Annotated in this window: 249 protein-coding genes, 4 pseudogenes, 5 riboswitches and 1 other annotated feature (1 of these 259 running past the window's edge); of the genes and pseudogenes, 87 read left to right on the top strand and 166 right to left on the bottom strand. The window is 43.0% G+C overall.

Annotated features, from left to right (window positions below; genetic code table 11):
* The first annotated feature begins 41 nt into the window (after window positions 1–41).
* Window positions 42–227, top strand: coding sequence for a hypothetical protein (locus LCY76_RS16515; protein WP_248253528.1), 186 nt, complete (start codon window positions 42–44; stop codon window positions 225–227).
* Between the two features lie 124 nt (window positions 228–351).
* Here the strand turns inward: LCY76_RS16515 and LCY76_RS16520 are convergent, their stop codons facing one another.
* A complete protein-coding gene (locus tag LCY76_RS16520; RefSeq protein ID WP_248253529.1) occupies window positions 352–537 on the bottom strand; it encodes a hypothetical protein in 186 nt (61 codons plus the stop codon).
* A 121-nt stretch (window positions 538–658) separates the two neighbouring features.
* Here LCY76_RS16520 and LCY76_RS16525 point away from each other — a divergent pair, with 121 nt between their 5' ends.
* On the top strand, window positions 659–919 hold the full coding sequence (locus LCY76_RS16525) for a hypothetical protein (RefSeq protein ID WP_248253530.1): 261 nt from the start codon (window positions 659–661) through the stop codon (window positions 917–919).
* An 86-nt stretch (window positions 920–1,005) separates the two neighbouring features.
* On the opposite strand, the gene LCY76_RS16530 is transcribed toward LCY76_RS16525, so the two are convergent.
* The 6 genes from LCY76_RS16530 to LCY76_RS16555 all read right to left on the bottom strand — a co-directional run bounded on the left by LCY76_RS16530 (window position 1,006) and on the right by LCY76_RS16555 (window position 6,995).
* On the bottom strand, window positions 1,006–1,284 hold the full coding sequence (locus LCY76_RS16530) for a hypothetical protein (RefSeq protein ID WP_248253531.1): 279 nt from the start codon (window positions 1,282–1,284) through the stop codon (window positions 1,006–1,008).
* A gap of 24 nt (window positions 1,285–1,308) precedes the next feature.
* Window positions 1,309–2,082 carry a hypothetical protein gene (locus LCY76_RS16535; RefSeq protein ID WP_248253532.1) on the bottom strand — a complete coding sequence of 258 codons (774 nt, stop codon included), beginning with the start codon at window positions 2,080–2,082 and terminating at the stop codon, window positions 1,309–1,311.
* A 310-nt stretch (window positions 2,083–2,392) separates the two neighbouring features.
* Entirely contained in the window at window positions 2,393–2,698 is a 306-nt protein-coding gene (locus tag LCY76_RS16540) for a DUF3784 domain-containing protein (protein WP_248253533.1), read from the bottom strand.
* Window positions 2,699–3,554: 856 nt separating this feature from the next.
* On the bottom strand, window positions 3,555–4,613 hold the full coding sequence (locus tag LCY76_RS16545; RefSeq protein WP_248253534.1) for a Ger(x)C family spore germination protein: 1,059 nt from the start codon (window positions 4,611–4,613) through the stop codon (window positions 3,555–3,557).
* Complete coding sequence (locus LCY76_RS16550) at window positions 4,600–5,682, bottom strand: GerAB/ArcD/ProY family transporter (RefSeq protein WP_248253535.1); 1,083 nt, start codon at window positions 5,680–5,682, stop codon at window positions 4,600–4,602. The genes LCY76_RS16545 and LCY76_RS16550 overlap by 14 nt, the downstream gene beginning before the upstream one ends.
* Window positions 5,679–6,995, bottom strand: a complete 1,317-nt coding sequence (locus tag LCY76_RS16555) for a spore germination protein (protein ID WP_248253536.1) — start codon at window positions 6,993–6,995, stop codon at window positions 5,679–5,681. Before LCY76_RS16555 ends, LCY76_RS16550 begins: the two co-directional genes overlap by 4 nt.
* A gap of 198 nt (window positions 6,996–7,193) precedes the next feature.
* Here LCY76_RS16555 and LCY76_RS16560 point away from each other — a divergent pair, with 198 nt between their 5' ends.
* Window positions 7,194–7,691, top strand: coding sequence for a DinB family protein (locus tag LCY76_RS16560; protein ID WP_248253537.1), 498 nt, complete (start codon window positions 7,194–7,196; stop codon window positions 7,689–7,691).
* A gap of 205 nt (window positions 7,692–7,896) precedes the next feature.
* Here LCY76_RS16560 and LCY76_RS16565 read toward each other — a convergent pair whose 3' ends face one another.
* The 3 genes from LCY76_RS16565 to LCY76_RS16575 all read right to left on the bottom strand — a co-directional run bounded on the left by LCY76_RS16565 (window position 7,897) and on the right by LCY76_RS16575 (window position 11,651).
* Window positions 7,897–9,153, bottom strand: coding sequence for a YeeE/YedE family protein (locus LCY76_RS16565; RefSeq protein ID WP_248253538.1), 1,257 nt, complete (start codon window positions 9,151–9,153; stop codon window positions 7,897–7,899).
* A gap of 282 nt (window positions 9,154–9,435) precedes the next feature.
* Window positions 9,436–10,356 carry a dihydrodipicolinate synthase family protein gene (locus LCY76_RS16570; RefSeq protein WP_248253539.1) on the bottom strand — a complete coding sequence of 307 codons (921 nt, stop codon included), beginning with the start codon at window positions 10,354–10,356 and terminating at the stop codon, window positions 9,436–9,438.
* Between the two features lie 572 nt (window positions 10,357–10,928).
* Entirely contained in the window at window positions 10,929–11,651 is a 723-nt protein-coding gene (locus LCY76_RS16575; RefSeq protein ID WP_248253540.1) for a hypothetical protein, read from the bottom strand.
* 19 nt (window positions 11,652–11,670) lie between these two features.
* Here LCY76_RS16575 and LCY76_RS16580 point away from each other — a divergent pair, with 19 nt between their 5' ends.
* Together LCY76_RS16580 and LCY76_RS16585 are read left to right on the top strand one after the other, a co-directional pair.
* The gene (locus LCY76_RS16580) at window positions 11,671–11,889 is read left to right on the top strand and encodes a hypothetical protein (protein WP_053357450.1); all 219 of its coding nucleotides are present in this window, start codon (window positions 11,671–11,673) and stop codon (window positions 11,887–11,889) included.
* Window positions 11,890–12,210: 321 nt separating this feature from the next.
* Window positions 12,211–12,507: a hypothetical protein gene (locus LCY76_RS16585; RefSeq protein ID WP_248253541.1), complete on the top strand. Its 297-nt coding sequence runs from the start codon at window positions 12,211–12,213 to the stop codon at window positions 12,505–12,507.
* 357 nt (window positions 12,508–12,864) lie between these two features.
* Here the strand turns inward: LCY76_RS16585 and LCY76_RS16590 are convergent, their stop codons facing one another.
* Window positions 12,865–13,248, bottom strand: coding sequence for a YciI family protein (locus LCY76_RS16590; protein WP_248253542.1), 384 nt, complete (start codon window positions 13,246–13,248; stop codon window positions 12,865–12,867).
* A 129-nt stretch (window positions 13,249–13,377) separates the two neighbouring features.
* Window positions 13,378–13,655: pseudogene (locus tag LCY76_RS16595) on the bottom strand (YciI family protein); the annotation flags it as partial.
* A 592-nt stretch (window positions 13,656–14,247) separates the two neighbouring features.
* Here LCY76_RS16595 and LCY76_RS16600 point away from each other — a divergent pair.
* Window positions 14,248–14,913, top strand: a complete 666-nt coding sequence (locus LCY76_RS16600) for a haloacid dehalogenase type II (protein ID WP_248253543.1) — start codon at window positions 14,248–14,250, stop codon at window positions 14,911–14,913.
* 17 nt (window positions 14,914–14,930) lie between these two features.
* On the opposite strand, the gene LCY76_RS16605 is transcribed toward LCY76_RS16600, so the two are convergent.
* Window positions 14,931–16,778, bottom strand: coding sequence for a terpene cyclase/mutase family protein (locus LCY76_RS16605; RefSeq protein ID WP_248254704.1), 1,848 nt, complete (start codon window positions 16,776–16,778; stop codon window positions 14,931–14,933).
* Window positions 16,779–16,946: 168 nt separating this feature from the next.
* Here LCY76_RS16605 and LCY76_RS16610 point away from each other — a divergent pair, with 168 nt between their 5' ends.
* The 3 genes from LCY76_RS16610 to LCY76_RS24050 all read left to right on the top strand — a co-directional run bounded on the left by LCY76_RS16610 (window position 16,947) and on the right by LCY76_RS24050 (window position 18,746).
* Window positions 16,947–17,705: an SDR family NAD(P)-dependent oxidoreductase gene (locus LCY76_RS16610; protein WP_248253544.1), complete on the top strand. Its 759-nt coding sequence runs from the start codon at window positions 16,947–16,949 to the stop codon at window positions 17,703–17,705.
* Between the two features lie 75 nt (window positions 17,706–17,780).
* Entirely contained in the window at window positions 17,781–18,182 is a 402-nt protein-coding gene (locus tag LCY76_RS16615; RefSeq protein WP_248253545.1) for a DUF1259 domain-containing protein, read from the top strand.
* A gap of 15 nt (window positions 18,183–18,197) precedes the next feature.
* Window positions 18,198–18,746: a CGNR zinc finger domain-containing protein gene (locus tag LCY76_RS24050; RefSeq protein WP_336606283.1), complete on the top strand. Its 549-nt coding sequence runs from the start codon at window positions 18,198–18,200 to the stop codon at window positions 18,744–18,746.
* 43 nt (window positions 18,747–18,789) lie between these two features.
* On the opposite strand, the gene LCY76_RS16625 is transcribed toward LCY76_RS24050, so the two are convergent.
* Window positions 18,790–19,977, bottom strand: coding sequence for a putative glycoside hydrolase (locus tag LCY76_RS16625; RefSeq protein WP_248253547.1), 1,188 nt, complete (start codon window positions 19,975–19,977; stop codon window positions 18,790–18,792).
* 204 nt (window positions 19,978–20,181) lie between these two features.
* Between LCY76_RS16625 and LCY76_RS16630 the strand changes: the two genes are divergently transcribed.
* The 5 genes from LCY76_RS16630 to LCY76_RS16650 all read left to right on the top strand — a co-directional run bounded on the left by LCY76_RS16630 (window position 20,182) and on the right by LCY76_RS16650 (window position 26,107).
* A complete protein-coding gene (locus LCY76_RS16630; RefSeq protein WP_248254705.1) occupies window positions 20,182–21,573 on the top strand; it encodes an amino acid permease in 1,392 nt (463 codons plus the stop codon).
* A gap of 296 nt (window positions 21,574–21,869) precedes the next feature.
* On the top strand, window positions 21,870–24,827 hold the full coding sequence (gene fdhF, locus LCY76_RS16635) for a formate dehydrogenase subunit alpha (RefSeq protein ID WP_248253548.1): 2,958 nt from the start codon (window positions 21,870–21,872) through the stop codon (window positions 24,825–24,827).
* Entirely contained in the window at window positions 24,827–25,306 is a 480-nt protein-coding gene (locus LCY76_RS16640; protein WP_248253549.1) for a helical membrane plugin domain-containing protein, read from the top strand. Before fdhF ends, LCY76_RS16640 begins: the two co-directional genes overlap by 1 nt.
* A gap of 10 nt (window positions 25,307–25,316) precedes the next feature.
* Window positions 25,317–25,748 (top strand): phosphate-starvation-inducible protein PsiE, encoded by a 432-nt coding sequence (locus LCY76_RS16645; protein WP_062236928.1) that lies wholly within the window; start codon window positions 25,317–25,319, stop codon window positions 25,746–25,748.
* The gene (locus LCY76_RS16650; protein ID WP_248253550.1) at window positions 25,745–26,107 is read left to right on the top strand and encodes a Na-translocating system protein MpsC family protein; all 363 of its coding nucleotides are present in this window, start codon (window positions 25,745–25,747) and stop codon (window positions 26,105–26,107) included. Before LCY76_RS16645 ends, LCY76_RS16650 begins: the two co-directional genes overlap by 4 nt.
* A 65-nt stretch (window positions 26,108–26,172) precedes the next feature.
* On the opposite strand, the gene mgrA is transcribed toward LCY76_RS16650, so the two are convergent.
* Window positions 26,173–27,180, bottom strand: a complete 1,008-nt coding sequence (mgrA, locus tag LCY76_RS16655) for an L-glyceraldehyde 3-phosphate reductase (protein ID WP_248253551.1) — start codon at window positions 27,178–27,180, stop codon at window positions 26,173–26,175.
* 398 nt (window positions 27,181–27,578) lie between these two features.
* A complete protein-coding gene (locus LCY76_RS16660) occupies window positions 27,579–28,520 on the bottom strand; it encodes an acetamidase/formamidase family protein (protein ID WP_248253552.1) in 942 nt (313 codons plus the stop codon).
* Between the two features lie 222 nt (window positions 28,521–28,742).
* On the opposite strand from LCY76_RS16660, the gene LCY76_RS16665 reads away from it, so the two are divergent.
* Genes LCY76_RS16665 through LCY76_RS16680 form a run of 4 tightly spaced genes read left to right on the top strand, consistent with a single transcriptional unit; the run spans window position 28,743 to window position 32,517 of the window.
* On the top strand, window positions 28,743–29,849 hold the full coding sequence (locus tag LCY76_RS16665; protein ID WP_248253553.1) for an ABC transporter ATP-binding protein: 1,107 nt from the start codon (window positions 28,743–28,745) through the stop codon (window positions 29,847–29,849).
* Window positions 29,839–30,642, top strand: a complete 804-nt coding sequence (locus LCY76_RS16670) for an ABC transporter permease (RefSeq protein WP_053357428.1) — start codon at window positions 29,839–29,841, stop codon at window positions 30,640–30,642. The genes LCY76_RS16665 and LCY76_RS16670 overlap by 11 nt, the downstream gene beginning before the upstream one ends.
* Before the next feature lie 22 nt (window positions 30,643–30,664).
* Window positions 30,665–31,447, top strand: a complete 783-nt coding sequence (locus LCY76_RS16675) for an ABC transporter permease (RefSeq protein ID WP_419715000.1) — start codon at window positions 30,665–30,667, stop codon at window positions 31,445–31,447.
* A complete protein-coding gene (locus LCY76_RS16680) occupies window positions 31,444–32,517 on the top strand; it encodes an ABC transporter substrate-binding protein (protein WP_248253555.1) in 1,074 nt (357 codons plus the stop codon). The genes LCY76_RS16675 and LCY76_RS16680 overlap by 4 nt, the downstream gene beginning before the upstream one ends.
* A 74-nt stretch (window positions 32,518–32,591) precedes the next feature.
* Here the strand turns inward: LCY76_RS16680 and LCY76_RS16685 are convergent.
* The 5 genes and pseudogenes from LCY76_RS16685 to LCY76_RS16705 all read right to left on the bottom strand — a co-directional run.
* Window positions 32,592–32,825, bottom strand: a pseudogene (locus tag LCY76_RS16685) (SIS domain-containing protein); the annotation flags it as partial.
* 86 nt (window positions 32,826–32,911) lie between these two features.
* Window positions 32,912–33,607, bottom strand: coding sequence for an aspartate/glutamate racemase family protein (locus LCY76_RS16690; RefSeq protein WP_248253556.1), 696 nt, complete (start codon window positions 33,605–33,607; stop codon window positions 32,912–32,914).
* Between the two features lie 199 nt (window positions 33,608–33,806).
* Window positions 33,807–34,142: an AAA family ATPase gene (locus LCY76_RS16695; protein WP_336606264.1), complete on the bottom strand. Its 336-nt coding sequence runs from the start codon at window positions 34,140–34,142 to the stop codon at window positions 33,807–33,809.
* A gap of 10 nt (window positions 34,143–34,152) precedes the next feature.
* The gene (locus LCY76_RS16700) at window positions 34,153–34,302 is read right to left on the bottom strand and encodes a DUF3977 family protein (RefSeq protein ID WP_419714954.1); all 150 of its coding nucleotides are present in this window, start codon (window positions 34,300–34,302) and stop codon (window positions 34,153–34,155) included.
* 236 nt (window positions 34,303–34,538) lie between these two features.
* Window positions 34,539–36,968 (bottom strand): M14 family zinc carboxypeptidase, encoded by a 2,430-nt coding sequence (locus LCY76_RS16705; RefSeq protein ID WP_248253557.1) that lies wholly within the window; start codon window positions 36,966–36,968, stop codon window positions 34,539–34,541.
* 167 nt (window positions 36,969–37,135) lie between these two features.
* Between LCY76_RS16705 and LCY76_RS16710 the strand changes: the two genes are divergently transcribed.
* From LCY76_RS16710 to LCY76_RS16740, 7 genes are all read left to right on the top strand, one after another.
* Complete coding sequence (locus tag LCY76_RS16710; protein WP_248253558.1) at window positions 37,136–37,666, top strand: hypothetical protein; 531 nt, start codon at window positions 37,136–37,138, stop codon at window positions 37,664–37,666.
* 93 nt (window positions 37,667–37,759) lie between these two features.
* Entirely contained in the window at window positions 37,760–39,067 is a 1,308-nt protein-coding gene (locus tag LCY76_RS16715) for an alkaline phosphatase family protein (RefSeq protein WP_248253559.1), read from the top strand.
* A gap of 53 nt (window positions 39,068–39,120) precedes the next feature.
* On the top strand, window positions 39,121–40,413 hold the full coding sequence (locus LCY76_RS16720) for an MFS transporter (protein ID WP_248253560.1): 1,293 nt from the start codon (window positions 39,121–39,123) through the stop codon (window positions 40,411–40,413).
* A 91-nt stretch (window positions 40,414–40,504) separates the two neighbouring features.
* The gene (locus tag LCY76_RS16725) at window positions 40,505–40,657 is read left to right on the top strand and encodes a YpzG family protein (RefSeq protein ID WP_082316169.1); all 153 of its coding nucleotides are present in this window, start codon (window positions 40,505–40,507) and stop codon (window positions 40,655–40,657) included.
* A gap of 102 nt (window positions 40,658–40,759) precedes the next feature.
* Window positions 40,760–41,218 (top strand): nucleoside 2-deoxyribosyltransferase, encoded by a 459-nt coding sequence (locus tag LCY76_RS16730; protein WP_248253561.1) that lies wholly within the window; start codon window positions 40,760–40,762, stop codon window positions 41,216–41,218.
* Between the two features lie 158 nt (window positions 41,219–41,376).
* Window positions 41,377–41,547, top strand: a complete 171-nt coding sequence (locus LCY76_RS16735; protein WP_248253562.1) for a hypothetical protein — start codon at window positions 41,377–41,379, stop codon at window positions 41,545–41,547.
* A 45-nt stretch (window positions 41,548–41,592) separates the two neighbouring features.
* A complete protein-coding gene (locus tag LCY76_RS16740) occupies window positions 41,593–43,341 on the top strand; it encodes a metallophosphoesterase family protein (RefSeq protein WP_248253563.1) in 1,749 nt (582 codons plus the stop codon).
* Between the two features lie 130 nt (window positions 43,342–43,471).
* On the opposite strand, the gene scpC is transcribed toward LCY76_RS16740, so the two are convergent.
* The 11 genes from scpC to LCY76_RS16795 form a co-directional block, all read right to left on the bottom strand.
* A complete protein-coding gene (gene scpC / locus LCY76_RS16745; protein WP_248253564.1) occupies window positions 43,472–44,986 on the bottom strand; it encodes a succinyl-CoA:acetate CoA-transferase ScpC in 1,515 nt (504 codons plus the stop codon).
* Window positions 44,987–45,117: 131 nt separating this feature from the next.
* Window positions 45,118–45,762, bottom strand: coding sequence for a LytTR family DNA-binding domain-containing protein (locus LCY76_RS16750; RefSeq protein ID WP_248253565.1), 645 nt, complete (start codon window positions 45,760–45,762; stop codon window positions 45,118–45,120).
* An 84-nt stretch (window positions 45,763–45,846) separates the two neighbouring features.
* Window positions 45,847–46,128, bottom strand: a complete 282-nt coding sequence (locus tag LCY76_RS16755) for a DUF3219 family protein (RefSeq protein WP_248253566.1) — start codon at window positions 46,126–46,128, stop codon at window positions 45,847–45,849.
* A 34-nt stretch (window positions 46,129–46,162) separates the two neighbouring features.
* The gene (locus LCY76_RS16760) at window positions 46,163–46,885 is read right to left on the bottom strand and encodes a DsbA family oxidoreductase (RefSeq protein WP_248253567.1); all 723 of its coding nucleotides are present in this window, start codon (window positions 46,883–46,885) and stop codon (window positions 46,163–46,165) included.
* A gap of 295 nt (window positions 46,886–47,180) precedes the next feature.
* Window positions 47,181–47,585 (bottom strand): acyl-CoA thioesterase, encoded by a 405-nt coding sequence (locus tag LCY76_RS16765; protein WP_248253568.1) that lies wholly within the window; start codon window positions 47,583–47,585, stop codon window positions 47,181–47,183.
* Window positions 47,586–47,794: 209 nt separating this feature from the next.
* Window positions 47,795–49,855, bottom strand: a complete 2,061-nt coding sequence (locus tag LCY76_RS16770; protein ID WP_248253569.1) for a catalase — start codon at window positions 49,853–49,855, stop codon at window positions 47,795–47,797.
* Window positions 49,856–50,011: 156 nt separating this feature from the next.
* Entirely contained in the window at window positions 50,012–50,488 is a 477-nt protein-coding gene (locus LCY76_RS16775; RefSeq protein WP_248253570.1) for a (2Fe-2S)-binding protein, read from the bottom strand.
* Window positions 50,485–51,324: an FAD binding domain-containing protein gene (locus tag LCY76_RS16780; RefSeq protein ID WP_248253571.1), complete on the bottom strand. Its 840-nt coding sequence runs from the start codon at window positions 51,322–51,324 to the stop codon at window positions 50,485–50,487. Before LCY76_RS16780 ends, LCY76_RS16775 begins: the two co-directional genes overlap by 4 nt.
* Window positions 51,311–53,647, bottom strand: a complete 2,337-nt coding sequence (locus tag LCY76_RS16785) for a xanthine dehydrogenase family protein molybdopterin-binding subunit (protein ID WP_248253572.1) — start codon at window positions 53,645–53,647, stop codon at window positions 51,311–51,313. The genes LCY76_RS16780 and LCY76_RS16785 overlap by 14 nt, the downstream gene beginning before the upstream one ends.
* Complete coding sequence (locus tag LCY76_RS16790) at window positions 53,623–54,285, bottom strand: nucleotidyltransferase family protein (protein ID WP_248253573.1); 663 nt, start codon at window positions 54,283–54,285, stop codon at window positions 53,623–53,625. The genes LCY76_RS16785 and LCY76_RS16790 overlap by 25 nt, the downstream gene beginning before the upstream one ends.
* Window positions 54,282–55,379 (bottom strand): XdhC family protein, encoded by a 1,098-nt coding sequence (locus LCY76_RS16795; protein ID WP_248253574.1) that lies wholly within the window; start codon window positions 55,377–55,379, stop codon window positions 54,282–54,284. The genes LCY76_RS16790 and LCY76_RS16795 overlap by 4 nt, the downstream gene beginning before the upstream one ends.
* 252 nt (window positions 55,380–55,631) lie before the next feature.
* Here LCY76_RS16795 and LCY76_RS16800 point away from each other — a divergent pair, with 252 nt between their 5' ends.
* Window positions 55,632–56,018, top strand: a complete 387-nt coding sequence (locus LCY76_RS16800; RefSeq protein WP_248253575.1) for a sporulation protein — start codon at window positions 55,632–55,634, stop codon at window positions 56,016–56,018.
* Between the two features lie 188 nt (window positions 56,019–56,206).
* Here the strand turns inward: LCY76_RS16800 and LCY76_RS16805 are convergent, their stop codons facing one another.
* Both LCY76_RS16805 and katA read right to left on the bottom strand, forming a co-directional pair.
* Window positions 56,207–56,629, bottom strand: a complete 423-nt coding sequence (locus LCY76_RS16805) for a Fur family transcriptional regulator (protein WP_248253576.1) — start codon at window positions 56,627–56,629, stop codon at window positions 56,207–56,209.
* 92 nt (window positions 56,630–56,721) lie between these two features.
* Complete coding sequence (katA, locus tag LCY76_RS16810; RefSeq protein WP_248253577.1) at window positions 56,722–58,179, bottom strand: catalase; 1,458 nt, start codon at window positions 58,177–58,179, stop codon at window positions 56,722–56,724.
* A 204-nt stretch (window positions 58,180–58,383) separates the two neighbouring features.
* On the opposite strand from katA, the gene LCY76_RS16815 reads away from it, so the two are divergent.
* Both LCY76_RS16815 and LCY76_RS16820 read left to right on the top strand, forming a co-directional pair.
* Window positions 58,384–58,833 carry an Hsp20/alpha crystallin family protein gene (locus tag LCY76_RS16815; protein ID WP_053357402.1) on the top strand — a complete coding sequence of 150 codons (450 nt, stop codon included), beginning with the start codon at window positions 58,384–58,386 and terminating at the stop codon, window positions 58,831–58,833.
* A gap of 188 nt (window positions 58,834–59,021) precedes the next feature.
* The gene (locus LCY76_RS16820; protein WP_248253578.1) at window positions 59,022–59,714 is read left to right on the top strand and encodes a hypothetical protein; all 693 of its coding nucleotides are present in this window, start codon (window positions 59,022–59,024) and stop codon (window positions 59,712–59,714) included.
* Window positions 59,715–59,761: 47 nt separating this feature from the next.
* Here LCY76_RS16820 and LCY76_RS16825 read toward each other — a convergent pair whose 3' ends face one another.
* The 4 genes from LCY76_RS16825 to LCY76_RS16840 all read right to left on the bottom strand — a co-directional run bounded on the left by LCY76_RS16825 (window position 59,762) and on the right by LCY76_RS16840 (window position 64,200).
* Window positions 59,762–60,790, bottom strand: coding sequence for an LLM class flavin-dependent oxidoreductase (locus LCY76_RS16825; RefSeq protein ID WP_248253579.1), 1,029 nt, complete (start codon window positions 60,788–60,790; stop codon window positions 59,762–59,764).
* A 121-nt stretch (window positions 60,791–60,911) separates the two neighbouring features.
* Window positions 60,912–61,910, bottom strand: coding sequence for an LLM class flavin-dependent oxidoreductase (locus tag LCY76_RS16830; RefSeq protein ID WP_248253580.1), 999 nt, complete (start codon window positions 61,908–61,910; stop codon window positions 60,912–60,914).
* Window positions 61,911–62,093: 183 nt separating this feature from the next.
* A complete protein-coding gene (locus LCY76_RS16835; RefSeq protein WP_419714955.1) occupies window positions 62,094–62,885 on the bottom strand; it encodes a putative hydro-lyase in 792 nt (263 codons plus the stop codon).
* A 145-nt stretch (window positions 62,886–63,030) separates the two neighbouring features.
* On the bottom strand, window positions 63,031–64,200 hold the full coding sequence (locus tag LCY76_RS16840) for a glycosyl hydrolase family 18 protein (protein WP_248253581.1): 1,170 nt from the start codon (window positions 64,198–64,200) through the stop codon (window positions 63,031–63,033).
* Between the two features lie 205 nt (window positions 64,201–64,405).
* On the opposite strand from LCY76_RS16840, the gene LCY76_RS16845 reads away from it, so the two are divergent.
* The gene (locus tag LCY76_RS16845) at window positions 64,406–65,311 is read left to right on the top strand and encodes a DMT family transporter (protein WP_248253582.1); all 906 of its coding nucleotides are present in this window, start codon (window positions 64,406–64,408) and stop codon (window positions 65,309–65,311) included.
* Between the two features lie 62 nt (window positions 65,312–65,373).
* On the opposite strand, the gene LCY76_RS16850 is transcribed toward LCY76_RS16845, so the two are convergent.
* Window positions 65,374–65,691 carry a c-type cytochrome gene (locus LCY76_RS16850; protein WP_248253583.1) on the bottom strand — a complete coding sequence of 106 codons (318 nt, stop codon included), beginning with the start codon at window positions 65,689–65,691 and terminating at the stop codon, window positions 65,374–65,376.
* Between the two features lie 167 nt (window positions 65,692–65,858).
* Here LCY76_RS16850 and LCY76_RS16855 point away from each other — a divergent pair, with 167 nt between their 5' ends.
* Window positions 65,859–66,827 (top strand): quinone oxidoreductase family protein, encoded by a 969-nt coding sequence (locus tag LCY76_RS16855; RefSeq protein WP_248253584.1) that lies wholly within the window; start codon window positions 65,859–65,861, stop codon window positions 66,825–66,827.
* Between the two features lie 43 nt (window positions 66,828–66,870).
* Here the strand turns inward: LCY76_RS16855 and LCY76_RS16860 are convergent, their stop codons facing one another.
* A complete protein-coding gene (locus LCY76_RS16860) occupies window positions 66,871–67,338 on the bottom strand; it encodes a hypothetical protein (protein WP_248253585.1) in 468 nt (155 codons plus the stop codon).
* 692 nt (window positions 67,339–68,030) lie between these two features.
* Here LCY76_RS16860 and LCY76_RS16865 point away from each other — a divergent pair.
* Entirely contained in the window at window positions 68,031–68,417 is a 387-nt protein-coding gene (locus tag LCY76_RS16865) for a hypothetical protein (protein ID WP_248253586.1), read from the top strand.
* Window positions 68,418–68,538: 121 nt separating this feature from the next.
* Window positions 68,539–68,685 (top strand): hypothetical protein, encoded by a 147-nt coding sequence (locus LCY76_RS16870; RefSeq protein ID WP_156418878.1) that lies wholly within the window; start codon window positions 68,539–68,541, stop codon window positions 68,683–68,685.
* 71 nt (window positions 68,686–68,756) lie between these two features.
* Here LCY76_RS16870 and LCY76_RS16875 read toward each other — a convergent pair whose 3' ends face one another.
* From LCY76_RS16875 to LCY76_RS16890, 4 genes are all read right to left on the bottom strand, one after another.
* Complete coding sequence (locus LCY76_RS16875; protein ID WP_248253587.1) at window positions 68,757–69,062, bottom strand: ArsR/SmtB family transcription factor; 306 nt, start codon at window positions 69,060–69,062, stop codon at window positions 68,757–68,759.
* An 86-nt stretch (window positions 69,063–69,148) separates the two neighbouring features.
* Complete coding sequence (locus LCY76_RS16880) at window positions 69,149–69,925, bottom strand: SDR family NAD(P)-dependent oxidoreductase (RefSeq protein WP_248253588.1); 777 nt, start codon at window positions 69,923–69,925, stop codon at window positions 69,149–69,151.
* Between the two features lie 183 nt (window positions 69,926–70,108).
* Window positions 70,109–71,194: a polysaccharide deacetylase family protein gene (locus LCY76_RS16885; protein ID WP_248253589.1), complete on the bottom strand. Its 1,086-nt coding sequence runs from the start codon at window positions 71,192–71,194 to the stop codon at window positions 70,109–70,111.
* 131 nt (window positions 71,195–71,325) lie between these two features.
* Window positions 71,326–71,595, bottom strand: coding sequence for an atypical membrane-integrating protein (Mistic protein) (locus LCY76_RS16890; protein WP_248253590.1), 270 nt, complete (start codon window positions 71,593–71,595; stop codon window positions 71,326–71,328).
* A gap of 138 nt (window positions 71,596–71,733) precedes the next feature.
* On the opposite strand from LCY76_RS16890, the gene LCY76_RS16895 reads away from it, so the two are divergent.
* The gene (locus tag LCY76_RS16895) at window positions 71,734–71,961 is read left to right on the top strand and encodes a CotD family spore coat protein (protein WP_248253591.1); all 228 of its coding nucleotides are present in this window, start codon (window positions 71,734–71,736) and stop codon (window positions 71,959–71,961) included.
* Window positions 71,962–72,198: 237 nt separating this feature from the next.
* On the top strand, window positions 72,199–73,044 hold the full coding sequence (locus LCY76_RS16900; RefSeq protein WP_248253592.1) for a YitT family protein: 846 nt from the start codon (window positions 72,199–72,201) through the stop codon (window positions 73,042–73,044).
* A gap of 70 nt (window positions 73,045–73,114) precedes the next feature.
* On the opposite strand, the gene LCY76_RS16905 is transcribed toward LCY76_RS16900, so the two are convergent.
* From LCY76_RS16905 to LCY76_RS16930, 6 genes are all read right to left on the bottom strand, one after another.
* Window positions 73,115–73,978, bottom strand: coding sequence for a Cof-type HAD-IIB family hydrolase (locus LCY76_RS16905; RefSeq protein ID WP_248253593.1), 864 nt, complete (start codon window positions 73,976–73,978; stop codon window positions 73,115–73,117).
* Window positions 73,979–73,990: 12 nt separating this feature from the next.
* Entirely contained in the window at window positions 73,991–74,746 is a 756-nt protein-coding gene (locus LCY76_RS16910; protein WP_248253594.1) for a DeoR/GlpR family DNA-binding transcription regulator, read from the bottom strand.
* Between the two features lie 204 nt (window positions 74,747–74,950).
* Entirely contained in the window at window positions 74,951–75,496 is a 546-nt protein-coding gene (locus LCY76_RS16915) for a flavodoxin family protein (protein ID WP_248253595.1), read from the bottom strand.
* An 81-nt stretch (window positions 75,497–75,577) separates the two neighbouring features.
* Window positions 75,578–75,877, bottom strand: a complete 300-nt coding sequence (locus LCY76_RS16920) for a hypothetical protein (RefSeq protein WP_053357365.1) — start codon at window positions 75,875–75,877, stop codon at window positions 75,578–75,580.
* Window positions 75,878–76,012: 135 nt separating this feature from the next.
* Window positions 76,013–76,429 (bottom strand): MerR family transcriptional regulator, encoded by a 417-nt coding sequence (locus LCY76_RS16925; RefSeq protein WP_248253596.1) that lies wholly within the window; start codon window positions 76,427–76,429, stop codon window positions 76,013–76,015.
* Window positions 76,430–76,678: 249 nt separating this feature from the next.
* Window positions 76,679–78,340 carry a serine hydrolase domain-containing protein gene (locus LCY76_RS16930; protein WP_248253597.1) on the bottom strand — a complete coding sequence of 554 codons (1,662 nt, stop codon included), beginning with the start codon at window positions 78,338–78,340 and terminating at the stop codon, window positions 76,679–76,681.
* A gap of 312 nt (window positions 78,341–78,652) precedes the next feature.
* On the opposite strand from LCY76_RS16930, the gene LCY76_RS16935 reads away from it, so the two are divergent.
* Together LCY76_RS16935 and LCY76_RS16940 are read left to right on the top strand one after the other, a co-directional pair.
* A complete protein-coding gene (locus tag LCY76_RS16935; protein WP_248253598.1) occupies window positions 78,653–79,075 on the top strand; it encodes a hypothetical protein in 423 nt (140 codons plus the stop codon).
* Between the two features lie 13 nt (window positions 79,076–79,088).
* Window positions 79,089–80,837, top strand: coding sequence for an anti-sigma-I factor RsgI family protein (locus LCY76_RS16940; RefSeq protein ID WP_248253599.1), 1,749 nt, complete (start codon window positions 79,089–79,091; stop codon window positions 80,835–80,837).
* 39 nt (window positions 80,838–80,876) lie between these two features.
* Here the strand turns inward: LCY76_RS16940 and LCY76_RS16945 are convergent, their stop codons facing one another.
* Window positions 80,877–81,965 carry a CotH kinase family protein gene (locus tag LCY76_RS16945; RefSeq protein WP_248253600.1) on the bottom strand — a complete coding sequence of 363 codons (1,089 nt, stop codon included), beginning with the start codon at window positions 81,963–81,965 and terminating at the stop codon, window positions 80,877–80,879.
* A gap of 127 nt (window positions 81,966–82,092) precedes the next feature.
* Window positions 82,093–82,428: a hypothetical protein gene (locus LCY76_RS16950; RefSeq protein ID WP_248253601.1), complete on the bottom strand. Its 336-nt coding sequence runs from the start codon at window positions 82,426–82,428 to the stop codon at window positions 82,093–82,095.
* A 291-nt stretch (window positions 82,429–82,719) separates the two neighbouring features.
* On the opposite strand from LCY76_RS16950, the gene LCY76_RS16955 reads away from it, so the two are divergent.
* Entirely contained in the window at window positions 82,720–83,553 is an 834-nt protein-coding gene (locus LCY76_RS16955) for a hypothetical protein (protein ID WP_248253602.1), read from the top strand.
* Window positions 83,554–83,703: 150 nt separating this feature from the next.
* A complete protein-coding gene (locus LCY76_RS16960) occupies window positions 83,704–84,492 on the top strand; it encodes a potassium channel family protein (RefSeq protein WP_248253603.1) in 789 nt (262 codons plus the stop codon).
* A 19-nt stretch (window positions 84,493–84,511) separates the two neighbouring features.
* On the opposite strand, the gene LCY76_RS16965 is transcribed toward LCY76_RS16960, so the two are convergent.
* From LCY76_RS16965 to LCY76_RS16975, 3 genes are all read right to left on the bottom strand, one after another.
* Window positions 84,512–84,919: a YugN-like family protein gene (locus LCY76_RS16965; RefSeq protein ID WP_053357357.1), complete on the bottom strand. Its 408-nt coding sequence runs from the start codon at window positions 84,917–84,919 to the stop codon at window positions 84,512–84,514.
* Window positions 84,920–85,010: 91 nt separating this feature from the next.
* Window positions 85,011–86,360, bottom strand: a complete 1,350-nt coding sequence (locus tag LCY76_RS16970) for a glucose-6-phosphate isomerase (RefSeq protein WP_053357356.1) — start codon at window positions 86,358–86,360, stop codon at window positions 85,011–85,013.
* 155 nt (window positions 86,361–86,515) lie between these two features.
* Complete coding sequence (locus tag LCY76_RS16975) at window positions 86,516–87,679, bottom strand: iron-containing alcohol dehydrogenase (RefSeq protein WP_248253604.1); 1,164 nt, start codon at window positions 87,677–87,679, stop codon at window positions 86,516–86,518.
* Window positions 87,680–87,922: 243 nt separating this feature from the next.
* Here LCY76_RS16975 and LCY76_RS16980 point away from each other — a divergent pair, with 243 nt between their 5' ends.
* The gene (locus tag LCY76_RS16980) at window positions 87,923–88,159 is read left to right on the top strand and encodes a DUF378 domain-containing protein (protein ID WP_062233296.1); all 237 of its coding nucleotides are present in this window, start codon (window positions 87,923–87,925) and stop codon (window positions 88,157–88,159) included.
* 52 nt (window positions 88,160–88,211) lie between these two features.
* Here the strand turns inward: LCY76_RS16980 and yugI are convergent, their stop codons facing one another.
* From yugI to LCY76_RS17000, 4 genes are all read right to left on the bottom strand, one after another.
* The gene (gene yugI, locus LCY76_RS16985) at window positions 88,212–88,610 is read right to left on the bottom strand and encodes a S1 domain-containing post-transcriptional regulator GSP13 (protein WP_053357353.1); all 399 of its coding nucleotides are present in this window, start codon (window positions 88,608–88,610) and stop codon (window positions 88,212–88,214) included.
* A gap of 183 nt (window positions 88,611–88,793) precedes the next feature.
* Window positions 88,794–90,176, bottom strand: a complete 1,383-nt coding sequence (locus LCY76_RS16990; protein ID WP_248253605.1) for a class II fumarate hydratase — start codon at window positions 90,174–90,176, stop codon at window positions 88,794–88,796.
* Window positions 90,177–90,493: 317 nt separating this feature from the next.
* Complete coding sequence (locus LCY76_RS16995; protein WP_053357350.1) at window positions 90,494–90,757, bottom strand: hypothetical protein; 264 nt, start codon at window positions 90,755–90,757, stop codon at window positions 90,494–90,496.
* Window positions 90,758–90,855: 98 nt separating this feature from the next.
* Window positions 90,856–91,023, bottom strand: coding sequence for a sporulation protein YjcZ (locus LCY76_RS17000; RefSeq protein WP_248253606.1), 168 nt, complete (start codon window positions 91,021–91,023; stop codon window positions 90,856–90,858).
* A gap of 174 nt (window positions 91,024–91,197) precedes the next feature.
* Here LCY76_RS17000 and LCY76_RS17005 point away from each other — a divergent pair, with 174 nt between their 5' ends.
* Entirely contained in the window at window positions 91,198–92,070 is an 873-nt protein-coding gene (locus LCY76_RS17005) for an alpha/beta fold hydrolase (protein ID WP_248253607.1), read from the top strand.
* A 12-nt stretch (window positions 92,071–92,082) separates the two neighbouring features.
* On the opposite strand, the gene LCY76_RS17010 is transcribed toward LCY76_RS17005, so the two are convergent.
* From LCY76_RS17010 to kynU, 4 genes are all read right to left on the bottom strand, one after another.
* On the bottom strand, window positions 92,083–93,222 hold the full coding sequence (locus LCY76_RS17010; RefSeq protein WP_248253608.1) for a conserved virulence factor C family protein: 1,140 nt from the start codon (window positions 93,220–93,222) through the stop codon (window positions 92,083–92,085).
* Window positions 93,223–93,234: 12 nt separating this feature from the next.
* Window positions 93,235–93,522 carry a hypothetical protein gene (locus LCY76_RS17015; RefSeq protein ID WP_248253609.1) on the bottom strand — a complete coding sequence of 96 codons (288 nt, stop codon included), beginning with the start codon at window positions 93,520–93,522 and terminating at the stop codon, window positions 93,235–93,237.
* Between the two features lie 295 nt (window positions 93,523–93,817).
* Entirely contained in the window at window positions 93,818–94,444 is a 627-nt protein-coding gene (kynB, locus tag LCY76_RS17020) for an arylformamidase (protein ID WP_248253610.1), read from the bottom strand.
* Window positions 94,444–95,709, bottom strand: coding sequence for a kynureninase (gene kynU, locus LCY76_RS17025; RefSeq protein ID WP_248253611.1), 1,266 nt, complete (start codon window positions 95,707–95,709; stop codon window positions 94,444–94,446). The genes kynB and kynU overlap by 1 nt, the downstream gene beginning before the upstream one ends.
* Window positions 95,710–95,924: 215 nt before the next feature.
* Window positions 95,925–96,009, top strand: a riboswitch (cyclic di-GMP riboswitch).
* Between the two features lie 26 nt (window positions 96,010–96,035).
* Here kynU and LCY76_RS17030 point away from each other — a divergent pair.
* Together LCY76_RS17030 and LCY76_RS17035 are read left to right on the top strand one after the other, a co-directional pair.
* Window positions 96,036–96,191 (top strand): anti-repressor SinI family protein, encoded by a 156-nt coding sequence (locus LCY76_RS17030; RefSeq protein ID WP_248253612.1) that lies wholly within the window; start codon window positions 96,036–96,038, stop codon window positions 96,189–96,191.
* An 81-nt stretch (window positions 96,192–96,272) separates the two neighbouring features.
* Window positions 96,273–96,602 carry a helix-turn-helix domain-containing protein gene (locus LCY76_RS17035; protein ID WP_248253613.1) on the top strand — a complete coding sequence of 110 codons (330 nt, stop codon included), beginning with the start codon at window positions 96,273–96,275 and terminating at the stop codon, window positions 96,600–96,602.
* Window positions 96,603–96,632: 30 nt separating this feature from the next.
* Here LCY76_RS17035 and LCY76_RS17040 read toward each other — a convergent pair whose 3' ends face one another.
* From LCY76_RS17040 to tapA, 7 genes are all read right to left on the bottom strand, one after another.
* Window positions 96,633–96,872, bottom strand: a complete 240-nt coding sequence (locus tag LCY76_RS17040; protein WP_248253614.1) for a hypothetical protein — start codon at window positions 96,870–96,872, stop codon at window positions 96,633–96,635.
* Window positions 96,869–97,201: a helix-turn-helix domain-containing protein gene (locus tag LCY76_RS24055; protein WP_248253615.1), complete on the bottom strand. Its 333-nt coding sequence runs from the start codon at window positions 97,199–97,201 to the stop codon at window positions 96,869–96,871. The genes LCY76_RS17040 and LCY76_RS24055 overlap by 4 nt, the downstream gene beginning before the upstream one ends.
* Window positions 97,202–97,203: 2 nt before the next feature.
* Window positions 97,204–97,845 (bottom strand): class D sortase, encoded by a 642-nt coding sequence (locus LCY76_RS17050; RefSeq protein ID WP_248253616.1) that lies wholly within the window; start codon window positions 97,843–97,845, stop codon window positions 97,204–97,206.
* Between the two features lie 3 nt (window positions 97,846–97,848).
* Entirely contained in the window at window positions 97,849–98,553 is a 705-nt protein-coding gene (locus tag LCY76_RS17055; RefSeq protein WP_248253617.1) for an LPXTG cell wall anchor domain-containing protein, read from the bottom strand.
* Between the two features lie 99 nt (window positions 98,554–98,652).
* The gene (locus LCY76_RS17060; protein WP_248253618.1) at window positions 98,653–99,249 is read right to left on the bottom strand and encodes a CalY family protein; all 597 of its coding nucleotides are present in this window, start codon (window positions 99,247–99,249) and stop codon (window positions 98,653–98,655) included.
* Between the two features lie 88 nt (window positions 99,250–99,337).
* A complete protein-coding gene (gene sipW / locus LCY76_RS17065) occupies window positions 99,338–99,913 on the bottom strand; it encodes a signal peptidase I SipW (RefSeq protein ID WP_248253619.1) in 576 nt (191 codons plus the stop codon).
* Window positions 99,894–100,727: an amyloid fiber anchoring/assembly protein TapA gene (tapA, locus tag LCY76_RS17070; protein WP_336606284.1), complete on the bottom strand. Its 834-nt coding sequence runs from the start codon at window positions 100,725–100,727 to the stop codon at window positions 99,894–99,896. The genes sipW and tapA overlap by 20 nt, the downstream gene beginning before the upstream one ends.
* Before the next feature lie 293 nt (window positions 100,728–101,020).
* Between tapA and LCY76_RS17075 the strand changes: the two genes are divergently transcribed.
* Window positions 101,021–102,187: a CapA family protein gene (locus LCY76_RS17075; protein WP_248253620.1), complete on the top strand. Its 1,167-nt coding sequence runs from the start codon at window positions 101,021–101,023 to the stop codon at window positions 102,185–102,187.
* Between the two features lie 75 nt (window positions 102,188–102,262).
* On the opposite strand, the gene LCY76_RS17080 is transcribed toward LCY76_RS17075, so the two are convergent.
* Together LCY76_RS17080 and LCY76_RS17085 are read right to left on the bottom strand one after the other, a co-directional pair.
* The gene (locus tag LCY76_RS17080; RefSeq protein ID WP_156316334.1) at window positions 102,263–102,415 is read right to left on the bottom strand and encodes a hypothetical protein; all 153 of its coding nucleotides are present in this window, start codon (window positions 102,413–102,415) and stop codon (window positions 102,263–102,265) included.
* A gap of 90 nt (window positions 102,416–102,505) precedes the next feature.
* Complete coding sequence (locus LCY76_RS17085; RefSeq protein ID WP_248253621.1) at window positions 102,506–102,655, bottom strand: hypothetical protein; 150 nt, start codon at window positions 102,653–102,655, stop codon at window positions 102,506–102,508.
* 200 nt (window positions 102,656–102,855) lie between these two features.
* Here LCY76_RS17085 and LCY76_RS17090 point away from each other — a divergent pair, with 200 nt between their 5' ends.
* A complete protein-coding gene (locus tag LCY76_RS17090; RefSeq protein WP_248253622.1) occupies window positions 102,856–104,193 on the top strand; it encodes a serine hydrolase domain-containing protein in 1,338 nt (445 codons plus the stop codon).
* Between the two features lie 26 nt (window positions 104,194–104,219).
* Here the strand turns inward: LCY76_RS17090 and LCY76_RS17095 are convergent, their stop codons facing one another.
* Window positions 104,220–104,393 carry an aspartyl-phosphate phosphatase Spo0E family protein gene (locus LCY76_RS17095; RefSeq protein WP_248253623.1) on the bottom strand — a complete coding sequence of 58 codons (174 nt, stop codon included), beginning with the start codon at window positions 104,391–104,393 and terminating at the stop codon, window positions 104,220–104,222.
* A gap of 140 nt (window positions 104,394–104,533) precedes the next feature.
* Entirely contained in the window at window positions 104,534–105,130 is a 597-nt protein-coding gene (locus LCY76_RS17100; RefSeq protein WP_248253624.1) for a sulfite oxidase-like oxidoreductase, read from the bottom strand.
* Window positions 105,131–105,244: 114 nt separating this feature from the next.
* Here LCY76_RS17100 and LCY76_RS17105 point away from each other — a divergent pair, with 114 nt between their 5' ends.
* The 4 genes from LCY76_RS17105 to LCY76_RS17125 all read left to right on the top strand — a co-directional run bounded on the left by LCY76_RS17105 (window position 105,245) and on the right by LCY76_RS17125 (window position 107,661).
* Window positions 105,245–105,838 (top strand): biotin transporter BioY, encoded by a 594-nt coding sequence (locus LCY76_RS17105; RefSeq protein ID WP_248253625.1) that lies wholly within the window; start codon window positions 105,245–105,247, stop codon window positions 105,836–105,838.
* Between the two features lie 164 nt (window positions 105,839–106,002).
* Window positions 106,003–106,647 (top strand): TetR/AcrR family transcriptional regulator, encoded by a 645-nt coding sequence (locus LCY76_RS23905; RefSeq protein ID WP_272885632.1) that lies wholly within the window; start codon window positions 106,003–106,005, stop codon window positions 106,645–106,647.
* Complete coding sequence (locus LCY76_RS17120; protein WP_248253626.1) at window positions 106,637–107,308, top strand: MBL fold metallo-hydrolase; 672 nt, start codon at window positions 106,637–106,639, stop codon at window positions 107,306–107,308. The genes LCY76_RS23905 and LCY76_RS17120 overlap by 11 nt, the downstream gene beginning before the upstream one ends.
* Window positions 107,309–107,325: 17 nt before the next feature.
* Window positions 107,326–107,661, top strand: coding sequence for a YrdB family protein (locus tag LCY76_RS17125; protein ID WP_248253627.1), 336 nt, complete (start codon window positions 107,326–107,328; stop codon window positions 107,659–107,661).
* Between the two features lie 333 nt (window positions 107,662–107,994).
* Here LCY76_RS17125 and LCY76_RS17130 read toward each other — a convergent pair whose 3' ends face one another.
* From LCY76_RS17130 to LCY76_RS17140, 3 genes are all read right to left on the bottom strand, one after another.
* Window positions 107,995–108,933, bottom strand: a complete 939-nt coding sequence (locus LCY76_RS17130; protein ID WP_248253628.1) for a cation diffusion facilitator family transporter — start codon at window positions 108,931–108,933, stop codon at window positions 107,995–107,997.
* A gap of 150 nt (window positions 108,934–109,083) precedes the next feature.
* Window positions 109,084–110,571 carry a leucyl aminopeptidase gene (locus LCY76_RS17135; protein WP_248253629.1) on the bottom strand — a complete coding sequence of 496 codons (1,488 nt, stop codon included), beginning with the start codon at window positions 110,569–110,571 and terminating at the stop codon, window positions 109,084–109,086.
* A 36-nt stretch (window positions 110,572–110,607) separates the two neighbouring features.
* On the bottom strand, window positions 110,608–110,994 hold the full coding sequence (locus LCY76_RS17140; protein ID WP_248253630.1) for a DUF309 domain-containing protein: 387 nt from the start codon (window positions 110,992–110,994) through the stop codon (window positions 110,608–110,610).
* Between the two features lie 175 nt (window positions 110,995–111,169).
* Between LCY76_RS17140 and LCY76_RS17145 the strand changes: the two genes are divergently transcribed.
* Window positions 111,170–111,652: a divergent PAP2 family protein gene (locus LCY76_RS17145; protein WP_053357326.1), complete on the top strand. Its 483-nt coding sequence runs from the start codon at window positions 111,170–111,172 to the stop codon at window positions 111,650–111,652.
* A gap of 13 nt (window positions 111,653–111,665) precedes the next feature.
* Entirely contained in the window at window positions 111,666–112,454 is a 789-nt protein-coding gene (locus LCY76_RS17150; RefSeq protein WP_248253631.1) for a cobalamin-binding protein, read from the top strand.
* A gap of 47 nt (window positions 112,455–112,501) precedes the next feature.
* On the opposite strand, the gene LCY76_RS17155 is transcribed toward LCY76_RS17150, so the two are convergent.
* The 5 genes from LCY76_RS17155 to LCY76_RS17175 all read right to left on the bottom strand — a co-directional run bounded on the left by LCY76_RS17155 (window position 112,502) and on the right by LCY76_RS17175 (window position 115,901).
* Complete coding sequence (locus tag LCY76_RS17155; protein WP_248254710.1) at window positions 112,502–113,167, bottom strand: 3D domain-containing protein; 666 nt, start codon at window positions 113,165–113,167, stop codon at window positions 112,502–112,504.
* A gap of 152 nt (window positions 113,168–113,319) precedes the next feature.
* Entirely contained in the window at window positions 113,320–113,637 is a 318-nt protein-coding gene (locus LCY76_RS17160; protein ID WP_248253632.1) for a YuiB family protein, read from the bottom strand.
* Window positions 113,638–113,739: 102 nt separating this feature from the next.
* Window positions 113,740–113,871 carry a YuiA family protein gene (locus LCY76_RS17165; protein ID WP_175501778.1) on the bottom strand — a complete coding sequence of 44 codons (132 nt, stop codon included), beginning with the start codon at window positions 113,869–113,871 and terminating at the stop codon, window positions 113,740–113,742.
* Between the two features lie 142 nt (window positions 113,872–114,013).
* Window positions 114,014–114,496 (bottom strand): NUDIX domain-containing protein, encoded by a 483-nt coding sequence (locus LCY76_RS17170; RefSeq protein ID WP_248253633.1) that lies wholly within the window; start codon window positions 114,494–114,496, stop codon window positions 114,014–114,016.
* A gap of 202 nt (window positions 114,497–114,698) precedes the next feature.
* The gene (locus LCY76_RS17175) at window positions 114,699–115,901 is read right to left on the bottom strand and encodes an NAD(P)/FAD-dependent oxidoreductase (RefSeq protein WP_248253634.1); all 1,203 of its coding nucleotides are present in this window, start codon (window positions 115,899–115,901) and stop codon (window positions 114,699–114,701) included.
* A gap of 352 nt (window positions 115,902–116,253) precedes the next feature.
* On the opposite strand from LCY76_RS17175, the gene LCY76_RS17180 reads away from it, so the two are divergent.
* Together LCY76_RS17180 and LCY76_RS17185 are read left to right on the top strand one after the other, a co-directional pair.
* The gene (locus LCY76_RS17180; RefSeq protein ID WP_248253635.1) at window positions 116,254–117,234 is read left to right on the top strand and encodes an NAD(P)/FAD-dependent oxidoreductase; all 981 of its coding nucleotides are present in this window, start codon (window positions 116,254–116,256) and stop codon (window positions 117,232–117,234) included.
* A 431-nt stretch (window positions 117,235–117,665) separates the two neighbouring features.
* Window positions 117,666–117,827: a hypothetical protein gene (locus tag LCY76_RS17185; RefSeq protein WP_156316331.1), complete on the top strand. Its 162-nt coding sequence runs from the start codon at window positions 117,666–117,668 to the stop codon at window positions 117,825–117,827.
* On the opposite strand, the gene LCY76_RS17190 is transcribed toward LCY76_RS17185, so the two are convergent.
* The 4 genes from LCY76_RS17190 to LCY76_RS17205 form a co-directional block, all read right to left on the bottom strand.
* Window positions 117,824–118,090, bottom strand: coding sequence for a hypothetical protein (locus tag LCY76_RS17190; RefSeq protein ID WP_248253636.1), 267 nt, complete (start codon window positions 118,088–118,090; stop codon window positions 117,824–117,826). The two genes, LCY76_RS17185 and LCY76_RS17190, sit on opposite strands and share 4 nt — an antisense overlap.
* Window positions 118,091–118,258, bottom strand: coding sequence for a hypothetical protein (locus tag LCY76_RS17195; RefSeq protein WP_248253637.1), 168 nt, complete (start codon window positions 118,256–118,258; stop codon window positions 118,091–118,093).
* Between the two features lie 279 nt (window positions 118,259–118,537).
* Window positions 118,538–118,894, bottom strand: coding sequence for a HesB/IscA family protein (locus tag LCY76_RS17200; RefSeq protein ID WP_062233218.1), 357 nt, complete (start codon window positions 118,892–118,894; stop codon window positions 118,538–118,540).
* 83 nt (window positions 118,895–118,977) lie between these two features.
* Entirely contained in the window at window positions 118,978–119,160 is a 183-nt protein-coding gene (locus tag LCY76_RS17205) for an aspartyl-phosphate phosphatase Spo0E family protein (protein ID WP_248254711.1), read from the bottom strand.
* A 354-nt stretch (window positions 119,161–119,514) separates the two neighbouring features.
* Between LCY76_RS17205 and mqnE the strand changes: the two genes are divergently transcribed.
* Complete coding sequence (mqnE, locus tag LCY76_RS17210) at window positions 119,515–120,609, top strand: aminofutalosine synthase MqnE (RefSeq protein WP_248253638.1); 1,095 nt, start codon at window positions 119,515–119,517, stop codon at window positions 120,607–120,609.
* 105 nt (window positions 120,610–120,714) lie between these two features.
* Here the strand turns inward: mqnE and LCY76_RS17215 are convergent, their stop codons facing one another.
* Window positions 120,715–120,945, bottom strand: a complete 231-nt coding sequence (locus LCY76_RS17215; RefSeq protein WP_053357316.1) for a hypothetical protein — start codon at window positions 120,943–120,945, stop codon at window positions 120,715–120,717.
* A gap of 231 nt (window positions 120,946–121,176) precedes the next feature.
* Window positions 121,177–121,347: riboswitch (FMN riboswitch) on the top strand.
* A gap of 217 nt (window positions 121,348–121,564) precedes the next feature.
* Here LCY76_RS17215 and LCY76_RS17220 point away from each other — a divergent pair.
* A complete protein-coding gene (locus tag LCY76_RS17220; RefSeq protein WP_053357315.1) occupies window positions 121,565–122,140 on the top strand; it encodes an ECF transporter S component in 576 nt (191 codons plus the stop codon).
* A gap of 241 nt (window positions 122,141–122,381) precedes the next feature.
* On the opposite strand, the gene LCY76_RS17225 is transcribed toward LCY76_RS17220, so the two are convergent.
* Entirely contained in the window at window positions 122,382–122,618 is a 237-nt protein-coding gene (locus LCY76_RS17225) for a YuzB family protein (RefSeq protein ID WP_053357314.1), read from the bottom strand.
* Window positions 122,619–122,849: 231 nt separating this feature from the next.
* Between LCY76_RS17225 and LCY76_RS17230 the strand changes: the two genes are divergently transcribed.
* Window positions 122,850–123,914, top strand: coding sequence for an NAD(P)/FAD-dependent oxidoreductase (locus LCY76_RS17230; RefSeq protein WP_248253639.1), 1,065 nt, complete (start codon window positions 122,850–122,852; stop codon window positions 123,912–123,914).
* 90 nt (window positions 123,915–124,004) lie between these two features.
* Here the strand turns inward: LCY76_RS17230 and LCY76_RS17235 are convergent, their stop codons facing one another.
* Window positions 124,005–124,331, bottom strand: a complete 327-nt coding sequence (locus LCY76_RS17235) for a YuzD family protein (protein WP_248253640.1) — start codon at window positions 124,329–124,331, stop codon at window positions 124,005–124,007.
* Window positions 124,332–124,493: 162 nt separating this feature from the next.
* On the opposite strand from LCY76_RS17235, the gene LCY76_RS17240 reads away from it, so the two are divergent.
* Window positions 124,494–124,733: a NifU family protein gene (locus LCY76_RS17240; RefSeq protein WP_053357311.1), complete on the top strand. Its 240-nt coding sequence runs from the start codon at window positions 124,494–124,496 to the stop codon at window positions 124,731–124,733.
* Between the two features lie 45 nt (window positions 124,734–124,778).
* Here the strand turns inward: LCY76_RS17240 and thrB are convergent, their stop codons facing one another.
* The 6 genes from thrB to yutH all read right to left on the bottom strand — a co-directional run bounded on the left by thrB (window position 124,779) and on the right by yutH (window position 131,149).
* Window positions 124,779–125,702 carry a homoserine kinase gene (gene thrB / locus LCY76_RS17245; protein WP_248253641.1) on the bottom strand — a complete coding sequence of 308 codons (924 nt, stop codon included), beginning with the start codon at window positions 125,700–125,702 and terminating at the stop codon, window positions 124,779–124,781.
* The gene (thrC, locus tag LCY76_RS17250; RefSeq protein ID WP_248253642.1) at window positions 125,687–126,748 is read right to left on the bottom strand and encodes a threonine synthase; all 1,062 of its coding nucleotides are present in this window, start codon (window positions 126,746–126,748) and stop codon (window positions 125,687–125,689) included. Before thrC ends, thrB begins: the two co-directional genes overlap by 16 nt.
* The gene (locus tag LCY76_RS17255; RefSeq protein ID WP_248253643.1) at window positions 126,745–128,043 is read right to left on the bottom strand and encodes a homoserine dehydrogenase; all 1,299 of its coding nucleotides are present in this window, start codon (window positions 128,041–128,043) and stop codon (window positions 126,745–126,747) included. The genes thrC and LCY76_RS17255 overlap by 4 nt, the downstream gene beginning before the upstream one ends.
* Window positions 128,044–128,214: 171 nt before the next feature.
* Window positions 128,215–129,009 (bottom strand): SDR family oxidoreductase, encoded by a 795-nt coding sequence (locus LCY76_RS17260; protein WP_248253644.1) that lies wholly within the window; start codon window positions 129,007–129,009, stop codon window positions 128,215–128,217.
* Window positions 129,010–129,987 (bottom strand): 2-hydroxyacid dehydrogenase, encoded by a 978-nt coding sequence (locus LCY76_RS17265; RefSeq protein ID WP_248253645.1) that lies wholly within the window; start codon window positions 129,985–129,987, stop codon window positions 129,010–129,012.
* A gap of 136 nt (window positions 129,988–130,123) precedes the next feature.
* Window positions 130,124–131,149 (bottom strand): spore coat putative kinase YutH, encoded by a 1,026-nt coding sequence (yutH, locus tag LCY76_RS17270; RefSeq protein WP_248253646.1) that lies wholly within the window; start codon window positions 131,147–131,149, stop codon window positions 130,124–130,126.
* Between the two features lie 141 nt (window positions 131,150–131,290).
* Between yutH and LCY76_RS17275 the strand changes: the two genes are divergently transcribed.
* A complete protein-coding gene (locus LCY76_RS17275) occupies window positions 131,291–131,788 on the top strand; it encodes a phosphatidylglycerophosphatase A family protein (protein WP_248253647.1) in 498 nt (165 codons plus the stop codon).
* A gap of 41 nt (window positions 131,789–131,829) precedes the next feature.
* On the opposite strand, the gene LCY76_RS17280 is transcribed toward LCY76_RS17275, so the two are convergent.
* Window positions 131,830–132,600, bottom strand: coding sequence for a TIGR01457 family HAD-type hydrolase (locus tag LCY76_RS17280; protein WP_248253648.1), 771 nt, complete (start codon window positions 132,598–132,600; stop codon window positions 131,830–131,832).
* A 145-nt stretch (window positions 132,601–132,745) separates the two neighbouring features.
* Here LCY76_RS17280 and LCY76_RS17285 point away from each other — a divergent pair, with 145 nt between their 5' ends.
* Window positions 132,746–132,928 carry an alpha/beta-type small acid-soluble spore protein gene (locus LCY76_RS17285; protein WP_248253649.1) on the top strand — a complete coding sequence of 61 codons (183 nt, stop codon included), beginning with the start codon at window positions 132,746–132,748 and terminating at the stop codon, window positions 132,926–132,928.
* Window positions 132,929–133,004: 76 nt separating this feature from the next.
* On the opposite strand, the gene LCY76_RS17290 is transcribed toward LCY76_RS17285, so the two are convergent.
* The 4 genes from LCY76_RS17290 to LCY76_RS17305 form a co-directional block, all read right to left on the bottom strand.
* The gene (locus LCY76_RS17290; RefSeq protein ID WP_248253650.1) at window positions 133,005–133,394 is read right to left on the bottom strand and encodes a VOC family protein; all 390 of its coding nucleotides are present in this window, start codon (window positions 133,392–133,394) and stop codon (window positions 133,005–133,007) included.
* 91 nt (window positions 133,395–133,485) lie between these two features.
* The gene (locus tag LCY76_RS17295) at window positions 133,486–134,790 is read right to left on the bottom strand and encodes a homocysteine synthase (RefSeq protein WP_248253651.1); all 1,305 of its coding nucleotides are present in this window, start codon (window positions 134,788–134,790) and stop codon (window positions 133,486–133,488) included.
* A gap of 282 nt (window positions 134,791–135,072) precedes the next feature.
* Window positions 135,073–135,178, bottom strand: a riboswitch (SAM riboswitch).
* Window positions 135,179–135,488: 310 nt separating this feature from the next.
* The gene (locus LCY76_RS17300; protein WP_248253652.1) at window positions 135,489–136,130 is read right to left on the bottom strand and encodes a helix-turn-helix transcriptional regulator; all 642 of its coding nucleotides are present in this window, start codon (window positions 136,128–136,130) and stop codon (window positions 135,489–135,491) included.
* Window positions 136,131–136,220: 90 nt separating this feature from the next.
* Window positions 136,221–136,673, bottom strand: a complete 453-nt coding sequence (locus LCY76_RS17305; protein ID WP_248253653.1) for a DUF86 domain-containing protein — start codon at window positions 136,671–136,673, stop codon at window positions 136,221–136,223.
* Window positions 136,674–136,828: 155 nt separating this feature from the next.
* Between LCY76_RS17305 and LCY76_RS17310 the strand changes: the two genes are divergently transcribed.
* Together LCY76_RS17310 and LCY76_RS17315 are read left to right on the top strand one after the other, a co-directional pair.
* Entirely contained in the window at window positions 136,829–137,098 is a 270-nt protein-coding gene (locus LCY76_RS17310) for a DUF3055 domain-containing protein (protein WP_231689220.1), read from the top strand.
* 92 nt (window positions 137,099–137,190) lie between these two features.
* The gene (locus tag LCY76_RS17315; protein WP_248253654.1) at window positions 137,191–137,481 is read left to right on the top strand and encodes a hypothetical protein; all 291 of its coding nucleotides are present in this window, start codon (window positions 137,191–137,193) and stop codon (window positions 137,479–137,481) included.
* Between the two features lie 25 nt (window positions 137,482–137,506).
* Here the strand turns inward: LCY76_RS17315 and LCY76_RS17320 are convergent, their stop codons facing one another.
* On the bottom strand, window positions 137,507–137,782 hold the full coding sequence (locus LCY76_RS17320) for a YutD family protein (RefSeq protein WP_053357299.1): 276 nt from the start codon (window positions 137,780–137,782) through the stop codon (window positions 137,507–137,509).
* Between the two features lie 109 nt (window positions 137,783–137,891).
* Here LCY76_RS17320 and LCY76_RS17325 point away from each other — a divergent pair, with 109 nt between their 5' ends.
* The gene (locus LCY76_RS17325) at window positions 137,892–138,524 is read left to right on the top strand and encodes a YhcN/YlaJ family sporulation lipoprotein (protein ID WP_248253655.1); all 633 of its coding nucleotides are present in this window, start codon (window positions 137,892–137,894) and stop codon (window positions 138,522–138,524) included.
* A 237-nt stretch (window positions 138,525–138,761) separates the two neighbouring features.
* On the opposite strand, the gene lipA is transcribed toward LCY76_RS17325, so the two are convergent.
* Window positions 138,762–139,655, bottom strand: coding sequence for a lipoyl synthase (gene lipA, locus LCY76_RS17330; protein WP_053357297.1), 894 nt, complete (start codon window positions 139,653–139,655; stop codon window positions 138,762–138,764).
* Window positions 139,656–139,846: 191 nt separating this feature from the next.
* Between lipA and LCY76_RS17335 the strand changes: the two genes are divergently transcribed.
* Window positions 139,847–140,848 (top strand): M23 family metallopeptidase, encoded by a 1,002-nt coding sequence (locus LCY76_RS17335; RefSeq protein ID WP_053357296.1) that lies wholly within the window; start codon window positions 139,847–139,849, stop codon window positions 140,846–140,848.
* Window positions 140,849–140,894: 46 nt separating this feature from the next.
* Here the strand turns inward: LCY76_RS17335 and LCY76_RS17340 are convergent, their stop codons facing one another.
* Both LCY76_RS17340 and LCY76_RS17345 read right to left on the bottom strand, forming a co-directional pair.
* On the bottom strand, window positions 140,895–141,371 hold the full coding sequence (locus tag LCY76_RS17340) for a dihydrofolate reductase (protein WP_248253656.1): 477 nt from the start codon (window positions 141,369–141,371) through the stop codon (window positions 140,895–140,897).
* The gene (locus tag LCY76_RS17345) at window positions 141,368–142,162 is read right to left on the bottom strand and encodes a thymidylate synthase (RefSeq protein ID WP_248253657.1); all 795 of its coding nucleotides are present in this window, start codon (window positions 142,160–142,162) and stop codon (window positions 141,368–141,370) included. The genes LCY76_RS17340 and LCY76_RS17345 overlap by 4 nt, the downstream gene beginning before the upstream one ends.
* Before the next feature lie 178 nt (window positions 142,163–142,340).
* On the opposite strand from LCY76_RS17345, the gene LCY76_RS17350 reads away from it, so the two are divergent.
* Window positions 142,341–142,523 (top strand): hypothetical protein, encoded by a 183-nt coding sequence (locus LCY76_RS17350; RefSeq protein ID WP_248253658.1) that lies wholly within the window; start codon window positions 142,341–142,343, stop codon window positions 142,521–142,523.
* 33 nt (window positions 142,524–142,556) lie between these two features.
* On the opposite strand, the gene LCY76_RS17355 is transcribed toward LCY76_RS17350, so the two are convergent.
* The 3 genes from LCY76_RS17355 to LCY76_RS17365 form a co-directional block, all read right to left on the bottom strand.
* Window positions 142,557–142,859: a YunC family protein gene (locus LCY76_RS17355; RefSeq protein WP_062233161.1), complete on the bottom strand. Its 303-nt coding sequence runs from the start codon at window positions 142,857–142,859 to the stop codon at window positions 142,557–142,559.
* Window positions 142,860–142,915: 56 nt separating this feature from the next.
* Window positions 142,916–144,313 (bottom strand): bifunctional metallophosphatase/5'-nucleotidase, encoded by a 1,398-nt coding sequence (locus LCY76_RS17360; RefSeq protein WP_248253659.1) that lies wholly within the window; start codon window positions 144,311–144,313, stop codon window positions 142,916–142,918.
* A 128-nt stretch (window positions 144,314–144,441) separates the two neighbouring features.
* Window positions 144,442–145,284, bottom strand: a complete 843-nt coding sequence (locus LCY76_RS17365) for a DUF72 domain-containing protein (protein ID WP_248253660.1) — start codon at window positions 145,282–145,284, stop codon at window positions 144,442–144,444.
* 352 nt (window positions 145,285–145,636) lie between these two features.
* Between LCY76_RS17365 and LCY76_RS17370 the strand changes: the two genes are divergently transcribed.
* Complete coding sequence (locus LCY76_RS17370; protein WP_053357289.1) at window positions 145,637–145,807, top strand: hypothetical protein; 171 nt, start codon at window positions 145,637–145,639, stop codon at window positions 145,805–145,807.
* Window positions 145,808–145,829: 22 nt separating this feature from the next.
* Window positions 145,830–145,957, top strand: a pseudogene (locus tag LCY76_RS24185) (Fe-Mn family superoxide dismutase); the annotation flags it as partial.
* A 349-nt stretch (window positions 145,958–146,306) separates the two neighbouring features.
* On the opposite strand, the gene LCY76_RS17380 reads toward LCY76_RS24185, so the two are convergent.
* Both LCY76_RS17380 and LCY76_RS17385 read right to left on the bottom strand, forming a co-directional pair.
* Complete coding sequence (locus LCY76_RS17380; RefSeq protein ID WP_053357288.1) at window positions 146,307–146,636, bottom strand: YmaF family protein; 330 nt, start codon at window positions 146,634–146,636, stop codon at window positions 146,307–146,309.
* 85 nt (window positions 146,637–146,721) lie between these two features.
* Window positions 146,722–146,883, bottom strand: a complete 162-nt coding sequence (locus LCY76_RS17385) for a lysozyme family protein (protein ID WP_336606286.1) — start codon at window positions 146,881–146,883, stop codon at window positions 146,722–146,724.
* A 178-nt stretch (window positions 146,884–147,061) separates the two neighbouring features.
* Here LCY76_RS17385 and LCY76_RS17390 point away from each other — a divergent pair, with 178 nt between their 5' ends.
* A complete protein-coding gene (locus tag LCY76_RS17390; RefSeq protein WP_248253661.1) occupies window positions 147,062–148,492 on the top strand; it encodes a PQQ-dependent sugar dehydrogenase in 1,431 nt (476 codons plus the stop codon).
* 146 nt (window positions 148,493–148,638) lie between these two features.
* Here the strand turns inward: LCY76_RS17390 and sufB are convergent, their stop codons facing one another.
* The 7 genes from sufB to LCY76_RS17425 all read right to left on the bottom strand — a co-directional run bounded on the left by sufB (window position 148,639) and on the right by LCY76_RS17425 (window position 155,046).
* Window positions 148,639–150,036, bottom strand: coding sequence for a Fe-S cluster assembly protein SufB (gene sufB / locus LCY76_RS17395; protein WP_248253662.1), 1,398 nt, complete (start codon window positions 150,034–150,036; stop codon window positions 148,639–148,641).
* A 264-nt stretch (window positions 150,037–150,300) separates the two neighbouring features.
* Entirely contained in the window at window positions 150,301–150,741 is a 441-nt protein-coding gene (gene sufU / locus LCY76_RS17400; protein ID WP_248253663.1) for a Fe-S cluster assembly sulfur transfer protein SufU, read from the bottom strand.
* Entirely contained in the window at window positions 150,731–151,951 is a 1,221-nt protein-coding gene (locus LCY76_RS17405; RefSeq protein WP_248253664.1) for a cysteine desulfurase, read from the bottom strand. The genes sufU and LCY76_RS17405 overlap by 11 nt, the downstream gene beginning before the upstream one ends.
* Complete coding sequence (gene sufD, locus LCY76_RS17410; RefSeq protein ID WP_248253665.1) at window positions 151,951–153,246, bottom strand: Fe-S cluster assembly protein SufD; 1,296 nt, start codon at window positions 153,244–153,246, stop codon at window positions 151,951–151,953. Before sufD ends, LCY76_RS17405 begins: the two co-directional genes overlap by 1 nt.
* A 21-nt stretch (window positions 153,247–153,267) precedes the next feature.
* On the bottom strand, window positions 153,268–154,053 hold the full coding sequence (gene sufC / locus LCY76_RS17415; protein ID WP_053357272.1) for a Fe-S cluster assembly ATPase SufC: 786 nt from the start codon (window positions 154,051–154,053) through the stop codon (window positions 153,268–153,270).
* Window positions 154,054–154,268: 215 nt separating this feature from the next.
* Window positions 154,269–154,406, bottom strand: coding sequence for a YuzK family famiily protein (locus LCY76_RS17420; protein ID WP_175501739.1), 138 nt, complete (start codon window positions 154,404–154,406; stop codon window positions 154,269–154,271).
* Window positions 154,407–154,671: 265 nt separating this feature from the next.
* On the bottom strand, window positions 154,672–155,046 hold the full coding sequence (locus LCY76_RS17425) for a carboxymuconolactone decarboxylase family protein (protein WP_248253666.1): 375 nt from the start codon (window positions 155,044–155,046) through the stop codon (window positions 154,672–154,674).
* Between the two features lie 163 nt (window positions 155,047–155,209).
* Here LCY76_RS17425 and LCY76_RS17430 point away from each other — a divergent pair, with 163 nt between their 5' ends.
* Window positions 155,210–156,055 carry a metallophosphoesterase gene (locus LCY76_RS17430; RefSeq protein ID WP_248253667.1) on the top strand — a complete coding sequence of 282 codons (846 nt, stop codon included), beginning with the start codon at window positions 155,210–155,212 and terminating at the stop codon, window positions 156,053–156,055.
* 81 nt (window positions 156,056–156,136) lie between these two features.
* Here the strand turns inward: LCY76_RS17430 and LCY76_RS17435 are convergent, their stop codons facing one another.
* From LCY76_RS17435 to LCY76_RS17475, 9 genes are all read right to left on the bottom strand, one after another.
* Window positions 156,137–156,571: an RDD family protein gene (locus LCY76_RS17435; protein ID WP_248253668.1), complete on the bottom strand. Its 435-nt coding sequence runs from the start codon at window positions 156,569–156,571 to the stop codon at window positions 156,137–156,139.
* A gap of 95 nt (window positions 156,572–156,666) precedes the next feature.
* Window positions 156,667–157,494: a MetQ/NlpA family ABC transporter substrate-binding protein gene (locus LCY76_RS17440; RefSeq protein ID WP_248253669.1), complete on the bottom strand. Its 828-nt coding sequence runs from the start codon at window positions 157,492–157,494 to the stop codon at window positions 156,667–156,669.
* A gap of 30 nt (window positions 157,495–157,524) precedes the next feature.
* Window positions 157,525–158,190, bottom strand: a complete 666-nt coding sequence (locus tag LCY76_RS17445) for a methionine ABC transporter permease (protein ID WP_053357268.1) — start codon at window positions 158,188–158,190, stop codon at window positions 157,525–157,527.
* A complete protein-coding gene (locus LCY76_RS17450) occupies window positions 158,183–159,208 on the bottom strand; it encodes a methionine ABC transporter ATP-binding protein (protein ID WP_248253670.1) in 1,026 nt (341 codons plus the stop codon). Before LCY76_RS17450 ends, LCY76_RS17445 begins: the two co-directional genes overlap by 8 nt.
* An 88-nt stretch (window positions 159,209–159,296) precedes the next feature.
* Window positions 159,297–159,410: riboswitch (SAM riboswitch) on the bottom strand.
* A 121-nt stretch (window positions 159,411–159,531) separates the two neighbouring features.
* Window positions 159,532–159,834, bottom strand: a complete 303-nt coding sequence (locus tag LCY76_RS17455) for a hypothetical protein (RefSeq protein WP_248253671.1) — start codon at window positions 159,832–159,834, stop codon at window positions 159,532–159,534.
* A 103-nt stretch (window positions 159,835–159,937) separates the two neighbouring features.
* Window positions 159,938–161,227 (bottom strand): anti-sigma factor domain-containing protein, encoded by a 1,290-nt coding sequence (locus LCY76_RS17460; protein ID WP_248253672.1) that lies wholly within the window; start codon window positions 161,225–161,227, stop codon window positions 159,938–159,940.
* Window positions 161,228–161,358: 131 nt separating this feature from the next.
* Window positions 161,359–162,105, bottom strand: a complete 747-nt coding sequence (gene sigI, locus LCY76_RS17465) for an RNA polymerase sigma-I factor (protein ID WP_091003296.1) — start codon at window positions 162,103–162,105, stop codon at window positions 161,359–161,361.
* 404 nt (window positions 162,106–162,509) lie between these two features.
* Window positions 162,510–162,839 carry a thioredoxin family protein gene (locus LCY76_RS17470; protein ID WP_053357264.1) on the bottom strand — a complete coding sequence of 110 codons (330 nt, stop codon included), beginning with the start codon at window positions 162,837–162,839 and terminating at the stop codon, window positions 162,510–162,512.
* A 163-nt stretch (window positions 162,840–163,002) separates the two neighbouring features.
* Window positions 163,003–163,350 (bottom strand): toprim domain-containing protein, encoded by a 348-nt coding sequence (locus tag LCY76_RS17475; protein WP_248253673.1) that lies wholly within the window; start codon window positions 163,348–163,350, stop codon window positions 163,003–163,005.
* A 303-nt stretch (window positions 163,351–163,653) separates the two neighbouring features.
* Here LCY76_RS17475 and LCY76_RS17480 point away from each other — a divergent pair, with 303 nt between their 5' ends.
* Entirely contained in the window at window positions 163,654–164,037 is a 384-nt protein-coding gene (locus LCY76_RS17480) for a KGG domain-containing protein (RefSeq protein WP_248253674.1), read from the top strand.
* 60 nt (window positions 164,038–164,097) lie between these two features.
* Here the strand turns inward: LCY76_RS17480 and LCY76_RS17485 are convergent, their stop codons facing one another.
* From LCY76_RS17485 to LCY76_RS17510, 6 genes are all read right to left on the bottom strand, one after another.
* Complete coding sequence (locus LCY76_RS17485) at window positions 164,098–164,346, bottom strand: YusG family protein (protein ID WP_248253675.1); 249 nt, start codon at window positions 164,344–164,346, stop codon at window positions 164,098–164,100.
* 86 nt (window positions 164,347–164,432) lie between these two features.
* Window positions 164,433–164,819, bottom strand: a complete 387-nt coding sequence (gene gcvH, locus LCY76_RS17490) for a glycine cleavage system protein GcvH (RefSeq protein WP_248253676.1) — start codon at window positions 164,817–164,819, stop codon at window positions 164,433–164,435.
* A 77-nt stretch (window positions 164,820–164,896) separates the two neighbouring features.
* Window positions 164,897–165,256, bottom strand: coding sequence for an arsenate reductase family protein (locus LCY76_RS17495; protein ID WP_248253677.1), 360 nt, complete (start codon window positions 165,254–165,256; stop codon window positions 164,897–164,899).
* A 215-nt stretch (window positions 165,257–165,471) separates the two neighbouring features.
* Window positions 165,472–167,256, bottom strand: a complete 1,785-nt coding sequence (locus LCY76_RS17500) for an acyl-CoA dehydrogenase family protein (RefSeq protein WP_248253678.1) — start codon at window positions 167,254–167,256, stop codon at window positions 165,472–165,474.
* 22 nt (window positions 167,257–167,278) lie between these two features.
* On the bottom strand, window positions 167,279–168,457 hold the full coding sequence (locus tag LCY76_RS17505; RefSeq protein ID WP_248254713.1) for an acetyl-CoA C-acetyltransferase: 1,179 nt from the start codon (window positions 168,455–168,457) through the stop codon (window positions 167,279–167,281).
* 17 nt (window positions 168,458–168,474) lie between these two features.
* Window positions 168,475–170,871: a 3-hydroxyacyl-CoA dehydrogenase/enoyl-CoA hydratase family protein gene (locus tag LCY76_RS17510; RefSeq protein WP_248253679.1), complete on the bottom strand. Its 2,397-nt coding sequence runs from the start codon at window positions 170,869–170,871 to the stop codon at window positions 168,475–168,477.
* A 208-nt stretch (window positions 170,872–171,079) separates the two neighbouring features.
* Between LCY76_RS17510 and LCY76_RS17515 the strand changes: the two genes are divergently transcribed.
* From LCY76_RS17515 to LCY76_RS17540, 6 genes are all read left to right on the top strand, one after another.
* Complete coding sequence (locus LCY76_RS17515; protein WP_248253680.1) at window positions 171,080–171,961, top strand: chemotaxis protein; 882 nt, start codon at window positions 171,080–171,082, stop codon at window positions 171,959–171,961.
* A gap of 241 nt (window positions 171,962–172,202) precedes the next feature.
* Window positions 172,203–172,892 (top strand): CoA transferase subunit A, encoded by a 690-nt coding sequence (locus LCY76_RS17520; protein ID WP_248253681.1) that lies wholly within the window; start codon window positions 172,203–172,205, stop codon window positions 172,890–172,892.
* 18 nt (window positions 172,893–172,910) lie between these two features.
* The gene (locus LCY76_RS17525) at window positions 172,911–173,588 is read left to right on the top strand and encodes a CoA transferase subunit B (RefSeq protein WP_248253682.1); all 678 of its coding nucleotides are present in this window, start codon (window positions 172,911–172,913) and stop codon (window positions 173,586–173,588) included.
* A 387-nt stretch (window positions 173,589–173,975) separates the two neighbouring features.
* Entirely contained in the window at window positions 173,976–175,370 is a 1,395-nt protein-coding gene (locus tag LCY76_RS17530; protein WP_248253683.1) for a GntP family permease, read from the top strand.
* A gap of 262 nt (window positions 175,371–175,632) precedes the next feature.
* Window positions 175,633–176,418 carry a 3-hydroxybutyrate dehydrogenase gene (locus tag LCY76_RS17535; RefSeq protein WP_091003272.1) on the top strand — a complete coding sequence of 262 codons (786 nt, stop codon included), beginning with the start codon at window positions 175,633–175,635 and terminating at the stop codon, window positions 176,416–176,418.
* A 90-nt stretch (window positions 176,419–176,508) separates the two neighbouring features.
* Window positions 176,509–178,053, top strand: a complete 1,545-nt coding sequence (locus tag LCY76_RS17540) for an alpha/beta hydrolase (protein WP_248253684.1) — start codon at window positions 176,509–176,511, stop codon at window positions 178,051–178,053.
* A gap of 111 nt (window positions 178,054–178,164) precedes the next feature.
* Here LCY76_RS17540 and LCY76_RS17545 read toward each other — a convergent pair whose 3' ends face one another.
* From LCY76_RS17545 to LCY76_RS17595, 12 genes are all read right to left on the bottom strand, one after another.
* Window positions 178,165–179,082 carry a proline dehydrogenase family protein gene (locus LCY76_RS17545; RefSeq protein WP_053358484.1) on the bottom strand — a complete coding sequence of 306 codons (918 nt, stop codon included), beginning with the start codon at window positions 179,080–179,082 and terminating at the stop codon, window positions 178,165–178,167.
* A gap of 304 nt (window positions 179,083–179,386) precedes the next feature.
* Window positions 179,387–179,638: a YusU family protein gene (locus LCY76_RS17550; protein WP_062236886.1), complete on the bottom strand. Its 252-nt coding sequence runs from the start codon at window positions 179,636–179,638 to the stop codon at window positions 179,387–179,389.
* An 85-nt stretch (window positions 179,639–179,723) separates the two neighbouring features.
* On the bottom strand, window positions 179,724–180,815 hold the full coding sequence (locus tag LCY76_RS17555; RefSeq protein WP_248253685.1) for an MBL fold metallo-hydrolase: 1,092 nt from the start codon (window positions 180,813–180,815) through the stop codon (window positions 179,724–179,726).
* Window positions 180,816–180,927: 112 nt separating this feature from the next.
* Entirely contained in the window at window positions 180,928–182,010 is a 1,083-nt protein-coding gene (locus LCY76_RS17560) for a copper resistance D family protein (RefSeq protein WP_248253686.1), read from the bottom strand.
* Window positions 182,011–182,159: 149 nt separating this feature from the next.
* Entirely contained in the window at window positions 182,160–182,936 is a 777-nt protein-coding gene (locus LCY76_RS17565; protein WP_248253687.1) for a hypothetical protein, read from the bottom strand.
* A gap of 208 nt (window positions 182,937–183,144) precedes the next feature.
* On the bottom strand, window positions 183,145–183,882 hold the full coding sequence (gene pyrH, locus LCY76_RS17570; RefSeq protein ID WP_248253688.1) for a UMP kinase: 738 nt from the start codon (window positions 183,880–183,882) through the stop codon (window positions 183,145–183,147).
* Window positions 183,883–184,122: 240 nt separating this feature from the next.
* Window positions 184,123–184,254 (bottom strand): hypothetical protein, encoded by a 132-nt coding sequence (locus tag LCY76_RS23910; protein ID WP_255357545.1) that lies wholly within the window; start codon window positions 184,252–184,254, stop codon window positions 184,123–184,125.
* Between the two features lie 127 nt (window positions 184,255–184,381).
* Window positions 184,382–185,701 (bottom strand): nucleobase:cation symporter-2 family protein, encoded by a 1,320-nt coding sequence (locus LCY76_RS17575; RefSeq protein ID WP_248253689.1) that lies wholly within the window; start codon window positions 185,699–185,701, stop codon window positions 184,382–184,384.
* On the bottom strand, window positions 185,698–186,294 hold the full coding sequence (locus LCY76_RS17580; RefSeq protein WP_248253690.1) for a xanthine phosphoribosyltransferase: 597 nt from the start codon (window positions 186,292–186,294) through the stop codon (window positions 185,698–185,700). Before LCY76_RS17580 ends, LCY76_RS17575 begins: the two co-directional genes overlap by 4 nt.
* Window positions 186,295–186,441: 147 nt before the next feature.
* Window positions 186,442–186,543, bottom strand: a riboswitch (purine riboswitch).
* Between the two features lie 156 nt (window positions 186,544–186,699).
* Window positions 186,700–187,293: a superoxide dismutase family protein gene (locus tag LCY76_RS17585; protein ID WP_248253691.1), complete on the bottom strand. Its 594-nt coding sequence runs from the start codon at window positions 187,291–187,293 to the stop codon at window positions 186,700–186,702.
* Window positions 187,294–187,428: 135 nt separating this feature from the next.
* Window positions 187,429–188,124 (bottom strand): Type 1 glutamine amidotransferase-like domain-containing protein, encoded by a 696-nt coding sequence (locus LCY76_RS17590; RefSeq protein ID WP_248253692.1) that lies wholly within the window; start codon window positions 188,122–188,124, stop codon window positions 187,429–187,431.
* Window positions 188,125–188,749: 625 nt separating this feature from the next.
* Window positions 188,750–189,031: an ABC transporter permease family protein gene (locus LCY76_RS17595; protein ID WP_248253693.1), complete on the bottom strand. Its 282-nt coding sequence runs from the start codon at window positions 189,029–189,031 to the stop codon at window positions 188,750–188,752.
* Window positions 189,032–189,127: 96 nt separating this feature from the next.
* On the opposite strand from LCY76_RS17595, the gene LCY76_RS17600 reads away from it, so the two are divergent.
* Complete coding sequence (locus tag LCY76_RS17600; RefSeq protein WP_248253694.1) at window positions 189,128–190,744, top strand: M20/M25/M40 family metallo-hydrolase; 1,617 nt, start codon at window positions 189,128–189,130, stop codon at window positions 190,742–190,744.
* Window positions 190,745–190,851: 107 nt separating this feature from the next.
* Complete coding sequence (locus LCY76_RS17605; RefSeq protein WP_248253695.1) at window positions 190,852–191,697, top strand: dimethylarginine dimethylaminohydrolase family protein; 846 nt, start codon at window positions 190,852–190,854, stop codon at window positions 191,695–191,697.
* 274 nt (window positions 191,698–191,971) lie between these two features.
* Here LCY76_RS17605 and LCY76_RS17610 read toward each other — a convergent pair whose 3' ends face one another.
* Window positions 191,972–193,030 carry a M42 family metallopeptidase gene (locus tag LCY76_RS17610; RefSeq protein WP_248253696.1) on the bottom strand — a complete coding sequence of 353 codons (1,059 nt, stop codon included), beginning with the start codon at window positions 193,028–193,030 and terminating at the stop codon, window positions 191,972–191,974.
* Window positions 193,031–193,298: 268 nt separating this feature from the next.
* Here LCY76_RS17610 and LCY76_RS17615 point away from each other — a divergent pair, with 268 nt between their 5' ends.
* Window positions 193,299–194,630 carry a murein hydrolase activator EnvC family protein gene (locus LCY76_RS17615; protein ID WP_248253697.1) on the top strand — a complete coding sequence of 444 codons (1,332 nt, stop codon included), beginning with the start codon at window positions 193,299–193,301 and terminating at the stop codon, window positions 194,628–194,630.
* 91 nt (window positions 194,631–194,721) lie between these two features.
* Here LCY76_RS17615 and LCY76_RS17620 read toward each other — a convergent pair whose 3' ends face one another.
* From LCY76_RS17620 to LCY76_RS17630, 3 genes are all read right to left on the bottom strand, one after another.
* Entirely contained in the window at window positions 194,722–195,492 is a 771-nt protein-coding gene (locus LCY76_RS17620; protein WP_248253698.1) for a protein-glutamine gamma-glutamyltransferase, read from the bottom strand.
* 106 nt (window positions 195,493–195,598) lie between these two features.
* Window positions 195,599–196,615 carry an ABC transporter permease gene (locus LCY76_RS17625; RefSeq protein ID WP_248253699.1) on the bottom strand — a complete coding sequence of 339 codons (1,017 nt, stop codon included), beginning with the start codon at window positions 196,613–196,615 and terminating at the stop codon, window positions 195,599–195,601.
* On the bottom strand, window positions 196,612–197,466 hold the full coding sequence (locus tag LCY76_RS17630) for an ABC transporter permease family protein (RefSeq protein WP_248253700.1): 855 nt from the start codon (window positions 197,464–197,466) through the stop codon (window positions 196,612–196,614). The genes LCY76_RS17625 and LCY76_RS17630 overlap by 4 nt, the downstream gene beginning before the upstream one ends.
* Window positions 197,467–197,669: 203 nt before the next feature.
* Between LCY76_RS17630 and LCY76_RS17635 the strand changes: the two genes are divergently transcribed.
* Window positions 197,670–198,515 carry a hypothetical protein gene (locus LCY76_RS17635; protein ID WP_248253701.1) on the top strand — a complete coding sequence of 282 codons (846 nt, stop codon included), beginning with the start codon at window positions 197,670–197,672 and terminating at the stop codon, window positions 198,513–198,515.
* 338 nt (window positions 198,516–198,853) lie between these two features.
* Here the strand turns inward: LCY76_RS17635 and LCY76_RS17640 are convergent, their stop codons facing one another.
* The 7 genes from LCY76_RS17640 to LCY76_RS17670 form a co-directional block, all read right to left on the bottom strand.
* Complete coding sequence (locus LCY76_RS17640) at window positions 198,854–199,504, bottom strand: nuclease-related domain-containing protein (protein ID WP_248253702.1); 651 nt, start codon at window positions 199,502–199,504, stop codon at window positions 198,854–198,856.
* A 237-nt stretch (window positions 199,505–199,741) separates the two neighbouring features.
* The gene (locus LCY76_RS17645; protein WP_248253703.1) at window positions 199,742–201,109 is read right to left on the bottom strand and encodes a sigma-54 interaction domain-containing protein; all 1,368 of its coding nucleotides are present in this window, start codon (window positions 201,107–201,109) and stop codon (window positions 199,742–199,744) included.
* Window positions 201,110–201,170: 61 nt separating this feature from the next.
* A complete protein-coding gene (locus LCY76_RS17650) occupies window positions 201,171–202,799 on the bottom strand; it encodes a long-chain fatty acid--CoA ligase (RefSeq protein WP_248254714.1) in 1,629 nt (542 codons plus the stop codon).
* A 387-nt stretch (window positions 202,800–203,186) separates the two neighbouring features.
* Window positions 203,187–203,429: a hypothetical protein gene (locus LCY76_RS17655; protein ID WP_248253704.1), complete on the bottom strand. Its 243-nt coding sequence runs from the start codon at window positions 203,427–203,429 to the stop codon at window positions 203,187–203,189.
* Window positions 203,430–203,550: 121 nt separating this feature from the next.
* Complete coding sequence (locus tag LCY76_RS17660; RefSeq protein WP_248253705.1) at window positions 203,551–204,306, bottom strand: DUF4931 domain-containing protein; 756 nt, start codon at window positions 204,304–204,306, stop codon at window positions 203,551–203,553.
* Window positions 204,307–204,389: 83 nt separating this feature from the next.
* A complete protein-coding gene (locus LCY76_RS17665) occupies window positions 204,390–206,417 on the bottom strand; it encodes a penicillin-binding transpeptidase domain-containing protein (protein WP_248253706.1) in 2,028 nt (675 codons plus the stop codon).
* Between the two features lie 93 nt (window positions 206,418–206,510).
* Entirely contained in the window at window positions 206,511–207,050 is a 540-nt protein-coding gene (locus LCY76_RS17670) for a GNAT family N-acetyltransferase (RefSeq protein WP_248253707.1), read from the bottom strand.
* Window positions 207,051–207,195: 145 nt separating this feature from the next.
* On the opposite strand from LCY76_RS17670, the gene LCY76_RS17675 reads away from it, so the two are divergent.
* Window positions 207,196–207,339 carry a hypothetical protein gene (locus LCY76_RS17675; RefSeq protein ID WP_156418869.1) on the top strand — a complete coding sequence of 48 codons (144 nt, stop codon included), beginning with the start codon at window positions 207,196–207,198 and terminating at the stop codon, window positions 207,337–207,339.
* Window positions 207,340–207,563: 224 nt separating this feature from the next.
* Here LCY76_RS17675 and LCY76_RS17680 read toward each other — a convergent pair whose 3' ends face one another.
* The 3 genes from LCY76_RS17680 to LCY76_RS17690 are packed head-to-tail and all read right to left on the bottom strand — an operon-like array spanning window position 207,564 to window position 209,767.
* Entirely contained in the window at window positions 207,564–208,175 is a 612-nt protein-coding gene (locus LCY76_RS17680; RefSeq protein WP_248253708.1) for a flavin reductase family protein, read from the bottom strand.
* Window positions 208,176–208,196: 21 nt separating this feature from the next.
* A complete protein-coding gene (locus LCY76_RS17685; RefSeq protein ID WP_248253709.1) occupies window positions 208,197–208,811 on the bottom strand; it encodes an alpha/beta hydrolase in 615 nt (204 codons plus the stop codon).
* The gene (locus LCY76_RS17690; protein ID WP_248253710.1) at window positions 208,808–209,767 is read right to left on the bottom strand and encodes a ring-cleaving dioxygenase; all 960 of its coding nucleotides are present in this window, start codon (window positions 209,765–209,767) and stop codon (window positions 208,808–208,810) included. Before LCY76_RS17690 ends, LCY76_RS17685 begins: the two co-directional genes overlap by 4 nt.
* A gap of 315 nt (window positions 209,768–210,082) precedes the next feature.
* Between LCY76_RS17690 and LCY76_RS17695 the strand changes: the two genes are divergently transcribed.
* The 3 genes from LCY76_RS17695 (at window position 210,083) to LCY76_RS17705 (ending at window position 213,916) form a co-directional block, all read left to right on the top strand.
* Complete coding sequence (locus LCY76_RS17695; protein WP_248253711.1) at window positions 210,083–211,549, top strand: NAD(P)/FAD-dependent oxidoreductase; 1,467 nt, start codon at window positions 210,083–210,085, stop codon at window positions 211,547–211,549.
* A gap of 376 nt (window positions 211,550–211,925) precedes the next feature.
* Window positions 211,926–212,594 carry an SOS response-associated peptidase gene (locus tag LCY76_RS17700; RefSeq protein ID WP_248253712.1) on the top strand — a complete coding sequence of 223 codons (669 nt, stop codon included), beginning with the start codon at window positions 211,926–211,928 and terminating at the stop codon, window positions 212,592–212,594.
* A gap of 41 nt (window positions 212,595–212,635) precedes the next feature.
* Window positions 212,636–212,878 (top strand) — a binding site (T-box leader).
* A 42-nt stretch (window positions 212,879–212,920) separates the two neighbouring features.
* Window positions 212,921–213,916: a tryptophan--tRNA ligase gene (locus tag LCY76_RS17705; protein WP_248253713.1), complete on the top strand. Its 996-nt coding sequence runs from the start codon at window positions 212,921–212,923 to the stop codon at window positions 213,914–213,916.
* A gap of 186 nt (window positions 213,917–214,102) precedes the next feature.
* Here LCY76_RS17705 and LCY76_RS17710 read toward each other — a convergent pair whose 3' ends face one another.
* A complete protein-coding gene (locus LCY76_RS17710; protein WP_248253714.1) occupies window positions 214,103–214,717 on the bottom strand; it encodes a DedA family protein in 615 nt (204 codons plus the stop codon).
* A gap of 187 nt (window positions 214,718–214,904) precedes the next feature.
* Here LCY76_RS17710 and spoVB point away from each other — a divergent pair, with 187 nt between their 5' ends.
* The gene (gene spoVB / locus LCY76_RS17715; RefSeq protein ID WP_248253715.1) at window positions 214,905–216,437 is read left to right on the top strand and encodes a stage V sporulation protein B; all 1,533 of its coding nucleotides are present in this window, start codon (window positions 214,905–214,907) and stop codon (window positions 216,435–216,437) included.
* A 34-nt stretch (window positions 216,438–216,471) separates the two neighbouring features.
* Here the strand turns inward: spoVB and LCY76_RS17720 are convergent, their stop codons facing one another.
* The 3 genes and pseudogenes from LCY76_RS17720 to LCY76_RS17730 all read right to left on the bottom strand — a co-directional run bounded on the left by LCY76_RS17720 (window position 216,472) and on the right by LCY76_RS17730 (window position 219,064).
* Entirely contained in the window at window positions 216,472–217,068 is a 597-nt protein-coding gene (locus LCY76_RS17720) for a DedA family protein (RefSeq protein ID WP_248253716.1), read from the bottom strand.
* A 29-nt stretch (window positions 217,069–217,097) separates the two neighbouring features.
* A complete protein-coding gene (gene proC / locus LCY76_RS17725) occupies window positions 217,098–217,910 on the bottom strand; it encodes a pyrroline-5-carboxylate reductase (RefSeq protein WP_248253717.1) in 813 nt (270 codons plus the stop codon).
* Window positions 217,911–217,994: 84 nt separating this feature from the next.
* A pseudogene (locus LCY76_RS17730) lies at window positions 217,995–219,064 on the bottom strand (M42 family metallopeptidase).
* A gap of 110 nt (window positions 219,065–219,174) precedes the next feature.
* On the opposite strand from LCY76_RS17730, the gene LCY76_RS17735 reads away from it, so the two are divergent.
* The gene (locus LCY76_RS17735; protein WP_175501774.1) at window positions 219,175–219,675 is read left to right on the top strand and encodes a peroxiredoxin family protein; all 501 of its coding nucleotides are present in this window, start codon (window positions 219,175–219,177) and stop codon (window positions 219,673–219,675) included.
* A gap of 618 nt (window positions 219,676–220,293) precedes the next feature.
* On the opposite strand, the gene trpE is transcribed toward LCY76_RS17735, so the two are convergent.
* Complete coding sequence (gene trpE, locus LCY76_RS17740) at window positions 220,294–221,799, bottom strand: anthranilate synthase component I (protein ID WP_248253718.1); 1,506 nt, start codon at window positions 221,797–221,799, stop codon at window positions 220,294–220,296.
* Between the two features lie 231 nt (window positions 221,800–222,030).
* On the opposite strand from trpE, the gene LCY76_RS17745 reads away from it, so the two are divergent.
* Window positions 222,031–222,969: an NADP-dependent oxidoreductase gene (locus tag LCY76_RS17745; RefSeq protein ID WP_248253719.1), complete on the top strand. Its 939-nt coding sequence runs from the start codon at window positions 222,031–222,033 to the stop codon at window positions 222,967–222,969.
* Between the two features lie 149 nt (window positions 222,970–223,118).
* Window positions 223,119–223,292, top strand: a complete 174-nt coding sequence (locus LCY76_RS17750; protein ID WP_156418866.1) for a hypothetical protein — start codon at window positions 223,119–223,121, stop codon at window positions 223,290–223,292.
* Here the strand turns inward: LCY76_RS17750 and LCY76_RS17755 are convergent.
* From LCY76_RS17755 to LCY76_RS17770, 4 genes are all read right to left on the bottom strand, one after another.
* Entirely contained in the window at window positions 223,287–223,805 is a 519-nt protein-coding gene (locus LCY76_RS17755) for a GNAT family N-acetyltransferase (RefSeq protein WP_248253720.1), read from the bottom strand. The two genes, LCY76_RS17750 and LCY76_RS17755, sit on opposite strands and share 6 nt — an antisense overlap.
* A gap of 229 nt (window positions 223,806–224,034) precedes the next feature.
* The gene (locus LCY76_RS17760) at window positions 224,035–224,826 is read right to left on the bottom strand and encodes a lipid II flippase Amj family protein (protein WP_248253721.1); all 792 of its coding nucleotides are present in this window, start codon (window positions 224,824–224,826) and stop codon (window positions 224,035–224,037) included.
* 170 nt (window positions 224,827–224,996) lie between these two features.
* A complete protein-coding gene (locus LCY76_RS17765; RefSeq protein ID WP_248253722.1) occupies window positions 224,997–225,776 on the bottom strand; it encodes a class I SAM-dependent methyltransferase in 780 nt (259 codons plus the stop codon).
* Between the two features lie 13 nt (window positions 225,777–225,789).
* Complete coding sequence (locus LCY76_RS17770) at window positions 225,790–226,557, bottom strand: class I SAM-dependent methyltransferase (RefSeq protein WP_248253723.1); 768 nt, start codon at window positions 226,555–226,557, stop codon at window positions 225,790–225,792.
* Window positions 226,558–226,768: 211 nt separating this feature from the next.
* Here LCY76_RS17770 and LCY76_RS17775 point away from each other — a divergent pair, with 211 nt between their 5' ends.
* Window positions 226,769–226,959, top strand: partial view of a cytochrome P450 gene (locus LCY76_RS17775; protein WP_248253724.1) — the 5' end (the start) only. The gene runs 1,024 nt beyond the window's last position; 191 of the gene's 1,215 nt are visible here — the first part of the coding sequence; it begins with the start codon at window positions 226,769–226,771; its stop codon lies off the right edge, out of view.

The following is a 226,959-nucleotide window of genomic DNA, read 5'->3' on the forward strand; positions in this document are numbered from 1 at the left end:
CAGAAATAAAATGAAGCATACCATTTTGAGGAGGGTATTTATTGAAAAAAAGTGCTGAATTATATCCAAAAAAAATTAACATTTATACAATAATAGTAACCGCCGTTGTTCTTCATCTGGTGCTTTTTTTGTTTCATTCTTTACAACCTACGGATTTTATCATCTCTATTGGATTAATTTGGGGTGTGATTGAACACAACAAGGCTGTAGGTAATCTCAAAGGTTAAAATAATTTGTAGAAATAAAACTAAACAAATACCTATTTAACGATAAATACAGCCGCTTCGTAATGGAATGGCTGTAATCGTTATTCAATAAAAACACCCCATAGTTGAATAAGGAAACAAACTATTAAAAATATAAAGTTAAAACCATAGCTAAGAATGGCAATAAAATGAGAAATAATATAACAATACCTTTTTTCCAATTATTTTTTATCTGAAGCAATTCAGCTTTAGCTTTTTCCTTATTTTTAAGTGACCAAATAATTACACCAATCCAATAAATCGCCCAAAAAACGCAGTCAAAAGTATCCATAAATCCACCTCTGCAACAATTTGCCTTTTGTTATTCATCTTCATTCCAACATTTTACTATATCTTTAAATTACGATAATTTTAGAACTTCTGTAACTCCATAAATGGTAAGGAGGGATCATGTGTCATTTTTGAAAAGGCAATTTATGAGTAGAAAGAAATGTTTAGCTTATATTGCCACTAGCAAGGAAGTTTATTTTGCGGCTGTAAATGTACTAAAAAACAATAATATACCCTTCAGAGCAAAAAATCTTTCTAACCACAGTTCTACGCCAGGCAGAGATTTTGTGGCACATGATTACAAGACTCCAACTTTGTACGAATTTTATGTTAAGGAAGAAGATTGTTCTAAGGCACAACATTTATTAACCAAATTAAAATAGCTTCATTTTTATTTCTTCTCACTATTTTGAGTCTCCTTTACCACATATAAAAAGCCACACCGAGAAGGAGTGGCTAGTTCCAAACATTAATATAGTTTCATGAGTTGTGAAATCATTATAAGACTAGCTCCTGCTACACCAGCAATCAGGATATTCAAATTTCCTTGTCCAGTAAACTTTAAATAGTGTTTGCGGCGTACAAGTGCATCAATTATGAGGGAGAGACTTAAAAGCAAAAAGATGATTAATAAAGTCTTTTCAATTTGCTGAGATAAATCAACAATATTTGTAATGAGTGTTCCGGCGAAAATAATGAACGTTAATGTTAATTGGAAAGGATTTTTCACCTTGCGATTCTTTTGCATTCCATTCCCTCCCTCTTCAAATTCTTATTTATTTGCATAGACGACTGGGACACCTGCCCACGTTATCCCAATCGTAACACCTTTTCCTTCATTTTTTTGGGATATATAAGTTGCAGTAAAACCTGTTCCAGCCAAAATTGCGGCTGCAATATGATGTGATTTTATTGAGACACCGGCTGCCGCTGCTACTGCTGCTGCAAATGTCGTTCCTTCCAGCCCTAATGTCATGTAATCTACGTACATTTCAGTTTCAGCATTGCTGTATTTTATCGCATATCCCCACCATTTCGTTGTTCCATCGGCGTACTGTGGAGTTCCTCCGTTTGCTTTTTTCTCCATCTCAAGAACTTGTAAAAAGTAATCAGTAAAACTTTGATTTGTAATATAGGAGGTATAAACACCTGAATTATCATGTTCTCTTGTTAAAAAACCACGTATAACATAACTATTTGAATCATTGATGGATTTTACCACTCGATCATACTCATCATTTGTCAATCCCATTTGTGAAGCAGTACCAGTTACATATGCTTCACCTGCAGAATTGGCCCTAATAAAAGGAGATATCTTTCTAGCAATACCTAGATACTTTGTAACCTGTCCTTCATCCGGCAATAGATTACCGCTAATTTCACTTGCCACACAATCATAGCATTGGGTGCTAGGCGGTTCATCAGATCCATCAAAAAGGCCCCTCGACTGCTGAAGCAGAATACGATCCAATAGGAGAAAAAAAAACCAATAGATAATATCGCTGTTCCTACACCTGCTTTGATACCCTTTTTCATCATATACCAATCCTCCAAGATGGAATTTTATTGAATATACAATTCGCTTGATGGTTCTAATTATGTATTATTTTGTAAATTCAACAGTGATGTGTTTACTCTGGCTCGTCTTGTTAAAACATTAAATTACAAAAATAGTAATATTTTACTTAAGTAATTACACAAATAACGGTATGCTACGAATACCTGTCTTGGCTATGGTCAACAAATGGGATTATTGGACAAAATGTGATAAGGTCATATTAAAACTTGTTAATACCTTGCTTGTAGGATAAAATAAAACACCCTGGTATCATTATTGATACCAGGGTGTTTTCAACTTAAAAATTCTTATTTTTAAATTTTATATTTGCAACAGCAATGTGTATAAAGCAAAGAATGATGAAGCCAACAAACACTACATAAAAGTTAACTTTTGTATAAATAAAAGCATATAAAAACAACAGAATTCCGTAGATTACGAACATCATTCCATTTACTTTTGCAAACCTTTGTTTATCTTCATCGCTAACTGAACCCTCCGTGTATCCAGCAAGTAAAGATAATCTTTGTTTTTTCCAAATTAAATATGCAACTAAAAAAAAGAGTAAACTTAAAATAATAAAGATGAATTTAATAAAATTCATGTTACTCCCCCCTTTTAAAGCCCTTTTAATAATCATATCAATATTTTCTATTTTTTAACATATATGTTTTTAATGTTTTAAACCAAATTATCTAGGTAGCGTTTAAAAAATACTTCTTTTTCCTACTTCACATATTTATTTGACTCCATCTCTGCTATACTGTTGGGAGTAAAAAAGGGGGGTAAAACCAACCTTCTTATCGGTTATCATTTCAATTGTGTTTACTAACATTTGGTAATACAACATCCTCTTAGCAAATATTAGAATTATGATTTTTATAAAAAAAAAAACCTAAAAAGGGGGTTTTCATTAAAAGATTAGTTAGTAGTTACAGTAGCGTCAGTAAAGGAAATTGCATTGTCTTTAAGGTCATAACATCAAGATTAGGAGATGCTTTTAGTTTTAATCCACCATCAAGAGTAGTTAATGTAGTTTTTAAAGTAACAGTTAATGATTTCCCATCTGCTGAAAGCGTAAGTTAATTTAAATAAAATTCAATGCACAAAATAGTGCACAGACGTAATTTATTCTATTGGTTTAGATTGACTGACATTTATCCGAATTTCTAAAAAACCTTATTAAATAAGACTTATTTAATCTTAGTGGATCTGAATTACCTCAGTTTTGTTTCAAGATTTCCTCTGGCAGCCAAAAGGTCAGCGGTTCGATCCCGCTAGTCTCCACCATACATAATCATTCAAACCCTTGGTATACAAGGGTTTTTATTTTTGTTTTAGGATCTAGTTTGGAGCAAGTTTCCGAAAAGTCGCCGAAATCAGATTCTTTTTCTTAGGCTGCGAAAAATATTTTTATAAATAGAACGAATTTTTTTGAAGAGTATCCGAAATACATATCATTACTCCATATTAGCATGGACCTCAAAATCCACTCTCAGTTTGGGATAATATTCATTCCTCCAGTCTTTTAATTCATGGTAAGAAATCAGATGATGAAATTGTTGGCCAAACCCAAAAATATCTGTATGGCTTCTTTGTGTTTGCTTAAGTATATGATAAAACCGCTTTTCAGTAATCTTTTCAAGTTCTTTTTGAATCATGTGATCTGTGATTCCTTCTTTTCTTTCTAAAATGTGTATTTTTAAATTCAAGTCGCTTGACACCAGCGGTTGATTACCTTTCATTGATGTTATATTTTGAATGGAGCTGTTTGTGATCATAATACTGGCAAAACCTAGACTCTCTATTTTTCCTTTTCCTTTTTTATTTTCGTTTTGGAATACATTAATTAATTGGTATTCATCCGGGCTGATTCTTTCCACTATTTTTCCTTTCTTCAAAATATCGGAGCCCTCAAAGATTAACACTGTATCTTTTCCGGAACGAACAACCGGAACGGCGATATCTCTAGTATATAAAAACGGGCTTCGATACACTTCCCAAATAGGGGTACTAAAGATCTCAGGTGCCCACCCAGCCCCTTTATTAAAATAATCATAAATAGAGGAAGCATGGACACCTAACTTATCGTTTATGTTTGATAACACATTTTCGACATTTTCATCTGTAATGGCTACCAACGCTCTTGAGGGAATTTCTTCTGAATCCATTAAAAATTTTATAAGGCCCTTAAATTCCTGTTGGTTATGTGCCAAATTGTTTTGAATGACGATTAATCGTATTTGTGAATAATCAACGGCATCTTCGGAGTTTGTCCGCATTTGTCCAAGCACACTTGCTATAGTTTCGCCTTTCCCTGTTACAATTCTCGATATTTTGCTGTCTTTATTCGGTATAGGGATTTGCAATGTTAATTTATACTCTTTACCATCTTCTTTGGAAATGCCCAGGACTAAAGGAATGGTGCGTTTATTTATATCTTTAATATCCCAACACCCGCAGAGTAAGATTATTGACATGAATACGATCAATAGTTTATATCGTTTATTTTTTTTCATTCCCCACGACACCTCTTTTCGACAGAAAACCATAGATAAAAATGGTACATGGAATAATAATCATTAAATAAGCTTGAGCACCTGTACTATACAGAAACCACTTTTCCATCAAAGTTTTGTTCGGAATAAATAACGCGAAAATAAAAGCGATGACAGAAAAAGCAATAATCCAATATGAGGATTCGCCTTTGCTGCATTTCAACATTTTCTGCATGATCCGTCCGATCATCCAAAGTATAACTGCATTAGCCAATATCACTAATCCAATCAACGATAAACCGAAGAACAACGGTTGCCGGTTGAACGAAAACCAGCTAATGTCTATTGAATCCATTGCTTCCATAAAAGGGTGGGTCATGACCACAACCGGTTCTTGTCCGAAAATATATAACGGTATATACACAACCGAAAGAAAAAATAACGTTACACTAACCCATGCAATAAAAAAAGGGCGGAACGTCAATTTTGTTTTGGAAGTCATAAATCCCAAAAATAAAAACGATGAAAATCCTAAAAGATAGCAAAAATTTTTATTTAACAAGAATTTGGGAGGTGAATTCCAACCAAGTGTAACGTTATTTAAATCAAAATTTATAAAAGAGGAAAAAATATTAAATAGCACTAAGGGAAAAACAATCAAGAATATAAAAATCGAGGAACGTAAAATGGTGCCTAAACCTTTTATAGCTGTATATACCGAAATGAAAAATAACAGTGCCATTATTGACCAATAAGGGGTCCGAGGCAAAAATATCGAAATAATGACTTCAGTATGCAGGCGAATATTGAGGGCAACTAGCGCAATCAAGTGGATTACAAATGGGGTAAGAAACATGATTACAGCCCATCTCCCCATTTTAAGAAAAATATCAATGACATCATTTTCGGGAAAATAATTTAACCCTTTCATGTAAATCCAAATTAAAACCAATTCCAGAAAACATTGACACATCACCACTTCCCAATGAGCTGTTTTCGTTAATACATAAACGAGATTAGGATAGACCAAATAGCCAAAACTCAAATGTATAATAATGAAAACTGCTCCAATTTGTATCCTCTGCGTCACTTTGTGTCTCCTTTTTGTTCAATACGAAACGTTAGATAAGGAATATCATTGGATGTTAAGCTTGCCAAATATATGATGGTGAAAATGAAACCAGTAAAAACCCCTAAAATACCGAAAAGTGATGCCAAAATTAATATGGGGTATTTCAGTAAACGAATGTACAAGGAGTTTTGCATTCCGATCACTGCCGAACTGGCAATTACAATAGCGGTGATTACAATGACCAACAAATTACTTACTAATTTCGCTTCAACTACCGCCTGCCCCAATATGACCCCTCCTACCATTGTAATAGCGGGACCCACGCTCTTAGGAAGCCGCACAATCGCTTCAAGTATCAAATCAACTAAAACGACCATTGCAATGGTTTCAAGAAAGGCCGATAAAGGAATACCTTCCCTGCTTTTAAGAACAAACAAAGCAAGATCAGTTTTAAATACTTCAGGGTTAACTGAGACCAAGGCAACATATAAAGCGGGAAGTATCAGCGTGGCCACAACTCCTATTACTCTAAAGAGTCGAAGCATAAATGACAGTACAAAAGGGAAATTGCGATCGTTTACACTACTTAACATGTCCCAAACCAGATGGGGAAAAACAAGCGCGAAGGGACAATTATCTAAAAAAAGCACGATTCTGTTCTTTTTTAAGGAATGAATGGCTTGAACCGGAAGTTCAGTGGCGAATAGATGACTGACAGGACTCAACCTACGTTGACCAAATTGCTTATTAAGATCATCAATTGTTTCAATATCTGATTTAATTTGATTTAACTGCTGGTTCACTTTTTCAATAAGGTCATTTGGGGCTCTTCCTTTAACATAGAGCATTGACAGCTTTCGCTTTTCTAGTTCTCCGACTTGATAGGAACAATGGCACAGACGTTCAGTATTCAGACTTTTTCGAATCATCCCAACGTTAATATTAATATCTTCTCCAAAGGCATCCGTAGAGGATTGAATGGGACTTTCATTTTTAGGCTCTTCAATGCTGCTACTCAGATTTTGGGCGATAGGGTCTATCACGGCATTCTCTTCGTCATCTTTTGAAACGATCACTAATTTGCCTTCTAATACGGATTTGATGATTTGTGCTGTATCAACGTTAATCTGGTCACTAAGGTTTGTCAAAAGTACTTTTAATGAAGTAGACGAAGCCGCCATTTGTTGAACATATAATTTCGACTTAGGTAAATCAACTAGCGTATTAAATCCAATAAGATAGATTGCTGTTTTATCTACAAGTTCTTCTTCGATGAAAAAATCGTCGTGATTGGAAAACTTGGATTCAATTTCTTTCACTATATTCTTCATTAATTTGCCCCTTAACAACTTGAAATCTAAAGAAATTATTTGCAATAGGGAGCGTTTTTATTCGATGAATGAATAACTAGTGCTATATCCAGATGGTTTAACCGAACTATTATAAAGGAAATTTAAGTCTTAAAGCGAATGGTTAGTTGAACATGAAACAATGAATTTAAAAATTTGCTAATTTACGGAGGGAATGAAATGTTTACATCAGTAAATGATTTCTTAAACGAATGGAAACAAGAAGCAGCTGTTACCCAGAAAGTGCTGGATGTGCTGACGGATGAATCGTTGAATCAGGAGGTTTCTCGAGGATTATACAGCATTGGAAGCCTCGCTTGGCACATTACTGGAGCAGCTTACTACTTTCCTTCACAGGTTGGATTAATATTTGAGACTCCTGATCTTCAAAAAGAGACACCCAAATCAGCTGCAGAAATCAGTGAGACATACAAAACAGTAAGTGAGCGGTTAACACAAGAGTTTTCTGAACAGGTTTCAGAAGAAAAAATGAACGAAATGGTGAATTTATTTGGTATGGACATGCCTGTTCAGGCTGTTTTCCGTCTGCTCATTCAGCATCAGGCTCATCATCGCGGACAATTGACTGTCTTAATGAGACAAGCTGACTTGAAAGTTCCTGGCGTATATGGCCCTAGCAAAGAAGAATGGGAAGCAATGAATGCTCAAAAGAGCTGAGATCGTCATGATGAAAAAATGTTTTAAAGGAAATTTTCTCTGGTTCTAAATAGCGGTTCGATCCCGCTGGTCTCCACCATTCACAAACCATTAAAGCCCTTGATAATCAATCAGCAAAACAACTGCAACACTTAATCCTTTAACAAAGTTAAACTTCCTAAAGTATAAAAAAACGAAGCCGCTAACTTGCGGCTTCGCTTTCTTATTAAGAACAGAATTTATCAGTTGATTTCGGAACGGATAACCCGAATAACGGACGGATATACAAAGCAAAAAAGGTTCCAAGCATCGCCATAATCGCCCAAACATAGCCATGCAGGCTAAAGGATGCGATACCACTGAAATACGCTCCAATATTACATCCAAAAGCAAGGCGTGCTCCATACCCCATGAGCAGTCCGCCGATGATCGCCGCGGCTGCTGTACGAAGAGGCACTTTCTTTAGAAGGAATACACCTCCAAGCGTAGAAGCAGCCAGTGCCCCAACAATAAGGCCAAAGTCCATTACACTGGTTCCATCCATAAAAACAGATTGATTGAGAGGCGCTGCTTTTTCACCGGCCCAGTAACCCCATTGGGTAACGTCGACTCCCATTGCCTGTGCGGCTTTGGATCCCCATAGGGCAAAAGCGGAAGTAATACCCCACGGACTTCCTTTTACAAGTAAAGTTGCGGCATTAAGCACTGCCAGGACGACAGCCGCAGTTAATATGGGCCAAGAGCCGCGGATGACACGGGTCCAGCCTTTTGCACCTGGAATCGGAGCCATTTTTGGAGGACGGCGTTTCTTTTCAACTTTAAATGTCAGCCAAGTTATGCCCCCTAGGATAATCATTTGAATCCCCCAGCCTCCAAACCAGCCAAGACCTGTGCTTGTCGCCAAGGAAAAAGGCTTAAATGCAGGGAGATTCATCCAAAAATCGAAGTGGTATGCTCCAAAAACAGAGCCGACAATAAATGCAATTAATGTGAGAAACATTTCAGAACGGCCACCGCCTACAGCATACAATGTGCCAGATGCACAACCGTTGCCAAGCTGCATTCCGATGCCGAAAATAAAAGCACCCACAATTAAGCTTACCCCGACTGGAGAGACGTTTCCAACCGGACTTCCGCCAAATAAGGTAACGTCAGCCGCAAATATAATCGCAAACAACGTACTGGCAACTGCCAGCATCAGCATATGCGCACGAATGGCTTCACCGTTCCCTACTGCCATAAACCGTCTAAATGCAGATGTAAAACCAAACCTTGCGTGAAAGAGTGTAAATCCAAGCAAAAGGCCGAGCCACAAGAGCATTCCTTGTTTTAAACCTCCAGCCTGGATGCTTGCATAGCTCAATATAACTGTTAACAAGCCTGCAAACACAACCCAGTAAGCCTGAACCGCCCCCGTGCTTTTCCCTTCACCAGTCGGCTTTCTTTCTTTATTTTGTGACGTATTAGAAGAAGTTAACCCCATCAAATCACCCCTTAATCCAATAAAACTAGTCGGAAATATTCTTTCTCTGTATACTACAACTTATATTGAAAAAGGGGAACCATTTTGCTTGTGTTAATTTTTAGAGAATATTAAAAAAGCCAGAGCCCCCTTTAAAAAGAGGACTAGCTGACTAAATTCAGGTTGATTTGAACATTCCTAACGGTAGTAAAAAAAAGATTTTGGCAGGCGGAAACAAGCATTTGTTTGACTCGTCCATCAATTGCTATCCTAGCCTAATTAAACTACGACAATTACAATGGTTTAGTTTGACAAAGGTATGGCTTGATTCAATACTGTATCCATACATCGCTGTATTTGTTCCTTCTTTTCAGCACTTAATGGACGTGCAGGTGCCAATACATCGGTAGAGATCTCGATTCCCCGCATCCGTATGGCTTCTTTCGCTACATTCACAAAAGGAGAATCGAGTTTGTATAAAAGGGGAAATGGCGCTAACTTTTTGTGTAATTCAATGGCTTTCCCGTAGTTTCCTTCCTTAAAAGATTGATAGAGGCCAACAGTAAGCTCTGGGATAAAATTGGCCGTTAACGGGATGGCACCGTCCCCGCCAACAGATAATGTATTTAATAAGTGATCATCGTATCCAGAGAGAACCGCAAAATCTTCTTTAAAGGACTTCACCGTTAAGATCATTTCCCTGGTATGCCCCACTGATTCAACCGTTTCTTTAATACCCGCGATATTCGGATGCGCTTTCACAAGCTTAAGTACAAATTCTGGTGATAAATCTTGTCCTGTTAGTCCAGGGAAATTGTAGAGCAGAATGGGCAGATCAATCGCTTCAGCAATATCGGCATAATGTTGAAAAAGATTCTCCTCTGTAAGTTGCCAATAATAAGGGTTAATGACAACAATACCGTCTGCTCCAGCCTCTTTTGCATGCATACTTAATGAGATGGTTTCTAGTGTGCTTGGAGTACCGGTTCCAATGAGAACGGGGACTCGGCCGTTAACATACTGAATGGCAAATTCAGTTACAGCTTTTCTTAATTCAGCCGTCATCTGGCTGAATTCACCACCTGTCCCTAAAAAGAACAGCCCATCTACTTTGGATTCAATTAAGAAATCAATCAGATTTCCCATACCCTTTTCATCTAGTCGTCCATCTTTATGTAATATGGTTGGAATCGGTGGAATAACACCTTGAAATTTTGCTGACATATGATCTCTCCTTTTTTAAAATGGCTGTTTTCGTAACCTTTGTTGCTCTTAGGAGTGGTTGATTTCCGTTTCAGGCTGCTCGCTTTCCGCGGGGCGTCCGGTGAGCCTTACCGGCGCCAGCGCCTACTTTCGGCGTATGGCGCCTGTTGGTCTCACCTGTCCCGCTGCTCCCGCAGGACAAGGAAGGCTTCGGCAGCGGTATATCGCACGAAGAAAATGTGAAATTCATTTTCGAGGAGTCTCACACCTTGCACTCCAATCAACTTGTCAATGAAGATTCTTTAAAAAATGTTCCCAAAGCAACAATCTTTTAGAAAAGAGCCTTAAAAATTGATAAATAGTATTAAAGCAGATTTGAGCTATATAAACCTCCTTTCTACCTAAAGGGTTTTATAATATCAAACAAGGTTTCTATTCTCTGAATATATCATAACATCTTTTCTGAAAAGTTAGAATTATATGCCAATAGATTATAAAAAAAAATGACCTCTGTTGAATACAGAGATCGTCTTATAAAAACTGCTTAGGCTTTTTTTAATGTCCTTGTTTACTTCATTACGGTTGTGTCTATACTAGTCGTCCAGCTTTGCCGCAGTTAAGTTAGCGTCAAAGAGATTAATTTGTGTAGCAGTTGCATTTTTCACTTGGAGAACTTCGTTTTCCTCTAAACAAACGATTTTACCCACTTTAGCCAAAGTGGTGTTAGGGAGAACGGTAACGGAAGCGATCAATCGAGCGTTAGCGAAGATTTCGAAAGTTGCATTTGTACCGCTCTGTAAATTCGCATTAAACGTGATTCCATAGGTTCCAGATTTTTTGATCGCGAGTCCGCCAATTGGAGAAATGTCAGTACACTCTGCAATCACTTCATTGTTTAATGGTATAAATTCATCGGGGTCAAATAATCTTCCATTAGTAGCACTGAACGAAGCATATCCAAGGACTTCATGACACTTTCTGCATTCCTTTTTACACGTAGAGGAGCTGGAGGAGCTCTCGTGTTTGCACTTAAATGAACTGGAGCTGGAGCTTTCATCTTTATGAGAATCCAACCTCGCCGCAGTTAAGTTAGCGTCATAGAGTGTAATCGTGGTAGCTGCTTTCACTTGGAGAACTTCGTTTTTCTCTAAACAAACGATTTTAGCCACTTTAGCCAAAGTAGCGAAAGGGTAAACGGTAACGGAAGCGATTAATCGAGCGTTAGCATAGATTTCAAAAACTGCTGGCGTAGTTTGTCCACTGCCTGCTAAATTCACATTAAACGTGATTCCGTAGGTTCCAGATTTTTTGATCACGAGTCCGCCAAGTGGAGAAATGTCAATACATTCTGCAATTACTTCATTGTTTAACGGGATCAGTTCTCCGGGATTAAAAGTCGTACCCTCAAAAGTAGGAGCACTGAACGAAGCAAATCCAAGGACTTCTTTACACTTTCTGCATTCCTTTTTACACTTCGAGGAGCTGGAGGAACTCTCTTTTTTGCACTTAGAAGAGCTGGAGGAGCTGGAGGAACTGGAACTTTCATCTTTATGAATATGGCATTTTTTTATAATTTTAACACCCTTCTTTTTAACTCTTCTATTCGAGGAGCTGGAGGAACTCTCTTTTTTGCACTTAGAGGAGCTAGAGGAACTGGAACTTTCGTCTTTATGAAAACGATGACTTTTTTTTCATAATTTTACCACCTTTTTTTAAATCTTCTATATTATATTAATTTCATAATCCTATGTATGGTTGAATGATAGAGGACAAACGTACATTTAATAGTAAAGAGTAGCCAATTATGATAGAAACAAGAATAGCGTCCATGTTATCGCTCTTGTGTTACTATCCACTATCGCCAGATCACCCTTTGTGACCATTCCGTTACTTATGCTTTGGTCCTTCTCGGCATGGTCGTCTGGCCCAAGTCTGCAGTATAACCCGGTCTGGCTCGCTCCAGAAGCTTCAGAAATTCTACTTAGCCTGTATGGTTCCTGCATACAGTTAGGCATAGCAGCCGCCGCTGGGGTTGGGGGAATTGCTTTAAGAAACTCATCAGTGCTATCAGTCAGTTGGATCGGGGCCGCATCAGTCGTAATTGCTGCAATTATTGCGGCGGCTCTATTTAGCCTAAATAGTAAAGTAACGAAGAACGAGAAAGCCGTTTAGTTGAGAAAAAGCGCATTAATTCCCTACCACTGGGAAAACTTTGATTATGCATGATAGACAAACTAACTATGAAAAGGGGTATGAACCATGAAGAAAGACCACGAACAAAAGCCATCGGTCGCTCCAGGCATGAATGATGCAGAAGAATTAGACCAAGAGGCTACACAGAAGAAATTGAAAGCGGCAATTATACAGAAGTAACAACGATGTCTTGGGACGAAGTGGATCCAAGTGAATAAGGCTATATAGCTTTTATGAGCCAGAACAAAGCCCGTACAAACTATAAAAAGGCATTATAATGCCTTTTTATAGTTGTTTTATTTTGCTTTTCTTACTCCTGGTAGCATGAGAGTATAACTAGACGTTCTGTTCCCTCTGTTCGAAATAATGGATAGGACGGATCTCAATGCCCCAACCAAACTGCTCACCAGCTCTGACTTGCGTGGTCGGATGTAGTAAGGCTATCCGAATCGCATCCTCCATGTCCTTTGCTTCAATGAGGAACGTACTGCCGATCAGCTCTTTGGTCTCTACAAAAGGACCGTCCGTAACCATTACCTTCCCGTTCTCCCGGCGCAAGCATTTGGTTTCTAAGTCGAGCCCAGCATCCATCATCACTTGACCGCTTTTGTAGAATTCCTTGAGGTGGGGCTGACATTCGCTCATGACAGCCTCAATCTCCGCCTTGGGACGGGCATCCATTTTTTCTTGATTGAAGTAACCTAAACATAGATATATCATTTTAACATCTCCTTTATATCATTGATATTGGCTTACATTTTGCTGTTTGTTTTAAGTCGACGATCGGCATACAGTAAAATGGACACATCACAAATTGTTTTTCTAGACTTTTTTCATCGGTTTTGCGTGTTATTCCTCCATACCTTCAGAGGCTCCAGCTCGGGTGCGTTGCGGGTAAAATCCATGTGGATCTGGCATTCGCATCGCCCATTCTATTGCTTTTTCTCTAGATTTAACCTCTATGAGAGTAAAACCAGCAATCATCTCCTTTGATTCTGTAAATGGTCCATCTATTACTCTTGGTTCCTGCCAGGTTCAGGGTACGAGATTCGAATTCCGTTTGAGCTTGGATGAAGCCCTTCAGCGGCTAACAGAACACCTGCTTACACCAATTCCTCGTTATATTTCACATAGCCTCCTTACAACGAACGAGGAATTACAAAATCGACATGAAAAAATATTTTTTATAAAATATTTTAGACATTCATTACTATCGTTAAATTATTCAATAAAAAGTGGACAACACCTTTTGAGTTAGTGCAGCGATATCTATTTTTATCTCATTGAAAAGAAAGTCATTTAAGTTTCAATTCTTCATAAACCCCTTTAGTTACAAAAAAAAGCTTTACTTCTTATTGAAGTAAAGCGCCTTCTTTTTTTACTTGCACGATATTCAAAGCTTGCCCGGTCATAGTTAAGCGATCCAACAATTCATGATATTGCTAACAAATGCAATGTCCCCCCTAACAAATCGCTCTTGCCTGGACCATCCGTTTAAGCAACATCATAGCGATTCCAAAAACGGTTCAAAAAGAACATGTTATAGCAAATGCCGAAGCGGCAATGATTGAGTTTACTGAAGAAGATCTCAATAAACTTAATCAAGTATTTCCTGAACCTACAAGGAAAAAAGGACTTTTTTATTTACATTTGTGATTGAAAATACGTAAAGAGAGGAACATAGAAAAGAGAGTATTTACTTATGGGGGCAGATAAAAGATGAGCACGGAAATCAAAGCTTTTGTTTTTGATGCGTATGGAACATTATTTGATGTCCATTCTGTGAAGGAAAAATGCGAGGAATTCTATCCTGGAAAAGGAGAAAAAATCAGTCAGGTCTGGAGAACGAAACAAATTGAGTATTCTAATTTACGACAGCTTATGGGCAATTATGAGACGTTCTTAACGATTACAAAGGATGCCTTAAAATATGCCATTAAAGCCAGTGAAGAAGAATGGGGCGAGGAAAAAGAAAAGGCATTGATTGAAGCTTACTTGCAATTAACTCATTATCCTGAAGTAGAACGTGTACTTGTGCAGCTAAAAGATAAAACATTGGCCGTCTTCTCGAATGGTTCCCATGATATGCTTGATCCCTTAATCCAACAGTCCGGGCTCTCCCCTCTCTTTGACGCCATCATCAGTGTGGATGAAGTGAAACAGTATAAACCCACACCCGCTTCGTATGATCATGCGCTAAAAACATTGAATGTCAAAAGAGAAGAAGTATTATTCATGTCTTCCAACGGCTGGGACATTTCCGGAGCAAAAAACTTTGGATTTCGTACGGCATGGATCAATCGAAACGAGCTGCCCATTGAGGAATTGAACCTTGCTCCTGATACCATATATTCTGATCTTAATGGAATTCTTAAGTGGAAATAATAAAGAGGGAGAAGCCGTCATGGCTTCTCCCTGTATTTTTCCCTGTAATGGCATAGAGCAAGAAGTGGCCAGACATGATTATAGCTATGGTAATAGATATAAAAGCTTCCTGGCAACCCAGCGCCTGTTGGGTAGGTCAGGCTTTGAATATTATAATTTCCACGGTTTAATAAATAATCAATGCCTCTTTTTATGGTGCTGTTCGGTGTGGGACAAGCAGTGATCAAGGCATCAAGTGCCCAGGCTGTCTGGGTTATGGTGCTGTATGAAAGGGAAATATATTTCTTTTCGATATCACTTCTGCATGATTCTCCCCAGCCACCGTCGGAATGCTGAATTTCTGTCAGCCATCCTATTGCCTTTTGAATGGTGCGGTCTTGCTTACAAAAGCCCGCTGCCATCAATCCTGTCACACTTGCCCAGGTTCCGTAAATGTAACTAATTCCCCAGCGGCCGTACCAGGAACCGTCATTTTCCTGATTTCTTTTTAACCATTGCACTGCTGCTTTAATCCGAGGAGACGGCAGCAGCAAACCGTCATAGTTACCAAAAAATTCGAGGGTGCGTCCTGTGAGATCAGCAGTGGAAGGATCCGTAAGGGCATCTTCCGCGTTTTCAACAGGCAAAATCCGCAGCCATTTTTTATTGGTGTCCTTCTCAAAAGCCCCCCACCCTCCATCCTTATTCTGCATGGATAACAGCCAGTCTCTTCCTCTTTTATAGGCATGATTTAGGTTCTTGTTTATTCTTTGGTATCGGTTTATTGTTCGAAGGGCAGCCTGTGTGTCATCTACATCAGGATGGCGGGTATTGCCTTCACTGAAACCCCATCCGCCTGGAGATGCATCCGGATTATGATACTTCCAATCACCATAGCTTGAATGCTGATTCTTCAGGAGGAACTGAAGGCTTCTTTTTAGACTGGGATGTGTAGAGGCAACCCCGGAAGACAATAAAGCATAGTTTATCAGAGAGGTGTCCCATATAGTGGAGGGAGAATTTTGGATATGAAAGGTCTGACCGTTATAGCATAACAAGGAAATAAGGCCATGAACGGCTTGTTTTATAATTGGTGAATCCTTCTTATAGCCGATTGAGATAAGCCCATACACCATAAGAAAGCTGGTACTTGCATAGTTAAGCAATGTACCGTCGGCTTCAATATGCTTTAAAATATAGTTTTCCAGAAAGGCAGTTTGATAAGAATACGAAGCCTTTCTACGAGTAACCTGTGTCTCTTCCCATAAGCCATCTTCCATTTTTGTATACAAATGTTTCAGACACGGCGTGCTGCCGCTTCGTAATTGGAACTTTTGTGACATACCCAACAAAACGGGGGCAAAATGTGCCCTGGCATAGCTGCTGATATCATAAAAGTTTAAGTTAGCTTTCTCCATTATTCGAAAAATCCTTGCAGGATCAACTGTATGTTTCGGCCAGGGGTACAGGCCGTTAAATGCAAAAAAGACTTTTGTCATCAAACTTACTTTTTTTAAACCGCCCTGATTTCTAATAAAACTGGCGGCTTGCTTTAGACGGTTTATCTCATTTGACACGTACCCTGAAAAGAGGAGAGCGGTATACGCTTCTGCTGTCGCCGTCAGATTTCCCTTTTCCTCATCAGGATAGGCCTTCCACACTCCATTCGTTTCCTGCTTGGACAACAATCGTTGAACGAGCCGCAGAATCAGTTTTTCGTCTTCCCATCCCAGAGTCCGTAATAAAATAATCATGTAGGCGTCAGTCATTAAAGCATTTTCGAAGCAAAACCTCCATGATCCATCCTGTTCCTGCAGCTCAAGAAGGCGGGAACTGCGGCTTTCAATTTCCCTATTTACCTCAGCAAGTCTGTACATGGCATCCATCACTCCGGTTAAGTCCCCTTGGCAGTTGCTTTCTGCCTATAATGTATGTGTGTAAAAGGGTACCGGTGACTGATATCTTTAATGCCAAATTTTTTCTAAGATTAAAAGATTGATATACTATTTACACTCTATTATTTTGCATGCATAAAATAGGTCATCAATGAGGGAGTGATACTAATCAATAACTTACATAGCAAAATTGCACTCGTAACCGGAGGATCAAAAGGCCTTGGCAGACATATCAGCGCAGCCTTGGCACAATCAGGAGCAACCGTCATCGTCAATTATGCACACAGCCGGGAAACTGCCCTCCAAACCGTCGACTTCATTCAATCCAGCGGAGGAAAAGCATTTGCTGTTCAAGGCGACGTAACAAATGAAGAATCCCTAAATCACCTAGTTAAAGAAAGCGAAGAGATAACGGGCGAGACAATTGATATTTTGGTAAACAACGCTACCGGCCCGCAGCCAGAGCTCTCACTTGAAGAAAGCACATGGGATGACTATTTGGATCAGCTGAACTTTTTTGTGAAAGCTCCTCTGTTATTAACGAAGGCGGTCTTGCCGGGGATGAAAGAAAAAGGAGAAGGCCGAATCATTAACATTGGAAGTGAGGTCATCCAATTAGGGAACGCAAACTTTGCAAACTATGTAACTGCGAAATCCGCTCAGCTTGGGATGACCCGATCTTGGGCGAATGAACTCGGACGTTTTGGAATCACGGTGAACCTGCTGAACCCCGGCTTTATACCAGTGGAGCGGCATGAAGGGATCGATCCAAGTGACTATCAAAAGGGAGTTCCCCTCGGCCGTATGGGAGAACCACTTGATATCGGAAACGCGGCTGTATTCTTGGCCTCTCATGAAGCCAAGTTCATCACCGGACAATCACTATCCGTGAACGGCGGGAAAACGTTTGGTATATAACTTCTTCATTCCCTTTTGATTCATGCACCCAGTTAACGGTTCCTTCATATTTTAATGGAAAAAGGAAGGTCTCTCATGCCCTCTTTTGGCCAGTTGTGTCAGCAATACGCCCAAATATTGAATGGAACTCCCAAGGTTGAACATGGGGTATGCTCGGTAGAGTTTCAGCGCAACCTGCACGTAACCATTCAAGGACGTCCGAGCCGCGGCGAACTTCATGCTGGTCTGACGTTTGAATCTGTGGATCAGGAAGGAAAGGCACTCAACCTGGGGGAAATCGTTCTATTAGAAGAAGAAGTACCTTTGTTTACAAGTATTCTTGTTAAAAATAAAATCATTATAAGCGCACTTCATAATCATTGGATGTATACAAAACCGAGCATCCTTTATCTTCATTTTCAATCTGTTGAATCTCCCTTAACGTTTGCTCATAAAATGTCAGAAGCATTCAGAGCTCTAAAAATTAATGTCTCATGATACACTAACTAAGTTATTAAGCCCCTTGGGAGATCAAGGGGCTTTTCTACTTACGAAAGACTGGCATTATGGGGATGGGAAGCCGGGGCCTTGACAGCGGAAAATCAGATGGGATCTCAATTAAAGCTTGCAGCTGAGCACCCTGAGAAGGCTCGGCGTACACTTGAACAAGTTATTGAATTTAAAGAGGCACTTTATCGTATATTATCCTCTGCAGTACAAAGTAAGCCGTTTAACCCTGCAGATTTAGGCTTGATAAATGCAGCATTAGATAGGGCCAATGATTTTATGATCATAGAATACTGTGAACAAAACGAATTCACCTTTGCCTTCAAAGGCCAGGCTGATGAATTGGATGGAATGCTTTGGCCTGTCATAAAGTCGGCTGTTGATCTCCTTATGTCGAAGGAACTTAAGAAGGTAAAGATGTGCGAGGGCGGCACATGCGGCTGGATTTTTATCGATACAACCCGAAACCGCAGCCGCCGCTGGTGCTCCATGGACGATTGCGGCAACCCGGAAAAGGCAAGGCGTCATTATAAGAGGAAGACCAGCCAAAAATAAACGTAAATACAGCCCATGGACAAAATCCATGATCTTTTTCCATCTACTGCTTTACTTTTTTAAACGCCTCTTCTGTATACTTATTCTTCGGATTCCAGAGCAAGTACTCATCCACACCAAGCTCCTGCCCAGCCCGAATCTGATCCCTCACCTGCTGTGGCCCGTATTCAATATGGCCGTCCACCCAGGTGGCAGTGAAATCCTGGTACCACGGACGGATTTCACCGACCGGTTTCTTTTGTTTTTCGAGCACCTTGTCCCGGTCGACAGCATACTGGAGAGCCTTCTTGATCAGTTCATACGGCTTGGCATCCGGAACACTTATGCCGTACACCCCTGGTCCGTAATGGGACGGGTACGTCATTGGGCTGATCACATCGACTGTCGGAGTAACTGACTCCCACTGCTGGCCGATGCCGGAATCGTCTTTTTGGCTTGTGGACACACCGAACACATCGGCTGATACTTTGACGCCGTATGGCTTCAGATCCTTTTTCGCATAAAGAAGGAAGTCGTGAATGTTTTGCTCTTTAGACTTTTTATCCGGGTTATCAAACTTCACTTCACGATCCACCTGCGCCCCGTTGTCGGGGAATCGGACATAGTCGAACTGAATCTCATCAAACCCTTGCTTTGCAGCTTCTTTCGCAACGGAGGTCACATAGGACCAATATTCTTCATTATACGGATCAACCCAGGGAATGCCGTCGTTGTAATACAAGCCACCGCTTTTCTTCTTCATGGCATACTCTGGTTTTTTCTTAGCCATATAAGGATCCTTAAAGGTAACGATCCTGGCAATTGTATATATGTCTTTGTTCTTCAGCACTTTCATCCGCTGAGAGATATTGCTGATTTTCGGGTGCTGATCTGAGCCGTATTGATTAACGGCAGGCACCTTTGAATCGTATGTAATCTTCCCGTCATCTTCTTTTACATCTACCACGAGTGCATTGAGTTCTGTATCATCCACCAGCTTGACCAATTCATTAAACTTTTCATTATTTCCGGCGGATGCTCCTGACATGTAGACTCCCTTTACTTTCACATCTTTCGGTTTTTTAACAGGAACTTTCCTTTCCTTTGCTGCTTCTTCTTTCTTTACCGGCTGGTCTTTTGCTTTCGTTTCATTCGTTGCGCTTCCCGACGTCTTTTCTGCGGTCCCGCATCCAGCCAGTCCGCCAACTACAAGCAGACAGGTTAACGAAATGCTTCCGAACGCTCTCTTCATCTGGTGCTTCCCTCCCCTGATGTAGCATCTAACTATGTTCTATGGTTCGCAGTGTTAATACCCTCTTTTAGAGAGTTTAAGCGCTTTCTCTGTTTTTTTAACAATCTTTTAATAGAAGAAAGAGAGAACTGATTACCAACTGGTTTTATTTGGTCATACTAAAGGGAAATAAGTAAATAACTCGCAGAAGTTAACTTGCCATATATGTCGCAGGAAAGGTTGGTGCAGGAGTTGAAGAAAGAAGAAGATTTGCAGCGTGGGTTGAAAAATCGGCATATCCAGCTGATCGCCATCGGCGGAGCGATTGGAACCGGTCTTTTTTTAGGCGCGGGAAAATCGATTCACCTGGCGGGGCCGTCCATCATGCTGAATTACGCACTTATTGGAGTTATGCTGTTTTTTATGATGCGTGCCTTGGGTGAAATGCTCATGTACAGCCCGACATCCGGCTCGTTCACTCACTTTGCCGAATCGTTCATCGGGCCGTGGGCAGGTTTTATCACGGGGTGGACGTACTGGTTCTGCTGGATCGTAACAGGAATGGCCGAAATTACAGCAGTCGGATTGTATGTGAAATACTGGTTTCCGAGTATTCCTCAATGGCTGACGGCACTGGCCGCTGTACTTGTTTTGCTGCTCATTAATATGTCGGCGGTTAAAGCGTTCGGGGAGATTGAATTCTGGTTCGCTCTTATTAAAATCATTACCATTATTGCGCTCATTGGTATTGGAATCGTGCTGATCGTCATGGGCTATGAAAGCCATGGCACTCAGGCTTCATTATCCAATCTCGTAAATCATGGCGGATTTTTCCCGAACGGTTCATCAGGCTTTGTTCTTGCCTTTCAAATGGCACTCTTCGCATTCGCAGGAGTGGAGCTTGTCGGCGTAACAGCCGGTGAAGCACAGGATCCAGATAAAACCTTGCCAAGTGCCATCAACAACATCCCAGCACGGATTCTTCTCTTTTATATCGGGTCACTGATCGTCCTCATGTCAATTTATCCATGGGATAAAATCGATCCAGACACAAGCCCGTTCGTTTCGGTCTTTAAGTTGATCGGTATTCCGGCAGCATCGGGCATCATCAATTTCGTCGTCCTCACTTCCGCAATGTCGTCTTGCAACAGTGGCCTGTTCAGTACGGGACGAATGCTTTACACACTGTCGAATGAAGGAAAAGCACCTAAAAAGCTTGGATTGCTAAACAAAAAGCAAGTTCCGGCACCCGCTCTTATCGTTTCAACATTTTTCCTTTCGTTTGGCGTTTTGCTCAATTATTTATTGCCGGAGGAAGTGTTCACGCTGGTGACAAGCATCGCGACCATCTGCTTCATCTGGGTATGGGGAATCATCCTGGTCGCTCATCTCCGCTTCCGGAAACTAAAGCCTGAGGACGCGAAAAAGAGTGCATTTAAAATGCCGCTTTCGCCGGTGATTAACTGGATCGTACTGGCATTCTTCGCTTTTATGATCGTTGTGCTTGGTTTTGCGGCAGATACACGTATCGCCCTGCTCATTACACCTGTCTGGTTTGTGATTTTGATCATCGCTTACATGATTACAAAAAGAAACACTGAAAAAAGCGTTCGTTAGTTTTAAAATATCACAGAAAAAAGAGGAAGGAAGCTGCTTCTATATAACAAGGTTTCTGTTAAACTCACAATGTATTTGAAACACTTGCCCAACGTGATATAATAAAAAAGAAAATGTTCATCGTTCTTCGGTAATATCAAATTGCTGGAAGAGCTTGTCATTTAATGGAATAGCGGGATGGATGGCTGGTATTTAAAATGCTTAGCAATTAACCCACTGTAAAGGAATTTGTGCAGCAAAAGCACAGATTGTTTTATAGTGGGTTTTTTTATGTTTTCTAATAGGAGGAAAGTAAAGTGGCAAACAAGATTAGGATTGAAATAAACGGGAATTTACAGGAGGCTGAGGAAGGGACCAGGGTACTGGATCATCTTCTGGCGCAGGGTGTAGAGCACCCGCACATCTGCTATTCGGAAACACTGGGGCCGATCCAGACGTGTGATACGTGCATGTGTGAAATCGATGGAAAGCTGATGAGAGCCTGCTCCACCGAAGTAAAGGAAGGCATGAATATCCTTACCTCCTCTCTTTCTGCAAAAACAGCCCAGAACGAGGCGATGGATCGAATTTTAGAGAATCACCTTCTCTACTGTACGGTTTGTGATAATAACAATGGAAACTGTAAGGTCCACAACACGGCAGAACTATTGGAGGTAGAGCATCAAACTCGCCCGTTCCGTGAGAAAGGCTATGAAGTGGATATGTCCCATCCCTTCTACCGCTATGACCCGAATCAATGCATCCTTTGTGGAAAATGTGTAGAAGTATGCCAGGATCTTCAGGTGAATGAAACACTGACGATTGACTGGGAAAGAAAGATGCCCAGGGTTATATGGGACAACGATAAATTAATCAATGAATCTTCCTGCGTCTCTTGCGGTCAATGTGCAACCGTCTGTCCGTGCAATGCCTTAATGGAAAAATCAATGCTTGGGGAAGCGGGTTTCATGACCGGAATCAAGCAGGACCTGCTCAATCCGATGGTCGACCTCATAAAAGAAGTGGAACCCGGATACAGCGGAATTTTTGCAGTTTCTGAAGTGGAAGCTGCCATGCGTGAAACCCGTACAAAAAAAACAAAGACTGTTTGTACCTTCTGCGGAGTCGGCTGTTCATTTGAAGTATGGACGAAAGGCCGCCAGATTTTAAAAATTGAACCTTCCGAAGATGCACCAGTTAACAGTGTTTCTACCTGTATCAAAGGGAAATTCGGGTGGGATTTTGTGAACAGTGACCAGCGCCTCACTACACCGCTCATCCGCAAAGGCGATGAGTTTGTAACCGCAACATGGGAGGAGGCTCTTTCCCTTATCGGTGAAAAAATGAGCCATATAAAAAATACGTATGGAGGCAATGCGTTAGGTTTTGTCAGTTCATCCAAAACGACAAATGAAGATTCCTATCTTATGCAGAAACTGGCTAGGCAAGTATTTGAAACGAACAATGTGGATAACTGTTCACGTTATTGCCAATCCCCTGCCACCGACGGTTTGCTTGCAACAGTCGGGTACGGAGGAGATTCCGGTACGATCAAAGATATTGCAAGCGCCGGACTTGTCATCATTATCGGGGCCAATCCTACAGAAGGACATCCTGTATTGGCCACACGTGTCAAACGGGCGAAGAAACTTTATGGACAAAAATTGATTGTTTCTGATCTTCGCAGACATGAAATGGCGGAGCGATCCGATCTTTACCTGCACCCGAAACAAGGTTCTGACCTCGTCTGGCTGGCGGCGGTAACCAAATACATCATCGATCAAGGCTGGCATGATGAGGACTTTATCAGGGAAAGGGTTAACCAGTATGAGGACTACCTTCACATGCTAAAAAAATATTCGCTTGAATATGCAGAGGAAGTCACAGGACTTTCAAAAGAACAGATGATCAAAACGGCGGAAATGATTCATGAAGCAGACGGCACCTGTGTTCTTTGGGGAATGGGTGTTACTCAAAATATCGCCGGATCCCACACGTCTGCTGCGATTGCAAACCTGCTGCTGGCTACTGGCAACTTCGGGCGCCCGGGTGCAGGAGCTTATCCGCTGCGTGGGCATAATAATGTACAAGGCTCCTGTGACATGGGAACTCTTCCTCAATGGCTTCCCGGCAACCAGAGACTGTCCGATGATGCTGCACGTGCAAAATTTGAAGAAGCATATGGAGTATCCATCTCCCCTAAAGCAGGATTTACAAACATTGAAATGCTTCAGGAAGTGGAAAAAGGCAATTTAAAATCCATGTATTTGATGGGAGAAGACATGGCCTGGGTGGATTCCAATTCCAATCATGTCCATGACATGCTAGGCAAACTGGAATTCTTTGTCGTTCAGGATGTTTTCTTTACAAAAACGGCTCAATTTGCCGACGTTGTCCTTCCAGCTTCTCCATCACTTGAAAAGGATGGCACATTCACCAATACAGAACGCCGCGTTCAGCGTTTGTATCAGGCGCTTGAACCTATGGGAGAATCCAAGCCGGACTGGTGGATCATCCAGCAGATCGCTAGGCAGATGGGAATGGACTGGAACTATTCACACCCTCGTGAAATTATGGATGAAATTGCACGCCTTGCCCCTATTTTTTCCGGAGTCAGCTATGACCGTCTAGAGGGATGGAACAGCCTTGTCTGGCCGGTGCAAAAAGATGGCAGTGATGAGCCGCTTCTTTACACTGAGCGCTTTAACTTCCCTGACAGCAAAGCACGCTTCTCCCTTGCTGAATACGTGCAGCCAGTGGATTATGAAAAGGAATTTGATCTGATCTTGAACAACGGCCGTCTGCTTGAACATTTTCATGAAGGCAATATGACAAACAAGTCAAAAGGCATCCAGTACAAGCTTCCTGAAGTATTTGTTGAAGTTTCGCCTGAACTCGCCAGTGAAAGAGGCCTTCAGGACGGCTCTTCTGTCCGCCTGATCTCACCGTACGGTTTTATAAAATTGCGCTGTATCGTCACAGACCGGGTCAAAGGAAATGAATTGTATGTACCGATGCATTCCGTAAGCCACGAAAATGCCATTAATATGCTGACCGGCAGTGTCGGTGACGTCCGGACCCAGACTCCTGCCTATAAGCAGACAAAAGTACGAATGGAACTTATTCATGTTAAAGGCAGAACACCGCTTCCAATGTATAATCCGCGATATGCGGAACGGAATCCTCAGGCTGGTGTTCAGGTCGAACGCAAGTGGGCCCGAGAGGACTACGAGCCAATTGCCGATATTAATGTACCAGTGGGAGGCCGACGATAATGGCACAGCCTATTACAAAGATTGTTCATTCAACACGAACCGAAAAAGAAATGCAGGAGCAGCAAATTGAAACGATTGTAGAGGATCTTGCAAAGAGTGCAGATGGAATAAAGGAACTGATCAAGCTTTTTCAGCAGCTTCATGACAGCGGAATTTTAGGATCGGTGAATGGCCTTGTTGAAGCGAAGGAGAAGGTGGCGGGGATTGCGGTTGAACAGCTGCTCCGCCCCCAGATGACCAATGCCATTAATAATATGATGGCAGCGGCCGGTGTCTTGTCCGATACCAACCCTGAAATGACGAAGAAACTGATGAGCAGCCTTGGCAATGGAATTCAAAGAGCGGAAAAGGGACTTATCAGTAATGAAAAGGTAGGCATTTTCGATCTCATGAAAGCCCTAAAAGACCCTGACATTAACAGGGCAATCGGATTCGGTATGAACCTGTTAAAAGGTGTCGGGGAAGGATTGAAGGAGTAGGATGGTCCGCATGCTAGAAATAATCTTACCGGAAAAGTGGAAAACCATCAGTAATGGTTTACAAAAATTATTAAATCTCTCCCTTGTTCTGCTTGGCGGTATGCTGGTATTTTTTCTTTTCAGAGAGCTTATCTATATTTTCATGGACGCCTGCACAGGGAATCACAATGTCCATGATATACTTGGTAAAGTACTTGTGTTTTTCTTATATTTCGCCTTTATTTCCATGATTGTGACCTACTTTAGCGAAAGCCACCACTTCCCGCTTAGCTATCTTCTATACATTGGAATTACGGCGGGTGTCCGTTACATTATTGTCAACAACGCCAATCCATTAGGAAACTTTTGGCTTTCAATCGTCATCCTGCTGCTGGTTATCAGCTATATCATGCTGACGCCTAAAGGCAAACGATTAAAGGATACAAGGAGAAGGATACAATGACCAAAAATATAGAGCATCAATTCAGTATGCTTGTCCGTGAAATACGCAAGGAATTCGTCGGCAACGGTCCAAAGGAAATCAGCACACGCTTTGTTGGTTCTTGGGCAGTCAGTGAGATGAAAGGAAACCTTACGAATATCGAAAAATTCATGATGGGTTCAAAAGAAGGCGAGAAAATGGTTCACGAAGCACGTACCGGTCTCGTGAAAAAAATTTATAGCGATCTCAGTGTGCGCAGAAAGTTTGAAGATCTTGCCGGTGCAGCCATCCTGCGTATTTTTTCTGATATCGATATTGAAGCTGATATTGCCATGACGATCTTTGTGTTTGACCGGCCCTTGATTTCTAAAGAAAAATAATACTGGATATAAGAAAAACCCGGATCCTTTGGCAGATCCGGGTTTTTCTCGGTTTACAAAAGGATTTATCGTACAGCGCTGTTTACGGTTAAAATATCATCAATTCTTTGCAGCTCTTCATCACTGAAATCCAGATTGTCTAGTGCTGCAATATTTTCTTCAATTTGACTTACTCTGCTTGCACCTATTAAAGCAGAGGTTACCTTACCCCCGCGGAGTACCCATGCGAGTGCCATTTGTGGCAGGCTCTGTCCCCTGTCTGCAGCAATTTCATTGAGTCTGCGGACTCTTTCAACTACTTCTGGAGTGACTTCATTCTCTCCCAACGCTCCCGTCGATTTTGCCGCACGTGAATCAGACGGCACACCGCTTATATATTTGTTCGTCAACAAGCCTTGGGCAAGCGGGCAAAACGCGATGGACCCTACCCCGTTTTCCTCTAAAACATCCTGAAGGCCGTCTTCGATCCAGCGGTTAAGCATGGAATAGCTCGGCTGGTGGATAACGAGCGGTGTTCCCAAATCATTCAAAATTTTAATAGCTTCCATCGTTTGTTCCGGGCTGTAGCTGGAAATCCCCACGTAAAGGGCTTTCCCCTGGCGCACGATAGCATCCAGCGCTCCCATCGTTTCTTCAAGAGGAGTATTGGGATCCGGACGGTGAGAGTAGAAAATATCCACATAATCGAGCCCCATACGCTTCAGGCTCTGATCCAGGCTGGCAATCAAATACTTTTTGGATCCCCATTCCCCATATGGGCCTGGCCACATGTAATAACCGGCTTTGCTCGAGATGATCATTTCATCACGGTACGGAGCGAAATCAGTCTTTAACATCTTACCAAACACTTCTTCAGCAGAACCTGCAGGCGGTCCATAATTGTTAGCCAGGTCAAAATGGGTAATACCAAGATCAAACGCTCTTCTCAGCATCGCGCGGCCATTTTCAAAGCTGTCTACTCCGCCGAAGTTATGCCATAGTCCTAGAGAGATAGCCGGAAGGAGCAGCCCGGAGCGGCCGCTTCTGTTATATTTCATAGATTCATAACGATTATTTTCTGCTGTATACACCATCAATGATCTCCTCCTCTATTCTAGTAAAACGCTTTCACTCTCGATTAAAAATTTTTCATTTATTACTTTTTTCTGGGTGAAAGAAACGAAGATCAATGGATCGTGCCATGGCCTCCGCGCCTTTTCTGCTTGGATGATGGTGATCTCCAGAATCAAATTCAGCTAAAAGTCTTTCTGGATCATCAGGATCCCTTCTCCCGACTCTCCTCATTTTGTTTTGTCAGGCCTTTTTATCCCCTCTCTTTCAAGGTATTCTGTAAGATTCATGATCACAAACCATACAAACATAGAATAGATGTCCAGAGCAAAAAAAACAAAGAATATGAACATTCGATGACGTTATTTCGATAGATTAACGGTTGTCCCTTCGAATTATCGTACCCAGGTGCCTTTTACATTTACCTTTTTATAAATTTTTTATTTAACATAGCGTGAACTCCTTTTACCCCGTTAACCACTTGAGTAATTCGCATATCCACTCCTAAACTTGCCAAAGTCAGTGCTTCTTTTCGTTTTAGCCCGTATTCACTCTGCATGATATCAAGCATGCCATCAAGCGCAATAATCATAGCCTCATCGAGATCCTCATGAAAACCAAAGGAGATCCATTCTGTTTGCGTTTCAGCTCTGGGCATTTTCAGTTTCAAATCATCCCTTACAATAAACGTTAGATCGACACGTTCCATTGGACATTCTAATGCCGATACGCCAACCTCTCCATCACCCTGGATGCCATGACCGTCTCCTACTGAAAACAAAGCGCCCTCTACAGAGATCGGCAAGTACAAAGTTGTCCCAGACACAAGCTCTTTGCAATCTATATTGCCTCCGCAAAAACGGGGAGGCGTTGTGGAATGGATTCCATCTTCATTCGGCGGCATCCCCATAATCCCCATGAAAGGCTTCAGCGGAACTTCATGTCCAAATTGGCTCTTTCCTGTCATGTGAGTCGGATCTAACTCCCAGCTGAGAAGAAATTCCTCTCCCTCTGCCAGTCCCAGCCCCTTGTTGACACTATGAGGATATCCTCCCGCTGTGCTCCAGCCCCATTTTCCCGGAACAATATCAATTATCTCAATTTCCAATGTCTTGCCCGGTAAGGCTTCATGGATATAAACAGGGCCGCAAAGAGCATGTCCCTGGTCCCTTGGCATCTCCCGAGGTTCGAACTTTTTCCTTTTTTCGGCGAGACTGACCAATGGTTCTAACCCCCAGCCCGCATCTAATGTTTGAAACCGGACAGATTCCCCTGAATGGATTTCAAGAATGGATTCATAATCCCTTGAAAAAGAACCATGCAAATTTTTTCTTGCAGGAAAGATGGTATGTACATTTTTCACTCCTATGTCATCTCCTTGGTCTGCTATTATTTGGAATAACCCGATACTTTCATTATACTTTTTATGAAACGTTATGAGCCATAAACTTTCAAGGAGTTTCATTTGCATTTTTTGTATTAAAAACCACAAAGTTTTCATGTATAATTGTTCAGAATTAAAAAGTAGAGAATGGCAGAATATTGTCAATTTATATAGAAAAAAAGAAGCAGATGAGGGGTTGCGATGACGAACGAAATTATTCAATTTAAAAATGTTACGAAGCAATATGACGATGATCCTGCTGTGCTGGACCATGTCAGTTTTGAGATTGAACGAGGAAAATTTTATACACTGCTAGGTCCTTCCGGCTGCGGTAAAACGACCATTCTTCGCTTGATCGCTGGTTTTACTGAAGCTTCGGAAGGTGAAATTTACTTTAACGGTAAGAAGATCAATGATGTGCCAGCCAACAAACGCCAGGTGAACACGGTCTTTCAGGATTACGCCCTATTCCCGCATTTGAATGTATTTGAAAATGTGGCGTTTGGACTGCGTATTAAAAAGTTGAAGAACAACGAGATCCAGAAGAAAGTGAAAGAAGCGCTCAGCTTTGTAAACTTGGAAGGCTATGAAACTCGTGAGATCCGTGAAATGTCAGGCGGCCAGCGCCAGCGTGTGGCCATTGCAAGGGCCATCGTCAACGAGCCTGAAGTGATCCTGCTGGATGAGCCGCTGTCGGCCCTTGATTTGAAACTGAGGACAGAAATGCAGTATGAACTGCGTGAGCTGCAGCGCCGATTGGGCATTACTTTTATCTTTGTTACCCATGACCAGGAAGAAGCTCTTGCGATGTCTGATGAAATTTTTGTTTTAAACCAAGGAAAGATTCAACAGAGCGGTACACCGATTGATATTTATGATGAGCCGATCAACCGGTTTGTTGCTGATTTTATCGGTGAGTCCAATATTGTTGAAGGCAAAATGATCAAAGATTATCTTGTTGAGTTTGTTGGAGGACAGTTTGAATGCGTCGATAGAGGACTCAATCCGAATGAACCAGTAGAGATTGTCATTCGTCCGGAAGATTTGGAAATTACAACACTTGAACGAGGAAAACTAAAAGTACGTGTAGATTCACAGCTGTTCCGCGGGGTTCACTATGAGATCAGCTGCTATGATAAAGACGGCAATGAATGGCTTGTCCATTCTACGAAAAAGGCAGATGCAGGAAACGAAATCGGATTATACTTCGATCCGGAAGCCATCCATGTCATGCGGTTTGGGGAGTCAGAAGCAGATTTCGACCGGCGTCTTGAGGCTTATACTGCTGGAGATGCCCATGAACAATAAGATCACCCGAAATCTTTACCTTTTGCCTTATGCAATATGGATTGTTCTTTTCGTTATTGCACCGCTTCTTCTTGTCCTTTATTATTCGTTTTTTGATATCGAGGGTCACTTTTCACTGGTGAATTACAAGAACTTTTTTACGCCGGTTTATTTGAAAATGACCTTCAGTTCGTTCTGGTATGCGTTCTTGATCACGCTTATTTCCTTTATCATCTCTTACCCGACGGCTTATTTGCTGACCAAAACGAAGCATAAGCAGCTATGGCTGTTATTGATCATCGTTCCTTCCTGGATCAACCTGCTCTTGAAAGCCTATGCTTTCCTGGGCATCTTCGGGACAAAAGGAATCGCGAACAGCTTCTTGGAAGCCATAGGTGTCGGATCGAAACAGATCCTGTTCACTGATTTCAGTTTTATATTTGTATCGGTATATATATTCATACCGTTCATGATTTTGCCGATTTTTAACTCATTAAATGAAATGAATCCTATCCTTTTGGATGCTGCAAATGATTTGGGGGCATCCAAGTGGACAACGTTTCGCCGCGTCATCTTCCCTTTGACGATTGACGGCGTAAAGTCAGGCTGCCAGGTTGTATTTATCCCTGCGCTGTCTCTATTCATGCTCACACGCTTGATCGCAGGAAACCGCGTCATTACGCTTGGTACAGCGATTGAACAGCATTTTCTTGTCACCCGTGACTGGGGCATGGGTTCGACAATTGCGGTTTTCTTAATTATTATCATGTTCCTGATCATGAGTGTGACAGGGAACAGGAAGCGAGGTGTATAAGTTGGATAATAAAATAAACTCGATGTCACGAATCTTTCTCGTGTTGATATTCCTTATCCTTTATGCACCGATCTTCTTTCTCGTGTTCTACTCGTTCAATAGCGGTGGAACGATGTACGGCTTCAAAGGCTTTACACTCGATTGGTACAAGGAGCTCTTTCAGGATTCACGCTTGCTGATCATCGTGCTGAATACGTTAGTGATTGCCCTTCTTTCCTCTTTATTTGCAACCATTATCGGAATTTTCGGAGCACTGGGCATCCACAGCATGAAGAAACGGCAGACGAAAAACACGCTGCTGTCACTGAACAACGTGCTGATCGTCAGTCCGGACGTTATTATTGGTGCCTCCTTCCTCATCCTGTTCACGATGGCAGGAGTGAAGCTTGGCATGTTTTCCGTCTTGCTCTCACATATCGCGTTCAGTATTCCGATCGTCGTTCTGATGGTCCTTCCCAAGCTGTCCGAGATGAGTCCGACGCTGATCGATGCAGCCAGAGATCTTGGAGCAAGCCGCTGGAATGTGTTGACCAAAGTTGTTCTGCCCTATATCACGCCTGGAATTTTTGCCGGCTTCTTTATGGCGCTTACGTACTCTCTGGATGATTTTGCGGTTACGTTCTTTGTTACCGGAAACGGTTTTACTACGCTTTCTGTTGAGATTTACTCGTTGGCCCGCCGTGGAATTTCGTTGAATGTCAACGCGCTGTCCACCCTCTTGTTCCTTTTTACACTCGTGCTTGTGGTTGTGTATTATTTCATATCTCAGCGCAACAAGCCGAACGGATGGGGGGTTAAAAAATGAGGAAGCTTGTCCATTTTTTCCTGGCGATCATTCTTGTTTCTGCGGTTCTCTTTTATACTGTTTCTGAGCTGAACAACTCAGAGGGATATTCAGGGCGGAATACCCTGACGATCTACAACTGGGGCGATTATATTGATCCCCAGCTGATCAAACGGTTTGAAAAAGAAAACGGCATTAAAGTCATCTATGAAACGTTTGATTCGAATGAAGCGATGCTGACAAAGATTGAGCAAGGCGGGACTACGTATGATATCGCGATTCCGTCTGAATACATGATCGATAAAATGAGGAAGGAGCATCTGCTCATTCCTCTCGACCATTCCAAGCTTCCTAATCTGCATTATATCGATAAGCGATTCATGGACCTCCCGTTTGATGAAGACAATAAATATTCTGTTCCTTATTTCTGGGGTACAGTCGGCATCGTCTATAATCCAAAAATGCTCGGCGGCAAGAAGATTACGAGCTGGAACGATTTATGGGATCCCGGCCTTCGAAACAAGATTCTTCTGATCGACGGAGCCCGCGAAGTGATGGGCATGGGACTCAACAGCATCGGTTATTCCCTGAATGATACGAATCATGCCCACCTTCAGAAGGCAAAAAGAAAACTGGATACTCTGACACCGAATATCAAAGGCATCGTTGGAGATGAGAGCAGACTGCTGCTTGAAAATGAAGAAGCTTCAATCGGGCTTGTCTGGTCCGGGGTCGCTTCAGAAATCATGAGCGAAAACAAGAACTTAGAATATGCTGTTCCTAAGGAAGGCTCCAACTTGTGGTTCGACAATATGGTCATCCCGAAAACAGCAAAAAATAAAAAAGCGGCACACAAGTTCATCAACTTTATGCTTGATCCAAAGATAGCAGCTAAAAATGCAGAATACGTCAACTATTCAACGCCAAACAAAAAAGCTCTATCTTACATGCCGAAAGAAACCGTGAACGATGAACGCTTTTACCCGTCGCCTCAGCTGACTGAAAAGCTTGAGGTATACCAGAACCTTGGGAAAAAGAATCTGGCGTACTATAACGAGCTGTTCTTGGAATTTAAAATGCACCGCAAATAAAATAAGAGGAAGAGCTATTGCTTACAGCTCTTCCTCTTTTCTTATGGCTATTTTCGTAAAGGTTGTGATTCATCCTATTGATTAAGTTTATGTACCTCACGAGCAATGGATTCCAGAATATAAACAACAGGCACTTGTGTAGTAATATTAGCTTCTTCAAAAGATTCCTCAGTTACATAATACGGAATGTTTATATCAGAAATTTTCGCAATGGTAGATAGTTTATTGTTTGTAATACTGATTATTTTACTTCCTTCTTGTTTAAGAATGTTAAGATGAGTGACTGTAAAATTATTTTCTCCTGAGACCGGCTCCCCGGTGAACCTGTTAACACCCTTGTTCGATGATCCATTAAAAGCATCCCCGCTCTCTTACTGATTTTTCCTTTTGAGTCTCACGTATCTCCTAAAGACATATTAACCGCTTCAGTTGCATGTATTAAAGCTGTATCAAATAATGGCACTTCTGAATCTTCTGGTTTTACGAGTAATCCGATCTCTGTACAGCCCAAAATAATCCCTTCTGCTCCAGAAGCAACCAATCGATTAATAACCTCTTTATAATAATCCTTTGATGATTGCTTAATCTCCCCTAAACATAACTCTTCATAAATAACTTGATTAATTCTTTCCCTATCCTCTTTGTCTGGCACAAAGACATGAATACCTTGAGACTCTATTCGTGATTTGTAGAAATCCTGTTCCATCGTATATTTAGTGCCAAGTAATCCTACGTTTTTTATTTTTGATTTTTGAATTTGAAAAGCTGTGGCGTCAGCAATATGCAGTATGGGTATATGTATTTTTTTCTGTATATCATTGATTACTATATGCATGGTGTTCGTACAGATCACAATGAAATCGGCGCCTGCTTTTTCTAAGGACCCAGCAACATTCCCCAGGATTTTTCCGGCACTTTCCCAGTCGCCTGCTGCCTGACAGCGTTCAATCTCTTCAAAATCTATGCTGTATAACAGGCACTCTGCTGAATGCAAACCACCTAATCTGTTTTTAACTTCTTCATTTATTTTCCGGTAATATTCTGCGGTGGATTCCCAGCTCATTCCACCAATTAAACCGATCGTTTTCATAGAATCACCCTGTTTTCCTATTTACTTTAATTGAAATATTTTTCAACATCCTGGTTGTTCTTTAATATAATCAGTTTGTGATCATATTGGTTTAGAAGTTTTAATATTTTGGGTTTACTTTCCTTTTCAAAATAGGAGTTCCATATAAACATGTTCCTGAAGATCTTTAACGTTGGTCTGTAATTTGCCTTTTCGATTTTTAATTTTTGATAAACGAACTTTTAATAATTCTAATAGTTCGTTTAGAATAATCAGTATCTAAGAAGATAATAACATCAGCATTTTGAAAACTTGGCTTCACCCAAGTATGATGAACTCCCTCTACAATCCATTGGTCAGAGGAAATGATATCATTCAGATACTTATCCCTCTCTACATCACTTCTTCTTATATCTTCAGGCTTGCTCCTTTTCCATACGACGTTGTCCAGTTCAATGTACGGAACATTTAAACGAGAAGAAAGTGTCCTTGCTAACGTTGTTTTCCCGCTTCCTACTGAACCAATAATATGTATCTTACTTGGATTTTTAACCATCATTTTTTCCTTAATAACTAACCATCCCTATTATTATTTTAAAAGCATTGCGGTTTTTCTTCCCTGTTTTGAATCCTTCTTTCGAGACAAGAATAAACACGGTTTTAGCCATCCAGATCCGGAAATAAAGAGAATAAAATTTATTCCCCCTAATGAACACCAAATTAACTTCGATATGAAATCCATTTTTCCTTCTTTACCCACCTAGTGATGGAAGTAACTTTACGAACCTTGAAATCGTCTAATGATAAAAAGAGGGCTGGACAGATGAAATTACAGATGATGGCTTTATCTTTCTTGCTTGGGCTATTCTCACATGGAGGTTGTCTTTTATGCCTTTACTTTGAAAGTCTTGCGAAAAAAACAAGCACCTCCGCTAAGAGGTGCTTGCCTGTTCTATTTGCTGTAAACTGCATTGGAAAGCAGGCGGAAAAGATAATCGGTATGATCCCTGAAGCCTGCTTCGATTCCCATAAGCGTGACGTCCTTGGATTGGTCCTTGATGATGACAGCCTGTCCCTGGGCGGCCTGGTGATTTTTCCAATGCCCTGCCATAAAGAATTCGCTGCTGTTTTTAAAAGAAGCTGCCGTTTCATAACCATCCGTATTGGTGTACCAAACTGGGCCGTATACAAATCCGTAATCACTCTCATTGTAGCCTTGAGTCAGGGCGCTATGATTATAATCGACTCGAACAATCCCATTGCTGTCAGGGTTTCCTTTGTTGATGGTCACATTGGTCAGCCCAAGCGTTTTTGTGGCACTTGCTGCTCCAGAACCAATAGCGATATACTTCCCGCCTCCATTAACAAAATCAGTAATGTTCTTTTTCAAGGCTTGGAATTGTGCTTCGTTTTCCAATCCGAACTCCGCGTTTGCTTTGCTGTTTTTATAGGAAATGAGATTGGATGTTCCGTTATAGAAAAATACATCAGTATTGCCAAGTCCTTGAACTGCGAGATCTCTTGGTGCGAGTTCTCTCACGTTAAAGCCCAGCCGTTCAAGGGCAAGCTTTGTTCCGGAGTGGGACTGAGTTTTGCCCATTCCTCCATCTTTTAAAATGGTGACATGCAGCTGTTTTACGTTTTGGGCTTGATTAGGAATGGCAGCACTTTTGACGATCAGTCCAGACTTTCTGACGAATTGCATAAGATCATGGTTCACTCTGCTTTTAATGTAAAAAGAACCGTCTGTCCCGCGTTGGACTGCGTAGCCTCTGTTGATCAGCTTGTTCGCAAGTTCAACTGATTTTACCGATGTGTTCGGAATTTTGTATGGCCCTTTCCCGATGAGCTTGCCCTCATCATGTGTCTTCCTTACCTCTTGCAAGGAGAAAATAATCTTGCTGTCAGCTGGCACCTGGATAGCCTCAAATCCCCATAGCTCAGGAAGGCTCCAGGCTGAGATGTCATACATGGCTGGAGTATCGTCCGTAATGTCTTCTCCATCCCAAAGCATCGTGTTGGCCAGTCCCGCTTTCGCCTGGCTCATGTTCACGATGTACGTACCGGCAGGATAGGTCTTGCCATTAAAATTGAACGCTTTTTTTGATTTGCTTACTTCAATATCATTTTTCATGAGATGGCTGACTGCTTTTTCTGTTGCCGTAGCATCTTTAGGATCAGAAGGCAGGATATAGGCTTTCGGGAAGAATCCTTTTTTATGGAATGGATGATCAAAGTTGATGCCCCGCTTAAAGACTTCAATCTGGTCTTTCACCATGCTGGTTTTATGCTCGCTGGCGTAACTTAAAGCTCCCATCACTGCATCATAATGCCACTTCACACCATCCCAGTCGTTGGTCGGCGTCTCAAGCGTATATCCGTAGGATCCGTGATACATGGCATACATCGGTGTAAAGATCGGCGGATAATCATCCCAGCCTGCCGTGTCATCCCTCTGCGGTATGTAGGCACCCGTCATGTTCTGGTAATCTACTTTTGATGTAGAAGTATTCGTGTTCTTATAGTCTTTACGGTTGCTGACGATTTCAGACTCCATCGCTTTCGCCTGGTTCATCGCCCACTTGGAGAAAAGGTCATACTCATAGTTTGGATTATGAGGCGGCGTACACGGCTCGATCAGCCCCGGTTTATCCGGACCGCCATAATCCTTCACATAACCATGAAGGTCGAGAAACACCATCGGGTTCCACTCTTTAATCAGGGAGACCATCGCTTGAGTTTCCGGCTGGGATTGGGTAATAAAGTCGCGGTTTAAATCAATGCCATTGCCGTTAAAACGAGTAGCGTCGATCCGCCCATCCGGGTTGGCCACTACATTAAAGATAAGGATCTGATTCTTGAGGATCTGCTTTGTGTCTTTGTCGTTGTTTTTCGCAAACCGTTCAATGAGCTGAAGTACGGCATCTGATCCAGCAAACTCGGTTCCGTGGATGGATCCGTTGATCATGACAGGCACCTTGACGTCCGGATGCTTGTCAATAAAGGCTTGAGCTTTTTCGGGATTCTTAAACATCTCTTTTCTCAGTTTCTTGTAAAATCCTAATTGCCCTTTTGCTTTTTGGTCAGCGATCGTGACCACATACATATCCCGGCCGTTTGCTGATTTCCCGTACTTGGTGACCGTCATCCGATGGCTTTGCTTCTGAATCTTCAAAAGCTGCTGGCCGATCTTTGAGTATTTCGTAAAGCTATAGTTCTCGCTGTTGAATAGGCTTCCGTCTTTTTCAGTTTGAGTTTCAAAAGTATTGACATTGTGCCATTTAACTGGTGCTTTACCAGGTGATTCTGCCAATGCCGCATATGGTGCTCCCAGAATACTGAGTCCGATCAGCCCTGCTGCTGCCTGTTTCTTAATTCCCATCTTTTAATCTCCCCTTTTCCAAGAAATGAAAAATATCACTATATTCATAGTATCGTATATTTATTCGACAAAACATCTGTAGAAAGCCCTAATTTGCATAAATGGTGCCTGGCACCGACAAAGAAGCCTATATTAATTTACTAAAACCTAAAAGGAGAGTTATTGATATGCCTAAAAAAATTCTGATGATCACATCTCTATTTTTTCTTCTTTTATTAACTGCGTGCAATGAGGAAACCCGTGCTGTTGAAAAGTTAAAAGAGGAAAATCCAAGGGATATAAAAAAAGTAGCTGAGGCCTTTCCAAAAGATGTTCAAAAAGAATTGGAAGCTCCAACGAAATTTCCTTTCAAATCTAAAAATGCCGACTTAACTTTTGCAAGTGAGCCTGCGGGAGATCCGAAAGGGAAAATTATTATGACAGAATTTATATTTGGCAATGGAGTCGACTCCGTTTTGCATGCCACGACCTATCATAATAAAAACACAAGTTTTGATTCAGACGGCAAGAAGCCTAAAACGGTTAAGTTAAAAGACGGAACGAAAGCAACCATAGTAAATAACAGCAAGACTTCAAAAGTAATCCGATGGAAAAAAGACGGCCTTTATCACTCCATCATGCTGATTAAATCACCTAAAAGCAAAAAAGAATATTCGATTAAAGACATCGTAAAAACCGCAGATTCCATGCATCACTGATCCATTCTTTCAGAGCACCGATTTTTTTTGGTGCTTTTTCCATTTCTTGCTTTAAACTAAAAGTAAGAATGAATAAATCAAAAGGAGGCCGCTATGGACCGTCTTACCGATCATTTAATCGTTATCTCGTTCGACTGTCTTTCGTCACTGGACTTCCCTATGCTTCAGGAGCTTCCCCATTTTGCCGAACTCCTGCAGAATGGATCATATTGCAAGAATGTTGAATCAATCTATCCATCTGTCACCTACCCTTGCCATGCCACGATCGTTACCGGTAATTTTCCCAACAGGCATGGCGTTGTGAATAATACCTATCTTCAGCCTGGCCGGCCCTCCCCTGACTGGCATTGGCACCGACGGCATATTAAAGGCACAACCCTGTATGATGAAGCGAAGAAAGCGGGCATGACGACGGGAGCCCTTTTATGGCCGGTAACCGCCAAGGCTGAAATGGATTACAACATGCCAGAGATTTTCGCCAACCGTCCTTGGCACCATCAGATACCTGTCTCTCTTTTTAATGGAAGCGTCAACTATCAGCTCGAGATGAACCGCCGTTTTGGCCATATCCGAAAAGGGCTTAGTCAGCCTTCGCTTGATGATTTTGTCCTGGAATCAACCGTCCATACCATTCAAACAAGAAAACCGCAGCTCTTGCTCGTTCATTTTACCGATCTGGATACAAATCGACATTACCATGGCTTTTCTTCAGATGAAGCGATGGATGCACTCCGACGACACGACGCTCGGCTCGGCCGGATCGTAAAGGCTCTCAAGGAGAGCGGTATTTATGATCAATCGACCATTGTGGCACTCGGTGACCACAGTGCCCTCGATGAATCCATTGCCATCCAGCCTAATATCTACTTCAAGGAACAAGGACTAATTACCGTTAATAACAGAGGAAAAGTAACAAATTGGAAGGCATACTGCCATAGCTGCGACGGCTCGGCATATATATACATAAGAGACAACAATGATCATGACACAAAACAGAAGGTTCAACAATGGCTGCAGGAATTATCACAAGATGAAAGCAGCGGAGTTGAACAGGTATTAACTGGAGAAGAAGCCGGAGCCAGAGGTGCGGATGCGCATTGTGATTTTATGCTGGAGGCACGAAGGGGTTATTATTTTAAAGAAGCGCTGAACGGCGGCTTCCTGCATCGCATTACAGCTGAGGATGTGAAGGCAAAGCGATACACCTGGGGTTCCCATGGCTACTCGCCTGAAAAGGAAAACTACTGTACGTTCTTTGCAGCAGCAGGCAAGGGAATTGTCCCTAATCAGGCCATTCCGTCCATGCGCCTCGTGGATGAAGGACCAACATTTGCCCGTCTTCTTGGTCTTCATTTAGGGAATACAGACGGAGCGGCTGTTGAAGGATTATTAACGCTATAGGGAGAAATAAGAAGCGGAAAGAATGAAAATGGAAATAAAAAGGGGATAAGTGGATGAAGCGTTTCTCGAAGGAAGAAAGCAGCTGGATGTTTTATGATTGGGCTAACTCTGCGTATTCGATTATCATCACAACCGCTGTGTTTCCGCTTTTTTATAAAGCGGCCGCGATGAAAGCCGGTGTAAGTGGTGCTGATTCTACTGCGTACCTGGGCTATACGATTGCCATTGCGACCTTTATTCTGGCCATGCTTGGACCTATCCTCGGAACGATCGCGGACTATCAGGGAATGAAAAAGAAGTTCTTCACCTTCTTCTTTGCACTGGGTGTCGTCTCGACTGCTGTCCTTGTTTTTGTTCCAATTCAGCACTGGCTCCTGTTATTGATCATCTACACGCTCACAGCACTTGGATTTAACGGTGCTTTAGTTTTTTACGATGCGTTTCTTATCGACATCACGACGGAAGAACGGATGAACCGTGTTTCCGCCCGTGGATTTGGGTTAGGGTATATCGGTAGTACCATTCCTTTTCTCATCAGCATCGCCATCATTATTCTTGCTCAAAAAGAAGTGCTGCCCTTCTCTACTGCTGCCGCAAGCAAGATCGCCTTTCTTATTACCGCATGCTGGTGGGCTCTGTTTACGATCCCAATGTTTAAAAATGTTCATCAAAAATATTATGTTGAGCAGGAACCTTCTCCTGTAAGAAATAGCTTTAAACGCCTTGGCAAAACCCTAAGGGAAATCAAACAATATCGTTCTCTATTTCTTTTCTTACTCGCCTACTTCTTTTATATTGATGGAGTCGGCACCATTATTTCCATGTCGACCGCATACGGAACAGATTTGGGAATCAGTTCAACCAGTCTGCTCATCATTTTGTTTGTCACCCAGGTTGTTGCTGCACCATTTGCCATTCTGTACGGCAGACTTGCTGAAAAGTTTACAGGTAAAAAAATGTTGTACGTGGGAATTGCTGTTTATATCATTGTCTGCATTTATGCCTATTTCTTAAAAACAACGCTCGATTTTTGGATCCTGGCAATGCTGGTCGGAACGTCACAAGGAGGGATCCAGGCGTTAAGCCGTGCTTATTTTGCGAAGCTTGTACCGAAAAAGAACGCCAATGAATTTTTCGGATTTTACAACATCTTTGGAAAGTTTGCTTCCATACTTGGGCCATTGCTGGTCGCTGTCACCGCTCAGGTAAGCGGCAATTCAAGCAGCGGCGTGTTCAGCCTGATTCTGCTTTTTATTATCGGCATGATCATCCTCGCTTATGTCCCTGAGACAAGAGCAGATGCTATTGATCAGTTTGATGAAAAAAAGCAAACAAAAATAACATAATTTCCCGGCAACTACACATAATAATCGCGATATTCATTGAATATCACCCTTGTTTCTTAGGGTCTACTCTTAACGGATGAGGTGAAAAGCAATGAGTTACAAAGATCATTTAGATCCCCACTCAGGTAAGTTTCACCACAATTGGACGCGGCCGAAACGTTCAAAATCTCAAGTAAATGGACATACTGAGATGTCTCAGAACAACATTATCTTGAGAAGCAACGCTAAAGCCCACCACTGGTAAGGATTGCGAATAAGAAACAAAAAAAGAAGGCCACAGCGCCTTCTTTTTTATATTTTTCTGCATATAAAAGGATTGAAGCTTTCTTTAGAAAGAGGAGATCTGATGGATCCTAACACCAGAACTGTGAGAGTATTTATCGCCAGTCCCTTCTTTGATAAGGAGCAGCTGGAACGAATTCAAAGGCTTGAGAATGCCTTAACCCGAAATCCATATGTCTCGGAATTCTATTCTGCCCGCTTCCACCAAAATCAGCAATATCCATGGGGATCCAAGGGATGGAGAAAAGTTGTTTTTAACCTTGATCTCTATTATCTGCGAAGAGCGGATGTAGTAGTTGTCATTCACGATTACGAAGGATTATGTACTGACAGCGGAACGGCATTCGAACTTGGCTATGCCTTTGCCTTTCAAAAACCGATCATCCTTATTAAAGAAAAAACAAGTGTGCCAAATCTTATGTTGATTGAGAGTCTCCATGCCTATTTGACGAAAGCCGACGATATTGCTTCGTATGATTTCCTGCGAATGCCGCCACTTTCATACGAAGGACCATTAATTTAACCTGCTCGTCCAAGCAAATACTAGAATTCACCATATGATAATAGAGAGAAGAGAGTTATATTCTCTTTTCTCTATTATTCAGTTATTGGGGGATGATTGAATGTCAAGGCGTAACAGGAAAAAAGTCAAATGCAGAGTGAGAACTAGGCGTACAAGCGGTGGCCGCCGTGTTACCGTTATTAAATGCAGAATTAAAAACAGAAGAAGACGCAGATCCAGCTCATTTTAACCTTACAGGGATGCTACCAATTTTGGTGGCATCCTTTTTTATTTTTTTCTTTACCTTAAGCTTACAAATGCTTCACTCTTTCGTAACTATACCTTCATAATGCACTGTTAGTCTAACACTGCACTACGATAAAGGAGGTTGTTCAATGAAAGTTTTGAAATCACTTATCATGTTTTTTACCATATTTTCTTTCGCTATTCCTGTTACTCAAGCTCATGCCATAAGCGGCGGTGAGAGCCAGGATGGAGGGATTGGAAATTCAGAGCACTATCTTGATCAGGATTCCAGCATGACAGCAGATCCCAAAATTAAAAACATCATCTATCCGCTGATGTCTACACCAGCCATTAAGAAAAAAGGCAGCAGTTTCACTATACAAGTGGATACACAAGGGAAAACACCTTCAGGATGGGGTATGAAACTTCAGGAGAACACGGCTTCTCAGGTTGATGGAGAGTATGCCCTTCCAGTGACAAAGGTTGAGAAAGGTACATCTTATTGGAAAGACAGCTCATCGATTTACAATGTTACAGTCACGATTCCCGATGACATCCCTAAAAAACTTTACGATTTAAATATTTCTTATTCGGCCGACGGCGCTCCAGTGAGTGATGAAGAACCGAATTCAGTAAAAGTTGTGAATGAATTTAAAAAGGATTTTCGTTTTATTCACTTAACGGATATCCATGTCGGTTCTCCCCGTAATCTAGCTAAGCCGGAAGATGCTGCGGAGGCTGGATTTTGGACTCCTGATGAGTCCAAAAGGTGGCTGTACCTGCAAAAGACCATTCGGGAGGTCAATCTGCTCAAGCCCGATTTCGTCGTACTAACCGGAGATTTAATGTTTGGGCAGATGAATCCTAAAGAATATATTTATGAGTATAAAGAAACGTACCGCATGCTGAAAAAATTTAATGTACCAGTCTATGTTGTACCAGGCAACCATGACTATTATGCACAGGACGCTACATTAACCGATGGCGCAAAATATTGGGAACAATACTTTGGACCGCAGTATTTCTCCTTTGATTATGGCCCTTATGCCCATATGATCGGATATAACTCGTTTGACTGGGATAAGTTTGACCGGCAAGGACATGGTTCCGTATCTGTTCCAACATGGGGCGGACAAGTGAGGCAGCAGCAGGTGGACTGGATTAAAAACGACCTTGCAAAAAATGCTGAAACTGCCGATGCAGAACAAATAAAAGGTCTCTTCTCCCACCACAATCCATTATGGCGGGACCGTGATATCTGGCCTTCGAGCGATTCACAGGTTGCAGATTATTGGAAGAATTACGATGCTAAGCATGACCCGCAAAATCTTACTACATTGCTGCAAGGAGAAGTCCTTGGCCAAAAGTATGATCAGCAGTGGCACGGTGAAGGCGCTCAGCAGATGATTGATTTAATGAAACAGTATCATGTGAATTTATCGCTGCATGGACATACACATATTGACAACATTACGAAAAAGGATGGCATTTTATACTCTACAACCTCTTCCATTGAGCTGACCGGGCAGCCATGGGTAGGTTACCGAATTTTTCAAAAGAATCCTGCTAGCCCTGATTTTAGTTCCTATATCTACGAAGGAACAGAGCGTTCTACGCCTGTCTATCAAAATGGGAATACAGCAGCGGGCACGGTTTCTTTTGAGGCCAATTACACCCAGCCAAATGACGGAACCCAAGGAAAACAGACCGTTACAGCTGTAAATCGTTTGAACAAAGAAGTAACATTGAACATTCCTTTATATATGAAACCTGGCATCTACAGCTCCACAGAAGGTGAAATCACTGAAAGTAAAGCATATGGACTGAAGCAATGGATGGAAGTAAAAGTTACCGTCCCTGCGAACTCCAGCAAGGACGTCACCATCCAGGCAAAATAAAAAGTTTTGCTTTAAAAGACCCGAATACATTCTTCGGGTCTTTTTGTGGTTTTCTTTTTATCTTTCAAGAGTCTTTACTTTGACTTTTTGTCTGCCATTCCTGGCGGAGTCAGCTGTTCTTTTTGTCTTACTAAACGGGCTGCTCCACCCTCTGAAGCATCGTACCGTTCTTTTCAAAGTTGATATGCCAGGACAGCGCTTTTTCCAGGATGTGAGGCGTTTGTCCTCCTCGTTTCTTCGCTTCCTCATAATAGGCCGATAACTGCTCGCGGTACATCGGATGGACACAGTTTTGAATAATCTTTTCCACACGCTCTCTAGGTGCAAGTCCACGCAAATCCGCATAGCCCTGCTCTGTGACAATCACATCCACATCATGTTCATTATGATCCACATGTGATACGAACGGAACAATGCTTGAAATGTTGCCGTTCTTGGCAATGGATTTGGTCACAAAAATGCCGAGGCGGGCATTGCGGGCAAAATCACCGGAACCTCCTATCCCATTCATCATTTTCGTTCCCATCACATGAGTAGAGTTCACGTTTCCGTAGATATCCAGCTCCAGTGCGGTATTGATTGAAATAAGCCCCATTCGGCGGATCAGTTCAGGGTGATTGGAAATCTCCTGCGGCCTGAGCATCAGCCTGTCACGGTATTTTTCAAAGTTAGAAAAAACCTTGTCCATCTTATCCGAGGATAAGGTGATTGAACAACAAGACGCAAAACGTACTTTATCCGCATCCAGCAGATCGAAAACCGCATCCTGAAGCACTTCTGAATAAACCTCCAGATCGGTAAACTCTGAATCCAGTAATCCATGAAACACGGCATTGGCGACCGATCCAATACCGGATTGAAGCGGAGCAAGTTTATCTGTCAGACGGCCAGCCTTGATTTCTTCCCGCAAAAAAGAGATTAAATGCTGCGCCATGATGACTGTTTCATCATCCGGTTCCACAATAGTTGACGGGGAGTCGAGTTGATTCGTAAACACAATCCCTTTAATTTTATCCACATCTACTTTCATACCGGGTACTCCGATTCGGTCGTCCGGCTTTGTCAATGGGATGGGCGAACGTTCCCCTTGTTTTTCCGGTTCATAAAGATCATGAATACCTTCTAGTAATTCAGTCTGTGCTGTATTGATTTCTACAATTATATTTTTTGCGTGCTGTGAGAAGACCATGGAGTTGCCGATCGATGTCGTTGGAATAATCATTCCGTCTTCGGTGATTGCAACCGCTTCCAGAATAGCGTAGTCAATAGGTTTCAAAACATTGGAGCGAATCCATTCTGACGTATGCGACAAATGTTGATCAACAAAATGAAAGTCTCCCGCGTTAATGCCTTTTCTCATAGTTGCATCGGCCTGGAAAGGAAGACGTTTATTCAGCATGTTCTTCTCCGCAAACAGTTTATCAACATCTGAACCTAACGAAGCGCCTGTATAAACATTCACTTTCAGCGGTTCGTGTTCTGCCCGCTTTGCCAGAGCAAACGGAACGGCTTTCACATCTCCTGCCCGTGTAAAGCCGCTCAAGCCAAGGGTCATCCCATCATGGATCCACGAGGCAGCTTCCTCTGCTGAAACAATCCGATCAAGTAAGCGTTGATCTCTAATTCTATTGTAAACGCTTTCCATTCTCTTCACTCCTATCTCGCTCTTTTCATAAGTGTAGCAAAGGATCATTATCGGAAGAAAAGAAGTGGATAAAATCACGAAAAATTAGGATAAAACAGAACATTCAGTTCTTGAAACAGAAAAAAATCCGCCTAGAATCCAAGCAGATTTCTGAAATAACTTGCATACGACTGGCTGACGGGAACCTGATCTCCGTTTTTCATTGAAAGTAAAAATGTGGAGTGGGTTTCCGGATAGATCTCCCGGATGTGATGAACATTGACGATGAACGAGCGATGGCATCGGACAAAGTCATCTTTCGGTAAAAGAAAATCAAATTCATTCAGCGTATCCTTATGACTGCCAGTATGTTTTTCACCGACCACATACGTCTTTCGTTCCTTCGCCTCCAAATAAAGAATATCTGCGAACGGAATCGGAATCCAGCCATCCTCGCTTTTTACGGTAACGACCGTCTTGCCGCTCGTTAATGCCGGAAAGATAGCGGTGACACACCCCTTCAGCTCTCCTTCATCCATCAAGGGGACCGCCATTCCGTAATATGGGGTGCCGAAAATATCACGGTTAATAAATTGCGATACTTTTTGTTTGGAAACCAGCGCTTTATGTGTAATGGTGCCTTCTTTAATTCCATCACCCGGCTTGATCTTCAGGTTGATCCTTTTGCTTGGCTGGTAGTAAATATAATGGTCTGTATCTGTTACTGCAATAGAAGCTTCATGTGAAAACAGGTCACTGATTACGTCAAGAAGTGCCGATGTTTTAAAAGGCTCCATGGCTCACACCTTTTCTTTGTTTAGCTTAGCTTCTTCTTATTCTATCATGAAAAAAGAGAACGGGTTTCCGCTCTCTCTTCACCCTTATTCTTTTTCCGTAAGCTCAAGAGCAAAGTCACCAACAGCGGTCTCTTTGTACAAATCAGTGATAGACGTAGAATATTGGCTGATTTCAGCTCTGAATCGGAGGTCCTTTTCAGGGACTTTTACTTCAAAATCGTTTTTGTAGAGAAGCGTCGTAATGTCGTGATACTCACTATGCTCTACTTTAAACTTGAAACGGATCTTTTTCAGTTGACTGGCTGTAGTCGTAAGATGCAAATCTGTTACATCAAATTTCCTATCATTGAGAATGACGGTATTCAATATGATAAACAACTCCTAAAATGGATGACTGCCCTTAAATGCTGCAGGAGCCGTCAGAGCATTGATCATCCTTATTTTCTTTCTTCTCACTGCTGCTAATCACTTGGATCGAGCTGTTTTGCTGTTCTTCTTCCTGCACCTTTTCGAGGACTTCGGTAAAAACAGCTTCCGGCTGTGCGCCTGATACACCATACTTTTGATTGAAAACGAAGAAAGGAACACCGGTTATCTTAAGTTGTGATGCTTCCGCCTCGTCTGCACGGACATCGTCTGCGAATTTCCCTTCTCTTAATACAGCAAGTGTTTCTTCCTGATCAAGACCGGCTTCTGCCGCAAGCTTCGCCAGTGTTTCATGCTCACTGATATCAAGGGCTTCGGTAAAATAACCTTTAAGGATACGTTCTGTCACTTCTTTCAGCAGTCCCTTTTGTTTGGCAAAATGAGAAACCCGGTGGGCATCAAAGGTGTTCGTCGGTTTCATATTTTCAAAATCATAGGTTAAGCCAACTTCTGCCGCTCTCTGTGTCATCTGATCATTCATTCCTTTTGCTTGCTCATAAGACATGCCGTACTTTTCAGCCAAAACGGTATGCATGTTTTTATTTGTTTCATTTTTGAAAGAAGGATCGAGTTCAAAACTCCTATAAATGACTTCTACGTTTTCACGGTCTTCAAAGCCGTTCAGCGCGTTCTCAAAACGTCGTTTTCCAATATAACAAAATGGACAAACATAATCTGACCATATTTCAACTTTCATAGTTTTACCCCCTATTTACGTTCAACTATTCCCTATTGTATCCATAATCAGCGAATCATGCAGAAATCCTGCTCAAAAAAGCCAATTGAAACGGGAAGATTCCTCTGTCCGGGATGGTTACTTGCGAGTTGACAGGAAATACTTGCGAAACCGGGCCATTTACTTGCGGTTCGACAAAGATTACTTGCGAAAAACAGCCCGTTACTTGCCGTTCGACAAGCTTTACTTGCCAAACACATCATTTTCATAAAAAAGAGAAGCCAAAGCGTGCTGCCTTGGCTTCTTTTTCCTCTTCTTACTCCACATTCTCACTATACTTATGTTTTTCGAGTTCAGACCTGATGTCTTCCGGAATCACTTCCGATTTACCCTTTTTAACATCATGATTTACGTAGACGGCCGTCCCTTTTGCACAAAGCCTGTTGTCCTGGCGAATTTCTTCATACAGCTCGAGGCTTGTATTACCGATCCGTTTTACCCACGTAAACACTTCGGCATCTTTTCCGAAAAAGATCTGGTCCACATAATCAACATTCATGTTCAGTATGATCATTTTCCAGTTTTCGAAGGAACTATCCGGTGTGAACAGTTTAAACAGTTTGTTCCTGCCCGCCTCAAACCAGATGGGTATTGTCGTATTGTTGATATGCCCAACCCCGTCTGTTTCTGAGACGCGCGGTTCGATGTTCGTTTTAAACATATTTTCCTGCCCTTTCGATTGGTTGGTAGATGGAATAGCAGGTGCTCCTGAAGTATCCGTAAAAATAATCCAAAGTTACCTTCCTCCGCACTTACGAGAATCGTGCGTATCTTTTTCAATCTTTTCTACTTCGCTCTATACTTCTTTAATCCTTTTAAAATAAATAAAAACGAAGCAGCCAAAAGCGGCTGCTTCATTTTTTATATCCTTTATACTTGTCGTGCCCAATGGCGATGCTGCGCCACAGCCTGGATAAAGGACTCGCTGTTCCTGCTTTCCAGGATTTCCACTCCAGCGGCACTGGAGTCAACACCCGCTGCTGCCAGCAGTTCCGTTCCCTCTCCGGCTGTACCAATCGCTTTGAAATGTGCAAATGCCTCATTCACAAATGTCGTTGCTTCTTTTACTGCTTTTAAGCTGTTCACACTGTCTTTCCCGCCGGCCACATAAACGGCGTCATAGAGTACCGAATCGCTCGTAAGCAAAGTTTGATCGACTTCAAGCTCCTGTCCGCCGCTGCTCGAGATTGGATTAAGTGTTTCACTGACAATTTCAGATGTGATTCCAGCCTTCTTCAACGCATCCTTGAGTCCGCTGACTTCTTCAAAGTTAAACCCGTCTTCTGCCAGAATGGCGACTTTTCTTGTTGCCGGAGCTTTGATGGTGTTTTCTTGGCTTAATGCGGGTGATGACGCCGTTTCTTGAGAAGGTTGAGCACTGGTCGGGACTTTTACACCCACTCCTGCTGCAATCTGTTCAGCAAGGTCGGCATCAACATGGCTGAACAGATTTACAACCTGCTGCTGAACACTTTTGCTTTTCACCTTTCCGACTTCAAAACGGAATGCTTTAATAATGTGCTGCTTCTCGACTTCTGACATGCTGTTCCAGAAGAGCTTCGCCTGGCTGAAATGGTCCTTGAAGCTGTCGCTGCGCTGCTGAACCTTCCGCCCTTCCACTTTCTCCTGATAATGAGCATAGCCGCCCTCTTCCTCTGTGGCTGGCGCTGGATCGTTAGTTTCCAAAGAGTTTTTATGATAAGCAACAGGCCCTTGATTAATTGTCATGCGATGCATACCGTCTCGCTGGTTATTATGGAACGGGCACACCGGCCGGTTAATCGGCAGCTCATGGAAATTTGGACCGCCAAGACGAGAAAGCTGCGTATCTGTATAGGAGAATAAGCGCCCTTGAAGGAGCGGATCATTCGAAAAGTCAATGCCGGGTACGACATGTCCAGGGTGGAAAGCTACCTGTTCTGTTTCAGAGAAGTAATTATCAGGATTGCGATTAAGTGTCATCTTCCCGATAATTTTCACAGGGACAAGCTCTTCTGGCCAGACTTTAGTGGGATCCAGCACATCAAAATTAAATTTAAACTCATCTTCCTCCTCGATCATTTGAACACCAAGCTCCCATTCCGGGTAGTCTCCTTTTTCAATGGCTTCATAAAGATCTTGGCGGTGGAAGTCAGGATTTTTACCGGCAAGACGCTGTGCCTCGTCCCAAACGAGGGAATGCACACCGAGCTTCGGCTTCCAGTGGAACTTAACGAAGCGAGCCTGTCCCTGTTCGTTCACAAAGCGGAACGTGTGCACACCAAAACCTTCCATCATACGGTAGCTGCGGGGAATGGCACGGTCGGACATCGCCCACATTACCGTATGAGCTGATTCCGTATTGTTGGCAACAAAATCCCAGAACGTATCATGAGCAGTGGATGCCTGAGGGATCTCATTATGCTGCTCCGGTTTAAATGCATGAACAAGATCCGGAAATTTAATCGCATCCTGAATAAAAAAGACAGGGATATTGTTTCCTACGAGGTCATAGTTCCCTTCTTCCGTATAAAACTTGGTGGCAAATCCCCGCACATCACGTACAGTATCCCCGGAACCGCGTGATCCGGCAACTGTGGAGAAACGGACAAATACCGGTGTTTTCACAGATGGATCCTGAAGAAATCCAGCCTTCGTAAACTCTTTCATGGATTCATAGACTTCAAATTCACCGTGCGCCGCATACCCTCTTGCATGCACAATCCGCTCAGGGATTCTTTCATGGTCAAAGTGAGTCATCTTTTCACGGAAATGAAAATCTTCCATTAATGTCGGTCCCCGCACTCCAGCCTTTAGTGAGTGTTCATCCTCAGAAATGCGAAGCCCCTGATTGGTGGTCAGCTTCTTTCCTTTATTGTTCACTCTGAATGCTTGAAGCTGCTTGTCCTTCTTATTTTCCCCGCTGCTGTTTTTCGGATCATTCGTACTCAAAGTTTAATTCCTCCTTGTAGGGCCGTATTCAGACTATAAATTATGTATATCCATTAGAACGTTTCCCTTTCTTTCCAAAATTAAACTAGTTAAATAGATTGCGGGTGGAATTTAATAAAACAAAAAAATCAGCCGTACAAGGGCTGACTATAGTATTTATCTATTCATTTGATTTTTTTTCACGATGGATTTCACCGCTCCTTCAATTTCCTCATACCCCGTGCAGCGGCATATGTTGGAATTCAGCCACTCAGCGATTGTATCGTCTTTGGCATCTGGAACTTTTTCCAGCATCGCATGGCAGTTCATAATAAATCCCGGAGTGCAGTATCCGCATTGAAAAGCAAAATGCTCAATAAAGGCCTGCTGGATGGGTGTTCCTTTTAAGCCTTCGATCGTTGTAATCCTCTTGCTCAGACTTTCCACTGCGAGCATCAGGCAGGATTTCATCGCGAGCCCATCGACGTTTACCGTGCAGGCGCCACAGTCTCCGTTCAGACATCCTGGCTTTGCCCCCGTTAGTCCCATCTTCTCTCTTAACACAAACAGCAAAGTGTCCGTTGGCTTGATGACTACCGCTCTTGCTTCATCATTGACATGTAAGACTGCTGACAGACTTCGTGCTGCAGTCATCGGTTATCCCCCTCGAGCTCTTCTAAGATGTCAAAGAGCGTATTTTTCAGCACAAAGAGCCGATATTGCGATGAGCCCTCTACATCATCCAGAACCGGTTTGGGCAGGTGCTTGAGAGATGCAAGAATCCGATCCTGTAAAGAAGCACCGTTGGCATTAAGCGCTTTTTCCATCTCTCGTGATCGGAATGGGAAAGGACAGACTCCGCTGAAAGCAACTCTGATTCCCTCTTCCGCTTTGATCGCAGCAATCGTTACCAGTGGGTATCCGGTGTCCCACTGCTGACGCTTTTTCACACAAAGATATGGAAGTTCTAAATAATGTTTATCGGTCTGAAGCTGTAAGAGAAACTCTCCTCTATTCAGACGTAGCGTCTTGTTAAAAACATTCATCAAAGCCTCTGTCCTGATGCCATCCATGCCGGCAGCCACAATTTTACTGTCCGTTAATAGATACGGAAGTACTGCTTCACGGTAAAAGATCTGTCCGCAGATGTTTCCCCCGACCGTAATTTTATTTCTCGCCGTGTGGTCAGCAACACCGCTTGCCGCTTTGCTGAGAAGCGGAAATCCATTATGCTCCTCTATGGCAGTCAGGCTGAGCGCGGCACCAGTGACAAAAGAATCGCCATGATTTTCCATTACATTGCATTCCGGAATTCCTTTGATGTCAATGACCGCGTTCGTATACACAAGATTCAATCGTCCGAGCGTGATGATTTCCGTTCCGCCTGAGTAATAGAGCGGATATTTCCTTTCCTGGTCCAAAGTGCGAAAGAGCTGCACCGCTTCCTCGATACTTGTCGGATGATAATAATCAAATTCAAAGGAAAGCATGGCTGGACCCTTCCTTTTCCTTGGTTCTCCAGATCAGCTCAGGGATAAGCGGAAGTTCGTTTAACTTTACACCGGCAGCGATGGAAAGAGCATTTCCAAGAGCTGCAGGCATTCCCAGGATTCCGTGTTCACCTGCTCCTCTTGCACCATACGCGGCATCGATCTGGGGAGTTACGACAAAATCAACAACGTATTCAGGATGTTCACCATAACGGAGCGGCCGGTACGTTCGGAGCTGGGAATTCAGCACTCTCCCAAGCTCATCGAATCTAAAGGTTTCACGGCCGCCAAATGCGAGCCCCATGCTCATCGCTCCCATCACCTGGCCCCTTGCTGCCTGCTCGTTCAAAACCGTTCCGATGTCAACAACGGAAACCGCCCGTACGATCCGGTACGTCAATTGCCGTTTATCAAACTCAACCTCAACGGCCTGAGCTCCTACAGACCATTCCGGCCCCGGCTTGCCTGCACCTGTTTCTTTATTCATATAAGTAAGGTGCCGCAGATTGTAATGTCCCCTTCCGATAATCTGGCCGCCGATCGCATTGCCATTCGAGAACGTGTACCCGTAGGCAATATCCTTCACATCGATTCCGATGCTTGGATCGTCCCGTAAAAACACCTTTCCAAACGCTACCATCAGATCTGATGCTTTAGCTCGCAATACACAGGATGCGATGTTTTTCAGCTGGCGAATCACATCGTCTGCCGCTTCAAGGACCGCTCTTCCTGCCAAGAAAGTTCCCCGGCTTGCAACGGTTTTCCAGTGTTCGGGAGTACTTTGAGTATTCACCTTCATCTGAACATGGATCTGGCTGATTTCCATCTGCAGCCGCTCTGCCAGAATTTGTGCAAGCACCGTTTTTGTCCCTGTGCCGATCTCAATGACGCCTGAGATTAAATTGATGCTGCCGTCAGGATTGAAGGTTAAAATGACCCCTGAACCGGCATCCGATTCGATCGTGGAAGTCTTCCAGATGCAGCTCACGCCTTTTACAAGTACTTTGTTGTTCCCTATTTCTTTGGCCGCTCCTTCATCCCAATGGATGATTTCTTTCAAACGGCGGATGCAAGCTGGGAGATTCCCTACATTGCTCTTGTTCAGCGGCACTTGTGTCGGTGTTGTATCACCAGGTTTGATCGCATTTTTGTAACGCAGCAAAAGTCGGTCCATCCCGAGTTTTTCAGCTAAAGAATCCATTGTCCGCTCGACGGCAAACAAAAGCTCGGAATGGCTGAATCCCCTGAAGGGCGCCGCATATGGGTGGTTCGTATACATGCAGAGCGAATCACACCAGACGTTATCAATATCATAAGGACCAGTGCAATCTGCTGCAGCCGCCTTGCTGAGATCCGCAGCTTTATCCGAATAGGCTCCCCCATCAAACAAAAACTGGAGCTCGGCAGCTTTAATCTTTCCTTCCTTTGTACTCCCCAATTTTACCGTGGCATCCAGTCCGATGTGCACCGGTGAAGTCAGTAGGTCCTCCTCACGGCTATTAAGCAGTTTAACCTTTCTTCCTCCCACCGCTCTAGATGCTAAATAGGCGAGCAGTTCAAGCTGGATGGACGCCTTTCCGCCATATCCTCCACCGACCAGAGGTGTTTCCACGATCACTTTTCCAATGTCCACATCAAAGTATTCATGAATCAGCCTTTTGATCATAAAAGGAGCCTGGGAAGAAGAAGTAATAATCACATCCCCGTTTGGACTAATCTCACACGTTGAACATCTCGTTTCCATTGCGGCATGATCGGAAGGCGAAAATGAAAAGTGCTCTTCCACTGTTACTTCACTTTCTTTCCAACCTTTCTCCATATTTCCTTTCCTGATTTTTGTCTGGTTAGCGATGTTGGTGCCAGGCACCGGGTATACCCGCTCTTCTTTTTTATAGCGGCCCAGATGCTCGTGTACGAGAGGGGCATCCTTTTTTAAAGCTTCTGTTGGATTATGGACAACGGGCAACGGTTCATATTCTATTTCAATCAGATCAGCTGCCTTTTTAGCCTGATGGGGTGTATCAGCTACAACAAGAGCAACAGCCTCACCATGATACCTTACTCTTTCAGTCGCCAATGGCGGACGGTCACGGATTTCTTCGCCCGTGAAAGGGAAATGGTCTCCGGCAAGGATGGCACGGACACCGGAAGCTTGTAACGCCTTTTCTTTTTTAATGCTCTTTATACGGGCATGTGCATAAGGGCTGACAAGGAGTTTGACATGAAGGGTATCAGGGGATGAGTCATCAGCTGTGTATTTTGCTGTGCCCGATACTTTATCCCAGGCTTCTTTTCGGATTACACTTTTTCCAATGTACTCCACTTCCATCCTCCCCTTTTCATTAGCTTTTTGATCTCAATGTAATCTTCTTCTGTATCAACATCTGCAAAAAGAGAAGGGTTATTATAGTGAATGATTTTACCGTTTAAATACTTTTTATTTCTATATATATGACGTGCACCATGATCTCCTGTTATTCTTTTCACCTGTGCTGCCAGGTGTTTTGAAAAAATCACCGGTGGCCTCAAGCAATTCTTATGGCACGCAGCCACAAACGCTATAGGAGACTCTTTTTTAAAGCAAAGGATCAGTTCATTAATCATTTCTTTTGTAATCAAAGGCTGGTCAGCAAGAAGCACGATTATTCCGTTCGGTAAAAGCTCTTCTGCTTTTTTCACCCCTGCAACAAGAGAAGCAGACTGTCCCTGCACTGAATTTTTGCAGGTCACCTGACTCCATTTTTGGCGATAAGGACTTTTAAAGAATGAAGAGTCCATCCAATCGAGGCGATCATTCTCTCTCGTCACCACAATGATATGGTCGATCAACGATTGAAGAGCCGCCCGAAATGCCCAGTTTCCAAGACATTTCTGACCTAATCGAAGCCACAACTTTTGGAAACCCATCCTCTGGCTGCTGCCGGCCGCAAGAAAAATAGCCACAATCTTTCCCTCTCTCATAAAAAGCTTCCCGCCGGACGTTTTTTTTCCAGCCGATAAACTGCTATCATCTCTGCGAGAATACTGACCGCAATTTCATGGGGACCTGATGAACCGATCGAAAGTCCAATGGGTGAAGAGATGAATGCTGGTATTTCCTCCGTTTCCAAAAGCTTCTCTGTCCGGTTTCGTGGCCCAAGCACGCCAACATAGCGAAGTTTTTGTTTGAGAAGCTGAGACAGAAATTGTTTGTCTTGTTGAAAGTTATGGGACATGATTACTGCAAAATCTTGAGAGTCAAAAGCAAGCTTATCAAAAAGGTCTGGCGGATAACCAACGATTAAGTGATCCGCAAAGGGAAATTCAGCGCGGTTGCAAAATGCTGGACGCCAGTCACAAATGGTTACCAACCACCCAGTCTCGGTTGCCAATTTAGCCACCGATTTCGCATCTTCACCTGCTCCGAATATGACTAGCCTTGGCATGGGTTCAAACAAATAAAAAAAGGTCATCTCCACGTCATTCGTTGAAATAAGGCCATTTTTGAAAATGGTTTTCTTATCCGATTTTTGAAAGTGATTTTTAATGTTTAGCCGAGTTTCATCAATAAACAACTCCTTACGATGCAGAACTGGCCTCCCTTTTTCCAAGGACCGTTTTACATCAAGAAGATGGTGACGAAGCTGTTCATCTACCCTCTCTACCAAAACATGGAGCACCCCGCTGCAGCCGGTTCCCGTTCCCCACAAAAGGTCTTCATCGCTTCTTTGGTTATAGACGGCATATTGAGGCTGGCCATCCAACAGGACCTGGCGGCTGCGTTCCTCCAGATCGCTCTCTACACATCCTGCACTGATCATACCTGTTTTACCATCTTGATGAAAAAGCAGCATCGCGCCTTCCTTTAAGTAAGAGGAACCTTCCACATGAAGGAGTGTCGCGATCACACACTCATCCTTCAATTTTTTCAGCCTGTCAGCAATCTCGTAAAAATACATCTCCTCGTTCACCCCCTGTTTGGCAACCTGCAAAAGCACCTTCTTAGTGAACGGAAATGACCTCATCAGCATGATTATATTCGTGAAGAGCACGACCTTAGAATAGGGGATTTTCATTCTAATAAACTTCTATTGACACCTAAGTACCATGTGTTTACAATGAGAATCGAATCATTGAGATATAAAAAAATGAAGGCCATAAAATGTATAGATAAATAGACTCCAAAAGGAAGAAGCTGACGGTTGTGCCGACATCATGTGATCACGATCACCGGCAAAACTAGCAACATGCTATGTTGTTTTCGAGACCTTTACCGAAGGGCATCGGTAAAGGTTTTTCACTTGATATTGTTACTGGAGGTACATTACGTGTTAAAAAAATGCATGAGCTTATTTAAGCTCGGACAGGCTACGATCGATCTTAAACTCGATTCCTATGAATTAAAGCCTGGAGAAAATGTTAACGGCTTTTTCCTTCTTAAAGGAAGATGGATGAAACAAATCATCAAACGGCTCGAATGTGATCTGATTGTTCAGAACCAAGAGGATAAAACAGAGCGGATGATTGAGTCTGTCACTACCATCTATATGTCTAAAGAGCTTACTCCTGATGGAAGCATTGAAATCCCGATGTCCTATCAATTGCCCGATGATCTTATTTCTTCCTCTCCTACTGTTACGTACCGTCTCCAAACGCGGCTCATCTGCGATAAATCCCGCTGTGTAGATCATGATGAGATTACAATCTGTGGATAAACAATAAAAATCCAGCCGTATTCATTCGGCTGGATTTATTTTGTGGTTATTTTCAGATGATGTTTCGTAATGATTCTCATTCCGCATTTGCATCGCATGCTGTGTTTCAAGAATTTAATTTCACTCTGGCACTTGGGGCATTCGATATGTTCGGCAACAGCCATGTTCACGAGCCTCACTTTTTCTTTTTATTTATTTCTGCACTCTTTGCATAAACCGTAGAATTCCAATGTGTGATGATGAACGTCATAATCTGTTAATCGGGAAGCTGCATACTCCACTTCAATCAGCCTTGGATAGTTAAAATCAACGATCTTTTGGCAAGACTCACAGATGACATGGTAATGTTTTGCGTCAACAACTTCATACTTGCTGCTCCCATTTCCAAATGATAACTCTTGAATGATCCCCAAGTTAACAAATGATTTCAGGTTATTATAAACCGTAGCCAGTGTAATGAACGGCGGAAGCTGCCGATGAATCTCCTCTGCCGTCAAATGCCCCCCGGATGAAATGATGGCTTGTAAAATCAAGACTCTTTGAGGGGTAATTCGCAAGCCGTTTTCTTTTAACTTTAATTTGGTCACTTGCTCCGCATCCACGGTCAACATCCTCTTTTCATTCGTTTAGAAACAAGTACCCGCTGTTTGTGCGGGTACTTGTTAATTGAGAATTCATTATACTAATTGAGAAAAAAGTCGAATCATAGCGCTTCTTGCGGAACCGGTAAACCAAGTCCGTCTGCAATCCTTTTTCCATAATCAGGATCTGCTTTATAAAAATGCTGGATCTGGCGAAGTTTAATTTCTTCTTTCTCTACAGGCTTCATAGCTTCCACAATAGTATTTACAAGCCTTATGCGTTCTTCATTACTCAACAGACGGTACAGATCTCCAGCTTGTGTATAATGGTCGTTGTGATCGTATGCCACACTTTCTGCCACTCCGTAAACCGGATAAGCAGCCTGTTTATTTTCAGGTGATTCCTTCGGGCCTCCAAAGCTGTTCGGCTCATAATACACAGAACTTCCTCCGTTGCTGTCAAAACGCATCTGCCCGTCACGCTGATAATTCTTCACTTCGTTTTTGGGACGGTTGATCGGCAATGCCTGATGGTTTGCTCCTACACGGTAACGGTGGGCATCTGAGTAAGCGAACAAGCGGCCCTGAAGCATCTTGTCAGGAGAAACATCAATTCCGGGTACTAGTGTCCCTGGTGAGAAGGTTGCTTGCTCCACTTCTGCAAAATAGTTTTCCGGATTTTTATCCAGCACCATTCTGCCCACTTCAATCAACGGATAATCCTTTTGGGACCACACTTTAGTAACGTCAAACGGATCAAAGCGATACGTATTGGCATCTTCCATCGGCATGATCTGAACATACAGTTTCCATGCTGGAAAATCTCCTTTTTCAATCGCATTAAACAAATCTTCTGTATGGTAATCAGGGTTATCACCTGCAATTTTTGCAGCAACATCCGGAGCAAGATTCGCTACACCCTGCTCTGTTTTAAAGTGATATTTAATCCAGACACCGTCACCATCAGCGTTAACCCATTTAAACGTATGGCTGCCGAATCCATGCATGTGGCGGAAAGTTGCCGGGATGCCGCGGTCGGACATCAGAATTGAAACCTGATGCAGTGATTCAGGGGAAAGTGACCAGAAATCCCAAACTGCGGTCGGGTTTTTCAGATGTGTTTTCGGATCTCTTTTTTGTGTATGGATGAAGTCAGGAAACTTAATCGCATCTCTGATGAAAAAGACAGGTGTATTGTTTCCGACAAGATCATAGTTCCCTTCTTCAGTATAGAATTTAACGGCAAAGCCGCGTGGATCACGTACCGTATCTGCAGATCCATTTTCACCGGCAACGGTAGAAAAACGGACGAAAAGAGGAGTGCGTTTTCCAACTTCAGATAAGAAATCAGCTTTTGTATACTTTGAAATGTCTTTCGTTACCTCGAAATAACCGTGAGCTCCAGCACCTTTTGCATGAACCACACGCTCAGGCACACGTTCTCTGTTAAAATGCGCCAGCTTCTCCAAAAGATGAACATCTTGGATCAATGTCGGTCCGCGAGAACCTGCTGTGATGGAATTTTGATTGTCTCCAACTGGCGCTCCCCAGCTTGTCGTCAAATGATTCTTATTCGTCAATTTTATCACCCCATAAGTTATTTAGAATTATTATAAATACAATGATAACACCTATCAGTATAAAATCAATACTTTTTTATAATTATTATTAATAAATAACAGGAATTATGTAGATTCTGTTAGAAACGAAAATCTTTAATGTTTCTCTTCTTTCGCTCATACATTAATTACAGCATACGATTTCAGCGGATGGGGGTTTGTTTTATGAGTAAAAAAGTAAACTTCGACTGGGCGTCCATACAAGAAAAAGTAGATGGTGTTCTTGGAAATGATTTTTGGCAGGACTTAAATCGTGTTGTTCCGAAACGGACGGCTTGTACCGATTTTTATGAAAACGAAACGGAAGGATACCTTGTCGTTGAACTGCCGGGTCTGCGGTCACAAGAAGACCTGAACATTGTACTTGAAGCCAATCAGCTTGTATTGGAAGGAAACATACCGTATACGTATCCGATTGAAAAAGAAGCACTGAAGATGAATGAAAGATTGTCCGGACCTTTCAAAAAAGTCATTCATATTCCCTTTCAATATTCACCTGACGAAGTGAAAGCCGAATACAGACATGGTCTGCTCGAAATCAGACTTGTAAAAATGAAAAAAACGAAACCCATTACGATTTCGTTTACGGAAGAAAATCAGAAGGATCCGTCGTAATATGAATCTCCCGGAATCATCACTCTAGAAAAGCTGATTCCTATTCTATTATTTTTTGCATTTGTAAAAAAAGATATTTACGAACACTTGTTCCTGTGTTATTCTAAAAAAGAAGGCGCGGATGGTAGCCGCACCTCCCCCGAATAACTCTCTTTGGCCAGCTTGCTAACCTTGCTGGCCGCTTTTTTTTGCTTAATTATTCAAAATTTCAAACATATAAACATTCCATTTCCAAACCCGCACTCTTCCCTTTTTCTATCATAGAAATAATTATCAGAGTTTGTGGAGGTAAATGTGTGCCCATTGATCTATACATCCAGGGAATAAAAAGAGGAGTAATTTTACGAACAAATCTCCCGCACTATTTGCAATTTTTCAAGCAGTTGGGCTGTACTATAACTTGGAATCAAAAACAACAAAGACTTGATATTACTCGTCCTTCTATCGTTTCACCGATAAGGATTCAAACACTTTTTCAAAATAATGAAACACCAAGCAGTTTTCATCAAAAAGCAATGCAGCTTTTTAAGGAACAATTAATCTCCTATGGAGTATCTTGTCCTATAGAAGGAATCCAAAAGGATTCAGAAGTTCTCATCCTAAACATCTCCTTTCAAGAAAGCAATAAGTTCAATCGTACAAATCTTACACTTTACAATTATGGACAAACCGGCCATCTGTCTAAAAAATGGGCGAGCTCCTTATGCTTACCAACCTTCCAAGTTAAAGCAAAAAAGCGATGGAGTCTCTTATCCTATCCCATATTGGAAATCCATTGTATCTTTCCAGAGAACTACGATCCTGACTGCCTCAAGAGGCAAATTGGTATACTCGCTCTTACCCTGGCCGTCATTCACCTTGATTTTTATAACTCAAATTAATAATAAAAATCCCTCTCTATTTAAAAGAGAGGGATTTGCTGATTTATCTATCTTTTGAAAACTTCTGATACAATTTCATAGGAACGCAATCTTTCCTGATGATCAAAGATCTGAGCGTTGACAATCATTTCATCCGCTTGTGTTTCATCAAGGAAAGCCTGAAGTTTTGTTTTAACTGTTTCCGGTGTGCCGATGATGGTTGTTCGAAGTGACTGTTCAACGGAAGCTCTTTCATAATTGGACCAGATTCCTTCCATCGTTTCTACAGGTGGCTTGAGCTTGGATGGAATGCCTCTGACAAGATTCAGGAACTGCTGCTGCATGGAAGTTGCCAAATAGGCAGCTTTTTCTGCTGTATCCGCAGCAATCACGTTAACTCCCACCATAGCATACGGCTTGTCCAATACCTCTGATGGTTTAAAGTTTCTGCGGTACACATCAAGAGCAGGCAATGTGTTGTCAGGAGAGAAGTGGCTTGCGAAAGAGAACGGCAGGCCGAGCTCTGCTGCAAGCCGTGCACTGAATCCGCTTGAACCGAGCAGCCAAATCGGAATATCAAGTCCTTCACCCGGAATGGCTCTTACAGGATTGCCTGATCCGTCTGGTTTTAAATACGCACGGAGTTCGTCCACCTGTTCCGGGAAATCTTCCCCATTGCTCATATTTTCCCTCCTAAGAGCTTTAGCTGTCACTTGGTCGGTTCCTGGAGCTCTTCCTAAACCAAGATCTATTCTGCCCGGGAACAACGATTCAAGAGTTCCGAACTGCTCAGCGATGACCAAAGGAGCATGGTTAGGCAGCATAATCCCTCCGGACCCTACACGGATTTTCTCCGTTCCTCTTGCTACATGGCCAATAACAACGGCGGTTGCAGAGCTGGCAATGCCAGGCATACTATGGTGTTCAGCCAGCCAGAAGCGGTTATAATCCCACTTTTCGGCGTGCTGTGCTAAATCAAGGGTGTTTTGAAGCGATTCTGTAGCGTTTCCTCCTATTACGATCGGAGATAGATCCAATACAGAAAACGGGATATCTTGGAGCTGCTTTTTAGCAGATGATTGATTTTGCTGGGACATTGTAATTGTCCTCCTTTCTAACGTCTTGCTATAAAAAATGATTTTAGAAAATGATTTATTTAAACCTTACTTTTTATTGTAACAACTAAATTTAAAGTATCTAAATTTTATGCTCAGTCGATCAGGCTATGCATTCATTGGCAATCAGTTCATAGGAACGAACACGATCCTTTATATCATGTGTAATCGTAACAATCATCATTTCGTCGGCTTGATAGTGTTCTCTCAGCTCCTCAAGACGCCGCTTAACATCAGAAGGACTTCCGATAATGGACCGTTTTTTCATCGAGTTCAGCATCTCTTTTTCTTCTGGAGTCAATGAATAATGCTTCGCTTCTCCAAGGGATGGGACTCCTTTTCTTCCCTCTCCTTTTGCCAGCTGGATCTTCCAAATTTGATTAGGCAGTGCTAAATCTTCAGCTTCTTCTTTTGTCTCCGCACAAAGAACGGATACGGCTGCAATCGTGTTTGGTACCGGGGACCAATTATTCGCTCTAAACTCAGATTTGTACTGATCAATAATATCGGTAACATCCTGATCGCTCATAAATTGGCCGAATGCATAAGACAACCCGTGTTTGGCAGCAAGAATGGCACTCTTTTTGCTCGTTCCGAGAATCCAAGGCTCTGGAAGGCTGTCAGGAACCGGTGATGGAGTGATCTTAGAAAACATGTCATCTGAAGGAAAATCATTTTTGAAAAAATGCAGCAACGTGTCTACTGACTCAGCCATCTTTCGGACTTGTTCCAAATAGTTATCCGAGAGTGCCATCGTGGCTTCTGCCGATCCGCCGGGTGCCCTGCCGATGCCTACATCTATTCTCCCAGGAAATAAAGTAGCGAGGAGATTATACGTTTCTGCCACTTTATATGGCTTATAATGCGGCAAGAGAACCGCTCCGCATCCTAATCGGATCTTATCTGTCTGCCCGCCGATATACCCGAGCATCACTTCCGGAGCCGGACAGGTCAGTCCAGGAAAATCATGATGCTCGGCGATCCAGTATCGCGTGAAGCCTAGTTTCTCTCCTGCCTGTGCCAGACTCAGTGAGTCATAAAGAGCCTGCTGAGCGGTTTTTCCGCTTGAGGCGGGAGATTGATCAAGAATGCTTAATTTCAATTACGGTTCCTTCTTTCTGCAAAGAACGTTCTTTGCTTATCCTTGCCCCTATTTTATCCAATTCATGTGATTCATTAAAATAAAATGAACTGACAAAAGAAAAGCATGCCCAATGAGTCCGACATGCTTTTTCACAGAATGAATGGTTGTTGTTTTGTTTTTCGAAAGCTACTTATCCCCATTTTACAATATTCCAAATTTTTCATCTGTCCAATCCGTAATAAACATATGGCCGGGAGAATGGGTGATCACAAGTTCCGGCTTTACATTCATGGCTACCGCTTGAGGTGTAACCCCGCAGGCCCAAAAGACTGGAACTTCTCCCTCTTTTATCGTCACGCGATCGCCAAAGTCCGGAGAGTCCAGATTACCTATACCGATCGCTTCAGGATGACCTATATGAACAGGCGCACCATGTACGGATGGGAAACGAGAAGTAACCTGCACCGCACGCACTACATCCTTTTCTGGAATCGGGCGCATGCTGACTACCATAGGACCTTCAAAACGGCCGGCTTTTACACAATCGATGTTTGTTTTGTACATAGGCACGTTACATTTTTCTTCGATGTGGCGTACTGTTATGTTATTTTGCAGCAGGGCTTTTTCAAATGAAAAACTGCAGCCGAGTAAAAAAGCAACCATATCGTTCTTCCAGTAAGAAGTAATTTCCCGTACCTCCTCGGCCAGCTTGCCCTCACGATAAATTCGGTACCCTGGCAGGTCGGTTCTTAGATCGGCTGAAGGAGCGGCTAGCTCAGGAATTGGGCTCCCAGGTTCAGTAACATCCAATACAGGACAGGGCTTGGGATTCCTCTGGCAAAATAACAAAAATTCAAAAGCCAGTTCCTTCGGCAGAATCACAAGATTTGCCTGCGTGTAGCCATTGGCAACTCCGGATGTAGGCTTGTTCCATCGGTTAGACCGGATCATTTCTCGTGCTTCTTCTGGCTTAATATGGCTATGTGCCAACAAGTCAATCCCTCCTAAGAATTTCACATACTATTCTAACATCTACTTAAACGATTCTCCTGCGAAAATGCTTTTTTGTCCTTTTAAATTAGATTAAAAAGAGACCCTAGCCGGTAAACTGCCGGCTTATAGAGTCTCCCTGCTTTTTTTATTTTGCTTTTCTTACGTTAAATTGATCTTCAAGCATGCTCCAGTTATGAGGGAAGGGTTCACCAAGCACCCAATAGGCAATGCCACGAAGGTTATAATATTTTACCTGATTGAATTTTGCTTGAGCGCTTTCTTCGTTCTCATACCAAACCACGTGTTTTTTACCTTTGTCATCTGTGTAGTTAAAATATGGAGAATGAGCTTTGTTGTCGTATTTAATGTCTGCGCCTTCCTTGATGGCAAGTTCCGTGGCTTCCTGCGGAGCGATCCGTTTGGCGAAAGGATTGCCCTTCTTATATGGAAGTATCCAATCATAGCCATATAACGGAGCGCCCATAACGATTTTTTTGCGCGGGATGACCGAGGCAGCATAATCGATAACTTTGCGAACTTGCGGAACAGGAGAAACAGCCATCGGCGGACCTCCGGACCAACCCCATTCGTACGTCATTAAAATGACAAAGTCTGCAAGCTCCCCATGTCTTTTATAATCATGGGCACCGTGCCACGGTCCTGACTGTTCATCACTCGTTTTAGGTGCAAGCGCCGTTGAAGTGATAAATCCTTCTTTTTTCACTCTTGGCAAAATCGTTCCAAGGAATCCGTTGTATAAATCTCTGTCTTTAGCGCGAATGTGTTCAAAATCGATGTTGAGTGCTTTGTATCCTTTTGTTTTCATCGTTTGGATAACGTTTTTGATCAATCGCTCGGATACCGTTTTGTCCGTAAAAATTTTATGTGCTACGTCAGGAGAGAAATTCCCTTCTGTAAAATTGGTCAGCACAAGCATCGGAACGGCCCCTTGTTTCCTTGTCGCAGCCAGTGCCTGATCATCCTTGATGCCGATTAAATTACCGTCAGCTTTTACACGATAGCTGAAAAAAGCAACATATGATAAATGCCTGCCCACATTTTTAACTTCTTTGACCGCTGCCCGTTGGTCAACAGGTTCTAAAAAACCAATGGTCGTGATTTTTGTTTTTTTATGAGCTGTCTGTGACGGTGTTATATCTTTTTGTTTGCTGCCATTGTATTTTACTTGCTGCAGCCTTGGGTGTTCTTTCCCTGTCTTGTCTGCATCAGCAGCACCTTGTTCTTGCCCCTTTATACTGCCGCAGCCTGCCAGGGTCAGCGTTAGGGCAAATGTTATTGCGAGAATTTTCTTCAAAGCTGTACCTCCTTTTTTCCTTATGCTTCCTTTCTGAAAAGGCGGATATACGAGTATGCAGGGAGCAATTTTTGGAAGGGGTCCAGCAAGTCCGGACAATCATACGTCTTCCTTGTTTTTCAGCCGATTCTATACAGGGTCTTCAAAAATGGATTGAATTGCGATACGCTTGAAAAAAGATGAGGAGAAACGAGGTGGGCAATGAATGAAATGGCCCTATATATGGATTGCAAGCGGTGCGGCTCTATGGGGAACAATAGGTATATTCATTAAGGAACTGTCTTCATTAGGGTTTACCCCGATTCAGATTGTAGTATTGCGTGCATTAGGAGCGGCTATTGCGTTTATCATCATCACGCTTTTTACGGACCGCTCACTGCTAAGGATAAAATTAAGAGATACTCATTATTTTATTGGGACCGGCTTGCTCAGTATCGCGTTTTTTAACTGGTGCTATTTTCAAGCGATGGAAAAAATGTCTCTGTCAGTAGCAGCCGTCTTGTTGTATACAGCACCTGCATTTGTACTGATCTTGTCACGTATCTTTTTCAATGACTTGATCACAGGTAAGAAATTAACAGCTCTTGGTGTCACGTTCCTCGGCTGTCTGTTCGTTGTCGGTTACATGCCATCTACTAAGGCAGGCATTACTTTGTCAGGGCTTCTTACGGGTTTAGGAGCTGGACTGGGTTATTCTTTGTACAGTATTTTTGGCAAAGCCGCATCTGCCAAATACCAGACACTTACGATTACGACATTTACTTTTATTTTTGCAGGACTGGCTCTGTTTCCTGTTAGCGGGCTGGCTTCATCCATACATTTACTCGAGAATGGAAAAGCATTGCTTTATATTTCAGGACTTGGAATTATTCCGACTGTCTTCGCCTATATCCTCTACACCGTAGGACTCCGACAGGTCGAACCGAGCCGGGCTGCCATCGTTTCAACCATTGAGCCCGTTGTTGCTACACTCACCGGGTTCTTCCTTTTCAAGGAAGAACTGACTCTCTTGCAGACCATCGGTATTCTGCTGGTTATCTCTGCTGCAGTTCTTGTGCAGGACAAAAAAACATCGCCATCCCTTCATCAGAAGACCACCAACGTTTCATGAAAAAAGGCATAAAAAAGAGGCAGGATTCCATTCCATTGAATGAATTCAGCCTCTTTTTCCCTTTATTTCTTCTTGGCCAGCCATCGAGCAACGTTCTCCGCTTCCTTGCCCTGGATTAATCCAGCAGGCATACCTCCACCTCCGTTTTTGATCTGTTTCAGAATATCTGCCTTGCTGTCTTCTTTTCCGATGTGCTTTAAGGCAGGCCCTGTGCCGCCTTCAAGATTATTCCCATGGCAGCTTGCGCAGTTTTGCTTAAAGGTTTTCTCCGCAGAAGCGGTATCCATTGTGCCGCTTTTTTCTCCTTCACTGTCCCCGCCTGAGGAGCAGGCTGTTAGAGCCATAACGATTCCTAAAACGAACGTAATCTTTTTTATCATGCAAATGACCTCCCAAGTAAAATAGATAAATATTCCATTACAACCACAGTTTCCACAACATTTAACGATTTAAACCTTTTTCCTGTTTAATTATCTTTTCTAGTGAAACTGCTCCATTTTGTTTACAATGATAGTATGACTACTACTTGAAATGAGGAATACAAACGATGAAGGCTTTAACATTTAATGAATTTGGGGGACCGGATGTCTTACAATATCAGGACGTTCCGGATCCAGTGCTGCAAAAGAATGAAATACTTGTTCGCATGAAAGCGATCGGGCTAAACTTTGCGGATGTGTACCGGAGAAAAGGGAACTATCACTTGAAGGGCACCCCTCCGTATATTGCCGGTTATGAAGGCGCTGGATTCGTGGAAAGAATCGGAGAAGGGGTAAATGGGGTGATGCCTGGAGACCGGGTGGCCTTTGCCGATGTTCCGTATGCTAATGCTGAACTTGTCGCTGTACCAGAGGATCACCTGATTCCTTTGCCCGATGACATTTCATTTGAAACCGCGTCCTCTTTGCTGCTGCAAGGTTTAACGGCTCAATACCTGACTCGTGACAGCTATCCCGTAAAACCCGGAACACTTCTTGTTGTTCATGCTGCGGCAGGCGGTGTAGGCCAGCTTCTCATCCAAATTTCCAAGGCACTGGGCGGAACGGTAATTGGGCTGACATCTTCTGAGGCGAAGAAAGAAGCTGCTTTGTCCGCTGGAGCCGATCATGTTTTTCTTTATGATGTAGACTGGATGAATAAAGTAAAAGAAGTTTCTCCTGAAAATAAAGGAGCAGATGTCATTTATGATTCTGTAGGCAGTACCCTTATGGATAGCTTTGAAGCGGTAAGAATCGGCGGAACGGCTGTATTTTATGGAATGGCAGGCGGAGATCCGCTGCCGGTTGATCCACGAATGCTGATGGACACTTCAAAAACACTGACAGGCGGTGATCTCTGGAATGTTATCACCTCCCATTCCGAAAGGGTGTCCAGGTCTCATCAGTTGTTTGATATGATTCGTTCAGGCTCTGTTAAGATACCAGAAACTACTTCATTTAAGCTTGAAGATGGGAAAGAAGCCCACCGTTTTCTGGAAAGCCGGAAAAGCACAGGAAAACTCCTGCTTATTCCTTAAATGTAAAAGCGAGTGGATCAATTTCGTTGATTCCACTCGCTTTTTAATATTTATATAAAAGATTCAATGCCTTCATCCGTTCTTTCGTCATGGATAGCAGCAATTGATTATTGAGTGTCCTTGCCATTTTGTAAGTCAGTCTTAGAAACTTTTCCAATCCTGATTTATATCCTTTCGTGAAAGCCAGTTCATCACATTTCGTTTCTGAATGCAGATCAATCTTCCCTTCCAAAACAGGATATTGCGCATGGCCGATCTCATGCCAGATGATAGCTTGCTTTATGTCCTGATCTTTGCAGAACAGCGAATAATCGTACACTACGATAAACCGGTCAATCTCGGGATCCAGGGAGGAAAAACACAATGTTAAAATTCTATTATCAATATTCCAAAGGCGGAGCCACTGTTCATTTTCCAGGCCAAAGGTCCTCATGATCTCTTGTTTATCCTCTATAATCGCTATACGCTCATGATATGTTTCTTCTTTTAAAACTTCACATAAACAGATCACAGCCATTTCTCCTTTTCCCTATCATTTCACCTCTCTCATTTAACTTATGTGACAACTTTTTTAAGTATTCTGCGAGTTTTTTTTCACACAGCAAAAAAGCAAATTCTTCTCAGAATATGCTTTTTACTACTCTATCCTTTTTTGCAGCTGCTCTGCTTTTTTTGCGACAGGCAGCAAGATGGTTACTGTTGTTCCTTCATTAATTTTACTGGAGAATGTAATGGCTTCTTTAAAATCAACCTTAACTAAACTTATAAGTTTTCTCTTTATTTTCCATCCATCATAGCATAATCTCTCTTTTGCATAAATTGTCTTCATTCCTATATTTTTAAAAAGTGCTTAACAGCGCCTTTTTTTCGTAAAAGAGGTTCTTGTCCCTTTCTAGCAACACACGAAATGAATACAGTATCTCGAAAGGGGTGAAATAAATGCCAAGAAGAAGTGAATCCCCGCGCAGGAGAAGTGAATCCTCGCGCAGGAGAAATGAATCCTCGCGCAGAAGAAGTGAATCCTCAAGAAGAAGTGGATCCCAGCGCAGGAGAAGTGAATCCTCAAGAAGAAGTCGACGAAGCGAGTCCAGCTCAAGCTCATTAATAATGAGATTTGAATCATCTTCAAGCAGTTCCAGTAGCTCCAGCTCTAGCTCTAGCTCCAGCTCTAGCAGCTCTAGCTCCAGCAGCAGTTCATTTAGAATGCGGTTTCCTGTACAGATGCCTGTACAAGGTGCTCAACAAAACCGGAACCGAAACCAGCGGCCGATCCAGGTCGTCCAGAACTGTAACTGCGGACGACAGTCCACTGAAAACCCGGTGATGGGTGCAATGGAGAATAACCAGCAGCCTTCTCTAGCACGGCCTAGATGCCGTCGATTCTGCCAAAACGTATGCCGTTCCTTGTTTGGAAGGAACAGAGAACAGTGTATTGCAGATTGTTTGGCGTGCCGCGGCAACCAGGGCAATACCATGGGCAGCATGGACGACAATGATGATTGCAGTTGGAGATCTTCCGGTCCAAGAGGCGATGTATTTAGTGTCCAGAGTGATATGAATGACGGACATTATTGGGATTATGAAGACTAAGGTCCAAGTGCTCCCATAATGAAAGACCCCTTGTCTCAAAGTGGACAGGGGGTCTTTTACATATTCGGGATAAAACGTTATACACTAGGGAACTCTTTTATTAGAGATGGAGGTGGATGAATTGAAACAGTTTGATTTGGCGCAATTAACGAGTGAGCAAAAAGCTAAATTGGATCATATGGAGAAAGAATTGGATGTCGTACTCATTGCTTGGGACAAGCAGGGTAATACAGACAGCACACAGCAAAGCAATAATTTTGATATCTAAAAAACCCTTCAGCGAAGGGTTTTTCTTACGTTTTGTTCTTATTTATGCAAAAAGCAAGGATCTTAAGCGGGCTAAAGATCACATGTACTCTCCACGGTATGAATCAGTTGCTTCAATAAGCCAATGGAAGGCTCAAGTGCCAATGAATAGAAGCGCTGTGTTCCTTTTTGCTCAATCGTCACCAGCTGTATGTCCCTTAAAATCTTCAAATGGTGAGAAATAGCCGGTCTTGATAAAGTAGAATGCTCTGTAATTTCATTGACCGTCAGCCGGTCATGCTTAGCAAGCAATAAAATAATATCTTGTCTTGCGGGATCACTTAATGCCTGCAAGAGCGGAATACAGGAACGAAAAACGTCTATTGCCTGCTGTCCCATATCCATCCCCCTCTGCGTCTATTTGTTTAATCTCATAAACCTATACATGCTTATGATAGATAACTTCGTGTTCTTTTTCAAGTGGATCATGATTTTCCCTGGACATTTCTCACAGTTGCCGTTACCCACTTCCTCGGTATAAACCGGATGGAGTTAGCGAGCAGCCTGTTTTTAAAACCGGGGATCACGATGGATTTCCCTTTCATTAATCCTTCATAGCCAATGTTTGCTACACGTTCTACATCCATTACGCCGCTCTTAAAGAGCTTTGACTGTCCCAGATTTGCACGTGATTCAAAACCTGTTTTTGTTGGACCTGGACATAATGCCGTAACGGTCACCCCACTGCCCTTCATTTCATTTTCGAGAGCTTCTGAAAATGACAAAACATAGGCTTTTGTTGCATAATATACAGCCATTAAAGGTCCTGGCTGAAAAGCGGCCGTAGAAGCGACATTTAATATTTTCCCATTCTCCCTCTGCTTCATTCCCGGGAGGAATAATTTAGTTAGGGTCGTGAGGGCTTTTATATTAATGTCGATCATGGATAACTCATCCTGTAGATCCGTCTCCGTAAATTCTCCAAATAAGCCATATCCAGCGTTATTCACTAAAAAATCGACTGTGGTCTGCTGTTGCTGCAGTTCTTGAAATAATGCTTCTGCCTCACTGTACGTAGACAAGTCCTTTACATGTACAGTGCATTGAACTTGAAATTGGGCGAGTTCCTGTTTGAGGGTTTGCAGTCTTTGCTCGTTCCTCGCCACTAGCACCACATTATAGCCATCTCTTGCAAAACGCTTTGCAAGTTCTAAACCTATACCAGAAGAGGCTCCGGTAATCAAAGCTGTTTGCTGTTTCATACTGATCTGCCTGCCTTTACGTTATATTTTACAAGTATGTCCAAACGTTCAAGATATCAAACGTTTAAACTTTTAAACATATTGTAAGGTATCTCGCCGTGTCAAGGTAGCGAAAATAAAATTGGTGCCAGGCACCGCGATTACACAAGTGTGTAAAGGCGGTGCCTGGCACCAAATCTTAAATTATTTGCAATGGAAAGTGACTGGCTGCATATCAGGTTCAATTCGTTTGAACTGGTAGCCATTTTCCCGAAGATATTCCAGAAGCTTCGGCAGGCTCTCCAATGTTTCTTTTCGTTCGTGCATAAGAATTACGATAGGCCCTTTCCGATGAGCTATTTTCTTTAGTTGGTTTATGGAATTCTCCACATATTTCGGGCTTCGAAACGACCAGTCCATACTGTCGATCGTCCAATCCCATAGCTCGTAACCATGGTCTTTTACCGCTTTCTGATAAGGAGGTTTCATATAAGGCGCGCTGCCATATGGAGTCCGGATGAGGACCGTTTTTTTGCCTGTCACCTTTTGCAGCGCTACATTATCTTGATCCATCTCCTGAACCACGGTTTCTTTTGTTCGGTAAATCTTTTTTGGATCGTGGGTAACACCATGAAGCCCAAGCGCATGGCCTTCTTGATCCATCTGTTTAACCGCTTCCGGAAATCTTAAAATATTTGGTTCCAGCATAAAGAACGTTGCTTTGGCATTATAGCTGCTGAGCACGTCCATGAGGCCTCCGGATACATTGGATGGACCATCATCAAACGTTAAATAGACCGTTTTCGTCTCGGCGGCACCTTTTTTTTGTGGTGGTATAGATTTATGTATAGCAGGGTGCGAAATAGCTTTGGTTGGTTCTTTGTTCTCATTCTTAGGTGATATTTGAACAGATTTGACTGCTGGTTGATGTTTTGCTGCAACCTTGTTTTTTTCTTTTGGAGATTGTTCTGAAGCGGATGGCTGGGAAGGTGGCTGCCTGGTTGATTTCTTTTCCACCTCTGCAATCGAACTGGATGTTTTCACTTTTTTCAGGCTCTTATTCTTACTTGCAGTTTTTTGTTGTGATGTATGGGATGCCGAAGTTTTTGGAGAAAAGGATTTCTTCTGAGTTTCTTCTTTATGATACTGCCCAACCACGGCGGTTGCCTTTATTTTATTGACATGCCATGTTCCAAAAATCACAAACAAAGTAAATAATGACAAAACTAATACAACCGCAGCTTCTCTTTTGACGGCCCTTTTTCTTGCTTCCCCTAAAGATCCTCTCACCGCTCCATCACCTTATCTTTACATAACTTTTATACTCTCTCAGTATAAAGGTTTTTTGTAAGAAAAGGTAAAAAAATAGAAGAATTTATGAAAATGGTAAGAACTTCCTCGATGAATGACAGATCATGCGTCTAGTCCTTTTTCACTTGGTCTGCCAGCGGTTCATCAATTGGAAGAAAAGACAAAACTTCTTTTACGATAGCATTGATCTTGCCGTCTATAAAAGATGAACCATACTTCTTTTTCGCCTTCTCGATCTCCTCTTGCACTCCCTTTTCAAAATTGATCAAAGGGATATCTTCTTCCGCTTCATTATAGAGATCAATCATGGCTTCAAGCCCTTCTTGCATGCTGTCGATGGCATCGCTGTAGAGTTTTCTGCTTTTTTTATTAAGCTTCATATTATCACCTGTTCTCATTATTTCCTTTTTTTTATGCCTAAATCATTTTTTATAGTCAAGTACCCTGACCGTTTCCGGCAAAGTTCATAAATTAAAAAGTGAAGTAATGGTTAATCTCAAACAAAGGAGAGATCGTTAATGTATTACGGTTATGGCTGTCATCATCCGCGTGTCGTTGTTCACCCTACACAGTGCTGTGTTCAGCAGTATTATCACACTGAAGAGGTTATTCACGTCCATCCTGTTCAGATTCAGCATGTGAATCACATGCTGTACCAGCATGTCCATGAGTATCCTGTCTCTGAATATCAAACCTGCCAAGAGCATCACCAAAACATTTCATGCGGCGCACCTCCTTGCTGCTGATCACATTTATGGCCTGTATAACCAAATGTTAATGGTATACAGGCTTTTTTACATAAATCATAAACAAAGACGAACAAATCTTGAAACTCCTTTAAAGCCGTGGTATATTGATTTCTTGTATAAGCAGGGCAGCCTACTAGGCCTGCAAGCCCTGCTAAAATGGACGCAAAAATAAAGCCAGCCCTTGTGGTTGGTTTATTTGAATGAATTTTTATTGTCAATAAAAGGGGGATTAACATGAAAAGCTATATGAAAGAGTTGATCCTGATTATTATTGGCTCATTCTTTTTCGCGCTTGGTGTAAACTGTTTCGCTATCCCAAATGAACTGGGAGAAGGCGGAGTTACCGGTATTTCTATGATCTTGTATTATCTCTTCTCCTGGTCGCCAAGTTATACGAACTTAATTATGAACGGCATTCTTTTGATTATAGGGTACAAGCTCCTTAACAAACGAGTGACACTGTACACGATTTTCTGCATTGTTTTCACCTCGGTTTTCCTTCATATGACAGAAGGATTAGGAACACCTGTTAAGGATACAATTCTTGGTACCGTGTTTGCCGGTATTTTCATCGGAATTGGTTTAGGACTTGTTCTACGTTCTGGCGGAACGACTGGAGGATCGACCATTTTGGCGCGAATGGCAAATCAGTATTTGGGCTGGAGCATCAGTGGGGCCATGCTTGGATTTGACCTGTTGGTCGTGCTCAGTTCCTATTTTGTTATCGGGGCTCAAAACACCATGTACACCGTTATTTCTATCTATATCTCTACAAAAGTCCTCGATTACATTATTGAAGGCTTTGATACCCGAAAAGCTGTCACGATCATCTCTCAGCATGCCGAGGAGATCTCCAAAAAGGTAAACGACGACATGGACAGAGGTGTGACGGTGTTTTCCGCCCATGGCAGCTATACGAAGGAATCGAAAGAAATTTTATATGTAGTCATTAATAAACAGGAATTATTTGAACTGAAAAAAATCGTACATCGCATAGACGAAAAAGCATTTGTGGTCATCCATGATGTTCGGGATGTTTTCGGGGAAGGATTCACATTTCCTAAGACAGAGGTCTCCTGACTCTAGTCTGCATGCTAAAAAAGGTCTGCCGTTACGCCCAAGTGGTTACGCCGGCAGGCCTTTTTTGTATTTATACTGCTTGTTTAAGAATAAATTCCCTGATGGCATGAGCTACACCATGCTCATCGTTTTCCAATGTAGTAAAATGGCAGATTTCTTTAATTTCAGGGAGCGCGTTGCCCATTGCAATACTCGTGCCCGCAAACTTCATCATCGGCCAGTCATTCATATTGTCGCCAATGGCCACAGTATCTTGATAAGGTATTCTAAGATGATCAGCCATCCCTTTTAATCCATTTCCCTTGTTGGCATTTTCATGATTGATCTCAAGGTTATGATCCGCTGAACTCGTAATGGAAAGCCCTTCAAATGCTGAAGCTGATTGCCGGATTTCCGCAAGCTTTTCTAATGAATAAGAAAACGGAAGAATTTTATTGATCACCAGATCTTCTGTCCATATGGATTGAAAGGAAGAAATCGAAATTTGCCCAAATTGTTTCAGATACCCCTGAGCGGCTTTCCACAATTCTTCTGAGTCTATCTCTGGGTTTGCTGATTTTACGATATCAATTTCAACCTGGATTCCATTTTTGCCAAAATCAGGCGTATAGATGCCCTTATTCGTATGAAGATGGTAAAAGACGTTCATGTCCTCCAGTTGGGTAAGGATGTGGGAAGCATGTTCTTTCTGCAGAGGATGGCATTGTACAATTTTCCCTTCATCATAGAGTACCGCTCCGTTCGCCCCGATCACAGGACATTGGATCCCGGCATTATCGAGCAGATTCAGTACATCCTCCACCGCACGTCCCGTACAGATCGCTACTGTATTCCCCTGAGCTTGAGCCTCTTTTATAGCCATAGCATTTTCTTTGCTGATCGTCCCCTGTTTCATCAATAGTGTTCCATCCAAATCAATTGCGATTAATTTCATGTTTTCCTCCTCTTACAGAATGATCGTTTCTACCCCATACTGCTCTAATATTGTGGTTAAATGTGAATCCACTTCCTGATCTGTAACTAAAATGTCAATGTCCTCCAACCCGCATACCTTCTGAAAGTAACTGCGATTAAATTTCGTAGAATCAGCCAGTACGATGACTTGATCAGAACGCTTGATCATTTCCTTCAATAAAAAGCCTTCTTCCTCAAAAGGTATGGTCAGCCCGTTAGATGAGATGCCGCAGGCTCCAAGAAAGAGCTTGTTGACTCTGAAGTCCGACAGATGCTGGATCGTTCTTGCTCCATAAATCGACCGGTGTTCATTGTTCAGCAATCCTCCAAGCAGATGGATCGATACCTTTTCTTTACGTGACAGGATTCCAGCAATGTCGATAGAGTTGGTTACGACAACATTCCGCTCTGTTTTCAAGTTCTCAGCCAAAAACTGTACAGTTGTAGATACATCCAGAAGCAGATGATCTCCATCCTGAATCAATCCAGCTGCAAAGCTGCCAATTCGCTTTTTTGCATCAGAATCCTTTTTCAGGCGCTGGTCATAGTTAAACACTTCATGATAAAAGGTCGGAAATTTAGCACCGCCCCTCGTTCGGACGATCTTCCCTTCCTCTTCAAGCTTCACCAAGTCTCTTCTGGCTGTATCACGGGATACGTTATTCATTTTGCAGATGGTTTCCACATCTACCCGGTCATGCTGCTTTATATAGTTAACAATTGCTTCCATCCGTTCATCCTGATACATGCCTTTTTCACCCCTCGCTAAGTAATTATAAGTAAACTTAAGTATTTTCGCAATATTATATGCAGAATTTCATAAAAAATAAGCAAAAGCGGGCAAAAAACCTCACTTTTGCTTAGGTGGGGAAAAAGACTTTAGGGCCTCTTTTAAGCATAGTATGCGATGCCTAATATGATAGAAAATCACCAATATGCTTTAACAAAGCCTTTATTTAAGAGAAGAAAACGTTTCATTCCAACGCTTAGCTTCTGCAATCGCCTGTTCATCTTTTAAAATGTCATGGGGTGCGTTGGCTGTTCCGATAATATATTCCTGAAAGGACATTCCTATAAATTCAAAAATATGCTGAAATTGCTGAATCAGCGGCAATGCCTTAATCTTTGGCTGATCGCCGCCACACGTGACCACATAGGCTTTCTTTTGGCTCATTTTCCTTTTAAATTCAAAACGGCTGTCCCGAAGGCTCTGTGACCAGCGATCTACAAAGTTTTTCATAAGTCCTGACATGCCATACCAATATACCGGGGTAGCAAAGATCAGAATATCATGCTCAAGCACCATATCGATCACCCGGTCATAGTCATCTGCAACCGGCTGAAAACCGCCATCCGCGTGCCTCAAATCATCAATTGGCGTAATCTGCTTTTCTTTTAAAATGATCGGCGTGTATTCTAAACCTTCCAGCGCCATTTCCGTCAACTGTTGTGTATTTCCATCCACTCTGGAGCTTCCTATGATTGCTGCAATCTTCATTCCAATCCCACCTAAATAAATAGTTTCTTCCTGTATCATACAAGAGAACTAATCTTTCTGCCCAGCAACTGGACTTCCCGATCAGCGGAAATGCTCTTTTTTACGCAATTTCGCTTTGAACGCACACCACGAGTTTCTGGAAGCCGCATAGCTTCCAATGGCAGCATAGCCGTAAAAAAAGCCCATAAAGATTCCAGCGATCAGATGGTGGCGGTGGCTGTACAGGATGGAAAGCAAAAGGCCGATTAAAAGCGCTGTCGTGGGAATGAACGCCCGCGGTACAGGTGTAAACAGTTTAATCAGCTGCGTCAGGATAAGGACAATCGGGACAGCCAATACTCCGTCCCAGAAATTTGTATGAATAACTGGAAATACTTCCATTAAGAGTTCCTCTCTTTTATTAAAGTACCCACAGTATCACCATAGCTGAAAGGATTTAAAAGGCATTTTTAAAAAAGAGAGGTGCCAGGCACCACGATTACACAAGTGTGTAATGGCGGTGCCTGGCACCCCAAGTTAGACATTCAGCAGGTTTTCGACTTTTTGGATTAAATCTTTCAATTCATCCTGGAAGGACTTCATCTTTTCCATTTTTTCCTCAAGCATATCCCGCTGTTCTATAAGCCCGACTGCAATCTCCTCTAATTCAGAGTGCTGAAAGGTCTTGTCCCTTGACGTTTCGTACTGTTCCTTATGTTCCAATATGCGTTCTTTAATCCTTAGAAAATGCTGAAGCTCCTGTAAAGAAAACCCTAGCACTTCTTTCGCATCAACTACTCTTTTTATCTGCTGAACATCCTTTTCAGTGTATAAACGGACCTGTCCGTCACTGCGTTCTGGCGGCTGTATGAGCCCAATCTCCTCATAATAGCGGATTGCCCTTTTGGTAATCCCGGTAATCTTTGCAACTTCGTCGATCTTAATCCAGTTCACCCGTATCACTCCCTTAAAAAAGTATACATTTCGTGTTACGTTGACGTCAACGTAACACGTTACCTTTAGGACCTTTTAAGTGGCAAGGCGCCGCAGATCACGAGTAAATAGTTCGAATTTTCAACGGTTCAATTCACGGGATTAAGGCTCAATAAACATCTGTTTCCGCTCAAATTCCTCACCACAAACTCCCAATCCCCGCAACAACTAAAGAACCGCCAAAAAAGGGCGGTTCTTCTTTTAATTCTATTAATAGTTTCGCTGTGACCATTGGTTTTCTGTAATTTTGCTGTGAATTTCTCTGTCAGAGGTGCTCATGGCTTTTAGATCTTTCACATACCAGCCTCGGCCATTGACAGAAGCATCTGTTTTATAGAGAAAACGGACAAATTTGCTGTTCGATGGAAGAACTGCAGTCTGCTGTTTCCATCCGGCGCTTTTTCCTGTAAATGTCGTTTCTGGCTTCTGCCAAGTCACACCGTCTGCCGATGCTTCAACAATTCCGTTGTCGCTTCCCTTCTCAATCTCATACCAGGTCTGGAAGCTTATGCTCGCTGCCGGTTCGCTTAGTTCATAAACTAGAGGACGGGAAAGGGAGTCACCATAGCCGGCAAACCACGCTTTTTCGTTGCCTTTTAATGGAATTGAAATGGAGTCAGCGGCTGAACGTGCCACTTCCCTGCGGACAGGATTCAACGATGGTGTGCTTCTCGTCGGATGTACCCTGTTAGTCAGGGTCAGCACAATCATTTTGTTTTTCGGGCTGACGACCATTGTTGTTCCAGTAAAACCAGTATGCCCAAGGGTGGTGGCGTCAGAAAGAGCATCCATGTACCAGCCTTGATCCAGCTCCCAGCCTAGTCCATGTGAATCAGCCGGAAACTGCGGAAGCTGATTTTCTTCAAGCAGTTCGACAGTAGATGGCTTTAAGATAGTCTTATGTCCATGTTTTCCTTTTTGCAGAATCATATGAGCAAACACAGCCAAGTCATGTGCTGAGGAAAAGACGCCAGCATGGCCAGCAACACCATCAAGTGACCATGCATTTTCATCATGTACCTCCCCCCACACAATGCCCCGGTTAATATACGGTTCATATTCGGTGGCGGCAATCCGCGGTTTTAAATATGCAGGAGGATTGTACATCGTGTCCCTCATTTTCAGCGGGTCTGTGATCACTTCTTTTACGTATTGATCCAATCGTTTGCCTGATAGTCTTTCCACAAGAACGCCCAGGGTGATCATATTCAAATCACTGTATGTATAGGTTGTACCGGGCGCGTTCTTTAAAGGATGTGTCAGCGCAATATGGAGACGGTCCTCTCTGTTGCTTCCCATCTTATATAATGGAATAAACGGCTCAAAGCCCGAAGTATGAGTGAGGAGCTCACGGATGGTCACGCTTTCTTTTTCATTTTCCTTGAACTCAGGAAGATAATCAGCCACACGGTCATCCAATTTGAACTTCCCTTGTTCATACAGCTTCATAGCGGCTGTGGTCGTGAAAATTTTACTGATGGATGCAAGATCAAAAATTGTATTCTTAGTCATTGAAACCGGATGTTCCATTTCTGTGAATTTATCATCGGTATAGCGGGCGGCATAGCCGTAAGCATCCCATTTAGCAATTGCCCCTTTTCTGGCAACCAAAACAACTCCGCCAGGCAGCATCTTTGTTTCCATCGCTTTGTTCATGGTCGCATCGATGATGTTTAACGATTCTGGGTGAAGCCCTGCACTTCTCGGAGTTCCATTATGGATGACTGGTGAAGAAGGGCCAGGATGGTTCCAGTCATTTTGCTGATGATTGTGCTTTGCACTTTGTTCCTTAGCCATCACTGGCCCCCCTGCAGATAGAGCAAGATTGATTCCCAACAGAACTGCTGCCGGCTGTTTCCATCTTCTTAACATTGTAAATCCCCCATTTTCAGAATATTCACTTCTTTAAATAAAGGGTAGCAACGTTATACTAAAAAAGCCATGCCGCGAAGGTCCTGATCTATATTTTTCCATTTCCTATTTTCCCATAAATTTCTTGTTTAATAGCCTTTTAATCTACTAAATATATTAGACTTTATTCCCCCTCACAAATCAACAAAGCATGACTATTGTACCTGTTTTTTTCATGGTTTCCATACTATAATCTGATAGTTAATATTTTCTAAATATAGGTTTATAGACAAGAACAACAAATGTTAAGAATGGAGAAATGGAGGGTGGTTTATGATCAGCTGGCTTAAAAGAAGGATATTCATTTCAAATACATACACATTGCCGGATAATGTCAATCCCATAACTACCAGATCTTCAGCGGCAACTTGTCTTGAGCCCAAAACCATTTCACCTGACAAAGAAGTTGAACACTATAAAAGCAGGCTTTTGCAATTTGGGATTGATATATGCCAGATGCCGAAATGGACACCCCAAACCAAGAATAGAAGAAAAGAAGCCTTCATCATCGCCTCATACATAGCTAACGACATCGAACTGCGATCATTTTTTCTTAATAAAAAAAGTCTGCCAACCTCCCAGCTTTTAAAAAATTTTCAAAAGAAGAGCATCACTCGATATGCTCCCTATATTATCGCTACGGCTCTTATTGTGATTGAAGACTATCATTATCTTAAAGGCTATTTGCCAGAATAGGAGGCCCCTTTCGATGACTAAGGGAATTGTGGTAGAAGTAAACCGTCGCCATTTGATCGTTCTGTCAGAAGGCGGCATATTTCGTAAAGTTAAAATTTCAAATAGGCAATATTCAGTAGGCAGTGATATTTACTTACCAAACGAACTGGAAAAACAACGGACGTTCCGGCTTCCCACAATTAGCTGGAAAACAACGACAGTGTTTATGATGACCTTAATCTTGTTATTTTTCCAATTTTCTCCTTATACAGGACAAGGAGTTTACGCGTATGTAGGAATTGAAATGAATCCGAGCATCGAGCTTGAAATTGATGGTGACATGCTCGTTCAAAATATCACTGCTTATAATTCGGACGGGAAAAAGCTTCTTGCTATTCTTGAAGATTGGCAGAACCAGCCGATAGAAGAGGTTACCGAAAAAATATTCGAGATCTGCAGAGCAAAAGGCTTTATTAAACCCAATCAGGAAGTAATCGTCACGACCACGATCAATAAAGATGTTTCAAAAGAAACACAGCGAAAGATCGAACAAAAAATCAATTCTTTGATGGAAAAGAAAGCGCAGGAAAATAAAATTGACATGACTTCATTAATCATGTCAAACCAAGAACGGAAACGCGCTAAGAAAATTGGCGTTTCACCAGGGAAATATGCGATCTTCATCGCTGCAAAAGAAGCAGGAATCGAGATTACAAAAGCGGATATCAAGCAAAAAAGCATTCAGGAACTGTCAGAAGCGGTAGGACCGATCAGTGATCTTCTTTCTAAAGCACAATCTCGTGAGTATCACCATGTTTCAGTTTTTGTTCATATTGAAACAATTGCAGGACAAGCGAAAGAGAATGCCGAGCCGGTCTATGCGAATTCCATTCCCATTGCAGCTGCTCCAAACATAGTAAAAGTTCCAGTACCAGCAACGGCTGCAAGCCTTCCAGCTGCTTCATCTGGTGGAAGTTCAGATCAAAATCAGACACCTGCAGCAATCAGCACGCCAGATCCTTCTGCAGGAAATGTTTCTACACCAACTGAGCAGCAAGTAACGGCAACGGCAGCACCTGAGCCTGCCAAACCATTTGCACCTGCCGTAGAATCTTCCAAACTTACTGTTCCAGTGCCTGCTGCAAACTCTAAGCCGGATGTTATTCCTGCAGCACCTGAAAAAGAGGGAACCAAAAACACAACACCTCAAGCGGACGTACCCAAGGTGAGAAAAATTGATTTTCCTTTACCAGCAGTACCTAAAGAAACAAAAGCTGAGTTTCCTCCAGCTGCCGGTCTTCCTAAAGAAGAACCTAAAACCGAGGTTCAATGTGATAAAGGCAAAAGCAGGGGTTCTGACTCAGCCATTGACCATCAAGAGTCAGCGCAACCGAATCATGATTCTGAACCTGCCGCAGAACCTGATAAGCCTTATGCAGCATCAGGCTTATCAGGTTACAGAGCGCCAGCCCAAGAAGCAGAGCAAATAGACAATCAAAATGAGCCATCTTCTTCAGCTGAGGAAGTAACTTCTTCACCAGAGGCCGATTCTCATGAAACAGCACCTGCAATAAAGGATACAGATACCGCTGTTCAAAAAGAACCGCCTGCAGCAACGGAAACACCAGCTGCGGAACAAGATAACAGCTTAGCTCCAGCTAATCCACCAGCCGTTCAAGAAGAACCGTCTGCAGATGCTGAAACTTCAGAGCATAGCGATGAAACTCTAAATCAAGAATCAGCTGAAACGGCAGCCCCTCTCGTAACTGAGGCTGCTGCTTAAAAAAATCCTGTCTGAACATTATTGTTCAGCAGGATTTTTTTATTGCAGACGCGTAAGCCGTTTCTTTAAATATTTATTTCTGTTTTTGATAAAGGCTAGAATAAATTCCGGCTCTTCATCAAAAATGGACAAAGACCGGTGTTTATATGGGTCTTTCACGAGATGCGGACGCAAAGACTGGTGTAAAGCAAGGATTTTTTGTTCCAAAGCCCTGCAAGTAAAGGCATCGTCGAGTATCTCTTCCATGATCCTTTTATACTGGCGTTTATAAGGCTTATGAAGCAAGAGCCGTGCTGTCAGTGTGTTATAGCCTTCAATCGGTACATACTTATTTCCCATGACATCACCGTGGATGTCTCTTCCCCACGTTGCATCATAATCCCAAGGCAGGATTTCAAAGCGTTTGCTCTCTCCATTTTTATATAACGCGTAATTATGGATAAAGCCGTCAAAATTTTGTGTACAGACCGCACCTGCAAGCCACCTGAAATATTGATCGATATCCAGGAGGGGTTCAATTCGCGAAGGAAACTCTTTTTCAGATGAATTTAGAATACAATGCATAAGTTCACGGAGGCTGTTGAACGATTTGTTTGGATCAAATTTTATCTCATAACCTGCTGTTACTGATCTCTTTTCTTTTCCAGTCGTCGGATTATACTTCGAAAAGTTTGCGTTTTCAGAGATCGCATAATAAATACTTCCTGCAGGCAATCCCCGTTTCTTTAAGAATTTCTGATCAACTGACTCAAGCTGAAGATAAACTCCTTGATAAAGCCCATTAATATACAATGTAACGTGCTGTGCTTCTGGTGACAGGACCCCGATATCACGAAAAAAATCCAAAGAAAGCTTATTTCTTATGAGAGACGGGTCATTGTATTCTGCATTCAAATGAATCCTTCTTGCTCCAAAAAAGGATTGAGATTTCATAAACAAAAGATCATAGGATTTTTTTGGAAATGAGCGAATATGGGCACCTCTGTACTTAATCAGCATTTCATATGGTTTATCCCCTGCTTTAATGACACCAGCAACAGCCTCGTTTGCCCATTTCCCTTTCTGAATCCATTTTACTCCCTTAAAGGGAACAGAAATGTTGTACTCTGGTATAGCATTATTTTGCATTTCTTCATTCTCCCCATCGTTGATACTTATCTCTATGATGAAGAGAATGCATGCGCTACATTCCAAGGTTAAAATGGGGCTGGTCAATTGTACTAACGCCCAAGCACTAATAAAAAATCAACGTACACTATGTTTGAAAAGAGATTGCTAAGTTATTTTCTTTTCGCCTACCAAAGGATATAGGAGGTTCAAGCATGAGCGTATGGCGTAATGATCCGTCTGAAAGTTCAAGTGGAAGGAGCAGTAAGCGTTCTGGAAAAAAATCCAGCAAAAGGTCTGGAAAACGTTCCGGAAAACGTCCCGGGAAGCGTTCTGGGAAACGTTCTGGGAAAAGATCAAGCAAAAGATCAAGCAAGAGATCCAGCAAAAGATCAAGCAAGAGATCACACAAGAGATCACACAAGAGATCAAAGAAAAGAAGTTCATCTTCTTCCAAACACTGTTGCAAGCGCAGCTCTTCCAAAAAGCGTTCTTCTCATAAGAAGACCTGCAAACAAAGCTCGTCTTCTTTCGTTTTAGATTGCAAAAAAGTGAAGAAAAAAAAGAAGCGTTCAAGTTCCTGCCACTAAATATACTATTAATTTTAACGGATAGAGCTTTGAGCTCTATCTTTCTTTTTATCCCGGGAATAGTAGGCAAATGTTTCTTTTTCATAGAAAGAGGCGCTTGTACCAGCGCCGAATGATGCTTGTTTACATATATACATACTATGCAACAACAAAAATGAATCTAAAGTTCTGAAAGGAGAACATGAATGTCTGACTATTATATCCAATCGTTGGTTGGCAGAAGGATAAATGTTAATAAAGGGGGTCCAGAAGCCAAAGCAGGGGAATTGCTTTATAGCGGCTATAACTATGTTGTTGTAGGTACAGATAAGGATGGCGTGGTTTACTATGCGACGCGTCACTTAAAGAGCTTTGGAGAGGTAGTCCAAAGTGACAATGAAACAGGAAACGGCGATGAAAATGCCCTTCGCACATGGGATTATTTCAAACCTTCCTGCTTTTCAGCCATTTTGGATAACATGCTTGGCGAGAACATCCAGATTAACCGAGGCGGTCCTGAATCAAGACAAGGGAAACTTCTTTTAAGCACTTATGATTATATCGTCCTGTCAACTGAAAAAGAAGGGGCTGTATATTATAAGACCGAACATGTAAAAAGCGTGAGTGTCGTTCAACGGAAAGCGGACGGAGAAGGAGATACTGAATCCAGCAATGAAAGCGGTAGAAAGACCAGCAGAGCTTCTGGAAAGTCTACTGGAAAAGCAAGCGGCAGAGCTTCTGGTGGAAAAACTGGAAAAGCGAGCGGAAAACAATCTGGCAAGCAATCTGGCAAGCAACGTTGCGAGAGCAGCAGCCAATCCGCTAACACAATCGCTCCAGATCCAGAGTTTTATCAAGAGTATGGATTCAACGATCTTTTTGACCGCTTAAAACTAAGAAAAGTCAAAATCAACCGTGGCGGTCCAGATGCTATTGAAGGTATGCTAACAGAGTATGTCGGCGGCTATGTCGTTGTGTATGGTGAAAAAGAAATTCACCGCATTCTTCCTAAGCATATTAAAAGCCTCAGCTCACTGTAATTTAGCAGCTTAAGATAAAGAAAGTCAATTTGGAAATTTCCGATTGGCTTTTTTGTCTTTTATCATTTTTCGGCAGCATACTGGGCCAGCTTGGTTTTCCCTTACTTATTCTGGGACATACTTGTACTATCTTGCTCAAGGATGTGCTCCATGAAATTCGAGGATTTCTTTTTTTCATACTTGCGTCTTCCAATGCTGATTCGCTTGTTCAGCATCATCGGCTCACTGATGATTTTGTTTGGTGTTCTCATCCATTTTTTAGAGCCGAAAAATTTCCCTACTGTATTTGAGGGAATCTATTGGTCCGTCATGACAGCGGCAACTGTAGGATTTGGAGATTATGTTCCAAAGTCATTTATAGGCAGGTTTATGGCCATCCTCCTTGTTTTTTTGGGCGGTTCTTTTATCGCCTTTTTCACTGTCCACGCCGCTTCAGCTGTAATTAAAAGGCAAAATAAATACAAAGAAGGGAAATTAATGTTTAACGGAAACGGACATTTATGTATTGTCGGATGGAATGAGCGGGCTAAGCAGACCATCAGCACCCTTGCCAAAGAACCGACAAGACTCACGATTATTCTTATAGATTCATCGCTGAACGAAAATCCCTTATCGAATCAGGGTGTTCTTTTTATAAAAGGCAGCCCGGCGCAAGACCAAACATGGGAGATGGCCAACATTAAACAGGCAAAAGCTGTCCTTCTGACCGCCGACCAAAACATGAAAGAAGCAGAAGCCGACATGCACACCATTCTTTCCATTATTACGGTCAAAGGACTCAACCCTACTGTACATGTTATGGCTGAAATATTGACGCCTGAGCAGCAGAACAACAGCCTGAGAGCCGGTGCTGATGAATTAATTAATACGACATCTCTTGCCAGTGACTGTATGGCCCAGATTAGTCTTCAATCTCTTCAATCCATAAGAGAAGGGTAAGGAACATGTCCTTACCCTTCTAATCAGCCAACAATTGAGACTCTGTTTTTTCAATAAGCTTTTTGCCAATCCCAATCCATTTGTCATCGATCGACGCATCAGGGTCCTGGGGTTCTGAAAACTGATTTAAGCTTCCCGACAGATTCCCTACACTGACATTGTCATCGAGTCCAATCTGATATTTATGAGCCAGAAGAAATGGTTCTCCCAAGGTCACCATTGCCCCTTGGTCCCCGATTTCTTTTTCATAAGCGGTAAATGGAACTCTGACAAACGTATATCCGACTTCATCATCCAGTTTATAGTCAAAATATCCGTGATCATAATCCCAGTTGCCTCCAATGGTATACCCGAGTTGTTTGAGCTTGTCCTCCAGTTCATTAAAAGCAAACACTTCATTCTCAAGCTTACTTTGTAATGGAATCATGCTTATCTCCTTTAGAGTAACGGTTTACCTTTTATCATCTCCAAAAGTATAAAAAATAAAGCTCCTGTCTGGGTAACAGGAGCTTTATGGATTAAAGGCGTTTTTCCAATTCTTCTTTTTCTTTTTCAAAGCCTGGCTTGCCGAGAAGCGCAAACATGTTTTTCTTATAGGCTTCCACCCCAGGCTGATCAAACGGGTTCACTCCGAGAAGATAGCCGCTGATGGCACATGCTTTTTCAAAGAAATACACAAGGTAGCCAAAATGATATGGTGTTAATTCTGGAATAGTAACAATTAAATTCGGTACTCCGCCGTCGGTATGTGCAAGCAAAGTTCCCTGGAATGCTTTTTTGTTGACGAAGTCCATTGTTTGTCCAGCAAGGAAATTCAATTTATCAAGGTTTTGATCGTCTTCCTCAATCTTAATTTCTTCGCGTGTATTCTCTACATTCAGTACAGTCTCGAACAGATCACGGCGTCCTTCCTGAACATATTGTCCCATAGAGTGAAGGTCAGTGGAAAAGTCTACAGACGCAGGATAGATCCCCTTGTTGTCTTTGCCTTCACTTTCACCAAACAGCTGTTTCCACCATTCAGAAACATAATGTAATCCTGGCTCATAGTTCACCATCAATTCAATGGTTTTCCCTTTGTTATACAGAGCATTTCGTGCAGCTGCATACTGGTATGCTTCATTTTCAGCAAGGTTCGGATTGGAATAATCCTTGCTTGCTTCTGCTGCTCCATTCATCATTTCATCAATGTTTACTCCGCTTACTGCGATTGGAAGAAGACCTACAGCTGTTAATACAGAATAGCGTCCTCCAACGTCGTCAGGAATAACAAAGCTCTCATAGCCTTCTTCATCCGCCAGCGTTTTCAGTGCACCTTTTGCACGGTCGGTTGTTGCATATATACGTTTGCGTGCTTCTTCTTTTCCATATTTCTCTTCAAGGAACTTGCGGAAAATACGGAACGCGATTGCAGGTTCTGTTGTTGTTCCAGATTTTGAAATGACGTTCACGGAAACATCCTTGCCTTCTAGTACTTGGAACAAGTCTTTAACATAAGTAGAAGAGATGTTTTGGCCTGCAAAAATAACCTGAGGAGTTTTGCGGTCTTCTTTAGAAAGCATATTGTAGAACGAGTGATTGAGCATTTCAATTGCTGCCCTTGCTCCAAGATAAGATCCGCCGATCCCAATAACGATCAATACATCAGAATCACTTTTGATCTTTTCAGCACTTTTTTGAATACGGGCGAACTCTTCTTTATCATATGCGGTCGGAAGGTCAACCCATCCCAAAAAGTCGCTTCCCGCTCCAGTCCTATCATGGATTTGCTCGTGTGATGCTTTTACTAATGCAGATAAATTTGATACTTCTTGCTCACCTAAGAAAGGCAAAGCTTTGCTGTAATCAAAATGCAGTTTATTAGCCATGTCTTAAACTCCTCCGTTTTTTGTTCTGGTTTCTTTTACTTTAACCAAATAAAAAATGTTAATCAAGAAAACGGCCGCTTGAAAACGCTTACTCCAAGTAGTCGGAATGTTCTTACTTATTGCAAATAAAAAAGAGGGGAAGCTCCCCTCTTTTTTTATAGAGACATGCGAAGGATTTCTAAAACATCCTCTTTGTTAAGCTTTTTAAAGTTGCCAAACTCGCCATTTGCCATCGCTTTATCCGCGATCAGGTCAAGTTTGGAATCATCGATGTCATAATCAGCAAGACGGTTTGGTGCACCTAAAGATGTCCAGAAAGCAGACAGCTTGTCGATCCCTTCAAGTGCCACTTCACGATCTGATTTCCCTTCTGTATCCACGTTAAATACGCGAACAGCCAGTTGCTTCAAGCGCTCTGGCCCTTGATCAAGTACATGGCGAAGCAAGTTCGGGAACAGGATTGCCAGACCGCCGGCATGAGGAATGTCATAAACGGCTGAAACAGCATGTTCAAGGTTATGAGTAGCCCAATCGCCTTGTACACCCATTGCAATAGTTCCGTTCAATGCCATTGTCCCATTATATAGAATGGTCTCGCGAAGGTCATAATTCTCAAGATCTTCTACTAATTTTGGAGCTGCATCCATTACTGTTAATAGAATAGATTCTGCGAAACGGTCTTGAAGATGAGCATTTTCAGTATGGTTCAAGTACGTTTCTAGCACGTGCGACATCATGTCTACCATGCCATAAATCGTATGGTCTTTTGGCACAGTAAACGTATTGACCGGATCAAGAATAGAAAACTTAGGGAACACAAGCGGACTTCCCCAGCCATACTTTTCATTGGTCTCCCAGTTGGTAATAACAGAACCGGCGTTCATTTCAGAACCTGTTGCTGCAAGAGTAAGAACTGTACCGAACGGAATGGCTTCTTTAGGAGTGCTTTTTTTAGTTACAAAATCCCAAACATCTCCGTCATATTTTGCTCCTGCCGCCACAGCTTTTGTACAGTCGATAACACTTCCGCCTCCAACTGCAAGAATGAAATCAATATTGTGCTCCTTACAGATTTCCACACCTTTTTTTACCGTAGTTAATCTCGGATTCGGTTCAACTCCTGATAATTCATGAACGTCTGCACCGATCTTGTTGAGCTCGGCTACTACTTGATCATATAGACCGCTGCGTTTAATGCTTCCACCGCCATAAACAAGCAATACCTTCTTGCCAAACGGCTTCATTTCCGCAGACAGCTGGCTAAGTTGCCCTTTCCCGAACACTAAACGGGTTGGATTATAATACGTAAATGAATTCATTTATTTACCCTCCTTGATGTTCCAATACTTTCGTTAGTATTATCTATCAGGGTGAAATTAAAAGTAAAGAAATCGGCTCTAAACATTTTTAGGATGTACAATTATTAAACAAAATATTGTACAAATATTTAATTTAATTCAATGTAATGTTTATATTCGCCTTGAAGGTGGAAATGTATAATCGTAACAGAAAGAAGTCATCCTAATACTGCTATCTATCTAATCCCCTTAGGAGGTAATACCATGAATGGATTACAGCGCACTGCCTTAGCACTAGTTATTATTGGTGCCATTAACTGGGGTCTTATTGGATTCTTCCAATTTGACTTAGTGGCAGCTATCTTCGGCGGTCAGGATGCAGCTCTTTCCCGCATCGTTTACGGATTGGTTGGTTTATCCGGTTTATATTGCCTGACTCTTCTTTTTGCTCCAGCACATGAAGTTGAACGTGAGGACCGCATCGAAACAAATCGTGTTTAATGAAATTAAAAAATAAAAAAGGTTCTTCCTCATAGGAAGAACCTTTTTTTATTTACTTCTTAAGACGTTTGTTCAGTTGAGCTTGACGGTCAGTTGACTCTTTCAACCACTCTTTAAGCTTTGCTTCAAGTGTGTTGAAACCTTTGGAAGAGTCTTGAGCCGCTTGCTTCTTAGGTGCAGGACGGCGTTCCTTTTTAGGGGCTTGGGCCGGAGCTTCTTGAGTTTGACGAATGGATAAAGAGATCTTTTTAGAATCTTCGTCAACAGAAAGAATTTTAACCTGAACAACATCTCCCACTTTTAATACGTCATTAATATCTTTAACAAAGCTATGAGAAACCTCAGAGATATGAACTAATCCCTGAACTTCGTCGTTTAAAGCGACGAAAGCACCAAACGGTTTAATTCCTGTTACTTTTCCTTCAACGATGCTACCTACTTCAAAATTCATGAAAACACTCCTAACTATTTTTTAACCTATTAAGTATAACACATACAGAAAATAAAATAAAACGTATGAAACAGTATAAAACGTCCTGACCATACTCATTTTCGTGCAAATGGGGCATAAGAATGACATTTGCATCCTTCCCATACCCAATTTTGCATGAAATGGAAACTTTTTTCTGTAAAATCAGACCAGTTTTTCTGGATTTAACAAGGAATCCGCTTCTTCTACCGTAACATATCCCTTTTCCACAGCCACTTCTTTTACCGTCTTACCCGATTTATAGCTTTCTTTTGCTACCTCGGCTGCTTTTTCGTAGCCCGTTTTTGGATTTAGTGCTGTGGCAATCGCAAGGCTCTGTTCCATCAGTTCTCTGATTCTGCCTTCATTGGCCTCCAGTCCATTGATACAACGGTCGGTAAACACGCTCAACCCCGAAGACAGGATGGTGATGGAGTGAAGAAGGTTTAAGCCAATGACCGGCATCATCACGTTTATCTCAAGCTGGGAGCCGATTCCGGCAGTGGTGATGCATGTATCATTGCCGATGACCTGCGCACAGATCATGTACATGTTTTCAAGGATGACCGGATTTACTTTCCCCGGCATGATGGAAGAACCTGGCTGTACAGCGGGTAAAATGAGTTCCGAGATTCCTGTTCTCGGACCTGAACTGAGCAGGCGGAGGTCGGACGATATTTTTATAAGATGAATGGCAAGTTCCTTTAAATGGCCGCTGATCTGGATAGCTGCCCCGTTATTCTGCATAAAGCGGAAGCGGTCAGTCGGTGCTTTAAATGGAAGGCCCGATCTGTCGGCAACCTCATTGATGGCTCTTTCAGCATATTCCGGATGGGCGTTGATTCCCGTACCCACAGCATTTCCCCCAAGTCCGATCTCAAAGAGGAACGGCTCACTCTGTTTTAATGCATCATAAACTTTTTGCAGACTTTCCGCATACCCTCCAAAGGAATGGCCAAGCCGCATGGGAACCGCGTCCTGGAGGTGGGTTCTGCCTGATTTGATAATGTGGTGAAATTCGTTCTGTTTGTTTCTGAGCGCTTTAATCGTTTTTTCGAGTGCCGGGTATAAATTTTGATACAGCTCTTGTGCTGCGGCAATATTGATGGCCACATGGATCGTATCATTTGTTGACTGTGCCATGTTCACATGATCGTTCGGATGGACCTTGCTCCAGTCCCCTTTCGAACCGCCAAGAAGCTCTGAAGCCCTGCTGGCGATGACTTCATTGGCATTCATGTTCTGAGAGGTTCCTGCTCCCGCCTGATACGCATCAACGACAAATTGATCCTTCAGCCTGCCCTCCATAATCTCCTCTGCTGCCTGGATAATCGCGTTTGCCTGTTTTTCCTCAAGTTCACCGCAATCTCTATTTGCTGCAGCTGCACTCGCTTTAATAATCGCCTGCGCTTTTACAAAAGCGAACGGCAGCCTTTGCCCGCTGATCGGAAAGTTCTCGACCGCCCGCTGCGTTTGTGCTCCGTAATATGCCTCCTTGGGCACCTTTACTTCTCCGAGTGTATCCTTTGCAATCCGATATTCCGTCATGACCACATCTCCTCTCTATCGCGGTGCCAGGCACCGCAATTACACACATGTCAAAGAGCGGTGCCTGGCACCCGCTTTTTGACCCTTTATTACACATTCTCTGTATTCCCTTTTTTTCTTTTTTTTATGGTTTATCTTTTGGGGGAGCTGTCCATAATGATAAGACAGCATTCAATATTCCCCCTTTTTCTTTTGGCAGGCATGCCACCACATGCCTGTTCTTTTTTGTCCATTTCTTATTCGGGCAGATTTCCCGCGCATACACGATGCAAACAAAAAAAGCCTCCCATGTGCAGAGACCTTGTACATCAATAGTATTATTCAGAAGATGCCCGGTTCGTCCTTTTTTTATGTAAGGCGATCACCCTGGCTGGAGATTTTTTAATTTTTCGGTGTTCCGTCCGGAAGCCTGCCTTTTTTTGTTTCATGAACGTTGCTTTGGAAATGGGACGGGGACGGGACCACGAAATAGACTCCGGATTTTTCCAGGAATCATGGGTGATCAGCTCGGTTTTGTAATAATAACAATTCCCGCTTAAGTATTCTTCACATATATATAATACGGTGTGTTTGCTATGCATCCGCTTTTCGCTCCATTTTTTGATACATTATCCCCTTTTTGATCCGCTTTATTCATGGAAAGAGCCTGAAGCTTAAGATCTTCAAGCCCTTCACTTCCTTATCTAAAGAACCACCATAAAGCTCCAACGATAAGGAGAAGTATAAATATGATAATCAAGACAGCCCATATCCAGCCCCAACCAAATCCAACGCCGCCACCGCCGCCAACACCATAGCCGTAGCCATAGCCATAGTACGGATAGCCGCCACCATAAGGATATGCCATATTACAAACCTCCTTCATCTGTTGCGTCCTACACACTAATAAAATATGTAAGTCCAGGGTAAAAAGGAATAGAGGCAAATGCGGATTTTGTGCCTGTTCAAGGAAATTATTTCTTTTGTAAACGAAATAAGATTGGACAAAATAAACGAGACGTAAAGATGATGGAGGAATGCAATGGAAACGAAAACTCAGCCGCTGCTTACTCCGGCATATCGGAAAAGAATAGGCGAACTCGACCTTTATTATGAAGATTACCCACACAGGAATCCTGACGCCCAAGTTTTGATCCTGATACACGGGTTTCTTTCTTCAACCATCAGTTTTCGGAAGCTAATCCCGCATTTAGCTGAAGATTATCATGTAGTTGCCATTGATCTGCCGGGATTCGGTAAGAGCGAAAAGTCAAAAACATTTACGTATTCACTGGCAAGCTACGGCAAGCTCGTTCTATCATTCATAAAAGAAATGGGCTGGAGAGATGTCATACTGATCGGTCATTCCATGGGCGGCCAGGTGGCTCTTCATGCATCGCGGCAGGATGGAAAACTGATCAGTAAACTCGTGCTCCTCGGCTGCTGCGGTTACATCAAACGGGCGCGGTCTACCATGATCTGCTGCTCCTATCTCCCTTTTTTCTCCTGGGGATTAAAGAGATGGGTTCTAAAAAAAGATCTTCGCAATAATTTAAGCGGTGTCCTTCACAACATTGATCTCGTAACAGAAGACATGATCAAGGAATACCGGGCACAATTTTTAGAAGACGGTTTTTTTGACAGCTTGATTCGCCTGCTCCGACACCGTGAAGGAGATTTAAAACCATTTGAACTGAATACAATTGTCCATCCCATTCTGCTCATTCACGGCAATGATGATAAAGTCATCCCCCTTACTACGGGAAAAAGACTTCACAGTGATTTAAAAAATTCAAGACTCATCGTCTATAAAGATGCCGGACACCTCATTATGGAGGAAAAACCGTTAGACTTGGCAAGAGACATCAAACAATTTATCTCCAGCGAAAAAGAAGCGCTTCAGACCTCCGTCTGAGCGCTTCTCGTTTTATTCGTTGTTTTCCCTGCTTTTCATCATCTGCTGCCAGACCGAGCCTGCAGCTTCTTCCCCGCTCTGAATGCGTTCAAGCGCAATCTTTGCCTGGAGCCGGACTTCAAACTCTGGATCGTCTTCTGCGTCTTCCAATGCCGGTATGGCCGTTTCGTCCCCTACTTCAAACAAGAATCGTGCAGCGCGCCAGCGGACTAGTTTATTTTTGTCATTGAGTGCTTCACACATGGCAGGAATCGCACTCGGATTCCCAAGGTCGGATAAACAGTCTCCTGCCGTTCGGCGAACCGCGACATTTTTATCTTTTAACCCGGCATAAAGCAGCGGAAGAACCGCTTCATCTTCAATCATGCCAAGATAAACGACAGCCAGGCGCCGGATCGAAGGCTTCGGATCCTTCAAAGCCTGCTTTAACACCATAATATCGTTGACCGTCGGGTTCATGCGTTCTAAAGCCGCATAACGGGTCTGCCAATCTTCATCCTGCATCTTTTCGGCAACTTCAGTTGTAGATACTTCTTCTTTCGGCGCTTCTTTCCCGGATTCGATGGAGAAAGCCTGCTTCACAAGCTTTTGAATCCGTTCTTCATCATAAGCGGCGGAGATTTCCTCGACAACTTCTTGTCCGATCTGTTCAAATGTTCCGTAACGAACACCCTGCTCTTCCCATTTCCGTTCCATGACCAGGTTATCTGATGCTTTTTGAGCTTCGAGTGCCGCATTCATAAACCGCTCTGGAAGGCCTGCGCGCCGTTCTTCATTTTCGGTTTTCAGTTTTACCTGCATCGGCAAGCCTCTGAACATTTGAATGAAAACTGTAATTTCCAGGTATTCGTCATCCTTTTTCTCCTGTCCGGCCGCTTCAGAGGGCTGGTCGTCCGAATCCCCGAATACTTCACGGACGCCTGCCAATACATCTTCCCAATCTGCTCTTGGATGACGGTCAAGTGCAATAAAATCTGCCACATGGTAAACGCTTTTCACGCCCTCCACCTTAAAGATTTCTTTAATATAGTCAGGTGCATCATCAAGGTTTTCCCTCGTGTAGTTGTAGCGCTCGTTACCCGGCAGCGCTTCGTCCATATTAATTTTCATGGAGTTCGGACTTGGTGTCGGTTCAATCCCTTTAATTTTCAATACACTCACCCCTTATATCAGATCGTGTTCTTTTATATACGAAAGCATTTTCTCTTTCTCCCGGTCGGTAAACTTGTATTCACAGTCAACCCCTTCGTCATGAACAATAAAATCCTGTACCTCGCCCTCACGATCGAACACAACGAGTGCACTCGGATCATATAGATCACCAGGGAGTTTCGTCTCCGCTGACAAATCAAAATTCAGGTACACATTGATCCAATGCTCACCCTTCATTACTTCCGGATAAAAAGCGGTAAAATCCGCTTCAAAATAATTTTGAAATCCATACTTATACATAATGTTCCCCCGTATTGGCTCTAGCTTCTTTTTTATTATAAACAATCGGAGGAAAGGAAACAAAGATGGCGGTTTCTTTGGTGTTCGAGTTGACATAATTAGGTTTTGGCGGGTATTTAGGAGAATTTGGCGGGTAAACTCTCTGTTTTGGCGGGTATTTTTTTATTTTGGCGGGTAATTGCTTCATTCCGGCTTGTAAATGAATTCCGAGTCCTCGATCTGAATTGAAAAAACGTAAAAAGAGACGATTTCAGCCCGAAAATCATTCGGCTCAACCATCATCTCTTCATTCACATTATATTTCTCTCAATACCGCGCGCACAGGACTGCCATCCGCATCCTTTAACGGCAGCGGCAGCGCGATCAGCTCATATTCTCCTGGCTCCACATCATCAAGGACGATACCTTCCAGGATATTAATGCCGTTTTGAAGCAAGGCATGGTGTGCAGGAAGCGCTTTGCTGTCGAGGACATCTACAGACGGCACATCAACTCCGATAAGCCTCACACCTTTTTCTGATAAAAAAGCAGCCAGCTCTTCATCTAGATAGGTGATCTTTTCCGGAAACACGGTTCTGTCCTGCCAAGAGCCTGTTTTCAGCAGCACACGCTCCGCTCCATCCAGCGGTTGATCTGCCAAATCCTCTGGAGCGATGACCTCTTTGCCCGTAACATCTACCACTATTGCTCTGCCGGCATAGAGCTCAAGATCCAGCTCCAGTACCCGTTTTCCTTCACTATCAAAGTGATACGGCGCATCAATATGGGTGCCGGTGTGCGTGCTCATTTCCACTTTACCGACATTCACGGATCCTGATTCTGCTTTCGTCCAGGCTAAATCAAACGAGTACGGGGTGTCCCCCGGCCAGGTCGGAACGGACGAGGTCAAAGGCATGGAGATATCGATCAGTTTTCCAGCCATTACGCAATCACCTCTCTTACGTTTGAAAACTTTTCATACTGCTTCTCACCCATGATTTTTTTTAGCCGCTGAACCGCTTCATGTACATCTTCAAAAGAGGTATAAAGTGCAACAGGAGCAAGGCGGATCACATTCGGTGCACGAAAATCCGGCACGATGCCGTTCTCTTTTAAACTTTTGCAGATTCTCGCTGCTTCATCATGCTCCAGGCAAACATGGCCACCGCGACGTATATCATCCCTCGGATTTCCGATCGTAAATCCAAAGCCAGCAAGTTCGGTCTCAATCAGCTCCATCATATAGCGTGTCAGATTAAGAGATTTTTCTCTTAGCCGGTCCATTCCCGCTTCCTCAAAAATTTCAAGCGAACCGATTAATGGGGCCGTGCTTAACACGTGCGGAGTGCCGATCTGAAAGGCTCCCGCAGTATCTGCCGCCACGAAGTCATGATTCATGTCAAACTGTTTATCTTTATTGGAACCGAACCAGCCTGCTAGTCCAGGCTCTTTTCCAAAATGTTTCGCATTAATATAGAGTCCCGCAACACTGCCCGGTCCCGCGTTCAAATATTTATAGTTGCACCAGAAAGCAAAGTCAACATTCCATTCCGAAAGTTGATGAGGCACTGCCCCAATGGAATGGCATAAATCAAAACCGATCAATATTCCGCGCTTGTGGGCCTCATCCGTTAAGCGTTTCATATCGAGCAGCTGCCCGCTTCGGTAGAGCACGGAGGGCAGCACAATAAGAGCTGCTTCATCCGTCATGGCCTTGATGATGTCTTCTTCCTCAATCATCCTGCCATCACGGCTTTTCACTCTGATCAGATGCTGGCCAGGGTCCAAGCTTCTTAAAGCCAGCTGGCTTTTCAGTGCATAAATATCTGAGGGAAAGGTCAGCTCATCGGCTAAAATTTTCGTTTTTGATCCTGAAGGTTTAAAAAAAGTGGATGTGAGCTGATGGAGGTTTCCAGTGGTGGATCCAGTAATAATGACTTCCTCCGGGTTTGCTCCAATTAGTGGCGACAATTTCTTCCCTAGTTCCTCGCTAAGTGTATACCATGGATGCTTTCCGTCCATCCAGCCGTCAATACCGCATTCCTTCCAATCATTTAGCGACTCCAACAGTGATTTCTCAGCTCTTTTCGACAAAAGCCCCAGCGAATTGCCGTCCAAATACAACACGCCTTCTTTTAAATAGAATTCGTTCTTAAAGTTTTTCAGAAAATCTTTTTCGTCCAGTTCTTTCCATTTCCCTAATTCCATCACTCATTCGCCCCTTTTTTGCTCTCTCTGTTTATCTTAAACAATTCAAGGGAAAGCATCAATGAAAACGCTTACTTTACAATAATATTACAATTATGTAACGGCCAAATTACGACAGATTCCTAAAGAATAAGATACTATAATAAAATTGTGTATTAAGCACTAGTAATTGGTTAAAATTGTATGAATTAAGTGACTGTCGGGAATGCCACCCTCCAGTTAAAGGGCAAACATCGCTGAAAAGCATGGACGCAAAATCACAGGTCTAAGGTGACTTACTATGATGGCTGGATTACCTGGAAAACCACCAATTTCAGGAGGGAAACATGGAAACCGTAAAAAAAACAGAGCTTGATCGTGAATGGGTAGCCTTACTATTACAAGCCAAAAAGCAAGGTTTAAGCATGGAGGAAGTTCGTAGCTATCTTCAAAAAACGTACATACCATCAAATGAGCGAATATTTAAAGCGACATCAATGTGATGTCGCTTTTGGTCTATTTACAGCCTATCGTCCCTAAATGTATAATAGAAGCAAAAATTGTAGTAAAAAAGAGGGATTAACGTGATTGGTGAACTTGTAAAAAAATATCGCAAAGAAAAAGGTCTATCTCTATCCTCACTAGCAGAACGAGCAGGTATCGCCAAATCCTATCTCAGCTCCCTTGAGCGAAATATACAAACAAATCCTTCTGTACAGCTGCTTGAAAAGCTGGCAGCTGTCCTGGATATTCCTGTTGAAAAATTGCTGAATGAAAAAGCTGAGATCAATGAGGCGGAGCTGGATTATGAATGGGCAGAGCTCGTAAAAGAAGCTATGGAGTCTGGTGTCAGCAAAGACCAGTTTAAAGAATTTCTTGAATTCAACAAATGGAAAAATAAAAATCAAAGCTAAACCGGCACCCTTTAGCGGCGCCGGTTTTTTTCATACTGAGATATCGATGATCGGAACAAGTTCTTTAAATTGATAATGTCCGATATAGGCAGTGGATAGAGGTTCTCTCTTCTCCCACTTCAGAATTTGTTTTTTTACATAATCAAATGGGGCTCTTCCTCTTAGCTCATCATTAATAAAAATTTCACAGATGTTGCGGCCCATGTACACGACCTTTACTTTATTCCCCGCTACTTCACATAAATAGACTCCATTGCCAAGGCGGATCATTTCGCTTCATCATCCTTTGTCTGCTGTTTCCAGCTTTCATACCGTATAAACGTTCGGATTTCCTCCTGATTAATTCCCATTTCCTTTGCCTGAATGACGAGTTCCATCCACTCCTGGTCCAATATATCTGCTTCTAGATTAATGACCTTTTCCACAGGCACCTCCAGGGCTTTCGCCAGCTTTTTAATCATATGTGCGGACGGGTTATTTTTATGATTTTCTATGCTGCTCAAGTATCCTTTAGAGATTCCAGCCATCTCAGCAAGCCTTGTCACACTGAGGCCTTTCTCCATCCGGATCCTCTTAATCTGTGTTCCTAATTTCCTCACGATCACCGACTTCCTTTGCTGGTTAACAACCTTTCCTCAATTAACTTGGCCTTCACAATATACCGGTGTGTCGGATGTTTGAACGGGTGACAGGTAATTAACGTGATGATATTTTCATTTTTACTGCTATGTAAGACTGATAGGTCTGCTGGTTTGACGATTTTTTTGGCGATCATCCGGTAGATCAGCTTTTCTTTTTTGGTTTCAATCGTGATAAGGTCTCCGGTTTTCACTTCTGTCAGCCGATTGAATTGCTTGCCGTACGTATAGCTTCGGTGGGCTGCGATCGCTGCATTTCCTTCTTTACCAATCGGCGAAGTGCCGGAAACGTGTCCAGCTGCAACCTTCAGGTTGGACAGGCTGGCACCTTCTACAATCGGCAAGCGGAGATGGATCCGCTTGATCTCAAGAGTTCCGAGCATACTGTTCGGTAAAGGATCTTTCCTGACCGGTTTGGTTTCATTTTTCGTTTCAGTAAGAACAGGACCCAGCTTTTTATAGCTGCTGACTGCCTGTTTGGTTGGCGGGTGATCCCATGATTGAAGTAAGTGGTTTTCCTTGTTCGTATAATAGTAGTTTATTAGTTTTGGGTAACACATCGTTATGATGCCTGTGAGTATAAGTAGATATGCGATCCACTTCATCACTCAGTCCTTTTGAAAAGGATTGGGAATGATGGAGTTCTTCATGAGGAGCAAAATAAGACCGGATGAAAAGATAAAGAATCCTAGAATGATAGTTGGATAAGGACTGGTTTCACCCGTTTTCGGTAAAGTAGATATGTCTGGGTTGTTTGATGGCGGATCAGTATGTTTTGACGGCGGTGTATTGTTGTCTGTTGTGGTATCATCTTGATCGGTTGGTGGACTCGTATCAGAATCACCTGTTAACAAGACAAGTTCAAATTCTGTTTTCAGCCCCTGAAATTCATTGCCGGATTCCCAGGGAAATGAGATGGTTGCAGTCAATTCTTCTTCTGAATGAGAGTCCAGTTTACGCGGTGCAAGCTTTTGAAACTGGCTCAGCTGTCCATCAAATAGTATTTTGGATTTGTCTTGGATTTTTATATGAAACTTGTTAAATAATCTTTTCGAACCGCTTTTAAAATGAGATTTAGAGCTATACGTAAAAGGAGCGTCCCCTTTATTTTTCACAACTAATGTTCGAGTGGCCCAGTCTCCCGGTTTCATATTGTTAACGTTGAAGAATTCTTCGGTGGGAGAGACGGCGAGGTCGATTTTAGCGGGTACGCTTGAAGCACCGGTGCTGCCTGATGGATAAAAAGTAACGAGTGTCAGCAAAATAATGCAATAAATAGAAACTAGCTTAAATGCAGTTGATTTATGGCTCATTATTTTTCCCCCGCACTAGGCATTAATTGATGCGTTCAACCTTCTTGAATGTATTTATAAAAAGAAAGGTGGGGATATCCCCACCTCCCATTGAAAAAGTTACCTTTCAACACCTGCGCCTTGTTTGCCTTCAAAAGTCCATTTAAGTTCTAGTTTATCACCTTGGAATTTATTTTGGTCTTGGCCGTTGTCTACAAATTCATATTGAACGTAAAGAGTATCGGATGTCCCTGCTGCAAGTTTTCCGCCTCTTTCATCTAACCAAGGGATGAATACTTGGTTTTCAATAGCATCTGGTGTCATATTTTTTAGTTGATCCAATGTAGTGTAGAAAATAACTCCATCAGTCTTATCCGCGTTTACTAAGAAATTAACACGGATATGTTTACCAAAATCTTCACCGGCATTATTACCGTTAGCATCAGTTACTGTATAAGAAGTTTTCAAGAGAACCTTTGCAATATCTAGATTCCCATCATTCTTAAGTTGGAACGAACGTGTCATCCAATCACCTGGTTTAATTTTGTCAACATTAATGATAGTAGTAGGAGCGGCGTTTAAGTCTAAAGTACCAGCTGCAAATGTTGCATTTGTATCTACGCTGTCACTAAAGTACGCATAAGTCCCCCCACCTACTAAAGACAATCCTAATGCTGCTGAAGCTACCCCTAGACCTAATTTCTTTTTCAAACTCATTTTAATTTTCCTCCCTATCCCCATTTCAATGGGTATGTAGTTTTTTATATTGAACCTGCAAAGATTTTTCTCTGCAGAGTTGCAACCATTAATTGCTTGCTGGCGGTGTATCTTCTTTCTTTGTTACTTCCACTTCCCTTATGGCTTTCCAGATGGTGAGCACAGAGTAGATGAGAAGAAGAATTCCGGGAACGATCATCAATAAAGTGGTTCCTTTTTTGGATTGAGCAAATTCCATCCCGTATCCTACATAAGGAACGGTGAAGCCTTTGTACTGAGCGACTACATTGTTGGCAAGCACTGGCTCCAAGTCAGGGGCATCATTGTTATCGCCCTTTGTTACATAACTTGTGTTTGCCCCGCTGCCTTTTACTTTGTAAATTCTGTGGGTAATCAATTTATCTTCAGAAGCCTTGAAGGTGATGACGTCGCCTTTTTTGAAGCGGGTCATGTCTCCTCCTGGCTTAACTGCTATGATTGAGCCTGTATGGATACCTGGTTCCATGGATCCTGATAAGACTGTTTTTAGTTGATATCCCAGAAAGTTAGGAGTTCCTCCTGATGCTTTTGACGAGATGACTACAAATCCCATAAACAATAGAGTTGCAAATAATACAGTTGTAACAATATTACTTAGCCATTTTTTAATTTTGATTGTCTTCATTACGATCACCTTCCTTTGGTTCTGGAACTTCCACTTTTTGATCTATCGATTTTTGCTCGGCATCTTTATTTACATTTTCTTTGTCCTGTTCAGCTTCATTGGTGTTACTATCTGTTGCTGGGTCAGGTTCTTTCGTTTCATCCTTAACTTCCGCGGGCTTTTCAGCTGGTTTTTCCTCTGTTTTGTCTTTTCCTGAATCGTCAGATGCCGGTTTTTGTTCCTTTTCTGTCTCGTTCTCTACATTTTCTTTTTTGGCATCTTTATTTTCATCTTTACTTTTATCTTCATCAGTATTTTGTTCACTACATCCAGTTACAGTAATGCCATCACTCCAAAGTTCTCCGTTACCAGGATGTCCTGGTCTCTGGAACGCTTTAAACATATAAACGCCATTTTTCGTTGGTAAATATGTAAGGGTTTCTTTTTGGTTCTTCGTTAGGGCATCCATTTGTCCGGTGTCGACTTTACTGCCACCCTTTGGATTTCCTTTTTCAGCCCACCAAACTTCATATTTAACGGGGCCTTGCATTATTTCACCCTTATTTACTATTACAGCGCTAATGTTGCTGCATGAAGAATCTTTAGAGGCAGATAGAAACTCCAGTGAGCTTTTATCCCACTTTCCATCCTCGGTCTCCCAGGTCCCGGCCTGTATCGTTCCGCTAACATTTGATGTATCATTAAAGTAGGCATTTGTAGTTCCGGTCAGGCCGTAAAGGGAGTACATGAGTGAATAAAAAATAATGCCAACTTGTAAACTTAGAACAAATACCCAATTCTTTTTTCTGAATTTCCTCAGCCGTTTGCTTCTGATGTTGTCTCCCTCCTTTTCCTAAGGACTTAGACGTTTCTGAGAATCTTGCGGTTCTTTTTAACGAACAACTCGTGTTCAGTATAGAACGAATTTACCATTTAAAAAACCTGTGAATTTGGTTATTTTTGTTCTTTTTAACGTACAAATGACCTAGTTATCTTCTTAAATCGCTCGTTTTCTTAATCTTTCGTTATTTTTAAAGAACGATTCGTTCATTTTATAGAACGAATGTGATTTTGCTCTTGAAATCCCTGCTCAATCGCCTAGTATGGAGGGAGGAGGAAACGCTTACTATGAAAAAAATAACCATCATTTCAAGTATCTGTGTTGTCATCTTGCTGCTGGTCCTTATTCCTGTTCTAAAAAACAAACCGGCTCAGGAAAGAAAAACGGAGCCTGCAAGCAGCGAGAGGCAAAATAAGGACAACATTAAAAAAACAACGGATAAACCGCCAAAAAAGAAGGAACCTCAAGAGACCGTCCACACGGCAACGGTCGGGGCGGTTGGGGATATTCTCATTCATGACCGGGTATACAATAAAGCAAAAAAACGTGACGGGTCCTATGACTTTAATCCGATGCTGAAAGAGGTAAAACCCTATTTGGAGAAGCCGGATATTACGGTGGCCAATCAGGAGACGATGATTGGCGGGGAAAGGATCGGATTATCCTCCTATCCTTCCTTCAATTCACCTCAGGAAGTCGGGGATGCGCTGAAGAAGAACGGTGTGGATCTGGTCACGATTGCGAACAACCATACGCTGGATCGAGGAGAGAAAGCCATTTTAAGCGCGATCAACCATTGGAATGAGATTGGCATGCCGTATACAGGTGCTTTTCAATCATCCAAGGATCAAAGGATCATCCGTATTCTGAAGCGAAATCAGATCACCTTCTCTTTTTTGAGCTATACCTTTGGAACGAATGGCATCCCTGTACCTAAGGGCAAACCGTATCTTGTTAACCTGATCGATGTGAAAAAGATGAAAGCAGACCTTCATCAGGCAGAAAAAATTTCTGATGTTGTGGTGATCAGTCTCCACTTTGGGAACGAATACGAGCGGATGCCAAATGAGGCACAAAAAGAACTTGTCCATATGGCAGCGGATTCAGGTGCGGATATCATCATCGGGCATCATCCTCACGTGCTTCAGCCGGTTTCCTGGATAAAGAAAAAGAACGGAGAGCGGGCATTCGCAGCATATTCTCTTGGCAACTTCTTTTCCGGACAGACAGGCCCTTATAAAAACATCGGGGGAATGATGGATATCAAGGTGAAGAAGATTCAAAGAGGAAATAACGTTAAAATCGAGCTTGAAAACCCTGCATTTCTCCCAACCTGGGTTGACCGATCATGGCATGTTCATCCGATGCAGGACGTAAAAACGCAAAAAAAACAGTATCGTGAAATAAAAAAACATATGAACCAATATGTGCCTGAACTGCAGTTTTCATTTTAATAAGAGAAGGAGACCCGGTCTGATCTTAACTTCACCCCGATACAATTGGGGGAAGATCAGGCTAGGGTCTCCTTTTTATGCTTCGCCTTTTGATTTCGGGCTTTTTGTATCGCGCTTTGGAATATCATCTGCGAACTTATCGTCAGAGAACTCTACGTCTGTCATGCTTTCTGTCGGGGTTTGATTGTTCTTGGCGGCAGCATCTTTGGAATGTTTTCTTTTAGCCATCTGGTATCGTTCCTCCTTTTAAATTCCTATATAGTGTGTGAAGAAATGAAGGATCTGATTCCAAAAGAAAAAGCATTCCGAGTAGGAACGCTAATCGCCAATGGCTTTGCTGACACAATGGTCGCAAACGGCTATTTGTCTTTCTTCCCAGCTGATAAGCTCATTGTTGCAAACCATGCAATGCTCGGACTGCATAGCCCGTTGATCTCCTTGCTGGTTTTCTTCGTTCACAAAGTCCATGATGGAATCCGCCTCCTTCTCCCTAGTATATTCAAAAAAGAAGACTGCTTATTCTATACTATTGTTTGATATTTCCGACAAAAATCCTGCTTCCTCTAACATTATTTTTAAAAAGTAAGCTATGTTTGCTGCCTCTGTTCAATAAAGGAGAAGCTCCCCTTTTTGCAGAATGTTTTGTTCTTATACAGGAGGAATAGGATATGACCCGACTTATAAACAAAACAACATTAAAAGCAAGACTGAAAAATTATATGACGGCGTATGACCGATTAGGCTATTTTAATGGCTCTGTGCTTGCAGCATATAAAGGAGAAATTTTGATTCATGAAGGATATGGTTCGGCCAGCCGGACGTTCAACATACCAAATTCACCCCAAACCCGCTTTCCGATCGCTTCCCTGACCAAAAACTTTACGGCAGCGGCTATCCTTTTGCTTGAGGAGCAAGGTTTAATGAAACTCGAGGATACCGGAGCACTTTTTATAGAGGGACTCACCTATGCTAAACAAGTGACCATTCATCAGCTTCTTTCCAACACATCTGGAGTATCCGATTTTACCTCCATGCAGAATTATTGGACAAAAGAGATGAGGCTTCCCGCAGATATTACTGGACTGATCCATAGAATCAAAGACAAACCTCTTGAATTTGAGCCTGGTTCTCAATACAGTTATTGCAACTCAAATTACATTTTACTGACAGCAATTATAGAAAAGGTTTCAGGACAATCCTATACCCATTTTCTTCAGGAAAATCTTCTAAAACCCTTTGGCCTTATGAATACCGGTGTATTGGACGGAAGAACCATAGTTCAAAATTTGGCAGCAGGTTATACGGTAAATAAAGACTTTGTGAATCCTGATTATATTGATATGAGTTTTCCGCTTGGGGCATATGGTATGTATTCTACTACTGAAGATCTGTTTAGGTGGACGGAAGCGTTGTTTTCCGGAAAGGTATTGAATAAAAGGTCGCTAAAAAAAATGCTCACACCCTGCCAAGGCAATTATGGATATGGCTGGGGTTTTGATAATATTGGTGAAACTGCGGCTGCCTGTCATTTTGGTGATGTGAACGGATATTGTGCTGAAATGCTGAAAAGCCTGGATGGAGAGATCACGGTGATCGTCATGAGCAATTTTAATTTAACCCCTGTTACAAAAATCAATCGTGACCTGGCAAAAATATTACTGCATGAAGAAGTACGAAGTCCAGTATTTTACGAAGAACGAATTAGGGAGACTGAGATTTCTGCAACTGTACAAGGAACGTATTCTTCTAAAACGAATGATGTCTCTTTAACGCTTGAACAGGATGGAAGGACATGGCTCCTAACCATTCCAAAAAGGTATGGAGTTCCTTATACAATCCCGTTACTTCTTGTATCTAAAACAGATGCTGATTATGAATTCATCTCCAGCTTCACACCTGAAAGAGTGAAAGTGATAATGAATGAGGAGAACAAAGAAATCATCGTAATCCACGAGGACACGGACGGAATACAAACTCATTATACAAAAATAGAAAGAAGCAGCTGACAAACCAGCTGCTTCCTTTTGTTATGTTATTTATAGGTTGGTTTCAATTGTCGTTGATAAAGAGTGATCAGTTCATCAAGCTCTTGGCTGATTTTTACGATGGCAGGGTCTGAGTAACTGTTTGCCGATCGGCATGACTGATGTAACTTTTCCTTAACTTTCTCCATCTGGTCGCAGACGGATTGAAGATTACAATTCACGGGCACTTCTTTCCTTTCCTTACCGAATAGAGTATAAACTACCCTTAACTATAGTATCGGTCCATCTGGGAAAATTTACATGTACTTTTTAAGGTTTTTATAAATATTTTTGATTTTTTTCCTTACATGATCATTGTTTCTTAGTCCCAGCTAAAGCGCTCTTCCTTCCAAGGATCTCCATACATATGATAGCCATTTTTCTCCCAAAAACCTGGCGTTTCCATCGGCAGAAATTCAATGGCACGGAGCCACTTCGCACTTTTCCAGAAATAGAGATGCGGAACCACTGCACGGAGTGGATACCCATGCTCCGGCGTTAACGATTGTCCATTGTGTGTATGAGCCAGCAAGCTGGTCTCCTTTAAAAAATCATCCAAAGGAAGATTGGTTGTCCATCCTTCTTCTGCATGCAGAAGGACGTACTTGGCCAAGGGATGAATACCGATGTCTTTTACAACTTCTTTAACAGCTACTCCTTCCCATGCGTTATCCAATCTGGACCAGCCGGTGACACAATGGATATCATTCGTGGGCGATGATTTCGGAAGTGCCATAAGCTCCTCGTAAGTAAAAGTTGCCGGGTTCTCCACCATTCCGTAGATTTTCAGATCCCATTCACTTAAATCCTTGTAGTAAGGAACATTACCATAATGAAGAACAGGCCAGCGGGTGGTAACATTCTGATTCGGCGGCACCCTCTCATTATCCTTTTTCTTCGTTATTTTTCCAAAAAACATGTGATGCACCTCCAATAATATCAATATGTAAACCTTATTTAAAAATTAAGTTGACAATAGTCTGTCCTCTGAATTACCATCAATATAGATAAATTACCACATGAGGTGAACCTAATGAAGTTTAGAGCGATTGATCTAACTCTGGCCGCCATGTTTGCGGCATTGATGGCAGTAGGAGGTAATATTACAGCATGGATTCCTGCCCTCGTCTTTGGGCAAGTGCCTGTCACCCTTCAAACCTTCTTTTGCATTTTGGCCGGCCTGCTGCTCGGAAGCCGTCTCGGCGCTGTATCGATGATCGTATATACACTTGTCGGACTGGCTGGTGCTCCTGTGTTCGCAGGATTCTCCGGGGGGCCTTCCATCATTTTCAAACCAACCTTCGGCTTTATTTTATCATTCATTCTTGCCGCTTATGTAGCAGGAAAAATTCTTGAGATGGCGAAAAAACCAAGCCTGCCGGTTTTCTTTCTCGCTTCCTTTGCCGGTTTGATCGTCAACTATTTTGTCGGCACTACTTTTCTCTATGCCGCACTGACAAACTGGGCAGCTGTTGAAGGTGTCACCTATCTTAGCACTTGGAAAGGAATGCTTCTGTTCCTCCCAAAAGACGTGATCCTGACTGCAGTTACCGCTGTAATCTCACCGCGAATTTATAAGGCAGTCGCTAAAAATCGCCGCAGCACATCGAATTCAAACGCAGCTTAAATACAAAGAGGTACCTCCTGAATGCAGGTGGTACCTCTTTTTTATGCTGCTTAACCCAACATCCAGTAAGAAAGTTTTATCGAACAAAAAATTTTGACAATTATAGGATGAATCGAATATATTATAACCAGTGGTTAGTAACCAATGGTTAGGAGTGATGTTTTATGGCAAACAAGCAAGAACTGCGTTCGGAAGAAACCAAGAAAAACATCCTTGAAGCAGCTGGAAAACTTTTTGGCAAGCGTGGCTACGAAGTAGTAACGATAAGAGAGATCGCAAAAGAAGCCGGATGCTCGCACACAGCCATCTACCTCTATTATAAAGACAAAGAATCGCTGCTCCACCATTTAGCGATGCCGCTCTTACAGGAGCTTAAACTGCAGCTGGAGGATATCTCTCATCGCCAGGATGCGGGAGGTTCTGCTAAATTAAAATCCATCTGCCGGACCTTTATTGAATTTTGTCTCCTGCATCAGAGTATGTACACCACATTTATCACTGCCGGCTCTTCCAGAGTGGATGAACAAAATCCAAAACTGCAGATCAACAAAGTCCGGATTGAGCTTTTTCAGCTGTTAATGCGTGTATTGAAAGATGTGCTCGGTATTTCTGATAATGAACAATCCCTTGCCTTTGCCCGTATACTTTTCTACAACCTGCACGGCATTATTAGTACCTACCTCAATCATAAAGAGCCTCTTCAAGAGCTCCTTGTGCGTCTTTCACCCACCTTTGAACAAAGCGTAGAAGCCCTTTTTCTCGGTTTTCATGAAATCATAAAACAAGGAGCGAATAACCATGAAAGTTGAACAGATTTCCCCTCATATTTGGAGCCTGAAAACATGGATGATCATACCGATCCATGTTTGGGCTGTTCGCGGTAAAGAAGGAATCACTCTTGTAGACGCAGGAATTCCGATGATGGCGAAAGGAATATTGAATACGATAAATCAGCTGAATGCCGGTCCTCTGCAAAGGATATTGCTGACACACGGCCATTCGGATCATACCGGATCTATTTCAGCCATCCTGAAGGATCATGATATTCCGGTATTCGCCCATTCACTTGAAATTCCTTATCTGGAAGGTGACCTTGCCTATCCCCGCAGAAAGAAGCCTGTTGCATCGGTCTCAAAGGGCATTACCCAGCCCTTGTCTGCTGGAAACGAAGGTGAACTGGAACTCATTCATGGACTAAGACCCTACCTGACTCCAGGGCACTCTCCAGGCCACACCGTTTATTACCACGAAGAAGATCAGGTACTTCTCGCTGGTGATCTCTTCACGTCCAAGAATGGAAGACTGAAAAAGCCGATGCCCATGTTCACGGCAGATATGGAAGAAGCCTTCAAGAGCAGCTCCATTGTCAGCCAGCTCAACCCGAAACGTCTTGAGGTTTGCCACGGAGACACCGTTCTTCATCCCGAAGCACAGATGGCTGACTATCGTTTAAAGGCACGAATTCAATAAGAAAGCGGGGAAGCATTATGGCCATATTGGGGCCCTTTCTATTAGGTGTGCTTTTTTTATCAGAGCTCTTTGTATTGGGAGCCTTTGGATACTGGGGATTTCACATGGTCAGCGGATTTTCGAAATATGTTCTCTGCCTAGTTGCTCCGCTTCTGGTTGCAATCTTTTGGGGAATGCTTCTTTCTCCAAAAGCATCTATTCCGATCCCTATTTCTTTGCGTACCCTGCTTCAGCTCACTGTTTTTGCTGCTGGTGCCTTTGCGCTTTATACCTCCGGACACTCTAAATCAGCCCTTATTTTTTTCCTGATCGCCAGCATTGATCTTTTGCTCATCCGGTTTTTTAGATTATAAATTCTTTAGTCCCTATTTTCTTCATAAAAAATCCCGAATAATGAACGTTTTTTAGTGTCCATCATTCGGGATACAGTACATACCTAGGCTAGGTTAGAATACGTTTTTTAATAACGCTACGATAGTAAATACAATAATTAAAATAGGTATCGCTAAAATGATGTACCAAAAAATTCGTGCTGCCAATGATTTCTTTTCGCTCATAAAGAAGAACCCCTTTACGGTTGTATCATAAGTATTGTCCTTATTTTAATCAATATGCAGCAGTTGTGTCCATTTCCTTGCACCCGAAAAAAAGAGCCCTTCACCATTTTGAAGAACTCAAAAAGAAATTTAGGATTTATGTGTTTCTAAAAACTGCTTGCCGTACTCTCCATGGTGATGGATGGTGGCGTGTTCAATCTGAACGGTTGTATGTTTGAGTTTGTATTTGTCCTTCAGCATCTCATTAATGGCAAGAATGACACAGAACGGCTGAATGTTTTCATTAATGAAAACATGGGCGGTAAGAGAATGGTGATCACTGGTCACTGTCCATAGATGCAGCTCATGAACATCTTCTACCCCTTCTACTTGATAAATATCCGCTCGGATCGCTTCCAGATCCAAACCTTCTGGAACAGATTCCATAAGGATCATGTAGGATTCTTTTATAATCTTGTAGCCGCCTGTAAAGATAATTCCGCCGATGATCAAGCTGATCAGAGGATCAAAGAAATATAGATCGGTAAATTTAATGAGAACAGCAGAGATAATAACCCCGATAGAGCTCAGCAAATCTCCGATAAAATGCCAGAGAGCACTTTTTACATTTAAGTTTTCCTCCTCCTTCATGCTTCGGCTTAGGACAATGGTCAGCACAAGGTTCACGGTGAAGCCGATTACTGCGATGATCAGCATCAATTTAAAGTCGATTGTTTCCGGCTTGATAAAACGCTTGATGCCTTCAATAAAAATACCAATGGCAATGATGGCCAGGGCAAGCCCATTCAGAAAGGAAGCGATGATTTCAAAACGCAAAAAACCAAAAGTGAATCTGGCATTCGGCTGCCGGGTAGCGAGGTAAATCGCCAGCATGCTTAAACTGAGTGCCAGCACATCAGAAACCATGTGGGCAGAATCCGATAATAGTGCAAGTGAGTTGGAGATCAGCCCGCCGATTACTTCAACGATCGTAAAAAACAGGGTCAGCAAGAGGGTAATCCACAACGTCTTCTTTGACCGACTCTGCACTTTTACATGTGGGAGATGGTGATAGTCGTAATCAGCCATTGAACAATCCCCTTTCCTTTATGTATTTTAAAATGATTATAAAGTAATAATAATTATATTATATTACAACTCCTGGAATTCTGCAATCCTCTTTTTCTTTTCAGAGTATGTAAAAAAAGCATGACAGGTGCCATGCTTTTTCTTGCTGTATTATTTGAAATTCATCGCCAGCCTGGCCAATGTCCGTACCATGACCCCGGTAGCTCCTTTTGGACCGAGGTTCGATGGCTTGGAGGAATATGCTGTACCCGCAATGTCCAGATGGACCCAAGGGGTCTTCCCAGCGAATTCCCCGACAAACAGCCCACCGGTAATCGCGTGGCCTAAACGTCCTGTGGAGTTATTCAGATCGGCTACATCACTCGACCTCAGCATATCCTTAAAGGGCTGATGGCTCGGCAGAAGCCAAAGGAGTTCTCCTTCATGTCCTGCAGACTGGCTCACCTGATTGAAAAACACTTCATCGTTCGTAAGAGCTCCAGTTGTACAATCTCCCAACGCAACTACGACACCACCGGTTAATGTAGCCACATCCACCAGATAGTCAGCACCCATTTCTTTTGCATAGGTGATGGCATCCGCAAGAATCAGTCTTCCTTCTGCATCAGTATTACGGACTTCAATCGTTTTCCCGCTGAGTGAAGTAAAAACATCTCCAGGCTTCATCGCCTTTCCGTTAATCAGGTTTTCACTGGACGGAATAACAAAAAGGATGTTGGTCTTGGGTTTCAGCCGGCCCACTGCTTCCATCGCGCCAAGCACAGATCCGCTTCCTCCCATATCACTTTTCATTTCATGCATGTTGGCACCCGGCTTGATGGAATAGCCGCCTGAATCAAACGTCAGACCCTTGCCTACAAGGGCAAGAACATGATCCCACGTGTCCCTTCCTTTGTATTTCACTGTGATCATTTTGGGGGGCTCATCGGAACCTTGTGACACGGCAAGGATCGCTCCCATGCCTAGCCGTTCCATATCCTCCCTCTCCAGAATCTCATATTCCATCCCGTATTTGATGGCAATCTCCATCGCTGCCCGGGCGAGGTCTTTCGGAGTCAATAGGTTGCCGGGAGTGTTCACAAGATTGCGTGCTGTATTGATTCCTGCACCAAAAGCATGGCCTGTCGAAAGCCCTGTACCTGTCTGGCTGTCCGAACTGTATACCGTAATCTCTTTCAGCTTTTTATCTCTTTCATTGGAACGTTCCTTATAGTTTTCAAAGGCATAGCTGCCCGCCACGACTGCTTCTGCAAAGGCGTGGGCAAGTTTCTCAGAAGACAGTTTGCCGCTTTCAAAGGTTTCCAGAACGATGGCGGCTTTTTCCCGCTTTTCCCGCTTCAGCATCTGAACCGCTTTACCGAACGCCTCTCTTATGCTCTCATAATTTGCTTCCGACCTCCTTCCTAATCCGATAAAATACAGCCGTTTGGCACCCACGATGCCAAACGTATGGAGCTTTGTGACTGATTTTGCAATCGCGGAAACATCTCCTTCCCGCAAAAGCTCGGTGATATGGCCATTAAAGGCCTCATCAAGTAAGGCAGCAATTCCATCCAGTTTTTTGTGATCGGACCAGATGCCGATCAACAACGCATCTTCCGCATTGTCTTTATTCCAATTTGCCTTTACGGTGAACATGCACATCCTCCTTTTGCACGGTATGTTAATGTCAGTTTATTCTTCCTCAAGGTCATTTAGTAGCAGGATCAATTCTGGAAAAGCCGGCAGTTTATCCGCATCCTCAAAAGCGACACTGTCCATCTCATGAGGTATTCTTTTCAAACAGGCTTCAATAAAACGATACACTTCTTCAAGATCTATTCCCCAATAAAAAGGCCGATACTCTTGGAGGTAGTTGTGGGCGGCCTGCATCATGGCTCTTGCTCCTTTTATATTTCCATACTCATAATGGTAGATCGCTACCGTCATCTGCAGCAGCCCTTTTAGAAAATAATTTCTCTTATCCGTCATCCACATTTCCTCCAGCAGATCATGGCACATATAATAATCTCCCTCATTGAACGAAATGAAAAACTCATAGTATTCCATCGGATAATCCATCTGTTCTCCGCCATCCCTTCCCTATTATGATAACAGAAGGTACATTCTCTCCCTTCGAATGACGTCATTCATGGCAGAACAATAAGATTGCAAACAATAAAAAAAGGGTATTATGAAAGCATTAGAACAACCTTATCTCGATACATTGTAGAAAAAGGCTGCGAGGAGACGATCTATGGACCTATTATTCAATTTTCCTTTACTTGCTTCCTTATTAGGAATATTAATGGCTCAATTCTTGAAAATACCGATTACCTACCTGGAGACAAAACAAGTGAGATGGGATTTGTTTATCAGTACAGGAGGCATGCCTAGTTCTCACTCCGCTGCTGTTACAGGGCTTGCAACAGGAGTTGCTCTCAGAGAAGGCCTTGGCAGCTCTATTTTTGCCGTTGCTGCTATGTTTGCCATTATTGTTATGTATGATGCGAAAGGAATTCGATGGCATGCAGGAGAACAGGCTGCCGTATTGAATAAGTTAGTAACTGATTTCCGGGAACATGTGGAAGTCAGCCAAGCAATGAAAAAAACTGACGTGAAAGAAAAGCACAAACAATTAAAGGAGCTTCTGGGACACCAGCCGGATGAGGTATTCTATGGCGCACTGCTCGGAATTATCCAAACACTGATTGTATACTGGCTTTTCTTCGTTCTTTAAGGGGTGACGATTCATGAGATTGATATCTATTTGTCCGAGCAATACAGAGCTTGTTGATTATCTTGGGTTAACTGAACAGCTGGTGGGGGTTGATGACTTTTCCGACTGGCCTGAACGGGTGCGTACCTTGCCTCGGCTCGGCCCTGATCTATCCATAAATATGGACATGGTCGAGGAACTTAAACCGGATCTCGTGATTGCCTCCTTAAGTGTTCCAGGTATGGAAAAGAATATAGAAGAACTGAAACGGCGCAATCTTCCGCATGTAGTTTACAACCCCAATACGCTTGAGGATATCGCTGGGGATTTAAAAGATTTGGGCAGAAGGACCGGCGTGGAGAAGCGTGCCGACTATCTCGTTTCTCAATATAAAGAAACCATTAATGAATTTCAGGCGTTTGCAGCTGGAATAAAGGAGAAAAAAAGGCTGTACTGGGAATGGTGGCCCAAGCCCGTTTTCACACCAGGAAAGCTGAACTGGCTTACTCAGATCTCACACCTTGCCGGAGCTGAGAACGTGTTCGAAGACGTTGAACTGGCAAGTGTTCAAACAACCTGGGAGGATGTAATTAAACGTGATCCTGATGAGATCTGCATCGCTTGGGTGGGGGTAAGAAAACAGAAAGTAAAACCGGAGCTTCTGGAGAAACGCCCTGGCTGGGCCGATCTTAGAGCAGTAAAGGAGAACAAGGTACATATCCTTGAGGAACATCTATTCTGCCGGCCATCACCAAGGCTGATTGACGGTTTGAAGAAACTGCATCAAGTGCTGTGGAAACAGCCAGCCCGTACAGCAAAGTAATTCATAATACAATATAAAAGCTTCAAGCCAGCGGGCTCGAAGCTTTTTCAATACAATTGTTTTCGATAGAACTGCATGGATTTTTTTTCATTCCACGTTTTGAGCTCCTGCTCGGTCACTTTCCCTGATCCTTTTTGAATCACGTAGACCTTTAACGTCTTTTTGCCCCATTTTTCATAGACGTCTTTCGTGGTCTCATAGTATAGGTCTATTCTTTTTCCCTTAATGGCTGAACCCGTATCAGCCACTACACCAAACCCGTAATCGGGAATGAACAGAATCGTGCCGATGGGGAAAACAGCGGGATCTGCGGCAATCGTGGAATAAAGATCACGTTTTACCTTTAACCCCGATTTTGTGATCCCATAAGCGGGATGAGTTTTATTTTTTCCAGTGGACTCTATCCCTGCAGTATAGCCTGTAGCTGTAACCGTTACTGAGGGGTAGGGAGTTACATCAAAATGATCAAATGGGGATGCTGCGGTTTCTGCTTCCGGCTCTGTTGTTACAGTAAACTCCCTATCCCAGAATGATGGAACATTCTCAAGGGCTCCGGCAATATACTTTGCCAATTCAATGTTCAATGAACGCAACAATCCATCCTGCTTAACTTTCTGTTCGGAAGATGCCCAATCGGATACATCCTTAGCCTCAACACCTGAGATTGAGTGCAAGGTCGTAAGCAGAGCAAGGATAAACATAGCTGTCATCATAAGCCGTTTTATGGCAGTAGGTATAAAACGCAAACTTTCACTCCTCTCTAAAACGTAGTATTTTCCAAGAGAAGTGAGTTTTATACCGCAGAAGGGGCTTCAGCCCGGCAACGAGCATAAAAAAAAGAATCTTCCTTTAATCATAGAAGATTCTAGAACATTTGATAGCCTCTGACGCGCAGCATCTTGATGGCCATACCGGCAAAAATCGCTCCGATCATTCCGCTAACCAGGATGCAAATGTCTACAGCCTGAAGATGGATAAAGTCCTGGCCGAGTTCTGCAAAACTTTTTCCGGGACTTGAAAAGTATTTAAAAAATTTAACATGATCGATAATCATAATCACGACAACCGGATAAATAACAGCCATAATCCATGTTGAACGCAGAAGCATGTTTAAAAGGAAACCGATTCCAAAGAAAAGAACGATAAATAATAGCATGGAAATAAATAATTGCGGTAAGTACATTCCTTCACCCCCATATTCAAAGCTAGTTTACTGAAATAGGGGATTAAAGTCAATATAAGGATAAAGAAAAAGGAGCACCGCATCGCAGTGCTCCTTCCTTCTTTATCTCTCTCTTTTTCCGCTTCCACAGCACTCTTCACAAGTTTCAGAGCCACCTAGAAGAAGCTGGAAATACCCCTTGCCTTCACAATATTGACACTTTTCCTGTGCTTTTGTTCTTGTTGACGATTTCATAAGATGACACTCTCCTTGTTTGAATTTTCTGATAATATATCAAGAATCCAAAAACTTGAAAAGTGAGCATTTCCGCCCATATCACCCATGTAAGCGTAAACATTTTAATTTATCATTAAATATGTCCAAATTCCATACAATTTCAACGATTATCAAAAATTTTATAAGAAGTATAGCCGAAAATATCTCCAGGATTTAAATGCTCATTAACGGTTTCTTTTTTCTCATTGAGAAAATGGTGGACCATCATGGAAGTAACCGGATCATCCCTTAATTCCTCCGGAGTGAGAAACCGTGCTTCTTCAATCTCTTCTTGCTGAGGACGGATTTCTCCTCCTATATGCTCCAGCAGAAAAACGACCATATTGTCACTGATTTCGTTCTTTATGACACCGGTTCGTATACCGACCACGTTCACTGCCCTGCTCTGAATCCCTGTTTCTTCTTTCACTTCTCTAACAGCCGCCTCATCCACCGTTTCACCCGGATTCACAAACCCTGCAGGAATGGACCACTTGCCTTTTAGCCCGCCATACTTCTTTTTTACAACGAGGCATTTGCCGTCATGGATGACCATCCCTGCCGCTGCCAGCCAGACACTTCCTCTCTTTTTATTCGTACTCATAAAATACCTCCTTTAAAAAAGCTTATATGGTTGATTTACATTCCTATCATGCATCGCATACTGATGCTTGAAAGAGTCACTTTAGTATTTTCCACTCTTAAGAAGGGGTGTGATAGCTGGCGATTCAATCACTATTCCAAACCAAAAAAAAGAGCAGACGCCCCGAAGGACTTCTGCTCTCATCATATCATGGTGTCATTTATTAAAATAATTTAAGCTTTCCTTTTTTGATGACCATTGGTACTCCGCCAAGCAAGAAAAGGTAACGGTTATCGATGACTTTTTTCATCGCAGATGCTGTTGAACCAAATAGTTTTTTGTTTCCAACGACACCGATTGCTTCACCTTTACCAAGAGAAGCTACAGTACCTTTAATATCCGGTTTGAACTCTTCCATCTGTCCTCCGCCATTAATGAGCGTTTTCAGGTTACGGCCGATTGTATAAGCCTGCTGAATAGCGATTTGAGCTGTTGGAGGGTAAGGACGGTTAATTTCTTCATTAATAATAAGAGCACAGTCTCCAGCTACAAAGATATAGTCATATCCTGGCATGCGAAGGTCTTTCTCTACTTTTACACGTCCGCGCATTGTTTCAAAGCCAGCTTCTTCTACTAAGTGGTTACCGCGTACTCCGCCAGTCCATACAACAGTAGCTGCTTTAATTTCTTCACCGGAAGCAAGAAGAACTCCGTCTTCGTTACATTCTTTGATCGGTGTGTTTACAAGGAATTCAACACCGCGGCGTTCAAGATTATTGATTGCGTACTCAACGAGCTCTTCGTCAAAGCCTGGAAGAACATTAGGAGCCGCTTCAATATTAACGATACGGACTTTTTCACGGGGAATATCGTATTCTTTGCAAAGTTCAGGAACACGGTCAGCCAGTTCACCGACAAACTCGATTCCTGTAAATCCAGCACCGCCGACAACGATGTTGATTAGTTCTTGTTTTTGTCCTTCGTTGTTGTAACGAGCAAAGTTATATTCGATGTGCTCACGGATTTCACGAACAGAGTTGATGCTGCGAATGCTGAACGCATTTTCTTTCAAACCCTGGATGCCGAATGTTTCTGGGTCTGAACCAAGAGCAATGATAAGGTAGTCGTACGTTAGCTCGCCATTTGCAAGAATCACACGCTTCTCGTCTTTCTTGATCTCAACGACTGTATCTTGTACAAAGTTGATTTTGTTCGTGTCGATAATGTCATCAATCATGATGCGTGTTTTATCGTGGTGCAGCGTACCTGCCGCATTTTCATGAAGCCATGTGGTTTGGTAGTGATAGTTGTGCTTGTTCACAAGCGTAACATCCGCATTGTTTAAACCAAGCTCTTTTTCCAGGCGGACAGCTGACATCATCCCGCCATATCCTCCACCAATAATTAATATTTTTGGCTTGCTCATATGATCACTTCCAGTTCAGATTTTTTATAGTTTGACCTAACCAATAAGGAAATATGATAGACAAAAAGTTTGTGACGTATTTCACGTAGTAGGATAAAAATAAAGACGAAAACTGTCACAATTCCCCCATGTTTTTTCCTATTTTATCTTAGTCCTTTTCTTCTTATATTTCAACCGTTTTTTGAAAAAAAGACATAATCAGTTGACACAGTCTCCTTACCTATTGTATAAATACAGCCCCTTACAGAACAGCCATCGTCAAAGAAGGCACATTGGTGGTATTATTCTTTCCTTTCCCTCTTATTCTTACTATAATGGAGGGAAGAATGAAAATATTCTCGGGGGTGGAAGTATGACAGAAGAAAATCTGTATGATGTTACGATAATTGGCGGAGGTCCAACAGGATTGTTTGCAGCCTTCTATGGGGGAATGCGCCAAATGAAAGTAAAGATCATTGAAAGCATGCCACAGCTCGGAGGGCAGCTCGCTGCCTTATATCCCGAAAAATACATATATGATGTAGCCGGATTTCCAAAGATTCTCGCCCAGGAGCTTGTGAATAACCTAAAAGTCCAGGCAGAGCAGTTCAACCCTGAAATTGTGCTTGAAGAATCCGTTCAAAACGTTGAGAAAAAAGAAGAACATTTTGAACTGACAACAGATAAAAATAAACACTATTCCAAAGCGGTCATCATCACAGCCGGTGTAGGAGCTTTCCAGCCAAGACGGCTGGAGCTTGACGATGCCAAAGCTTTTGAAGGAAAGAACCTTCATTATTTCGTGAATGATCTTCAGGCGTTTGCAGGTAAAAAAGTTTTGGTTGCAGGCGGCGGTGACTCTGCGGTTGATTGGGCACTTATGCTTGAGCCTGTTGCTGATGAAGTTATACTCACTCATCGGCGTCCCAAGTTCCGCGCACACGAACATAGTGTAGAACAGCTGCTGAGCTCAAACGTAAAAATCAAAACTCCATATCAGATCAAAGAACTCGTGAATGACGGCGAAAAGATAACCCATGTCATTCTGGAAAACGAAGAGGTGGAAGAAAAAGTTGAAGTCGATGCCGTTATCGTCAACTATGGATTCGTTTCTTCACTCGGGCCGATTAAAAATTGGGGACTTGAGATTCAACGCAACTCCATCGTCGTAAATTCAAGAATGGAGACGAACACCAAAGGAATTTATGCTGCAGGAGACATCTGTTCATATGATGGAAAAGTAAAACTGATCGCTGCAGGCTTTGGTGAAGCACCTACCGCTATTAACAATGCGAAAACTTATATAGACCCAAAAGCAAAAACCCAGCCACAGCACAGCACCAGCTTATTTTAATGACTAAGAGCCGGCTGTTTAGTGAAACAAATGAAGCGCCAGAAAAGCAGATGGGAATAAGCTTGCTTATATCCTTCTGCTTTTTAAATTGACTAACAGAGCTAATTGTAAAAGGAGGAATAAACGTTTATGAATCGCCAATGAACCGAAGATGAACTTTACGTTGCTGAACTGCTGCAGGATCTTCAGCGTAAGATCGGATCACTGCACATAACAGATGAGGCGTTTCTTGAAAATGTTCAGGCAGCCCTCCCTGAGCTCAAGCAGCTCTTGGAAAAAGTCGAAGGATCACTGGAATAAAGTGGTTCTTGGTTTTGCCGTGGTATGTATGCTACAATGACATCAGCAGACAAGTGCTGCTCATAAACCCATAAATATAACCCGGTGTCGGCACACCGGGTTTTTTTTCTACATAAATAAGGAGATTACAAATGAACACATTCATCATCATAGGAATTGTTTTCTTTATACTCGGTACCGGATTAATGATGGCAAGCAGCCGGAATGCCGGCAGAAAAAAGTGGATGTATATCGGGTTTTCCGTCTTATCTGACCTTATCGGCCTTTTCTTTCTTCTGTATTTGGGGAACTAAAAATCTTTTATGAAGGTGGTTAGCAGCAAGCTAAACACCTTTTTTCCTTTTTCATCTCGTTTCCGGATCATTATTTCTTTTTGAAATAGTTCTTCATTGATTGTTATGGCTTCATAATCCACTGTTGCTTCCTGACCTTTAACGTAATCTTCATATGTCTTTTGCAGATAGGCTTCCGCTTCTTCCTTTGTATTGAACTCAATCTCTACCGTAAGACCTGGCCTCCCTTTGGATTGCCTGCGTATTTCGATTACATACTTCATTTATGACACACTGCAGTAAAGCAGCACCCACAGAATATTGATCAGCAAGATTCCGAGCCATCCCCCCATTGTATGACCCGCTGCCATAACGAACAGAACCGAAAAGCACGCCAGCAGCCACGACAATTTGTTTCCCATGAATCGTAAATGAAGGTTCATCATCTCCACTTTTTTCTCTCCCTTTACTGGTTGATTTTTTTCAAGTGGTATAAACATATTCTTTGCTGCCGGTAAAATTGCACACAGAAAAGCGAAAGTGCCCTGCTAAAGTCCGATAACGAAGACACGGCTCATGTTTTTATGAGCCAATGTCACACTTATGCCCTGTGGGTACAAGCGCTGGAACTCATACACAGCAAAACGTCATATGTGTTGAGTGTAAGAGTGAAGACAAAAAAACCTCCCAGTCAGCCATCAACGGCTAACGGGGAGGTTTTTTCTGTATGATTAGCACTCTTCAGGGGTACCAGTATTGGTTGCGGTTTTAAATGAAGAACCGCATCCGCATGAAGCGATAGCGTTCGGATTATTGATTGTAAATCCTCCGCCCATCATGTTCTGCTTAAAATCAACCGTTGTACCATTTAAAATCTTGGCACTTTCATCATCTACAACAATCTTAAGGCCGTTAATCTCCTCTTTATGATCATTGCTCTGGGTTTCTTTATCAAAGCCCATGCCGTATGAGAGGCCGCTGCATCCGCCGCCTTTTACACCGACACGAAGAAAAAGTCCTGATTCCTCTTCAGCTGCAAGCATCTCTTTAATTCTGCCTACAGCAGCATCTGTAAAGTTTACGATCATCTCTGTACACTCTCCTTCATTGAAGGTTTTATAACTATATTATACAAGTGCAAACCTAAACTCTCAAGGTTTAGGCTTACTCCTTAAAATGAATTTTCTCTTTCAATCTTTAATATGAGGTTATGGGTTTCATCAATTTTACGGCTATAGCTCAATACATGGGGATGATTCAGACCAAATAGATCAGCCGTTTTAATCATCTTTTGGCGGAGCACTTCTATCTGCTCATTATATTGGATTAGCCGTTCGCAATCAGCTACATTCATCACGTGCAACACTCCCTGGTTCAATACCTGGTGGTTCCATTATTCTACTTCATCTTCAATTTTTTTACAATATAAGACGCTCAATATTATGTATTCTGCTATATTTCCACCCTTTTGTCTTTATTATTTTTAAAAAGTAAACAATCCTTAACGTTTGTTACATGAACGTGACATTGAAGGTAAATTGTTCCTTCCTTGTCCTCCCATATAAATGAGCGTATAATAGACTGCGTATTCTTCGGGCGTTTTTCCTAGCCCAAGAAAAAAAGCTTTTAATCAAAAAGTTTGATTTCGCGGGATTCTTTCCTGCACAATAGAACGTATATACATATTAATTGAAACGGGGGAAAAGTAATGGCAATCATTACACAAGAAGCAAAAATTCATGACATTGCTGAAAAAATCCGTAACGGTGAACGACTTTCAATTGAGGACGGCCTTTTTTTATATGAAACCAACGATATACTAGGTGTCGCTCAACTGGCGAATGAAGTGAATTCGAAGAAAAACGGCGATAATGTTTATTTTATTGAAAATATGTACATTAACCCAACCAATGTATGCGAAGCAACTTGCAGCTTCTGCGGTTTCAAGCGGAAACCTGGTGAAGAAGGCGCCTACACAATGAACGAAGAACAGCTGCTTGAGTATGTTGAAAAGCGATGGAATGATAATATCCGCGAATTCCATATTGTCGGGGGCCATAATAATGAAGTGCCTTTTGACTACTATCTGGACACTATTCGTGTTCTGAAAAAACATTATCCAAATGCTGCAATCAAAGCCTATACAGGGGCAGAAATTGAATTTTTCGCACGCATATCCGGTTTGTCCATGAAAGAAGTATTAGAGGAGCTTGTTAAAGCAGGACTGGACACAATGCCAGGAGGCGGTGCAGAAATTCTGACTGAACGCTATCGTGAAAAAATGAGTCCGGATAAAGCTTCTACCGATCAATGGCTGGAAGCCCATGAGATTGCTCACGGTCTTGGACTTCGCACTCATGCAACCATGCTGTACGGATCTATTGAATCAAAAGAAGAACGTTTGATTCATATGGACAGACTTCGAAAGCTTCAAGATCAAACAAACGGATTTATGGTGTTCATTCCGCTTGCGATGCAGCCAAGAACAGCTTCCATGGGGCTTACCCGCCGTACGTCAGCTTTTGATGACATGCGCACGATCGCTATCAGCCGCTTGATGCTCGATAATTTTGACCATGTTAAAGCGTACTGGATCAACATCGGTGTACAATTAACACAGATGGCCTTGACTTTTGGTGCTGATGACATTCACGGAACTTTGATTGAAGAAAGAATTTCTCACTCTGTTGGTGCCCTCACTTCTCAAGGCATTACGCGTAAAGAATTGGTGCATTTAATAAAAACAGCCAACAAGAAACCTGTTGAACGCGATACATTCTATAACATCATCAAAGAATATTAAACAAAAACTGCCGGAAGCTTCCGGCAGTTTTTGTTTAAAGTAAATTCACGGAAGTAATGTCTAGCTTCAGCGCCCCAGTCCTTGAGGGCGCTTGAGCTTTTCTTCCTATCTTAATTTTTCTTCTGTCCAGAAGTAATCATCATCTGCGTTTAAAATGGTCAGCTTGCTGTGGCAGCATGGCATGACCAGCAGCTGCTTGATGCCTTCCTTTGCACTGTTCAGCTTTTCTTCAGAAAATGCCGTCAGCACATTGGACTTATGGCAGAACGGGCATTCATTTATATAGATATCGTCCATCATTTTATCGTAAGGCCAAGAATTCTCAAATGTCAGCATAACCACTGGCTTCTTTCTCAGAACAGCCAGGTTTCCCCTCCTTGCATATAGTATTTCCTACCTATTGTATACCAGAAGGCCAAGCATCTGTGTGATTTCTTTTACCCCGCTCTTTCCAAACCGTAACCTTTTCCCTCTCTGTTTGATCCACTAAACTTTTGTAAGTCAAAATGGTTCCCAAATTCCTTTTTATGCAGTATAATAAGCAATGTATTCTACAAAAAAATAGCGATCCATCTTCGGGGCAGGGTGAAATTCCCGACCGGCGGTATTTGAAGATTCCCTCTTCATCAGCCCGTGAGCTCATGAGAAGAACTGAAACGCATCGTTTCGTTGCTTCTTGTCTGCTGATCTGGTGTAATTCCAGAGCCGACAGTAAAGTCTGGATGGGAGAAGATGACGGTGCATCGTTCAGTTCTTTTACAATAAAGAGATCTATTGTAAAACGACTGAGCCCTCGCTCAGCTGCATTCTAAGGACATACCGTTCTTAAAATGTTTATTTGATGATGCCTGACACACTCCCTTAGCTTCTATAAAAAGCTAAGGGTTTTCTATTGTTGTCAGGGGTGCACTGCATTTGAAATCAGAGATGGCGCAACAAAAGGAGAGATTTCAACATGCAAAAGGGAAAAGTGTATAAAATGGTGGCTGTTTCCATGCTAAGCAGCATTGCGTACGTATTACAGTTATTGGATTTTCCCTTTCCGGGTCTTCCATCATTCCTGCAGATTGACTTCAGCGAAGTCCCTGCATTGCTTGCAGCGATTGTCTTCGGACCGCTCGCAGGAATTGCCGTTGAAGCAATTAAGAACTTCCTTCATTACGGAATTGTCGGCAACCTGACAGGGGTTCCAGTTGGAGAACTGGCAAACTTTATCGCTGGATCGATCTTCATTGTTCCTGTGTCCTATTTCTTCCGCAAATATCGTACAACGAAGGGCTTATCCGCAGGGTTGGTCAGTGGAACAGTCTTAATGACGTTAGCGATGGGGGTATTGAATTATGTGCTGATTCTTCCCGCTTACACATGGTTCCTGAACTCACCGCAAATGTCCGGTGATGCGATGCTGAACCTGATCTTAGTAGGGATTGCACCGTTCAATGTGATCAAAGGATTACTTATCACAATTTTATTCATTGTGTTATATACAAGGATTCAGCCTTGGCTGAATAGACAATATCAGCATTCTTAAAAAATGCAGAAAAAGCTGGCTCACTCGATGAGCCAGCTTTTCTATTGATCCATGCAGTTTACATAAAGTTTGATCGCACAGTAAATGTAACGTTTTGGCCAGTATTTCTTTCATTTCCGCCAGTAAAATCTGTTTTTGGCCAGTAAATGCATTTATAAGTCGTTTAGAACTTCATCTTAGTTGCCAAACTAACGCTGAATATAAAAAAACACCATTTCCGGGGAGGAAATCGTGTTTTTTATTAAAACATCGGATTTTCTTCTAAAAATTTATAAACGTTCTCGACCAGCTCGTCCGGTGTTTCACCGTGTACAATTTCTCCATTCACTAAAGCGAATAAAGAACGGGCACAGTGCCCACAATATCCGAGGCAGCCGTATTCAATCACATCCAGGTCATAATCCTGTTCCAATTTCTCTAGTGCACGCTGTGAGCCGTTGGCCAGGTTGCTGACACAAAATTCGATAATCGGCTTCATCTTTTCACCTCGCCTTACTTTTCTATCCTATCTTGTACGAACAGGACAGTCAAACCCTTTAACTTGTCCCTTCGGTTTTTCATGAAAATGGTTGAGAAATTATAGTAAAATGCTATACTTAGAAGTGTTTGAATGTGAAATCGCTTCCGTTGAAGCCTGTAGAAAACGTTGATTTACTGCTATTATTGACAACATTAGTACACATTGTGCCATAGAAAGAAGGGAAAGACAATGAAACACCTAGTATTGCTTGGCGGAGGATATGGAGGAATGCGCCTCATGAAGCGCCTGCTCAATGCATCTGAGCTTCCATCCGACGTCCAAATTACCTTAATCGACAAGCTTCCTTATCATTGTTTAAAAACTGAATATTATGCGCTGGCTGCTGGAACGATTTCCGACCACCATATCCGGGTTCCGTTTCCTGAACATCCCCAGCTTAGGGTGAAATACGGAGAAGTAACCGGCCTTGATTTTGCCGGAAAACAAATCCACCTTTTAGATGATGAAACTGTGACTTATGATGAATTAGTCATTGGCTTAGGCTGTGAAGATAAATATCATAATGTCCCTGGTGCTCCGGAATATACGCTCAGCATTCAAAGTGTGGACAAGTCCCGCGAAACCTACCAGGTATTAAATAACCTTCCGCATAATGCAGTTGTCGGTGTTGTAGGTGCAGGATTGAGCGGTGTCGAATTAGCCAGTGAACTCCGCGAGAGCCGTTCCGATTTGAACATCAAGCTTTTCGACCGCGGACCGATCATACTTAACGGGTTTAAACCGCGCCTGAGCAACTATGTACAAAACTGGTTCATTCAGCATGGTGTTGAGGTTATCAATAATTCAAATATTACACGCGTTGAACAAAATGTACTTTACAATCACGACACCGCTATCGAATGTGATGCCATCGTCTGGACAGCCGGCATTCAGCCAAACAAACTCGTACGTGAACTTGATGTAGAAAAAGATGCTCAGGGCCGGGTCAAAGTGACCAAATATCACCATCTTCCGAACGACGAAAATGTTTATGTAGTTGGTGACTGTGCGAGCATGCCATTCTCTCCAAGTGCCCAGCTAGCGGAGGAACAAGCAGAACAGATTTCTGATATCCTTCTTAAAAAATGGAGGAATGAACCGATGCCAGAGCTTGAAGAAATCAAGCTGAAAGGTGTTATGGGATCCCTGGGCAAGAAGAGCGGATTCGGTACGATGGGCGGAGCTTCCCTCATCGGACGTGTTCCCCGTCTCTTAAAGTCCGGAATTCTCTGGCTCTATAAATATCAAAACTAACGTAAAAAAATCCATGGGGTGATCTTCAATCACCCCATGGATTTTCTTTTGTCGAAAAGCCTTTTTATCTCTAATTATTAACTCACCAATTTAGACAACATCCCGATAGCCGTGCTGTTCCATGATTTCATAAATATCCTTCAATCTTGGATTTCCTTCTGCTACGATTTCATTGTTGATGACAACAACCGGATAGAACAGATCTTCCTCCAGAATCTGAAGAACAAATTTCTGGTTCTCTCCTTCTGTTGGAGAAAAGATATCCACGTATTCTATACTGAAGAGCTGATCTGGAAATTTCCGTGAGATGGCCGCTTCCAGCCATTCTGCTGTTTCTTTTGATGTAGGAAGATTCACACAGCTCGCACATTTTTGTTCCCCGCCGAATACTTTTATGATGATCTGACTCAAGTCCATTCACTCACCCCAATTTGTAGTCCCCTGCTTTCTTTTATTGTAATAGATTCTGCTCCGTTAATAAAGGTGAATTCTTTTCAATGTTGTGATGCGCGCACATGGATTTTTTTATTCAAAACCCGTATAATAAAGATAAGTTTTTAATGAAAGGAGCATTTTATTATGACTACTGAAATTTCTATGCGTGAGCAAGTTGAAGAAGTTCTAGATAAATTACGCCCATTTTTGCTTCGAGATGGCGGTGACGTTGAACTCGTTGACATCGAAGACGGAATTGTTAAAGTACGTTTGATGGGTGCTTGCGGAAGCTGCCCTTCCTCAACCATTACGTTAAAAGCCGGTATCGAGCGCGCCCTTCTTGAGGAAGTGCCTGGTGTCGTTGAATTGGAACAAGTATTTTAATTAAAGCGATATGTAAAAAACCCCGCTCAATGGAGTGGGGTTTTTTTATGCCGGAAGAGAAAGCTGTTCGATTCGAACTCCCTTTGAATCAGGAAGAACCATTCTGCAGACATAACCCTCAAACACTGATGCCAGCCGTTCCCTGATACGTTCTCCGGAACCTGCCGGCACAAAGCTGATCACTGTCGGGCCTGCCCCGCTTATGGCTGTTCCATAAGCGCCAAGTTCAAATGCTTTCTGTTTAATTGCTGCAAAATCAGGAAACCAGCACTGGCGATAAGGTTCGTGCAGCAGATCTCTTTCCATCATTTTTCCTGCCGTTTTCCAGTCGTTTGTAAGCACAGAAGCAACTAACACGTTGCTTACCGCACTCGCCTGAACTGCCTGAGCGTGAGGCAAGCTTTCGGGCAATGCTTTTCTTGCCTTGCTCGTTGAAAGCTCAAAGGACGGGATGACAAGCACCATTTCCACTGATAAATCATGGACTTGTACCGTTTCAACCGTGTTTTCTCCGTAGCTGCTGATGGCTAAGCCGCCGATCAATGAGGGGACCACATTGTCAGGATGCCCTTCCATTTGGCAGGCATATAAGGATTTCTCTTTATTAGACAAAGAGAGTGAAAGTACACGGTTTGCCCACTCTATACCAGCTACGATTGCTGCCGCACTGCTGCCCAGTCCCCTTGAAAGAGGGAGCTCGCTCTCCACTTCAATGGAGCAGCATGGCAGCTCTTTACCATGATCCTTTGCAACCAGCAAAGCTGCATCATGTATTAGATTCGTTTTTTCTCCGTTCAGTACTTGCAGTTCATTTCCAATGTAAGTGAATTTCCATTGTGAAGACGGAAACACATTCACGGTTAAGTACATTGTGATCGCCATTCCTATTGAATCAAAACCAGGCCCTAAATTAGCTGTACTGCCCGGTACTTGGATGGAAAACGGGGAAAAGGTCATTGAAGCACACAACCCTTCATGGCCTCCCTCAGCTCTTCAATTTGATTGGAAACTTTGACCGGGTTGACAGTAACCGTATCCATCGCTGTCTCCGGATCCTTCAGCCCGTTTCCAGTCAGCACGGCGACAACCTTTGTTCCTTTGGCGAGCTTGCCGCTTTTTACGAGTTTCCAAACGCCTGCAATGGATGAGCACGAAGCCGGTTCTGCAAAGACGCCTTCTTTTTTCGCCAGCAGATGGTATGCTTCTACAATTTCCTGATCACTGACACTGTTCACCCCGCCATTCGACTGCTGTACAGCATCGACCGCGAAGCTCCAGCTGGCTGGATTCCCGATTCGGATTGCAGTGGCAATTGTTTCTGGATTCTTTACTACGGCATTATTAACGATCGGGGCTGCTCCTTCCGCCTGAAAGCCTTGCATCCTCGGGAGCCCGCTTCCCTTCTTCTCGTGATATTCTTTGAATCCTTTCCAATACGCAGAAATGTTGCCTGCATTGCCTACGGGAATGGCGAGCACATCTGGTGCTGAACCCATCGCATCCACGATTTCAAACGCTGCTGTTTTCTGTCCTTCCAGACGGAACGGATTGACGGAGTTTACGAGAGTCAGTGGCTCTTCTTCACTTAATCTGCGGACCATCTGAAGTGCCTCATCAAAATTCCCATCGATCTCAAACACTTCCGCACCATACATTTTAGCCTGTGCCAGCTTGCCGAGCGCCACTTTTCCAGAAGGAATAACTACGATACACCGGAGCCCTGCCCTCGCTCCATAGGCGGCAGCCGCTGCACTCGTGTTACCCGTTGACGCACAGATGATGGCCTTGCTTCCTTCTTCCTTCGCTTTCGCTACGGCCATTACCATCCCCCGGTCCTTGAAGGATCCCGTCGGATTGGCTCCTTCATATTTAACGGAGAGCTCGATACCCCATTCTTTTGAAAGGTGTTCAAGAGGAATAAGCGGTGTGTTTCCCTCCAACAGAGAAAGTTCAGGTGTAGCGGCATTGACGGGTAAGAAATCCCTGTATCGATGAATTAGTCCTTTATAGCTCATTGTGCTCCTCCTTCTACTCTGTAATGGCTCTTAATTTCTTTGACGATCCCTGAATCCCGTAACTGCTGATAAATCTGGTCATTTTGGTGCTTTGTTGTCGTATGCGTTACGAGAACCACCTCAGCAACCCCATCTTCACCGACTGGTTTTTGAAGCAGTTTTTCCAAGCTGACGTGATTTTCTGCAAAGACAGATGTCAGAGAAGAAAATGTTCCTGCTTCATCTTTGACATGCAATCGGTAAAAGTACTTCCCTTCAATCTCATCGGCTTGCTTTAATTGTTTTTCAAATTGAGGAGCCACTACACTTTTTCCGTTAACGCCAAGGCGCATATTGCGAACGACTGCTACAAGGTCAGACACGATGGATGTAGCGGTAGGCAGCTGGCCGGCACCCGGGCCGAAGAACATGGTCTCCCCAACAGCTTCTCCATAAATGTAAACCGCGTTATACTCGTTTTGTACAGACGCAAGCGGATGCGTATCCGGAAGCAGCGTCGGTTCCACACTCACTTCGACTTTTCCACCATCCTTTCTTGCGTTGCCGATCAATTTCATTGAATAGCCAAACTGGCGGGCATACACTAGATCATCACTTGTAATATTGGAGATCCCCTTCACTTCCACATCATCAAGATGAATGTTCATAGAAAAACCGAGGGATGCCAGAATCGCCATCTTCCTTGCTGCATCGATTCCTTCCACGTCTGAAGTCGGGTCAGCTTCCGCATAGCCTAAGTCCTGAGCCTCTTTTAATACTTCTTCAAACGTTAAATTCTGTTTGTCCATCTTCGTTAAAATGTAGTTGGTCGTTCCGTTTACGATTCCCATCATCTTCGTGATCCGGTCTGAAGCAAGCCCGTCCACAAGAGTGCGAATAATCGGAATTCCTCCTGCTACACTCGCTTCATAAAATAGATCACACCCATTTTTTTCTGCAGCCGACAGTAATTCTGCACCATGCAGCGCCATAAGATCTTTATTTGCTGTAATCACATGTTTTTTATTGTTTAAGGCCAGCAAGATGTATTCTCTCGCTAGCTCTATACCTCCGATAACCTCAATGACAACATCTATTTCAGGGTGGTTCACAACCTCTTCAGCATTGCTCGTCAATAATTCCGGCTTAATTGTACAGGATCTTTCCTTGTCAAGATTTTGTACGAGTACTTTTTCTATGTAGACCGGACAGCCTACACGGTGAAGCAATTCCTCCTGGTGGCCCTCCACCATCCGGACCACTCCGCTTCCTACTGTTCCTAGTCCTAATAATCCTACAGATACGCTTTCAACCAATGCCAACACTCCTGTCCTCACTAGAAATACATATGTTTTTATATTAAGGACAATTGTAGACCCTATTTGGGTTTGAAACAACCAGAAATATTGTAAAGATTTTGGTAACGCTTACATTTTAGTGTGAGACAAAAAGCCTCTTTTGCTAGCTAGAGGCCAAATAGCAGGTTATTATCCGCGTTTGAAACCACCCTCTGAATGTATGATCTGGCCTGTAATCCATTCGCTTTGATCGCTGGCAAGAAAATGAACTAACCTTGCTGCATCATCAGGCATCCCAACTCTTCCTGATGGGAAACGGGCAGCTAGGTGCTTATGCGTCTCTTCATTCATCCAGCCCGTGTCTGTCGGTCCAGGATTAATCGCGTTTACTGTAATGCCTTGTTCCCCCACTTCCTCACTGAATGTAACTGTAAGTGCATCAATGGCCCCTTTTGTAGCAGCATAGGCAAGTTCTCCCGCCATCGGCCCTTTAGACTGTCCTGACGTCATATTAATGATCCTTCCGCCAGAAACTCCATTCCAGCGGCGGGCGAATTCCACACAAAGCATTGACGTTGCGCGAACATTGATTTCATAGTGTTTGTCCAAATGTTCTGCCGTGAACGTCGCAATCGTGTCATTTACTGAATAACAGGCGTTGTTAACAAGAATGGAAGGCGACCCAACCGTACGTTCCGCTTCATCAAACAGCCTTGCATAGGAATCGGCCTCCGCAAGATTCAATTCCATCATTCCATGAGCCATACCGAACCGTTTCAGCTCCTGTAAGAGGATTTCAGGATCGCTTTCTTTTTTTCCCCAAGGCATTCCCTTATCATAATTCGACCAATATGTAAAAAAAACAGAAGCCCCTCCCCGGGCAAGTGTCCGGCAAAACGCCGCACCCATCCCTTCCAGCCGGCTTACTCCCGTGACAATAGCAGCTTTTCCTAACAATTCCTTGTTCACTTCTTTATCCCTCATTTATTCATGATTACCTGTATTCACAGCTGCAGGAGGCTTTATCCCCTGCAATACATGAGCAATATTACTCACAGCAAGTCTTGCCATCTTAAGGCGTGTTTCTGTACTTGCACTCCCAATGTGTGGAAGTGCCGTCAAATTAGGATGTCTTAAAAGCGGATGGTCTGGATTGATCGGCTCTTCCCGGAATACATCCAGACCTGCACCATTGATCCAGCCCTCTGATAACGCACGGTCCAGCGCCTCCTCAACCACTACTCCGCCTCGCGATACATTTATAAACAGCGCCGTATCTTTCATCATCTTAAAAGCCTTTTCATTAAATAGATCCTTCGTTTCTGGCGTAAGCGGCGTTAAACAGACAATATAATCCGATTCTTTCAGCAAGTCCTCGAATATCCGGTAAGAGAGCCCCAGCCTTTCCTCAGTTTCAATCTTTCGACGGCGGTTATGATAAAGAACCTTCATATCAAAGCCTGATGCCCGTCTGGCTACCGCTTCACCAATACGCCCCATGCCAACGATTCCCAATGTTTTATGGTGAATATCAGTACCTGCAAGAAGAAGGGGGCTCCAGCTGTTCCATTTTCCATCTTTAATATATTCTGCTGCTTCTGTAATTCTCCTCCCGGCTGCCATCAGCAATCCGAATGCCAGGTCTGCTGTTGTGTCTGTAAGCACATCAGGTGTGTTGCAGACGGTCACTCCGTATTTTGAAGAAGCTTCCACATTAATATTATCGAATCCAACAGCAAGATTAGCTACAGCCTTTAAGTACGGCGCCTGGCGCAAAAGCTCCTCATCAATTCGGTCTGAGAGCATCGTCAGCAGTCCTGCTGCCTTATTTGCCTTTTCAAGCAGAATACTGCGCGGAACCGGTTTTTCTTCTTCCATCCACATTTCCACCTCAGCGATTTCCTGCAGTTCAGCAAGTGTTTCTTGTGGTAATTTTCTTGTTATGTACACATAGGGCTTCATATCAGCACTCCAAGCTTTTTCTTTTATCTTCTCATGTTTGTCCTATCAGATCAATTTAGGAAAGCATAAGCGCCCTGTTAAGGTCCGACAAGCGCTGGAGCTAGACAAAAGAAAAAGCGCTTCACTAAGAGCGCTTTTACGTGCTGGGGAGAAGCCAGTTAACGATTGGAATCTGAAGCCGATCGGCAGGCAAGCCGATCAATGGAAAAAACGAGCGCAAGAAATTTTCGTTCTGCTCTTCCCTCAGCAGATATTCTGTAAATTTGTGCTGAGATAATTCTTTGCCGATCTCCCGTTCATTTTGATAGTGCTTTTCAAGCAGATCAAAATACCATACCGGATATAAAAGACGTCCGTATAACAATCTCCAGCCTTCTCTTTTTAGAGGGATTACCCGCTCGTAATCATCGAGAAACGATGTGATGCTTTCAGGAGTAAAGTTTTTTTGGTATACACAGGAACGGATCCACTCTGCAATATCACGCACAGGATGGTCGAGTACCCAGCCTGTAGGAAGCTTTATATAATCGTTATCAAACTGAAGCCATGAATTCTCCTGAAATCGCTCGTGGCATATGGAGGGGCCGGCCTCTTCTCTTATGGAATCTTCCATATTGTAATCGATGATGTACTGGATCGCATTTTCTGAAAGTCCTTCATAATAAGGAAAGGTCGTTAGAAACAATTGGTCAAATTCTGTTTTTACCGGCTTCGCAAAAACTTCCCGGTACCACTCTTTGGCCTGGTCCACACGGTTCATCCACAGGACGGCCCAGCTTCCATACAATAAGCTATCCGACGTAGCCGGCGGAGGAAGCTCTCGGCCGTTTTTATGGAAGGCGGCAAGTTCTTCGCCCAGCGGCCTTTTTTCCGATGCAGTTCGGTTTGACTTTTCAATTTTGAATAATAGGATAGGTTCACCCTCAATATTGGCATTAGGGAGGTTCGACATTGTAGGAAAAAGTCCTGCGATGCCCTTCTCCCCCTTGTACCTTAAATAATCGCTGAAATAAACAATCTCTTCAATGCGGTCAATCGTAATCTTTTTCTGCGGAATGACTAAGTACTGTTCTCCCCCAGAAACAAAATAGCGATATCCACTGATGCTTCTTTTTCCATCACAATATAATTGATAATGATGATAAATGTCCCTCTCGAACATAGCCTCACCCCAACTCCTTCAATAATTATAGTCTATGACCCAACACCTTTGATGGTTATTAAATTTTGGCTGGACTCATAACTTAGGTTTGGACACATATACTATAAAAAGCTTAACGTCGTGAAAGATAAGGAGATCTTTATGAGAGAGAAAAAGGTAGAGAATGTTGAGGAAACAGCACTGCGCCTGCTCAAGGAACGGGGCGTAACATTAAAGGATATCGCCGAACTTGTTTATTTTCTTCAAGTGCCTTACCATCCTGACCTTGAGTTATCTGTCTGCCTTCAGAACGTAGAAAGGGTCGTTGCCAAACGTGAGGTGCAAAACGCTATATTGACTGGAGTACAGCTTGACATGCTCGCCGAGAAAAAAATGCTTGAAGGCCCTCTTCAGGAAATTCTTGAACGAGATGAGAGCTTGTATGGCATCGATGAAGTAATTGCTCTTTCTATTGTTAATATATACGGATCCATCGGTTTTACGAACTACGGCTTCATTGATAAACAAAAACCGGGCATCCTTGAAAAATTGAATGATAAATCCTCAGGAAAAGTTCATACCTTCCTCGATGATATTGTGGGTGCGATTGCGGCCGCTGCTTCCAGCCGTCTTGCCCACCGTGCAGCCAATACTGAGTAATCAGAAGAAAACAGCTCCCCACCGGAAGCTGTTTTTTCAGTTTATACAAATGCTTTCCATTCATCCAGTCCATTCACCGTGTACGTCGGCTGAATATCAACCAGGCCGAGGTGCTCCTTCTGGGTTACACCCGTGTGTACAAGGAGGGTATCAAGGCCAGAACGTATTCCCGCCAAGATATCGGTATCGTAATTGTCGCCGATCATCAATGTATCTTCCTTCGCGGTACCGAGCTCTTCAAGTGCCATCTCCATAATAACCGCCTCCGGCTTACCAATAAAGGTCGGTTCTACCCGTGTGGAAACAGCAACAACAGAAGTCAGCGAGCCGTTTCCTGGTAAAAGGCCTCTTTCGGTAGGCAGAGCAATATCTCCGTTGGTGGAAATAAAACGAGCGCCGTTTCTCACAGCAAGACAGGCAATCGCTAATTTTTCATAGTTGATCGAACGGTCGATCCCCATAACCACAAAATCAGGCTGCTCCTCAGTAAGGGTGAAGCCCTTTTCCAATAATGCCTGTCGAATCCCTTCTTCTCCGATGCAATAGACAGTAGCGTCTGGTTTAATTTTTTCAATATAGTTGGCAGTTGCCATGCTTGTCGTGTACACATGATCCGAGGTGGCTGGGATTTCAAAGTTTTGGAGAACAGATGCCACTTCTTCTTTCGTTTTTGAAGAGTTGTTCGTCACAAAAAGATAAGGGAGGCCTCTCCTGTTCAGCTCCTGAACGAATTGCACCGCCTCTTCAATCCGTTCCTTACCTCTGTACATCGTTCCATCCAGATCAATCAAATAGCCTTTATATTTTTTCATTTCACAAACTCCTTTTTTCAGTCAAAGGTTAGTGTACCAAAATTGGGACCTTCCTAACAAAAATTCGAACCCCTTATCTCTCCTTTTCCCCTTTATGTATTTTTTTCCATTTGGAGTGCACGATAAGAAAAAAGGAGGTCATCTTATGTCTAAAAATATAAATGAAACTGTTGTTTCTGGAGTACAAAACGCATTGAATCAAATGAAACAGGAGATTGCCAGGGAGTTTGGTGTTTCTTTAGGAGCAGATACGACGTCTAGACAGAACGGTTCGGTTGGCGGCGAGATCACGAAGCGCCTCGTACAGATGGCTGAGCAACAGCTTTGAAAGAAAGTAGCTAGACATCACATCTTTTCAAGTTTTCATTGATATCAAAAAACCAGGAGGGATTCCCTCCTGGTTTTTATTTCGGCGTTCCTGGCTGAAAATATTCAATTCTCTCCCGGTCAGGGCCATAGAAGAAAATATACTGAGAACCATCCGGCAACGATGTCTCCTTATCTTCGACTAACAGAACGCTATGATTCTTCAGCTCCTGAATTTCTTTCGAGAGATCATCTACGGTAAACGCCACATGATTCACTTTTCCTTCTTCAGCCAGCTGTCTATTGTGGCCTCCTACCAGCTCAACCAGGATCTCCCCTTCCAGTCCCAAAAAAACTAGTTCGATTCCTGGCTTGGAGTGTTTCATTCGGTTGATTACATCCAAACCTATGATGTCACGGTAAAAGGAAATGGATTCTTCCAAGTTTTCAACCATAATTCCTATATGCTCAAGCTTTCTTACAGCCATACCAAACATCCCTTCCAATTTCGATTCATTCACCTGAAAATTTCATACTTGTCTTAAGTATAGTAGAAAGGGAGTTTATTGAACATAACAATTACTGGCCGCTTGGAACCGGACTTATTACCGCTAGTGCCTGCTCGAGATCATAGATAATATCATCAATCGTTTCAATGCCCACCGATAGCCTTACCATCTCAGGCGATACTCCTGCTCTAAGCTGCTCTTCCTCTGTCAGCTGCTGATGCGTAGTGCTTGCCGGATGGATAATCAAAGATTTGGAATCCCCAACGTTCGCCAAGTGAGAGAATAACTTCACACTTTCGATGAGCTTTCTTCCTTCTTCTACACCGCCTTTTACCCCGAAAGTGAGGATAGCACCAGCACCTTTAGGCAAATATTTCTGCGCCAGCTCATTAAACTTGTTATCTTCTAATCCAGGATAGTTCACCCAGTCGACAGCAGGATGTTCTTTTAGGTATTTCGCCACCTTCAGGGCATTTTCACTATGCCGTTCTACACGCAGTGCCAGCGTTTCTAACCCTTGAATAAAGAGGAAGGAGTTAAACGGCGATACGCAAGAACCGAGGTCTCTGAGCAATTGGACACGCGCCTTGATAATATAAGCCAGCGGTCCGACTGCTTCCGTATAAACGACGCCATTATAGCTTTCATCCGGCTCCGTAAGTCCCGGGAATTTGCCGTTCGTCCAATCAAACTTACCGGAATCTATGATTAATCCTCCAATCGATGTGCCGTGTCCGCCAATGAATTTTGTAGCGGAATGAACGACAATGTCTGCTCCATGCTCGATCGGACGGCAAAGATATGGTGTCGCAAACGTATTGTCTACGATAAGGGGAACACCTGCTTCATGAGCAATTTCTGCAATGGCCGAGATATCTGCCACGTCAATTTTCGGATTCCCGATCGTCTCGATGTAAACGGCTTTTGTCTTTTCAGTAATGGCATCACGGAAGGACTGAAGGTTATCCACATCTGCAAATTTAAAATTGATTCCGAGCTTCGGAAGTGTATTCGCAAACAAGTTATACGTTCCGCCATATAAAGAGCCAGACGCTACAATTTCGTCACCTGCTCCCGCTATGTTTAATATGGAATACGTAATCGCCGCCTGGCCGGATGCCACCGCCAGCGCTCCTACACCGCCTTCAAGCTTTGCAATCGTCTGTTCAAACGCATCCTGTGTCGGGTTCATGATTCTGCTGTAAATATTCCCAAACTCTTTTAAACCAAAAAGGTTGGCTGCGTGCTCCGTACTGTTGAACTGATAAGACGTTGTCTGGTAAATCGGAACCGCCCTCGCGCCTGTTGTCGGATCTACTTTCTGTCCCTCGTGCAATGAAACCGTCTCAAAACCATATTCTCTTTCTTCACTCATGTTCAATCTCTCCTTCTAAAATGTAGTGGTTTAAACAGAGGCAAGGATCTGAGTAAAATGTTAGCCAACAAGAAAAGCTGAAGTGCCCTACTAAGGTCCGACAAGCGCTGGAGTTCTTCTCAAGCAACACGTTTTTTGTGTTGAGGGAGAAGAACGAAGACGACTAGGATGAAAAGAAGATCTTCCTTTTCATCTATCGAGGACCTTAGCTGCATTGGGCACTGAAGCTGGACAATCAAAAAGACCTCTTCTAAAAGAAGAGGTCGCAGTTTTCACCGTCGGCTCTCATCTTTCAGAACATTTGCGTGTTCTGCTGAAATTAGCACCATGCATTTCTGCTGGTTGCCGGGTTTCATCGGGTCAGTCCCTCCACCTCTCTGGATAAGATACATCTGAATATTAAGTTATTTTGAATAATACTGAACTTTAATGTTGAAGTCAACCCTTTTTTCACGATAGGAGAGTGGCCAAGTTTTTGGCACGCTCCCCAGGGCCGATGTTCGAAACTTTGCATTTTTTATTTTCTGCTGCAGTCAGCAATACCTTAAAAACAGAGTTGATGGGATATGGAAAAAGAGAGCACCTTTGATGGAGCTTCCTGACGTCCTTCGTGCGTCAACAGATGGAAAGAATAAAGAGCGGATGATCGTAAAAATCCAATAAAAAATAACCCTATTGGCGGATCGGCCAGTAGGGTTTTATGCGTTTTTCTCTTCGGAAATCAAATATTTGCAATACGAGCCGCCTTTAGCAAGACACTCTGTGCGTTCCACATGGTCTGTACCGAGCATTCTCTGGAATAAAGAAAGCTCACATGAGCAGGCATGCTGATATTCATTTGCTACTTTGGCAATCGGGCAGTTGAATTCTTTTAATTCATACTGGCCGTCTTCTGTTTTTTCCCACTCGACCATATAGCCGGCTTCGTTTTGAATGTCGGCGAGTTCTGCCACCTTTTGCTCAAAGCTCTTATTCTCCATCCGTTTCTTATACTTATCATTTAAGCGGTTTTCCCGGCGGACAAACAATTCATGCACAGCTTTCTCACCGGCAATCTCCTGAATGTCTCTCATAAATTCAACGGTCAGCCCCGAATAGTTGCGCGGAAATTGTTCATCCGCTTCTTCGGAGAGCTGATACACATTCAGCGGCCGTCCCATGGCCTGGCGGACCAGGGTGGTTTCAACGAGCCTGTCTCTCTCTAATGTATTTAAGTGGCGCCTGACAGCCATCTCGGTAATCCCCAGGCGGCTGGCCATTTCAGTAACCGTCAATTTTCTATATCGCTTAAGCATATGAATGATTTCAGAACGGGTAGAGGTGTTATTAGCCATAGCCATTAACAATCACCTTCCTTACCCCTATCTTACAGCATTTGCAAGCAAAAGTACATTCTAAACAAAAATGTTTAGAAAGAGGGATCGCAGCTTTTACTTCTGATCCTCTTCAGGCAAAAATGCAGAAACAGGCCCCAATTCTTGTTCAATATAGCGTCTCACATCGGCAGGGAAACTTTCGATCGATCCAACATTTTCCAAAAGGACCTCGGAAATTTCAGAATGGCTGACACTCGCAAATTGCTGGACCAGCATTTTGCGCAGCAATACAACCTTTTTCAATCCTTTCGCATTTTGCGCCGTGATCACTCTTTCATCCTCAAGGATATCCAATATGTCTTCATAACTGCCCGGATCCCTCATGATGAAGCCATCGATCATCGAATTCCCAACATCGATCATACTTTCGATGATAACGTGAGCCGCTCGTTCAAGAGCCAGCTTTTCTACATCACCTTCCTTGCCGGCCAGTTTCTTTGCCTGCTGAAGCAATGATTCCAGAAATACTAAATGGTGTTCAATCTTTTTTCTGTCAACAAAATACATATGTATCACCCTGCCTTGTCATTCTGCATAGTCCTTATTAGTTTATCACAAAAATCAAGGAGGATTACGGAAGTAGCCTCCTATTTTCTTATTGCGGCTTGTCTGCTATCATGGGAAAGAAAGAAGGAAAGCCCTTGCGGCAAGGAGGACTGAATGTGGCAGAAGAACGCTTTTTTCTGTATGACGATACCGAGAAATCCGAGACACGCTTCGTAAGTTTTATGGGAACGAATACCCGATTTGACCTCGCCATTGTAAAAACAGGAAGACATTACGGCAAGAGCCTGATACTCGATCTGCAGGGAAGCCGTTTTTCCATCATAGGAGAAGATGACCTTGAAGAAGAGGGATACTTGGAGCATGTTTTCCAGCTTAATGAGGAAGATGCACAGGAGCTTCGGGAGTTCCTATACGAAACATTATAGTTTTGCGGGAAAATTAACCACACAAAAAAAGCCATTCCATGGGCAGTTTAAAAAAGGATAGATGACTTCTATCCTTAACCTGCCTGAAGGGAATGGTTATTTTGTATAACAAGGACAAAAAAACCTATACGGATTTCTCTAATGTGGAAACCGGCAGGCGCTATGTTCTGCCTGAAGACTTGCCTGAAGGACCGTACGGATCTCCAATTAATGCAAAGCTTGGCAAATCTACTCCCTGGGAAGAAAATCAGCGGTATTACAGCGCCTTTAACTATGAATATAAAAATCTTCACGCCGGCACGGAACGCCAATATCCCGGTGCCCATCCGACGCATGATGATCCTGGAGAAGATACAGAAGAACCATACCAAAATTATAAATAAGGCAGGATAAATAACCCCTTGTTGATCAGGGGGTTATTTTCTTTAGCACAAAATAAGGACAGCCAAAGTTACAATACTCATAAATGTATTCCGGAAGCGTACTGATCTTCGTGTCATATGTCGCTTTATCATGCCCGTCTTCGAAAAAGCCGCGCAGCCTGAGCTGTTCATATCCGATATCACCGACAAGATAATCATATTTATGTAAAATTTCGCTGTACCTTGATTTGAGCAGTTCCTCATCAAAGGCCTCTTTATTATTCTCTATCAGTTCGTAGCAATGCTCACCAATACAAATCATGAACTCACCTCACTTTTATATTTTACCATGTCCCATAAAAATACAGCCAACAATTTCTTTGTAAAAAGTTTTTTATTGTGGTCAACCTAAGGAAAAGGAGGTGAATCACATGAACAAGAAAATTGCTGCATTAATGATCCTATCCTTTACCCTGTTTACCGCTGCCTGCTCGGATGATAACACTCGAAAAGAAACAACAAGCGGTTATAAATTTTCCAACACCAGCTACAAAAATTACAAAAATGATAATAATACGATGGGAACCGACAGAAGATACGGGGACTTCGGCTATGTGCGACATGAATATAAGGGAGAGAACAGAAAGCCCCTCTCTGCCAATCAAATACCGAAAATGGATCGCCAAAAACTGGCTGACATGATTACTGACATGGCTGTGCGCCTGCCGAACATTAAAGATATGGCTGTTTTGGTTACAGATGAAGAAGTCCTCATGGCTTACGAAACAACGAGCAAAAATCGGATGGCCATGGCGGATAATGTTAAAAAAACAGCTTTTTCCGTCGTCCCCCGCTACTACCATGTCTACGTTTCAGATAAAAAAGGCATGATCGGCAAACTCGAGCAGTACCGCTCCATCAACTATGATACCGAAAATGCCGAGGGAATCATCGACCGATTGATTGCACAGATGAAAAAATCTCCGCAAGGATACAAAGTAAGCGATGGCGAGAATCAGAACGGGGAAATGAAAGGTGAAATGAACAGCCCGATGAATAAATAAAAAAAGGCTGGCCAAGAAGTCTGGAAGCTGTTGATTTCCGCTTCATGCTGCTCGCTTTCCGCGTGGCGTGCGGTGAGCCTCTTGGTGCAAGCACCTGCGGAAGTCTCACCTGTCACGCTAGTCCCGCAGGAGTCTCGCACCTTACACTCCAATCAACTTTTCATCGAAGATTTTTCACGGCAAAAAGGAGCTGCCTGAAGGTCAATTTTTGACTTTCAGGACAGCCCCTTTTTCTAATTAGTTGCTTTGAACCGCTTTGTTGGCAGCATTTACCTGTTCATCCGCATGGTAAGAGGAACGGACAAGCGGACCTGCTTCACAATGCTTGAATCCTTTGCTAAGAGCAATTTTGCGAAGCTCCGCAAATTCGTCTGGATGATAATATTTTTGAACCTTTAAATGTTTCTTTGTCGGCTGCAAATATTGTCCTACGGTAACGATATCAACATTGTTGGCACGAAGGTCATCAAAAGTTTCAATGATTTCTTCCATTGTTTCCCCGAGGCCGATCATAATGCTCGATTTTGTAGGGATGTTTTCGTTCATTTCTTTTGCACGGCGCAGGAACTCAAGTGTACGCTCATACGTCGCACGGGCTCTGACTCTTGGTGTCAAGCGTCTTACCGTCTCAATATTGTGGTTCATGATATCAGGCTTGGCATCCATTAAAGTTTCCAGGTTTTCTTGAACGCCCATCATATCGGAAGGAAGAACTTCAATGGAACAGAAAGGGTTGCGCTTGCGAATCGCTCTTACGGTTTCCGCAAAAACAGCTGCACCGCCATCTTTCAGATCGTCACGGGCAACAGCGGTAATGACCACGTGCTTCAATCCCATTTGTTCAACAGATTCCGCTACGCGTTCCGGCTCCTGAAGATCCAGTTCTGTCGGCAATCCCGTCTTTACTGCACAAAAACGGCAGGCACGGGTACACACGTCACCAAGAATCATGAAGGTTGCCGTTTTTCTTACTGCCCAGCACTCATGGATGTTCGGGCAACGCGCTTCTTCACAAACGGTATGTAGCTTCTTTTCGCGCATCATTTTTTTGAGGCCCTTATAGTTGTCGTTTGTGTTCAGCTTTATTTTTAGCCATTCCGGTTTACGGATGTGCTCTTCTTTCTTAGCCAAAATCCTCACTCCAATTCATCGTCCTGCACAAAAAAATCTTGTGCTTTAAAAGTAGAGATACATTAGAAACTTTAACATAACTGGCGGTAAAACTCCACAATCCATGATATTTCCATCATTTATATAATATGAAATTTCTTTTCCCAACCAAACTAAGGATATGATGCAGGAAAGGAGTTGAAGAACTCACCATGAAAAAATGGCTAAGACTTTTCTTGTTTGCTTCCTTGATCGGCTTTATTTTTCCTGAGCGGGAGGCCTTGGCCGCACCAACCTACAATAAAGAAGATGTACAGCGGCTGGCGCTATATAAAAAGATGGAAACGGTATCGAGCATTCCCTGGTACTACTTCGCTGGTGTCGATCAGTACGAACGAAGCGTACGGCGTGCCCGAAGAGATCTTCCTGATGCTTCCGGACTTGTCGGCATTTATTTCTCCCCTATTCAATGGTCAGGCCCGTTAAATCCAAACATGGAGGACAAAAGCCCTGATTCCATTCGAATATTTGGCGGTGCAGGTATGGATGGGAATAATGATGGAGTCGCCGATAGGAACAACGATGAGGATTTGCTGTACACGTTTGCGAACATTATCCAGAAATACGGGTTTGATCAAGAAAATTTTAAAATTGGATTATGGGAATTCTATAGACGGGATAAGGCTGTCAGCATCATTATGGAGAATGCCCAAATTTACAAAGCCTATGGAACAGTCGCATTGAACCAGCACGCTTTCGTCGTCCCTCTTCGTTCGAATTACAGCTTCAAAAACACTTGGGGTGACCGAAGGGGGTATGGCGGCCTGCGTATTCATGAAGGGACAGACATCTTTGCTGACTACGGTGTGCCGGTAAAAGCAACATCATACGGAATCGTTGAGATCAAAGGCTGGAACCGCTTTGGCGGCTGGCGGATCGGAATCCGAGACATCAATAACGTCTATCATTATTTTGCGCATCTCTCCAGTTTTAACAAATCCATTGAAAAAGGATCAATCGTACAGCCTGGAATGGTCGTAGGCTATGTGGGAAGCTCCGGGTATGGCCCGCCAGGTACGTCCGGAAAATTCCCGCCTCACTTGCACTATGGCATGTACAGAGATAACGGCTATACGGAATGGGCTTTTGATCCCTACCCATACCTCCGAGCCTGGGAACGACAGGAGCGGACTGCAGCACGATTGCATCGCTAATAAAAAAGCCACCCGTGGGTATAAAACGGGTGGCTTTTGCATATTGCTATATTTTTTCGATCACAAGAAAATCATGGGAATATTTATTTTTTTCGTCTACAATTCCCGGTGTTTCGGAGACCAGCTTCCATTCGGATTCATCATATTCAGGAAAATATGTATCTCCATGAAAGCTTTCGTTAATCTTCGTAATATACATCCGTTGGACATGCGGCATAAACAATGAAAAAACTTCCGCACCGCCAATCACACATACTTCTTCTTCCTGCCGCTCCAGTACCTGGTCTATCGATTGAATGACAGTGCAGCCTTCAGCTTGAAATGATTCATCTCTCGTCAGGATGATATTTTCACGGCCCGGAAGCGATTTTCCTATGGATTGAAAGGTTTTGCGGCCCATAACAATCGGTTTGTTCATCGTTACTCTTTTAAAGTGCTGCAGATCAGCCGGGAGGTGCCAAGGGAGATCATTGCGATCACCGATCAATCGGTTCTCGTCCATAGCGAACACATAAGAAATCATACTGATACCTCGCCTTTAATCCGCGGATGGTGCTCATAATTCACGAGCTCAAAATCCTCATATTTAAAATCAAAGATAGTAGCCACTTCTGGATTGATCTTCATCAAGGGCAGCGGTTTAGGCTCTCTTGTCAGCTGCAGTTTCACCTGATCCAAATGATTCAAATAAATATGAGCATCACCGACCGTATGTATAAATTCGCCTGGCTTCAGGCCGCATACTTGAGCAATCATCAGGGTTAACAGCGCATACGATGCAATGTTAAACGGAACACCCAGAAAAAGATCCGCTGACCGCTGATAAAGCTGGCAGGATAATTTTCCGTCAGCTACATAAAATTGAAAAAGGGTATGGCATGGAGGAAGAGCCATTTTTGGAACATCGGAAGGATTCCATGCCGAAACCAAAAGCCTTCTGGAATCCGGATTATGCTTAATATCGTGAATGAGATTGGAAATCTGGTCGATCGTTTCGCCGCTTGGAGTCTTCCATGAACGCCACTGATGGCCGTAAACCGGTCCCAGATCACCATTTTCGTCTGCCCATTCATCCCAGATTGACACTCCGTTTTCACGAAGGTAGCCTATGTTCGTGTCTCCTTTTAGAAACCAGAGAAGCTCATGAATAATGGACCGCAAATGAAGTTTTTTCGTGGTCACTACCGGAAATCCCTCTGCAAGGTTATATCGCATTTGCCTTCCAAAAACAGAGATCGTTCCTGTTCCTGTACGGTCTTCTTTTCTTGTCCCATTTTCAAGGGTATCTTGAAGCAGGTTCAAATATTGTTTCATTTCAGCCGAACACCTCTCTTTTCGTTACTACTATCCTACACCAAATGGTTCGGTGTTTCTAGCCGGAAAAGTTTGTCTCAATTTAATTACAATTTTAAAATATTTATCCATTTCCTCCATATCATTGCTATACTGAATGTGGAGTTAACATGGTATTGAAATACAGGGGGGGATGACCTTGGATTTCAGAAGGCTTTTACAGTGGATGTATTACTTGCAAATCGCCTTTTTTGTAAGCGGAATCTACCTATTATTAGTATACATTCTGACGAGCAATACAAAGCGCATTCAGATCATGAGCGGAGTTCTCTGCTTTAACCTCATCTCGCTTAAGGTTATGAGGGACCGTTATAAAATCTAAAAAACTGTACCCAGGGTGGAGTACAGTTTTTCTTTATACCATCTTCAGCAAGGCATCCCTTCCGGACATTCCTGCCTCGATCCCAATGGCATACGCTTCTGTTGTAATGGATTCCAACGGCGCATTAATCAGTTGATCTATGGTTCGTACACCTACTGCTCGGCCTGCAATAATTTTTCGGTCTGAGAGCTTTTCATTCAAGAGGGCGACATCCAAAGCCCCGCACATGATATACCCTTTGTCATTATACACGGCAAGCAGGCTTGTTTTCGGCAGCTGAACGGTTACCGCTGTAAATGGGTGGCCGTCAATGATTACCGGGTTTAATTCAATCATGCTTTCCCCCCCTTTCCTCCTATATGGTATGTACAAGAGGGGAAAGAGTGCGTCCACTACTGCCCATTCATCTTCTTCAGCTTCCATTCGAGCAGATCACGAAGTGTTTCAGGCAGCATAAATGTTTTTGTTTTGTTTCTTGCGATCGCTGGATAAAGCTTGCCGAACGTAAACATATCTATAACGGCAACCTTGTATATCTCCTCATCTATTACAGGTTCACCATTCAGCCAAATGCTTTTAACATGAGACTGCTGATCCTCAAGTACCGCTTCTTCCACTGTGATGCCTGAAAACGCCATACGGCCCATGACCTTTCCTCTGAATCCGAATCCCTTAACCTCTTTATGGATCATCTCACGGCTTAAACCCGCATGGACAATTTCCTTGATCTCATCACCGGTCAGATCGACAATGCACGGATTAATCGGATGTGGACAAATCCGATGCAGATCTCCTTTTGTGACAGGGCCAGCAGGCAGACTTTCCAGAAGTGTTCCCGAATTAACCATGGAATAGGAGGTCTTGCACCACTCTTTAAGTGCGTCAGCCATCAGCTGAGCAAAAGGTGATGGCTCATACCATGAAACATGAAGAGGTTCACTTAAGAAGGCTACTTCCCTCTCCAGGACTTTTTCTCCTTTTTGCTTCAGTTCATCCAGAAGCTCGGCACCTTGATTGTCCTCTGCTATATCTGTCAGTTCAATCAGCCTTGCTTGTTTTGATGCAATTTTTTTTGTGGATGCATCATACTGAATATTGATTTCACCAAGATACTGACCGAATTTTCCGGTTTGTGCGATCAAAGTACTATTTATCCTTTTTCCTTCTGGGAGTACATGGTGTGTATGGGCACCCAGGATAAGATCAATTCCGCATATTTCCTGGGCCATTCTTTCATCAAAATTTAATCCTAGATGCGAGAGAACAATGACAAGATCACAGCTGTTTTTCAAATCAGCGATAATCTCAGGCAGAATCTGAAAAGGATCTTCCACCCGCCACCCTAAAGAGTGATAAAAAGCCTGAAAAGCTACCGTGGCTCCCGTAACCCCTATACGAATTCCATCCTCTGTCGTGAACACTTCAGAAATTTTTGCCCAATGAGGGCGTTCTCCCTGTTCATTAAAAAGGTTTGCTGCCAGTACCGGAAATTCAGCTTCGGTATAAAGAGAATAAAGTTCCTCTTTTGTAAGTGTGATTCCCTCATTATTTCCGATAGTTACCGCATCTGCACCAGCCTGATTAAGAAGGAGCGTATTCCCTTGTCCAAGCGTTCCTTCTGTCAGCGAATTGGCACGGTCCATAAAATCCCCACAATCAAAATAAAGCAAGGACTGTCCTTTTGCGGGAAATTCTGCCCTGCCTGTTTTTATCTGCTTTACGATACGCGGCCAATATTCAAAATGGCTGTGTACATCATTGGTGTGATAAATTTTTAATGTATTTAGCATATTGCCCCCTGAACCTTAAGAACCTGCCCTAATTATCAGCAGCAGGCCATTTCATGTGTCATTTTCACTATAAAATCGAATGACTGTTACTAATCAGTATAAACCAAATGGCGTTGTGCCACCCCTTTTTAAAACAAATCAAGCTGTCTCGGAGACAGCCCTTCATAATCAAGGCTCAGCATATCGATAAACTTCCTGGCGTTATCTGCAGCATCGCCTCCAGAATTGTTGTTGAACAATATGACGATCTCCTTAGACTGTTCACTCAATTTTTCAACATGTTGCTTCCATTCAGCAAGTTCTTTATCATTGTACCGATATAAATACCGAACTTCTCTCCAGTTTTCCTGGCCGTGATTGTTCCAGCCATGAACATTCCTTCCATGCATTCGAATGATGGTAAGCTCTGACGTTGGTTCGATTACAGCAGGGATCGATCCCTGGCCCGCTTGAGGTTCATCACAAATCGTATGAATCCAGCGTTCTTCTCTCATAAACTCCACCGTCTTTTCTCTCATTTCAGGCATAAACCATGATTGATGGCGAAATTCAAGAGCAACCGGGATGCCCTCCATCATTTCCCTCGTAAACCTTAGCATCTGTACACTTTCCTTATTGCATTCAAACCAAGGCGGATACTGAAAAAGCACTGCCTTCATCTTACCTGACTCGATCACAGGCTGGATGGAAGCTTTAAATAAATCAAACATTTCTTTTGTCGATTCAAAAGGAATCTTGCCACGAGAATGTCCCGTCATTCCTTGGTAGGCTTTAATGATAAACGAAAAACGGTCCGGTGTGTCCTTTATCCATTTTTGATAATTTTTTAACGGCTGGATGGCATAGAAGGAGGAATCAACTTCCACAACCGGAAAAAAGCCGCTGTACAGCTTTAATTTTTCAGTGGATTTCGTCCCTTCCGGATATAAAGACTGGTGGTCCCCCCAGCCCGTTACTCCAATCAGTATCATAGTCCTTCTCCTCATTATGAATGGTTACTCTCTCTATTCCCCAAATTTTCATTATGTAAAAAAAGCGAACCCATTGTGGCGTTCGCTTTTTGATTTGCTATATTAGCCGATAGAACCTTCCATCTCGAATTTGATTTTTCAAAATCAATCGGCACGAAATCGGCACGCGAGAATACCTAATAAAACATATTTAATAATGTTTTGAGTGAATTTATACTAACATAAAGTTGATTTGGAAGATAGTTAGAAGATGTATTATCCCTTTAAAAAATGGACCCAAAGTGAACAATGAGTAAAAGGCAACGTATAAGCAATACTAAGAAGGAAGTTTTTGAATAAAGGAGGGAATGTAATGACAAGTCGCAATGGCAGCAAAGGAAGCCAAAATCAAGGTTCACCACAAGCACAATACAATCAAGAATTTAGCAGTGAGTTTGTGAGTGGGAATGATAACAAAGGAAAAGAATATCGTTCTAAAAAGGGTAGTAAATCAAAGAGTGATCCAAAGGAAAGCGGAGCATAAAAAAATCGTGAGGTATACGCCTCACGATTTTTTTATGTCTACTGCTGAAAAGCATCAGAATCTGACTCAATGGGATGTTATTCCGTTGCTTGTTCTAGATGTTTGGGAACATGCCTACTACCTAAATACAAAAATGTTGATAATTGGTGGGAAAAACCTGGAGCATTTAACTGCTGCCAGGTCTTTTTTTTACTATTCATCTTTTCATCTCCTATTTAAATACGATAGTAAAAATAGAAAGCTTTTCCTTTCTCTCGAAGCACTTTACCGTTAACTTTGGATGATCCCCTTTAATTATAAAGCGCTTTCAATTCTCTTTATATAAGACTGATGCACAACTGTTTTTAATAATTAACAATTCTTATCCTTTTGGAATTAATTAATTTCAATGCCATCATAGAAGATTCGATGATTGAAACTGTCCGTTTAACATTTGAAACCTGTTTCATAAGTACATTTCAACACTCAGTGATTTTGCAAGCCTCTTAGATTTTAGAATTTAAGGGCTTATGTTCCTTCCTGTCCTTCCCGAGTAATAATGGACGTGTCCGTTATTAAAGGTGGTTGTTCCAGAAAACTCATGATAATGTGTCCCATCGCCCAGATGGACAGCAGGTCCCGTCTCTCCTGAAAATCCATGAACATGCCCATTTGCAAAAGTGGTTTTTCCCTCATAGTAATGAACATGAGTAATGGTGTTATTTACTGGTGTTGTTGTTCCCTGTACGTTGTGCGAATGTCCATTATTTATCGTCGTTTCCGTGGCATATTGATGTCGATGAAGAACTCTTTCATTCCATTCTATTTGTTCAATATCATGCTCGTGCACAGAACCCCTCCTCTTACTTGAAATACATCTGAATATATCTATGTAACAAATTAAAAACGTATAACTCCAATCCTGATTTACACAATTAAATTAAATTTATGGCAAGTTCCTTGGTGTAATGACCGCCTCTTTGATCCACGTAATCTATAAATCCATCACTCAAGTTATAACTTTGGATGGCGGTTTTTAGATCACCCTTTGCTTTTTTAAGTTGCTGTGCCTGTTTTCCAAAAACATCTATTCTTATACCGTTGACATACCATCTAAAGGCAGCTGAATCTTAAATTAAAGAACCCTTTAGTTTAAGTACGCTGGTGCGGAAAATGGTGCAATGCTTTTTCAGATTCCCCGGCGCTGATTTTGTACTAATAGAACATTCTAATCATATTCTTATAAAAGAAAAGAATAAGAAGGAGTGTAGTTAGTTGATTAATGTTAAGGTTAGTTTACGGCCCCTTGTAAGTAAGGTAAATTTACCCACTGTTTTGAAAACAACTATACTTCCGGGTGATTCAATTGAAAGATTATTTATTGCAACCCAGGTAGGAGAGATCTTTTACATAGGAAACGGCGTTATAAGGACTTTTTTAGATATTCGCCCGCGAATCATAAAACTAGGTGATTCTGAACTAGGTGTTTCTGGTAGTGGATATGATGAACGGGGATTGCTAGGGCTAGCGTTTCATCCAGAATTTTATTATAACGGTCTGTTTTATCTTCATTATTCAGTAGCTGAAACACAAGGTCCAGGTGCTCTTCCTGAACCTTTTATGCCTAACCCGTGTGATCCCAGAACTTTAAACCTAAGATGGATAAATAGAGAAACTCAATATGATCATATTGATACCGTTGAAGAATGGATTTTACAATCGAATGGTCAACCTCAAAAACGACGGACATTACTTAACTTAAGAAGACCATTTTTAAATCATAATGGTGTCAATAGCTTAAACTTTTCACCTGAAACAGGAAAACTTGTTTTAACAACCGGAGATGGTGGATCAGGCTATGATCCATTTAATTTAAGCCAGGATGATATGGAAATCGCCGGTAAAATAATTGAAATTGATGTAGTTAAGAATACATTTACCTATAATCCACCCGTAGTCACACGTTTTAATGAACTTCCCGCACCTATTCAGGAAACGCTTGCGGTAATTGCCAAAGGGGTTCGCAATATACCAGGCATCTCATTTCAAAGGTTTAATAATCAGTATATCAAATATGCAGGAAATGTCGGACAGGATTTGGCCGAGTCCATTTTTTCATTCGTTGATTACAAACCAATCCCGGTTACTCAGCTTGTTCAAGCTTCTTTAATGAATTCTGAACCTGACCAAGAAGGATTTATTAACTTTGGCTGGCGAGGGTGGGAAGGTGCTTTTCCTGCTTCGATAATAAGGGGCTGCTCTGCAAATCCGACTTTGGATGAGAAAACAATGGCTTATTACAATGAAGCAGTAAAAACTTCAGTGAGGCGTCTTCAGCCCTTAACTAGTTATTTTCATAAAGATCCCCGACCCGATAAGTTTGGAGGAACTGCACTTACAGGAGTGCAAGCCTATATGGGGAATGGAATCCCCGATTTAATGGGAAGCGTTGTGTTTACCGATCTTGCCCGGGCAGAAGAATCTCAGTCTTCGGTTAGAGGGGTTTTAGCTTATACCAGGGTAAGAACAGATTGTAAACTAAATGATTTTAGTGTTATTAAAACCGATTATAATTTTGGGTCTCAATCAGCTTATTTTGTTAATCTGGGAACGAATCTGGATCAAACCAGACTATATTTAGGGGTTTATGGCTCTATGAAAGTGACTGATTTTAACCAAGGCACTGTTTTTGAAATTATTCCATGATTCATAATTATAATATTTTACTTAATACCCGATAAAATCTCTTTCTTGGATTTAATTGAAAACGAAATATAAAACAAACTAGAGAGCAATCATACTCCGAATTCGAATAAAAAAGCCTTGGTATATATACCAAGGCTTTTCAGACTTTATCCGATTGAACCTTCCATCTCGAATTTGATCAGACGGTTCATTTCAACCGCATATTCCATTGGAAGTTCTTTTGTAAATGGCTCGATGAAGCCCATTACGATCATTTCTGTTGCTTCCTGCTCAGAAATACCACGGCTCATGAGGTAGAACAATTGATCCTCTGATACTTTTGAAACCGTAGCTTCATGCTCAAGAGTAATATTGTTGTTCAGAATTTCGTTGTAAGGAATCGTATCTGAAGTGGATTGGTTATCCATAATCAATGTATCACATTTAATATTGGATTTGGATCCTTCAGAACGGCGTCCGAAGTGAGAAATACCGCGGTACGTAACTTTACCGCCGTGCTTGGAAATGGACTTCGAAACGATAGTAGATGAACAATCAGGCGCTAAGTGAAGAACCTTCGCTCCAGCATCCTGATGCTGTCCTTTCCCTGCAATCGCGATGGAAAGGATAGTTCCTTTCGCCCCGCGTCCCTTCATAACAACGGCCGGATACTTCATGGTCAGGCGTGAACCGATGTTTCCATCTACCCATTCCATTGTTGCATTTTCTTCTGCAACGGCACGTTTTGTTACAAGGTTATAAATGTTATTCGCCCAGTTTTGAATGGTTGTATAACGAGCATAAGCGTTCTTTTTAACAATGATCTCAACAACCGCACTGTGCAGAGAGTTCGTTGAGTACACTGGTGCTGTACATCCTTCTACATAGTGAACGGAGCTGTCTTCGTCAGCGATGATCAGGGTACGCTCGAATTGACCCATGTTCTCAGAGTTAATTCGGAAGTACGCCTGCAATGGAGTATCACATTTTACGCCTTTTGGCACATAAATGAAAGAACCACCGGACCATACAGCCGAGTTAAGAGCAGCAAACTTGTTGTCAGAAGGAGGAATAATCGTTCCAAAATACTCTCTGAAAATTTCTTCGTGCTCTTTTAGCGCTGTATCAGTATCTGTAAACAGAATCCCTAAGTCAGTAAGGTCTTCTTTCATGTTGTGGTATACCACTTCTGATTCGTATTGTGCAGAAACCCCTGCGAGATATTTTTGCTCTGCTTCAGGAATTCCAAGCTTATCAAACGTAGCCTTAATCTCAGGCGGCACTTCATCCCAAGACTTTTCGGACTTCTCGGACGGCTTTACATAGTACGTAATGTCATCAAAGTTCAAGTCCTTCAAGTTTCCGCCCCATTGAGGCATAGGCATTTTATAAAATTGCTCTAAAGATTTCAAACGGAAGTCCAGCATCCATTGTGGTTCGTTCTTCATCTTGGAGATTTCTTCTACAACTTCTTTAGTCAATCCGCGTTTTGAGCGGAATATCGAAACGTCTTTATCGTGAAAACCGTATTTGTATTCACCAATATCAGGCATTTTCTTAGCCATCGTTTCATCCCTCCTTAAAGGATACAATTCTCTTGCAATGGCACAAAAACTTCTTTGAACGGGTGTCTGGCACCAGCAATTTACTCACTTGGTGCCTGACACCATTTAAAAAGAACTAATTGCTTCTGTGAAATAGTGTCTGACATCACCAGTTTAACCCAAATGATGCATTACACCAAATAAAAAGTGAAAATCACTTCTCTGAAACGGTGCCTGGCACCAGCAGTTAATCCCAAATGGTGCCTGGCACCCTTTCTTCGATGCTTATTCTTCTTCCTGATGCCCTACGCCCTTCTCCATCGCTTTCCAGGCAAGGGTGGCACATTTGATGCGGGCCGGGAATTTGGAAACACCCTGCAGGGCTTCTATGTCACCGAGATCAAATGATGTATCATCGTAATCTTTGCCCAGCATCATATTGTAAAATACATGTGCGAGCTTAACCGCGTCCTCCACAGATAAACCCTTTACCGTTTGTGTCATCATGCTTGCAGAAGCAAGGCTGATTGAGCACCCTTCTCCATCAAACTTTGCGTCAGAAATTTTTCCATCGTCCACCTTCAAATGAAGCTGAATTCTGTCTCCGCACGTTGGATTATTCATGTTGATGGTGACCGCATCATCGGCTAATTGCCCTTTATTGCGAGGGTTTTTGTAATGATCCATAATGACTTGCCGGTAAAGCTGATCTAAATTAGAAGACATGGCCGAAATACTCCTTTGTCGTGACTAATCCTTTAACAAAAGAATCAATCTCGTCTTTGGTGTTATATAAATAAAAGCTTGCCCGTGCGGTTGAAGATGCATTCAGCCATTTCATCAATGGCTGGGCGCAGTGATGTCCAGCCCGCACGGCAATTCCTTCAGCATCTAAAACAGTGGCTACATCATGAGGATGAACATCGTCGATATTAAACGTCACGATTCCAGCACGGTCCTTAGGCCCGTAAATGGTAATCCCCTCAATTTCCGACATGCGCTCAATGGCATACTCCGCAAGATCATGCTCATGCTTTTGAATGTTTTCAAGCCCAATTTCCTGAAGAAAATCAATGGCCGCACCCAAACCGATCGCTCCTGCAATGATTGGGGTTCCTCCTTCAAATTTCCACGGAAGCTCTTTCCATGTGGAGTCATACAAATCAACGAAATCGATCATTTCTCCACCGAACTCAACAGGCTCCATTTGGTTCAGCAATGCTTTTTTTCCGTAAAGTACACCAATACCAGTCGGCCCGCACATTTTATGGGAAGAGAAGGCAAAGAAATCACAATCCAGATCTTGAACATCCACTTTTAAATGCGGTGTGCTCTGCGCCCCATCCACTACCATTACAGCTCCGTTTTTATGAGCGATCGCTGCAATTTCCTTTACAGGATTAATTGTTCCCAGCACATTGGATACGTGCATAACGGATACGATTTTAGTTTGTGGAGTTACGGTATTTTCAACATCCTGAAGATCAATGGATCCATCTTCTTTTAAAGGAATGTATTTAAGTGCCGCACCAGTTTTTTTAGCGACCTGCTGCCATGGAATAATATTGCTGTGATGTTCCATCGGTGTAATGACAATCTCGTCGCCTTCTGACAGGTTCGTTAAACCGTAGCTTGCTGCAACTGTATTGATTGAGGTCGTAGTTCCACGTGTGAAAATAATTTCCTGTGTGGATTTCGCGTTAATAAAACGCCGAACTTTCTCCCTGGCTCCCTCGTAGCCGTCAGTAGCTCTGGTCCCCAAAGTATGGACACCCCGGTGAACGTTTGAATTGTATTCCCGGTAATATTTTTCCAGCGCTTCAATGACAGGTACCGGCTTTTGTGAAGTGGCGGCACTATCAAAGTAAACAAGCGGTTTTCCATTGACTTCCTGATGCAGGATCGGAAACAGCTTTCTTACTTCATGTGCGTTCATTATCTGACTTTCCTTTCTATTACCTCAACTAAACGTTTTTTCACGGATTCAAGCGGCATTTCATTGACAACAGGCCCTAGGAAACCATGAATGATCAATCGTTCAGCCTCAGCTTTTGATATTCCGCGGCTCATCAAGTAGAACAACTGGATCGGATCAATTCGTCCAACTGATGCAGCGTGGCCAGCTGTAACATCATCTTCATCGATCAAGAGAATCGGGTTCGCATCTCCGCGTGCTTTTTCGCTCAGCATTAATACCCGTTCTGTCTGTTCGCCGTTTGATTTTGTCGCACCATGTTCAATCTTTGTAATTCCATTGAAGATCGAGCTTGCAGAATCCTTCATTACTCCATGAGTTAAGATGTAGCCTTCAGAGCTTTTTCCATGATGGAAAATTTGAGCAACAAAGTTCTGTTTTTGATCACCCTGGCCGATATTTACAGTTTTCGTGTCTGTGAATGAACCGTCTCCGACAAGATGTGTTGTATTATCAGATACTGTGTTTCCATCATTAAGCTGTCCTAATGCCCACTCGATTCGCGCGTCGCGTCCTGCATGTCCTCGGCGGCTGATATAGGAAGTCATTCCTTTGGCAAGATTATCGACAGCTCCGTACACTACTTTAGCTCCTGAACCTGCAAACACCTCAGATACGATATTGGCAACAGATTCACTGTTTTCGTTTGTTGACAAGTAGTTCTCAACATACGTGACCGAACTGTTGTCTTCCGCTGCGATGATGACATGGTTAACGAGCCCTGTTTGCTCATCATCATGGAAGTAGATTGCCTGAAGCGGAGTTTTCAATTCTACATTCTTTGGAACATAAATGAATGCACCATTGGTTACTAGTGCCGCATGAATGGCTGTAAGGCGGTTTTCGTCAATGCTGACAGCTTCTTTCATGAAATACTTTTGAAGAAGATCTCCATGCTTTTGAGCTGCGGTTACGAAATCGGTGAAAATGACACCTTGAGAAGCCAGCTCTTCTGTAACCGATGAGTGAGCGACGTTTCCGTTGCGGATCACAAGCAGATTGCCCGCTTCTTCATCACCAATTAATGCTTTCACTTGCTCAGGAAGGTCTGCGCTTTCCTCAGCAGTGCTCACGTGATTGAATTCAGTAAGGTTCCATTTATCAATTTTTGTTTTATCAGGTTTAGGCATAGGAAGCTGCTGTGCCAATTCCAATGCGCGTAAACGAAGTTCTGAAAGCCATGCTGGTTCTTGGCGGCTTTCAGAGAACTTGCTTACATAATCCCTGTCATATTTTAAAGAAGTTTCAACTGACATGTACAAATCCTCCTAACTTGCTTACGCCTCTTGGCCAACAGTTTCGTCTTCAATTCCCAACTCTTCCTTAATCCAGTCATATCCTTCCGCTTCTAGACGCTGTGCAAGTTCAGGTCCTCCTGATTTAACAATGCGCCCTTGCATCATCACATGTACTTTATCTGGAGTAATGTAGTTAAGTAAACGCTGATAGTGAGTAATGATTAAGCAGCCAAACTCTGGGTTTCTCATTTCATTGATGCCTTTAGCTACTACTTTAAGAGCATCGATATCCAAACCAGAATCAATTTCATCCAAGATGGCAATCTTAGGTTCGATCATCATCAATTGAAGAATTTCATTACGTTTCTTTTCTCCACCAGAGAAGCCTTCATTTAAATAACGGTGAGCAAACGCATTGTCCATTTCAAGAAGCTCCATCTTCTTATCCAATTCACGGATAAATTTCATAAGAGAAATTTCCTGACCTTCTTCTCGGCGTGCATTAATAGCAGAACGCAAAAAGTCAGCGTTTGTAATTCCGCTTACTTCACTTGGATATTGCATCGCTAGGAAAAGACCAGCTTTTGCACGTTCGTCAACTTCCATTTCGAAAAGGTCTTCTCCGTCAAATGTAACGTTTCCATCGGTCACTTCGTATTTAGGGTGCCCCATTAACGCAGATGAAAGAGTGGATTTACCTGTTCCATTTGGCCCCATGATCGCATGGATTTCTCCGCCGTTTATTTCAAGGTTTAAACCTTTGATGATCTCTTTGTCATCGATAGAAACACGCAGGTTTTCAATCTTTAAATTTGGTGTAGACATAAAATTTACCTCCATCTTATATTTCAGTGAAATATATTGTTAATGTGAACAAGAATGAAAGCTTCTCTCATTCCATTCTCAATTTATTCTCATTCTAATATTATAACAAATTTATTTTATCTTCAACCTGTAGGAGTTATTGGCAGAAGAAAATGCAAAAACTACATAAATAGAAAATCAGCACCCAGTTCTGAATGCTGATTTCCCTACCTATACTATAGAATTTTTCGTTCCATTTCATTAGAAACTTCTAAACTTTTTTGATATTCTTTATCACGTTCTTGTTCAATAGTGATTCGTTTCTCTAGATTTCGTTCATATTCAGCATAACCAATACCATGATTCTTTTGCATGGCTTTTTCCATTTCAGGAGTGTGGTTAACTTTAATCGAGTGAATAATGAATCATTCCTTTCGTGTATATGACACTAAATCAACATTTATAGCGTAACAAAGCTACTCCTGTGATTCAATTTCCATTCAGCGCCATATATGCAAGGCTCAAGGGTTATTCTTTTGTTGAACCTTAATGACTCATGAATCCTTATATATCCTCCCAAATGCTTGCTTATGTGAGCAAATACAAAAAAAGAGCCCCAATTATGGAACTCTTTTTTTTTTAATGCCTGGGATTGTTTAATTCCTGGATGCATTCCTGAACAAGTGTTACACCTTGGCTCATAGCAGCTCCGCCGCCAAAAGCTGCTGCAACCCCCACAGCCTCAAGAATTTCATTTTCACTGGCTCCCTGATCCAAACAGCCTTTCGTGTGATAGATGATACAGTATTCATCCTGAGAATAAATACTGATCCCCAAAGCCATCAGCTGCTTGTTCTTTTCAGAGATCTCGCCTTCCTTGAAACAATGGCGTGTAAATTCATTGTATGAATGGATCAGTTCTGGCATATTTTCCGTATACTTACCGAGACCTTCTTTATAGCGGATCAGATGGTGCTGCGTCGAGTTTTTTCCAGACATTTCTTGATGTTCCATTTCCTTTTCATCCTCCTGTCCATAAGATAGACAAGATTTAGTATGAGTTATTGCTATTTTTCTTATCCCGATTTTAAAACGGAAGCTGAACTTTTTGCTTCAAATCTTCTGCAGTCGGGAATATAATGGGCTAAAAGAAACTGGTTGAAAAAAGGAGTAAAAGATGGAAGAGGAAAAGGTAAAGAAGTCATTGATTGCTGGTTCAATCGGATTGGGTGCCCTGGCAGGCGCTGCAGGAGCAGCAGCTTTTTATTCTGCGTTTATTGAACCGTACTGGTTTGATGTTAAAAAAATCGATATTAAGCTCCCCAGGCTTCCAGAAGCCTTTGAGAAATTTCATATTGTCCATATTAGTGATTTTCATCTGGGCTTTCATTTTAAGGCCAGGCATATTGCTAAGATGGCAGATAAAATACAGGGGCTTAATCCTGATATGATCGTCTTCACAGGCGATTTGGTGAATTCCCACCGGTCGCTGAAAACCGTTGTAAAGAGCCTTCCTTACCTAAATAAAATCAAGGCACCCTTTGGTAAATTCGCAATTCTCGGTAATCATGATTACCTTGAAAGTATCGATACCATTTCTGAACTGCTGAGAAAAAGCGGCTTTGAACTACTTATGAATGAGAACAGGATGATTAAAAAAGAAAATGATGAGCTGTACCTCGCAGGATTGGATGACTATCTGAGAGGAGAAGCAGATATCGAAAAAGCATTGAATGGTATTCCTTTAGACCGTTTTACTCTTCTGCTTGCCCATGAACCGGATTATTTCAAAGTCAGTTCCAAATTCCCTGTAGATCTGCAGCTGTCTGGCCACAGTCACGGAGGACAAGTCCGAATGCCATTGTTCGGTCCGATCATCACTTCAAAAATGGGAAGGAAATATCATAGTGGACTTTATGAAACTGAAAACAAATTTCTATATACCAACAGGGGAATGGGAACTACACATCTGCCCTTCCGTTTCTTCTGCCGGCCTGAAATTACATCCATCACATTAAAATAAGACGGCATCTATGAACTGCACCCTCCCATTGTAACCTGTCTAACAATTAGGATGCAGTTCCATGCCGCCTTATTTTTGTGTTCACCCTTCTTTTTGCGGTGGCAAATGGGTAACATACGTACCCGCGATCAAATCATGGATGCCTCTCTTGTCTTTGCGGATACCGACCATAAAGGCGCTGACAATCAACGCAATTCCAAGGGTTAACCCATAGATTAAGCCTCCGACTAACACTCTCAGAACCATTGCCCCAATTCCCAGCTTGCTTCCGTCCGCTTTAATAATCCTGATTCCACAGATTCTCTTGCCAACCACATATCCGTTCCAGTAGATGGGCAGCAAAAGCGCATAAAGAAAACTAACCACATTCATGAACCAGTCTCCACCCGGATCTTCTGATACAAAGTCACCTGAGAATAAATAACCGATTAATGATAATGGAATACCAATAATAAGGCCATCCAGTATACTGGCTCCAAACCTGATCCAAAAACCAGCCGGTTGCTGTACTTCCATCCTGCATCCCTCCATCAATAAATTGTTAAATCATCTTACAGTTATTACAAATGGACAAAAAAAAGAACAGCCCAAAGGCTGTCCTTCTAAATCATTTATTTGTTTACCGGTACAACAGCACCCTTATATTTCTTTTTGATAAAATCTTGAATTTCTTTAGAGTGAAGCACTTCAACAAGGGTTTTCACCGTTTTAGCATCTTTATCGCCTTTGCGCACAGCAATGATATTTACAAAAGGTGAGTCAGATCCTTCAATTGCAATGGAATCCTTTTGAGGGTTCAACCCAGCATCGATCGCATAGTTGGTGTTGATCAATACAGCGTCTCCCTCACCGTTTTTATACGCTTTTGGAAGAAGGCCAGCTTCAACATCTGCTTTAAATTTCAAATGTTTTGGGTTTTTGGCAATGTCCTTAATCTTTGAGTTGTAACCTTTTCCAGGTTTAAGTTTGATCAAGCCTTCGTGCTCAAGCAATGTTAGCATACGTCCGTGGTCAGCAACGGAATTACTCATGATGATCGTTGCTCCGTTTGGAAGGTCCTTTAAAGACTTGTACTTTTTAGAATATACTCCGATCGGTTCGATATGAATGCCGCCGGCGTTCTCAAATTTGTAATTTTTGTTTTCTTTCATTTGTGATTTCAAATACGGAACGTGCTGAAAGTAGTTGGCATCAATTTCATTGTTTGCAAGTGCTTTATTAGGAAGTACATAATCCTGGAACGTTTTAATTTCAAGATCAATTCCTTTTTTCTTCATTAAGGGCTTAGCTGCTTCAAGAATTTCAGCATGCGGAACATTGGATGCTCCCACAACAATCTTATCGCCAGCTAGTTTTTTGTCTTTCCCTCCGTTTGCACCACATGCAGCAAGTGCTGTTGTCAATGCAAGTAAAAGAATGAGTGTAATGATTTTTTTCATGTTGTTCCTCCTGGTTGTGTAATTTCGATTTTAACGTTTATCAAGACGGCGAGTTACATTATCCCCAATAAACTGAATGATAAACACAATGATTAGAATGATCACAGTAGCGACAAATGTAACATCATTTTGCGTACGCTGGAAACCTTCAAGGAACGCCAAATTTCCGAGCCCGCCTGCTCCGACTACCCCCGCCATTGCTGTATAGCCGACAAGCGCGATTGAAGTTACCGTAATCCCGGAAACCAACGCAGGAAGGCTTTCAGGGATCAAAACTTTAAAAATAATTTGAGCGTTGCTCGATCCCATCGATTTTGCCGCCTCGATTACCCCTTTATCAATCTCGCGAAGCGCAATCTCAACCATCCGGGCATAAAACGGTGCAGCTCCAATGATCAAAGCAGGCAGTGCTGCATTGGCGCCAAGCATAGATCCTACTAACAAGAGCGTAAACGGAAGCAATAAAATGATCAGGATAATAAACGGAATGGAACGGAAGATATTTACGATCGCTGAGAAGACAAAATTTAAAAATCGATTCTCCCATAGGTTCCCTTTACCCGTTAAAAATAATGCTAATCCTAAAAGAAGACCTAAAATAAAAGTGGCAAGAACCGCAACAGCTGTCATGTACAGTGTTTGTCCGGTGGCACCCCACATTCCACTCCATTCCACATTCGGAAAAAGACTATTCATATGAGATCACCTCCACTTCTACTTTCTGCCCATTCATATAGGCTACCGCTTTTTGAATTTCGGTATCTGTTCCTTCCAGCTGGATGAACAACGTTCCATATGGCCCGTTTTGTGTTTGCGATACCTTACCCTGCAGGATATTCACCTGAACGTCAAATTTACGGATCACATCTGTAATAACGGGCTGTTCTGCACTTCCTCCAACAAAGGTGAGCTGTACAATTTGGCTCTGAGGTTTTTCAGATGCCAGCTGCTTGATCATGTCTGTCGTTTCTTCAGGCTCTGTTACTTGCTTAACAAAATCTTTTGTAATGGACTCTTTAGGATGCCTGAATACTTCCAAAACCGGCCCTTGTTCCACTATTTTACCTGCTTCCATAACAGCGACCCGATGGCAGATCTTTCGGATGACATGCATCTCATGTGTGATAAGAACAATGGTCAAGCCGAGCTTTTGATTGATCTCAACTAATAAATTAAGGATGCTGTCTGTTGTTTTCGGATCAAGGGCTGAAGTCGCCTCGTCACAAAGAAGAACTTTAGGGTTATTGGCCAGTGCACGTGCGATCCCGACTCTTTGCTTCTGTCCTCCACTCAATTGGGAAGGATACGATTCTCCACGGCCCTCTAGTCCAACAAGTTTAATCAGTTCATCCACCCGCTTCAGGCGCTCTGCTTTCGGCACACCTGCAATCTCAAGTGGAAATGCAATGTTTTCCCTTACTGTTCTGGACCAAAGCAGATTGAAATGCTGAAATATCATGCTGATTTCCTGCCGGGCTTTTCGAAGCTCGTTGTTACTAAGTTTGGAAAGATTTTTTCCCGCAACGTTTACATCTCCGCTCGTTGGTCTTTCCAGCATGTTCAGCATTCGGATGAGTGTACTTTTACCTGCACCACTGTATCCAATAATCCCGAAAATTTCTCCTTGATCTATAGAAAGATCGACATGGTCAACTGCGTTTACAGCTCCGTCTTTCGTCTGAAAAATCTTTTTTACTGCGTCTAATGTTATCAAGAGACCGGATCCCTCACTTTCTGAAAAATAAAAAATGCCCTTCTGCCAGGTCATGAGCAGAAGGGCATAAAAATTTATATGCACCGTCATCTCATCTCCCAAAGCAGTTTGCTTTGCAGGATTTGGCACCTTTTCAAGCAGGAAGCTGCTTAACGGTTGCCGGGTTTCATAGGGCCAGTCCCTCCACCACTCGCGATAAGAACGAATTTGTTATTCGTTATTTAGTTAGCATTTCTTAGCACGTTTCGAATTTTAACATCACCTTTATGGAGTGTCAATCCATAACTCCTGTTTTTTAGATAGAAGGACCCGATTCTTTTGGCTTAGGACTCCAATTTGCATAAAAACAGAAGAGATTCTAACTTCAGCTGTTCTCTGTATGTTCCCGTAAAAGTTACTCTTTTTAGCCTGATTAAATCGCTCAGACGCTGCTGGCCACCAAACACCTCATGCAAATCATCCATCCTGCCTGTAAGCATGGTCATCCGCTCTGAACCGTTGTACTTATTTACGAAGGAAAAACATAATCGTTCTCCATCAGCCGTCACACTGGGAGTCTCCGTCCCTATCAGCGGCTGAAGGAAGGCCGTTTTTTGAACCTGTTCCTGCCAATGAACCCAATCCATAAACATCCCCCTTTTAAAAAACGTGTATAGCTTAATGTTCGGGAGATGGTTGGTGTCTTCCTTGATTTTTCCTTCGACAGTTTATTAAACGCTGTGTCGACTTTTAGCCAGCCTTTTTATGTATTTCTTTATTCATTGGCGGCTTTTTAAGATTTTTCTTCTGTTCTTTTTTCCAGTACTTTTTTTCAGACCGATGAACGGGAGAATTTTTCTGCTCTCTTTTTTCAAGCTTTTTTCCCTTATCCCATTTTTGGTTTTTTTGTTTATTCGTTTCATGAACAGCAGGATGCTGTTTCGGAGCAGTATTCAAATTAGTATTTTTCTTTGCTTGCTTGTTGTACATCGGCCCTTCGTGATGTTGCTTTGAAGGATGTGGTTTTACTTTTTTTGATTCATTTTTTTCTTTATGTTCAGCTTTAAGGCTGCTTTTTCGACCTTCGTGCCTTTTGGTTTTTGGGACAGCACGTTTATTGTTTGGTTCTAGCTTGGGTTCTATCTTTTCTTCTTTGACTTCTTTTTTCGCATGTCCTTTTGGAGAAGAACTATGCAGGGAACTCGTCTTAATCTTTATGGTTTCAAGAGTTCTATGATTGCGAAGAATTTTTTCTGAATGGTTTTTTGTATGGCCGGATTCTTCTGGCTCTTCATGTACAGGTTTTATTTTTCTCTTTAGCTCGGTATAAGACATGTTCTTCACTTCATTAAGAGAAATGTTCTTATCTTTTCGTTTAGCATCCAAGTACATCATGTATTTTCCAGATGATACGCCATTCTTTTTTGCAACATTCCGTTTATTTGTATTAATATTCTTTACTGTGATGGCGGCTTTCGAATTATAGATGGATGCATTCCTTTTAATGGAAGATACAGTCTCATCCAATGCAGACAGAAGCTTGTCATTATTTTGGTTTACGATGGTTGTTCCGATCATGACATCCGGGTTTTTCTTCAGATATCCTTTGTTGTCATAAGCGTTCAGCAAAGCTGAAGCAAAGTGGGAAAGGCTTATGTTTTTCTTTTGTTTTAATGATTGGAGAATTTCCCGTCCCTCAGCGTTATATGCTTTTACTTTAATGACTTGCAAGTCTTTGTTAACTCCTGCTTCGAGGCTGGGATTTACGTCAAAACTCACATAAGCCGCAACAGTATTGTCGTTGCGGCCCAGTGGATTTACTCCTGAAAATAAAACAAGTATAAGCAATGCTGCTATTGTAAGTGAAAGAGAAGGAAATATAAATCGGCGCGTTCCGCATTTTGAAAAACTCGAAACGCTGTATTCCATACCTACCACCGGATGCTTTCCGCGTGGCACCTTAACGGTGATGAAACAACCGTCTTTCGTTAATAGGACGGCTTTCCCTTTATTAACTTCCATTAAAATTCCATTCTTCATCCCACATATCCCTCCTGCTAGGCGAAGGATCTGCTTCGTATCATAACCATCATGGGTTTTGCTGCTCTTTTGCATTGCTTATTTATTATGATTTCCCCACGAGTAATTACAACCGTTTAACTTCCCCTTATTTAAGGCTGAATATAGGACTTTAACGCTTTAAAGTCCCCTAGATATATTAGCGATACCGCTATTATATATTTTCGATTTCTCTCTATAGTTTTACGACTGCAGGAAACCATACTTAACAAATCTTTTATAGGAAGTTGTTTTTTCTCCAATAAAAATTCAGCCATTTCCTGGTTTTCCACTAACAAACGAGCGATTTCCTTAGCGTTTTCCCTTGCATCCACATGCTTAGGGCAATGTTTGCTCAACACTTTAAAATTAAGGCTGAAATCCTTCAGCAGTTTTTGATATTCTTCGATTTCGTATACGCGGTTCTCTGCCTGGATCTTTTCTTCGTAATGTTCCATGGCAGCTTTTTGTTCTGCGTAGCTGTCCTCGACACGGCCTTCTTCATCTTCCTCATCCGGCTGCAAATAAATCAGACGGTTCTGTCTAACTTCTTTTCGGATATAGTCGATAACCCTGCGGCGGATTACCATGTCAGCAAAGGAAAGAAAACGGCTTCCCTGTCCTTCCTGATATTGATCAATGGCTTCATTGAAAGCGTAAAGACCTACACTAAATTCATCCATCGTACGATCTATATATTGACTGCAAACTTTTGAAGTCACTTTTTTAATAAATGGCTGGTAAGCTTCGATCAGTTCATTTCTTAAGGAATCATTTCCTCTTTGAATTCTTAGTACTTTATCTTCAATGTTAATGAGTGGTGTGCTGTTACGAATAGTTGGTACAAATGCAGTAGACATAGTTTCACCTCTTAAATCAGGTTGTATTGTACTTTTGGATAAAATGAATCATACATTCCAAAAGTCGACAGGAGCAAACATGTTTCAAGCTCTCCTATACATTTATACCATTGATTCGCAGGTTTGTAGGATACAGTTGTATAACAATGTTACAGGACTTATAACAATTGTAATGTTTTTGTTATGTTCCTGAAAAGGATAATTTTTGCAGTCTTGACCCATAAATCGTTCGGAAGCGGTAACTTGCTTGCTATTGCTGCTGTTTGGAGATATCGTTTCATTTTGTTGCACCTGAATAGTTCTGTAAAATTTATTACACATTTCTTCTTTATTTTACCACATAAACCATGTATTACATTTAAAAAATACCCCCTAAAAACGAAAAAAGACACAATTCGTGTCTTTTACAGGTACTTTTTTACGTTTTGATACAAAAAATCAACAGATTGCATGGCATAAATCTTCTTTACGGCAATGCCCCTGTTTAAAAAAAGCAGGCAAGGGACACTCGTGATGCTGTACTTTTCAGCAAGCTCCGGCATCGCATTTAGGTTGCAAGCCCCGATTTTAGGTTCAGACGTTTCTGACTGGCTTATTGCTTCCAATGTGATGTCGAGCATCCGCCTTCCCATCTTACACGTTCCGCAAAGCGGTGTCTGGATATAAAGAGCTGCTGGCTCCTCTGTTGAACCTTTAATAAAATTATGAATTTCTATATTAGTTAAATCCCTCATATCTCTCTCCAATTGCAATTTTTACGGATCAATTTTTTCTCTATGTAATTGAATATCCCGGATCTAAGAGGTGCTGTCAACAACCATGCTTATAACAGTACGTAAAATACAAACTTAAGAAATCCTCCTCAAAGAGGATTTCTTTCGGTTCAATTTTGCTTCCTTATCCCAGACATTCTTTATTTACGGTGAAACGAGCGCCAAGCAGAATGTTGGCAAGATACATGAGCGGCGTTTTTGCCACTTCACGGTACATTTTATGAATATAAAGATGTTCTGCATTCGGAAGCTCCCGCTGAAGCATTTTTCTTAATTTTGCTCCAGCTTCGTCCGCATCGACCAGTATATAGACATCTCGGTTTTCAATTTGTATAGCAAGTTCCTCAAGCCGGGAAAGCCCCATTGTGCCATTGGTACAGATGATCTCAACAGGCTCATTTAAAATGGTGATCAGTTTTTCCTTGTCTGATTTCCCTTCAACGATAATCACTTTGTCCAAGTTGTTATTCATCAATCATCTCTCCTATATCTGCTAAAGAACGAGTATTAAAGCGATTGATATTTTTTCTTACTTACTATAATACCCTTTATTTTATTAGAATCCTCCATTGATTGTTAATAAATCAGACAACTATTTATGGATATGCAACCCATTTTCCTACAAGCAGCCAACTTAATAAGGAGTTTCGTACCAACTTCGATTAAAGCTGTTTAACCATTGCGAAAAGGGGATATTGTTTCTCTAAGTTCAACAGCACAAAGTAAATAGCTGTTGGGAGCACACTATTTACCATATATAAGGAGGAATTTTGAAATGGCTAAGAATAATGACAACCGAGACGGAATGAGCAGAGAAGAAGCAGGGCGCATGGGCGGCCAAAAAACGTCTAAAACCCATGGCAAAGATTTTTATCAGGAAATCGGCAAAAAGGGCGGAAATGCTACTTCTAAAAGCCACGATCAAAACTTCTACCAGGAAATCGGTCAAAAAGGCGGAGTATCAACTGCATCCAGCCATGATAAAGACTTCTATCAAGATATTGGTAAAAAAGGCGGCAAGTCGACGGCAGATAGCCATGATAAAGATTTTTATCAGGAGATCGGTAAAAAAGGCGGAGCAGCTACTTCCGACAGCCATAACAAAGATTTTTACAGAGAAATCGGCAAAAAAGGCGGTAACAGCCGCCGCAGCGATTAATTTATAAAAATGCAAAAAGGACAAGCCCTGAGGGTTTGTCCTTTTTTACGCTTTTTCTAACTAACACCAGCCCTCATCGCATCCCTGTACGTAACTTTGGGGATATTCTGCAGAACTGTTGTCTTTTTTATAAATTTTGTCAGCATCAAATTCAAAGCCTTCAGCCATTTCATACTGATTTCCTTGGTCGGAAAAGATGACGCGGCCTATTTTCTGGTTATCATGGAACAGGGACATATAGCCTGTATCCATTTTCCCATACACTTTTGACGTAATGTCCGATTTAGATCCTGAGTTTTTTGAATCCAATGAACACTCACTTCCTTCCATAGAAGATGTTCATATTGTCTCCGGAAAGAAGCTGAGTACTCATCGAAAATACTTAAAATAAGGGATTAGTCTTCTTTTGTCATTTCCTCATATTGCTCAGCTGACATTAGGTTTTCTGTTTCAGAAAGATCAGATGCTTCAACAACGATCATCCATGCTTTTTCATAAGCTGATTCGTTTACAAGCTCAGGGCTGTCATCAAGATCTTCGTTGATTTCAACCACCTTACCAGAGATTGGAGCATAAAGTTCAGAAACTGTTTTAACGGATTCAACACTGCCAAAAGGCTCGTCCGCTTTAATTTCATCGCCCACTTCTGGAAGCTCTACAAATACGATATCGCCCAGTTCATCCTGTGCAAAGTCAGTAATACCGATTCTTACTTTATTTCCATCTTCAACCTTTACCCATTCGTGTTCTTCTGAATAACGCAATTCTTTTGGAAAATTCATTTTGTATCCCTCCAGCTTTTCTTGTTATTTATAATAACTATAATATTAAATTTATTATAGTTAAGCAACTAATTAAATTACTTACCCCATGCTTCGTTATACGTATCCTCGTTAAAACCGACTGTTACCTTGTTTCCATCTGTAGTGATCGGCCTTTTCAGCAGCATGCCGTCAGAAGCCAAAAGATTCAGCAGCTCATCTTCGGAAGCTGTTTTCACCTTGTCCTTCAAGCCAAGCTCCCTGTATTTCATCCCGCTCGTATTAAAGAACTTTTTGATATCAAGGCCGCTCTTTTCTACCAGCTCTTTGATATCCTCTTTAGAAGGAGGGTTTTCAACGATATGTACGGATTCAAAATTAATATCATGGGAATCCAGCCACTTTTTAGCCCTTTGGCATGTTCCGCATTTTGGGTATTGATAAAAGGTTATACTCATGCAATTTCTCACTCCTTCCATTCCATAGTAACACAAAATAGTCTAGCCAGGTAAAGGGAAATTAATCACTTATCTCGGTGCCTGGCACTGCTTTTTGACACTTGTGTAATTGCGGTGCCTGGCACCGTATTGAATAAATAAAAAAGTGCTCCGGTGTAATCACCGGAGCCAAATTGAGAGAGTATGTTTCAAGATAAGGCATTATTAGAATAAATTTAGATAACGTAGCGTTCTTCTTCCAAGACAACAGCAGCAATTTCACGTTTCTTCTTGATTACGTTGATTGGTGTGTGGCGGGTAAGCTTACGCAGTGCGGACAGCATCATGCGCAAAGTGTCCCCTTCTTCCACTCCGATAATGGATTCCTTCGCATGTGCTTCGATGCGGTTGAAGGCTTCCTGACAGAACACCTCTGTCATGAGCACTTTTTGCGTGTTTCTTTCAAGATTTGTTCTGTTGATCGCTTTTTCCGTACGAAGAACGACAGATTCCATCGCGTACACTTCACTGACCATATCCGCCATGTTGGCAAGCAGCTCCTGCTCGTTTTCAAGCTTAGGTCCAAACTTCTGAACTGCGAGACCAGCTACCATCAGGATGACCTTTTTTGCCATACTTACAAGATATTTCTCCTGCTCAAGCGGCTCCGTTCCTACTTCCTGCGGCATCATCATCATGAGCTCATTCTGAAGCGCGGTCGCTTTCTCGATTAGAGGAAGCTCGCCTTTCATGGCTTTACGGACGAGGGTGCCTGGCACCAATAAGCGGTTGATCTCGTTTGTTCCTTCAAAAATACGATTAATACGGGCATCGCGGTACATTCCCTCGACTTCGTATTCACTCATGAAGCCATATCCGCCATGAATCTGGACAGCTTCGTCAGCTACATAATCCAGCACTTCAGAGGCGAAGAACTTGTTTAATGAGCATTCAATCGCATATTCAGCAATGGCTTTTCCGATTTGCAGCCCATCCTTTTGAGCTTCTTCACTCAAGCTGCCGAGACGTGTCTCAAACAAACCGACTGTACGATAAACCGAGCTTTCTGACGCATATGTTTGAAGCGCCATGTTAGCGATCTTTTCCTGAATCAGGCTAAAGGAACTGATTTTGCGTTTGAATTGAGAGCGCTCGTTTGCATACTTCGCAGAAACTTCGATTCCGCGTTTCGCAGCACCAACGCATCCGATCGCAAGCTTATAGCGTCCGATGTTCAAAATGTTAAACGCGATTACGTGCCCTCTTCCCGGCTCACCAAGAAGATTTTCTTTCGGCACGTGAACGTCTTCTAAAATAAGCGTTCGGGTGGATGAAGATTTAATACCCATTTTCTTTTCTTCCGGCCCTGTGGAAACACCCGGATAATCCCTTTCTACGATAAACGCAGAGAATTGTTCTCCATCAATTTTCGCATACACGACAAAAACATCGGCAAAAGCGGAGTTTGTGATCCATTGCTTTTCTCCGTTCAGCACATAATGTGTGCCTTCAGCGTTCAGCCTCGCCGTAGTTTTGGCACCTAGAGCATCGGAACCAGATCCCGGCTCAGTGAGTGCATAAGCTGCAATTTTTGCTCCTACTGCCAGATCAGGCAGATACTTTTTCTTCTGTTCCTCGTTACCAAAGAGGACAATCGGCAGAGAACCGATTCCAACGTGGGCACCATAGCTGATCGAAAAGCCGCGTCCGCGTGCAAATTTCTCAGTGATTAAGGAAGAAGAAATTTTATCAAGGCCAAGGCCGCCGTATTCTTCAGGAACATCAGCACCAAGAAGACCCAGCTCTCCCGCTTTCGTTAGGAGCTGCCTGGAAATATCGAACTCATGGTTCTCAAGCTTATCAAGCTGCGGAACAACTTCTTTAACCACATAATCCTCAGTCGTTTTGGCGATCATAAGGTGTTCTTCTGAAAAATCCTCCGGTGTAAAAAGGTCCTCAGCCTGAATATCTTCCACTAAAAAGCTTCCGCCTTTAAAAACCTTTTCCATTGTGTTAGACATGTTTATTCCCTCCTGTATTGGATTAGCCTACTAATTCAAAAACACCAGCAGCACCCATTCCGCCGCCGATACACATCGTTACGACACCGAACTGCTCTCCTCTGCGCTTCATTTCATGAAGAAGTGTAAGAGTAAGCTTTGCTCCGGAACATCCAAGCGGATGGCCGAGAGCGATTCCTCCACCGTTGACATTGACTCTGTCTTCCGGAAGACCCAGCTCACGAATCACTTGCACAGCCTGTGAAGCAAATGCTTCATTCAGCTCGAACAAGCCGATATCTGATACTTCCAGACCAGCAAGCTTTAACGCTTTAGGAACAGCAGCTACAGGACCGATTCCCATGATTTCAGGCGGTACACCTGCAACAGCAAAACTTCTGAATTTCAGGAGTGGGGTCAATCCTTCCGCTTCTGCTTTTTCACGGTCCATGACAAGTACTGTCGCAGCGCCGTCACTCGTCTGTGATGCGTTACCTGCCGTTACAGAACCATTAATAGAGAATGCAGGACGCAGACGCGCAAGTCCTTCAATGGTTGTATCAGGGCGAACACCTTCGTCCGTGTCGACTGTGAATTGTTTTTCTTTTAATTTATTGTCTTCTCCCAGCCAGCGTCTTGTTACAGGAACTGAAACAATCTCATCCTTAAACCTGCCTTCCTGGATGGCACGTGCAGCATTTTGATGGCTTCGAACAGCAAAGGCATCCTGATCTTCCCTCGTTACACCAAATCGCTTTGCCACTTCCTCGGCTGTGAATCCCATCCCCATGTAATATTGAGGAACCGTTTCAACCAGGTAAGGATTCGGTTTGATGACATGGCCTTCCATCGGCAGCAGACTCATCGACTCAGCTCCTCCGGCTAAAACAGCCTGCGCATGACCGAGCATAATTTTCTCGGCTCCATAAGCAATACTTTGAAGTCCTGAGGAACAGAACCGGTTAACGGTAATAGCCGGTATGGTATCCGGGAGGCCTGCTCTCGCCCCGATCAATCTTGCCATGTTCATGCCCTGTTCTGCCTCTGGAATGGCACATCCCATGATGAGATCGTCAATCGGGCCGTCATAGCCGCCAGCGCGCCGCAGTGTTTCTTTTACGGTGATCGCTGCGAGTTCATCTGAACGCATTTGAGCGAAGGAACCTTTTTTTGCCTTGCCTATGGGTGTTCTTGCTCCTGCTACGATTACAGCTTCTTTCAGCATTGTTTCCCCTCCTTTTAGTTGCGAAGCGGTTTTCCTTTAGTCAGCATATACTGCATTCTTGCTTGGGATTTTGGCTCACCCGCAAGACTCAGGAAAGCTTCCCGTTCGAGATCCAATAAGTATTGCTCATCGACCAGTGTTCCTTCAGGGACTCTTCCGCCTGACAGAACAAAGGCGAGCTTCTTAGCTATTTTCAGATCATGCTCGGAGACATAGCCTCCAAATCTCATCGTTTCAGCACCGAGTGAAAGTGTCGCATAACCCGCTTCACCGACAACCGGTATCTTTTTGCGTTTCGGCGGCTGGTACCCCTGCTTCGCCAATGAAAGAACGCGCTGTTTGGCATCATACAGAAGATGATCGCTGTTAACAGAGATTCCATCCTGCGGCCTTAAGAATCCAAGCTTTTCAGCTTCTTGTGCTGAAGTAGAAACCTTGGCCATCGCAATGGTTTCAAACACTTGGTTAACAACACCTTGAAGATCCAATTTTGCACCTTTAGGCAGACGTTCCACCTGGCGAAGCAGCAATTCTTTGTTTCCGCCTCCGCCTGGGATTAACCCGACACCTACTTCTACAAGGCCCATATATGTTTCAGAAGACATTTGCATCTCAGCTGCAGGAAGAGAAACTTCCACTCCTCCGCCAAGGCTCATGCCAAAGTTTGCGGTAACGACCGGTTTTTTGCTGTAGCGCACCATTCCCATCGTATTCTGGAACTGGCGGACCATCATATCCAGCTCATAAAAATTGTCATCTTGTGCTTCCATTAAAATAAGCATCAGGTTGGCACCTACGCAGAAGTTTTTCCCCTGGTTTCCGATGACAAGCCCTTCGTAATTTCTTTCTACTTCTTCCAGCGCTTTATGGAGCATCATGATGATATCAGGGCCCATGGCGTTGTTTGGAGACGTAAATTCTAAACAGGCTACCCCGTCCCCCATGTCGATCAGACTCGCACCGTTGTTCTTTGTGATCAGGTTTCCTTTGTTTTTCAGCAATGAAAGGTGAATCGTCTTTTTGTTTTCTTTGACTCTTCTATAGTCACCGTTATGGTAGAACGAAACTTCACCCTGCTCTGTCTGGTAGAAAGAATTGTTTCCGCTTTCAACAAACTCATGAATCCAGGATGGTACAGTCTCTCCTTCATCCGTCATGCGTTTAACGGATTCTTTCACTCCGATGGCATCCCAGATCTCAAACGGTCCATGCTCCCATCCGAAGCCCCATTTCATCGCATTATCGATGGCAACAATATCATCCGCGATTTCATACGCTTTTTCAGCAGAGTAGATCAATACCGGCTTAACTATCGACCAAAGCATCTCTCCTGCACGGTCTTTACTATATAAAAGCGCTTTCACTTTTTGCTCTGTTGTCTTCAATTGTTTTGCCTGTTCCGTGGTGGCGGTCTTCAGTTTTTGGCGCGGCTTGTATTCCAGTGTAGAAGGATCCAGTTCAAGGATCTCTGCTCCCTGCTTGCTCTTCTGTTTTAAATAGAAGCCTTGGCCGGATTTGCTTCCCATCCACCCTTTTTCCACCATTTCGTTCAAGAATGGAGGAACATCAAACACTTCTTTTTCTTTTCCTTCCACTTGGTCATATACGTTTCTTGCCACGTGAAGGAAGGTATCCAATCCAACCACGTCAAGGGTCCTGAAGGTCGCACTTTTCGGGCGGCCGATCAGCGGGCCTGTCACAGAATCAATCTCCCCTACGCTGTACCCCTGTTTCATCATTTCCTGAACCGTGACCATCAGGCCGTATGTTCCAATCCTGTTGGCGATGAAGTTCGGTGTATCTTTTGCTACGACTACGCCTTTTCCAAGTATGTTCTCCCCAAATTCCTTCATAAAAGAAACGATCTCAGGGCTGGTATCCTTTGTTGGGATGATTTCCAACAGTTTTAAGTATCGCGGCGGATTAAAGAAATGCGTGCCCAGGAAATGTTCTTTAAAGTCGTCAGAACGATCCGCTGCCATCGCGTGGATGGAAATACCTGATGTGTTAGAGCTAATAATTGAACCTTTCTTACGGAATTGTTCTACTTGTTCAAAAATCTGACGCTTTACATCCAGCCGTTCAACAACGACCTCAATGATCCAGTCCACATCATTCAGCTTTGATAAGTCATCTGTAAAGTTGCCGACTGAAATTAAATCAAGATTTTCTTTTACCGCCAGAGGTGCTGGTTTTTGTTTAAGCATTCTTTCCTTTGCCTGTATGGTGAGTCTGTTGCGGAACTGGGGGCTGTCTTCCGTAATGCCTTTTGCCTTTTCAGCCTCTGACAGTTCTCTCGGCACCATATCCAGAAGCAAAGTAGGGATTCCTACATTCGCGAGATGTGCAGCGATTCCTGCTCCCATCACTCCAGACCCTAGAACAGCAGCCTTTTGAATGGTTATGGCCATCTTTTTTCCTCCTTCAGCTATTGAATGAACACTCATTCATTTTTAGGGTAAAAAAAATAAATGACTACTTTTTAAATTTAGTTCTATACTCATCATAAGACATTTCGATTATTTTGACAACATAGAATTTTCTTTCTTTTTGTAAAGGTTTTTGTCATAGTAAAACCAAGCCCTAAACACACATCAAAACATCAAAGGAAGTGAAGTCATGTCAGTTAAAGTAGGAGTTCTGATCCTTCACGGAATCGGCAACCAGGATGAAACGTACGCCGATGATTTTATGCATTCATTAAAACATAGCTTCGGACAAAAAATTGCTTCCTTTCATCATGCACCTGAAACGCAGATTGAAATGGTCCCTGTTTTTTGGGGCGGCGTATTCAATGAAAGAGAAGAAGACTTATGGACTTCGATGGATAAGAAGATTTCGCTGAATTATGCCCCTCTTCGCCAGTTTGTCATTCGCTTTTTCGGTGATGCTATCGCTTATCAGCCAGCTCCCATTTCATCCTCGCATTTAAATCCAAACTACGAAAGAGTTCATGAAACCGTTGCGAAAGGCTTACATACACTGCGGAACAAAGCAGGTGATCAAACTCCGCTTTCTGTCGTATCTCACAGCCTTGGAACGGTTATAGCGAGCAATTATTTTTATGACCTTCAATTTATCCCGGAAAAAATTCCTGACAGCATCAAAAGCTTAAAGTCAAATAATCCTCTGGAAAACGGTGAAACCCTATCCAGCTTTTATACGATGGGGACTCCCATGCCTTTATGGACGTTAAGATATTCAGATTTTGACAGTCCCATCCGCGTCCCATCGCCTCATTTTAAAAAGCATTGCAGCCATGTTCAAGGAGAATGGGTTAATTTTTATGATCAGGATGATGTTATTGCATTTCCCTTAAAAACATTAAATGAGGAATACAGCCGGTCGGTGACAAAAGACATTGAAGTGAACACTGGAAATCTTTTTGCTTCTTGGTCGCCCCTCTCCCATCTCTATTATTTTAAAACGGACAAAATCATCGACCATATCAGTTCCTCACTGTCCAAGCTCTGGAAAACCATTAATAAAGTTAATGGATAGTTAAAGTTTACGACAGAGTTTTCCGGGAATCCGGAATTTTTTCCGTTTTTCCGGAATTTAATTCATTCTTAACCTACGTGGACTTTCACGCCATTCGTCCTCTTTCCTTTCCGAAATTTCGGAATAAAATCTTCATGAAATATTCATAAAAATTTCAAAAGTCTGATAGCGCTTTAATTTCTTCGTTTTGGCACGGAACTTGCAAGATAGAAAACAGAGCAGAAAAAAGGAGTGAATGCTTATGAAACCTGTAATATCTTCATTTCAAGAAGCCGTAAAGGACATTCAGGACGGTTCCGTACTCATGGTAGGCGGCTTCGGACTGGTCGGTATCCCTGAAAATCTGATTCTGGCCCTTGTTGAGAAAGGGACCAAAGATTTAACCGTCATCTCCAATAACTGCGGGGTGGATGATTGGGGTCTTGGCCTGCTTTTGAAAAATAAACAGATAAAGAAGATGGTAGGTTCTTATGTAGGAGAGAACAAAGAATTTGAGCGGCAAGTTTTATCAGGTGAAATTGAAGTCGAACTGATCCCGCAAGGCACATTGGCAGAAAGGATTCGAGCCGGCGGTGCTGGCATTCCTGCGTTTTATACCCCTGCTGGAGTGGGTACTCCACTTGCTGAAGGCAGAGAAATCCGATCTTTCGGCGGGAAAGAATACATGCTGGAAACTGGACTTCAGGCAGACTTCAGCCTCGTTCGTGCGGCCAAAGCCGACAGAATGGGTAATCTGATCTACCACAAAACAGCGAGAAACTTTAATCCAATGATGGCAGCAGCAGGCAAGGTAACGATCGCTGAAGTTGAAGAGCTTGAAGAGGCCGGCTGCCTCGTAGCGGATGCAATCCACACTCCCGGCATCTATGTCCAATCCCTTATTGTCGGTGTACAGGAAAAAAGAATTGAAAGGTTAACAGTTGCCAATTAACCGGAACGGAGGAAATACATGGGTACGAATGTAATGGATAAGAAAGCGATTAGAGAAAAGATCGCAAAACGTGCTGAACAGGAAATTGAAAGCGGTTACTATGTCAACCTCGGAATCGGAATGCCTACCCTTGTTGCCAATTATATCTCGGCGGATAAAAGTGTCGTTCTGCAGTCTGAGAATGGACTTTTGGGAATCGGACCTTATCCATCTGAAGAAAAGGTTGATCCCGATTTAATCAATGCAGGAAAAGAGACCATTACTGCGATTGAAGGAGCATCTTATTTTGACAGTGCTGAATCATTCGGCATGATCCGCGGCGGGCATATTGACATTGCTATCCTTGGAGGTATGGAGGTTTCCGGAAGCGGTGACCTCGCTAACTGGATGATTCCCGGAAAAATGATAAAAGGGATGGGCGGTGCGATGGATCTTGTCCACGGAGCAAAAAAGATCATCGTCATCATGGACCATGTCAGCAAAGACGGGAAAAGCAAGATTTTAAATGAATGCACACTTCCGCTAACTGGACGCGGTGTCGTAAACCGAATTATCACGGAGCGTGCGGTTATGGATGTGACGGATAACGGATTGGAGCTTGTTGAAGTCGCCCAAGGCTATACCGTGGAAGACATTCAGCAAAGCACCGAACCTCACCTTGCTGTTTCAAAAAATATTAAGCTCGAAGCCTATTAATTGATAGGATTACGAAAGGAGTGATGCCGTTCTTTCAGCTGTTTTGCAAAATGCTCTTTTCTAAAAGATTGTTGCCTGGGGAACATTTTTGTAAAGAAACTTCATTGACAAGTTGATAGGAGTGCAAGGTACGAGACTCCTCGAAAATGAATTTCACATTTTCTTCGTGCGATATAACGCTGCCGAAGCCTTCCTTGTCCTGCGGGGGAAGCGTGACAGGCGAGACACGCAGGCGCGTGCGCCGAGGGGCTCAGCGCACGCCCCGCGGAAAGCGAGCATCCTGAAACGGAGATCAACCAACCTCAATAGCAACAAAGGTTGCGAAAACAGCCTTGCAAAAACAGAGTTTGGCATTCAGGTCAGAAACACTTATAGGGGGGTTACCTAGTGGATATTATTATTATTCTGTTGGCTTTATTTTTCCTTATGTTTGTCGCATACCGTGGCTTCAGTGTCATTTTGTTTGCACCGATCGCTGCACTTTTCGCGGTGCTTTTAACAGATCCTGGCCATGTCCTTCCGTTCTTCTCGGGAGTATTCATGGAAAAGATGGTCGGATTTATTAAACTATATTTCCCGGTTTTCTTACTTGGAGCGATTTTCGGGAAAGTCATAGAAATGTCAGGCTTTGCAAAATCTATCACAAGAGCGGTTATCAAATTAATCGGACCGAGCAGAGCGATGCTGGCGATTGTCCTTGTCGGCGCCATTCTGACATACGGCGGCGTTTCCCTGTTCGTCGTAGCATTTGCACTCTACCCATTCGCTTCTGAACTGTTTAAAGCTGCGGATATTCCAAAACGCCTCATACCTGGAACCATCGCGCTTGGTGCGTTCACCTTTACGATGGATGCTTTTCCTGGAACACCGCAGATTCAGAACATTATTCCTACTACGTTTTTTAAAACAGATACGTGGGCTGCACCTTGGCTTGGATTGATCGGCGGTCTTTTTGTTCTTGCGATTGGTATGACTTATTTAGAATGGAGAAGAAGAAAAGCAGCAAAAGCTGGCGAGGGCTATGGAACAGGCCATATCAACGAGCCGGAACAAATTCCGGATGAAGTGCTTCCGAATGCCTTTATTGCTATTCTGCCCCTTCTTCTCGTCGGTATTTTCAACAAAGTATTTACAACCATGATCCCGAAGTATTACGGCACCGTTTTTGATTTTACAAAAATCGGCATGAAAGATGTGCCGCCGGTTGAAATTCCAAAGCTTGCGGCGGTCTGGGCAGTAGAAGGCGCACTTGTCATCGGAATTGTAACGGTTCTCTTGTTTGCTTTCAGACAAGTAAAATCAAATTTCAACGCCGGCATCAATATTTCAATCGGCGGAGCCCTGCTCGCTACACTCAATACCGCTTCCGAATATGGATTCGGCGGAGTAATCGCTGCCCTCCCTGGTTTTGCCTCTGTCAATAAAGGCATGGCCGATACTATTCAGGACCCGCTTGTTAACGAAGCTGTAACAACAACGGCCCTGGCAGGTATTACTGGTTCGGCTTCCGGCGGTTTGAGTATTGCCCTGGCAACGATGGGTGACAAATATGTCGCACAAGCCGATAAGCTTGGAATTGATCCAGAAGTACTTCACAGAGTAGCTTCAATGGCAAGCGGAGGCATGGATACACTTCCTCATAACGGAGCGGTCATCACCCTGCTCGCGGTTACCGGGCTAACTCATAAACAATCCTATATTGATATTTTTGCGATGACCCTCATTAAGACAATTGCTGTATTTTTCGTTATCGCCCTTTATTATCTTTTCGGCATCGTTTAAAAGAAAAGCGCAAGCACACCGTTAAGGTCCGATAAAGAAGACACGGCTCATGTCCTTAATGAAGCGCTGGAGTTCTTTCCCAGCAACACGCTTTTTGTGTTGAGGGGGAAGAGCGAAGTGACCAGGAACGAAAAAAGCTGTTTATTTTCGTCCTTCGATGGCCTGGGCTGAAAACAAGAAACACGTTTTCAGTCTTGGGTGCTGGAGCTAGACATTTCTTCACAGCTTATTCTTACATCAACATGTAAAAGGAGAAAATGGTATGGGAAGCTTAGTACAGGATAAAGTCGCATTTATTACAGGAGCTGCAAGCGGAATCGGACTTGAGATCGCGATGGATTTTGCCAAGGAAGGGGCAAAGGTGGCCATTTGTGATTTAAATGAAGAAAAAGCCAAGGATGCTGCTTTGTCACTTAGAGATAAAGGCTATCACGCTATAGGAACAGCCTGTGATGTCAGTGATGAAGAAGCGCTCAAACGGGCGATGGATGAGACCGTTCACGAATTTGGAAGACTGGATGTCGTCATCAACAACGCCGGCCTGCAGCATGTATCACCCATTGAAGATTTCCCGACTGAGAAATTTGAGCAACTGATCAAAGTGATGCTGACTGCGCCGTTCATGGCGACGAAACACGCGTTTCCGATCATGAAAAAACAAGGCTTCGGACGCATCATCAATATGGCATCCATCAATGGGCTTGTCGGTTTTGCCGGAAAAGCTGCCTATAACAGTGCCAAACACGGTGTGATCGGGCTGACGAAAGTAGCCGCCCTTGAAGGTGCAGAGCATGGAGTTACTGTAAATGCCATCTGCCCTGGCTACGTGGATACACCGCTTGTAAGGAACCAGCTTTCAGACTTGGCACGTACCCGAAATGTAGAACTTGAAAAAGTACTGGAAGAGGTCATCTACCCTCTCGTTCCCCAGAAACGTTTGCTTTCAGTTAAGGAGATTTCTGATTATGCGATCTTCCTCGCGAGCGATAAGGCTGGAGGAGTTACTGGCCAGGCGGTTGTGATCGATGGCGGATACACCGCTCAATAAAAACAGTGAGAGAAAAATGGATATCAACAACGAGAAGAGCCCGCCTGTAATCCTGGAGGGCTCTTCTCTATTTAGAATGGAGGAATTGATGTGAGAATGAAATGGATTGGGATTACAGCTGCTGCATCTCTATTGCTTTTTTCAAGTCTATCAGAGGTCCATGCTGCCAAGGATTCCAGGCAGCCAGTTGATTTTAAAGGTGCCCACGGTGTCACCGAAACTATTTTTGACGGAAAAGACGGAAATTGGATGACAACGAAAAATCCGAAGCAGTATGAAGCCGCAACGGTCTATGGAAACCTTGGTCTTGCTCCATACAATTGGGGAGATAAGTCAATGGGAACAGGCTGGAACAAGCTGTATCAGCCGGCCGAAATTACTGGCACTCAGGTAAACGGCATTTTTGATGATGCCCATTTTGTGGTCAGAGTACCGGATGATTGGAACGGCAAGCTGGTTGTTTCCGGTATTCCTGCTACTCGGAATGAAACCTCGACAGACCTTCTCTTCAGTGACTTTATGCTGGCTAAAGGATATGCATTTGCAGCCAGTGATAAAGGAACTCAAGGGACAGCCGATCCTAATGATCCTTTTGCCAAAGTGAAAAATGCTCTTGCCAGTGAGGATGACAGCATTCCCGAATGGCACCAAAGGTTCCGGCAAGTAACCATCGCCGCTCAAAACTATCTTGTTAAACACTATTCAGATCAGCTTATCAAGAGAAACGACAGAAAAAATCCCGCAAGTAAACTGATCACCCCTCATCACCGCGTACCGACGTATGCGGTCGGCATATCCAATGGAGGCTATGTCGTCCGCTATGCGCTGGAGCATGACGGCATGAAAAAAGCAGGGCACCCCCCTTTATTTGACGGAGGCATCGATTGGGAAGGTGTATTATGGAGAGCTCATGATCCCAATCTGATCACGTCTCTCACTCCTGTTGTCAACCATACAGAAAAAGCGCTGTATGGTACTCCTGCAGAACAAAAAACCGCACGCGAGGAGTTATATGAAGCCGGCCTTCCCAAGGGATCAGAAAATCTATGGAGCTACCATGACCAGGTATACTGGTTTGTAACATTAAATATATACAGAGATGAACTGGATCCATCCGCTCCAAACCGTCTCGACTGGAGAAACTACTTAAACTTCACGAACGGCGTCCGCGACCGCACCTATGATTCCATTTTTCAAGGCTATGATTATAACTCCCGCCCGGAACAAGTGAAAAAAAACGTAGAAGGCATTGAAAATACAGGAGAAATCAACGTGCCGCTGATCAGCCTGACTGGTTCATGGGATTCTCTCATTTTCCCGTCTGTCCATGCTGATCCATATGACAAGCTCATCAAAAAGAAAGGCCGGGGCAAGCTTCACCGGCTGTATACCATCGAGAAGGGAAATCATGTGGACAGTTTGGTTTGGAACAGTGCCACAGATGCTAAAAAGGAGCTGCAGCCGCTTCTTCCTTACGTCTATCAATCGTTTGATCTCCTTGTAGACTGGGTCGAGAACAACCAAAAAGCACCGGATAGCAAGAAAGTTGGAACGCCCAACGACGCTACAAAAGTTATTGATCTAAAAACAGGAAAAGAACGAGAACCGATGACAACCTCTGTCGACGGAAACTAGGACAGCATCAATAAGAATGAAAAGCGCACCCGGTATGAATACAGCCCGGGTGCGCTCTCGCTTCGATTCAGATAAAAAAGGATGCCCGTTCTATCTGGCATCCTTCAACTATTACTTGCCAAATACACCTTTTAATACAAACATGACGTTGGCAGGACGTTCAGCCAGACGGCGCATGAAGTAGCCGTACCAGTCGTTTCCGTAAGGGACATAAATGCGCATTTTGTACCCTTCCTGCATGAGTTGATCCTGGCGCTCTACTTTAATGCCGTAAAGCATCTGGAATTCAAACTGATCCATCGGAATGGAGTGCTTTTCAACAAGCGCTTTTGTATAGTTGATGATTTCGTCATCATGAGTTGCAATAGCCGTATAATTGCCATTCAACAGGTGTGTTTCAATTAGTTTTTTATAGTTTTCATCCACATCAGTTTTGTCAGGGAAAGCAACTTCAGAGGATTCCTTATATGCCCCCTTAACAAGACGAAGATTTGGATGGTAATCATTTAAATCCTTCACATCATCAAGTGAACGGTAAAGGTAAGCCTGAATTACGGTTGAAATATTATCAAATTCACTTTTCAGCTTTTTGAAGATGTCCAGCGTTTTCCCGCAGCGCGTGTAATCCTCCATGTCGATGGTTACAAATACATTATGCTTCTGGGCAGTTTCCATGATCTTGCGCATGTTCGCCATCACAAGGTCATCACTGATGTCCAGACCCATAGAAGTCAGCTTTAAAGAAAGCTGGGAATTGACGTTCTCTTTTGCGATAGCTTTGATCGCATCGATACAATGCTCCGTCATTTCCTTCGCCTCGAGCTCGTTGTCGACAAACTCTCCTAAATGGTCGATCGTGACAGGCATACCTTTCTCATTCAGCTTTTTGATTGCTGAAATGGAGCTGTCCAGTGATGCTCCGGCAACAAAGCGGCTCGCTCCAAACTTGAGGCCGTACCTCTTCGCAAGCTTCGTCATTGTTTTGTTCTTCGCAAGAAACAGAAAGAAATCTCTCATCGCCTGTTCCATATCTTTTCCCCCTATAAATTCAGTATCAGTAATCATCTATTTATCTCTTTTATCGGTGCCAGGCACCCGAATTACACAAGTGTGTAATTAAGGTGCCTGGCACCGCATAATTTACTGAACTTTCAATGATGTATCCGCTTTAATAATATCATTTATTTTAACAATAATGGCTTTTTTGAAAAATTTCGACATTTATTGTCGAAAATCTTCCTTCACCTTACAAGACCACCATTGTTTACCTTAATTATATGAGGCATGATGGGGAATTTCTTCTTTCCAGCCTGCAAAAACCTCCTTAATACCTCTATTTTCCGCTATCCTGGCGGTGCTGTTCGTTTAGTTGCTTGATCTCTGAAATGATCTCTTTTATTCCTTCTTTGCCTTCTGGATAGCGTTCGTTCCAATGTTTCACAAGAGCGGGCATCGATTTAGCGATATAGGTATATAAAGCCCACATCTTCACTTTTTCTTTCTTGTCCTCATCACTGTCTCCAAGCAGCAATTCTGTATATTTCTCCAATAGACCATCAAACTGCTCGCGAAGCTGCTGTTCCATGTTGATTCCCTCCCATTTTCCGTCATTGTAACAATAGCGATATGAAAAAGAAAGCCTGGCAAAATAAACTTCTTTTCATTCCATGTTATTTCCACCAAACCCTTTGGGGATAGTTCTCTCTGCCAATGATGACCGCTTCTCCAATTTGAGGAGCAGCAACGGGGACATTTCTTTTCCCCGCTTCTTTCGTCACGCGTTCGATCGGATCAGTCCAATCATGCAACGCCAGCGTAAATGCTGACCAGTGAATGGGGATAAGCAAGTCACCTCTCACATCAATAAATGCCTGAACCGTTTCCTCTGGCATCATATGAATCTCTGACCAGCGATCGTCATACTGTCCGCATTCCATCATCGCTGCATCAAATGGGCCATATCGATCTCCAATGTTTTTAAAATGAGGGCCATACCCGCTGTCCCCGCTAAAAAATATTTTAGACTGCTTTCCTTTGATCACCCATGAACACCATAGGGTCGCGTTCCGATCCGTTAAACTTCGCCCGGAAAAATGCCTGGCAGGTGTACAGACAAGATGAAGCCCTTCCCACTCCATTTCATCCCACCAGTCATGTTCACTAATTCGCCCGGATTCTACTCCCCAACTCTCCAGATGGCTCCCCACTCCGAGCGGGACAAAGAACCGCCCTGCTTTTTCTTTCAATTTTTTGATGGAACGGTAATTAAGATGATCGTAGTGATCGTGTGAAAAAAAGACCGCATCAATGAAAGGCAGATCTTCTACAGAAAACGGCAATGTCTTGCTATACCTCTTCCCTCCGAACATAGGAAAAGGAGAAGGAGCTTGTCCAAACATCGGATCAAGAAGCATGCGCTTGCCATCCATCTCCAGCATGAGGGCCGAATGGCCAAACCAGGTGATCCTTGTGTTCTTTTCGAGACCATCCTGTATTTTGAGTTTTACCGTTTTCAGCGGTTGATCAGGTCTTCCCTTTGGATTTCCTTTAATAAAATCTTTGGCGATCGAGAGGGCCGTAGATAATGAGGTGTCCATCACAGTCGGTGTCTCATTCACAAAATGATCTTGTTTAAATTGAAGCGATTTTTGAAAAGACTGCCTTTTTTGCTTTGACGGTCTACTGCCAAAGTCGGGGTACCCATTCATAAAAAAATACACAAAAAGAAAAAGCCCAATAATCGTGAATAAAACAGCCATCATACGATTCTCCACCTGTTCTTTTTTTCTAGTATGTTCCTGTTTTCAGTATACAATGACTCCCGCCCTAAACATCAAAAAAAGACCGATGCACGAGGCATGCGGTCTATTATATTCAAATCGACACAGAGAACATAACAGCAAGATACAGCACCAACGCTGATCCAGCAGTCAGCAGGAAAACAAATAATGAACGGACACTCTTTCGGATACAGAAAATGGCGGCCAAAAGTAAAAGAAGAGCACCAGCAGCTAACAGTCCTGTAAAGGCATTCGGACCAAGATGTACTGATGTCCCCGCATGCACGCCCTTTTCAATAAACGCGGTAAAGAGCCGTGACGGCTTTTGAAAAGCCAGGGTTTGCGATACATCATGAGGAGGTTCCTGCTGTACCATAACGGAGGTCGCAATAAAGATCAATAGAAGGAACACACTTTCCAGCCTCATCCACCTGTAGGGTGAAAACGACGGATCGCTCGTTTTCCTCCGGATCCAAATCGAGTTGACCAGCGCGTAAAAAATGACAACAACAAGCAGCACATGCTTGATCAAAAGAGCCTGTCCGTAGTTCATCATCCATGAATTATAATATTGCGGAACAATGTAGCTCATCAGCCAGATCCCCGCACCGATGGTCACACCTAGACAAACTAGCGCAAACGGTGTAAACCATTTTAAAAAGACAGGAATCTTCTCACGGTCTTTGGAGAACCAGCTTACGGCCAACAACGTCCCTGTCCAGCCGGTTACGGCAAGAAAGTGGAGAGAATGAGCAGCAAGGCCTCCCCATTCATTCAGCGTTGCGGCATGGCTCGTATAGCCGACAGCAGCCGTGATCATCACCCCGATAAACAAAGATAGCTTAGCAAGAAACCGGTCCTTGGAGACATCATTAAAGTAAACAAGAACAAACAATAGAAAAGAGAGGGCAAGAATAAAGAACCAGCCCTTTCCGATATCAAAGGAAAATAAAATATCATTCAGTGTGGGCCAGAATCCAAAGTCCTTTCCCAAACCTAACGCCAGTTCAAGAACTTGGGAAAAAGCAGCAACAGGTATGAGGAAGATGCAAACCAGCAGCCACTTTTTCTGCATATGAATAAAGGGACGCTTCTCAACAGGCATTGAATATAAAAGAAACGTTCCAATAAAAAGTGAAAAAACAAAATATAATACAGCTTTCGCAACAAACAGCATACGAGAAAAAATCCCCCTGTGTAGTTTTGTATGTACCTTTAGTAATCTACCATAAATTCACAAGAGACACCACTTAGAGGATGCGGCCACTCCGTTGGTTACCTAAAAAAAAGCAAGCTCCTTTAAGGAACTTGCTTTTTAAATGCATACTAGACTCTTTTTTTCATTCTTTTGGCGGTACTGCGAAATTCCTTCAGTCCTTTTCTTGTGATATTGAAATTCTGATCCACGTAGCCTGCTTGCAGCAGTGACTCAGATACTTCCTGGCTTATTGTTGGCTGAATGGATTTTACTTTTTGGTTCAATTCATCGAACGTCGCCCCTAGAATAACGTCCTTTCCAAGGACAGCCACTACATCATTGATGCTGTTGACTGTCCCGCTTTCTGCAGGGGAAGGACCGTTTGCAAATTCATCCGCATCCTCAAGCTGAGCAGATACCTTGTCCGCTTCCATCTGAATCAGCGCTGCTTCCTTCTCTTTTTGCAGAAGGTAATCAATATAATCTCTCTTGTCTTCATGCTCAAGATCTTGACTCAGTAGCAGACGGTCGATGATTTCATTTTGAACCTTTTTTACCCGCTTGAGCTGGTCTTTATGCTCTTCAAGGGTTTGCACCAATTCTTCTTCATTTTTTACAGGGACATTCTCAGCATAAGCCGCTGTACTTTCCATTTTCTTGTTTCGTTTCAAGAGCCCCGGCGCGCTGCCCCCTAATAAGCGGACAATCTCGTTTACCTTTGAGTAAAACAGCACCGCGATGGCAATCGCAAATACGGCTAAAATAAATGATAATAAATCCGAGAAATGAAACGTAAATTTTGCTGTCGCTACTTTAAACATGAGTACCATGCAGAACAGGCTGATCAGTATGATCTTAAACCAGCTGTTTCTGTTTTTAATCTTATCGTCCATCGTTTGTTTCATTCAAATGTTCCTCCTTAACTTCCGAAACCACTGCGTTTGAAAATGAGAACTTAACATCATTTCGTGAGCCATTAAGCATATATGGCTATATATGTATTGTAAACAAAAGGGAATGAATTAGCCAAACGTAAAGAAACCCCATCCCGATTTTCGGGGAGAGGGCAGGGACAAACTGAATGATCCGCAGACTTTCTTTGGACAGCAGAGGCTAGATCAAAACAATTGTCTTATTGCTGCTGATAATTGTTCCCGGATTGTGGCCGTTCTTGCAGATCTCCGAAAATGCGCCCTTCTGATCAAAGTTAAACAAATGAATCGGAAGCTGATAGTCCTTTGCCAGTATCATCGCTGTCTGATCCATGACCTTTAAATTGTTTTTTATGGCTTCTTCATACGAGAGGGAGACGTACCGTTTGGCCTTCTTCTCTACCTTAGGATCACTGCAATATACACCATCTACCCCATGCTTGGCAACAAGCAACGCTTCAGCCCCCATCTCCAGAGCGCGCTGAACCGCTGGATAATCCGTTGAAACAAAGGGCTGCCCGTTGCCCCCTGCAAAAAGAACGATACTTCCCCGCTCAAGGTACTTTATACTTTTAGCACGGTTATAATGCTCTGCCGCTGCGAGAGGTTCTGAGGCCATGACGATGACTTCTCTGTCCGTCAAACTCTTTAGAGCGCTTTTAAGCATTAAGCTGTTGATCACCGTTCCTAACGTACCAATCTCGTCTGCTTCTACCCTGTTCATTCCCCATTGCTCAGCAAGGTTGCCTCTGAATATGTTTCCTCCCCCTATCACAGCAGATACTTGAACGCCAGAGTTCGCTACATTAATCATTTCCTGTGCAATATGGTTGAGTTTTTGCGGATTGAATCCAAAATTCCCTTGCCCAGCAACTGCTCCGCCGCTTAATTTGATCAGTACCTTCTTATACCTCAACATTTCTTCTCCTCCCACTAGGTAAAATCAGCATTTGATCTGATGTTGTCTGTCCATGCATAAAAAAAAGAACCAAATCCCTTAAAAGGCTTTGTTCTTCCTATGGCGGGTATAATTCCATTCGCGATCAAGTATTCTTACATCCATGTGTCCCGCCTCCTTTTTTCTTCTACATTATATTGATGCAGGTTCCAAAAAGTTCATTCGAAAAACTGCAAAAAAAATAAGACATACTACTATGTCTTATGCGGATGCTAATTTTCTTTCGTTGCTTAGAACCGTAATTACGATATCCTGGGTATTGGTCCCATCACATACTGTGCAGCCATCTGTACCATGGTGCAGAATGTTCAAGCAGTCTTTGCAATATTTCATGAAGCATTTCTCCTCTCTTGGTCGCTAGCTCATCTACTTGCAATATACCCTAATCTCTGGGAGTAAAAACATGGTGCCAGGCACCCGCATTACACAAGTGTGTAATTGCGGTGCCTGGCACCATGTTTTACTTCGTAGTTAATACTCCCACTGCTGCTTCTTTTCTGTTTTGAACCTTCACCTTTTTCCGTTCAGCATTAAACACCAGGTTTAAAACAATCGCTGTGAGGCTTCCGGCTACAATCCCGTTATCAGTTAAGATTCGTACAGCCTGCGGAAGCTTCGCAAAGAGATCCGGCTCCACTGTTACTCCCAGGCCAAGCCCGACGGAACAAGCGATAATCAGAAGATTTTCCTGTTTGTTAAAATCCACATCACTCAGCATTTTAATTCCAGAAGCGACCACCATTCCGAACATGGCGACCATCGCACCTCCCATAACTGGAGCTGGAATCAAGGTCGTCACTGTTGCAACTTTGGGGACAAGACCGAGAACAATCAACATGCCTCCCGCTGTATAGATGACATTTTTCGTACGGATGCCCGAGAGCTGAACGAGACCTACATTTTGTGAATAGGTCGTATAAGGGAAAGCATTGAAAACCCCACCCAGCATAACAGCGAGCCCTTCCGCACGGTAACCTTTTGTCATCTGTTCGGGGCTGATCTCTTTGCCGCAGATTTTCCCTAAAGCAAGGAATACACCCGTTGACTCAATCATACTTACGATCGCCACAAGAACCATCGTCAATATGGCGCTGGCATGAAACGTTGGAGGACCGAAGTAAAAAGGTTTGACCATATGGAACCAGGAAGCATCCGCAACAGGTCCGAAATCCACTTTACCCATGAAACTGGCAGCAACCGTACCTGCAAGAAGTCCGAGCAAGATGGAAACCGCCCGGATAAAGCCTGTAAACAATCGGTACACAATAATGATAAACGCAAGAACGCCGAACGAAAGCATCAGATTGTCCGGTGAACCGAAATCTTTGCTGCCCTGCCCCCCGGCCATATCCTGAATCGCGACAGGAATAAGCGTTACACCGATAATCGTTACAACTGAACCCGTAACAACCGGAGGGAACAGTTTAATGATCTTGCCGAAAACGCCAGCAAGCAGCACAACAGCCAGTCCTGATACCAGGATTGAACCATAGATCGCAGAGATCCCATACTGAGACCCAATTGCGATCATCGGTCCGACGGCAGTGAAGGTACAGCCGAGAACAACCGGAAGGCCGATTCCGAAAAATCGGTTATTCCAAACCTGCAAAAGGGTTGCCAGCCCGCATGTCAACAAATCAATGGAAACCAGATAGGCGAGCTGTTCGGTTGAAAGCTTCAATGCTCCGCCAACGATCAAAGGTACGATAACGGCCCCTGCATACATCGCAAGCACGTGCTGAATGCCGAGTGAGAATAACTTGCCGTTCGTCATTTTCATAAACTCCAAGCCTCCTGTCCGTTTCTGGTGAACGTAATGGAACCATTGGAAAGAGAAGCGACTCTTGCCAACGACTCAACCCTGTAACCTTTTTTCAAAAGCTTCTCACGTCCGGACTGGAACGATTTTTCAATTACAATGCCAAACCCGGCTACTTCTGCTCCAGCTTCTTCTACAAGGTTCGCCAAACCGAGTGCGGCTTCTCCATGTGCAAGAAAATCATCAATCACGAGGACCTTCTCACCCGCTTTTAGCCATTTTTTCGAAACGGAGATTTCATTTTCTTCTTCTTTCGTAAATGAATAGACTTTCGCTGTCAAAAGATCACCATTCTGGGTCAGCGATTTGCGTTTCCGGGCAAATACAACCGGAACACCAAGCTCAAGACCGGCCATGACAGAAGGTGCGATACCTGACGATTCAATCGTAAGTACTTTTGTAATGCCCTCGCTTCGATACAGGCGAGCGAACTCCTGGCCAACCTTCTGCATCACTTGAGGATCAATCTGATGATTCAAAAAGGAATCCACTTTGAGCACCTGATCCGAAAGCGCCTGTCCTTCTTTTAGGATTACTTCTTCAAGAAAATTCATGATATATCTCCTTTACGGTTTACTGACAAAAAAAGACCCGGAAAAGCGCCTCCCTACGTGAGTGAAGCGTTTCTCCGAGCCATCATATGTACCCGAAAGGTAAAAAATCGAAAGGTTTCCACCTGCAGCACGTGCAAATAAAAACAGAACGATTTAAGCGACACCCGTAGTCGGATCATTTACGGCAATCCGGTAGAGACTTGCAGGCCATATCCCTGCTATTATACGAGTCTATGAAGTTAGACACATTATAAAATAATTTCCTCAAAAAAGGAAGTATCGTTCGGAAAAAAAGTGAAAATACCAAAGAATCGCTTTGTACAATATAAAAAAGTTTGAAAAATCCAAACTATCTAATTTAAAAAGCCGGCTCAATTCTAACAGGACGAGCCGGCTTCCAACCTATTATTTCTTGATAACCCCGCAGAGCATTCTGTCTCCGGAATTTCCGGTAGGATCGGTCTTGTAGTCATCCGCCTTGGCATGAACGACAAGGGCAGTGCCACCCTCTTTCAGGAGGGAATTGCTCTTGCCTTCCTGAAGGGTAACGAGGGAAGACATGAGGTCACCTGTCGCTTTACCGGATGAATCTGCTTTTATATTCTTCAGATCCCCCACATGCGGGCCTTTCGGGTTTTTGAATCCATGCATTTTGCTTGTTGGATTAAAATGCTTTCCTGCTGATTCAAACTTCGGCGCTTCACAAACCCCTTTTTCATGAAAGTGGATCCCGTGTTCACCCGGCGTCAGCCCTGTGGCCTCAACGTTTACTTTAACCCCTTCAGCTGCCTGCTCCAGTGTTGCCGTACCGGCTTTCTTGCCTTTCGCATCCATCAGCTCCACCGTAACTGGCTTTGTCTTTGCCATGCTGGATGCTCCTTCTGATTTTTTTTCACTGTTCATATTATGATTCTTATGATCCTCCTGGCCGGTACTGCCGCACGCAGCAAGCAGCATACAGATCATCAAGACGCTCAGAGCCATGGTCCATTTCTTCATAAAAAACTCCTCCTTAATAGTAAACTCATTTAAGTGATGACCTAGTCATCTCGTTTATGTAATGACCTAGTCTCACTTAATGTGATGACCTAGTCTCACTTTATGTGATGACCTTGAAGGAGGATTTTTAAACCTTTAAGAACCTAAATAATCCGTTAGAAGGACTTCTTCGTTAATTTTGCCGCTGACTTTCGAAACCTTGTATCCTTTGGCATGGGGCCTTGAACTTACTGCTTTCGTAAGCTCTCCATTCATAAAATGAAGTGCTGCTCCGTCGTCAGCTGCATACCCTTCCGATAAACCATGCAGAATGAGGTCATGATACGAAGGCCGTCTGTCCTTTTCCCCGTCGTAATGAGGGCAGTTGCTTCCTTTCAGAATCCCGAGACAAGATATCTGGGTCAGCTGGCCTGGGATGGAATCGGTGACTCCTTCTTCAAACCAGCAAAGCGACCCGGCACTGATGCCGGCAAGGACAATGCCCTTTTCATAGGCTTCTCTCAAAATATGATCCAGCCCCCACTCCCTCCATAAAACCATAAGATTTCTAGTGTTGCCCCCTCCAACGTACATCACGTCCTGTTCAAGAACAAAACCTCTAAGATCGGCAGATGGCGGCTTGAACAGTGAGAGATGAGATGGAACACACTCATGCTGTTTAAAGGCTTGATAGAAACGCTCTATATAGCCTTCAGCATCACCGCTCGCTGTCGGCAAAAAGCAAATCTTCGGGTTTTTCTTCAGAGATTGCCGCAAGATATATTGATCCAAAATAGGGTTTTCGGGTTCCATGGAAAACCCGCCCCCGCCCAATGCTATGATCTGCTTCAACATCAACGCCTCCTTATGTTTTTAAATCCTCTATCGTTAATTTTTTTATTCACCAAATAGGCTAAAGAAGATCATCCCGAATAAACGGATGCTGCCTTGATTTTTCATTAATAAAGTCCATTTCAATATGGTTTGTCAGCCCTGTTCCAATGTCTTTTAATTTTGAGTTCAGTGATTCGTCTCCCTCTCAAGACATAATTCTTCTGCCTTCATCTTATCAAGAAAAGGAAGTTATAGAGTTAACTTTGTAAGAAAAAAACCACCTCTATTAGAAAGACGGTTTATTGGAATTAAATATCCCTTCGCAGCGCCTTCAGAACGTCCACCTGGGTGGCTCTTACTGCTGGCCGCAAACCGGGTATCAGGGTTACGCCAAAACAGATAGCGATGCAGATCAGCGGAAGCGTTACGGGAATAAAAGTTCTCAGACGGTTTTTCATGAAAAAATTGATGGATCAGAACAGGAAGAAACATATTGACACCATAACTAAAAAGATAGGCAATTAACGTTCAAAAAAAAAAAGCACCCAGTAATCCGATAAAGCGGCTCTCCATCAAGAAAATCTTTTTGATGACTGCCGGATGGGCTCCGATGGCTTTCATGATGCCAATGTCTTAGGCCCTTTCAGTGACTGCCATTGTCATCGTTGAAGATGCCAATCGAGGCAATCAATACGGCTACCGTTCCAACTGTAATCAATCCGATCTTTATAATCAGGAAAACGATGTTAATTTCCTTTAATTCGTTTTGTGCGGAATAGGTACTGTAGGCCAGCTTCTCAATCTTTTTAGATACGGCTTCTACTTCACCGGCATCATGGGTGTAGACTTTAACCTCTGTAAATACATTGTATTTTTCATCAGTCGCGAGTTTTGCGGGTCGTTCATTATTAACAGATTTCCCCAATGTCAATCCTTCCCTTGAACCTTCAAACTTCCTTAAGATTTTAAAAGTTTGTGGTAGGATAATAGAAAAGAAAATGAAGGGAAATGAGGAGATCGTATGTTTAGATGGAAAAACAAAGAAGGGTTGACAGCCCTTGTAAAAGAGCTTGTGGAAATTCCGAGTATATCTCAGCAGCCGGCAGAGATTGCGATGGCCGAACATCTCTATTACACGCTGGGGTCTCTCGATTATTTCAAAGAAAAACCTGATCATTTGCAGCTTCAGCCTATGCCTGATGGTCGAAAACTATTAACCGCTTTTGTACAGAACGGCTCACACGAGGATACCATCATCCTTCTTAGCCATTTCGATGTCGTCAATGTGGAAGATTTCGGTGATTGGAAGCATTTAGCTTTTCGGCCTTTTGAATTAACAGAACAGTTTTACCAAGCTGATACACTGCCTGATGGTTTAAAAGAAGAAATAGAGGAAGAAGATTGGCTGTTCGGACGGGGAACCATGGATATGAAAGCCGGTGTTGCCCTCCATATGTCTATGGTCGAGCAAGCAGCACACGGTAAATTCCCAGGAAACATCCTCATGGTATCTGTACCCGATGAAGAAGTTAATTCTGCGGGAATGCTTGCTGCTGTACCGGTATTAGAGCAGCTGAAGAATCAGTACAGCATTACGTACAAAGCCTGTTTGAACGGGGAACCTGCTTTTACCCGTTATCCCGGTGACCAGAACCACTATCTTTATACAGGGACGGTAGGCAAAATCTTGCCCGGATTTCTTTGTTATGGCCGCGAAACACATGTTGGCGAGCCTTTTGGCGGTTTAAACGGAAATCTCATGGCCTCAGAAATTACAAGAATGCTTGAGTTGAATATGGACTTTTGTGAAACGATGGACGATGAAGCGATTCCTCCTCCAACCAACCTCGTTCAAAAAGATTTAAAAGATCATTATTCTGTCCAGATTCCGCATGTTGCCGTGACCATGTTCAATCTGCTTATGATGGAAAGATCATTGGGGGATATCAACACGCAGCTGTTAACACTCGCCAAGAAAGCAGCAAAGCAGATAGAATCCTTTTTATATGAGCGTTCCCTGCAATATTCGAAACTTGTCCCTTTTGATGTAAAAGAAACCTCCATATCCGTTTTCACTTTTCAAGAACTGTATCAGCGTGCGGTCAAACTGCACGGGCAGGATGAAATCACAAGGCGTGAAAATTATATCCTATCCAACCATCCTCATCTGGATGACCGCGATGTTACGACCATGCTGGTGAATGACCTGGCAAGCTTATGCAAGCAATACGCGCCGATGATGGTTTTGTTTTATGCTCCGCCTTTTTATCCGGCTGTCTGTTCCAAGGATGATGCACTCATTCAGCAAACCTCCCGTGAAGTCATTCAGTTTGCGAAAGAAAAGCATCAGATCACTCTAAGAAAACAGAATTATTTTGCCGGGCTTTCTGATCTAAGCTACATCGGCTTACCATTTGAAAAGAACGAACTAAAACCATTGCTTGAAAACATGCCGGTATTCGGCGAGCGGTACAAGCTGCCGATCGATGAGATGGCAGCAATGACAATGCCGGTTATGAATCTCGGTCCGCTGGGACGTGATGCGCACAAATGGACAGAACGGCTTCATGTGAACTCGTTCGTTCAAACACAGGACTTGATTTCCTATACCATTTCCAAGCTGTTGACAAATGAATAGTAAGGTTTAATGGCATGTTTTATCCTGTTCATGGCAAGAATAGCAGATGGAGTCATTTTCAGCTTTAACGAGCCATGTAAAAGAATTTATGAAAACGAGGAGAAAATATGGCCTGCTATAGTGAGTATGAAGCATTAAAAGACGTAATTCTTTGTCAGCCTAAATTCATGAAAATCCGGGAAGTCATCAACGAAACTCAAAAATATTACGCAGATGAAAACATAGACACTGAAGTAGCCATGCAGCAGCATAAGCAGTTTTCCAAAGCATTGGAGGACAGAGGGATTAAAGTCCACCAGCTTCCTCCTCTTGAAAAATATCCGGAGCAGGTGTTTACCCGCGATATCGGATTCACGATCGGCCACACCCTCTACATCTCTGAGATGGGACGGGAGATCAGACAGGGAGAAGAAAAAGTATTAAAAGAATGGATGAATGAAGAACATATCACCATTAAAGACTTAAAGAACGACAGCATTGAAGGCGGTGATGTCCTGCTGGACCGCAAGACGGTCTTTGTAGGCGTCAGCCACAGGACGAGCAGGGCGGCGATAGAAAGCCTGATGCAGCATGAGTCTGATTACAATGTTATTCCGGTGCCCTTCAACGAAAAATACTTGCATCTGGATTGTGTATTCAACATTCTTTCACCTGAGGAAGCGATCATTTATCCGCCCGCTTTTCATGAAGAAGAACTCAAACTACTAACTTCAAGATATAAAACGATCGAGATTAATAAAGAAGAGCAGTTCACGCTTGGCACAAATATTCTTTCGATTGGCAATAAAACGGTTCTTGCTCTGCCCGTCAACAAGGAGATTAACGCAAAATTAAGAGAAAACGGTTATGAAGTGATCGAGGTTGATATATCTGAAATCATAAAATCCGGCGGTGCCTTTCGATGCTGCACTCTTCCACTGGACCGTAAAAGGGGCTGTCCAAGAAGTCTGTAAGCTGTTGATTTCCGTTCCAGGCTGCTCGCTTTCCGCGGGGCGTGCGGTGAGCCTCTTGGTGCAAGCACTGGCGGGAGTCTCACCTGTCACGCTAGTCCCGCAGGACAAGGAAAGCTTCGGCAGCGTTATATCGCACGAAGAAAATGTGAAGTTCATTTTCGAGGAGTCTCGCATCTTCCACTTCAATTAACTTTTCATTGAAGATTTTTCAAGCCAAAAAGGGGCTGCCTGAAGGTCAATTTTCGACTTTCTGGACAGCCCCTTTGTTGCTTTCTTATTCAGCGTGCAGACGTTCGAGCCAATCGTTATCCATTCTTGCCACACAGGCGGTGACCAGCTTAACCGTATTTTCAAAATCATCTCGGTGCAGGATGCTGTTGTGGCTGTGGATGTACCGGGTAGGAACGGTGATGGATAAAGCGGGAACGCCCTTGCCATCAAATTGAGCTTCTCCTGCATCCGTTCCTCCATCTTCAAGAGTAGCCAGCTGATAAGGAATGCCTTCCTCCTCCGCCACTTGAATCACAAAGTCTCTTAATCCTTTATGCGGAATATGATAGTTGTCTTTTAAAATAATAGCAGGACCTTTTCCGTTTTTTACAAATCCCCTGTCTCCAGGTACATCATCAGCAACCGTTACATCCACAGCAAACATCACATCAGGCGAGATGGCTGCTGCAGAGGTTTTTGCTCCGCGGGAGCCAACTTCCTCCTGAATGGTCCCTACGCCATAAACGGTATTGCTGTGTTCCTGATTATGCAAGGCTTTCATGACTTCAATAGCTGCAGCACATCCAATCCGGTTGTCCCAAGCCTTCGCTGCTAAATATTTAGGGTTTTCCAAAACAGAAAATTCAGTGTCAGGAACAACAGAGTCTCCAGGCCTTACACCAAACGCTTCCGCTTGCTGTCTGCTCTCCGCTCCAATGTCCACAAACATATCCTTTATTTCTACCGTTTTCTTTAAGTTGCGGACATCCGGAAACTTAAAGCCGAGGATTCCCGTTAGCTCTTTCTTTCTCGTAATGACTTTTACACGGTGAGCCATCATATTTTGCATCCACCAGAAGCCAAGGGCCTCCACTCGAAGAAAACCTTTCTCTGTAATATTGGTGACCATAAATCCGACCTCATCCAAATGGCCTGCGATCATAATACGCGGCCCATCCGAATTCCCCTTCTTCTTTGCGATCAGGCTTCCAAGATGATCATGGGCTATTCGGTCAGCATAGGGAGATATGTAGTTTTCCATCACTTTTCTGGCAGCTCTCTCATTCCCGGGCACACCGGGTGCATCTGTTAAATCTTTCAGCATCGTCAGCAGTTGATCCATTGCTGATTCACTCCTCTTTTATTTCTATCATTCATCAGCTTTTTTAATAGTAAGACTTTTTTATTAAATATACCACACAGTCTATTTTATTCCCATAAAAATTCCTTTTAAAGTAAAAAAATAACTTAATGTCACTTCGACTCGTATTTTGTAACATTTTGAAATATAACTGTAATATTATTTCACGAAAATAACCGGTTTTTAAGTGATATAATTACTTTTGTGATTTATAGATTGGTAACATTTGCACATTGAGGGGGACTTATAGTTGAAAAGTAAGATTTTAACAGCGACTTTATCATTAACCATTGGACTATCCGGATTTACATATACAACAGCATCCGCTGAAACATTAAAAGACATTCAACAAAAGCAAGCTGAAAACCACATTGAAAAATCAAAGAAAAACAAACAAGTCAAAGAGGTTCAGGGTGAACAGGACCAGCTTCTTAAAGAGCTGGACAAGCTTGAAGCTTCTTTGAAAAAAACAACTGGCGATATTCAGACAAAGAAAAATGAAATCGCTGAAACAAAAGCAAACATTGAACAGCTTCAAAATGAAATTGCTGTCCTGGAAAAACGAATCGAAGAACGCGACGCCCTATTAAAAAATCGTGTCCGTAACATGTATGAAAATGGCGGTGCCGTAAAATATCTTGACGTTCTTCTCGGTTCCCAAGGATTCGGTGATTTTCTTGACCGTATGATCAGCCTGAATATCATTGCCGAACAAGATAAGACAATTCTTGAAGAACATAAACGCGACAAAGAAGATGTCGAAAAAAAGAAGCAGCAGGTTGAATCCCAGCTTGCCTCTTTAAACAGCAAACTATCAGATTTGAATTCTCTTAACAGCCAATTAAAAGACAATAAAGCCAAGAAAAACAAAATCATGAAAAGCCTCAGAAGTGAAGAGCAGCATCTTCATGATGACATTGGCAAGCTGGTAGAAAAAGACGCACTTCTTGCTGATCAAGAGAAAGCGATTAAAGCAGAGATTGCCAGAGCAAAAAAAGAAGCAGCTGAACGCGCCCGCCGTGAAGCAGCAGAAAAAGCGGCCGCAGCAAAACGTGCAGCACAGCAAAAAGAAGCAGCTGAACGTGCAGCAAGGGAAAAAGCGAAGCAGCCTTCCCGCCATTCTTCACCGGCGCCGGCACCTGCTCCTGCACCAGCACCTGAGCCTTCTTATGAAGCACCGAGTGCGGCAAGATCTTTCATCTTCCCGTCAGCTGGCTATGTAACTTCTCAGCTCGGTTCAAGATGGAACAAGTTTCATGCCGGGATTGATATTGCCAAGGCTGGCTATGTTCCGATTCATGCTTCTGCATCCGGTACAGTAGCACGCTCATATACGTCGTCTACGTATGGTAATGTTGTATTCCTGTCTCATTACATCGATGGACAGCTTTATACAACAGTTTACGCACATATGAGAGACCGTGCAGTGAGCACAGGACAAACCGTATCCCAGGGCCAAACTCTTGGACATATGGGCAGTACAGGACATTCTACTGGCCAGCATCTTCACTTTGAGCTTCACAAAGGTCCGTGGAACGTAAACAAAACCAATGCGGTTAACCCGCTTCCTTACATTCAATAAAACGATGAAAAAGAACTGGCTGAAAAAATTCTGCCAGTTCTTTTTTTGTGTACGGAAAAGCCCACCCGGTTTTTGCTGCCGGGCGGACTTTTCACACGAGTAAACGGCGCAGCGGATGACCTGTATATTCTGCCATCCTTCTGAAGTTCGGCCGGATGATCTGTCTTGTGAGAAAAGCAGATGTCGTCGCTCCGGGCCTTCTTCTCTGATTGAGTACATCAATAAACTCTCCTAGCATTCCTGCTCCTATACCGTGGCCAAAAAACATCCCATTTCCTAAATCAACGAGATTCTCACCCTGCCACTGCGGTGTTGCCGGATGAAACTCAGGATTTTGGATATAGCGGATATCTCCCGGCAGCGAATCTCCCTGGTAGACTGACGTTAGCTGAAGATCCTCATCATGCTCTGTGCTCCATAACAAAAGACCTTTGAACAGCTGGTTAAACGTCGATGGCCCGATCGTTTCCAACAGCGCCTTATAGAGAATAATCATCATGGCAGTCGTACACTCGAATCCGTATTTTCTCCCCTGGACGAAGATATCCGTAATGGCATCCGCCGGTGTGACATCGGGCCTTAAGAGAAATCCGCCGTACGCGGTCAGGATCCAGAAGTTACGGTTAGCTTTCGCTGTTGTGAACGTCGCAAACCTTGCTCCGCTGTCTTTTAGTGCATAAGCTGATGATACAATGTTGGCACGATAGGTAATCTCAAACTGGAGCTGGCGGGGATTATCATAAAAAAAGGACTCTCTGCTGTTCAGCAGTTTGAGGGCAGTTCCGCGCTGGGCCTCTGAAAATTGTCCTCTCCCCGGTATTTCTTCTATTGAATTCAATTGCGTTCCTTTTACATAGATCAACTTTAGCCCCCCTGTTCACACAGGATAATATACAAGATATGGGGACACATGGAGAAAGGTGATTACTTGGCCCAGTGCGATAAGCCCGAAAAACAAAAAAGAGGCGCTATGCCCCTTCTTGATTAATAAATTTAAAGTTTGTAGATCCGGTCACGATTTTGTCCTCTTTCTCTTCCTCTCTGTCTGCTTTTTCCCTCTGCCTTCCTGATTCAAAGTGCGTCTGCAATCCTTCCGTCACGAGATTAAAGGAATAAATCGCAATTCCGAACATGATAACAGGGCCAAGTGCGATCAGTGGATGAGCGAATATGTTCTGATAATACTCACCGATCAGCCCTGACCATTCATTGGATATGGATTGCGGAGGGATATCACAGAACGGCGCATAACAGACATCCGTTCCCCCGATAAACAGCTGAAAGTAACCTAAATGCGCAAAAATAATCAGTGCTGAAACGCATTGCTGTGTAACGACAATGAATAATTTTGGCAGCAGGTGAGGTACAACATGCTTCATGAAGATTCTCAGCTTTCCCGCTCCAAGCACCTGTGAACTTTGGATAAATTCTTCTTTTAGCTGAGCGGTTATCATATTTCCGATCATCACACTGACCAGGGGCACGACGAGAAGCGTAAGAATGCTGACCTCAAGGAAAATTCTCATAAAAAAACTATAGGTGAAGTATTCTTTGTCTCCGGAAAGCTGCTCCGTCAGCACAGGCTGCAGCAAAAAAATAGCAAGGATGGTCAAAGGGACGTAATAAAAGGAGCTTAACAGTTTCTCCAGACCTTTTCTTGCCCAGAGCGGAAAATAAAAAGCATACGGAATGGCGATAAAAAAGGCGATCACCACGCGCAGCAAGGCGATTAATATGGCAAAGGGAATCGTGTATTTGGCACCCTGCACTACTTTTGCGAACATATCATAACCCTGCCTGTCCGTTCCAAAAGGCATTTCAAGGGAGGCTGGCAGCGGTGCAGCTTTAACTGCCTCGTCTTTTTCGTTGTACAATACAACTACTTTTTTAATGTTGCTGTCAAAGACAAACTGATGGACAAGGCTTGAACCGACAAGGGCAGCCAGTACAAAACAGCCGATCCAAAACTTTACGCTTCTGATCATGCCCCCACCTCCTGCCGTATACGGATCGACAACAAGAATTCAAGGAATGCGAAGAAAACAAAAAACGGGAATGCAATAAAAATTAAGACTACTGCCATGATTTCCGGCCTGAAATCCGAATAGAGGTAATACGTGATCCCATTGATGTTAAAGATCCATTCCACAAGCAGCAGATTTGAGATCATAAACCAAAGAACCGTTTTGGAAAAATGAAAAAGCGTTTCGTGAGTATTTCTCGTCACATGAAACAATAAGACATAGATTTTCCTTAGCCCTTTTGCCCGGCTGAATTCAAAATAGGGTTTCCTGCTTTCTTCCTCTGACAGCAGAACCATCATCTTATAAAAATAAATTAGCGGCAAAATGGTCATACACATGATGGGAATGACATAAATCCGCTGTTCCCCGACAGAAGCAACATCTGATAAAAGAATATTCGTCTGCTTATAGAAGAACACGATAAATATCTGAACGAGGGCAAATACGAGCAGATCGGGAAGAGACTCTAGAAATGTCAGCAGATTTTTAATAGCAGCTCTGATCTGTTCGGGCAATATCATCGTCAGCCATGCCAGAAGCTGGGCAAGAAAAAATGCCAGAATAAACGAAGTAAGCAGTATGATTAATGAATAAAAATAAGGATCCACAAAATCCGGGAATAATGGCCGTGAATGTTTGTATCGTATGTATTCCAAATGTCCTGGATGAAGCAAAGACGTACCCACTTCTTTTACTTTTCCCCAATATAAAGGCAGGCTCTTTGTTAAGAATAGAACCGGCAATCCACTGATTAAGATGATGGAAACAACCGTCAGCATAAATTGAATCAGCATTTTTCTTACAATCGCCATTCTATCCCTCCTTTTTCTTTTAATAAATAGACATTTAATATTTCATAATTGTTACAATCTTAACATAAATAAGCATTTATTTTGTCGGTCATCCCTTAAAAAAGTAAATTTCCCACAACTTATTGTCTATTCGCTTAGATCTCGTTTATTTTTAACATTTCTTGACATATTAAAAAAGATGATAATTTCAAGGAGAGAATAGTATGATAAGAAAAAAATACAGCATTGCCTTGCTTGCTTTTATGATTTTTATGATGATACTGCCCATCCATTCGGGAGCTACCAGTGAGTTTCCGTTCACAGTTTATCCCGTACCCGAAAAAGGAAAAATTGTCCGATGGTCAAAAGTAGACAAGCTCCTTCCAAAAGGAAAAAAATTCAAGGTCATTGATCTGGAGACCGGCTTTTATTTTTCTGTCCAACGCCGGGCAGGAAACAAACATGCGGACGTTCAGCCCTTAACCTACAAGGATACAGCCGTCTTGAAGCATCTTTATAACGGAAAATGGAGCTGGCGAAGAAGAGCGATTTTGATTCCCGTAAAAGGTAAAATGCTGGCCGCCTCCATGCATGGGATGCCCCATGGACACGGTGCCCTGCAAAATGGATTCCCCGGGCATTTCTGCATTCACTTTGCCGGCAGCACCACCCACAAGACGCGGAACGCTGACCCCTCTCATAAAATGATGATCTTAAAAGCAGGCGGCAAGCTTGATGATTATGCCCATCATGCGAACCCCCATCAAGTGGTAGAAATGTACCTGCTGGCGCTAAAAGAAAACGATCCAGATTTGATGAAGCCTGTCTTGCCTGAGAAAGGTAAAGTGCGAAAAGAACTGCTGAAGTCAGCGCGCAGCATATCAGCCATTCATTACGACATCCGCGGAAAGGAATCACGCAAGCATCTGGCCGTCAAGACCATTATTCCCGTTAAAACGGTGATTTTTCGGAAGAATGTGGGGGCAGAAAAAGCCCAGCTGTACATTACTGTGGCACGGTTATCTCCATGGTCTTCCTGGAAAATAAGTGAGGTTGAGTGGGGGGAATAGGGGTTATTCAGATGGATGTAAAAAATAAATTTTATCTTTAAAAGATCCTGACACTGGAAGATTCATGGAACATAACATCTTGTGTGCTATTGAAGAGGAAGAGATCAGGAGGAATTGTCTAAATTGGCGGTTATTAATTGCACTGCCCAGGAGTAATTCATCGTCAACCAATGCCAAAAGGTGAGCATCTTTTGATGTAGCCAGGCATTTCGGGCATATCCACTTTGCCTGCATTCTCTTCATCGGTAAATAACCACAGTCGGGGCAGTGAACCCCTTTTAACAGTTCATCAGTTATCAAACCGCTGCAGTAAATCAATGCCTAAAGGCGTGTGCTTTTTACTCATTTGTCGTAGCAGCTTTTTTATCAACTTGTCTATTGTCTGTTAGGATCGGATTATGATATAACGTTTCAAAATCATTTACTTTTTTGGACAATTTACCACTGTGAATGACCATCTCAAGGTGTTCTGCTTGATTATCTCTAGAATTTTTAATTAAGGTGTAGGGACTGCTGATGATAACGAGGCTTTCGAGGGGGATTTGGTGAAGGTGAAGGTGATGTTGATGTTGATGTAGCCAGGCTCTGAACTGCTGTTCATGTCTCTGTATTTGCAGGATAGGATCAGGGAACGCCTCCTCTTTTTCGTCGGTGATTCGTATTAATTGATTAAACGTTTGGTCAAAAACAAGAGTTCCAGAGATGTTTTTTATCTCTAATAACAAAATGAATTTCAATGAGACTATAAGAGTGTCGATTTGAAAATAACGAACTCCGTCTGACAGCCTTACATCATGAAGAATGTAGTATTCCTCCTCCGGCAGAAAACCTAATACGTAATCAATAGACTCTTCTCCTCTGTAACCGGCCATATATTTAGCAAAACTCGCCTCAATATCCTTTCTCTGAGGATGATGCTGCGGAAGCCGTCTAAGTAAAGCGTTTAATTTTCGAATAATAAGCGGCATTTTCCGTTCTTTAATGATCAAAAATGTCACTTCCTTTATAAAAATTATACACGGCGGAGATTTAGCGAGCTAAATCTCCATCGGCAAAAATTGAAATTCAGATTACCCGCCAAAATGGGTGATTTACCCGCTGAAATGCTCCCTTTACCTGCCAAAATCATAAAATACCCGCCAAAACAAGACTTTTACCCGCCAAATTCAGATTATATCAACTAGATCACGACCCAACACAAACCCAGGAGCTACTCAAAAACTTCTCTACTCCACCCCATACTTCTTCAGCTTGTCATACAAACTGGTTTTCCCGATTCCGAGGCTTTTCGCGGCCTGAAGTTTGTCGCCATGATGCTCCCGTAATGCCGCTTGCAGCACTCTTTTTTCAGTATCCTCGAGTATTTCCTTCAGGCTTTTCGCTCCCAGTGCCATGACCGTATCTTCTTTTAAATAATCGGGAAGGGCGTCCTGTGTGATCCACTCTCCCTGGCACATGTGAACGGCAGCTTCCATCACATTTTCAAGTTCTCGGGCATTTCCCGGCCAGTTATGCTTGGTGAAACGGCGGGTGACGTCCTCATGCATCCCGAGAATTCTTCTGCCTGTCCGCTTATTGATTTTTTGGAGAAAATGCTGTGACAGCTGCTCGATGTCTTCCGGCCGCTCGCGCAGCGAAGGAATATTAATCTGGATGACGTTGATCCGGTAAAACAGATCTTCACGAAACCGCTGCTCTTCTACCATCTTCTCTAAGGGCTTATTTGTAGCAGCGAGAACACGGACATCGACTTTTACCGGTTTGACACTGCCTACTGATTCTACTTCTTTTTCCTGAAGAACACGAAGCAGCTTGACCTGCATGTGCATCGGCATATCCCCGATCTCATCCAGTAAAAGCGTTCCACCGTCTGCCAGCTGGAACTTCCCTAGCTTTCCGCCCTTTTTTGCTCCGGTAAAAGCTCCTTCCTCGTACCCGAACAATTCGGATTCGAGCAGCTGCTCAGGGATGGCCCCGCAGTTGACTTTGATGAACGGCTTATTGCTCCTCTCGCTGAGCTGGTGGATGCTGTGTGCGAAAAGTTCTTTACCGGTCCCGCTCTCCCCGCGTATGAGCACGGCAACCTCGCTTGTCGCGACCTTTTTGATTCGGTCTTTCATAACCATGATCTGTGTGGATTTTCCCACAATATCATGCAGAGAATACTTGGCTCCGGTATTCTCCTCCTGCACGTTTCGGTAATATTCCAGCTCCGTTAAGAGATTTTTAATGTGGGAATTCATCGTACGCCATTCTTCGGTATCACGATAGGTGACCGTTCCAACTGCCCCCACAGACTCTCCGTTCCGGAAGATTGGAATGCGGTCTGCGATCATGTAATTTCCCTCGATATACTGAAGATCGGCTATCTCTTCTTTTCCGGTTTTGGCAACGATATGCATCCGTGTATTTTCTATTACATCGGTGACATGCTTCCCGATCGATTCAGTTTGATTTACTTTTATAAAATCACAATAAGCTTTATTGATATACGTGATGACTCCACTCGCATCCACGACAACGACACAATGGAACGCATTATCAAGGACCGTCTCGAGGAGCTCGTCCTTAAATTGGTTTTCTGTAATTAACAATCTTGCCACCTCATTATTTATGAAAGAAGCCGCCCTCTTTGAAGCAAGGCGGCTCTCTCCTTTACTTTTCCAATGTTTGAGCCCCGGCATAATGGTCTTTCACCTGGTCCCTCAACGCTCTTTTTAAAAATTTGCCGACAGACGTTTTTGGTATTTCATCCAAAAACAGCACATCGTCCGGGATCCACCATTTTGCAAATTGCGGTTTTAGGTATTCTTTGATGTCTTCCTTTGTCACTTTGCCTTTTGCTCCGCCCTTTAATACGACACAGGCAACCGGTCTTTCCTGCCACTGCGGATCTGGTATAGCAACCACTGCCGCTTCGTATATATCATCATGAGCGATGAGAGCGTTTTCAAGATCAACAGAAGAGATCCATTCGCCACCGCTCTTTATTAGATCTTTCGTACGGTCGACGATTTTTACCGTTCCTTCCTCATCGACAGTCACAACATCACCTGTATGAAGCCATCCGTCTTCAAACGCCGTACTGTTTTCATCACCGTAATATTCATCGGCGATCCAGTTGCCCCTTAAAAGCAGCTCGCCCATCTCGTTTCCATCCCACTTCACGTCACCTGCTGCACCTTTTACCTTCATTTCCACACCGGGAACGAGGTAGCCCTGCTTGGCCCGAATGTTCAGCTTTTCTTCATAATCCAAGTCTTCCTGATAGCTTTTAATTCTTGAAAAAATAACAAGCGGGCTCGTTTCTGTCATACCGTATGCATGAGCAAACGGGATGTTGTGCCTCGTCTCAAAGGCTTTGATCATTCCTTTAGGAGCAGCTGAACCACCGCATAAAATATAACGCAGGCTTCCTGTATCATAGTTTCCTTCCTCCAGCTCTTTCAATAGGCCAAGCCAGATGGTCGGAACTCCAGCAGTGATCGTAACTTTCTCCCGTTCGATCAATTCCGCGAGCAGCTTCGGTGTAAACTGCGGCCCAGGAAGCACCTGTGTCGTTCCGAACCAAACGGCGGCAAACGGAAGGCCCCAGGCATTCACATGAAACATCGGAACAACAGGCATGCAGATATCCGACTCTGATACACTGCCTCCATCTGCCAGTCCGAGCGCCATGCTGTGAAGCACGATTCCGCGGTGCGTATAGACCACACCCTTTGGATTACCAGTCGTGGCTGACGTATAACACATGCCCGCTGGTTCATTTTCATCGATATCCGGATTAAAGTTGAAAGAAGGATCTCCTTCTTCCAGGATTTTTTCATAATGATACAGCGGTTCAAGCGTTGAATCCGGCAGTTCAGGTTCATCAGTCATCAAGACAAACGCCTTAACCCCTGTGATCTCATCTTTTAATTTTTCAATCAGCGGCAGGATGTCCTGATCAATAAGAAGAACCTTATCATCTGCATGATTGATGATATACGCGATATGAGCGGGAGACAAGCGAATATTGATCGTATGAAGAACGGCCTCTGCACCGGGTATAGCAAAGTAAGCTTCCAAATGGCGGTGATGGTTCCAGGCGAGCGTCCCTACCTTATCTCCCTTTTGAACGCCAATCTTTTTGAGTGCACTGCTCAGTCTTCTTGTCCGGTTGGCGATCTCACGGTACGTAAACGTTCTGATGCCGGATGCGGTCCGGCTGATTACTGTCTTTTTTGGAAAAAACGCTTCTGCATGCTCCATCATGGCTGTTACTCTTAATGGCACGTTCATCATCATCAAATTCCTCCCTTAGATAAATAAAGATTTTATCCTGTTGAATCTGCTGCTTCAGTCCTCATTTGTACCTAGTTTACTACTTCCCCATTCATGCAAAAATCCCTTGTTTCTTTTGGGGAAAAGGTTGCGTCGGGATTAATTTCCTATAAAAAAACCAAAAAGCATGTTCTCGCCTTTTGGTCTTCGCTTTATTTTTTGGCTCTTTACTAAAAGATCGTTGCTTAGGAAACATTTTTGTTTAGAATCTTCACTGACAAATTGATTGAAGTGTAAGGTGCGAGACTCCTGCGGGGGAAGCGTGGCTCAGCGCACGCCCCGCGGAAAGCGAGCATCCTGAAACGGAGATCGACCACTTTCAATAGCAGCAAAGGTTGCGATAACAGCCTATTTTTTTAAATACGGCATCGGTCTTGGAATCGGGATGGGCTTAACAGGAGCAGGAGCTGGTTTCATCCATTTCTTTTTGGATTTTTTATCAGGCAGGGGCAGCAGCCCGTTTTTATGATTGGGAACCGACAGCTTACTCTTTTTAGGGATCATGTCACTTGGTGCGGCCTGGCTCTCATGAATCGGCTGAACGGCGCCAGCCAGAAGGACCGTCAGCAGGATGGACACAAAGATCTTCAAATGGGTCGCCTCCTCACATTAATTATCCCTTTAGGTTGTTCTATTAAATAAGTCGTATCCGAGCAAAAAACGTTTCAGTAAAAAACAAAAAAGCGCTCGAACATACAGAGCGCTTTTCAAACTATAGATACATTTGTTTGATCTTTTCAGCAACAGCGTCGATGTTGCTTGCCACCTGCGGAAAGGAATACCCGACATACAACGGGGAGGCGGCGAATCGCGGAACGACTTTGGCAATTATTTTTTCTTCCCACTGGTAAAAGAAGAGATTATAGCTGTTGCAGGATTTACTGAACCCGTTCAGCAAGAAATGGGTGGAGAGCTGAATATAATCAGCGAGCTCTTTTACTTTGCTCCGGTCTTCTAGCAGAATGTTCAGTTCATAGAATCCCATTTTCGGCTTTGTTGAAATGTTGAATTCGATGCCGGGCTGTTGTTCAATGAGGATTCCTTCAAACTGTGACGGATGGATATTCTGATGATAATCTGCTTCTTTAAATCCTATAATTTGCATATGCGGGTGGCGGAGTGTTCCGCCAGAATACGGTCCATGGTTCTTAAAGAAGATCACGGATTGGTATTCTCCGCTTTGTATGGTCTTTTCCCATGCAGAAAGGCCAAATTCAAAGAGTTCATATAGATGTTCTTTTGAATACTGAGACAGCTCGGAGTAACACTTTTTTGTTTCAATCAGAACCGTTTGGAACGCGTTGGCAAGCACCGGATACTTATTCTTGAGCCAGATGATTTCTCCTTTTTCTTCGATAATGTCTGTCAGGCTTTCCCTTTCACAAAAAGGGCACTTTGTTTCTGTGTTCCGTATGCTCTCTGGTTTCTGTGTGCCAATGTTCATATTAAAAAGAAGATGTGTTTGCATGGAGATCACCCTTTATTCAGTGTTATGAAAGCAGGAAAACAATCCTATTTATCTTTCTACTCTCGGGCAGGAAAAACCTCTTCTTAACGAAGAGGCTTTTCTTTCATGTATTCTTTAAATGCATTTTTCACTTTCGGAACAACATAATGGCTGCCGCCCTTGTCCTGTACATTTTCAATCATCATGGAGACGAGAAGACTTGGCTGTTCCTGGTTAAACGCAACGAAATAACCATTTTCCTGGCCTTTCTCGCCAATTTTGGACTTCAGCTCTGCCGTTCCTGTCTTCCCGGCAAGTACGATATTTTTAAGTGGCGGCTTGTATCCTGTTCCTCTCTTATCCCCAACGACTTTTACCAGATCACTTCTGATTCTTGTAGCCGTTTCCGGGGAAATGACGTTTTTCTTCCACACTTTAGCTTTCGAATTATCTGCTTTCACCAGCTGCGGTGCGATTAAATTCCCGTTATTGATAAAAGGAGTATAGGAAAGCCCGAGGTGCAGGATGTTCATTTCCACTCTTCCCTGCCCATATCCGGTATCAGCAAGCATACCTTCTGAATCAATGTCTTCCTTCTTCAGTGAAGAATTTTCGAAATCTAGATCAAACGGCATGTCTTCATTAAAACCAAACTTTTCTGCGCCTTTCACCATGTCTTCTTTTCCGATGGCCAGTGCTGTTTGGGCAAAGTAAATGTTATCGGAATACATGAGGGCTTTCTCCAGATTAACAGATGGCACCGCAGAAACCCGGGTTACAAATTTCTTATCCCAGCCTTTCTTCTGCCACTTTTTCCCGGAGATGGCGACTTCCTTGTTTGGATTCAGCTTATTGGTCTCCAGACCGATGGATGCCGTAATCGGCTTAAACGTGGATCCAGGGGCATACGTGTAAGCAAAACGGTTTAACATCGGTTTCTTCGGATCTTTTTCAAGCTTCTGGTATTGTGAACCCGAGATCCCCAGTACAAAATCATTCGGATCGAAACCCGGGCTGTTCACAAGGGCAAGAACCTCTCCTGTTACAGGATTGATGGCCGAAGCTGTTCCGACATCCTTTTTCATCTGATTGTAGAGGTCGCTTTGCAGATACATATCAATGTTCAGTGTTACTGATTTTCCATCCACCGCTTCTTTCTTGGCAACCGTTCGTTTTTCGTTTTCACCAGAATCAACGATCCTGATCAATCCGCCGTTTTTCCCGCGGAGCTGCTTTTCATAAAATTTCTCAAGGCCTCTTCTTCCGATCACATCGGTAGATTCGTAGCCTTCAGATTTTAATTTTTCAAGCTCTTCTGCTTTAATAGGCTGCACAAATCCTGTTAGATGGGATGCCGCTTCTTTATACGGATACACTCTCGTCTCGATGGACTGAGTGCTCACTCCCTTGATTTTCGCGACTTTTTTAAGACGGGGGTCTTCCTCAGCAATAGTCTTAATCGGTACAAAGAATCCAGGCTGCACCCATGAAGCATTCAGAGCGTTATCAATGGTCTTCTTATCAATACCAAGCACTTTTGCGAGCTGTTCCTTGCTTGCGTCTTTATTTGCTGGTAGATTTTGAGGGACAATCCCTACCTGGGAAGCCACTCCATTAACAGCGAGTCCATTTCCATTGCGGTCAAGGATTTCTCCCCGCTTCGCTTTGTTTGTTTGAACCCTCACTTTATCTCCCTTTGCCATGCCCGGGAAGATCTGTGAATAATCCCAATCAATGTACCAGTCTTTCTTGTCTTTCTTTTCCTGCGCTTTCATTTTTATTTTATTCTTGTACTGAACAGGGCCAGCGAGCGTATCCATTTTTACGGTGTATGTATATGTGATGTTTCCGTTCTTGTCCGGCTCAGGCTCTTCTTTCGGGATAACAGGTTTGATCGAAACGTCTTGTGCTTTAATCCCGCCATAAATCGCTGAGTATTTCTTCACAAACTCATCCTTTGTAATCTCTTTTTTGCTTTTGTCTGACAGCATACTGTACATCTTATCAAACTTCATAGACTGCCAGTTTTTCATGTAATCTTTTAATCTCGGCTCCGGTTTAGGACCGTCCGAACAGCCGGCGATCACCATGAGCATCAGCGCTATGAAAAATATACCTAACCTATGTTTCAATGATATTCCCTCCTGGCTACTTCACTTTCTGTTTCTATTTTAATCCATTTAAAAAAATAACCGAAGCAATAACCCCTCACTTCAGCTTTCGTTTTATAAATCTTTTTTTGAACTCCAATAATCTTCTGCTGTCATGCTAAAATACTGAAGCTCCATATTCCATAGGCTTATATCCTTTTCCCTGGCCATCCCAACTTTTTTCAGAACCTTTCCTGAACCTTGGTTTGCAGGCATTGCAAGCCCAATTAATCGGTCGAGATGCAGTCTTTCAAACACAGCTTTTACACAGGCTGCCGCTGCCTCGGCCGCAAATCCTTGGCCCCAGCTTTCCCTGCTGAAAGCATATAAAAGTTCGACTTCATCCAAATCTTTTACGTAATTCAATCCGCAATGGCCGATCAGTTCCCCATCTTTCATCTGAACGGCAAACGTTCCAAATCCACGGTCCTCCCAGCCTTTAATAAAAAAAGCCATCATTCGCATCGCTTCTTCAGGTGAATAAGCCCCCCGTTTGGGCAAATACCTTCCTACCTCATCCTGCCCAAGCACCCGTGCATAGTTTTCAGCATCTTTTTCTTCATCAAACATTCGCAGGATCAGCCGATCGGTGACGAGAGTCTGAACCAATTCCATTCCATTTCCTCCCCGTGATTGCTCTTTTCTATCATGCTACCATACACTCAATGAAAGTATGACTTTTTGGGATGAACAGGTTAATCCTTCTAATAAAACGGGAAAACACAAACTAATAAATTTCAAGTAAAGAGGTGTCCGTCTGATGAACAGTGGTAACTGGTATGTAGAGAGACGTGCAAATTATAAAACGTGGAAAGAACGGTTTGATAAGGAAATGACGATGCAGCAGTCACTGATCTATGGAGTGCCTACGGTTCTTATGATTCTTTGTATCTTTCTCAAATAAGTTTGATTAACAACGTTGGAGCCCTCTGAAGTGGATGGGATGGAAGAGCGGATGAGAAGCAAACAGCTGCCTCCATCCTCACGGTAAGTGAAAAAAACTTGTGGGTTTCTTTCAAGCATCAGTTTGAGATGAGTATCTGGATGGAATTCATGAATAAGCTTTTTCAATGAAAATAAAGACCTTTATCTCCTTATGTGAGATGAAGGTCTTTTATTCAGTATTTATTACTTTGGGCGTTCAATCGTGAACTTCTCCCCAAGTTTTGAGTAATCATTGCCCGCCAGCCGGCTGATAGGCTTTAATCCTGCAGCATCAACGCGTCCTTCTTCGTACAAATCTTCTCTGATATGATAGTGGACGATTTCCCCGATGAGCAGATCACATGCCGGATTTTCTTCACTTCCGCCAAGCGGAATGGACTGCTCCAGGACACACTCCAAGCGGATGCTTGCTTCTTTTAAGCCTGGAACAGCTACTTTAGTGCTCTTAATGGGGGTAAGTCCGGCCAGTTCGACCTCACTCTTATCCGGCGGAAGGCTTGCTGCTGTCTGATTGATGGCTTCTACATAGCTTTCATCCGAGATATGAACAACAAATTCACCAGCCTCCATTGCATTCCTTGCCGTATCTTTCGGCTGGCCGTCCGCTCTCTGAACAGAAACAGAAATGAGCGGAGGAGTTGAACTGACTATATTAAAATAACTGAAAGGTGCCGCATTCAAAATACCCTCTTTTGTTGTGGTCGTAACAAAAGCGACCGGCCTCGGAATGATACTTCCTGTAAGAAACTTATAGTTTTCTTTAGCGGACAAACTTTTTGGGTCGATCGATTTCATGCAGAATCCCCTCTCTCTCGATTAGCTTTTAGAGTAATACTTTTGAAACCAGTCCCGTGCAGCCTCTGCCTCAGGCTGTGTGAGCTGATGGCCGTAATCTCCCCAGTACGTTTCCACATTCGCTCCTGCTCCTTGCAGGAGGCTTTCCAGTTCTTCCGTCTCCTGTGGAGGGCAGATCGGATCATTTTTACCGGCGCCTATAAATATTGCTGCATTCTCGAGATTTGGCAGTGTGATTCCTCTTAATGGCACCATGGGATGATGAAGGATTGCGCCGCGCAATTCTCCTTTATAGTGAAATAAAAGGCTTCCGGCGATATTCGCACCGTTCGAATAGCCGACCGCTACGATATTCTGCCGGTCAAACTCATATTCATCGGCCGCATGATCTAAAAAGTCATGCAGCTCTTTCGTGCGGAATTTCAAGTCTTCTTCATCGAAGACCCCTTCAGCCAACCTTCTAAAGAAGCGAGGCATTCCATTTTCAGTGACGTTTCCTCTGACAGTTAATATAGAAGATTCCGGTGAGATCATTGAGGCGAGCGGCAGTAAATCCTCTTCCGTACCACCTGTTCCATGGAGCAGAAGCAATACTGGTGCCTTTTCGTTTCTTCCTTTTTTAAATAAATGCCTCATTTTACTTCATCCTCCTTCAAAACCCGGACTTCTGCCGGCATAAGCACAGATTCAATCTTTTCCCGCTCTGGCTCAAGCCACGGAGGAAGAAGAAGATTTTTACCCATAATGTCTTTCGGCTCATCACGTGCAAATCCAGGCGGATCAGTCGCGATTTCAAAAAGAATACCACCTGATTCGCGGAAATAGATCGCATTAAAATATTGACGGTCAATAACTGGTGTTACTTCAAAACCGCTCTGCTGAACATGTGATCTCCAGTTTTCATGGTCCACATAATCGGAAGCCCGCCAGGCGATATGATGAACAGTACCGGCACCCATCGTTCCTCTTCCAACGGCTGACGTTTTAATGTCGATGATATTTCCCAGATCGGATGCAGCTCTAAACCTGATGAAATTACCGTCTTCTCCTGTTTTTTCCAAGCCCATGACATCAGTCAGCAATCTCATCGTTTTTTGAGGAGCACCTGACAACAATACCGCACCGCCAAATCCTTTGATGGCAACCTCGGCAGATACCCCGCCAAATGACCATGTACTGTTTTTCCCTTCACTGCGGCTTACCAATTCAAGATGAAGACCGTGGGGGTCATCAAAGGCTAAATACTGCTCGCCAAAGCGCTCTGTTTTTTCAAAAGCTACGTTAAATTTAGTTAGACGCTCTTCCCAGAAGGTTAATGCTCCTTCAGGTACCACAAACGCCGTGACACCCACCTGTCCCGCTCCTGTTCTTCCGCTATATGCGCCAGGCCAAGGAAAGAAAGTCATAATCGTCCCTGGTGAGCCTTCCTCGTCTCCAAAATAGAGATGGTACGTACCCGGATCATCAAAGTTTACTGTTTTCTTTACGAGGCGCAGCCCCAGCACCCCAGCATAAAAATCAACGTTTTCCTGGGGATTCCCAACAATAGCTGTAATGTGGTGAATTCCACTTGTCCTTTTTTCCACAATCATATCTCCCTTCATATATACCCTGTTACTATTCCCTTTAATAAAGAACAAACACTTTAACTTACTTATAGTAAGTATGATAACAAACGTAACTTACTTATGTCAAGCGCTTTACACGTTATCAATCTTTATGGGTTTTATAAATTGAAAGCGGATAAAGAGGTTACTTATTCCATTTTCAAGACCTAAATACGAACATTATAATTAATTTTAAATTAAAGGTTCGTAAATTTTATTGTTTTTGTTTTCGGAATTTGATATAGTTACTAAGGTTGAGTGAAACAACACGCAGAAGCTTGAACATGGGAGGTTCTTTTTATGAATAATAAATATGATGTCATTGTGGTTGGAGCTGGTCCGGCCGGAATATTCTCTTGCTATGAATTAACTCGCAAAATGCCGGAAGCCAACATTTTATTGATCGATAAAGGCCATGATATTTATTCAAGAAACTGCCCGATTCTGCAAAAGAAAATTCAAAAGTGCCCGCCTGCTGCCGGAAGAAAAGAATTTGCCGGCTGCCTTCCAGCCTGTTCGATTACGAATGGCTTTGGAGGAGCAGGAGCCTACTCTGATGGAAAGTTTAATATTACAAGTGAGTTTGGCGGATGGATGACTGATTACCTGCCGGATGAAACCGTAATTGATCTTATAAAATATGTAGACAGCATTAACCTTGAACATGGAGCGACAGAAACCATTACTGACCCGCTGACTGATGAAGTGAGAGATATTGAGAAGCGCGCGTATGCTGCTGAATTGAAGCTTCTCCGTGCACAGGTCCGCCACCTTGGAACGGAACAAAACCTTGCAATTTTGACCAGCATCTATGAATATTTAAAAGAAAAAATCGAAATGCGCTATAAAGCAGAAGTATTGGATCTTGTTACAGAAAAAGTGGATGGCACGCACAAAGCAACTGGCGTGGAATTAAAAGACGGAACGATCCTCTCTGCGGATAAAATCGTCATCGTTCCAGGCCGCGATGGCTCATCATGGCTCACCAAGATTCTGAAAAAACGCCGGCTGAAAATGGCAGCTAACCAAGTGGACATCGGTGTCCGTGTAGAGACGTCAAACGTGGTGATGGAGGAAATCAACGAGCATTTATATGAAGGGAAATTTGTGTTCAACACGTCCGTCGGCACAAGAGTCCGAACGTTCTGCAGCAATCCGTCAGGACACGTAGTGGTCGAGAACCATTCAGGCATCATGCTGGCAAACGGGCATGCCTACAAAGACCCTGCTCTCGGAAGCCCGAATACCAACTTTGCTCTGCTTGTGTCCCATAAATTTGATGATCCATTTGATGAGCCAACGGAATATGCACATGAAGTATCGAGGCTTGCTAACCAGTTATCCTCTGGAGGCTTGGTCGTACAAAAGTACGGAGATATTAAGAAAGGCCGCCGTTCCACTGAAAAAAGGATCAAAGAAGGCTTTCTTAATCCAACAATGAAAGAGGCGGTTCCTGGTGACCTCGGTTTAGTTCTTCCTTATAACACGATGAAAAGCCTGATTGAAATGACAGAGGCACTGAATGAAGTAACCCCTGGTATTTCTTCAGAACATACATTATTTTATGGAGTAGAGGCCAAATTCTATTCTGCCCGGCCGAAGCTGAATGACCGTTTTGAATCAGAGATTTCCGGCCTCTATGTCGGCGGAGACGGCGCAGGGATTACGCGAGGACTTGCACAGGCGAGCGCGTGCGGAGTCTGGATCGCTCGTGACATCGCTGATAAATTGAACACAAAAGAAAAGGAACTGGCTGTCATCGGTTAATGCCAGACTGGAGGACCGTTATTTTTACGGTTCCCTTTTTTTATGGGGCTGTTTTCGTCTTTTAGGAAAGCTCTTTTCTAAAAGATTGTTGCTTTTGGGTCATTTTGTAAACAGCCTTCATTGACAAGTTGATTGGAGTGTAAGGTGCGAGACTCCTGAGGGAGAAGCGGGACAGGTGAGACCCACAGGCGCGTGCGCCGAGGAGGCTCACCGCATGCCCCGCGGAAAGCGAGCATCCTGAAACGGAAATCAACCACTCCTAAGAGCAACAAAGGTTACGAAAACAGCCTTTAGGAAAGAGCCTTTATATATATGTTTGCGAGTGAGCTGCCTTGCGTTACACTAGAAGCAGAATCTTTCAAAGGAGCTGTTTCGTATGTGTGGCAGATATTCTTTGTATGCGGATATGCATTTTATTCAGGAAGAGTTTGATATCACGATTCCCAAAACCTTGCCTCAGCGCTTTAACATCGCTCCATCACAAAACGTGCTTGTTATTACCTCGGATAGAGGGACACGAAAAGCGGAAATGCACCGCTGGGGGCTGATTCCCTTTTGGGCGAAAGATCCCAAGATCGGTTACAAGATGATCAACGCCCGGGCCGAAACGGTGGATGAGAAGGCTTCATTTAGAGGTCCCTTGAAAAATAAGCGTTGTCTCGTGATAGCCGATGGCTTTTTTGAATGGAAAAGAGAAGACAAACAAAAGCAGCCGTTTCATATCCGGCTGAAAAACCGTAAACCTTTTGCCTTTGCCGGCCTCTGGGATCAATGGGAACAAAATGGAGAAGTGATTACGTCCTGTACTCATATCACAACACGCCCGAATGCATTGATGAAAGACCTCCACGACCGCATGCCGGTCATCCTGACAAAAGAAGCAGAAGAAAGCTGGCTGGATCCTTCCATTCAGGATAACGAGTACTTAAAATCTCTCCTCACTCCATATGATAGTGAACAGATGGAGGCATTTGAAGTATCACCGGTTGTCAACTCACCGAGAAATGACGTGAAGGACTGCGTGGTACCTTTATATAATTTTTAGCTTGATTTATTAATATCCATCATTTAACATTATGAAAACGATACATGGCTATGAAGAAGAAGAGTAGATGGCACGTACACTTCAGAGAGCTGGCGGTTGGTGAGAGCCAGTGTGGAAATGCAATTGAATGGGCTTCTGAGCCTCAAACCGAAACCGCTGGGAGTAGGCTTTGACGGAAGGTCTCGCCGTTAGAAGGAGACAGGTATTCGGTCTTTGGATACTGTTAAAGCGGACTGCTTAGAGCAGTTCATCAAGGTGGCACCACGGGGTTTCTCGTCCTTAATCAGGATGAGGAGCCCCTTTTTTATTGGACAGGAGGAGATTAAATGGAGAAAAAAATTGTACTGACTGGAATCAAGTCTACCGGAAGGCCGCACATCGGAAATTATATTGGAGCCATTAAACCAGCTCTCCAGCTGGCTGAAAACGATGCCTATTCACCTTATTACTTTATTGCAGACTACCACTCTTTAACAACCGTTCAACATGCAAACCAATTCAAGGATTATGTATATGGCATTGCGGCAACCTGGCTTGCACTCGGTCTTGACCCCGAAAAATCAACCTTTTACCGCCAGGCAGATGTTCCAGAAGTTTTGGAGCTCGCATGGATTCTCTCCTGCCTCACACCAAAAGGTTTGATGAACCGCGCCCACGCTTATAAAGGTTTGATTGAAGAAAACCGGCAGAACGGTCTCGAGCAGGATTCCGGTATCAATATGGGTGTGTTTACGTATCCCATCTTAATGGCCGCAGATATTTTATTGTTTCAATCGGATATTGTCCCTGTCGGCAAAGACCAGATTCAGCACGTGGAAATCGCCAGAGACATCGCCGGACATTTCAACCATATATATGGCGAGACATTCAAAATGCCTGAATACAAGGTTGACGAAGCAACTTCAGTCGTTCCGGGGCTTGATGGCAGGAAGATGAGTAAGAGCTATAACAATACGATTCCTCTTTTTAATGAGGAGAAAGAGTTAGAGAAACTAATCAAACGGATTGAAACGGATTCTAGTTTACCTGAGGACCCAAAAGACCCAGCTCTTTCTTCTTTGTTCTTAATCTATAAAGAATTTGCATCAGAAGCGCAGGTGAAGAGGATGCGTGAGAGATATGAGAATGGAGTGGGCTGGGGAGAAGTTAAAAAAGAATTGTTTCATGTTATGAACGCCTATTTGGAAACACCAAGGCAGCGTTATATAGAACTCATGAACAACCCGAAGAAAATGGATGAAATTCTCCTGCACGGAGCTGAAAAAGCTCGCCGGCGGGCGAGAACATTTCTTGAAGAGGTTAAGGAAAAGATAGGTTGCTGAGTGACGGGGGCTGCGGTCGATGATGTTGCCCAATGGCGGGCTGCCGCACGATTATTTGGTTCAGCCGCCCGAATCCTCTCCCAGGTGATCATTTCCCACTCCCTGGCGCCGAATTACTTCACCTAAAAAAACACATCAAAAAAAGCCGCCTCCAAAGCGGCTTTTTCTCTATTCTTACACTCTTTCTCATGAAACGTCATATCGCTGTGATTTTCTTCCCTTTGTTTTCAAAGAATAGACAGCCACAGCAATTGCAATGATAAAAACGGCCAGGCCGAGAAGGCTCGCCTTATGAACAAATGCGGTAACAAGGTACCATTTTGCACCTACCGTTCTGCCGATCATGATGAACAGAAAACTCCAGATAAATGCACCGGTATACGCATAAAAGGCGAATACACGATACGGAAGCGAGGACATCCCTGCAAAATAGGCTGTGAGATGCCGGATTCCTGGAATAAAGTAGCCAAACATGATTAATGGTTTTCCGAAACGCTGAAAGTAAGTTTGTGAGGTGTGTATTTTATGTGCTGATAAGTGAAATTTCGGTCCATATTTAAGCAATAAGGGTAAACCAAAGCTCTTTCCGAGCCAATAGTTGATCGTAATCCCGGTCGCTGATCCTGCAAAAGCGGCGAGCAGTGTCAAAGCAAAAGAAACTTCACCCGTGTAAACGATATAACCGGCAAAGGTCAGCAGAAACTCATCCGGCACTGGAAGACCGATCACACCAAGCGCAAGAAGGAAATACAATGCAAAATACCCGTAATGATGAAAAAGATTTTGTAAAAAGATCTCCATACAACACCAACTAGTTTAGGATAGTATCTCTATTTTACCGAAAATATACAATTTTGTATCGTTTTTTTACAATTCTTTTATTTTCCAATCCAAAAGACTCCTTTTTTCGACATAATAAATCTCTCTTCTTTTTCACTTCATATGTCATATACATGTTAAGGAGATGAATTGGACAAAGGGTGAAATCATGGGAAAATTTCTAAAAGGAACACTTATTTTATCTTTGGCAATGCTCTACACAAAAGTCGTGGAATTCGTAGTCAGCGTCCTTCTCGCAAGATCATTGGGCAGTGAAGGTATGGGATTTTACATGATGGCACTGCCGGTGATCGGACTTTTGATCACGATTGCCGCTCTTGAATTTCCAACCGCCCTCTCAAAGGTTTTGGCCGAAGAGGAAGTACATCAGAATGACAAACAGAGGCTCCAGATCGTTAAGGTATCGTTTTACGTCATCATGGGATTAAGCCTGCTCCTTGTGCTGATCAGTGCAGCCGTTACGCTGCTGCTTCTAAAATGGGAGACTATTGATACTCGGCTCGGGTATCCTTTGCTTGCTCTCATCCCGATCGTGCCGGTTATAGGAACGACCTCTATTCTGAAAGGCTACTTCAGCGGACTTCAAAAAATGAAGCCCATAGCAATCGCTCAGCTTTTAGAAAAAACGGCGCAGCTGAGTTTTATTTTTTACGTCCTGCAATATATGAAAGGTTTGCCCTTAGAATATCGAGTTGTTGCTGCTGTATTGGGAATTGGGGCCGGTGAGCTTGTCTCACTGTTTTTCTTTTCAACGTCGTTTTTACTAGGGCAGCGAAACTTAAAAGATGTTTCGAAATCAGATTTCACACCTGTTCCGCGAAGAAGCATCTTAAAAAAGCTGTTTCAAGTAAGCCTTCCTACGACTGGAGTCCGCATCCTGAACGCCCTTACTGCTGCAGTGAATCCGATTTTGATCACGCAAAGTTTAATGTTCGCCGGAATTACAGCATCAATCGCCACTAAACAGTATGGCATGCTTACGGCGTTTGCGATGACGATCGGCTACTTTCCGGGATTTATCGGATATTCACTGTATGTTTCACTCGTTCCTTCCATTTCCGAAGCACGCTCCAAACAGGATGAAGCAGGGCTGCATCAGCGGATCCACCAGGCTTTTCATATTACCTTTCTTTATGGCATTCCGTGCTCGATCGTGATGTATTTTTTTGCAGACGAACTTACCGTGCTTTTCTATCATTCTCCACAAGCCGGCCAGTTTTTGATGCTCCTCTCACCCTTTATTCTGTTTCATTATTTGCTTGCACCGCTTCAGGCCATCCTTTTTGGCCTGGGAAGAGCAAGAGATGTGTTCTCGCAAACCATATGGGTTAATATCCTGTCTATCCTGCTCATTCTTTCCCTTGCTTCACAAACGTCGTTTGGCATCCATGGGGTCATTATTGCAGTGAACTTTAGCGGGGTTTTACTTTCCTTCCTCCATTACCACACCATCGTGGAAGAGGTGAAGTTCAAGCCTAAGCTCGCAGAATACTTTACGTTCATTGCATCAGGAGTTGCAACCATCTGTCTGTGCGAACTTATGCATACCACCCACTATGAAAACCACCAGTCGATCACCCTTCTGCTGATCGTCGTGTTCTCCTTTTATTATGGAACGCTATTCCTGCTGCGGATGCTGCAAAATGGCATCGGCCGCCTTTGGATGAAACCTCAAAAATAAAAAGGATCTGATGGGCTCCCATCAGGTCCTTTTTTTACGCACGTTTCATTTTAACTTTATAGATAAGCCACATAATCAGCACTGCCGCTACAGCCGTGAGAATAGCGTAGAATCCCAGGTTGTGAAAGTACTGCTCAACAACACTCCACTTTCTGCCCAACTCTTTTCCGAGCATGATAAACGTGAAGCTCCAGACTAATCCACCTGAATAGGCATACAGCGCAAACCTTTTAAATTTCATGGCTGAAATACCCGCGATATAAGCAGTAATATGACGGATTCCCGGAATAAAATAACCGATGATAATCATCAGGTTGCCATACTTTTGAAAGTACCATTGTGTTTTTTCTATTTTTTCTTCCGTAATTCCAATTTTAGGGCCAAACGTTTTCAGAAATGGCAGACCAAGTTTATAGCCTAGAAAATAACTGACGGAGATTCCGGACATCGCTCCCAAAAAGGCAGACAACAAGGTCAATGCAAACCCTGTTTTTCCTTCGTAGACTAGATAGCCTGTAAAGGTGAGTAAAATTTCATCCGGAACCGGCAGACCAATTAAACCAAAGGCAAGAGCAAGAAAGATACCGACATATTCATAGTGAATAATAAAATCCAAAATCGTTTTACTCATAGATTACCCCTATACGGTTTTGATGTCTGTCATTCTTTCAATGCCTTGCCTAGCTCAGCTGCACGTTCGTTGGTCGCTTGAACCGCCTTTTGGATCAGCTGTCCAAAATCAGCTTCTTTTAAGATCTCCAGCCCGGCCGCTGTTGCACCACCTGGAGTAGTGACCGCCTCCCTAAGGTCAATCGGTGACAAACCGCTTTTTAACATCACCGCAGAACCATAGATCATCTGTGAAACGAGCTTCCGTGCTTGGCCTTCTGATATCCCATAACTTGAAGCAGCATTAATGAGAGCAGAAGCAAATTCATAAAGGAAGGCTGGAGCGCTCCCAGTAACAGCAGTAAGTTTATGTATCTGCTCTTCAGTGCATTTTTCGGAGGAGCCGATACTGTCCAACAGAATTTTCAGCTGCTGTTCTTGGTTAGCATCCAAGGTTTCAGCATGTGTATAAATGGACATGGATTCTCCCGCCTCTGAAGCCGTATTGGGCATCACCCAGGCTACCGGTGTGCGAGAAGGAAGGTTATCCTCCAGTTTTTTCAGTCCGATTCCAGCCGCTACGGAAATGACAAGCTGGCCATCGATAGCGGTTGAAAGTTTTTCTAAGACAGCATCATGGGCGTCAGGAGGAACGGCAAGAACAATGACAGAACTTTCCCGCACATGATGAATCCAGTCTGTTGTCGTCTCCACAGCATATAACGAAAATAGCTGCTGAAGCCTTTCCGTGTTCCCCTGATTTCCTGCAATGATCGATATATTTTGGTCTTTAGAAGACTGAAGTCCTTTAATCATTGACTCTGCCATGCGGCCTGCGCCAATAAACAGAAATGTTGTACTCATTTGTTGATCTCCTTTTAAACAAGTGATTTCAAAAGCAAAAGGCGTTCAAAAAGAACACCTTTTCTCTATTGTAGCTTATTTTGTTTAAAAATCTATCAGGGACTCCATTTTCTTCTGATCGACCGTTTTAACCACTGCCGCCAATAGTTTTACTGTGTTTTCCAGATCGCTCTTGCTGACCATGGAAACATGGCTGTGGATATAGCGCGATGCGACACCGATGACAAGAGAAGGAATGCCTTTTTAAACAAATGGAACCTGCCGGCATCCGTTCCTCCGCCGAGCATGACATCCACCTGGTAAGGGATGTTATGTTTCTCGGCGATCTCGATCACCATGTTTCGCAGTGGAACGTGCGGAACCATTGAAGAGTCAAGGAATGTTATGAGCGGACCAGCTCCGAGCTTGGCTTTGTTGGAGTTGTCACCCGGTCCATCCTGCGCGATCCCAACATCCATTGCAATCGCAAGATCAGGCTCCATGGCATACGGTGCGGTTGCTGCTCCCCTTAAGCCGACTTCTTCCTGAACTGTAGCTCCACAGTAAATAGTGTTCGGGTGGTCACTGTCTTTGAGTTGCTTTAACACCTCCAGCGCAAGATAGCAGCCCGCACGATTATCCAATGCTTTTGCCAGGATTGTATCGTTATCTGGCAAGAGTTCAAACGGACAGATCGGCATAATCGGATCTCCAACCTTGATCCCCCATTCTTTCACCTGATCTTTATCGTTCGCCCCAATATCGATAAACATTTCACGCATCGGATAAACTTTTTTCCGTTCTTCCGGAGTCAATATATGCGGAGGCTTTGAACCTACCACACCCGTGAACGATTTCTTGTCTGTAATCACGTGAACTCGCTGGGAAAGGATAACTTGATCCCACCAGCCGCCAAGCGGAACGAACCGCAAATAGCCATCCTTCGTAATTTCGCTGATCATGAAAGCTACTTCATCCATGTGGCCGGCAAGCATGATTCTAGGCCCATCGGCCGACCCTTTTTTCTCGCCAAAAATGCTTCCCATGTGATCATAAACAAGCGGTGCACCGGACTTTTCGATCTCACGCTTCATAATTTTTCGTATCTCGTTTTCAAAGCCTGGAGCACCATTGGTTTCTGTCAGTTCTTTTAAAAGATCCAAATCTATCACCATCCTATATCTATAGAATGGTAAAAATGCCCTTGTTTTATTACAAAGCATTCAAGGTTTTAATTATAGACGATTAAGGAATACTTATGTAGTAAAAAAAGGAGGATAACATTATGCCAAAATTCCAATTGGGCGATCAGGCCCCTGACTTTACAGCAGTAACAGCAGAAGGAGAATCCTTTCATTTTTATGACCATTTAAAAACGGATGACCGCTTTCACTTGCTTGTATTTTTCCGCGGAGAATGGTGCCCGGTATGCAACGAACAGCTCCAGGATCTTGAGAAGCATAAAGAAACGTTCCGTGAGCTGAATACTCACATTCTTGCCATTTCTACTGACGAAACCGCCAACCTGGCAAAAATGAAGCAAAGCAGCACACTCTCTTTCCCCGTTCTGAGTGACAAGGATCAGGAAGTCATTAAGGCTTACGGCGTCTATTACCATGATGATACCTATTATGATGATCATGGCTCACATGGAGAACCGGCTGTTTTTCTCGTTGATCCGCAAAAAAGAATTCTTTATCTAAGCGTTCAGACCGGCCCTTTCGGAAGGCCTTCCGCTGAAGATCTTCGAAAAACCATAAAGTACATTCAGAAAACATTGCGTTAAAAGAAGAGCCTCCAAGGTTCTTTTTTTATTACACATGGAGTTCAAAAAACTCGATAAAAAAAGAACCTCCTGGGCTCTTTTTTTTAGGTTGTTTTCGTAACCTTTGTTGCTCTTAGGAGTGGTTGATTTCCGTTTCAGGCTGCTCGCTTTCCGCGGAGCGTGCGGTGAGCGTTACCGGCGCCAGCGCCTACTTTCTCGGCGCATGGCGCCTGTGGGTCTCACCTGTCCCGCTCCTCCCGCAGGACAAGGAAGGCTTCGGAAGCGTTATATCGCACGAAGAAAATGTGATATTCATTTTCGAGGAGTCCAGCACCTTGCACTCCAATCAACTTGTCAATGAAGATTCTTTACTTGTTCCTAAAGCAACAATCTTTTAGAAAAGAGCCTTTTTTTATTGATTTTGTAAAGACCTATATTGAGGTCATTCAAATTGTGCACCCCTACTGAGGCTTGAAAGAGACCCTCAAATTTTTTTCTCCTTTAGTAGGGATGTGATCGCTGGCGATGATAAGAGCCGGCTGGTTTGTGAAACAAATGAACCGCCTGAAAAGCAGATGGGAAAAGCTTGCTTATACCCTTCTGCTTTTCAAAGGGCGGTTCAATCACACCCACTTTTTATTACACTTGAAGTTCCATCGCTTCAGCCACTTGAATGGCTTTCAGCAAGGCTTTCGCTTTATTGAAGGTCTCTTCGTATTCGTTCTCCGGAACAGAATCAGCGACGATGCCTGCCCCCGCTTGAATATAAGCTTTTTGATTTTTAAACAGAATCGTACGGATCGTAATGCAGGAGTCCATATTCCCTGAAAATGATAAATATCCAATGGCCCCTGCATACGTTCCTCGCGCTTGCGTCTCAAGTTCTGATATGATCTGCATGGCTCTGATTTTCGGAGCTCCGGACAGCGTTCCGGCTGGCAGGCAAGAGATCAGAGCGTCAAAGAAGTCTTTATCGCCTCTCAGCGTTCCAGTTACGTCCGATACGATATGCATGACATGAGAGTACCTCTCAATCTCCATAAATGAGGACACTTCCACACTGCCATATTCTGAAACCCTGCCGATATCGTTCCTTCCTAAATCGACAAGCATGATATGTTCTGCCACTTCTTTTTCGTCCGCCAATAATTCCTCTGCTAATAGCTGGTCTTCTTCCATGTCTTTTCCCCGGGGACGAGTTCCGGCAATCGGCCTGGTTCTTACCTGCTGTCCTTCTACTTTGACAAGCAATTCTGGTGATGAACCAACGATGGTCTCATCCGGCATCTTCAGGAGATACATGTAGGCAGATGGGTTTACGATCCGCAGAACCCGGTAGACGGTCAGCGGGTCCGCCTTTGCTTCACTTTCAAAACACTGTGAAAGCACAACTTGAAAAATATCACCGGCAGTAATATATTCTTTAGCTCGCTTTACCATCCTGCAAAACTCTTCTTTTGTCAGATTAGATTGTACGGCGCTTATATCAACTTCCTGCTGAGGAAGGTAGCGAAAGGCTGGAACAGGGTGATTCACATTATTTTCAAGCTGTGCCAGCGTATCATGTATGGATTGTTCAGCTTTTTTGTAGGCTTCTTCAATTTGCTGCTCCGAGTGGTTCTCCGGAACATGAAGGTTGCAGACGATTTGTATGGATTGTTTTAGATGATCAAAGACAATCAGTTCATCTACGAATAAAAATTTCATATCATCTGTATTGATGACATCTTTGCTGTGAGGTGGAATGTTTTCAAAATATTGCAGGATATCATAGCCGAAATAACCGACTGCACCGCCTGCAAATTGAGGCAGATTGTTATGCGCGGGACTTTTGAATTGGTTGAGGAGAGATTTTAAAATATCAATAGGATGCCCTGTAAAGGTTTCATCCTGGCCTTTTTTCTTTATCGTTGTTTTACCCTTCTTGCACGAGACCACCATAAAGGGATTTTTTCCGATATACGAATACCGGGCCCATTGCTGGCCGCCTTCTACACTTTCAAGCAAGAAAGAATAATCTTCCTTATAATACGTTTGATACAGTTCAATGACTGTATGAACATCTGCGAATAACTCAATGCTTACAGGAACTAAATTATAGCTTCCTGCCAGTTGTTGTACTTCTTCCAATGATGGTTGAATCATGGCTATCATCCCTTCTTTACGAGAGACGAAGATTAGCAACCATAACCGCTAATCTCAGCTCGGCTCTGCTCTGTTCTTTTGTTCCCACTCAACTCTTCTCAACTAACCTCACGATTAAAAATCACTATATAATGCAATAGGAAAACTGTCAACCGTTACTTTCCGGATTTAACCTCATTTCAACAGGGAAAGCTACCTATGATGAGATTACTATAGAAGAGGTGAAAAGGAATGAAAGCAGTTGTTATTAATGAATATGGAGGAAGAGATCAGCTTGTGGAGAAAAAAGTGAACGATCCCAAGCCAGGTCCGAAAGATGTCCTCATTGAGATCCATGCCACTTCCGTTAACCCGGTGGACTGGAAAATTCGTGAGGGGTATTTGAGAGACAACCTTTCCTTCACTTTTCCAATAATACTTGGATGGGATGCAGCGGGAGTAGTGAAAGAGACCGGCTCTTCTGTGACCAAGTTCAAACCGGGAGACGAAGTATTTACACGGCCGGCAACAGAACGGGACGGCACCTATGCTGAACTGCTTGCTGCTGATGAAGAATTGGTCGCCTTCAAGCCAAAAAACCTGACGTATGAAGAAGCAGCCTCTATTCCCCTCGTTGGCCTTACAGCATGGCAATGCCTGGTGGAGTTTGCACACATCCAGGAAGAACAAAGGGTCCTTATTCACGCAGGCGGAGGAGGAGTCGGCAGTTTTGCTATTCAGCTTGCTAAAGCAAAAGGAGCTTATGTGCTATCAACAGGCAGTAAGGATTCAGAGGAGATTATCAAAGAATCTGGTGCAGATGAGTTTATTGACTATAAAGTAAAAGATTTTGCCGAAGCGATTGAACCCGTAGACATCGTGTTTGATACGATCGGCGGGGAAGTGCAGCATAACAGCTATAAAGTGATCAAGCCGGGTGGAATTCTCGTTTCCATTGTCAGCCCACCGGTACAGAAGGAGGCTACCAATCATTCTGTCAAAGCTGGGTTTGTCTTTTTGGATCCTGACGGAGACCAGCTTGCTGAGATCGGAAAGTTGATTGAGGCAGGGAAAATTAAACCTTTTGTGGGAGAAACCTTTCCTCTAACCCAAGAGGGTGTAAGAAAAGCTCACGAATTAAGCGAATCTCATCATGCCAAAGGGAAAATCATTATTCAAGTGAAATCCTAGTCTTCAGCAGAAATGAGGCCTGTAACGAAGGATATATCATCCATCGTTACAGGCCATTTTCAATGTAAGAAAACTTAACATAACTATAGAAATCCTTTCCAGCATCATGATAAGGTTAACTTACATTTTCTTTTCATAAGGAGGAAATTATGATTCTTTCCCATCAGTTAACACCAGAAGAAAAAGAAAAGGTTAAGCAGTTAAAAAGTAAAATAAACCGCACGGATTGTCCAGAAGAAAAATCCGCCTATGAAAATCAGCTCATTAAGCTCATGGAAAGAATCTTCATACGCCATAAACTTCAGCGTAGAAATGAATTATAGCTGAAGCAGTTTCACGAGATCGAACCCGAAAGCCTCCTCCGTCAACTGCTGTTCTCCAATCTGTATTATTTCTTCCCCAAGCTTTATACCGCCCAGCTTTTCATACGCTGCTTTGCATGGATTATCTTTCAAAACCCAAACAAGCAATGTACGATAGCCGGAATCGTATTGTTTTTGAGCAAAATGCCGGATTAGACTGCTGCCGATCGTTCTTCTCTGATACTCCTGCAAGAGATAGATGGCATACAGTTCAGATTCATAAGGAAAGCGGCCTGAGCGATTGGGACCGCCGGAACAAAAGCCAATAATCTCCTGATTAATAGATACCACATATAAAAAACTTTTCTCCAGTGGCTTTTGAATGATGCCCATCCACAAATCCTGCCTGTCCTCTGCCTTCATCTGCTCCAAGTATTCATCGTTAACAATTCCTTTATAAGTCGTTCTCCAGCTATCAACCTGCACGAAAGCTATTCCCTTTTCATCTCCCGGAATGGCTTTTCTTATCTCCAACCGAATCACTTCCTCTCTAAAAAGATGTGATTTTTCGCTTCAGCTTTTCCGATCTAGCTTCAACGCCCTCCAGTGCCTGTCGTTTTTTAATAGGCGTTTCAGCTTTTCCGATCTAGCTTCAACGCCTAAAGACTCTGCCACTTCGATCTTTGCCAGAAAACAAAAAGCGTTTTATGGCAACGCCCTCCAGTGCCTGTCGTTTTTTAACAGGCGTTTCAGCTTTTCTGTATTATTGATAAAAACTGGCGATGATTTTTGCTGCTGGCAGGAAGAGGAGCTGCCCGAGCACGGTTCCGATCAGCTTAGTCGTGATCAGCAAGATAACGAGCGCTTTCACATCGCCGTAGGGCCGCTTTCCTCTGATCGCCTGATCAGTAATGATCGCTGACTTTGGATCAATAAAGAAGGTAAGCATGATGGTTGCTGCTCCATTAATCATGCCGGATGAAGCTGCCGCTGCCAGCTGATTTTGGGATGGAACCAGCAATGAGGAATAATTGGCGGCAAGTACCCCTATTGTATAGATACCCGTTACTACCGCATGAAGAAGCAAGAATCTTTTAGGAATTTCTCTAAACCGCAGTTTTTGAAGCATTTTCTTCTTCGGAACCGTTGCTTTTTTTACAATGCGTTTCATATTGTTTGCGTGCAGCGCTTCAAACACGAGGGAAGGAACAGATCCTGACAATGCAATTTTCTTCACCCCGATCTGAAAAATTTTCAGGAAAGTGGGAATTACAAAAACCCCTGCCAGAGTGCCTGCTGTAGCAGCGGCAATAACGTATCTCATATCACTGAGGGGATCCAGATCTTTTGCAATACTAAACCCTATTATCTTTCCGATCAAGGGAGCCTGAAACATATTTGCCGTTCTTGAAACTAGTACAAAAAGATTAAAAATGGAAAAAGATAATGCCACTTGCCCTGTTTTAACAGAGTTCAGTCTAACAGAATAGCCAAGAGTATCAATCACATGAATGACGAAAGTCAGTAAAATCAATTGAATAAGAACATGATCCATCTCTCTCTAACACCCCTTCGCCGCAAATTTCGATTTCTTTTTCATTTCCCCGGAAATTGCTGTATTTTGAAATGTATTCATAGTATATATTTTTCGTACTTTCGTTGATCATTCCTTCTCACTTGGAACCCAAAAAAAGGACTGCACTCAGCAGTCCTTCATCCTAACCATTATCCTTTTCTGGCAAACCAAAGTGTCCATCGGTCCTGTTCCATTATTTCCTGTTCATCTCGCAATTTTGTTTCAATGTATTGGATTAGGTGCTCCAATCTTTCGTCGTCCAATTCAAACAGCAGCGACCGTCCTGTACGTTTTCTAAGGTCCTCCGAGAGGTCATTTACAGAAGAATACTGTTTTCTCAATTCCCAAAGCTTGACCTCTTCAACATGTGAAAACCCTGCTTTTTCAAGAGCTCCTCGAACCTGCTCGCCTGTAAAACGCCTCTCGATTTCCTTCTCCATCAATTCTGGATTTTGTTCAAAGAAATATCCCCGGATATGTGTGTCTGTTCCTGGGAGCAAACAATCCTCAGGTGTCCTGTCTTGAATGATGAACATTCCGCCTGGTTTCAACAAGCGAAAGGCTTCTGATATACATCCTTCCAATTCGGTCAAATGATGAATCACTGCCCGTCCCAATACGACATCCGCGGTAAGCGATTCAAGCCCTGTATTCCACGCATATCCATGTACATACTGAACACGTCCTCCAAAACCTTGGCAGTTCTCGCGTGCTGCTTCCAGCATTTTTACTGAAAAATCGACAGCAGCCACTTGCTTGGCGCCCAGTTCAATCAGTGCTTTCGTATAGATGCCTCCTCCACAGCCGATATCTACCGCGCTAAAATCCTTCAAAGCCAGATATTGTTCAATCAGCTTCTTCCAATCATCTGCTGCTGTTCTAGTGGCGTAGGATAATTTGTTATCCTTTCCATGAAAGTCAATTGCCATAATGCTCAGCTCCTTATTTGACGGCCTTTATCAGAACAGCTTCTCCGCTGAATTCCTGAACCTTTCCATCCTTCTCCATAATGCTAAAATATTTCTTAACATGTGAAGGTGAATCTGTCATTTTTTTAATCAGCTGATCTTTTTCCTCCTTTTTCAACTCCATCCGGTCACACCAGCTGTCAAACGTAAATGTCTTTTTAAAAACATTGATCTGCTCTATCCTGAAACCGGCTTTTTCCAAAAACGTTATCCACTCGGACTTTTTCCAAGCGCGGTAATGGCTGTGGTCTCTTCTTTTTTCTATATCATTATAAAACTCATCATACTCCTTCCTTTCCGGTGCCGTATTATCTACGATTAATAGTGTTCCGCCCTGTGACAGCACTCTGTAGGATTCCGAGATAAATGATTGCAGATCCGGAAAATGGTGAGGTGCAATCCGGCACGTAACCACTTCAAAAGATTCTTCTGAAAAAGGAAGTTTCTCCGCATCACCTTTGACGAATGAGACATTATGATAACCGTTTCCTTCTATAAATCTTTTTGCAGCTTCCAATATCTCGCTCGTCAGATCCAACGCGGTCACTTCTTTAACGAGTGGAGAAAATACATTAGCGGTGTGCCCGCCACCTGTTGCAATATCCAGCAGACGGTCCTGTGGCTCTGCGTTCGAGATCTCCACCATTTGTGCCAAATCCTTCCCTTTAGCATGAATGGGACTGCTCACATATTTTTCAGCATTTTTTCCAAACTGCTGCTGAACCCTCGCTTTAATATCCATCTATCCTCTCTCCTTTCCCTCAATCTCATCATATGCATAAGCTACATGTAAGAAAATTACTAATAAACATACCAATCACATAAGAAAAACTAATCACAAGGACAGAATATTTAAAATACTAAAATTTTTAGAGAGATATTCTTTGTACTTTCATTTCATTGGATGTAATCTTTTTATGTAGCCACTACCAAAAACTGGAGGTAATATAACCATGGAAAATTCTACTCAAACAGCATTTCGGCAAGTAGAGGAAATTTCGACGAAAGAAGAAAGATATGAACCTTTTTCCTGGTATGAAAAAATGCGGAAAGAAAGCCCAGTTCGCAAGGATGAAAGACGGGGGGCGTGGGATGCCTTTGATTATCAGAGTGTAAAGTACGTTCTGGAAACGAAAGAACTGTT

It is taken from the genome of Fictibacillus marinisediminis (genome assembly GCF_023149135.1).
Taxonomy (GTDB): domain Bacteria; phylum Bacillota; class Bacilli; order Bacillales; family Fictibacillaceae; genus Fictibacillus_C; species Fictibacillus_C marinisediminis.

Bases quoted from the DNA above. Each gene is read 5' to 3' on its own strand.
- LCY76_RS16520 (WP_248253529.1), bottom strand. From the start codon at position 537: ATGGATACTTTTGACTGCGTTTTTTGGGCGATTTATTGGATTGGTGTA.
- LCY76_RS16530 (WP_248253531.1), bottom strand. From the start codon at position 1,284: ATGCAAAAGAATCGCAAGGTGAAAAATCCTTTCCAATTAACATTAACG.
- LCY76_RS16540 (WP_248253533.1), bottom strand. From the start codon at position 2,698: ATGAATTTTATTAAATTCATCTTTATTATTTTAAGTTTACTCTTTTTT.
- LCY76_RS16545 (WP_248253534.1), bottom strand. From the start codon at position 4,613: ATGAAAAAAAATAAACGATATAAACTATTGATCGTATTCATGTCAATA.
- LCY76_RS16555 (WP_248253536.1), bottom strand. From the start codon at position 6,995: ATGAAGAATATAGTGAAAGAAATTGAATCCAAGTTTTCCAATCACGAC.
- LCY76_RS16560 (WP_248253537.1), top strand. From the start codon at position 7,194: ATGTTTACATCAGTAAATGATTTCTTAAACGAATGGAAACAAGAAGCA.
- LCY76_RS16565 (WP_248253538.1), bottom strand. From the start codon at position 9,153: ATGGGGTTAACTTCTTCTAATACGTCACAAAATAAAGAAAGAAAGCCG.
- LCY76_RS16570 (WP_248253539.1), bottom strand. From the start codon at position 10,356: ATGTCAGCAAAATTTCAAGGTGTTATTCCACCGATTCCAACCATATTA.
- LCY76_RS16580 (WP_053357450.1), top strand. From the start codon at position 11,671: ATGTCAATACATTCTGCAATTACTTCATTGTTTAACGGGATCAGTTCT.
- LCY76_RS16590 (WP_248253542.1), bottom strand. From the start codon at position 13,248: ATGATATATCTATGTTTAGGTTACTTCAATCAAGAAAAAATGGATGCC.
- LCY76_RS16600 (WP_248253543.1), top strand. From the start codon at position 14,248: ATGAGCACGGAAATCAAAGCTTTTGTTTTTGATGCGTATGGAACATTA.
- LCY76_RS16605 (WP_248254704.1), bottom strand. From the start codon at position 16,778: ATGGATGCCATGTACAGACTTGCTGAGGTAAATAGGGAAATTGAAAGC.
- LCY76_RS16615 (WP_248253545.1), top strand. From the start codon at position 17,781: ATGCCCTCTTTTGGCCAGTTGTGTCAGCAATACGCCCAAATATTGAAT.
- LCY76_RS16625 (WP_248253547.1), bottom strand. From the start codon at position 19,977: ATGAAGAGAGCGTTCGGAAGCATTTCGTTAACCTGTCTGCTTGTAGTT.
- LCY76_RS16630 (WP_248254705.1), top strand. From the start codon at position 20,182: ATGTCGCAGGAAAGGTTGGTGCAGGAGTTGAAGAAAGAAGAAGATTTG.
- LCY76_RS16640 (WP_248253549.1), top strand. From the start codon at position 24,827: ATGGCACAGCCTATTACAAAGATTGTTCATTCAACACGAACCGAAAAA.
- LCY76_RS16645 (WP_062236928.1), top strand. From the start codon at position 25,317: ATGCTAGAAATAATCTTACCGGAAAAGTGGAAAACCATCAGTAATGGT.
- LCY76_RS16650 (WP_248253550.1), top strand. From the start codon at position 25,745: ATGACCAAAAATATAGAGCATCAATTCAGTATGCTTGTCCGTGAAATA.
- mgrA (WP_248253551.1), bottom strand. From the start codon at position 27,180: ATGGTGTATACAGCAGAAAATAATCGTTATGAATCTATGAAATATAAC.
- LCY76_RS16665 (WP_248253553.1), top strand. From the start codon at position 28,743: ATGACGAACGAAATTATTCAATTTAAAAATGTTACGAAGCAATATGAC.
- LCY76_RS16670 (WP_053357428.1), top strand. From the start codon at position 29,839: ATGAACAATAAGATCACCCGAAATCTTTACCTTTTGCCTTATGCAATA.
- LCY76_RS16675 (WP_419715000.1), top strand. From the start codon at position 30,665: ATGTCACGAATCTTTCTCGTGTTGATATTCCTTATCCTTTATGCACCG.
- LCY76_RS16680 (WP_248253555.1), top strand. From the start codon at position 31,444: ATGAGGAAGCTTGTCCATTTTTTCCTGGCGATCATTCTTGTTTCTGCG.
- LCY76_RS16690 (WP_248253556.1), bottom strand. From the start codon at position 33,607: ATGAAAACGATCGGTTTAATTGGTGGAATGAGCTGGGAATCCACCGCA.
- LCY76_RS16695 (WP_336606264.1), bottom strand. From the start codon at position 34,142: ATGGTTAAAAATCCAAGTAAGATACATATTATTGGTTCAGTAGGAAGC.
- LCY76_RS16705 (WP_248253557.1), bottom strand. From the start codon at position 36,968: ATGGGAATTAAGAAACAGGCAGCAGCAGGGCTGATCGGACTCAGTATT.
- LCY76_RS16710 (WP_248253558.1), top strand. From the start codon at position 37,136: ATGCCTAAAAAAATTCTGATGATCACATCTCTATTTTTTCTTCTTTTA.
- LCY76_RS16715 (WP_248253559.1), top strand. From the start codon at position 37,760: ATGGACCGTCTTACCGATCATTTAATCGTTATCTCGTTCGACTGTCTT.
- LCY76_RS16720 (WP_248253560.1), top strand. From the start codon at position 39,121: ATGAAGCGTTTCTCGAAGGAAGAAAGCAGCTGGATGTTTTATGATTGG.
- LCY76_RS16725 (WP_082316169.1), top strand. From the start codon at position 40,505: ATGAGTTACAAAGATCATTTAGATCCCCACTCAGGTAAGTTTCACCAC.
- LCY76_RS16730 (WP_248253561.1), top strand. From the start codon at position 40,760: ATGGATCCTAACACCAGAACTGTGAGAGTATTTATCGCCAGTCCCTTC.
- LCY76_RS16740 (WP_248253563.1), top strand. From the start codon at position 41,593: ATGAAAGTTTTGAAATCACTTATCATGTTTTTTACCATATTTTCTTTC.
- scpC (WP_248253564.1), bottom strand. From the start codon at position 44,986: ATGGAAAGCGTTTACAATAGAATTAGAGATCAACGCTTACTTGATCGG.
- LCY76_RS16750 (WP_248253565.1), bottom strand. From the start codon at position 45,762: ATGGAGCCTTTTAAAACATCGGCACTTCTTGACGTAATCAGTGACCTG.
- LCY76_RS16760 (WP_248253567.1), bottom strand. From the start codon at position 46,885: ATGAAAGTTGAAATATGGTCAGATTATGTTTGTCCATTTTGTTATATT.
- LCY76_RS16765 (WP_248253568.1), bottom strand. From the start codon at position 47,585: ATGTTTAAAACGAACATCGAACCGCGCGTCTCAGAAACAGACGGGGTT.
- LCY76_RS16775 (WP_248253570.1), bottom strand. From the start codon at position 50,488: ATGACTGCAGCACGAAGTCTGTCAGCAGTCTTACATGTCAATGATGAA.
- LCY76_RS16780 (WP_248253571.1), bottom strand. From the start codon at position 51,324: ATGCTTTCCTTTGAATTTGATTATTATCATCCGACAAGTATCGAGGAA.
- LCY76_RS16790 (WP_248253573.1), bottom strand. From the start codon at position 54,285: ATGAGAGAGGGAAAGATTGTGGCTATTTTTCTTGCGGCCGGCAGCAGC.
- LCY76_RS16795 (WP_248253574.1), bottom strand. From the start codon at position 55,379: ATGAAAATCCCCTATTCTAAGGTCGTGCTCTTCACGAATATAATCATG.
- LCY76_RS16805 (WP_248253576.1), bottom strand. From the start codon at position 56,629: ATGTTGACCGTGGATGCGGAGCAAGTGACCAAATTAAAGTTAAAAGAA.
- LCY76_RS16815 (WP_053357402.1), top strand. From the start codon at position 58,384: ATGAGTAAAAAAGTAAACTTCGACTGGGCGTCCATACAAGAAAAAGTA.
- LCY76_RS16825 (WP_248253579.1), bottom strand. From the start codon at position 60,790: ATGTCCCAGCAAAATCAATCATCTGCTAAAAAGCAGCTCCAAGATATC.
- LCY76_RS16845 (WP_248253582.1), top strand. From the start codon at position 64,406: ATGAAATGGCCCTATATATGGATTGCAAGCGGTGCGGCTCTATGGGGA.
- LCY76_RS16850 (WP_248253583.1), bottom strand. From the start codon at position 65,691: ATGATAAAAAAGATTACGTTCGTTTTAGGAATCGTTATGGCTCTAACA.
- LCY76_RS16855 (WP_248253584.1), top strand. From the start codon at position 65,859: ATGAAGGCTTTAACATTTAATGAATTTGGGGGACCGGATGTCTTACAA.
- LCY76_RS16865 (WP_248253586.1), top strand. From the start codon at position 68,031: ATGCGGTTTCCTGTACAGATGCCTGTACAAGGTGCTCAACAAAACCGG.
- LCY76_RS16875 (WP_248253587.1), bottom strand. From the start codon at position 69,062: ATGGGACAGCAGGCAATAGACGTTTTTCGTTCCTGTATTCCGCTCTTG.
- LCY76_RS16880 (WP_248253588.1), bottom strand. From the start codon at position 69,925: ATGAAACAGCAAACAGCTTTGATTACCGGAGCCTCTTCTGGTATAGGT.
- LCY76_RS16890 (WP_248253590.1), bottom strand. From the start codon at position 71,595: ATGAAGCTTAATAAAAAAAGCAGAAAACTCTACAGCGATGCCATCGAC.
- LCY76_RS16895 (WP_248253591.1), top strand. From the start codon at position 71,734: ATGTATTACGGTTATGGCTGTCATCATCCGCGTGTCGTTGTTCACCCT.
- LCY76_RS16900 (WP_248253592.1), top strand. From the start codon at position 72,199: ATGAAAAGCTATATGAAAGAGTTGATCCTGATTATTATTGGCTCATTC.
- LCY76_RS16905 (WP_248253593.1), bottom strand. From the start codon at position 73,978: ATGAAATTAATCGCAATTGATTTGGATGGAACACTATTGATGAAACAG.
- LCY76_RS16910 (WP_248253594.1), bottom strand. From the start codon at position 74,746: ATGTATCAGGATGAACGGATGGAAGCAATTGTTAACTATATAAAGCAG.
- LCY76_RS16915 (WP_248253595.1), bottom strand. From the start codon at position 75,496: ATGAAGATTGCAGCAATCATAGGAAGCTCCAGAGTGGATGGAAATACA.
- LCY76_RS16920 (WP_053357365.1), bottom strand. From the start codon at position 75,877: ATGGAAGTATTTCCAGTTATTCATACAAATTTCTGGGACGGAGTATTG.
- LCY76_RS16930 (WP_248253597.1), bottom strand. From the start codon at position 78,340: ATGTTAAGAAGATGGAAACAGCCGGCAGCAGTTCTGTTGGGAATCAAT.
- LCY76_RS16935 (WP_248253598.1), top strand. From the start codon at position 78,653: ATGATCAGCTGGCTTAAAAGAAGGATATTCATTTCAAATACATACACA.
- LCY76_RS16940 (WP_248253599.1), top strand. From the start codon at position 79,089: ATGACTAAGGGAATTGTGGTAGAAGTAAACCGTCGCCATTTGATCGTT.
- LCY76_RS16945 (WP_248253600.1), bottom strand. From the start codon at position 81,965: ATGCAAAATAATGCTATACCAGAGTACAACATTTCTGTTCCCTTTAAG.
- LCY76_RS16955 (WP_248253602.1), top strand. From the start codon at position 82,720: ATGTCTGACTATTATATCCAATCGTTGGTTGGCAGAAGGATAAATGTT.
- LCY76_RS16960 (WP_248253603.1), top strand. From the start codon at position 83,704: ATGAAATTCGAGGATTTCTTTTTTTCATACTTGCGTCTTCCAATGCTG.
- LCY76_RS16965 (WP_053357357.1), bottom strand. From the start codon at position 84,919: ATGATTCCATTACAAAGTAAGCTTGAGAATGAAGTGTTTGCTTTTAAT.
- LCY76_RS16970 (WP_053357356.1), bottom strand. From the start codon at position 86,360: ATGGCTAATAAACTGCATTTTGATTACAGCAAAGCTTTGCCTTTCTTA.
- LCY76_RS16975 (WP_248253604.1), bottom strand. From the start codon at position 87,679: ATGAATTCATTTACGTATTATAATCCAACCCGTTTAGTGTTCGGGAAA.
- LCY76_RS16980 (WP_062233296.1), top strand. From the start codon at position 87,923: ATGAATGGATTACAGCGCACTGCCTTAGCACTAGTTATTATTGGTGCC.
- yugI (WP_053357353.1), bottom strand. From the start codon at position 88,610: ATGAATTTTGAAGTAGGTAGCATCGTTGAAGGAAAAGTAACAGGAATT.
- LCY76_RS16990 (WP_248253605.1), bottom strand. From the start codon at position 90,176: ATGACGGAATATCGGATTGCAAAGGATACACTCGGAGAAGTAAAGGTG.
- LCY76_RS16995 (WP_053357350.1), bottom strand. From the start codon at position 90,757: ATGCATAGCAAACACACCGTATTATATATATGTGAAGAATACTTAAGC.
- LCY76_RS17000 (WP_248253606.1), bottom strand. From the start codon at position 91,023: ATGGCATATCCTTATGGTGGCGGCTATCCGTACTATGGCTATGGCTAC.
- LCY76_RS17005 (WP_248253607.1), top strand. From the start codon at position 91,198: ATGGAAACGAAAACTCAGCCGCTGCTTACTCCGGCATATCGGAAAAGA.
- LCY76_RS17015 (WP_248253609.1), bottom strand. From the start codon at position 93,522: ATGTATAAGTATGGATTTCAAAATTATTTTGAAGCGGATTTTACCGCT.
- kynB (WP_248253610.1), bottom strand. From the start codon at position 94,444: ATGGCTGGAAAACTGATCGATATCTCCATGCCTTTGACCTCGTCCGTT.
- kynU (WP_248253611.1), bottom strand. From the start codon at position 95,709: ATGGAATTAGGGAAATGGAAAGAACTGGACGAAAAAGATTTTCTGAAA.
- LCY76_RS17030 (WP_248253612.1), top strand. From the start codon at position 96,036: ATGGAAACCGTAAAAAAAACAGAGCTTGATCGTGAATGGGTAGCCTTA.
- LCY76_RS17040 (WP_248253614.1), bottom strand. From the start codon at position 96,872: ATGATCCGCCTTGGCAATGGAGTCTATTTATGTGAAGTAGCGGGGAAT.
- LCY76_RS17050 (WP_248253616.1), bottom strand. From the start codon at position 97,845: ATGAAGTGGATCGCATATCTACTTATACTCACAGGCATCATAACGATG.
- LCY76_RS17055 (WP_248253617.1), bottom strand. From the start codon at position 98,553: ATGAGCCATAAATCAACTGCATTTAAGCTAGTTTCTATTTATTGCATT.
- LCY76_RS17060 (WP_248253618.1), bottom strand. From the start codon at position 99,249: ATGAGTTTGAAAAAGAAATTAGGTCTAGGGGTAGCTTCAGCAGCATTA.
- sipW (WP_248253619.1), bottom strand. From the start codon at position 99,913: ATGAAGACAATCAAAATTAAAAAATGGCTAAGTAATATTGTTACAACT.
- LCY76_RS17075 (WP_248253620.1), top strand. From the start codon at position 101,021: ATGAAAAAAATAACCATCATTTCAAGTATCTGTGTTGTCATCTTGCTG.
- LCY76_RS17080 (WP_156316334.1), bottom strand. From the start codon at position 102,415: ATGGCTAAAAGAAAACATTCCAAAGATGCTGCCGCCAAGAACAATCAA.
- LCY76_RS17085 (WP_248253621.1), bottom strand. From the start codon at position 102,655: ATGGACTTTGTGAACGAAGAAAACCAGCAAGGAGATCAACGGGCTATG.
- LCY76_RS17090 (WP_248253622.1), top strand. From the start codon at position 102,856: ATGACCCGACTTATAAACAAAACAACATTAAAAGCAAGACTGAAAAAT.
- LCY76_RS17100 (WP_248253624.1), bottom strand. From the start codon at position 105,130: ATGTTTTTTGGAAAAATAACGAAGAAAAAGGATAATGAGAGGGTGCCG.
- LCY76_RS17105 (WP_248253625.1), top strand. From the start codon at position 105,245: ATGAAGTTTAGAGCGATTGATCTAACTCTGGCCGCCATGTTTGCGGCA.
- LCY76_RS23905 (WP_272885632.1), top strand. From the start codon at position 106,003: ATGGCAAACAAGCAAGAACTGCGTTCGGAAGAAACCAAGAAAAACATC.
- LCY76_RS17120 (WP_248253626.1), top strand. From the start codon at position 106,637: ATGAAAGTTGAACAGATTTCCCCTCATATTTGGAGCCTGAAAACATGG.
- LCY76_RS17125 (WP_248253627.1), top strand. From the start codon at position 107,326: ATGGCCATATTGGGGCCCTTTCTATTAGGTGTGCTTTTTTTATCAGAG.
- LCY76_RS17130 (WP_248253628.1), bottom strand. From the start codon at position 108,933: ATGGCTGATTACGACTATCACCATCTCCCACATGTAAAAGTGCAGAGT.
- LCY76_RS17135 (WP_248253629.1), bottom strand. From the start codon at position 110,571: ATGTTCACCGTAAAGGCAAATTGGAATAAAGACAATGCGGAAGATGCG.
- LCY76_RS17140 (WP_248253630.1), bottom strand. From the start codon at position 110,994: ATGGATTATCCGATGGAATACTATGAGTTTTTCATTTCGTTCAATGAG.
- LCY76_RS17145 (WP_053357326.1), top strand. From the start codon at position 111,170: ATGGACCTATTATTCAATTTTCCTTTACTTGCTTCCTTATTAGGAATA.
- LCY76_RS17150 (WP_248253631.1), top strand. From the start codon at position 111,666: ATGAGATTGATATCTATTTGTCCGAGCAATACAGAGCTTGTTGATTAT.
- LCY76_RS17155 (WP_248254710.1), bottom strand. From the start codon at position 113,167: ATGATGACAGCTATGTTTATCCTTGCTCTGCTTACGACCTTGCACTCA.
- LCY76_RS17160 (WP_248253632.1), bottom strand. From the start codon at position 113,637: ATGTACTTACCGCAATTATTTATTTCCATGCTATTATTTATCGTTCTT.
- LCY76_RS17165 (WP_175501778.1), bottom strand. From the start codon at position 113,871: ATGAAATCGTCAACAAGAACAAAAGCACAGGAAAAGTGTCAATATTGT.
- LCY76_RS17170 (WP_248253633.1), bottom strand. From the start codon at position 114,496: ATGAGTACGAATAAAAAGAGAGGAAGTGTCTGGCTGGCAGCGGCAGGG.
- LCY76_RS17175 (WP_248253634.1), bottom strand. From the start codon at position 115,901: ATGAGCAAGCCAAAAATATTAATTATTGGTGGAGGATATGGCGGGATG.
- LCY76_RS17180 (WP_248253635.1), top strand. From the start codon at position 116,254: ATGACAGAAGAAAATCTGTATGATGTTACGATAATTGGCGGAGGTCCA.
- LCY76_RS17185 (WP_156316331.1), top strand. From the start codon at position 117,666: ATGAACACATTCATCATCATAGGAATTGTTTTCTTTATACTCGGTACC.
- LCY76_RS17190 (WP_248253636.1), bottom strand. From the start codon at position 118,090: ATGAAGTATGTAATCGAAATACGCAGGCAATCCAAAGGGAGGCCAGGT.
- LCY76_RS17200 (WP_062233218.1), bottom strand. From the start codon at position 118,894: ATGATCGTAAACTTTACAGATGCTGCTGTAGGCAGAATTAAAGAGATG.
- LCY76_RS17205 (WP_248254711.1), bottom strand. From the start codon at position 119,160: ATGAATGTAGCTGATTGCGAACGGCTAATCCAATATAATGAGCAGATA.
- mqnE (WP_248253638.1), top strand. From the start codon at position 119,515: ATGGCAATCATTACACAAGAAGCAAAAATTCATGACATTGCTGAAAAA.
- LCY76_RS17215 (WP_053357316.1), bottom strand. From the start codon at position 120,945: ATGCTGACATTTGAGAATTCTTGGCCTTACGATAAAATGATGGACGAT.
- LCY76_RS17220 (WP_053357315.1), top strand. From the start codon at position 121,565: ATGCAAAAGGGAAAAGTGTATAAAATGGTGGCTGTTTCCATGCTAAGC.
- LCY76_RS17225 (WP_053357314.1), bottom strand. From the start codon at position 122,618: ATGAAGCCGATTATCGAATTTTGTGTCAGCAACCTGGCCAACGGCTCA.
- LCY76_RS17230 (WP_248253639.1), top strand. From the start codon at position 122,850: ATGAAACACCTAGTATTGCTTGGCGGAGGATATGGAGGAATGCGCCTC.
- LCY76_RS17235 (WP_248253640.1), bottom strand. From the start codon at position 124,331: ATGGACTTGAGTCAGATCATCATAAAAGTATTCGGCGGGGAACAAAAA.
- LCY76_RS17240 (WP_053357311.1), top strand. From the start codon at position 124,494: ATGACTACTGAAATTTCTATGCGTGAGCAAGTTGAAGAAGTTCTAGAT.
- thrC (WP_248253642.1), bottom strand. From the start codon at position 126,748: ATGAGCTATAAAGGACTAATTCATCGATACAGGGATTTCTTACCCGTC.
- LCY76_RS17260 (WP_248253644.1), bottom strand. From the start codon at position 129,009: ATGAGGGATAAAGAAGTGAACAAGGAATTGTTAGGAAAAGCTGCTATT.
- LCY76_RS17265 (WP_248253645.1), bottom strand. From the start codon at position 129,987: ATGAAGCCCTATGTGTACATAACAAGAAAATTACCACAAGAAACACTT.
- yutH (WP_248253646.1), bottom strand. From the start codon at position 131,149: ATGTTCGAGAGGGACATTTATCATCATTATCAATTATATTGTGATGGA.
- LCY76_RS17275 (WP_248253647.1), top strand. From the start codon at position 131,291: ATGAGAGAGAAAAAGGTAGAGAATGTTGAGGAAACAGCACTGCGCCTG.
- LCY76_RS17280 (WP_248253648.1), bottom strand. From the start codon at position 132,600: ATGAAAAAATATAAAGGCTATTTGATTGATCTGGATGGAACGATGTAC.
- LCY76_RS17285 (WP_248253649.1), top strand. From the start codon at position 132,746: ATGTCTAAAAATATAAATGAAACTGTTGTTTCTGGAGTACAAAACGCA.
- LCY76_RS17290 (WP_248253650.1), bottom strand. From the start codon at position 133,394: ATGGCTGTAAGAAAGCTTGAGCATATAGGAATTATGGTTGAAAACTTG.
- LCY76_RS17295 (WP_248253651.1), bottom strand. From the start codon at position 134,790: ATGAGTGAAGAAAGAGAATATGGTTTTGAGACGGTTTCATTGCACGAG.
- LCY76_RS17300 (WP_248253652.1), bottom strand. From the start codon at position 136,130: ATGGCTATGGCTAATAACACCTCTACCCGTTCTGAAATCATTCATATG.
- LCY76_RS17305 (WP_248253653.1), bottom strand. From the start codon at position 136,673: ATGTATTTTGTTGACAGAAAAAAGATTGAACACCATTTAGTATTTCTG.
- LCY76_RS17315 (WP_248253654.1), top strand. From the start codon at position 137,191: ATGGTTATTTTGTATAACAAGGACAAAAAAACCTATACGGATTTCTCT.
- LCY76_RS17320 (WP_053357299.1), bottom strand. From the start codon at position 137,782: ATGATTTGTATTGGTGAGCATTGCTACGAACTGATAGAGAATAATAAA.
- LCY76_RS17325 (WP_248253655.1), top strand. From the start codon at position 137,892: ATGAACAAGAAAATTGCTGCATTAATGATCCTATCCTTTACCCTGTTT.
- LCY76_RS17335 (WP_053357296.1), top strand. From the start codon at position 139,847: ATGAAAAAATGGCTAAGACTTTTCTTGTTTGCTTCCTTGATCGGCTTT.
- LCY76_RS17340 (WP_248253656.1), bottom strand. From the start codon at position 141,371: ATGATTTCTTATGTGTTCGCTATGGACGAGAACCGATTGATCGGTGAT.
- LCY76_RS17345 (WP_248253657.1), bottom strand. From the start codon at position 142,162: ATGAAACAATATTTGAACCTGCTTCAAGATACCCTTGAAAATGGGACA.
- LCY76_RS17355 (WP_062233161.1), bottom strand. From the start codon at position 142,859: ATGATTGAATTAAACCCGGTAATCATTGACGGCCACCCATTTACAGCG.
- LCY76_RS17360 (WP_248253659.1), bottom strand. From the start codon at position 144,313: ATGCTAAATACATTAAAAATTTATCACACCAATGATGTACACAGCCAT.
- LCY76_RS17365 (WP_248253660.1), bottom strand. From the start codon at position 145,284: ATGATACTGATTGGAGTAACGGGCTGGGGGGACCACCAGTCTTTATAT.
- LCY76_RS17370 (WP_053357289.1), top strand. From the start codon at position 145,637: ATGACAAGTCGCAATGGCAGCAAAGGAAGCCAAAATCAAGGTTCACCA.
- sufB (WP_248253662.1), bottom strand. From the start codon at position 150,036: ATGGCTAAGAAAATGCCTGATATTGGTGAATACAAATACGGTTTTCAC.
- sufU (WP_248253663.1), bottom strand. From the start codon at position 150,741: ATGTCTTCTAATTTAGATCAGCTTTACCGGCAAGTCATTATGGATCAT.
- LCY76_RS17405 (WP_248253664.1), bottom strand. From the start codon at position 151,951: ATGAACGCACATGAAGTAAGAAAGCTGTTTCCGATCCTGCATCAGGAA.
- sufD (WP_248253665.1), bottom strand. From the start codon at position 153,246: ATGTCAGTTGAAACTTCTTTAAAATATGACAGGGATTATGTAAGCAAG.
- sufC (WP_053357272.1), bottom strand. From the start codon at position 154,053: ATGTCTACACCAAATTTAAAGATTGAAAACCTGCGTGTTTCTATCGAT.
- LCY76_RS17420 (WP_175501739.1), bottom strand. From the start codon at position 154,406: ATGCAAAAGAATCATGGTATTGGTTATGCTGAATATGAACGAAATCTA.
- LCY76_RS17425 (WP_248253666.1), bottom strand. From the start codon at position 155,046: ATGGAACATCAAGAAATGTCTGGAAAAAACTCGACGCAGCACCATCTG.
- LCY76_RS17430 (WP_248253667.1), top strand. From the start codon at position 155,210: ATGGAAGAGGAAAAGGTAAAGAAGTCATTGATTGCTGGTTCAATCGGA.
- LCY76_RS17435 (WP_248253668.1), bottom strand. From the start codon at position 156,571: ATGGAAGTACAGCAACCGGCTGGTTTTTGGATCAGGTTTGGAGCCAGT.
- LCY76_RS17440 (WP_248253669.1), bottom strand. From the start codon at position 157,494: ATGAAAAAAATCATTACACTCATTCTTTTACTTGCATTGACAACAGCA.
- LCY76_RS17445 (WP_053357268.1), bottom strand. From the start codon at position 158,190: ATGAATAGTCTTTTTCCGAATGTGGAATGGAGTGGAATGTGGGGTGCC.
- LCY76_RS17455 (WP_248253671.1), bottom strand. From the start codon at position 159,834: ATGGATTGGGTTCATTGGCAGGAACAGGTTCAAAAAACGGCCTTCCTT.
- LCY76_RS17460 (WP_248253672.1), bottom strand. From the start codon at position 161,227: ATGAAGAATGGAATTTTAATGGAAGTTAATAAAGGGAAAGCCGTCCTA.
- sigI (WP_091003296.1), bottom strand. From the start codon at position 162,105: ATGTCTACTGCATTTGTACCAACTATTCGTAACAGCACACCACTCATT.
- LCY76_RS17470 (WP_053357264.1), bottom strand. From the start codon at position 162,839: ATGAGGGATTTAACTAATATAGAAATTCATAATTTTATTAAAGGTTCA.
- LCY76_RS17475 (WP_248253673.1), bottom strand. From the start codon at position 163,350: ATGAATAACAACTTGGACAAAGTGATTATCGTTGAAGGGAAATCAGAC.
- LCY76_RS17480 (WP_248253674.1), top strand. From the start codon at position 163,654: ATGGCTAAGAATAATGACAACCGAGACGGAATGAGCAGAGAAGAAGCA.
- gcvH (WP_248253676.1), bottom strand. From the start codon at position 164,819: ATGAATTTTCCAAAAGAATTGCGTTATTCAGAAGAACACGAATGGGTA.
- LCY76_RS17495 (WP_248253677.1), bottom strand. From the start codon at position 165,256: ATGAGTATAACCTTTTATCAATACCCAAAATGCGGAACATGCCAAAGG.
- LCY76_RS17500 (WP_248253678.1), bottom strand. From the start codon at position 167,256: ATGTCTAACACAATGGAAAAGGTTTTTAAAGGCGGAAGCTTTTTAGTG.
- LCY76_RS17510 (WP_248253679.1), bottom strand. From the start codon at position 170,871: ATGGCCATAACCATTCAAAAGGCTGCTGTTCTAGGGTCTGGAGTGATG.
- LCY76_RS17515 (WP_248253680.1), top strand. From the start codon at position 171,080: ATGTCAGTTAAAGTAGGAGTTCTGATCCTTCACGGAATCGGCAACCAG.
- LCY76_RS17520 (WP_248253681.1), top strand. From the start codon at position 172,203: ATGAAACCTGTAATATCTTCATTTCAAGAAGCCGTAAAGGACATTCAG.
- LCY76_RS17525 (WP_248253682.1), top strand. From the start codon at position 172,911: ATGGGTACGAATGTAATGGATAAGAAAGCGATTAGAGAAAAGATCGCA.
- LCY76_RS17535 (WP_091003272.1), top strand. From the start codon at position 175,633: ATGGGAAGCTTAGTACAGGATAAAGTCGCATTTATTACAGGAGCTGCA.
- LCY76_RS17545 (WP_053358484.1), bottom strand. From the start codon at position 179,082: ATGGAACAGGCGATGAGAGATTTCTTTCTGTTTCTTGCGAAGAACAAA.
- LCY76_RS17550 (WP_062236886.1), bottom strand. From the start codon at position 179,638: ATGGAACAGCAGCTTCGCGAGCAGTTTGATGGTCTATTGGAGAAATAT.
- LCY76_RS17555 (WP_248253685.1), bottom strand. From the start codon at position 180,815: ATGATGGCTGTTTTATTCACGATTATTGGGCTTTTTCTTTTTGTGTAT.
- LCY76_RS17560 (WP_248253686.1), bottom strand. From the start codon at position 182,010: ATGCTGTTTGTTGCGAAAGCTGTATTATATTTTGTTTTTTCACTTTTT.
- LCY76_RS17565 (WP_248253687.1), bottom strand. From the start codon at position 182,936: ATGAAACAAACGATGGACGATAAGATTAAAAACAGAAACAGCTGGTTT.
- pyrH (WP_248253688.1), bottom strand. From the start codon at position 183,882: ATGTTGAGGTATAAGAAGGTACTGATCAAATTAAGCGGCGGAGCAGTT.
- LCY76_RS23910 (WP_255357545.1), bottom strand. From the start codon at position 184,254: ATGAAATATTGCAAAGACTGCTTGAACATTCTGCACCATGGTACAGAT.
- LCY76_RS17575 (WP_248253689.1), bottom strand. From the start codon at position 185,701: ATGAAAATGACGAACGGCAAGTTATTCTCACTCGGCATTCAGCACGTG.
- LCY76_RS17580 (WP_248253690.1), bottom strand. From the start codon at position 186,294: ATGAATTTTCTTGAAGAAGTAATCCTAAAAGAAGGACAGGCGCTTTCG.
- LCY76_RS17585 (WP_248253691.1), bottom strand. From the start codon at position 187,293: ATGAAGAAATGGACCATGGCTCTGAGCGTCTTGATGATCTGTATGCTG.
- LCY76_RS17600 (WP_248253694.1), top strand. From the start codon at position 189,128: ATGTTTAGATGGAAAAACAAAGAAGGGTTGACAGCCCTTGTAAAAGAG.
- LCY76_RS17605 (WP_248253695.1), top strand. From the start codon at position 190,852: ATGGCCTGCTATAGTGAGTATGAAGCATTAAAAGACGTAATTCTTTGT.
- LCY76_RS17610 (WP_248253696.1), bottom strand. From the start codon at position 193,030: ATGGATCAACTGCTGACGATGCTGAAAGATTTAACAGATGCACCCGGT.
- LCY76_RS17625 (WP_248253699.1), bottom strand. From the start codon at position 196,615: ATGATCAGAAGCGTAAAGTTTTGGATCGGCTGTTTTGTACTGGCTGCC.
- LCY76_RS17630 (WP_248253700.1), bottom strand. From the start codon at position 197,466: ATGGCGATTGTAAGAAAAATGCTGATTCAATTTATGCTGACGGTTGTT.
- LCY76_RS17635 (WP_248253701.1), top strand. From the start codon at position 197,670: ATGATAAGAAAAAAATACAGCATTGCCTTGCTTGCTTTTATGATTTTT.
- LCY76_RS17650 (WP_248254714.1), bottom strand. From the start codon at position 202,799: ATGATGAACGTGCCATTAAGAGTAACAGCCATGATGGAGCATGCAGAA.
- LCY76_RS17660 (WP_248253705.1), bottom strand. From the start codon at position 204,306: ATGCAAACACATCTTCTTTTTAATATGAACATTGGCACACAGAAACCA.
- LCY76_RS17670 (WP_248253707.1), bottom strand. From the start codon at position 207,050: ATGGAATTGGTTCAGACTCTCGTCACCGATCGGCTGATCCTGCGAATG.
- LCY76_RS17675 (WP_156418869.1), top strand. From the start codon at position 207,196: ATGAACAGTGGTAACTGGTATGTAGAGAGACGTGCAAATTATAAAACG.
- LCY76_RS17680 (WP_248253708.1), bottom strand. From the start codon at position 208,175: ATGAAATCGATCGACCCAAAAAGTTTGTCCGCTAAAGAAAACTATAAG.
- LCY76_RS17685 (WP_248253709.1), bottom strand. From the start codon at position 208,811: ATGAGGCATTTATTTAAAAAAGGAAGAAACGAAAAGGCACCAGTATTG.
- LCY76_RS17690 (WP_248253710.1), bottom strand. From the start codon at position 209,767: ATGATTGTGGAAAAAAGGACAAGTGGAATTCACCACATTACAGCTATT.
- LCY76_RS17695 (WP_248253711.1), top strand. From the start codon at position 210,083: ATGAATAATAAATATGATGTCATTGTGGTTGGAGCTGGTCCGGCCGGA.
- LCY76_RS17700 (WP_248253712.1), top strand. From the start codon at position 211,926: ATGTGTGGCAGATATTCTTTGTATGCGGATATGCATTTTATTCAGGAA.
- LCY76_RS17705 (WP_248253713.1), top strand. From the start codon at position 212,921: ATGGAGAAAAAAATTGTACTGACTGGAATCAAGTCTACCGGAAGGCCG.
- LCY76_RS17710 (WP_248253714.1), bottom strand. From the start codon at position 214,717: ATGGAGATCTTTTTACAAAATCTTTTTCATCATTACGGGTATTTTGCA.
- spoVB (WP_248253715.1), top strand. From the start codon at position 214,905: ATGGGAAAATTTCTAAAAGGAACACTTATTTTATCTTTGGCAATGCTC.
- LCY76_RS17720 (WP_248253716.1), bottom strand. From the start codon at position 217,068: ATGAGTAAAACGATTTTGGATTTTATTATTCACTATGAATATGTCGGT.
- proC (WP_248253717.1), bottom strand. From the start codon at position 217,910: ATGAGTACAACATTTCTGTTTATTGGCGCAGGCCGCATGGCAGAGTCA.
- LCY76_RS17735 (WP_175501774.1), top strand. From the start codon at position 219,175: ATGCCAAAATTCCAATTGGGCGATCAGGCCCCTGACTTTACAGCAGTA.
- trpE (WP_248253718.1), bottom strand. From the start codon at position 221,799: ATGATTCAACCATCATTGGAAGAAGTACAACAACTGGCAGGAAGCTAT.
- LCY76_RS17745 (WP_248253719.1), top strand. From the start codon at position 222,031: ATGAAAGCAGTTGTTATTAATGAATATGGAGGAAGAGATCAGCTTGTG.
- LCY76_RS17750 (WP_156418866.1), top strand. From the start codon at position 223,119: ATGATTCTTTCCCATCAGTTAACACCAGAAGAAAAAGAAAAGGTTAAG.
- LCY76_RS17760 (WP_248253721.1), bottom strand. From the start codon at position 224,826: ATGGATCATGTTCTTATTCAATTGATTTTACTGACTTTCGTCATTCAT.
- LCY76_RS17765 (WP_248253722.1), bottom strand. From the start codon at position 225,776: ATGGCAATTGACTTTCATGGAAAGGATAACAAATTATCCTACGCCACT.
- LCY76_RS17770 (WP_248253723.1), bottom strand. From the start codon at position 226,557: ATGGATATTAAAGCGAGGGTTCAGCAGCAGTTTGGAAAAAATGCTGAA.